The organism is Pseudomonas mendocina (assembly GCF_900636545.1).
Taxonomy (GTDB): Bacteria; Pseudomonadota; Gammaproteobacteria; order Pseudomonadales; family Pseudomonadaceae; genus Aquipseudomonas; species Aquipseudomonas mendocina.
Genome location: NZ_LR134290.1, coordinates 1 through 226569, shown reverse-complemented (window position 1 = coordinate 226569; position 226569 = coordinate 1). Strand labels below are relative to the sequence as shown.

Genomic DNA, 226569 nt, shown 5'->3' with positions numbered 1-226569 from the left:
GACCCTCGCCTCGATGACTTCATCCATCACCAGTGGCGAGGCAGCCGTCGGCGCGACCTCGGCGGCCATCAGAGGCCTCGCCGCTGCCACGGGTTCTGCGACTGCCGATGGCGACTGGCTGAGCACCGCAGCATTGGCGGCGCGCGACGTATCCGCCGGCAGTTGCTGCTCACGAGGCGGTGTTGGCGTCTGGCTAATAACCGCTGCAGGCAACGCGGCAGTCTGCTCGACTGGCTCGGCCTGCTCCTCACGTACTTGCGGGTCCTGCTCTGCCTCCGGCGCTTCACGCGCCTCGATGCGCACGGCCTGTTGCCCCAGCACACTGGCCAGCCACTGCTCGGCATCCGCCTCGCTGACGTGGATGGCCTCGGGCGTGATGCTTGCAGTGTGCAACGCTTGCACATCAGCAGCGGCGAAGCCCTGCACGGCCATCTGCTGATCGAACGACCGGGTCGCATCATCGGCGCTGCCCGCCTGGGCGAAACCCGACGGCAGCGTTTGCTCAGCGGAGCCGCTCGAGCTAAGCCGAGCATTGGCATTGATCAGTTGCAGCACCCTTTATCTCCCGGCTTGGTACAGGTCGACGCGCATGTAAGCGCTACGCCCTTCGGCGTACTCCAGATGCGTCAGCAACAACCGACGCACCCGCTCGCATTCCTCTGCGCAGGCGATGCGTGCCTGCTCGTGCAGCTTTCGCAGCTGCTCCTTGGCCTCAAGCACCTCATCGCTGACGCTCGGCAACCCGGCCAGCAGTTGCAGGCAGGAGCGGATCACCGAATCGATCTCGCCGATCCGCGTCCAGTCGCCTTGCTCCAACGCCTCTGCCAACTGGGCGTGCAGTTGCTGCAGCGCGCGCAGTTCACTTGTGCGTTGCATTCACGCCTTCCCAGCCCTCGCGCAACACACCGAGGAGCCCGACCACTTCGTCCAGGCCTTCCAGCGACAGGCTGACGCTGACGTCGGAGAGGCGATAGATGCAGTAGTCGTAAAGCCGCGCCAGCCCCTGCACCAGCTCGCCGCCGTTCTCGTAATCAAGGGCGCCATTGAGGCCGTTGAGAATGTTCAGACACTTCTCCAGAGACTGGCCCTTCTGCTGGTACCGCTTGGCCTCGATGTGGCCGCGGGCGCGCGCCAGCTCATCGAGCAGGCCGTCGAACAGCACCAGTACCAGCTCGTATGGCGAGGCGGCGGCGGCACGCGCCTCGAGATCCACGGTGCGGTAGCTGTCGTAACTTTCGTTGAGGTTGTAGGCACTCATCAGAACATTCCGTAGGTCTGCTCCATCGCCGCCATGGTCTGCATGAGACCGGTGTACTGGCGGAGATAGCGGGCGTAGTAGGAGTCATACTGCTTCTGGATAGTGTCGAGCTGTTGATCGACACGGCGCAGCTGGGTATTGAGGGTGTCCTTGCGGTTGGTCAGCAGGCCGCCGGCGCTGCTGGTGTAGGCCGCCAGGTTCTTGTCCAGGGTATCGAGCAGGTTGCCCTTGTCGGTGAAGAGCTTTTCGAAGCCTTCCGGGTTAGCTGCCACTGCCTTTTCAAAGCGAGCGTTGTCGATGGTCAGCTTGCCGTTGCGATCAGCGGTGATGCCAAACTCGGTGAGGCTCGCACCGCCAAAGGATGTACGCACCAACTGGTTGAGCATGCCCTCGATGGCTCGCACGCTGGCATCACCGGCCAAGGCACCGCGACCGCCGCTCTCGCCACCGCTGGCAGTGAGCGAGTCGAAACTGGTCATCAACGCGTTGAAGGCGGTGACGAAGGTCTGCGCCTTCTCCTTGGTGGCCTTCTGATCCTGGCCGACTTCCATGGTCAGCGGTGTATCGCCGCTCTTGTGCGCCTTGTTGAAGGTCAGGCTGACACCATCGATGACGTTATCGAAAGTGTTGCTGGTGCTGGTCAGCTCGATGCCGCCCTCGCCGCCAAGGCGGACGATGGCGTCCTTGGCCACGGACAGCTCCTGACGCCCACTCACCGCGCCCTCGAAAGCGGTGTTGCCGCTGGCATTCAGGCTGATGGCCTGGTCGGCGCCGGTCTTCTCGCTGGTGAGCACCAGGTTGACCTGGCCATTGCTGCGCACCAGCGTCGCCTTCACCCCCTCGTTGTCGGCGGCGCTGTTGATGGCCTTGGCCAGTTCGTCGAGCGTCGCAACGGAGCTGAGATCAATGTTGAACGAGCCACTGCCCAGGCCAATGGTCAGGCTACCGCTACCGAGATTACCGTCCTGCAGACCTTGCAGGGCAACCTGGCTTTTACTGGCCAGTTGCTGGACGAAGAAATCGTAACTGCCGGCCACCGCCTTGCTGCTCACCGTAGCGGTGGCATAGCTCTCCTGGCTGAAACTGGCGCTGTTGACCAACATGCTGCTGCCGGCCAGCTTGAGACCGCTGGCAGCACTCTTGAAAGTCTTCAGCGCTGTATCCAGGGCGGTCAAGGCAGATAGCTGCGCCTTGTATGCCGCCTGGTTACGGTTGGCCTTGGCCAGTTGGCCCTGAACTTCATACTGGGCCAGCTGGGTCGCCATGCTTTGAACGTAATCTGAATCGATAGCCATAGTCGGACACCCGTTTTCCTGTGAGATAGCAATAGCGGTGCCAACAGCTGAAACCCTTGATATAGAAGGGTTTAGGCGTTCCGCCAGGTGAAAGATCCTTTCCGCTCGCCGGGTGGCTAACGACAGGCGGAAGGCCGACTTCCGCCCGCGTCGCGCAGAAGGCGGACGTGCTTCTTACACAGACGACACAGCGGCGCCCTGGCTTAAGTGAAATGCGGGGAAATCAGTGCAGTAATGGCCTGAGCAGAGAGATGCCGCGAGGCGCGGGAAGGCATTGAGGAAGGAGCTGCAACCGCGATCTGTAGGAGCGGCTTCAGCCGCGATACGGCGGACAACACTGCAAACCCTGATCGCGGATAAATCCGCTCCTACAGGCAGGGAAGAGCGCATCGAACCGTGGGAGGGGCTTCAGCCCGCGACCTGGGCAAGCGCAGCTAAAACCTTCCAACACCTGCCGCTTACTCGCCGCCGACCGCGAAGTTGGGCAGGCTGTTGACCGGCTGACGGAAGTTGAAGGGGATGGACTCGACCGCCAGCCCCACATTGCGCTGCACGACGAAGTGCAGGTGCGGGCCGGTACTGTTGCCGGTGTTGCCCGAGCGCGCCAGCAGGCTGCCGGTTTCCACGCGCTGGCCCTCGCGCACGCTGACCGATCCCTTCATCAGGTGCAGGTAGACTCCCATGGTGCCGTCGTCGTGAAGGATGCGCACGAAGTTGCCGGCAGGGTTGTTGCCTCGGCCGCTCTGCTGGTTCTCGGTCTTCACTACCACGCCGCTGCGCGCAGCGACGATGGGCGTGCCCTCGGGCATGGCGATATCCACCGCGTAACGGCCCTTGGCTGTGAAGTGGCTATAGGTGCCATTGGCGCCCTGGGTCTGACGGAAAGGGCCGCCGCGCCAGGGCAGCGGGTAACGATGGATGCTCGGCTGCAGGCGTGGATCGCCGAGGGCATAACGCAGCTTCGGTTTGTAGCGCAGCGGTTTCGATGCATCCTGTGCGGTGAGCGTAGCCAGGCGGATGTTGCTGCGTGGCGGCAGTACCCAACGAATCGGCTTGTCCGGCGCGCCGACGGCGTTCTGAACCTGCTCCAGCTTCAGCTCGATTTCCACCGGGGCATAGAGGTCGTTGCGAATCAGCAGGGTTTCACCGGCTTCGTGCTTCTTGGTCTCCAGCTTCACCTGGTTGTCCAGGCGCTCGACCATGCGATCGTTGAACACGAACACCTGCGCGCCAGGCGCGGCCTGGTCGCTATAGGTCACCACGCCGTTCTTGTCGACGTACTTGTAGATGGTCAGCGCAGCGGCCTGGCCGCAAAAGACCAGCAGACTGCAGAAAATGATCAGACGCCCTAGCATAACGACTCGGATCTTATGGCTTTTTGATATCCGGGTTAGGAAGACTAGCAGCGCGGCACGGCACATGCGAGGTACCGGCCGTCAGGCTGTGAACCGGCTCACCGCCGCCGGTCGGCACAGGGCAGGTTTCCACTGATTCGCAGAGCGGATGGCGCCATCAGGCGCCTGGGCTGAAATGCTTTTGCGCAGTGCCGCGGGCGATCAGCCGTGACAGGTAGTCGAGCTTCTGCGGGTCGCGGTCGACGAAACGGAACGTCAGCTGCAGCCATTCGCTATCGGGTTTGGGCTCGAATGCCGCTACAGCGTGCAGGTAGCCGTTGAGGCGTGCAGTTTCCGCTGCCTCGCCCTGCTCCAGGTCGAGCACCGCGCTCTCCAGCACCTGCGGCAACTGCTCGGTACGCTTGACCACCAAAAGCGCCTCCTTGAGGCTCAGTGCCTTGATCACACAAGCCATGCTGCCGTTCGGTAGACGCAACTGGCCCTGACCACGACCGGCCGGCGGCTTGCTGGCGGCAGCGGGTGCCGCCGTGGCAGGCGCGGTGCTGGCAGCAGCAGGAGCGGCGGCTGACGGCGCGGGAGCGCTGGGTTTGACCACTTCGGCCTTGCCACCGGTGAGCGCGGCCAGCGAATCGTTGGCAAAGCCGCCGGTGCTGAGCATCTTAGGCGGGGCGCTGGCGGCCAGGGCCTGCAGCTTGCCGGCGCGGCTCAGCGCCTTCTTCACCTTGGTCACCAGTTGCTCGTTGGAGAAGGGCTTGCCGATGTAGTCGGAGACACCCGCCTGGATCGCCTGCACCACGTTCTCCTTGTCACCGCGGCTGGTGACCATGATGAAGGGCGTGGTTTTCAGGTTGTCCTGCTCGCGGCACCAGGTCAGCAGCTCGAGGCCGGACATCTCCGGCATTTCCCAGTCACAGAGGATCAGGTCGACGACCTGACGGCTCAACATCTGCTGGGCCTTGCGGCCGTTGATCGCTTCCTCGATCTGTACGCCGGGGAAATTATCGCGCAGCCCTTTCTTGACCAGATCACGGATAAAGGTCGCGTCATCCACCACCAGCACACTGACTTTGCTCATCGGCCACTCCTGTACGAATGGCAGTAAGCATAGTCATGGCCAGTGGCCTAAGGCCAACGGAAAAACGCCGGACACACAACAAATCGCGCAAACAAAACGGCCCGGGAAAGCCCGGGCCGTCGGCATCAAGCAGGCATCAGTCCTTGGACTTGCCCTCGACCTCTTCACGCATGCGAGTCAGGCCGATGTGGCGCACATCGGTGCCACGCACCAGGTAGATCACCAGTTCGGCGATGTTGCGCGCATGATCGCCGATGCGCTCCAGCGAGCGAAGCGCCCAGATCACGTTGAGCACGCGGGAGATCGAACGCGGATCTTCCATCATGAAAGTCACCAGTTCACGCAACGCGGTCTTGTACTCGCGGTCGACGGTCTTGTCGTACTGCGCCACCGACAGGGCCAGGTCGGCATCGAAGCGAGCGAAGGCGTCCAGTGCCTCCTGCACCATCTTGCGCACCTGATCACCGATATGACGAACCTCGACGTAACCACGCGGCGACTCGCCCTCTTCGCACAGCTGGATGGCGCGCTTGGCGATTTTTGTCGACTCGTCGCCGATGCGCTCGAGGTCGATCACCGATTTGGAGATGCTGATGATCAGACGCAGGTCGGAGGCAGCCGGCTGGCGACGGGCGAGGATGCGTACGCATTCCTCGTCGATGTTGCGCTCCATCTGGTTGATCTGGTCGTCGATCTCGCGCACCTGCTGGGCCAGGCCGGAATCGGCCTCGATCAGCGCGGTGACGGCATCGTTGACCTGCTTTTCCACCAGGCCGCCCATGGCCAGCAGGTGGCTGCGCACCTCTTCCAGCTCGGCGTTGAATTGCTGGGAGATGTGCTGGGTAAGGTTGTCTTTGTTTATCATGTTTCGCTCCGCGAAAGCTGCCGGCTTGGATGGCCATGGTGCGCGCCGCGCACCCTACTGGTTGTTAAGGGATGGGCTTTGGCAGAGGGTGCTGGGCAAGGAGGCGGAACGCAGACAGTACAGGTAGTACGGCAAGTTCCGCCGACGCAGTCCAGCGACCTCTGACATGGCCATCAGCCATAGCGACCGGTGATGTAGTCTTCTGTCTGCTTCTTGGCCGGGTTGGTGAACAGGGTGTCGGTGTCGCCGAACTCGATCAGCTTGCCCATGTACATGAACGCGGTGTAGTCGGAGACGCGCGCCGCCTGCTGCATGTTGTGGGTCACAATGACGATGGTGTACTTGCTCTTGAGCTCGTAGATCAGCTCTTCGACCTTCAGCGTGGAGATCGGGTCGAGGGCCGAGCAGGGTTCGTCGAGCAGCAGCACTTCCGGCTGCACCGCAACGGTACGGGCAATCACCAGACGCTGCTGCTGACCGCCGGACAGGCCCAGCGCCGAATCGTGCAAACGGTCCTTGACCTCGTCCCACAGCGCCGCGCTCTTCAGCGCCCACTCCACGGCCTCGTCGAGCACGCGCTTGCTGTTGATGCCCTGGATGCGCAGGCCGTACACCACGTTCTCGTAGATGCTCTTGGGGAAGGGGTTGGGCTTCTGGAACACCATACCGACGCGGCGGCGCAGCTCGGCGACGTCCTCACCCTTGCGGTAGATGTTGCGGCCGTCGATGTTGATCTCGCCTTCCACACGGCAACCGTCGACCAGGTCGTTCATGCGGTTGAAGGTACGCAGCAGGGTCGACTTGCCGCAGCCGGACGGGCCGATGAAGGCGGTCACACGCTGCTTGGGGATATCCATCTTGACGTCGAACAGGGCCTGCTTCTGGCCGTAGTACAGGTTCAGGCCCGGTACGGCGATGGCCGTGGTCTCGTTGGCCAGGCTCAAGCTCTGCTTGTCGCGGCCGAGTGCGGCCAGGTCGATACCGTGGGTATGGGTTTCGTGTTGCATAAACTCACTCCGTTCGTAGCTACAAGCTGCAAGCTGCGCACCGGCGGTGCGCGACTCGTAGCTGCGTTAGTGATCCAGCGCCTTGTACTTCTCGCGCAGGTGGTTACGGATATAGACCGCGGTCAGGTTGAGCAGGGCGATGACGATCACCAGCAGCAGCGCCGTGGCGTAAACCAGCGGGCGCGCAGCCTCGACGTTGGGGCTCTGGAAGCCGACGTCGTAGATGTGGAAGCCCAGGTGCATGATCTTCTGATCGAGATGCAGGTACGGGTAGTTGCCATTGAGCGGCAGGGTCGGCGCCAGCTTCACCACACCCACCAGCATCAGCGGCGCCACCTCGCCGGCGGCGCGTGCCACGGCCAGGATCAGGCCGGTCATCATCGCCGGGCTGGCCATCGGGATGACCACCTTCCACAACGTCTCGGCCTTGGTCGCGCCAAGCGCCAGCGAGCCTTCACGTACGGCACGCGGAATCCGCGCCAGGCCTTCCTCGGTGGCAACGATGACCACCGGCAGCGTCAGGATCGCCAGGGTCAGCGAGGCCCACATCAGGCCCGGTGTACCGAAGGTCGGCGCCGGTGCGGACTCGGGGAAGAACAGCTGGTCGATCGAGCCGCCCAGCACGTAGACGAAGAAGCCCAGACCGAACACGCCGTAGACGATCGAAGGCACGCCGGCCAGGTTGTTCACCGCGATGCGGATCACCCGGGTCAGTGCACCCTGATGCGCGTATTCACGCAGGTACACTGCGGCGATCACGCCGAACGGGGTGACGATCACCGCCATCAGCATGACCATCAGTACGGTGCCGAAGATGGCCGGGAAGATGCCGCCTTCGGTGTTGGCCTCACGCGGTTCGTCACTGACGAATTCCCACAGTTTCATGGCGTAGAAGCCGAGCTTGTCGACCGTGCCCATGGCGTTCGGGCGGAAGGCTCGAACGATCTTGCCGAGAGCGATCTCGGTCTGTCGGCCATCGCTGGCACTCAGGGTCACGCTGTCGCGGTTGATCTGCTGAGTCAGCGCCACCATGCGCTCTTCGAGCACCTTGTACTCGGCGTTCAGGGCATCGCGGCGGGCGTCCATGTCCGCTTGCGCGGCAGCGTCGAGCTTGTCCTGCAATTGCAGTTTGCGGCCTTCCAGGCGAATGCGCTCCAGACCGTGGTTGATGCGGCCGATGTCACGCTTCTCCAGGCGCACCAGTTGCGCATGCAGGTCATCGACGCGATCCAGGCGCTCCTGCAAGGCCGACCAGGCGGCTGCACCTTCGGCCACGACCTGCCCGCTTTCCTTGACGTTGACCAGATTGCCGTAGAAGTTGCCCCACTCGCGGCGCTCCAGCACGGTGATGTCGGCCGGCTTGCGCGGGTTGCTCAGCCACTCGCCGACCACCCAGGTGAAATCAGCGCCGAACAGTTCGCGGTTACCCACTTTCATCAGCTCGCGGGTCATGAATTCGCCGCCTTCCGCGGCGACCGGCAGGCCGGCTGCGGCGAGGCGCGCGCGTGGCACTTCCTCGACCTGCACCACCTCACCCAGCATCACTCGCGCTTCCTGACCAGGCACCTGGTAGTCGGCTTCGAGGATATCCGCCGGCCAGAAATGGCCGAGACCACGGGTGGCGATTACCGCCAGCAGCCCGAGGGTCATGATGATGGCGATGGCGACTGCGCCACCGCTCATCCACACGCCCGGAGCGCCGCTCTTGTACCAGGATTTCAGGTTGTTCTGTTTCACGGCATCACACCTTGAATGAAATCGTTCTTTACCTCCCCTCTCCCGCTTGCGGGAGAGGGGCCGGGGAGAGGGCTTGGGCACGCGCCTGCACGACCCTCTCCCGCCCCTTCGGGGCACCCTCTCCCAAGAATGGGAGAGGGTCATCAGTTGGCCTGCTGCGCAGGCATGTTTTATAGGCTCGAATACTTGGTGCGCAGGCGCTGACGGATCAGCTCGGCCAGGGTGTTCATCACGAAGGTGAACATCAGCAACACCAAAGCCGCCAGGAAGAGCACGCGGTAGTGGGTACCGCCAACTTCCGACTCGGGCATTTCCACGGCGACGTTGGCCGCCAGGGTGCGCATGCCTTCGAAGATGTTGACGTCCATGATCGGCGTGTTGCCAGTGGCCATCAGCACGATCATGGTCTCGCCGACGGCGCGGCCCATGCCGATCATCAGCGCCGAGAAGATGCCCGGGCTGGCAGTGAGGATCACCACGCGGGTCAGGGTCTGCCAGGGCGTGGCACCGAGGGCCAGGGAGCCGAAGGTCAGGCTCTTGGGGACGCTGAACACGGCATCTTCGGCAATCGAATAGATGTTAGGGATTACCGCGAAGCCCATCGCCAGGCCCACCACCAGCGCGTTGCGCTGGTCGAAGGGAATGCCCAGGTCGTTGGACAGCCACAGGCGCATGTTGCCGCCGAACAGCCAGTTTTCCAGATGACCACTGACGGCGATGGAGAACCAGCCCACGGCGATCACCACCGGAATCAGCAGCGCTGCTTCCCAGCCCTCGGGAACACGGTGGCGCACGGAGTCAGGTAGCTTGGTCCAGAGGAAACCGAACAGCAGGATACCCACTGGCGTCAGCAACAACAGGCTGAAGATGCCGGGTAGGTGGTTCTCCAGGAACGGCGCGAGGAACAGACCGGCGAAGAAACCGAGGATCACCGTCGGCAGCGCCTCCATCAGTTCGATCACCGGCTTGACCTTGGTACGCATGCGCGGCGCCATGAAGTAGGCGGTGTAGATCGCCGCGGCAACGGCCAGCGGAGCGGCCAGGAGCATGGCGTAGAAAGCAGCCTTGAGGGTACCGAAAGCTAGCGGCGAGAGGCTCAGCTTGGCTTCGAAGTCGGTGTTGGCAGAGGTCGATTGCCAGACGTAGTCAGGCTCCGGGTAGCTTTCGTACCAGACCTTGCCCCACAGCGAGCTCCAGGAAATTTCCGGGTGCGGGTTGTCTACCACGAAACGCTGCAGCTTGCCGTCCGACTCCACCAGCACACGCGTGGCGCGTGGCGACAGAGCAGCGATGGCGCTGCCTTCGGCGACCTGCTGCTTGAGCAGAGTACGGTGCGCGGTGCTGTGGAAGACGCCCAGACGGCCATCGGCATCCAGCGCCATGAAGCCCTTGCGACGCTCCTCGGGCAGAATCTGGGTGATCGCGCTGTCGCCCAGCTGGAAGCTGCGGATCGACTGGAAGGTGGACTTGCCATCCTTGTCGCGGACCATGAACCACTGCTGGATGCCGCCCTTGGCGTCACCGATCATGATCGAGATGCCGCCGAGCAGGCTGGTGGCGCTGGTCACACTGTTGGAAGCATCCTTGAGCAGTTCGTAGCGACCATTGAGGCTACGTTTGCGCAGGTCGAAGACATCGGCGCTGGAATCGCCGTTGAACACGTACAGCCACATCTGCCGCGGGTCGAGAATCAGCTGGCTGATCGGTTCGCCGATCTGCGGCAGGTTGATGCGCTCTTCGCTGACGTTCACTTCACCGGTGAACAGGTTTTCTTCACGGCCGAGGCTGATCAGGTGCAGTTCGTTGCCGGTGGAACCGGCCAGCATCAGCGTGCCGCCGTTGAGATTGACGGCAACATGCTCGAGCGGACGACCCTGCGGGTCGATCTCGATTGGCGCCTCGCCGTAGGGATAGTCGATCTGTGGCGCGATGGTGCGCACGTTGTCCGGGTAGGTGATTTTGTAATTGTGCTGGATCACCAGCGCCTGGCCGTTGGACAGACCGAGCACCACGCGGCGGCTACCGGGCTGATCCTGGCCGACGGAAGCGACGCTGACGCCAGCCGGCAGCGGCAGCTGCGTGCGCTGCAGCGCTTCGCCGCTCTTGAGTTCGAAAAACTGTATGGCTCCGGCATTGTCCAGGCGCATGGCGACCTGGTTCTGCTCTTCGACCGCCAGCAGCAGCGGCGTGTGCGCCTCGGCCAGCCAGGCCGGTTGTTGCACCTTGCGCGCCTGCAGCTCGGCCCCTTGGAACATGGGCAGCACGACGTGGGCAAGGTAGAAGAAGATCAGGGTGATGGCACCGAGCACCGCCAACCCGCCAATGGAGACGTACCAACGCGCCATGCGGTCCTTGAGGGCACGCAGGCGGCGCTTGCGTTGCAGGGCGGGGGTGTTGAAATCGATCCCCAGGGGATTCTGTGAGCGATTCACGGATTCGTTTGCCAAGTCATTCATGCGAGAAGTCTCTGCGCGGGCTCAAGGCAGCGCATAGGGCTGTCCAGGCTTGTCAATCTAGCGAGCTTGTATGACAGAAAGGTTACAGTCGCCTGACATGACGAAGCCCACCACTCTCTGGAGTGGTGGGCGCTCTCGACCGTCAGATGCGAATCAGCCGGCCGACATCGTCAGGCGCTGCAATTACAGGCCCAGTTCCTTCATGGTCTTCTCGACCACTTTCGACGGCAGCGGGATGTAACCGTCCTTGACCACCACTTCCTGACCCTGCTTGGACAGCACCAGCTTGACGAACTCGGCGTCCAGCGGGCTCAGCGGCTGGTTCGGTGCCTTGTTCAGGTAGACGTAGAAGAAGCGAGCCAGCGGGTACTTGCCGGACAGCGCGTTGGTTTCGTTGGCCTCTTCGACCTGACCGGTCTTGTCGACCAGCGGCACAGCGCGAACGCTGGAGGTCTTGTAACCGATGCCCGAGTAACCGATGGCGTTCAGGGTGCTGGAGATCGACTGCACCACGGAAGCCGAACCCGGCTGCTCGTTGACGTTGGATTTGAAGTCACCTTTGCACAGGGCTTCTTCCTTGAAGTAACCGTAAGTGCCGGATACCGAGTTACGACCGAACAGCTGGATCGGCTTGCTCGCCCACTCGCCGGTCAGGCCAACGTCACCCCAGGTTTTCAGGTCCTTGTCTTCACCGCACAGACGGGTGCTGGAGAAGATCGCGTCGACCTGTTGCATGGTCAGCGACTTGATCGGGTTGTCCTTGTGCACGAACACGGCCAGGGCATCGATGGCCACCGGAACGGCGGTCGGCTTGTAGCCGTACTTCTCTTCGAAGGCCTGGATCTCGCTGTCCTTCATCGGACGGCTCATCGGCCCCATGTTGGCGGTACCTTCGGTCAGCGCGGGTGGCGCAGTGGAGGAACCGGCAGCCTGGATCTGGATGTTGACGTTGGGGTAGTTCTTCTTGAACTCTTCTGCCCACAGGGTCATCAGGTTGGCCAGCGAGTCGGAACCGACGCTGGACAGGTTGCCCGATACACCGGAAGTCTTTTCATAGGTCGGCAGAGCCGGGTCGACGGCGGCTACAGCAGATACGGCGCTTACGCCAGCGGCGGCGAAAGTCAGGGCCGCCATCAAACGCTTCAGTTTCATGCCTTGCTCCTAGCAGATAGTGTTGTGTTGGATGGAACGGGCCCAAGTATCTGCAGGCCACGTGAACACTGTATGAAACGAATGTGACAGTTAAATGAACGTCGGCGACGTTTCGCTTTGGCAGAGAAAGGCGCTTTGGTGAAAGGCGGGTTGATACTGGACTGGCAAGTTTGTGTGCGTACCGCTTACTGACTTAGCACTATCCATTACCGCGTGTACTGAGCGTTTGGGTTGCGCCCCTTACGGGCGCCACACCTTTCTTGCTTGCCCAAGAAAGGTGTGCCAAAGAAGGGCACCCCGACATCCGGGTTTCGCTACGCGAAACTTCCCTCGCTCCGGCGCTGCTCCGGGGGCCGGCTTACATGGGCCATCCCTGGCCCATTAAGCCTCTCGCCGCATCCATGCGGCTCGTCCCCCTACGCAACACCTCCGCTCGGCCTCCTGAAGGGGATCGGGTCGCGAGCTTGCGAAATCTCCGGAAGATCAAAGTCGGTAGCGTTTGGCTTTTGCTCTTCAACTGCGATGGTACAGACACCGCCCAAGTCCCCTTCAGGAGGCCGAGTGGAATCGCCGTGGAAGGGGTTGAGCGACATGGATGTCGCGAGAGCCGTGATGGGCCAGGGATGGCCCTTCACGGCGTGCCCCTGGAGCGGTGATAGAGCGAGGGAACCCCGGCGCAGCCGGGGCCGTATGCAGGGGTGTGTTTCTTTGCTTACTTTCTTTGCACAAGCAAAGAAAGTGAGTCGTCCGTGAGGGGCGAAACCAGGACGAAAGATCGACACGCCAATGATCTTTGCCCGGATATAAATAGCGCAAAAGAGCACACAAACTTGCCAGTCCGGTCTGCCCCACAAAAAAGCCCCCGCACGCATCGCGTGCAGGGGCTCATAACAGCGCCGCAGTAATTACTGCATGTTCTGCTTCAGCGCGCGCATGCGTTCGTGGCAGGCACGCACCTTGGGCATCTCCACGGCCAGCAGCACGCGGACGTCCTGATCGGCACTTTCCAGCGCATCCTCGAACGCATGCAGGATGCGGTCTTCCGCTTCCTCCAGTTGTGCCACATAGGTGGCATCTTCATCCTTGGCCAGGGTCGCGCGGGTGTCGGCGTAGAACTGACGCAGCTTGCCCAGCATGGTGCCGCCGGACGCCGGCTCGCTCTGGTTGGCGGCGACCTTGACGCTCAGCGCATCGATCACCTGAGTCTTGGCACGCACCATGTCACGGAACAGCGCCTGCAGGCGGATATCCTTGACCTCATCGTGGGCATGCTCGTAGAAGCGCTTGCCGTCGCGGGTGATTTCGATCAGTTCATTGAGTTGTGCGGTCTTGCTGCTCATGGATTCTCTCCTTGGCGATGGGACTTGCGGGTTATCGGCCGCTCCAGCGGCCGCGATTGCTTGGTTCAACTGTTGATACGCAGGGCATCTGCATCGACGCCACGCACGCCGCGAATGTTGCGGGCGATCTCGACCGCCAGGCGCTTCTCGGCGCTGCTCAGCACACTGCCGCGCAGGCTGACGAGACCATCGTCGGTGTTCACAGAAATGTTCATGGCGTCCAGGTTACGGCTGTAGAGAAAGCTGGCCTTGACCTTGCTGGTGATCCAGCTGTCGCTGATGTTCTCGCGCGCTTCGTCGAGGGTGGTTTGCACTTCGCTGCTACTGCTGTCGGCAGTGCTGATGCTGAGGTGGTTGAAGACCTCGCGCACACCATCGGTATTGGCTGCCAGTTGCCCCGCCAACTCCTTGGCCGCGGGCGTCTGGGCGTGACCACTCAGGGTGATGTTGCCGGTCTCGCTCTTGACCTGAATGTCCAGGCCGCGGGTGTTGCTGTTCCACAGCAGCTTGGACTTGACCGTGGCGGCGAGGCTGGCGTCCTCGAGACGCTGCACCATCCCCGGCGGGTTGCCCTCGACGGCATCGCTGCCGACTTCGATGCGATTGTTCACCGAGTCGATGCCCTCTATGCTCAGCGCCACCTGCTCGGCCAGCTCCTTCTGCACGTCGTTCTCGACCTTGCCACCGAGGGTGGCCACGCCATCCTCCACGTCGATCTTGAGCTTGAACGGGTTGAGATGGCGGTTGAGCGCGAAGGCAGTCCAGATCGAGCCTTCCTGGCGCGCAGCCTCGAGCTGCGAAGCCAGCGCGCCCTCGGCGGCGTGGCTGGCCAATGGAGTCAGGCCGAGCAGCAAAGCAGTGCTGGCGGCCAGCATCAAGGGTTTGAACGGGGGCATGAGTTCACTCCTGTTCGTGAGACGATACGAGGAATATCGCAAGCCCCATGCCAGCCAAGAGCGAACATAAAGTTCATGTAAAACAATAACTTAAACACAATAAAGGCACCCTGCCTGCATGCAGGGTGCAGTATCTGCGCATTCAGGCCGTGCAACTTGCACGGTTTTTACCTGACTAAGCTGCATCGACCAGCAAGACGGAGCACATACATGGCAGTTGCAGAGCAAACCAGCGGGCGCATTCTGCTGGTGGATGACGAAGCGGCAATCCTGCGTACCTTCCGCTACTGCCTTGAAGATGAAGGCTATGACGTCGCCGGGGCCAGCAGCGCGGCGCAAGCCGAAGCGCTGTTGCATCGACAGGTGTTTGACCTGTGCTTCCTCGACCTGCGCCTGGGCGAGGACAACGGTCTCGACCTGCTGGCGCAGATGCGCATCCAGGCGCCGTGGATGCGCGTGGTGATCGTCACCGCCCATTCGGCCGTGGACACGGCGGTCGACGCCATCCAGGCCGGCGCCGCCGATTATCTGGTCAAACCCTGCACCCCCGATCAACTGCGCCTGGCGGCCGCCAAGCAGCTGGAAGTGCGTACCCTGGCCGCACGCCTGGAAGCGCTGGAGGGCGAGGTGCGCAAGGTCAAGGACGGGCTCGATTCACACAGCCCGGCGATGATGTCGATCCTGGAAACCGCGCGCCAGGTCGCGGCCACCGACGCCAATATCCTCATCCTCGGTGAGTCCGGCACCGGCAAGGGCGAGCTGGCCCGCGCCATTCACGGCTGGAGCCGCCGCGCCAAGCGCACCTGCGTGACCATTAACTGCCCGTCGCTGACTGCCGAGCTGATGGAGAGCGAATTGTTCGGCCATGCCCGTGGCTCCTTCACCGGCGCCAGCGAGAGCACCCAGGGCCGCGTCAGCCAGGCCGATGGCGGTACCCTGTTCCTCGACGAGATCGGCGACTTCCCGCTGACGCTGCAACCCAAGCTGCTGCGCTTCATCCAGGACAAGGAATACGAGCGCGTCGGCGACCCGGTCACGCGCCGCGCCGATGTACGCATCGTCGCCGCCACCAACCTGGATCTCGACGAAATGGTCCGTGAGGGGCGTTTCCGCGAAGACCTGCTCTACCGCCTCAACGTCATCACCCTCAAGCTGCCGCCACTGCGCGAACGCCACGAAGACGTGATGTCCCTGGCCGAACGCTTTCTCGCCCGTTTCGTCAGCGACTACGGCCGCCCGGCCTGCGCCTTCAGCCCCGAGGCGGCAGCGGCCCTGCAGGCCTATCGCTGGCCAGGCAATATCCGCGAACTGCGCAACGTCATCGAGCGTGCCAGCATCATTTGCCAGAGCGAGACCGTGGAGATTGCCCACCTCGGCCTCGGTGGCAGCAGCGAAGCGCCAGCCAGCACCGTGCGGGTCGGCGCACCGATGAGCCTCGAGGAGCTGGAGAAGGCCCACATCGCTGCGGTACTGGCCAGCAGCAGCACCCTCGACATGGCGGCCAAGACCCTGGGTATCGATACCTCGACCCTCTACCGCAAACGCAAGCAGTACAACCTCTGACCATGGAATGATCATGAAGCTGCCGATGAAGCTTCGCACACGCCTGTTCCTCAGCATTTCCGCGTTGATCACTGTGGCACTGCTGGGCTTGCTGCTCGGCCTGTTCAGCGTCACCCAGATGGCGCGTAGCCAGAGCGAACTGATCCAGCGTGGCTTCGATGCCGTGCAGGTCGGCCAGAAGCTGCGCCAGCATCTGGGCGACGAGCTGATCGTGCTGATCGATCCGCAGCCTGACGCGCAGCGCCTCGAGACCATTCGCCAGTCGTTCCGCGCCACCTTCGAGGAAGGGATCAACACCAACCTCGGCGCCGACTACATACGAGGACTGGAACGCGCTGCCGAGCTTTACGACGCGATGGAAAAAGCGGCCAGCGGCGGCACCCCGCCTGGCGAAACACCGCACAACCTGGGCGGTTACAAACCCTTCACCGAAGCCTTTCAGCGCTTGCGCAATCACCTGCTGGAACAGCAGGATCAGGTCGTCAACTGGGTCATCGCCGCCGAGCACAAGGCCGGCGAGCGTTCCCAGCTGATCGCCGGGCTTCTGGTACTGACCGGCCTGGCCGTGCTGGCGATCGGCGTACTCACCGCCCACGGCATCGCCCGCCGCTTCGGCGCGCCCATCGATATGCTGGTGCGCGCCGCTGACCAGATCGGCCAGGGCAAATACGATGTGGTACTGCCGGTCTCGCCCGTGGTGGAGTTGGCAGTGCTGAGTCGCCGCTTCGGCCTGATGACCGAGGCGCTGCGCGAATACCATTCGAGCAACCTCAACCAGTTGCTCAGCAGCGAAGGCCGCCTGAAAGCCGTGCTCGACAGCATCGACGATGGCCTGGTCATCCTCGACGAGCAGGGCCGCATCGAGCACGCCAACCCCGTAGCGCTACGCCAGCTGTCCTGGCACGCCGATATCCTCGGTCAACCGATCGGACCGCTGCTGCCGGATCACGCCGTCGACGAGGCACTGCGCCAGGTACTCGCAGGCGAGCTGCTGTACGAACCGCCCGCCGACCTGCAGATCGAGCGCGACGGTGAAACCCGTCTGCTGGCCTGGGCGCTGACGCCGGTCCAAGTGAGCGAAGGTGGCAGCGTAGGGGCCGTGATGGTGCTGCGTGACGTCACCAAGCAACGCGCCTTCGAGCGTGTGCGCAGCGAATTCATCCTGCGCGCCTCGCACGAGCTGCGCACGCCGATCACCGGCATGCACATGGCTTTCAGCTTGCTACGCGAGCGCCTCTCGCTGCCACCGAGTGGCCGTGAGCAGGAGCTGATGCGCACCGTCGATGAGGAAATGCATCGCCTGGTGCAGTTGATCGACGATCTGCTGAATTTCTCGCGCTACCAGAACGGCATGCAGACCCTGCAGCGCCGTCCCTGCGACCTGGCCGAGATGATCCGGCAGGCGCCGCAGCGCTTTGTCGAGAAGACCGCCGAGCGTGAAGTGACACTGGTCTGCGAGGTTCACGAACCGCTGCCGCGCCTGAGCCTCGATGCTGCACAACTGGAGCGACTGATCGACAACCTGATCGACAATGCCCTGCGCTACAGCAACCCGGGTGATGAGGTGCGGCTACAGGTACGCCGCCACGGCGAGCAGGTGATCGTCAGCGTGCAGGATGACGGCGAGGGCATCCCCTTCGAGCAGCAGGCTCGTATCTTCGAGCCCTTCGTTCAGGTTGGCAGACGCAAGGGTGGCGTCGGTCTGGGTCTGGCGCTGGCGCGGGAGATCGTGCAGTTGCATGGCGGCCAGCTCAGCGTTCACTCCCGCCCGGGCGAAGGCTCCACCTTCTACTTCAGTCTGCCGGTCTGAGGTCTGACCTGGACTGATGACTCGGGCAATAAAAAACGCCGCGATCTTCGCGGCGTTTTTTATTGCTTCGGTGCCGCATCACGCTCAGCGCAGGACCGGATCGAACTTGATGCGGCGCCCAGCCATCAGCGCCACCAGGAAACCCAGGCCGAAAACGACGCTGGCGCCCTTGAGCAGCAGGGCGGCACCCTCTTCCAGGCCCGGGCTTAGCCACAATGCGGCCAGGCTCAACAAGGTCATGATCATCAACAGGATGGCACTTCTGGACATGGCAGGACTCCTTGTCGGTCAGAACACCCAGCGCTGGGTGCTGTTGGCAGGGCGCGGCTCACGGTTGGCGGTATCGGTGTCGCCATCGTCGGAAATACGCAGCCACTGGGCGTCGTCACCAATGGCACCGACCGCGCGGGTAGGCTGGCTACGCAGTTCGGCGGAGCCGTCCTGCCGGGCACCGACACGGGACTCCCAGACGGGCGAGTTGGAAATGGTGAACTCAGCCGTCTTGGCGGTGGCGCCAGCCGAACCGGTGAAATCTTTGGCGTAAGCCCCGTTGACCAGCAATGCAGCGACGCAAAACAGGCTCAGTCGGACGATGTTCATGACGCTTCTCCATCAGCAGGTCAGTCGGGGGCTTACACGACTGATTTTGCAGCGCTCATGCCAACATCAAATCACCAATAATATCTTTATAAATCAACAACTTATAAATTTATAAAATTGCCTACCCCATGCACTTTGCAAGATGCATGAATTGCGACACGTGCAATTTGCACGATCAGCTACGACGCGGCAGTACGACACTGAAGCAGGAGCCCTCTCCCAGGCGGCTGCTGAGCTCGATACGGCCACCGTGGGCCTGGACGATCTGCTCGCTGATGAACAGGCCAAGTCCAAGCCCTTGGGCGACGCTGGTACCGGATACCCGCTCGAACTGCTCGAATACGCGCCCCTGATCCTCTTCCGAGATACCCAGGCCCTGATCGCGTACTTCGGCACGAACCTGCTCACCCTCTGCCGCGACCCGTACCGATACCGGGTTGCCGCCACCGTAGCGCAAGGCGTTGGTCAGCAGGTTGGCGAGAACCTGCTCGATGCGGAACTCGTCCATCATCACCGGGGCCGGCCCCTCCACGTGCAGGTCGATTGGCGTGCCGGTATTGGTGAACTGCGCAGCCAGGCTCTCTACCACGTTGCCGGCCAACACACCGAGGTCACCCGGTTCCGGGCGCACGGAAAGCTTGCCGGTACGGATGCGCGAAACATCCAGCATGTCGTCGATCAGGCGGCTCAGGCTGCGGATCTGCCGCTCATCGCGCGTGATCATCTCCTGCAGCTTGTCGGGCGTGAAGGCATCCATGCGCCCCTGCTCCAGGCGCAGCCGGCGCAGTTGCACATCGAGGATCAGGCCGTTGAGCGGCGTGCGCAGCTCGTGCGAGGCGATGGACATGAACACGTCGCGCATCTCCACCGCCTTCTGCAGCTCCGCCTGCGTTTCGCGCAGTTCCTCGAGTAGCGCCTCCTGTTCACGGCGCGCCGCCTCGACCACCTCCAGCTGCATGCTCAGGGCTTTGCGGTGGCGGTACAGCTCGACGAACATGGACACCTTGCTGCGCACCTCGAACGGCGACAACGGCTTGTGCAGGAAATCCACCGCACCGCTCTCGTAACCACGGAAGGCGTAGTCCATGTCGCGCCCGACCGCGCTGACGAAGATGATCGGAATGTGCTTGGTCTTCTCCGTGCCACGCATCAGCTCGGCCAACTCGAAGCCGTTCATGCCCGGCATCTTCACGTCGAGAATGGCCAGGGCGAATTCGTTTTCGAGCAGTAGCGACAACGCCTCATCGGCACTGCTGGCCTGGAACACGGTGCGATCCTCGCTCTGGATCAGCGAACGCAGGGCCAGGAGGTTTTCCGGCAGGTCGTCGACGATCAGCACCTTGGCTTCAATCTTCCTCAGCATGGCAGGGTATCCAGTTCGGCCAGCAGCAGGCGCATGGCATTGATAGGCAGGAGAAAATCCGGTTTGAGCAGCGCCAGCGCGGCATTCGGCATGGTGGGCACCAGCGCGTCGGCCGGGTCCTGTACCAGTGTCAGCCCACCGGCCTGCTGAACAGCTAGCAGGCCGACAGCGCCATCCTCGTTGGCGCCAGTCAGCAGCGCAGCAGCCAGGTGCTCGCCGTAGGCATCGGCAGCAGACTCGAAGAGGATGTCGATCGAGGGCCGGGAGAAATGCCGCGGCTCCTCACGACTGAGGGAAAAGCTGCGCTCGGTTTCGATGGACAGGTGGTAACCCGCGGGCGCCACGTAAACCATGCCGCTGCGCAGGTATTCCTTGTCCTCGGCTTCCTTGGTCGGCAGCTTCAGACGCCGCGCGAGCAGATCGGCAAGCAGGCTGTCGTTGCGATCCGGCTGATGCAGCAGACACACCACCGGTAGCCGGTAGTCCGGCGGCAGGTCTTCGAGCAGGCTGAGCAAGGCTTCCACGCCGCCCGCAGAAGCACCGATCAGCAGCGCCTGCAGCGGCGCACGAACCTGGCCGCGGAGGCTGATCCGCTGGCTGCTCATCGCTTGCGAAAAATCCGCTCGGGCCGCGACACGGCTTCGAACTGTCGGGCGTAGGCGGAGAAATCCAGGCTTTCCTTGCTGCCCAGGCCGAGAAAGCCGCGATGACAGAGGGACTCGTGGAACAGACCGAGGGCACGGTCCTGCAGGTCGCGGTTGAAATAGATCAGCACATTGCGGCACGACACCAGATGGGTTTCGGCGAACACGCTGTCGGTGGCCAGGCTGTGGTCGGCGAAGGTCACGTTGGCGCGCAACGACTTGTCGAACAGCACGCGGTCATAGGCTGCCGAGTAGTAGTCGGAAAACGCCCGCTTGCCGCCGGATAGCTGATAGTTCTGGGTATAGGTGCGCAGGTTGTCGAGGGCGAAGATGCCCTGTTCGGCCTTTTCCAGCGAGTGCGGGTTGATGTCGGTGGCATAGATCATGGTGCGCTCCAACAGGCCTTCCTCGTGCAGCAGGATGGCCAGGGAGTACACCTCCTCACCCGTGCTGCAGCCAGCCACCCAGACCTTCAACGACGGATAGGTGTGCAGCAGCGGCACCACCTGCTCGCGCAGGGCGAGAAAGTAGTCGGGGTCGCGGAACATCTCGCTGACCGGGATGGTGAGGTACTGCAACAGCTGCATGAACGCCTGCGGCTCGTGCAGGATGCGCTCCTGCAGCGCTGAAATGGTCGGGCAATCGAGCTGCGCCTGCGCCTGACGCACACGGCGCTTGAGCGAGGCTTTCGAATAATCGCGAAAGTCGTAGCTGTAACGCAGATAGATCGCCTCGATCAGCAGGCGCAGCTCGATTTCGTCAGGCATCACAGACGCTCCAGCTTGGGCATCCACACGCGGATCAGGGAGAACAGGCGATCCAGGTCGATGGGTTTGGCCAGGTAATCGTTGGCACCGACCTGACGGCATCGCTCCTGGTCATCCTTCATCGCCTTGGCCGTCACCGCAATGATCGGCAGGTTTTTCCAGCGTTCTTCCAGGCGAATCTGCCGGGTGGCCTCGTAGCCATCCATCTCCGGCATCATCACGTCCATCAGTACAAGGTCGATGTCGTCGTGCTCGCGCAGTTTGGCCAATGCCTCATGGCCGTTGCGCGCCACCTCCACCGAGGCGCCCTTCTGCTCCAGCGCGCTGGACAGGGCGAAGATGTTACGCACGTCGTCATCGACCAGCAGCAGGCGGCGGCCCTCGAACAGTTTGTCACGGCTGCGCGCGGTCTTGAGCATCTTCTGGTGCTCGCTGGACAGCTCGGCCTCGACCTTGTGCAGGAACAGGGTGACCTCGTCCAGCAGCCGCTCCGGCGAGCGTGCGCCCTTGATGATGATCGAGCGCGAATACTTGAGCAGCTCGGCTTCCTCGTCGCGGGTCAGGTTGCGCCCGGTGTAGACGATCACTGGCGGGAAGGAGCAGATGTCCTCCTCGGCCATGCGTCGCAGTAGTTCGTTGCCCTGCATGTCGGGCAGCTTGAGGTCGATGATCATGCAGTCGAAGACGGTCGTGCGCAGTTTCTCCAGCGCTTCGCCGGCCAGGGCCACGGCAGTGATCTCGATGTCTTCGTCGCCGATCAGGCGGGCCACGCTGTCGCGCTGCAACGGGTCGTCCTCGACCAGCAGGACGCGTTTCACCTGCTGGTTGAGCTTGGCCTCCAACTTGCCGAACACCTCCTTGAGTTGATCGCGGCTGGTGGGCTTGAGTGCATAACCGACTGCGCCGAGGTGCAGTGCGGCTTCGCTCTGGTCTTCCACCGAAACCACATGCACCGGAATATGGCGAGTCTGCGCATCGTCCTTGAGACGCTGCAGCACGCTGAGGCCTGAACCATCGGGCAGACGCATGTCGAGCAGGATGGCGTCGGGGCGGTACTGCCGCGCCAGCTCCAGGCCTTCGTCGGCGCAGGTGGCGACCAGGCAGGCGTAGCCCAGCTCATGCGCCAGATCGAAGAGGATACGGGCGAAGCGCACTTCATCCTCCACCACCAGCACACGACGGCCGCCGCGCTCGTCGAGCTGCTCGCGATCATCGGCGAAAGGCGCCGGAGTCCGCGGCATTGGCGCAGCAGCAGCGGGACTAGCTGCCGTCGCCGGCACCGGCAGCGGTGCCGAGACCTGCGGCATTGGCTTGCTCTGAACGGCGTCTTCGACCATCCGTTCGGGCAGCAGCAGGGTGAAGGTACTGCCCTCGCCCGGCACGCTGCTGACGGTGATCGAGCCACCGAGCAGCCCCGCCAGATCACGCGAGATGGAAAGCCCCAGACCGGTGCCGCTATAGCGGCGGTTGGTGGTGCCATCGGCCTGGCGGAAGGCCTCGAAGATCGCTTCTTGTTGATCCGCCGCGATGCCGATGCCGGTGTCGCGTACGGCGAAGGCCAGGTAATGATCATCCTGACGCGACACGCTGAGGGTCACGCCGCCGCGATCGGTGAACTTGAAGGCATTGGACAGCAGGTTGCGCAGGATCTGCTCGGCGCGTTGGCGGTCGGTGAACAGCACCTGTGGCAACTCGCGCTGCTCCTCGATCTGGAAGCTCAGGCCGCGCTCGCCAGCCAGGGGCACGAACACATCGCGCAGGCTCTCCAGCATGCTGGCCAATGGCGTGCGTTCAGGGCGCACCTCGAGCTTGCCGGCCTCGACCTTGGCGATGTCGAGGATGTCATTGATCAGGTTGAGCAGGTCATTGCCGGCCGAGTAGATCGATTCGGCGAACTTGACCTGTTCGTCGTCGAGATTGCCTTTGCCGTTCTCCGCCAGCAGCTTGGCCAGGATCAGCGAACTGTTGAGCGGCGTGCGCAGCTCATGGCTCATGTTGGCGAGGAATTCGGACTTGTAGCGGCTGGCACGTTGCAGCTCTTCGGCACGCTCTTCGAGCTGCGCCTGGATGCGGCCGAGCGTGGTATTGCGCTGGTCCAGCTCGTCGCGCTGGTCAGCCAGCGTCTGCGCCTGCTCGGAGAGTTTCTCATTGGTCTGCTCCAGCTCGGCCTGCTGGGTTTCCAAGTGCGCCTGGGATTCCTTGAGCACCCGCGCCTGCTGCTCCAACTCCTCGTTGGCGGCACGCAGTTCTTCCTGCTGGGTCTGCAACTCCTCGTTGAGCTGCTGGGTCTGGCCGAGCACCTCTTGCAGGCGCTGACGATAACGCGCGGCCTCCAGGGCCATACCGACGCTGCCGGCGATGGCTTCGAGGAACTCGCGCTCACGCGGATCGAGCTTGCGCATGAACGCCAGCTCGATCACGCCGTTGACACTGTCTTCGGACTGCAGCGGTACCAGGGCAACGCTGACAGGCTGCCCCTCGCCGAGACTCGAAGCCACCTTGATGTAATCCGCCGGCAAGTCATCCAGGCACACCAGACGACGGCCTCGGGCAGCCTGGCCAACCAGCCCCTCACCTTTGTAGAACTGCTCCTTGAGGCTGGCGTCCTTGCTGAAGCCATAGCCGGCAACCCGTCGCAGATCACCCGTGTGGGCATCACGCAAGTACAGGGCGGCGACCACGCAGTTGAGATACTCGGCGAGAAACTCGAGGGAGCGGTCAGCCAGTTCCTGCACCTGAGGCTGACCGAGCAGGCGCTCCGACAGCAGGGTCTGGCCGCCACCCAGCCAGGCGCGACGTCGTTGCTCCTCGCCGTACTCGGCTTGTCTGGCCATGGCCTGGGAGTAAGTCTGCGAGAGACTCATCAGCTCACGACGACCAAACAGCGCCAACAAGGCGCTGAACAGGATGCTCACCACCAGGTAGATGCCGGCGCCCCAGAGCGTGGTGCTGCTGACATCGGCATTGCGTTGCTGACGCAGCTCTCGCTCGCTGTTGATGAAGGTGTCGAGCTCGCGGCGCATGCCATCGGTGAGGTTCTTGCCGCGCCCTCGTCCCACCTCGGCCATGAAATTGCCGCCATCGCGACGACTGCCGATGACTTCCTGAGCGAACAGGTCCCACTGCTCCTGCAATGCCAGCAGGCGCTCCAGCCGCTGCATCTGTGTCGGGTTGTCACCGACCATGTCGATGAGCTGCTCGGTCAGCGGACGAAATTTGCCGCGCGCCTGTTCATAGGGGGCGAGGTAGTCCTCGTCGCCACTGAGCAGGAACCCCCGCATGCCGGTTTCCAGATCCAGGGTCAGCTTGTACACCTCGCTGGCCCGGTTCAGCACCTGGTCGGTGTGCTCGACCCAGCGAATCACATTGAGCAGGTAACCGATCAACAGCGCAAAGAACAGGGCGCCGACCAGACCCAGGCCGAGCGGTAGCCCGACGTTACGATTGAGAATTCGGCGAAAACCTTTTTCGTCCATTGCGGACTCATTCGACATTGGGACGTCCATTCGATGATTGTCTCGCTTCTTCTTATCTATCGGGGGAAGGCGTGTGGCACACTGACCGCGTGCAGACTCCGAAGTTTGCCAAACATTTGCGTATTCTGCGCGCTGAAACAGAGAGCCTCATGACCGAAACCGATTGCGCCAGTGCCAAGACCATCCTGCTGGTCGAAGACGACGATGTCGTGCGCGAGCTCACCGCGGAGGTGCTCGGCGAGTTCGGTTATCGCGTGCACGCCCTGCGTGATGGTCCCAGCGCGCTCGATCTGTTGCGCAGCGGGCAGCGGGTCGATCTGTTGATGAGCGATATCGGCTTGCCCGGCATGGACGGGCGCGAACTGGTGGAAACCGCACGCCAGCTGCAACCGACCCTGCCGGTGCTGTTCGCCAGCGGCTACGACGAACGCGAACTGCTCGAGGCCGTGCGAGCTCGCGACAGCGCAGCCGCCACCAACAGCATCGTCAAACCCTACGATTTCAGGTTGCTGGCACAACGACTGGGCGAACTGGCGGGCTGACGGAGCGGCATCTAGTCTGATTTTCAGACCACTGGACAGGAGAGTCCGCCGATGCGTTACGACACCCCGCTTCGCCTGGGCCTTCTCGCTGGCTTGCTGCTCTCCGGCTGCGCCAGTCAGACCACCCAACCCACGCAGTTCTCCGGCTACCTCGCCGATTACTCCCAGCTCCAGCCTGCCACCTCGGCCACTGGAGCACCGGTGCTACGCTGGATTTCGCCGCAGTTTCGCAGCGAGCGCTACACCTCGGTCTACGTCGAGCAGCCGAGCTTCTACCCCGAACCCATGCCCAGCGATCAAGTCAGCGCCCAGACGCTGGAACAGGCGCGTGACTACCTGCACCAGGCACTGCTGCGCGAGCTCAAGGACGGGCGCCTGAAGCTGGTCGACACGCCAAGCATGGATAGCCTGGTGCTGCGCAGCGCGATCACCGGGGTCAACGTCTCGACCGAGGGGATCAAGGCCTACGAGGTGATCCCCGTGGCCCTGGTGATCGCCGCAGCGAGCACGGCTGCCGGCACCCGTGACCGCGACACCGAGATTTTTATCGAACTGGAAGCACTCGATGCCCGCACCAGTGAACCGGTGCTGCGGGTGGTGCGCAAAGGTCATGGCCTGACGCTGGCCAACAGCAGCACCCAGTTGACCCTGGACGACCTCAAGCCGGTACTGGATGTCTGGGCACGCGACGCGCGGGACTTCCAACCCGGCCTGCGCTGATCAGCCGGCCGCCTGCAGATTGAGCACCAGCAAGCGCGCTGCGGTTTCCGCGTCCGGCTGACCGTCGTAGTTGGCCGGACGATACTTCATCTGGAAGGCCGCAATGACATTGCGCGTCGCCTCGTCCAGCTCGCCATGCTGCGGCACCGTATAACCCTGCTGCGCCAGCTGCGCCTGGAACCACTGCACGCTGGGCAGGCTGGTGCTGAACAGCGCCTGCTGGCGCGCCACCGCGCCTTCGTTCGGCCAGGGCACCAGCCCCTCGTCGGCCAGTCGCTTCCAGGGGAACAGCGGGCCCGGATCGACCTTGCGCTGCGGCGCCACGTCGCTGTGCGCAATGATCGAGCCCAGCGGTAGTTGATGACGCTTGACGATGTCCTTGAGCAATACGATCAGGGTGTCGATCTGCTGCGGCGCAAAGGGCTGCCAATAGCGCCCGGCAGGCGTCTGGTAATAGCCCTGGTTGACCAACTCGATGCCGATGGTGGTGCTGTTGAGCCAGGTGCGCCCTTTCCACTCGCTGACCCCGACGTGCCAGGCACGGCGGTTCTCGTCCACCAGGCGGTAGACGGTCGGTGGCGCATCACCAATCAGGTAGTGACTGCTGACCTCGGTCTGCGTCAGCAGCTCGAGCGAACGCTGCAGATCAGCGGAGGTGTAGTGCAGTACGACGTACTGCACGCGGCTGTTCTGGCCAGTCGCGGTATGGCTGTCGTCAATTCGCAGGCCACCGGCACAACCAGCGAGCAGAACAAGAACGAGGGCAAGGCAAAGAGACTTCATGCGTGACCGAATACGCTTTGCAGGTTGTCCAGCAGCATGTCGACGCTGAGCATGATCAGCAGCATCCCCATCAGACGCTCCACTGCCATCAACCCGCGGTTACCTAGGAACCGCTGCAGGAACGAAGCCTGCAACAGAATGAATGCCGTCGCCGCCCAGGCCAGGATCAAGGCCAGATAAAGCTCCCAGAGCGGCCCGGTGTGGGTGTTGCGCAGGGTCATCAGCACCGCGAGTGCCGAAGGCCCTGCCACCGCAGGCGTCGCCAGCGGCACCAGCATCGGCTCACCGTCCGGCACGTCACCGAGCAGGCCCTGCGGGCTGGGAAAGATCAGGCGCATGGCGATGACGAACAGGATGATACCGCCGGCGATGGCCGTTGCCTCGCGCGAGAGCCCGAGGCTGGTGAGGAATTTGTCACCAAAGGTGAGGAACAGCAGCAGCAGGCCAAGGGCGAACAGCAGTTCGCGCGCGGCAATCCAGATGCGCCGGCGCGGCTCGACGTTCTTCAGCGCGGCGATGTAGATGGCGATATTGCCGAAAGGGTCGGTGACCAGAAAGATCAGCACGGCGATGCTGAAAATGTCCATGGGTATCTCCGCTGACAGGTGCGCATAGTCTAGGGCCTGCGGGGGGCGTCTCGCGAGTCGGCGCGCGCACCTAATACCTGCTTTTTTAGCAGGGGCGGACTGTTAATGACCGAAAACGCAGCGGCGTTCATGGAAACGACCACCTGTAGAATTGTATACAAAGTAGTAGCCAAGACAGCCACAAAATGTCTACATTGACCGAACAAGAACAACAGCGAGTAGTTTTTCCATGACCTCCACCGCTCCGCGCCCCGAGGACGAAAACCTCGGTATCGGCTCCAACTTGCTCTACGGTCTGCAACACGTACTGACCATGTATGGCGGCATCGTTGCCGTGCCATTGATCGTCGGTCAGGCGGCCGGCCTGACACCTGCCGATATCGGCATGCTGATCGCGGCCTCACTGTTCGTTGGCGGCGCAGCTACCCTGCTGCAGACCATCGGCCTGCCGTTCTTCGGCTGTCAGTTGCCCCTGGTGCAGGGCGTATCGTTCGCCAGCGTCGCCACCATCGTGGCGATAGTCGGGGCCAATGGCGATAAAGGTGGGCTCCCGGTGGTATTTGGCGCGGTGATAGGGGCAGCGCTGATCGGCCTGCTGATCACCCCTATCTTCTCCAAGATCACCAAGTTCTTCCCGCCGCTGGTAACCGGCATCGTCATCACCACCATTGGTCTCACCCTGATGCCGGTGGCTGCGCGCTGGGCCATGGGTGGCAACAGTCAGGCCGCAGACTTCGGCAGCATGGCCAATATAGGCCTCGCCGCCTTCACCCTGGCTACCGTTCTTCTATTGAGCAAGGTAGGCAGCGCCACCATCTCGCGCCTGTCGATCCTGCTGGCGATGGTGATCGGCACGCTGGTCGCCCTGGCATTCGGCATGGCCGACTTTTCCAAGGTCAGTGAAGGGCCGGTGCTGGCCTTCCCGACTCCGTTGCATTTCGGCGTGCCGGTGTTCGAGGTGGCGGCGATCATCTCCATGTTGATCGTGGTGATGGTGATCCTGGTGGAGACCTCGGCCGACATCCTCGCCGTGGGCGATATCATCGACACCAGGATCGACTCCAAACGCCTCGGTAACGGCCTGCGCGCAGACATGATCGCCAGCGTCGTCGCACCGCTGTTCGGCTCCTTCACCCAGAGCGCGTTCGCCCAGAACGTCGGCCTGGTGGCCGTCACTGGCGTCAAGAGCCGCTACGTGGTGGCCACTGGCGGGCTGATCCTGGTAACCCTCGGACTGCTGCCGATCATGGGCCGGGTCATCGCCGCGGTGCCAACCTCGGTACTCGGTGGCGCCGGCATCGTGCTGTTCGGTACGGTCGCGGCCAGCGGCATCCGCACCCTGGCCAAGGTGGATTACCGCAACAACATGAATCTGGTAATCGTCGCCACCTCCATCGGTTTCGGCATGATCCCCATTGCCATGCCCAGCTTCTATCACCATTTCCCGGCCTGGTTCGAAACCATCTTCCACTCCGGTATCAGCTCGGCGGCGATCATGGCGATCCTGCTCAACCTGCTGTTCAACCATTTCACCACCGGCAACTCGGACCAGCAGTCGGTGTTCGTGGCAGGTACCGAGCGTAGCCTGCGCTATCGCGACATCGCCGCCCTGCACGAAGGCGACCATTTCATCGGCGGCAAGCTGTACGACGCGCAGGGCAATGAAGTGCCGCTGCAGGATGACGACGACCACGCGCCACGGGCACGCACCGCCACCTCTGTCGACAAGAAGCGCGAAGAGGTTACCTCCTGACATGGGTGGGACAGCCGCGGCTGGATTTACGCCGACTCAGGCCTGTTCAACGCGGTTGCGCCCAGCACCCTTGGCTCGATATAGCGCCTGATCGGCGCGCTCGAAGGTATCCTCGGTGGCCTCGTCATTGCGAAACTCTGCAATGCCGGCGGAAAGAGTGATGGTCACCGGCTCGCCCTTGAAGTGGAACGGGCAGGCTTCGACCGCTGCACGCAGGGTTTCCAGCAATTGCACGCCTCCATCAAGCGGCGTGCCTGGAATCAGCAGAACGAACTCCTCGCCACCGAAGCGGGCAATGAAATCGGTCTTGCGCAGACGTTTGTGCAGTTCACCGGCAATGATCTTCAGCACTCGATCCCCTGCCAGGTGACCGTAGCCATCGTTGATCCGCTTGAAGTGGTCGATATCCAGCACCGCCATCAGCAACTGGCCGCCATAGCGCTGGCGTCGGGCAATCTCCAGGTCGAGGCGCTCGCTCCAGGCCGCGCGATTGGGCAAGCCGGTCAGAGGGTCGAGCAGCGATTTCTGCCGCTGCTCCTCGATATGTTGGCGAAACTGCTGCGCCTCGAGTTCCATTTCAGCGACACGCTTGACCAGGCCCTGCAGCCGTTCAGCCACGTCATCCTCACCACTGTCGCGCTGACGCTGATGATTGCTGACGCTCTGCAGCAGGCCCTCCAGACGCTGCTCCAGCGCCTGCTTGAGCGCGTCCAGATCGGCCGCCTCCTGCACGCTGTTCTGCAAGTCGCTGACCTGATCGCGCAACTGCTGGTTGAAGTGGCGCGTGCTTTCCACCGAGGCGGTATACCCCTCATGCGCTTCACTGAGGGTGCTGATGAAGGCGGCCAGGCGCTCGTTGAGCTGCTTGAGATAACCGGCGAACTCACGCTGGCCACTGTCGGTGACTGCCAATACCAGCACAGCCAGATCGTCCAGCACGGGTACCAGTTCGTACCAGTTGAGGTTGCCCTCCAGACGCTGGCGCAGCGCATCGCCTTGCGGCTGATGACGTGCCGGCAACTCCAGCTCGTCGAGCAGGCTGCGCAAGCTGCTGGCGATATGCGGGGCCACCGCGCTGTATCCGGGTTCGCTGCTGGGCAGGGAGAACGGGCTGTCGCCTGCATCCTCCGGCGGCACCAGGCCAGGCGGCAGTGGCAGGCTGTCGAGCATGGGCGCGGCGTCGTTGGCCTGATGCTTTCTCTTTGCCAAGGTGGCAACAGCCGCTGGCTCGCTCGCAGGCATGAGGACCACTGCCGTTCGCTCTGCACTCTCGGAGACAGTGGCAGGCTCAACCTCAGGCTCAGATATAGGTGCAGGTGCAGGTGCAGGTGCAGGTGCAGGTGCAGGTGCAGGTGCAGGATCAGTGTTCGCGATCTCTTCGCTACTTTCACCCCGCGAGCCGAAAAGGCGCTGCAGCAAGCCGGGTTGCTCCTGCACCGGGGCTTGCAGAACGGTCAGCGCCTGCCCTTGCAGGTTGCTCAGTTGGCTGAGCAATGCGGGCAACAGATACTGGTGGCTGGTGGCGTCCTGCAGTTGTTTGCCGAGTGACTTGAGTGCCTTGCGTACCTCACGCGGCGGCTGCAGACGTTGCAACTGTTCGATCAGGCCCGCCAATGCCGTGGCGGCCTCGCCAGCACGCTGCTGACGGCGCTGCTCGGAATCCAGCACAGCCTTTTCCAGGCGTGGAATCAGGCCACCCAGCGCAGCGTCGATGTCGTCGCGGCGGAGAATCTCGCGCATCTCCTGCATGCACTGATCGACCGCCTTGTCCGTGCCCTCGGCAGCCAGACTGCTGCGCACCAGGCCACGGCGCAGCAGATCCAGGCGTGACTCCCAACGGCGTTCAAGCTTTTCCTGTTGTTCCAGGCTGCTCAGGTATTTGTCTTTCCAACGTCGCGCGTCATCGCTCATACGGCTTACTCGGGAGATGGCGTCTTCAGCATAGGCATTTGTGCGCCATTCTGTGCTTCCGGCAAGCGGATTTCCACGGCTACGGGAAGGTGGTCGGAAATAGGCTGGCTGAGCACGTCGACACGCCCCAGTTCAAGCTCCGAGCTGAGCAGGATATGGTCGAGACAGCGCTGCGGGCGCCAGCTGGGGAAAGTCGCCTCGACCTGCGGTGCGAGCAGGCCAAGGTCGCGCAATGGGGAGTTTTCCAACAGGTCGACGGCATGGGTATTCATGTCCCCCATCAGCACCAGATGGCGAAACTCACTGACCCGCTCGCGGATGTAAGCCAGCTGCCGAGTACGGGTACGGGCGCCAAGCGCCAGATGCATCATCACCACACCCAGCGCCTGCTCGCCTTCCCCCAGACGCAGAAAGATCGCCCCCCGCCCAGGCGGGCCGGGCAACGGATGATCCTCCAGCAAGGTAGGCCGCAAGCGGCTGAGTACACCGTTGCTGTGCTGGGCGAAGCGCCCGAGATTGCGATTGAGCTGTTGATACCAGTAGGGAAAGGCGCCCTGCTGGGCCAGATATTCGACCTGATTGACGTAGCCCGAGCGCAGGCTGCCGCCATCGACTTCCTGCAGCGCCACCAGATCGAAATCGGCGAGCAGATCAGCAATGCGCTGCAGGTTGTTGGCTCGTCCGGCGTGAGGCAACAGGTGCTGCCAACTGCGCGTCAGATAGTGGTGATAACGCTGGGTGTTGATGCCGACCTGGACATTGAAACTGAGAAGACGCAAAAGGCCGTCGGCTGGCCAGTCGGTCTCGGGCGAGCAGTGCGGATTGATCTGCGGGTCACACAGACCAATCGCACGTGTCTTTCGCCAGCGGCGCATCATCCTTCGCGCCTGCGGGCGCTTAGAGCGCCTCGCGCTCCTTGGCGATCAGGTGGTCAGCCACCTGGAGGGTCTGCTGCGGACCGCCGGCCGACCCCAGGTCGAAGCGATACTTGCCACCGACGATCATCACCGGTACGCCAGTAACCTGGTAGGCCATGGCCAGTTTCTTGGCCTTTTCCATCTGGCCTTTGACGGCGAAGGAGTTGAAAGTCTTGAGGAAGGCGTCGCGATCCACGCCCTGAGTGGCGACGAAGTCAGCGAACTCCTCAGCCGAGGCCAGCTTCTTCTTCTCCTGGTGGATGGCGTTGAACACGGCGTCATGCACCTTGTGTTCGACCTTCATCATTTCCAGGGTGATGAACGCCTGGCCATGCACGTTCCAGATACCACCGAACAAGGCCGGGACACGGACGAAGTTGACGTCCTCCGGCAGCTTCTCGACCCAGGGGTTGAGCGTCGCCTCGAACTGATAGCAGTGCGGGCAGCCGTACCAGAACAACTCAACGACCTCGATCTGGCCAGGCTTGGATACCGGTACCGGGCTTTTCAGCTCGACATACTGCTGGCCGGCGACCGGTTCGGCATGGGCAGTAAGGCCGAACAGGCTGCTGATCGCCAGAGCGGCGCCGAGAATCAGGTTACGCATGGGGGTACTCCTTGGCTGGATAACTTCGCCCTGATGGCGATTCGAGACTATGACTCGCTAGCGTTGGGCCGGTTCCGCCCATTGTAGCCATGGCGCATACGAAAAAGGGCGGCCGAAGCCACCCTTTATCTTGCCAAAAGCAACAAGCCTTTGGTCTTCAGGAAATTTCGCGAGCTAGAGCCCTGCAAGGAAGAAACAGGAGAGGAAGCGGAGTGTACTTTTGTACATGAGCATTCCGATCCTGTTTCTTCCTTGCAGGGCCGACGCGCAGCAAATTATCAGTGCAGCCCCTGGATGAAGCTGGATACGGCTTCGATATCCTTGTTGCTCAGCTTGGCAGCGATAGCGCGCATGATCATCGCGTCACCATCGTTGGTGCGATTGCCTTCGCGGAAATCGGTCAACTGCTTGGCTACGTACTGAGCGTGCTGGCCTCCCAGGTGCGGGAAGCCGGCAGCCGCCAGACCTGCGCCGTCAGGCGAATGGCAGCCGGTGCAGGCCGGCATGCCTTCTTCCAGCTTACCGCCGCGGAACAGCGCTTCACCACGCGCGACCAGCTTGGGATCGGCAGCCCCAACGCTCATCTTCTGGCTGGAGAAGTAAGCGGCGATATCCGCCATGTCCTGATCGCTGAGGTTGTCGAGCATGCCGGTCATTTCAACGACCTGGCGATTGCCGGACTTGATGTCGTGTAGCTGCTTGAGCAAGTAACGCTCGCCCTGACCGGCCAGCTTGGGGAAGTTTGGTGCGGGGCTGTTGCCATCGGCGCCATGGCAGGCACCACAGACAGCGACTTTGCCCTGACCGGCTTCGGCATCGCCAGCAGCCTGAGCCACGCCGGTGAGGCCCAGGGTCAACAGCAGACTCACGAGTACTTTGTTCATCAGCTAATCCAATTACGGCTAAGAGAGAAAGGGTTATCGGTCGGGCTTACTCATTCGGTCATCAGCTTGATGACCGCCTGGTAATCCTCGGCCGTGCAGTCCATGCACAGACCGCGCGGCGGCATGGCATTCAAACCATTGGTGACGCTTTGCACCAGTGTATCCATGCCCTTGGCCAGACGTGGTTCCCATGCGGCCTTGTCGCCCATCTTGGGCGCCGTGGGGATCTGGCCGTTGTGGCATACGCCACAGGCGCGGTCATACACAGCTTGCGGGTCCTGAGCAGCATAGCCGTTGAAAGACAGCGTCATAACGGCAGCGGCAAGCAGCATTTTCTTCATCAGATCAACCTCATCAGGGTGGGAAGCGTCCTGCTTTCTATCGAGCAGAGATGAAATCGCTCCCGGCAATCGGTTTCCTGCGGGTGGGACAAAGCGCACACAAAATCTGCGGCATTATATACTGGCAATGCTGAAACGGAAACGACGCCGCTTGCCACGCCGCCTGGCGTGCAGCAGGTGCGCGGAAATGTCGCAAGCCCTCGAGCCGCTCAACAGAAGTCGAGGCACCACCGGATACCTCCATGCTCCCGAAGAATCCCATCATCGGTCTGTGCCAGCAGGCCAGCTTCCTCATCAGTGCCGCCAAGGTCGACCAGTGCCCCGAGGACAGCGGCCTGGAAGTCGCCTTCGCCGGCCGTTCCAACGCGGGCAAGTCGAGTGCACTGAACACCCTGACCCATGCCAGCCTGGCACGCACCTCGAAGACACCGGGGCGCACCCAGTTGCTCAACTTCTTCCGCCTGGATGACGAACGCCGCCTGGTCGACCTGCCCGGCTACGGCTACGCCAAAGTGCCGATCCCGCTCAAGCAACACTGGCAGAAACATCTCGAAGCGTATCTGGGCAGCCGCGAAAGCCTGTGCGGCCTGGTGCTGATGATGGATATCCGCCACCCGCTGACCGAGTTCGACTGCATGATGCTGGACTGGTCGGTGGCCAGCGGCATGCCGCTGCATATTCTGCTGACCAAGGCCGACAAGCTGGCGTTCGGCGCGGCGAAGAATGCGCTGCTCAAGGTGCGCCAGGACATTCGTAAGCAGTGGGGCGAGGGCATCAGCATTCAGCTGTTTTCGGCGCCCAAGCGCATGGGCGTGGAAGAGGCGCAGATGGTGCTGGCCGGCTGGCTGGATCTGTTGCCGGAAGAGGGTGAAGAAAGCGCTGAACAGGCCTGAAGCAGGGTGCGCAGGGGGCACCGGAGACGACTCGTAATAAGCGCGTAAGCTCTTCTCCCGCCCTTCGGGCACTCTCGGCTTTGGCGTCCTGCTTCGCCCTACCTCCTGCATCCATGCAGTCGTCCCCCACGAATGAGAGAGGGTCATCAGAATGCCGCTGGCGGCACTTTTCTACAGGCAAAAAAAACCCCGAGCTTCGTATGGGGAGGGAGAAGTTCGGGGTTCAAGGTCTGAACCGCTAGGGCGGGGTTCAGATGTCTGCCAACACTTAACACAACAAAGGAGCATTGAAGGGCTTAACGGCCATTCATGAACTCTGACCGGGTGGGTTTGCGGAAAGTTCATCGCCTTCTTAAAAACCATTTGCTATAAGAAAGCGTCTTTTGATTCCTGAAAACCCAAAAGCTGGAGCTGCTGCGGCTTTGCGCCACAGCAGCGAGCCAATCAGTGGGCCTCATCCCAATTGGCACCGACACCCACTTCCACCAGAAGCGGTACGTCCAGGTCGGCGGCGCCACTCATCAGGCTCTTGAGTTTGGCACTGACCTCGTCGATCAGTTCCTCGCGCACCTCCAGCACCAGTTCATCGTGCACCTGCAGGATGATGCGCGCATCGATACCGCTGTTCTGCAGCCAGCCGTCCACGGCAATCATCGCGCGCTTGATGATATCTGCCGCAGTGCCTTGCATCGGCGCGTTGATCGCCGCGCGCTCGGCGCCCTTGCGCATGGCCTGGTTCTGCGCATGGATTTCCGGCAGGTACAGGCGACGGCCGTAGACCGTCTCCACGTAGCCCTGCTCGGCGGCCTGGGCGCGGGTGCTTTCCATGTAGGTCAGTACGCCGGGATAGCGTGCGAAGTAGCGGTCGATGTAGGCCTGCGCCTCCTTGCGTTCGACGTCGATCTGCTTGGCCAGGCCGAAGGCGCTCATGCCGTAGATCAGGCCGAAGTTGATGGCCTTGGCCTTGCGGCGCTGATCACTGGTGACCTGATCCAGCGGCACACCGAACACTTCGGCAGCCGTGGCCTTGTGCACGTCCAGATCATGGCGGAAGGCGTCCAGCAGACCTTCATCCTTGGCCAGATGAGCCATGATGCGCAGCTCAATCTGCGAGTAGTCCGCCGCCATCAGCTTGTAGCCCTTGGGCGCGACGAACGCCTGGCGGATACGCCTGCCCTCGGCGGTGCGGATCGGAATGTTCTGCAGGTTCGGGTCGCTGGAGGACAGGCGGCCGGTGGCGGCCACCGCCTGGTGGTAACTGGTGTGGATGCGCCCGGTGCGCGGGTTGATCTGCTCCGGCAGCTTGTCGGTGTAGGTGCTCTTGAGCTTGCTCAAGCTGCGGTACTGCATCAGCACCTTGGGCAGCTCGTAGTCCTGCTCGGCCAGCTCGGCGAGCACCGCCTCGGCGGTGGAAGGTTGCCCCTTGGCGGTCTTGCTGATGACCGGGTAGCCGAGTTTTTCATAGAGGATCACGCCGAGCTGCTTGGGCGAGGCGAGGTTGAATTCCTCACCGGCGATCTCGAACGCCTTGCGCTCCAGCTCGACCAGTTTCTCGCCCAGCTCGACGCTCTGTTCACCGAGCAGCTTGGCATCGACCAAGGCGCCGTTGCGCTCAATGCGCGCCAGCACCGGCACCAGCGGCATCTCGATGTCGCGTAGCACCTTGGCCAGCGACGGTATGGCCTCGAGGCGGCCCCACAGTTCCTGGTGCAAACGCAGGGTCACGTCAGCGTCTTCGGCAGCGTAGGGGCCGGCCTGCTCCAGGGCGATCTGGTCGAAGGTCAGTTGCTTGGCGCCCTTGCCGGCGATGTCTTCGAAACGGATGGTGCTGTGGTTCAGGTATTTCAGCGCCAGGCTGTCCATGTCGTGACGGGTGGCAGTGGAGTCCAGCACGTAGGATTCGAGCATGGTGTCGAAGGCCACGCCTTGCACGTCAATCGGCGTGCTGGCATTGGCCAGTACATTGATGTCGTACTTGGCGTGCTGGCCCACCTTGGCCTTGGTTGGGTCTTCGAGGAACGGCTTGAGCGCCTTGAGCACCGCATCGCGGTCGAGCTGCTGCGGCACGCCCATGTAGCTGTGCGCCAGCGGCACATAGGCCGCCTCACCAGCTTTGACCGCGAAGGACAGGCCGACCAGTTGCGCCTGTTGCGCATCGATGCTGGTGGTTTCGCTGTCGAAGGCGATCAGCTCGGCCTGCTTCAGCTTCTGCAGCCAGGCGTCGAGCTGCGCCTGCTCCAGCACCAGTTGGTAATCACCGGCGCTGGCTGGCGCCGGCTCGGCAGCCTCTTCGGCGGCTTCGCCAGTCGGTTCGGCGAACAGGTCGCCAGCCGGCGCAGCGGCCTTGGCGGCCAGCGCCTTGTTCTGGCGCAGCAGGTCGTCCAGCCAGTTCTTGAATTCCAGCTGGCCATACAGCTCGACCAGCGCGGCCTGATCCGGCTCGCCGGGATGCAGCGAGTCGATTTCGATATTCAGTGGTACATCGGTTTTGATGGTCGCCAACTGATACGACAGGTAGGCCATCTCGCGGTGCTCTTCGAGCTTGGCCGGCAGGCCCTTGGCGCCGCGGATCGGCAGCTCGGGCACCTTGTCGAGGTTGGCGTAGAGCACGTCGAGGCCGCCGCCGACGCCGACCAGCAGGCCGAGCGCGGTTTTTTCACCCACACCGGGGACGCCGGGGATGTTGTCGACCTTGTCACCCATCAACGCCAGGTAGTCGATGATCAGCTCAGGGCCGACACCGAATTTCTCTTTCACGCCACCTTCGTCATAGACGCTTCCAGTCATGGTGTTGACCAGCGTAACGTGCGGGCAGACCAGCTGCGCCATGTCCTTGTCGCCGGTGGAGATGACCACATCGCGCTTTTCCCCGGCTGCCTGACGGGCCAGGGTACCGATCACGTCATCGGCTTCGACGCCTTCGACGCACAGCAGCGGCAGCCCCAGGGCCCGCACGCTGGCGTGCAGCGGTTCGACCTGGACGCGCAACTCGTCCGGCATGGACGGGCGATTGGCCTTGTACTCAGCGAATAGCTCATCGCGGAAGGTACCGCCCTTGGCGTCGAAAACCACGGCAAAGGGGCTGTCCGGGTACTGTTTGCGCAGGCTCTTGAGCATGTTCAGCACGCCCTTCACCGCTCCGGTGGGCATGCCTTTGGAGGTGGTCAGCGGCGGCAGGGCGTGGAAGGCGCGGTACAGGTACGAGGAACCGTCGACCAGAACGAGGGGAGCTTGGCTCATGCGCGGGATCAACCTTTTCGGCGGGTGCAGCTAACAGGTAGTTGAAAAACGTAGGCGAGGCGGCCAGTGCAAGGCAAAAGCAGGCGAGGAAGCGCAGTTTACGAGCTGTAAATGAGCATTCCGAGCCTGCTTTTAACGCAGCAGTGGCAACGCAGGTAGTTTTTCAGCAGCCTGTTAGAATGGCTGCATCAGTGAATATCAAGGAGCAAGGTTACCATGGGTACAGCCAAACGCCTTTTGCTGGTCGGCCTGCTGGCCTGCCTTCCGCTTGCCGCACATGCCGAAGATCCGGTTTCGGGTGATCCGGACGTGACCATCCGCCAGGACGGCGACCGCACCATTCAGGAATACCGGGTCAATGGCTTCCTCTATGCCATCAAAGTCATCCCGAAGAATGGCAAGCCTTATTTTCTCGTTCGCGCCGATGGCAGCGACGGCAACTTCGTACGTTCGGACGATCCGGACATGCTGATCCCATCGTGGGAAATCTTTAGCTGGTAAGCGATTAAGGTCTGATATGTCGGTATTCACCCCCCTGGAGCGTCATGAGCTCGAAGTCTTCCTGGCGCCCTACGGGCTTGGTCGGTTGCGCGATTTCCAGGGTATTGCTGCAGGCAGCGAAAACAGCAACTTCTTCGTCAGCCTGGAGCAGGGCGAGTACGTTCTGACCCTGGTGGAGCGCGGCCCGGTGGCCGACCTGCCGTTCTTCATCGAACTGCTCGACGTGCTTCACGACGCCGGCTTGCCGGTGCCCTACGCCCTGCGCACGCAGGACGACGAGGCACTGCGCACGCTGGCGGAGAAGCCGGCGCTGTTACAGCCCAGGCTTTCCGGCAAGCATGTGCGCGAAGCCAACGCCCATCACTGCCAGGAAGTGGGTAGCCTGCTGGCGCGCATTCACCTGGCTACGCGTAATGCGCCCATCGAGCGCCGCAGCGACCGCGGACTGGACTGGATGCTCGCCGAAGGTCCGAGCCAGGCCCTGAAACTCGACGAGCAGGCATTGCCACTGCTGCGTGATGCACTGGCCGAGATCGCCGAGCTGAAACCGCGCATCCTCGCTCTGCCACGAGCGAACCTGCATGCCGATCTGTTCCGCGACAACGTGCTGTTCGACGGCAACCATCTGGCCGGGGTGATCGACTTCTACAACGCCTGCTCCGGGCCAATGCTCTACGACCTGGCAATCACCCTCAACGACTGGTGTTCGCACGAGGATGGCACCCTCGATGGCGCTCGCGCCCGTGCGCTGTTAGGCGCTTATGCGGCTCTACGGCCGTTCAGCGCCGCAGAAGCGGAACTTTGGCCAGCCATGCTACGCGTGGCCTGCGTGCGTTTCTGGCTGTCACGACTGATCGCCGCCGAGTCCTTCGCCGGGCAGGAGGTGCTGATCCACGACCCCGCCGAATTCCAGCGGCGCCTGGCGCAGCGTCAGCAGGTCAACCTGCCGCTGCCATTCGCGCTGTAGTGGGATCGACGCGTTTCGTAGGGTGGGTTAGCCGCCTGTCTAGCCTGCTGAAACCCCGTTGTATCTGCTGCGGCGTAACCCACCATCGGCGCAACGCCTTCCATCGCCTGGTGGGTTACGCGGCGCGCCACGCTCAGTTGCGTATACACGACCGGGGCTTTTGCGCCGCTAAGCCACACTACGGTCTGCGTCGGACCGTAGCCCGGATGCGTCCGGGAAATGATGGTAATAGCGGTGCGTAAGCACACCCCAGCGGATCAGCTACCGGAAACCAGACCCGGTAACTGTTCGGCCAGCTTGGCGTTGTTGATCGGCGCACGGATGAAGCCGCGCTGGGTGCCGTCCGGGCCGATGATCACCAGGTTGCCGCTGTGATCGACGGTGTAGTTTTCCTTGCTGGTATCAGCCGGGATGTAGGGGATGCTCACCGAATTGGCGAATTTCTGCAGGGTTTCCTCTTCGCCGGTCAGGCCCTTGAAGCCCGCATTGAAGAAACCCAGGTACTTGCTCAATTGCTCCGGCGTATCGCGGTGCGGGTCGACACTGACCATCACCACCTCGAGCCGCGCGCGGGTTTCTTCCGGCAACTGCCCCTGTAGCTGCCGTAGCTGGGCCAGGGTCGCAGGGCAGATGTCCGGGCAGAAGGTATAGCCGAAGAACAGCAGCTTCCAGTCACCCTTGAGCTGATCAACCGCGACTTCCTTGCCGTCCTGATCGACCAGGCTGAGCGCCGGCAGGCTACGGTTCTGCGGCAGCAGAACGATGCCGGCATCGAGCAGTGCCGCCGGGTCACCCTGACTCTTGCTGCTGAGCACCTTGTTGACGGTAAGCCCCAGCACCAGGGCCACGATTGCGACAAGAACGAAAACCGTTGTGTGGGTACGCGTCATGAAAAGCCTTAGATATTCAGCAGCAGGTAGTGGTCCGCGAGCAGCGCGATGAACAGCAGGAACAGGTACCAGATACTGTACTTGAAGGTGTTGATCGCGGCGTGCGGTTTGCTGTCACGGTACAGCACCCAGGCCCAGTGCAGGAAGCGACCGCCCAGCAGCACAGCGCAGGCCAGGTAAAGCGGCCCGCTCATGTGGATGGCGTAGGGCAGTAGGGTTACCGCGAACATCACCAGGGTGTAGAGCAGGATATGCACCTTGGTGTAGTGCTCCCCGTGGGTCACCGGCAGCATGGGAATGTCGGCCTTGGCGTATTCTTCCTTGCGGTGGATGGCCAGTGCCCAGAAATGCGGCGGCGTCCAGGCGAAGATGATCAGCACCAGCAGCAGCGGCTCAGCACTCAGGTGACCGGTGACGGCGACCCAGCCCAGTAGCGGTGGGGCGGCGCCCGCCAGGCCGCCAATGACGATGTTCTGCGGCGTCGCGCGCTTGAGAAAGCCAGTGTAGATCACTGCATAGCCGAGCAACGAGGCCAGGGTCAGCCAGGCGGCGAGCTCGTTGGTGAACACCATCAGCAGACTCATGCCGGCTATGGCCAGTGCCAGGGCGAAGGTCAGCGCCGCCACCGGCGAGACCCGCCCTGCCGTAACCGGACGCTTGTGCGTACGCGCCATGATCGAGTCGATGCGCCGGTCCACTACGTGATTGACCGCAGCCGCCGCACCGGCGCACAGGCCGATGCCGAGGTTGCCGAACAGCAGCACGGTCCAGGGCACACCGGCACGGGTGGCGAGGAACATGCCGACCAGTGAGGTGATCAGCATCAGCATCACCACCCGCGGCTTGGTCAGCTCCAGATAATCGCGCCAGGTGGCACGTTCGGAGTGAGTGCGCAGCATCGTCGCCATGGCATTTCTCCTTGATTCGTTATTTACCGGCCTTGAACCAGACCGCTGGAAACGAGCGTGGTGCGCCTGCCCATCAGATGAGAGGCTTCTCGCATCGCCGGAGATGCTGCCCTCAGGCGATAGTTGATCAGCACCATGGTCAGCAACAGGGCGGCGCCGCCAGCGTTGTGCGCCACTGCCACCAGCAGCGGCAGATGGAAGATCACATTGCTGATGCCCAGGCTGACCTGCACGGCCAGCGCCAACACCAGCAGACCCGCCAGGCGCGACAGCCTGGCCGCGTGCAACCGCCAGGCCAGCACCAGCAGCGCCAGCGTGACCAGAACCGCGCCGATGCGATGGCTCATGTGAATGGCGGTGCGTGCATCGCTGTCGAGTTGCCCGCCCAGGTAGTTGGGGCCGATATGCTGGGTCAGGTGAAAGCCCTTGCCGAAGTCCATCGCCGGCCACCACTCACCATGGCAGGTGGGCAAATCGACGCAGGCGACCGCGGCGTAGTTGGAGCTGACCCAGCCACCGAGGGCGATCTGCCCGATCACCAGCAGCAGGCAGGCAGCGGCCAGTGCACGCAGGCGTCCCGACAGCTGCAGCGGGGCGAAGCGCCCCGACAGGCGTAGGGTCAGTAAGGTCAGTAAACTGAGGGTAGCGAAGCCGCCGAGCAGGTGAGCTGTGACCACCTGCGGCCACAGCTGCAGGGTGACCGTCCACATGCCGAACGCGCCCTGCAGGATCACCAGCGCGAGCACCGCCAGCGGCAGTTTGACAGGTTGCGCAGGCTCCTCGCGACGGCGCACGGCCTGGACGGCGATGAGCAGGATCACCAGTCCGAGCGAACCCGCGAAGTAGCGGTGGATCATCTCGTACCAGCCCTTGGCGACCTCAACCGGCGCCTCGGGAAAACGTGCTTCGGCTATAGCCTGCTTGTGCTCGCTCATCGGCACGCCGAGAAACCCGTAGCAACCCGGCCAGTCTGGACAACCCAGGCCAGCGTGGGTCAGGCGGGTGTAGGCACCTAGCAGCACCACCACCACGGTCAGGAGAGTAGCGAACAGCGCTAGACGGTAACCGGGCTTGTGCATGTCGACTCCTTGGGCACGGGGCTTGGCGCTCTGTCGATATGGACAGAGCGCAGCATCAACCGATCAGAGAAATTTTCAGCAGGTAGCGCAGATCATCGAGAATTGCCTTGCCGTTGTTGCCAGCCGGATAGCGCAGCACCAGATTGCCATGCGGATCGACCAACCACAGCTGCGCACCTGGCACCGCCTCGGCGGCCTTGTCATAGGCCTGCAGGTCCAGTCGATAGCGTCCCAGTTGTGGGTACTCACGTTTGAGCGTGGCGTCGTAGTCGGCCGCTAGCGGCTCGGCCAGCGCCAGGCCGTGACTAGCACGAGATGTTTCGCGGTTGAGACCGATCTGGATCTGCCGCGCCAGGTAAACCAGCTGCTGACAGTCAGCCTCGCACGCGCCCGGTGCCGTCACCAGGATCTGCCACCGAGGCTCTACTTCCCCCTGCACGCCGAGGTCAGCCAGAGTGCGGCCGTCACCGATCAGCACACCGTGGTAGCTGCGCGTCTCCGGTACCCAGAAGCGCCACTGATACATGGCACTGGCGAGAAACATCGGCCCGATGGTGATGGCCAGGATCAACAGCAACTGCAGGCGACCACGACCCTTGCGCGGAGCCTCAGGCATGGCGATGGCTGGGTTCATGACGACTCTCCCGTGCGTTGTGAATTCCGAGATAAATGAACAGACCGATCAACGCGGCGGCCAGGGCGAACCATTGCACCGCATAGCCCAGATGCTTGCTCGGGCCCATGGCCACGACCGGCCAGTCGACGCGATAGCTGGCCGGCCCAGCCTCCAGACGCGCCTCGAACGGAAGCCCACCGCGGCCGAGCTGCTGCCACAGGCTTGCAGCCTCGACCTGCGTGATCAGCCGCGGCCAGCCATCGGTCGCCGCACCGGAGCGCAGGTTCAGACCGCCAGAGGGTGCGACGTATATCCAGGCGGTGAGTTGCAGCACGCCATCGGGGGTATCGAATTGCGGCGGTGTGCGCCGGTCAGGCCAGGGCAGCCAGCCACGGTTGAGCAGCACCCAGAGGCCGCTGGACTGGTCGTAAAAGGGTTGCAACAACTCGACGCCGGCATGCCCATCGCGGATGCGGCTATCGAGCAAAAGGCTGTGTTCATCGTCGAAGTGCCCGCGCAGTTGGACACGGCGGTAAGCCGGATCACGCATGGGCTCGAGCTGCTCGAGGCTGACCGGCTCGGCCTGACGCCGCGCCTCGAAGCTGGCCAGCAGCTGGCGCTTCTCCTCGCCGCGCTGCAACTGCCAGAAGCCCAGCCAGATCAGCCCCGGCAGCAGCAGGGCGACCAGTAGGCTGGGCAGCCAACCGGGGCGGAAGGCGCTCATTGCGCCCTGCCGTTACGATCAGGGTTGCTGGCTATACTGCATTGCATCACTTCAATCCCCCGGAGTCTCGCATGCTCAAGGCCGCGATCATCCTCATGCTGCTGGCCACTCTCGCCAGTCTGTTCAGCGGCCTGTTCTTCCTGGTCAAGGACGAAGGCCATGGTTCCCGAGTGGTAGGCGCTCTGACTGTCCGTGTCGGCCTTACCGCCATTACCGTTGCCCTGATCGCCTGGGGCTTCTACTCAGGGCAACTGGTCTCTCATGTCACCTGGTAGGCCACAAGCGGTAGGCTGCAGCCACTAAAGCACATAGACGAAGATGAACAGGCCGAGCCAGACCACGTCCACAAAGTGCCAGTACCAGGAGGCCGCTTCGAAACCGAAGTGCTGATCGGGATTGAAGTGGCCGCGCATGATGCGCACCAGCATCACCACCAGAATCAGCGTACCGAGCGTCACGTGCGCACCGTGGAAGCCGGTGAGCATGAAGAAGGTCGCACCGTAGATGCCCGAGCCAAGCGTCAGCCCAAGCTCGGTGTAGGCCTCGATGTACTCCTCGACCTGAAAGAACAGGAACGCCAGAGCCAGCACAATGGTCGCCGCCAGCCACGCCTTGAGCGGGCCCCGGTGGTTTTTCTTCAGGGCATGGTGGGCGAAGGTGATGGTGACGCTGGAGGACACCAGCAGGATGGTGTTGACCAGAGGCAGGTGCCAGGGATCGATCACCCCGCTGGGTGGCGGGAATAGTTTGGAATCAGGGTTCTGCAACATCGGCCAGCTGTATTCGAAGCCTTCCCAGAGCATGTTGGCGACGCCCTTGTCACCCTCACCGCCGAGCCAGGGGCCGGACCACATGCGGATGTAGAACAGCGCGCCGAAGAAGGCGGCGAAGAACATCACCTCGGAGAAGATGAACCAGCTCATGCCCCAACGGAAGGAGCGATCCATCTGCGCACTGTAGAGGCCGGATCGGCTTTCCTTGATGACGTTGCCGAACCAGCCGAACAGCATCCAGGCCAGGATCAGCCCACCGACGAAGAAGATCAGCGGTCCGTTGGAGCCTTCACGCCCCGCCGACAAATCGTTGAACCAGGTGCCAACGCCAAAGAAGCTCACCAGCAAGCCGATGCTGGCGACGATGGGCCATTTGCTTTGTGCCGGTACGTAATAGTTCTCGTGACTTTGGTGACTCGACATTGTTGTTCTCCTTATGGAGTCGCCCGAGCAAGGGTCGCCTGTACCACTGGCGGTTTGCGTTCGGTGATATCGAACAGGGTGTAGCCCAGGGTCAGGTGCTTAACGTCCTGCGGCAGGTCGCGGTCGACGATGAAGCGCACCGGCATCTCGATGCGCTCGCCTGGTTGCAACACCTGCTGGGTGAAGCAGAAGCACTCGGTCTTGTGAAAGAAGGCCGCGGCCTTGGAGGGCGATACGCTGGGAATCGCCTGCGCGCTCATCGGTTTGTCGCTGGGGTTGTAGGCAACGAACAGCATGTCGCGCGCCTCACCCGGATGGACCAGGATCTCGTCGGCCTGCGGCCCGAACTCCCAGACCATGCCGGCAGCGTTGGTGGCGAGAAACTGCACGCGCACCTGGCGCTGCTCGTCCACCAATTGCTCACCCTGATAGGCCCCGGCCGTCTTGCCGTTGATGCCGAACACCCGGCACATGGCGTCGTAGAACGGTGGCAGGATGAAGATGCCGAAGCAGAACATCACTACCACCACGACCAGCAGACGGGTAACCAGGCGACGCGTCGCGATGACCTCGCTCACGGCGGACCTCCTATTTCACTTCCGGCGGCGTGCTGAAGGTGTGATAGGGCGCCGGTGACGGCACCGTCCACTCCAGACCTTCAGCACCGTCCCAGGGCTTGGCCGGTGCCGGCTTCCCGCTGCGGATGCACTTGATGACGATGAACAGGAACAGCAGCTGAGTCGCCCCGAACATGAAGGCGCCAATGCTGGAGACCATGTTGAAGTTGGCGAACATCATGTTGTAGTCGGGGATACGCCGCGGCATGCCGGCCAGGCCGACGAAGTGCATCGGGAAGAACGCCAGATTCATGCCGATGAAACTCATCCAGAAATGCAGCTTGGCCAGGGTTTCGTCGTACATGTGGCCGGTCCACTTCGGCAGCCAGTAGTAGGCCGAGGCGAAGATGCCGAAGATCGCACCCGGCACCAGCACGTAATGGAAGTGCGCCACCACGAAATAGGTGTCGTGGTACTGGAAGTCCGACGGCGCGATGGCCAGCATCAACCCGGAGAAACCACCGATGGTGAAGAGGATGACGAAGGCCACCGAGAACAGCATCGGCGCCTCGAAGGTCATCGAGCCCTGCCACATGGTGCTGGCCCAGTTGAACACCTTCACCCCGGTGGGCACGGCGATCAGCATCGTGGCGTACATGAAGAACAGCTCGCCGGTCAGCGGAATGCCAACGGTGAACATGTGGTGCGCCCAGACGATGAACGACAGGAAGGCGATCGCCGCGGTGGCGTAGACCATCGAGGTGTAGCCGAACAGCGGCTTGCGCGCGAAGGCCGGGATGATCGAGCTGACCGCGCCAAAGGCGGGCAGGATCATGATGTACACCTCGGGATGGCCGAAGAACCAGAACACGTGCTGGAACAGCACAGGGTCCCCGCCGCCGGCGGCGTTGAAGAAGCTGGTACCGAAGTGGATGTCCATCAGCATCATGGTCACGCAACCGGCCAGTACCGGCATCACTGCGATCAGCAGGAAGGCGGTGATCAGCCAGGTCCAGACGAACAGCGGCATCTTCATCAGGGTCATGCCCGGGGCGCGCAGGTTGAGGATGGTCGCGACCACGTTGATTGCCCCCATGATCGAACTGATGCCCATCAGGTGGATGGCGAAGATGAAGAAGGTCGTGCTCTCCGGCCCGTAGGTGGTCGACAGCGGCGCGTAGAAGGTCCAACCGAAGTTCGGCCCGCCGCCTTCCATGAACAACGTCGAGACCAGCAAGCCGAAGGCCGCCGGCAACAGCCAGAAGCTGAAGTTGTTCATCCGCGGCAGCGCCATGTCCGGCGCGCCGATCATCAGCGGGATCATCCAGTTGGCCAGGCCGACGAACGCCGGCATCACCGCGCCGAAGACCATGATCAGGCCGTGCATGGTGGTCATCTGGTTGAAGAATTCCGGCTGCACGATCTGCAAACCCGGCTGGAACAGCTCGGCACGGATGACCATGGCCATCGAGCCACCCAGCAGGAACATGCAGAAGCTGAACCACAGATACATCGTGCCGATGTCCTTGTGGTTGGTGGTCAGCACCCAGCGCATCAGGCCCTTGGCCGGGCCATGGTGGTGGTCAGTATGACCGTGGTCGATCACTGCACTCATGTCCTTACTCCTGCGCCTTGGAGAAATCGAGAATGTCCTTGGGCGTGACCATGTCACCGACATTGTTGCCCCAGGCGTTGCGCTCGTAGGTGATGATGGCGGCCAGATCGACCGGCGACAGCTGCTTGCCGAAGGCAGCCATGGAGGTGCCCGGTTTGCCGTGGTAGACGATGTCGATATGACCCTCGGCTGGCCCCTTGGCGATGGCCGAGCCCTTGAGCGCCGGGAACATTGGCGGCAGGCCTTCACCAGTGGGCTGGTGGCAGGCGGCGCAGGTGGTGTTGTAGGCCTTCTCGCCACGCGCCATCAGCTCTTCCATGGTCCATTCCTTGCTGGTCAGCTCACGCTCTGCTGCGGCAGCCTGCTTGCGCTCGGCGAGCCAGGCGTCGAAGTCCTCCTTGGACTTGGCCTCGACCACCACCGGCATGAAGCCATGATCCTTGCCGCACAGCTCGGTGCACTGGCCGCGGTAGATGCCGGGCTCTTCGATGCGGGTCCAGGACTCGTTGATGAAACCGGGGATGGCGTCCTTCTTCACCGCCAGCGCCGGCACCCACCAGGAGTGGATCACGTCGGCGGCGGTGATCAGGAAACGCACCTTGGTGCCGACCGGCACCACCAGCGGCTCGTCGACTTCCAGAAGGTAGTGTTCGCCCTTGGCTTCGCGGTTGTTGATCTGCGAGCGTGGCGTGGTCAGGTTGCTGAAAAACTCCACATCCTGCCCCAGATACTTGTAGTGCCACTTCCACTGGTAGCCGGTGATCTGGATGTCCAGTTCGGATTCGGAAGAGTCGTAGATCTCGATCAGCGTCTTGGTCGCCGGGATCGCCATCACCACCAGAATGGCCAATGGCACGACGGTCCAGAGAATCTCGACGGTGGTGCTTTCGTGAAAGTGCGCAGGCTCCTGGCCGGTAGAGCGGCGGTGCATGATCATCGACCAGAACATGGCGCCGAATACCAGTATGCCGATCACCACACAGATCCAGAAAATGGTCATGTGCAGGTCGAACACGGAGCGGCTGACGTCGGTTACACCGGGCGCCATGTTGACCGTCCACTGGGCGTGCGCCGAGCCTAATGCCAGCCACAGCAGGAGGCCCATCCAGACTCGTGGATGTCGCATCATTGCGGGTTCCCCTTGATTGTTCTTGTTATCCCGCCGGCTGAGCCTGCGGCTAAGGGATCGACTGCCATAGAGCATGCGCTGCGGACTCTGTTCGCGAACCACGCTCGACTGCTGGCAACTGCTGCCGAAACCTTTCCGTGCCTAAGCCCGTCCGGTTCCATCAGGTACTGCCTTTCGAAATCGAGTATAGACGGCGACTTTCACCTCGCAACGTAAGAGGGAAAATGGCCGAAGCCGCGCAGCCCTTGTCCTAAACGCCGCGACTGACGCGGGCTGTAGCCTTTCTGATACAAGTGGATATAGCAGACTCGCATAAGTATGAAAAAGTTATGACAATCGCGTCTTAGCCGACTGCCGGAGCCGGCTAAGGTTCACGTCCATGTCCTGAAATGTAGGAGCAGTCATGAACACCGCCGCCCTTCGTCAATTGATCACCCAGGCTCGTCAGCAGGAAAGCGGCAGCCAGGCACTCGCACACTTCCTGCAGGCCCAACTGGATCGCCTGCACCCGTCCATCCGCCTGCCCGAAGACGACGCCTCGGGCGCGCTGACGGCCTTCGTCATCGCCTATATCGAAGAGGTGCCGGACGTGCTGGACGCTGCCGCCGAGGTGGCGCGGAAAGCCGGAATCGAAGCCGCAGTGAAACCCGTGCTGAAGATCGCCGAGCATTTCTTCCTGCAGCCACCGGCGCTGATGGAAGGCCATGAAGGATTGGAAGGCCTGCTCGACGAGGCCTATCTGGCCCATCGCCTGGTGGAAGAGGTCAATGATCGCTATATCGCCCATCTCGGCCAGCCGCTGATCCCACTGGATACCACGCGCGCCAACCTGATCGCCCACCAACTGATTGGCGAGCCCTTCGCCAACCAGCTCGACGAAGCCGTGCATCATGCCCTGGCCGGCATGCTCGACGACGCCAGCTTCGACCAACCCTCGGTGCAGGCCTACCGCGAGCGCCTGGCGGCGCCGGATACTGCATCGGCCTGGCGGCGCTGGCCCTGCCTGTCCCAGCAACTGGGCGTGGAGCTGCAGCTCAAGGGCTGATCGCCAGCAGGATCAGCGACAGGGTCAGCAGCGAGCCGAGGGTGGAAAACAGGATTGCCCGCGACACCAGCGCCGCCTGGCGCTGGTAATACTCGGCAAGCATGAACGGCCCGGTACCGGTGGGCAGCGCGCTGAGCAGCAGCGCGGCGTAGGCCCAGAACGCCGGCAGGTCGAGCAGCACGAAGGCGATGAACCAGGTCACCAGCGGCTGCAACACCAGCTTCAACACCACCAGCAGCCAGGCGCCTTCGCTCGGCCCGCTCTGCCGCTGCGCCAGGAACAGGCCCAGCGAGACCAGCGCACAGGGCACGGTGGCGGCGCCAAGCAGACGCAGGAATTCATCCAGCGCCGCCGGCAACTGCACACCACCAAGCCCCCACGCGGCACCGAGCAGAGGCGCGACCACCAGCGGGTTCTTCGACAAGGCCATGATCACCTGAACGATGGCGCCGCCCACACCCTTCTTGCTCTGCAGGCCCACCTCGATGCACACCACCGCCAGGCCGAACAATACGCAGACCACCATCAACGTGGCGATCAGCGCCGGCGCCATACCCTCCTCCCCCAGTACCAGCACGCACAGCGGAATACCGATGTAACCGGTATTGGCGTAGCCGGCACTGAGCCCATCAATGCTGGCGTCGACGAGGCTGCCGGTAGTTTTCCAGCGGTACACCAGCGTGACCAGAAACACCGCGAGCATGCCGCCGGTGAAGGCGAGCAGGAAACCAGGCTGCCAGACCTGAGCCCAGTCGGCCTTGGCGGTGAGGCTGAAGAGCAAGGCCGGCAAGCCGAGCCAGACCACGAAGCGGTTCATCTCCGAAGCGGCTGTCGGCCCCAGGCGATTGGTGCGCCGGCAGACGAATCCGACCAGGATCAGACCGAAGATCGGCAGCAACACATTGAGAACGGTGGACATCGAACTGCGCCAGCGACAGGGAAGGACCGAGCCTAGGGGCGCCCGCAGCTCAGGGCAAGCCATTGCCTGTGATTCAATGGCGTCCGCTGACGTCTAGCACTGACCTGCCGGGAAGCTACCCGGCGCTACCGCGAGCCTAAGAGCCAGCCCAAAGTCTGCTGCGCGTCGGCCATGCTGCGTTAAAAACAGGCTCGGAATGCTCATTTACAGCTTGTAAACTCCGCTTCCTCGCCTGTCTTTGCCTTGCATGGCTCTAGCTCGCGAGACTTTGAACAGGCTCTACGCATGCAAGCGCTGTTGAACGAAATTCTCGATGAAGTCCGCCCGCTGATCGGCCAGGGCAAGGTGGCCGATTACATCCCGGCTCTGGCCAGTGTAGTGCCCGATCAACTGGGCATCGCCGTGTATGGCAACGACGGCCAGCTGCATGTCGCCGGCGATGCGCACATGCCGTTTTCCATCCAGAGCATTTCCAAGGTATTCAGCCTGGTGCAAGCCATCGGCCACAGCGGCGAAAGCATCTGGCAACGCCTGGGCCACGAACCGTCCGGGCAGCCGTTCAACTCACTGGTACAGCTGGAGTTCGAGCGTGGCAAGCCGCGCAATCCGTTCATCAATGCCGGCGCGCTGGTGATCTGCGATATCAACCAGTCGCGCTACGCCGCGCCGGCGCTGTCGATGCGTGACTTCGTCCGGCGCCTGTCGGGCAACCCCGAGGTGACGGTGGACAACCATGTCGCCGAATCCGAGTACCAGCACCGCGCGCGCAACGCCGCAGCGGCGTACCTGATGCAGTCGTTCGGCAACTTCCACAACGAGGTCGAGGCCGTGCTGCGTAGCTATTTCAGCTGTTGCGCGCTGCGCATGAGCTGCGTCGATCTGGCGCGCGCCTTCGGCTTCCTGGCCAACCAGGGCTTCTGCAAACACAGCGGCGAGCAGGTGCTGACGCCCCGCCAGAGCAAGCAGATCAACGCCATCATGGCCACCAGCGGGCTGTACGACGAAGCCGGCAACTTCGCCTATCGCGTCGGCCTGCCGGGCAAGAGCGGCGTCGGCGGCGGTATCGTCGCGGTGGTGCCCGGGCGTTTCAGCGTCTGCGTATGGTCGCCCGAGCTCAACGCCGCCGGCAATTCGCTGGCCGGCATGAAGGCGCTGGAGCTGCTCAGCCAACGCATCGGTTGGTCGGTTTTCTGATTCGATAGGCTATCGTCGCAGCAGGCCGCACCCTCGTGCGGCCACTGACGTGAAGACCAGGAGTGCCCATGTCGATGCCCGAATACCACATGTTCGCCGCCGCGCCCGCGCCGGTCGCGCCGTTCTCCCATGCCTGCGAAGCCGACGGCTGGGTGTTCATCACCGGCCAGTTGCCCATCGATCCGGGCAACGAAGCGGCGCCATTGCCGGAAGGCATCGAGGCGCAAACGCACAAGACCTTCGACAACCTGTTGGTGGTCCTCGAAGGACTTGGCCTAGGCCTGGAGAACGTGGTGTCGGCGCGCGCCTTCCTCACCGATTTCTATGGCGACTACGCACGCTTCAATGCGGTGTACGCCAGCTACTTCCCCGAGGGCAAACGTCCGGCGCGCACCTGTATCGGCACCACGGGCCTGGCGCGCCACGCGCTGGTGGAGATCGATTTCATCGCGCGGCGGCCCTGAGGCCGGCTACAGGAGTTTGCGGTACTGCACGAACCCCGAGCGCTCGCCGATGCGCTCGTACAGCAGCATGGCCTGGCTGTTGCTCTCGTGCGTCAGCCAGTGCACCCGTGAGCAGCCGGCGGCGCGCGCCTGCTCGTAGACATGCTGGATCAACTGACGGCCGACGCCACCGCTGCGCTCGCCCTTGGCGACGAACAGGTCCTGCAGGTAGCAGTAATCGCCGATGGTCCAGGTCGAGCGGTGGATCACCCAATGCACCAGGCCGACGGCCTGATCACCGCGCCAGGCCAGTGCAGCGCCCATGGGCTCGGCGGGGTCGAGAAAGCGCTGCCAGGTGACGGCGCCAGTCTCGGCCGGGATATCGGTCATGTAGAAGCGCTGGTAGCCCTGCCACAAGGGCAACCAGGCTTCATGGTCGGCAGCGACTACAGGGCGAATTTCGACACTCATCGTCCTTCCTCTGTGTGGGCAGGTGGATCAGTCGCTCATCTCACCACAGAGATCGCGCGCCAGCCAGTACTCCACCTCGGCCTGCGTCAATCCGGCACCGAGCAGGGCGAACAACTTGCCCAGCGCAGCCTCGCGGGTCATGCCACCGCAGGACACCAGGCCGACCTCGGCCAGACGACTGCCGGCGGCGTACACGCCAAACTGTACATGCCCCTGCGGGCACTGGCTGATCGCTGCCAGCACCACCCCGCGCGCATGCGCATCACGCAGCACGGCCATCAACTCTGCATCGCCCGCAGGGCCAGTGCCGCTGCCGTAGCACTCCAGCAGCACGCCCTTCACGCCGCTGTCGAGCAATGCACCGAGATGACCTGCCTGCAGCGCCGGGTGCAGGGGCAGCACGGCCAGGTTGACCTGCTGTCGCACCTGACGGTAGTCGATGAGGGCGCTGAGCCCGACATGCTCGGCCTGACGCTGGCGTGGCAGCACCTGGAAGGCATCGAAGGCATCGCTACGTAGCTTCGAACAACGCGCGCCATGCAGCAGCTGGCCGTTGAAGTACAGATGCACACCCGGCGTCACGCCGCGATGCAACTCGCGCATGGCGCCGAACAGATTGGGCCAGGCATCGCCATCGGCCACGCCGGCTGGCTGCATGGCGCCGGTCAGCACCACCGGCACGTCAAGGCCGAGCAGCAGGAAGCTAAGCGCTGCAGCGCTGTACGCCAGGGTATCGGTGCCATGCAGCACCAGCACGGCGTCGTGGCCGTGGGCCTCCACGGCCATGACGATCTCGTCACGTAGCGCCAGCCAGTGGCCGGGGTTCATATTCGCGCTATCGATCAGCGGCAGCAGCTCGCGGAAGCTCCACTGCGGCAGCTCGCTGGCGTTCTCGCTGGTTTGCTGAGTGCGCATGCGTGCCTCGAAACCCGAGGCCGGCGCCAGGCCGTCTGCGCTCATCTGCATGCCGATGGTGCCGCCTGTGTACAGCACCAGGAGTTTTTCTGGGGTCGCCATGGGCTCTCCTAGGGAAATGCGAGCAATAAAAAAGGGGGCAGCGCCCCCTTCTTCGAACAGGGCTATCAGCGCTGGTAAGCGCGCTCACCCAGTTCATCGGCGTGGGCCGGGGCATCTACAGTGGCATGCCAGGCCTTGGGGTCGAGATCCAGGTCGGCGAACTTCTTCGGGTCGAACACTGGCGAATCGATACCAGCCTTGATCTGCGAATCGTAGTCACGCATCAGGCGCAGGCCCACCTTGAACAGCAGCGCCAGGGCGATCAGGTTGCAGATCGCCAGCAGACCCATGGTCACGTCGGCGAAGGCAAACACGGTGCCCAGATCCTGTACCGAGCCCCAGAGTACCAGGCAAACCACCAGCACACGGTAGACCATCACCGGCGAACGCTTCTCGGTGAAGAAGCCCAGCGCGTTTTCGCCGAGGTAGTAGTTGTAGATCAGAGTGGTGAAGACGAACAGCAGCAGGGCGATGCTGACGAATACGCGGCCCCACTCGCCGACTTCGGCGGCCAGAGCGGTCTGGGTCAGGACGACACCGGCCATTTCGCTGCCCGGCTGATAAACGCCGGAGAGCAGGATGATCAGCGCGGTGCTGGTGCACACCAGCAGGGTGTCGATGAATACGCTCAGCGACTGCACGATGCCCTGCGCGGCCGGGTGTTTGACCTCGGCGACGGCGGCGACGTTCGGTGCGCTGCCCAGACCGGCTTCGTTGGAGAACAGGCCGCGCTTGACGCCCATCATGATGGCCGCGCCGATACCGCCAGCGAAGGCCGGCTCCAGACCGAAGGCGCTCTTGACGATCAGGGCGAAGGTCGCAGGCACTTCACCGAAGTTCATGCCGATCACCACCAGCGCCATGCCGATGTAGGAGAACGCCATGATCGGTACCAGAACATCGGCGAACTGGGCGATGCGCTTGATGCCGCCGAAGATGATCAGGCCGATCACCACGGTCAGGATCAGGCCGCTGGCGATGGTCGGCAGGCCGAAGGTGTCATGCAGCGAGCTGGCGACGGTGAACGACTGCACGGCGTTGAAGCCGAAGCCGAAGGTCACCAGCAGCAGCAGAGAGACGACGATACCCAGCCAGCGCTGACCGAGGCCGTGCTGGATGTAGAACGCCGGACCACCACGGTAGGTGCCATCGGGCTCACGACGCTTGTAGAGCTGCGCCAGGGAGCACTCGAAGTAGCTGGTGGCCATGCCGACCAGAGCCACGACCCACATCCAGAAGATGGCGCCTGGGCCACCGAGCATGATCGCCACGGATACACCGGCGATGTTGCCGGCGCCGACGCGGCCGGCCACCGAGAGCATCAGGGCCTGGAACGAGCTGAGCTGTCCCGGCTGGCGCTGGAAGGCCTCGGCGAAGATGCGAAACATGCTGCTGAAGTAACGGAACTGGACGAAACGTGAGGCGATGGTGAAGAACAGGCCGAGACCGATCAGCATCACGATCAGCAGCTTGCTCCAGATGAGGTCATTGAGAAGATCTAGCATGGAGGCTTTCTCTCTTGTTGTTCTGAATGGGGGATACGCCTCTCCGGGCGGATTGCGGAATGGTTCGTGATAGAGGCCTCATCGGGCAATTTCGCAGGTCGCGGCGACATGATGCGAGTTGATGCTAGAATCGCGTCATTCGCATCAGCTGGAGCGGCCGTATGTCCGATTCCCTCGGCACCAACCTGAAACTGCTCTGCAGCCACTACCGCTCGATCGCCGAGGTGTGTCGCAAGCTGTCGATCAACCGCGCGCAGTTCAATCGCTACCTGGCCGGACTGAGCAAACCGACCACGCACAACCTCAAGCGCATCTGCGACTTCTTTGGTGTCGAACCCTTCGAACTGGCCATGCCGGCCGAGCAGTTTTCCCGCCTGATCGGCGCACGCAGCGGCGCCGCACAACTGCAAAGCAGCAGCGACCCGTTGCTGGAACTGTTCGCCCCGCTGCGTCGCCAGGCCAGCCCGATGGAGCGCTATTGCGGTTACTACTTCGAGTACTCCAACTGCATGTCGGTGCCTGGGCACGTGCTGCTGTCGCTGGTGCACCTGCGCGAGGAGCGCGGCAACTACCTGTTCGAGCGGCAGGAGCGCCAAGAGCGTCAGGAATCCACTCGCGGCGGCAGCGAGGACTGGGTGCGCTGCCGCTACCTGGGCACGGCGTTCTTCCTGCAGGACCGCCTGTTTCTGGTGGACTACGAGTCGCTCACCGGCAACGAGATGAGCCAGACCATCCTCATCCCCAGCTTCAAGAGCCGCATCATCCGCCTCAACGGCATCAAGACCGGCGTCTCCAGCGGCGACCGCCGTACCCCGGCCTGCACCCGCGTGGTCTGGCAGTACCTGGGCAACGAGATCAACCGGGTCAACGCCTATCGTCAGTTGATGCTCTACGCCCCGGACGATGCACGGATCGACGACGACATCCGCCAGCGCCTGGGCGGCGCGCAGCTGCGCGGTGGACTGTTCGAAATGGAGTGACGGCCGGGCGCCGCTCAGACGCTACGCGGCAGCCACAGCATCATCGCCACGCAGAACAGCGTGAGGCCAATGCAGAACCACAGGAAGCGCCGCTGCCGGCGCAGCTGTGGCTGGTTTGTGGGCAGGGGCATGCCACAGTTGCCGCATTCCTGTGCGGAGGCAGATTGCGGACGTTGGCAGTAGAGGCAGGTGCGGGTGCTCATGGCGCTACTCGAACTGTTCCAGGCGCTGCCGGTCGAGGATACGGATGACCCGCGCCTGCTGGGTGATGATCTCCTCGTCGACCAGGCGGCGAATGATGCGTGAGAAAGTCTCGGGCTGAATCGACAGGTGGCCGGCAATCAGTTGGCGGGCCATCGGCAGCTCCACTTCGTCGCCCTCGCTGCGCGCCAACTGGGTGAGCAGGTAACGCACCACGCGGTGCGTGGCGTTCTTCAGCGACAGCGTTTCGATCTCGTTGATGCGCTGGTGCAGGCGAATGCACAACTTGCCGAGCAGAGCGAAGGTCAGCCGCGAGTTGCCCTGCAGCAGGCGCATGTAGGTGGCGTTGGAGAAGCGGTAGAGCTGCGTCGGGCCGAGCGCCTGGGCCGAGGCCACGTAGTCAGGGGTATCCATCAGCATCATCGCCTCGGCGAAGGTGTGGCGCTCGCCGATCACCTCGAACACCTTTTCCTGGCCGTCCGGGGTCAGGCGGTAGATCTTCACCGCCCCGGAGATGACGAAGAAGAACGCGTGCGCCGGCTCGCCCTGCATGAACAGGATGTCACCCTTGTCGAGGTTGAGCAGTTGGCTGTCAGCCAGCAGTTCGTCCAGCTGTTCGTCGGCCATTGGCTCGAACAGGTGGTGGCTGCGCAGTATCTGGTGATGAACGCGATGCTGCACCCGGGATGATTCCTGGCTGCCCGACGAGGCGATCATTCGGGTCGCAATGGTGTTATTGAGCATGCTCGGTCTCCGGGGGTTCGGCATAGCGGGCGAGGCCGTCCAGGTCGAGGAGCGCCACGTGCTGGCGCCCCAGTTCCAGCAGTCCGCGCTCCTTCCAGGCGCTAAGCAGACGGCTGACGGTGTGCAGGGTGGTGCCGGTCATTTCCGCGAGGTTCTGACGCGACAGGGGGAAATCGATGCTGACGCCGTTGCCGGTGCTACGCCCGGAGTGCTGGGCCAGACGCAGCAGGGCGTGCGCCAGGCGTTGTTCGACACGCTCGGTGGACAGCTCGCGAATGCGCTGGTGGGCGTCCTGCAGGCGCTGCCCGAGCGCGCGCACCACATGATCGTTCAAGTGCGGGCAAACCCGGCTGAGCGACTCCCACTGCGCCGACGGCCAGCGCAGCACGCTGCTGTTCTCCACGGCGACGGCGGACGCCGGAAAATGGCTCAGCGCCATGGCACGGGCGATGCCGAACAGCTCGCCGGCACATACGTAGCGGACCACCACGCGCTCGCCGGCCGCAGTCAGCTGGGAGATCTGCAGGTGGCCGCCGAGCAGAAAGAAGAAGTGCCGAGCGGGCTCGCCCTGCTGGAACACGAAATCACCCTTGAGGACATCGCATTGCTGGGCATGCGCCACAGCGTCTTCGAGCCCGTTGTCGCTCAAGGGCGAGAACAGCGGCAGACGTGCTATCAGCTCGAGTTCGGGTGGCATAAGGCATCAATTTGGGGCAATGCGATGGATGTGCTGATCCTAGCGCGTAGTCCACCCCATCTGGTGCGGTAAGTTGTCGCTTCCCGCCACTTCTTTGTTCCAGGACAAAGAAGGCGAAGATTCCTTGCCCTGAAATGGTTCCAGCCAACCATAAAAGGGAACACAGCATGAAAGGGTTCAAACCGCTACTGATCGCCAGCGCCATCGCCCTGAGCTTCACCAGCACCTCGCTGCTGGCCGACACCACCGATGGCCTGGAGCGGGTCAAGGTCGATCTGGTCGCGCCGCCACAAGTGCATGCACATGAGCAGGCCACCAGCAGCAAGCCGAAAGTGGTGCAGTTCCGCATGACCATCGAGGAGAAGAAGATGGTCATCGACGGTCAGGGCACCACCCTGCAGGCCATGACTTTCGACGGTTCCATGCCCGGCCCGACCATGGTCGTGCACGAGGGTGACTACGTCGAGCTCACCCTGGTCAACCCGGCCAGCAACAGCATGCCGCACAACATCGACTTCCATGCCGCCACTGGCGCGCTGGGCGGCGCCAAGCTGACCCAGGTGGCCCCGGGCGAAGAAGTGGTGCTGCGCTTCAAGGCCGACCGCAGCGGCACCTTCGTCTACCACTGCGCGCCGGAAGGCATGGTCGCCTGGCATGTGCTCGCCGGCATGAGCGGCACCCTGATGGTGTTGCCGCGCGACGGCCTCAAGGACCCGGAAGGCAAGCCGCTGCACTACGATCGCGCCTACACCATCGGCGAATTCGACCTGTACATTCCCAAGGACAAGGACGGCAAGTACAAGGACTATGCCGACCTCGGCTCCAGCTTCCAGGACTCGCGCGAAGCGATGCGCACCCTGATCCCGACCCACGTGGTGTTCAACGGCAAGGTCGGTGCACTGACCGGCGACGGCGCCCTGACCGCCAAGGTTGGCGAGACCGTGCTGTTCATCCATTCGCAGGCCAACCGCGACACCCGTCCGCACCTGATCGGTGGCCACGGCGACTGGGTCTGGGAAACCGGCAAGTTCGACAACCCGCCGGAGAAGAACCTGGAAACCTGGTTCATCCGCGGCGGCTCTGCGGGTGCTGCGCTGTACACCTTCAAGCAGCCGGGCGTATACGCCTACGTCAACCACAACCTGATCGAGGCGATGGAGCTGGGCGCTGCCGGCCACGTCAAGGTGGAAGGCGAGTGGAACGATGACCTGATGAAGCAGATCAAGGCCCCCGGCCCGATCACTGCGAAGTAAGGGCGTGGCGATGAGAGCACTGCTGGTGGGTGCGATGCTGCTTGGCGGCTGCATGCAGACGAGCGGCATCGACGAAAGCGACTGGGTACGGATAGCCGCCGGCACTGCCCGGTACCAGGCCGCCGATGCCAGCGGTGCGACCTTCGAGCAACACAGCGACGGCTTCGCCGTCATGCGCCGCCAGGTCAGCCAGGCGGAGTACGCGGCCTGCGTCGCGGCCAACGCCTGCCTACCGCTGGATGGCGACTTGCGCGAGGCGAGCGCTGCCGACCTGGCGGCCGTGGGCGTCAGCTGGATGGACGCCAGCGCCTACGCCCAGTGGCTGACGCAACGCACCGGCGTGGTTCACCGTCTGCCGACTTATGCAGAGTGGGTCCTGGCCGCTGGCGAGGCGTTCCAGGACATTCAGGCAGAGGTTTTCGACGACGCCCGCAACCCGGCGCAGCGCTGGCTGGCGGAGTACGACCGCGAGTCCCGGCGCAAGCCGCTGGACCCGCGCCCGCGGGCCTTCGGCAGCCAGGGCAGCAACGCCAACGGCCTGCTCGATGTGGCCGGCAACGTCTGGGAGTGGACCGACAGCTGCTTCGGCAAGGGCGATTTCTGCGGTATCCGCATCGCTGCCGGGCAGCATCCCAGCGGGCTTTCCGACTTCGTCCGCGATCCGATCAGCGGTGCCTGCTCGGTAGGCGTGCCGCCGAGCAACCTGGGGTTTCGACTGGTACGGGAGTGATCGCAGTTCAACCCTCTATTCGCGGACAAGTCCGCTCCCACAAGTGGCGCTGAAAACCTGTGGGGGCGGACTTGTCCGCGAACGGGGTCTGCTTCTACTTCAATTCCCGCCGGGGTTCGTCGCCGTCGACCGGCTCCTCACGCATCGAGCGGCGAAAGCCGCTGAGCGCACCGCCCAGGTCAGAGCCAATGCTGCGCAGGCGGCTGGTGCCGAACAGCATCATCACCAGCAGGGCGATGATCAGGAGTTTCCACACACTCAAGCCCATCATGGCGCTTATCTCCTCTGGTTAATCGCGGCTTAGTGGCCAGCGTGACCATGCATGGCGCCGCCATGCTGCTGGCTGGCCGCCGCCTGCAGCAGCGCCTGGTCGATCTCCTCGAAGCGCAGCACGCGCCCACCGTGCATGGCCGCCAACTGCTGCGCCTGCTCCTCGCTGGCGAAGCTGGCCAACGGCGCGCCCATGGCGTTCTTCAGCGAAATGCCGATCACGTAGAAGGCGCTGGTGGCATCGATCAGGTGTTCGTCGTCCGGGTGCTCCCACACACTGCGGCCCATGTCGTGGACGTACAGCCGGGCGCCGCTGACGCGGTTCTCCGGCTGCAGCCACCAGCCGAGCAGCTCGGCGGTGGAGCAGAATTTCTTCACGCCGTTACCGGCCACCGCCTCACCTTTGGGCCCGGGGAAGTCGGCGATGATCATGCCGCAGACATGGCATTCGTCACTGGCATGGAAGGCCACCGGCTCCAGTGTCTGCGTGGTCTGTTCCTTGTCGCTACAGGCGGCTAGCGCGAAGGCAAGAGCGGTGGCGAGCAGCGCCATTGCGCTGGGGCGGTACAAGTTCATGGGTTGAGGGTCCTCGATTCAGTGAAAAGTTGAACGGTGGCGAGCAAGTGCAGGAATTTCGCGGCCAAGGCCGCTCCCACAAGAGCTTGCAGGCGCGCCGGGGCCACATCAGGTCGGTCGCCGACCAAACACGCCGTAGGCCAGCAGCAGCAGGGCACCAGCCCAGGCCAGCAGACACAGCCAGAGCGCACTGCCGGGCAGCGGCAGGTCGCTGCCCAGCGTCAGCACGCCCATGCCGCTGCCGTCGAAGCCGGCCAGGTTGATCAGGCGGTAGATGTCGGTGGGATTGAGCAACAGCATCCAGGGCAGCAGTTCTGGATTGAACCGGCCTTCGCTGAACACCAGCAGCGCCAGCAACGCCAGGTCGAACACCAGCACGAAGAGAAACCACACCCCCAGCGCCAGGCCGGCCGCGCTGGATTTCTCGCTGACCCTGGCGCTGAGCACGTAGGCCATCGCCAGGAACACCCAGCCGAGCAGCGTCGAGGACAGCATGAAGCGGCCGAACGCCCAGGCCAGCGTGGCCAGCTCGACATCCTCCACCAGCAGGCCGATGGCCAGTGCCGCGCCGCCGAAGCCGATCATGACCGCCAGGGCGAGGATCAGGCCGTGGCCGACGAACTTGCCAAGCAGTATCTGCCCACGCCCCAGAGGGTGGGTCAGCAATAGCATCAGCGTGCCGCCCTCGTCCTCGCCGACGATGGCGTCATAGGCCAGCAGCAAGGCGATCAGCGGCATGAGAAAGGTGGCCAGGCTCGCCAGGCTGGCGATGGTCGCGGGGATCGAGGTAAAACCCAGTTGCCCTGAGGCTGCCGCGCCGAGCCAGGCGATGCCCACTGCCAGAGCGGCGAACAGCAGACTGATGGCCAACAACCAGCGATTGCGTAGGCCGTCGCTGAGCTCCTTGCGCGCGATGTTCCACACCTGGCTCATGCTCTGCCCTCCTGTGCGCCCGCAGCGCCGGCACGCTCCATGTAATGGCGATACAGATCCTCCAGCGAAGGCTGGTGAATCTCGATGTCCTGCGCAGCGCCCTCATCGAGCAACTGGCGCAGCAGCGGCAGCTTGTGGCCATTGAGCGCCTCCACCTCGACACTCTGCTCACCCAGGCTGCGCGCACTGTGGCCGGCTGCGTCCCAGCGCTGCAGCAACTGTTCGCCGGCGCGAATACCTGTGGCACGGATGCGTACCGGAAGGCCGGCGGCACTGCGTAGCTCGCCGAGGCTGCCGACCGCCTGCAGCCGGCCGCCGGCGAGAATCGCCGCACGATTGATGTGCGCCTCCACACCCGGCAGCACATGTGAGCAGAGGATGATGCCGGTGCCGCGTTGGCGCAGGCGGTCGATCAGTTGGTAGAGGTCCTGGGTGGCGATCGGGTCGAGGCCCACCGTAGGCTCGTCGAGCAGCAGCAGGCGCGGCTCGCCGAGTATCGCCTGGGCCAGGCCGAGACGCTGGCGCATGCCCTTGGAATAGGTTTTCACCCGCCGCTCGGCGGCAGGCATCAGGCCGACCTGCTCCAGCAGTTCGTCGACCTGGCTCAGCGCCGCGCCCTTGAGGCGGGCGAAGTGACGCAGGGTTTCACGACCGCTGAGCTGCGGATAGAACATGACGTTCTCCGGCAGGTAGCCGAGCTGGCGACGCACCTGTGGATCATCGGGCGCGCGACCGAGCACGCGCACCTCGCCGGCACTGGGTGACAGCAGACCGAGGATCAGCTTCATGCTGGTGGTCTTGCCGGCCCCGTTATGGCCGAACAGCCCAAGGACCTCACCTTCACCAAGGCTGAGGTCGAGGTCGTGCAGTACGGTCATGCGCCCATAACGCTGGCTGACGCTGTGGATATCGACGGCATTCATGGCGCAGCCTCCAGGCCGGTATTCGACTGTGTTGCGGTGGGCGGGCGCATCAGCGGATGGCTATCCTGCACACCTGGCGACCTGACCACCGGGAATGCGCGCTGTACCCAGCGCAACACCTCGATGCTCGGGCTGTTCATCAACAGGCGCACCTGCGGGTACATCCACAGCAGGCGGTCGACGTTGTCGTTCGGCTCGTAGGCGACGTCGCCCAGGCCGTCGTTGTTGCGGTCCCAGCCCAGGTAGTCGCTCCAGTAGTTGCCGCGGCCGTCCACCGACCACTCCTGGGTGCGGGTGGCGACGTATTTCACCTGCTGCTGGTTGTCGACGAAGGCGTTGCCGGCGATGCGGTTGTCCTCGGAGCCGGCGGTGAGGTGAATACCCAGGGTGCTGCGGGCGAAGTGGTTGTTCTCGATGCTGTTGAACAGCGAGTTGTAGATGAACAGCGCCTTGCCCTCGTCGCCGCTGATCATGCTGTCACCACCGGTATCGCCGGGTTGCACGTCGGTGACGACGTTGTCGCGGATGGTCGAGTAGGTGATGTAGTTCATCAGGATGCCGTAGTTGCGATCCTGCTCGGAGCGGTTGCCGACCACGGTCAGCTTGCGGCTCTGCATCAGCGCGAAGCCGGTACGGGTGCGCCGGGTGACGTTGCCGATCACTCGGTTGTCGTTGGCGAACATGTAGTGCACGCCGTAGCGCAGGTCCTCGAGGACGTTGCCCTCGAGGTGGTTGCCGTGGGAGGTGTCGATGTAGATGCCGTCACGGGTGTTGCGCACGTGGTTGTCGATCACTCGCGCGCCGCGTACGGCGAACAGATGGATGCCGTTGCCACGATCCTGCGAGCGGATACTCGGATCGCCCTCGATGCGATTGCCGATCAGGCTGACATTCTGGCTGCGGTCGACCCAAAGGCCGAAGCCCGGCCCGCTCAGGCGGTTGTCGCGCACCACCACGTTGCTGGCGGCGCGGGCGATATGCACGCCGGCATCCATGGCGGTGAGATCGCGCCCCCAGTTGAGGAGGGTGCAGCCTTCGACGCTGACGTCGCTGGCTTCGATGATCAACGCGCTGCCCTGCCCGTCGGCCCGCAGCACGGCGCCGGCCGCACAACGCAGTTGCATGGGCTGGTCGATGACGAACTGCCCGTGGTACTCGCCCGCCGGCAGCAGCCAGCGGTTCTCGCCCTGCGCCTGCAGCGGCAGGGTCGAGATGGGCTGCACCTGTGCCATGACGGAGCCTGCAGCGAGCAAAAGCACGGCGCAGGTCGCGGGGAGCTTGGTATATCGGATCACTGCACTTACCTTCGTCCACCTGTTCGTACGCTGCATCACGTTTTGTGGAAGCGACGGGGCTCCGCGAACGTTTATCCACAAGCATTCGCGGACAAGGCTAGGCGCCCCCGTCGCTCCCACGCTGAAGCTCAATACGAGGCCGGGGAAGGCAATCCTCCCCGGCCCCGGCATCAGGCCGGCTCGACCATCATGCGGCCGACCATCTCCATGTGCAGCGCGTGGCAGAACCAGCTGCAGTAGTACCAGTGCAGGCCGGGCTTGTCGGCGATGAAGGTGATCGACGAGGTCTGCTGCGGGCTGATCTCCATGCTCACGCCGTGGTTGACCATGACGAAGCCGTGGGACACGTCCTCGATCTGGTCCATGTTGGTGATCACCACGGTGACTTCATTGCCCTGCTTGACCTTGAATTCGGTCAGACCATAGGCGGGCGCCATGGAGGTCATGTACACGCGCACCTTGTTGCCATCGCGGATGACCTTGTTGTCCTCCTCCAGGTTGATGCCGTCCTTCTTGGCCATGGCCACGGTCGGGGCGAAGAAAGGGTCGTTGCGGTCCCAGATCTTGCGCGTCTTGATCTGGTCGCGGCGGGCCATGATGCAGTCATGCGGTTCGGCGAAGGTCGGGCCGTCATGCACCAGCTTCATCACGTCGCCGGAGATGTCGATCAACTGGTCATTCTCCGGGTGCAGCGGGCCGGTGGGCAGGAAGCGGTCCTTGGAGAACTTCGACAGCGCCACCAGCCATTTGCCATCGGCTTCGCTGGTTTCGCACAGCGAGGCGTGCAGGTGACCCGGCTGGTAGTGCACGTCAAGCTTCTGCTTGATGTAGTTGACCTTCTCGCCCTTGTAGGCGCGACGGGCCTCCTCCATGTTCCACTTGACCACCTGGCTGTCGATGAACAGCGTGGTGTAGGCGTTGCCGCGACCATCGAAGGTGGTGTGCAGCGGGCCAAGGCCCAGCTCGGGCTCGCCGACCACCACGTCACGCGGGTCCTTGAGCTTGCCGGCGAACAGGTCGGGCAGCAGGTCGATGGCGATCATCGAGCAGGTCGGCGACAGCTTGCCGTTGGCGATGAAGTACTTGCCGTCGGTGGAAGTGTTCAGGCCGTGCGGGTTCTTCGGCACCGGAATGTAGCGGGTCACCACGCTGTCCTTGCCGTCCTTCTTGCGCCCGTCGACCACCGGCACCTTGGAGTCGCCGAGGGTGATGAAGCGGCCAGCCTTGATCTCCTTCTCCACCGCCGAGATGTCGAACACCACCACCCAGTCGCGCTCGTTGCGCATCATGCCGCCGAGGTCGAAGGCCTTCTCCGAGTTGTAGCAGGTGGCGGCGGTGAAACGGCCGGTGTAGTCGGCATCGGTGTTGTCGAGATTGCCGTCGACGATGACCTGGAAGGCGACTTCCATGGTCTCGGCATCCACGGCGTTGTACATGGTGAAGCTGTTCTCGTCCTCGAGGTCGAAGACCTTGCCGTCATTGGGGTGCGGGATGATGAACTCGGCGTTGCAGAACACGTACTTGGTGTGCGGCACCTTCTGCAAGCGCAGGCCATGGATGGCCTGGACGTTGGGGATGGTGGTGATCTTGTCGCACTTCATGATGTCCAGGCGGATACGCGCGACGCGGCTGTTGGCCTTGTCGTTGATGAACAGGTACTTGCCGTCGTACTTGCCGTCGGTCATGGAGATATGCGGGTGGTGGCAGTCGCCGTTGAGGAACTTGGCGCTGTCGCCGAGGATGTGCCGGCTCTCGTTGGTCAGGCCCCAGCCGGTCGCCGAATCGACGTTGAACACCGGGATGCGCATCAGCTCGCGCATCGACGGCACGCCGAGCACGCGCACCTCGCCCTGGTGACCACCGCTCCAGAAGCCGTAGTACTCGTCCAGCTCGCCGGGGGCGACATGGATCTTCTGCTGCGCCTCCTTGGCAGCCGCTGCCCAGCTGTCGCGGGTCATCACCCCACCGACCAGGCCACTGGCCGCCACGGCGGCACTGGTAAGTGCGCTGGCGCCAAGAAAGCCGCGCCGGCTCAGACCGGTTTTTTCATCCTTATCAGTTTGCTTGTCGCTCATGGGTCGCTCCTGTTGGGAAATAACACGCCTGCCGCGAGCCCGGTTCGGCTCGTGGTCAGGCATCGCTCACCTCGACGGCGGGAATCAGTTGTGGGTCGGCAGCCTTCTTGCCGCGCTTCTTGCGCTTGTTGATCAGCGGCGGGCATTTGTTGTCGTTGTGGTAGGTCATCTGGCAGTCGAGGCAGTAGTGGCACTCGTTGCCGTTGATGCGACCGTCCGGGTGGATGGCCTGGATCTCGCACTCTTTGGCGCACAGCTGGCAGGGGTTGCCGCATTCCTTGCGGCGCTTGAGCCAGTCGAACAGGCGGAACTTGCTGGGGATCGCCAGGGCAGCGCCCAGCGGGCAGATGTAGCGGCAATAGACCTTGCGGGTGAACAGGTTGACCAGCAGCAGGAGCACCACGTACAGCACGAACCACCACTGGCGGTCGAACTTCAGGGTGATGGCGGTCTTGAACGGCTCCACCTCGGCGGCCTTCTCGGCCAGCATCATCGACTCCAGGGAAAGGCCGAACAGCACCAGCAGGACGATGTACTTGATCGCCCAGAGCCGCTCATGTACGGCGAAGGGCAGTTCGTACTGGGGAACCCTGATCTTGCGCGCCAGCTCATTAAGCAGCTCCTGCAATGCGCCGAACGGGCACAGCCAGCCGCAGAAAACGCCACGGCCCCAAAGCAGGATGCTGGCGGCGGTGAACACCCAGAGCACGAAGATGATCGGGTCGGTGAGGAACAGCTCCCAGCGGAAATCCTGGAACACAGCGTGGACGAAGGTCAGCACGTTGACCACCGACAGCTGGCCCAATGCATACCAGCCGATGAAGAACACGGTGAACAGCAGGTAGCCACGGCGCAGCCAGTGCAGGAACTGTGGCTTGCGGGCGAAGCTGTCCTGCAGGAACAGGATCACCGTGAGCAGCCCAAGGGCCACCAGCAGCACGCCGATCTGGAAGCTCTTCTGGTACCAGATGTTGACCCACAGCGGGCGGTTGGCCTCCACGATCGCCGCCAGCTCCGCAGCGGTCGGCTGCGGCCGCTCGATGTAGTCCTCGGGAATCTGGTAGGGCAGCTCGAAGCTGGTGAAGATGCCCTCGACCGGGCCGATCTGGCGTCGCACCAGCAGCTCCAGGCTCCACTTTGATCCGGGGTCGAAGGCGTGCTGCTTACGGGCGATGAAGATCGCCATCTCGAAGAATTCGGGCATGCCGTCTGCGTAGACGTCCGATAGGCGGATGAAGTCGAGGTCGCGGAAACTGATGACATCGCCGAATTGGCGCAGCTGCACCCGATCGAAGATACCGCCGCGCACATAGCCCGAGCCCTTGAACGAATACCCGCCATTGCCCAGTACGGCAAAAGCCTGCTCGCCCGGCTTGAGGCTGCCGATCAGCTCCGCGTACTGGCGCTCGCCCAGCAGGTTGCGGCCGACGGTCGGCGGGTTCAGCGGCGCGACGTAGAGATCGATGAAGGTCTCTTCGCGCTGCTCTGGCGCAGCTACATCGATGCCTTCGGCCTCGGTGCCGTTGAAGGCGTCGTCGACCTGGCCACGGGTCAGGTGCAGGCGGCGGATCGCGCCATTGCCGGTCAACTCGCTCCAGTCCGCCTCGTGGAAGACATCCTCGCGCACCCGCGACGGTCTCGGCCGCACATGGCTGCCGGCCTCGATCAGGCCCAGATCGACCGCCACGGCATGGGCGGCGCGCATGACGATCTCGTTGATCACCATCACCGTCACGGTGGCCCCGGTCACCGCATCCACGGTCACCGCGTCGGGATCGCTGGAACGCCCGACCACCACACGCTGACCGGCCTTGACTCCGGAGTAATGGGCGTTGAAGTCGTGGATCTTCTGCTCGGGAATGCCGATCAGGACGATCGGCTCATGGTGTTCGAGCAGGTAGGCGTCGAGGATCACACCCTGCGGATCGAGCAGCACCTGCATGTTGATGGGCTTGCCCGAGTAGGCGGGCATGTCGGTGACGTGAATGCTCTGGAAGGCGTAGCCAAGGACCTCCTCGCCCTTGCGCAACGTACGCACCTGATACTTGCCCGCAGCTTCGGAGAGGCTGTCAGCGTCGGGGAAGAACTGCTTGATGCGCTGCTGTTCGGCGTCGTACTCCCTGGCCTGCAAGGGCAGCGCGAGCGCGATCAGGGCCAGAAGAACGACGAGACCGGCCCCCCATGCGCGCAACGCGCCAACGGCCAAAAACTGGGGCTTCATCAGGCTACCTACGTCCACTGCTCAATTGCGGCGGATGGTAGGTCGCGCGTCTTGCCGATCTCCTTGATTACGATCAAGAGCGGCCTGTGTCGGTGCCTGGTCATTCGCGGCCAAGGCCGCTCCCACAAAAATCCGGTAGTGACAATGACGCCAACGAAAAAGGGCAGGCGCTCCCCGAACGCCTGCCCTCTGATTGATGATCTGGCCGCGGTCGGCCAGGGCGTCACTTCAGTGTCAGCACCCATTCGGCCAGGGTCTTGGCTTCCTCCTCGGTAACCGGATTTGGTGGCATCGGCATGGCGCCCCAGACGCCGGTGCTGCCGTTCTTGATATGGCCGGCGAGCACGTCCGCCGCACCGTCGACGCCTGCGTTCTTCGCTGCCACGTCCTTCAGAGCCGGGCCGACCAGCTTGGCCTGCACACTGTGACAGGCACCGCAGGGCTTGCTCTTGAACAGCTCCTCGCCGGACGCAGCATGGGCATTGGACAGGGCCGCCAGACTCAGCAGGGCCGCCAGCGGAATCAGCGCTTTCTTCATGGTCACTTCCTCATCGCATGTTTGGCCTGCCGGATGCAGCTGGCGGCTGGCACATTGTTCGGAAGGGATCATAAACAGAGTCATTTGCCGCAGCGCTTGACCGTAATCAAGTCCGTCGCGCGTGGCGCTTGAGAGCGCCCATCCGCCCCCGCTAGCGTGCAGCCGAACCCGTAGCGAAACAGGAACCGTCATGCACGACACCCCCTTCTATCAGGTACAGGGCGACGAACAGCTGCTGTTCGAGCAGGCCTGGCAACAGCGCATGCCGGTTCTGCTCAAGGGCCCGACCGGCTGTGGCAAGACGCGCTTCGTCCAGCACATGGCGCAGCGCCTGCAGTTGCCGCTGTACACCGTGGCCTGCCACGACGACCTGAGCGCCGCGGACCTGGTCGGCCGCCACCTGATCGGCAGCGAAGGCACCTGGTGGCAGGACGGCCCGCTGACCCGCGCGGTGCGCGAGGGCGGCATCTGCTACCTGGACGAGGTAGTCGAGGCGCGCCAGGACACTGTGGTGGTCATCCACCCGCTGGCCGATGACCGCCGTGAACTGTACCTGGAGCGCACCGGCGAAATCCTCCAGGCGCCGCCCGATTTCATGCTGGTGGTGTCCTACAACCCCGGCTACCAGAATCTGCTCAAGGGCATGAAGCCCAGCACCCGTCAGCGTTTCGTGGCGCTGCGCTTCGATTACCCCGGCGTCGAGCAGGAGTGCCAGATCGTCGCCCGCGAGGCGAACGTCAACGAGTCGCTGGCGCGCCGCCTGGTCTCCCTCGGCCAGGACATCCGCCGCCTCGAGCAGCATGACCTGGAGGAGGTGGCCTCGACCCGCCTGCTGATCTACGCCGCGCGCCTGATCCATAACGGCATGGACGCCCGCACGGCGTGTCGCGCCTGTTTGGCCGAACCGCTGTCGGACGATGCACAGACGGTCGCTGCACTGATGGATCTGGTCGATGTCCACTTCGGCTGAGCGCCAGGTCGCCCGCCTGCCGGGCGACCTGGCGATGTGGCTGTTCATCCTCGCCGAGCTGACGGTGTTCGCCCTGCTGATCCTCAGCTTCGCCATCACCCAGGCGCTATCCGGCGCGCAATTCGCCGCCAGCCGGGCGCTGCTCGACGGCTCCATCGGCCTGGCACTGACCCTCAGCCTGCTCACCGCCGGTTTCTTCGCGGCACTGGCCGTGCACCGGGTACGTGCCGGTCACGCTCGCCAGGCCAGCGCCTGGCTGCTCGCCGCGCTGGCCAGCGGCTGCGTCTACGTGGTGCTCAAGGGCCGCGAATTCGGCCATCTGATCGACGCCGGGCTGGATCTGGAGTACGACCGCTTCTTCACCCTGTACTGGATTCTCGGCGGCTTCCATTTCCTCCACGTGTTGCCCGGCCTGCTGCTGTTCGGCTGGCTGGCCTGGCGCTGCCGGCGCGGCGTGTACACGCAGGCCGGCAAGCACGGCGAGCTGGAGTCGTGCGTCCTGTACTGGCACATGGTCGATCTGATCTGGGTGCTGCTGTTCCCCTTGCTCTATCTGCAGAGGTAAGGCAGATGAACACTTTCCTGTGCTGGCTGGGCCTGGTAGTGCTGTCGCTGCTGAGCCTGTGGCTGGTCACCGCGCCGGTCGCCTCCTGGGCCGCCCTGGCATTGTCGGCGGCAGCGCTGGGCAAGGCCTGGCTGATCGTCGATGGCTTCATGGAGTTGCGCCACAGCCCGCGCCTATGGCGTGTGTCGTTGCTGGCGTGGTCGCTGTGCATGGCGAGCGCGCTGTACTTCGGCACGCCCTGAGCGAGCCGGAGACCCTGTTCGCGAACACGTCCGCCGCCACAAAAGAGGGTCGCGCTTCTTGACTGTGGCAGCGGACGGGTCCGCGGCATCTTCACCCCCAACGCCGACATCGTGCCGCTGTGCTGGCGGTTCGCGGACAAGTCCGCTCCCACAAGAGCCCGAGAGCGGTGCCGCCCTCACTCGCGAGCAAGGCTAGGCGCCCGTCGCTCCCACGAAAGAACTGCGAGCGGCGCCTTTCCCGTGGGAGCGGACTTGTCCGCGATCTTTGCACCCGCCCGGAATCCGCCGCCAACCCGAGTTCCCCTATCCCCCCAGTACTGCGATTCCGCCTTCTTGATCGCCATCAAGCGGTTTTCCCGGGGTGCCGTCCGAAAATGACCTCGCCAAGCCTTTGAGGACATGACCATGTCGGAAACCTTCACCAAGGGAATGGCCAGAAATATCTACTTCGGGGGAAGCGTGTTCTTCATCCTGATATTCCTGGCCTTGACCTTCCACAGCGAACAAACCTTCCCCGAACGCACCAACGAACACCTGATGAATGAAGCAGTGGTGCGCGGCAAGCTGATCTGGGAGCAGAACAACTGCATCGGCTGCCACACCCTGCTGGGCGAGGGCGCCTACTTCGCCCCGGAACTGGGCAACGTGTTCATCCGCCGTGGTGGCGAGGAACAGTTCAGCAGCTTCCTGCATGCCTGGATGGCGGCCCAGCCACTGGGCGTTCCCGGCCGCCGCGCGATGCCGCAATTCAACCTGAGCGACAAGGAAGTGGACGATCTCGCCGAGTTCCTCAAGTGGACCTCGAAGATCGATACCAACGACTGGCCGCCAAACAGGGAGGGCTGAGAAATGACCACTGCCAATCCGCATCTGAAATTCGCCTCGCAAGCCGTGGCCAAACCCTACTTCGTGTTCGCCCTGATGCTGTTCGTCGGGCAGATCCTGTTCGGCCTGATCATGGGCCTGCAGTACGTGGTCGGTGACTTCCTGTTCCCGTTGATCCCCTTCAACGTGGCGCGCATGGTGCACACCAACCTGCTGATCGTGTGGCTGCTGTTCGGCTTCATGGGCGCGGCCTACTACCTGATCCCCGAAGAGGCCGACCGCGAACTGCACAGCCCGAAACTGGCGATCATCCTGTTCTGGGTGTTCGCCATCGCCGGCGTGCTGACCATCCTCGGCTACCTCGCGGTGCCCTACGCCACACTGGCCAGGATCACCGGCAACGAACTGCTGCCGACCATGGGTCGCGAGTTCCTCGAACAGCCGACGATCACCAAGGCCGGTATCGTGGTGGTCGCCCTGGGCTTCCTCTACAACATCGGCATGACCCTGCTCAAAGGTCGCAAGACCACCGTTAGCGTGGTGATGATGACCGGCCTGATCGGCCTCGCGGTGATGTTTCTGTTCTCCTTCTTCAACCCGGAAAACCTCGCCCGCGACAAGTACTACTGGTGGTGGGTGGTGCATCTGTGGGTGGAAGGCGTGTGGGAACTGATCATGGGTTCGATGCTGGCCTTCGTGCTGATCAAGATAACCGGCGTCGACCGCGAGGTGATCGAGAAGTGGCTCTACGTGATCATCGCCATGGCCCTGATCACCGGCATCATCGGCACCGGCCACCACTACTTCTGGATCGGCGCACCGGGTGTGTGGCTGTGGCTGGGTTCGATCTTCTCGGCCCTGGAACCGCTGCCGTTCTTCGCCATGGTGTTGTTCGCCTTCAACATGGTGCGCCGTCGTCGTCGCCAGCATCCCAACCGTGCCGCCGGCCTGTGGGCACTGGGCACTACCGTGACCGCATTCTTCGGCGCCGGCGTGTGGGGCTTCCTGCACACCCTGGCACCGGTGAACTACTACACCCACGGCACCCAGCTCACCGCAGCGCATGGCCACCTGGCGTTCTACGGTGCCTACGCGATGATCGTCATGACCATGATCTCCTACGCCATGCCGCGCCTGCGGGGCATCGGTGAAGCACCGCAGGAGCGCGCCCAGCGCGTCGAGATCGCCGGTTTCTGGCTGATGACCATCTCCATGGTGCTGATCACCCTGCTGCTGACCGCCGCCGGCGCCGCGCAGATCTGGCTGCAACGCTGGCCGAGCGACAACGAAGCGATGGCCTTCATGGCCACCATGGACCAGCTGGCGCCGTACTTCTGGGCACGCCTGGTTGCCGGCATCGGCTTCGCCCTCGGCCTGGTCTGCTACCTGCTGAGCTTCGTGCAGCGCAAGAACGTCGTCATTGCCACGGCCTGATGATGTCCTGTGGGAGGGCAGCAGCCGCGAACATCGCCGCTGTTGCGCCTCCCACGTCTTTTTTCTGGAGGCCGCATGGCGTTCAGCATCGAAGTCGAGGAATGGGTCGGTAGCGTCTGGCACCGTTTCATCACCCGCCGCAGCGACCCGGACTTCACTCACGCCCAGGTGCAGCTGAGCGACCAGCAGCGCGCCCTGGCCCTGCTCTTTCACGCCATCGGCGGCGCCAGCGCAGTGCAGATCCAGGCCGTGCAGCCGCGCGAACTGCTGCTGCGACGCAGCCTGCTGCAACAGGTCGCCGGTACCTGTCGGCAGATGCCGGTGGCCTGGCGCGACGCGCAGAACATGCGCCTGCCGCCGACCCTCGCCGTGTTCCCGCAGGCCGAGCTGAACCGTGAGCTGTACCGCTGGCTGGCGATGCTCGGCGCAGTCGCCGACGACATGCGCCACTGGGGGCGTGACAACCAGCGCTGGGTGAACGAGTTGCTGGGACGCTACCCGGCCATGCGCCCTCGCTACCAACGGCTGGTCGATGCGCACCTGCGCCTGCGCCCCGCCCCCGACAGCCTGCCGCCCGCCAGTGCGGCGCTGGAGCGCGACCTGCGCCAGGCGCTGCGCGAACCCGGCAGCGTCACCCATTTCGCCCATGACGAACGCGCCCCCTGGCCATTGCCGCTGTGGTTGTATCCGCCGCAGGGCCAGGGCCCCGGCGCCTCCAGCGAACTGCCCGAGGAGGGTGAGGGCAGCGCCCGCAACCCCAACCCGGCGCAACGTTCACTGCGCAAACGCGCCTCGCGTACCGACGACACCAGCGGCAAGGGCGGCCTGCTGCTGTTCCGCCTGGAAAACCTGTTCAGCTGGTCCGAACATGTGCAACTGGACCGCTGCAACGATGACAGCGAGGACCTCGATGCTGCCCGCGTGGCCGAGGACCTCGACGAGCTGACCCTGTCGCGCCAGCGCACGCGCAAGGGCGGCGGCCTGCATCTGGACCTCGACCTGCCATCACCGGAGCAGGACGACCTGCCGCTGGGCGCGGGCCTGCACCTGCCGGAGTGGGATTACCGCCGCTCGGCCCTGCTCGAACGCCACGTCAGTCTGCAGCTCTTCTACCCGCGCGCGGCCGAGGCGCAGCCATTGCCGACGCACCTGGCACTGCCCGCACGGCGTCTACGCCGCCAGTTCGAGGTACTGCGCAACGACCGCCAGTGGCTGCGCCAGCAACCGCAGGGTAGCGAGCTGGACCTCAGCGCATGGCTCGACTTCCAGGTGCAGCGTCTACAGGGCAGGGCCTGCGAGAAGGGCCTGTTTCTCGAACAACGCAGCACCCGCCGCGAGCTGGCCTGCCTGCTGCTCGCCGACCTGTCGATGTCCACCGAATCGCACCTCAACGACGAGCAACGGGTCATCGACGTCATCCAGGACAGCCTGCTGCTGTTCGCCGAAGCGCTGTCGGCGGCCGGTGATGATTTCGCCCTGTATGGCTTCTCCTCGCTGCGCCGCCAGCAGGTGCGCATGCAGGAGCTCAAGCAATTCGGCCAGCGCTACGACGAGCAGGTCCGCGGGCGCATCCTCGCCGTGCGCCCCGGCTACTACACGCGCATGGGCGCGGCCATCCGCCAGGCCACGCGCTTGCTCGGCGAGCGCCAGCAGAGCCAGCGCCTGCTGTTGCTGGTCACCGATGGCAAGCCCAACGACCTCGACCTCTACGAGGGCCGCTACGGCGTGGAGGACACCCGCGAGGCGGTGCTCGAAGCCCGCCGCGCCGGCGTACTGCCGTTCTGCATCACCATCGACCAGCAGGCCGGCGACTACCTCCCGTACATGTTCGGCGCCAGCGGCTACACGCTGATCGACAAGCCGCAGCATCTGCCGCTGTACCTGCCGCAGTTGTATCGGCAACTGACCAGGCGCTGAACGAACGTGTGATGGGGATGTAGTGGGAGCGACAGGGCGCCTGCAGCCGAATAAAAAAAAGGGATGGCCGAGGCCATCCCTGAAGGGTGAGGCTGGTGAGGCCTCCTATGAAAAACGAATGTGCCAGGCTGTGGACAGCCTGGCGGGCAAGACTCAGGCAACGTTGTCGCTGTTGTAGATCTCGCGGTCCAGCTCCTTCTCGCTGCGTGCGACCAGTGTGGTGGTCATCAGGTCACCGGCGACGTTCACCGTGGTGCGCGCCATGTCGAGGATGCGGTCGATACCAGCGATCAGCGCCACGCCTTCCAGCGGCAGACCCACCGAGCTCAGCACCAGGCCAAGCATGATCAGCCCGGCGCCGGGGATGCCGGCGGTGCCGATGGAGGCCAGGGTGGCGGTGAGGATGATCATCAGGTACTGCCCGGCATTCAGGTCGATGCCGAAGGCCTGAGCGATGAACAGTGCCAGCACGCCCTGGTAGATCGCGGTGCCGTCCATGTTGATGGTGGCGCCCACCGGCAGCACGAAGCCGGCCACGCCCTGCGATACGCCAAGGTTCTTGCGCGCACACTCGATGGACACCGGCAGGGTGCCGGAGCTGCTCGAGGTACTGAAGGCCACCGCCAGTGCCGGGGCGATGCCACGGAAGAAGCGCAGTGGGCTGAGACGCGCCAGGCCGCCGATCAGGCCGCCATAGATCAGCAGCAGATGGGCGAGGCTGGCCAGGTAGATCACCCCGATCACGCCAGCCAGCGGCAGCAGCACCTCGATGCCATGGGAAGCGACCACGCCGGCGATCAGTGCGAACACGCCGATGGGAGCGAAGCGCATCACCAGGTCGGTGAGCTTGTAGAGCACCTCGGCCAGGCTGTCGAATAGGCGAATCGTCGGGGCCGCCTTCTCGCCGACCAGGTTCATGCTCAGGCCCAGGGCGATGGCGAAGACGATGATCTGCAGGATGTTGCCTTCGGCGAAGGCGGTCACCGGGTTGGTCGGCACCAGGCCCACCAGTATCTCTACCAGCGAAGGCGCCTGCTTGGCCTCCATGGTGCCGTTGGCGACCATCTGCATGCCCTCACCGGGGCTGAACAGGGTGCCGAACAGCAGGCCGATGCTCACCGCGAAGGCGGTGGTGATCAGATAGATGGCGATGGTCTTGACGCTGATGCGACCGAGCTTGGCGCTGTCGCTCATCGAGGTGATGCCGGCCACCAGGGAAACGAACACCAGCGGCACGATGAGCATCTTGATCGCATTGAGAAACAGCGCGCCGATCGGTGCCAGCGCCAGGGCGACGCTCTTGAACAGCATGCCGATCACGACACCAAGCACCAGACCGAAGAGGATCTGCTGCCACAGCGGCACGCGGGCTAGGAAGGAGGGGGAAGCGGTGTTGCTCTGACTCATGTGGTTGTACACCCGGATTGTCGTTGTTGTGGGGGCCGTCTCTGCGGTCTTCTGCGGTGCCGCCCCAAGCACAGGTTCGAGGGCGGAAATGAACACGCCGCCCAAAGAGGCGGCGTGCGTCATTCGATGAATCAGCCCTGCAGCGGAACCAGACGCGGGGCGATCATGTTCTCGGGGCGCAGGATGTCGGCCAGGGTGGCCTCGTCCAGCAGCTGCTCCTCACGCACCAGTTCCAGCACACCGCGCCCGCTTTCCAGGGCGACCTTGGCGATACGGGTGGCATTCTCGTAACCGATGTAGGGGTTGAGCGCGGTGATCAGACCGATGGAGTTTTCCATCAGTTCACGGCAGCGGTCTTCGTTGGCGGTGATGCCGTCGATGCACAGCTCGCGCAGCATGTCCATGGCGCGGGTCAGCAGGCGGATCGAGTCGAAGATCTTGTAGGCGATCAACGGCTCCATCACGTTCAGCTGCAGCTGGCCGCCTTCGGCTGCCATGGTCAGCGCCAGGTCGTTGCCGATCACTTCGAAGGCCACCTGGTTGACCGCCTCGGGGATCACCGGGTTGACCTTGCCCGGCATGATCGAACTACCCGGCTGACGCGCCGGCAGGTTGATCTCGTTGATGCCGGTACGCGGGCCGCTGGACAGCAGGCGCAGGTCGTTGCAGATCTTCGACAGCTTGACCGCGGTGCGCTTGAGCATGCCGGAGAACAGCACGAAGGCGCCCATGTCACTGGTGGCTTCGATCAGGTCGGCAGCCGGGGTCAGCGGGTGACCGCTGATGATGGCCAGGCGCTTGACCGCCAGGGCCTGGTATTTCGGGTCGGCGTTGATGCCGGTGCCGATGGCGGTACCGCCCAGGTTGACTTCGGTGAGCAGAGTCGGCGCCAGCAGTTTCAGGTGCTGCAGGTCTTCGCCGAGGGTGGTGGCGAAGGCACGGAATTCCTGGCCGAGGGTCATCGGTACGGCGTCCTGCAGCTGGGTGCGGCCCATCTTCAGCACGTGGCCGAACTCCAGGCCCTTGGCGGCGAACGACTGGATCAGCTTGTCCAGCGCGCTCAGCAGGCTGTCGTGGCCGAGCAGCAGACCGAGGCGGATGGCGGTCGGGTAGGCGTCGTTGGTCGACTGCGCCATGTTCACGTCGTTGTTCGGGTGCAGGTGCTGGTACTGCCCCTTCTCATGACCCATGGCTTCGAGGGCGATGTTGGCGATCACCTCGTTGGCGTTCATGTTGGTCGAGGTGCCGGCGCCGCCCTGGATCATGTCGACCACGAACTGATCGTGGAACTCGCCCTGGATGATGCGTGCGCAGGCCGTGCTGATCGCCGTGTGCTTGGCGGCGGACAGGTGGCCCAGCTCGCGGTTGGCGTCAGCCGAGGCCTGCTTGACCATGGCCAGGCCGATCACCAGCTTCGGGTAGTGCGACAGCGGCACGCCGGACAGGCGGAAGTTCTGTACGGCGCGCAGGGTCTGGATGCCGTAATAGGCATCGGCAGGGACTTCGAGGGTACCGAGCAGGTCTTTTTCGACGCGAACAGATGCAGCAGAGGACATGATAGAGATGACTCTTGGGAAATACGGCGAGTGCCGCGATGCCCATAGAATATGGGCTCTAACCGCGCCGCGACCAATGCCGTTACTTGCTGCCCTATGCACAATCGGCATAATGTTGATGTGACGTCGATCGCTGCTGCGGCGTACATGACCTCCGAGGGAGGGGCTTCAGCCGCGACCGCTCGCCACTGAAACGCCTCCCACGATTCACGCCCCATCTACCGGGTCTTTCCTCGGGAGCCTGCGATGAACCTGGAAACCAAATGGCTGGAAGACTTCGTCGCCCTGGCCGCCACCCGCAGCTTCTCCCAGGCGGCCGAGAAGCGCTTCGTCACCCAGCCCGCGTTCAGCCGGCGTATCCGCAGCCTGGAAGCGATGCTCGGCCTGACCCTGGTCGACCGCTCCTGCACCCCCATCGAGCTGACCGAGGCCGGCCGCCTGTTTCTGGTCACCGCGCGCAGCCTGGTCGAGCAGCTCGGCGAGGTGGTGCGCCACCTACACAATCTGGAAGGTCAGCAGGGCGAGGTGCTGTCGATTGCCGCCGCCCACTCGCTGACCCTGGGCTTCTTCCCCGAATGGATCGCTCGCCTGCGCCGCGAAGGCCTGCCCCTGACAACCCGCCTGGTGGCGACCAACGTCGGCGAGGCGGTGCACTCGCTGCGTGAGGGCGCCTGCGACCTGATCCTCGCCTACTACGATCCCGATGCCGCGCTGCAGATGGACCCGGCGATCTTCCCGTCGCTGCACCTGGGCGCGACCTCGATGCTGCCGGTATGCGCGGTGAACGAGTCCGGCGCACCGCTTTACGACCTCGACAATGGCCAGAGCGTACCGTTGCTGGCCTACAGCGCCGGCGCCTTTCTCGGGCGCTCGGTCAATCTGCTGCTGCGCCAGCGTGCGCTGCGCTCGACTACCGTGTACGAAACGGCCATGGCCGACAGCCTCAAGAGCATGGCCCTGCAGGGCATGGGCGTGGCCTGGGTGCCCAGGCTATCGGTGACGGCAGAACTGGCGCGCGGCGAACTGGCCATCTGCGGCGGCGAGCAGTGGCAGATCCCGCTGGAAATCCGCCTGTACCGCTGCGCCCTGGTGCGCAAGGCGGCGGTGCGCTTGCTGTGGCGCAAGTTGGAGACGGGGGAAGTGGGCGGCTGAGCTTTTAGCCAGGGTGCGCAACCGCGCTGGCTTTAGCAGGACGACGACATTCGCGGCTGAAGCCGCCCCTACAAAAAACTGCAACCTCTGCAGGAACGGCTGGGCGGCCTTGCGCTTCGCCCGCGATGACCTCACTTACCCGACTTGATCGACGTCCACGCCCGCGTACGCACGCGCTCGATCTTCTGCGGCAGTGGCTGCACCACGTACAGCGACTTCTGCAGCTCCGGCGTCGGCGTCAGGTCGTGGTCGTCGGCAATGTCCTTGCCCACCAGTTGCATGCCCGGCACGTTGGGGTTGGGGTAGCCGAGGAAATCGCTGATCGGCGCGATCACCTTGGGTTCGAGCAGGTGGTTGATGAAGGCGTGAGCTTCGTCGACGTTCTGCGCGCTCTTGGGGATGGCCCAGGTGTCGAACCAGATCGGCGCGCCTTCCTTGGGCAGACGCCAGTTGATCGTCACACCGTTGCCGGCTTCCTTGGCGCGGTTGGCGAACTGGTAGAAGCTGCCGGAATAGCCGACGGCCACGCAGATGTCGCCGTTGGCGATGTCGGTCATGTACTTGGCCGAATGAAAGTAGGTCACGTACGGGCGCACCTTGAGCAGCAGCTCGGTAACCTTGTCGTAGTCGGCCGGGTTGGTGCTGTTGGGGTCCAGACCCAGGTAGTGCAGGGCGATGGGGATGATCTCGGTGGGCGAGTCGAGCATGGCCACACCGCAGGATTTCAGCTTTTCCATGTACTCGGGCTTGAACACCAGATCCCAGCTGTTGACCGGCGCATCGTCGCCGAGCGCGGCCTTGACCTTGTCCGGGTTGTAGCCGATCAGCACGGTGCCGTACATGTAGGGCACGCCGTACTGGTTGCCCGGATCGTTCTTCTCCAGAAGACCAAGCAGCACAGGATCGAGGTTCTTCCAGTTGGGGATCTTCGACTTGTCCAGCTTGGCGAACACGCCGGCCTTGATCTGGGTTTCGAGGAACTGGTTGGAGGGGATCACCAGGTCATAGCCGGAGTTGCCGGTGAGCAGCTTGGCCTCCAGCGCCTCGTTGGTCTCGAAGGTGTCCCAGGTGATCTGGATACCGGACTCCTTCTGGAAGTCCTTGGGCACGGACGGCAGGATGTAGTCCGCCCAGTTGTATACACGCAGCTCCTTGGCCTGTACCGCACCGCTGAGCAGTGTGGCGCCGCACAGGGCGGCGCCAAGCATCTGTTTGATGGCTTTCATCGTTCTAGCACCCCTGAAATATTGCTCTTGTTTGGCAGATTTCTGATTGCTGAAGAGGCGCCTCTCAGGCGCCCTCGAACCCTTCCAGTACGTTGACCGCGTTGACCCCGATGGCCTCCACCGCGTAGCCGCCTTCCATGATGAACAGCGTCGGCAGGCCCAGCGCGGCAATACGCCGGCCCATGGCCAGGTAGTCCGGGCTGTCGAGCTTGAACTGCGAAATCGGGTCTTCCATGTAGGTGTCCACGCCCAGCGACACCACCACCACCTCGGCGCCGTACTCGGCGATGCGCTGGCAGGCCTGCTCCAGCGCCGCACTCCAGGTTTCCCAGGAGCTGCCCATCGGCAACGGGTAATTGAAGTTGTAGCCCTCGCCGGCGCCCTCGCCCAGTTCGTCGGCATAACCGAGGAAGAACGGGAACTCCTCGGCCGGGTCGCCGTGGATCGAGGCGAACAGCACGTCGCTGCGCTGGTAGAAGATGTCCTGGGTGCCATTGCCGTGGTGGTAGTCGACATCGAGGATGGCCACCTTCCGGCGACCCTGGTCGAGGAAGGCCTGGGCGGCGATGGCGGCGTTGTTCAGGTAGCAGTAGCCGCCCATCACGTCGCCTGCGGCATGGTGGCCTGGCGGACGGCACAGGGCGAAGGCGCTGTGGGCGCCGTTGGCGATCTCCTGCTGGGCGCTGAGCGCCACCTGCGCGGCGCTGTAGGCGGCCTGCCAGGTACCGGCAGTGATCGGCGCACCGCCGTCGAAGCTGTAGTAGCCAAGCTGGCCGTGCAGGTCATTGGGGATCATCCGCCGCAGGGTGCGCGCAGGCCAGGTGAACGGCAGCAGGTCGCCCTTGCCGCCCTGCTCCTGCCAGCGCGCCCAGGCACCCTTGAAGAACTCCAGGTAAGCCTTGCTGTGAATGCGTTCGATGGGCGCCAGGCCAAAGTCCCTGGGTGCGCGAACCTCGCCGAGCTGGCGGTTCTTCACGCGGGCGAGGATGTGGTCGGCGCGCTGCGGCTTCTCGAAACAGGGCATCAGTTGCCCGTCGATCAGCTCGCATTTGCCATGGTGCAGGTGGTGGTCGTCGCTGTAGTAGGTGAGCATGCAAAGCGCTCCAGGCTCGTTGTTGTGCCTGCATTGTTCGCCTGCTCGGCCAGCGTCGAGAACGCTGGTAACGGCCAAAAGGGGATCGAAATGGCCAAATTGCGCTGCCACCCGGATGCTCGCCGACAAGATGTAACGGGGTGTGAGCCTTAAGCTTTCGTTAAGCCTGTGCGCCGAAGGTGACGGCTCCGAACCCCATCAGGAGCCTCACCATGCGCCGTCTACTGCTCGTTTCCGCCCTGCTCGCCTGCGCCGCGCCGGCCTTCGCCAAGACCGAATGCACCACCGCTGATCGCGCCACCTGGCAAGACCCGGAGCAGTTCCAGGCCAAGCTGGTGGCCGATGGCTACAAGATCAACAAGTTCAAGGTCACCGAAGGCAACTGCTACGAGATCTACGGCTTCGACAAGGAAGGCCGCAAGGTCGAGATCTACCACGACCCGGTCAGCGGCAAGGCCGTGAAGAGCGAGATCGAAGACTGATCGCAGCCCGGCGCCGGCCCTGGCGGCCGGCGCCTCGTGACGAGAGCCTCGCCATGCCTCACCTAGCCCGCATCGCCCTGGGCGGCCTGCTGCTGCTCGGCGCCACGCCGCTGCTGGCCGACACCGACTGTGCCCGCCCTGATCGCAGTGCCTGGATGCCCGAGTCGCAGTTCCGCGAGCAGATGAAGCGCCAGGGCGTGCAGATCACCAAGTTCCGTATCACCCCCGGCCACTGCTACGAGATCTATGGCTTCGACCGTGACGGCCGCAAGCTGGAGGTCTACTACGACCCGGTCGACGCCCGCCCGGTAGAAGAAGTCGCCAGCTCGCACCTGGCCTCGCCAGGACATCCCTGAACCCCCGATCATGACCTCGACCTTCAAGACCTGCGCCCTGCTGCTGGGCGCGGCCACGGTGTTCGCCTGGGCCTGGCTCGGCGCCGCGCCCCATGCGCTGGCACCCTTCGCCAGCCAGTCGACGCCACCCGCAGCCGATGCGACACCGGCCCTGGCCGCACACTTCGCCTCCTCCGACCTGGAGGATTTCGTTCACTCCGCCTCCATCACCGGCCTGCCCGCCGGCGACCTGATGGCGGCCTGGTTCGCCGGCACGCGCGAAGGCGCAGCCGATGTGCAGATCCGCGCCGCGCGCTTCGATGCCGCCAGCGGCCAGTGGAGCGCCGAACGCGTACTGGCCACCCGTGAGGCCACCCAGCGTGCGGTCGGCAAGCACATCCGCAAGCTGGGTAACCCGGTGATCAGCCTGGCGCCAGACAACCGCCTGTGGCTGTTCTACGTCTCGGTGTCGCTGGGTGGCTGGGCCGGTAGCGCGGTCAACGCCATGGTCTCCGACGACCTCGGTGAAACCTGGTCGGCGCCCCGCCAACTGGTCACCAGTCCCTTTCTCAATATCAGTACCCTGGTGCGCGCCGCGCCGGTGTTTCATGTCGACGGCAGCATCGGCCTGCCGGTTTACCACGAGTTTCTCGGCAAGTTTCCCGAGTACCTGCACCTGAGCGCGAAGGGTGAAGTATTGGGCAAGCACCGCATCGGCAAAGGGCGCTATTCGTTGCAGCCCACCGTGGTGCCACTGAACGAAAATCGCGCCGTGGCCCTGCTGCGTTACGCCGGTGAGGAGCATCACCGTGTGCTGGCCAGCTACAGCGAGGACGCTGGGCGTAGCTGGAGCCGGCCGCAGCCGGTGGAGCCGAGCAACCCCAACTCGTCCCTGGCGGCGGTCGGTCGCCCCGACGGCAGCCTGCTGGTGGCGATGAATGACCTGGAGGACGGCCGCTTCCGCCTGACCCTTTACGCCACCGATGCCAAGCTGGGCAACTGGCGCACCCTGGGCGAGCTGGACGAGACGCCCAACCCGTGGGGAGAACCGATCCCGCGCGACGAATTTCCTGCCGTGGTCAGCGAAAAATTCCGCACCAGCGGCGGCAAGCCCGAGCAGCAGGCGCAGTTCCTCGAGCGGGTGAGCGCGCGCATGTGCAGCGCCGAAGGCTGCACCTTCGACTACGAGTACCCCTACTTCACCCGCGACCGCGAGGGTACCTACCACCTGGTCTATTCGTGGAACGACATGTTCATCAAGCACCTGGCCTTCAACGAGGCCTGGCTGTCGGAGCGCCGCCCGCATGACTGACTTCTGGCTGCCGCACCTGGCCTTTGCCCTGCTGCTGTTCCTGATCCTTGCGCGGCTGACGCGCAATAAATCCCAACACGGCATTCTGCTGGCGGGCTGCCTGCTGCTCAGCCTGGTGCCAGTGCAAGGCATTAGCCTGGCGCTGCAGCTGCGCACCTATAGCGGCGACCTGTCGGTGGCCAGCCTGGTGCTGCTCGGCTGGGCGACCCTGAGTCGCTTCGGCGTGCCACTTGCCAGCGCCGGTGATCGCCTGGCCAGCCTGGCGCTGTTCGCCGGCCTGGCCATGCTGCTCTACCCGGCGGCGTTGGGCCTTAGCTATGCCGACCCCTACCAGCTCGGCTTCGAACCGCGGCCGATGCTAATGGTGCTGGGCCTGCTATGCGCGGTGCTGATCGTCCAGCGCAGCTGGCTCGGCGCCTTGGCGCTGATACTGGCGACGCTGGCCTTTGCCCTGCGCCTGGGCGCCTCGGAAAACTACTGGGACTACCTGATCGATCCCTACCTGGCCCTCTACAGCCTTGGCGCCTTACTGAGCGCCGCTGTGCGCTGGCTGCTGGCCCGCCCCACAAGGAACCTCGCATGAGCTGGCTGAGATCCCGCCGCCTGCAGTACCTGGCAGGCCTGACGGCGCTGCTGTTCGTCCTCTTCGCGGCCCTGCGCGGGCTGTTTCTGCTGGGCTTTTCCGCCGTCGACAGCCTCAGCGACCCGGACGTGCTGCGCACCCTCGGCATCGGCCTGCGCTTCGACCTGCGCCTGGCCCTGTTGCTGATGCTGCCGCCAGGCCTCCTGCTGGCGCTGCCGAAGCTGCGCCTGGCGCGCTTTCGCGCCGTGCGCTGGCTGCTGCGGGGCTATCTGCTGCTGGCCGTGGCGGCGCTGGGCCTGCTGTATATCATCGACTTCGGCCACTACGCCTACCTGGGCGTGCGCCTCAACGCCACCGTGCTGCGCTTTACCGGCGATGCGCAGATTTCCGCCGGCATGCTCTGGCAGACCTACCCGGTGCTGTGGATAACCCTGGCCTGGCTGGCCGGTGTGGCGCTGTGGGCCTGGGCGCTGCTGCGTCTGGAACGCGTCACTCTGGATCGACCTGCCAGCGGCAGAGTTGGCGTGTTGCCGGCGCTTGGCGGTGCGGCGGTGGTGAGCGTGCTGGTGTTCTTCGGCCTGCTCGGCCGCGTCAGCGCGCTAAACCTGGAAAACCCGGTGCCGCTGCGCTGGAGCGATGCCTTCTACAGTGGCAACGGCCAGATCGGCGCGCTCGGCCTCAACCCGGCGCTGTTTCTCTTCGACACCCTCAAGCTCGAACCCGCCGCCTTCGACGAGGCCGCCACGCGCGAGCACTACGACGTGGTGGCCAATTACCTGGGCGTCAGCGAGCGCGATGCGCAGGGGCTGAACTTCTTTCGTCATCAGCCGGTGCAGGCACATCGCATCCAGGCCGAGCGCCCGCCCAACGTGATTTTCGTCATGCTCGAATCCCTCGGCACCAGTGCCGTGGGCGCCTACGGCAACCCGCTGAACCCAACGCCGAATCTGGATCGCCTGGCCCAGCAAAGCTGGTTCTTCCGCCACTTCTACGTGCCGGTGACTGGCACCGCCAAGACGGTGTGGGCGAGCATCACCGGTATCCCCGACGTGTCGCGCCAGGAGACCGCCACGCGCAACCCGCTGATCGCCCGCCAGCGCACGCTGATCAACGCGCTCGAGGGGTATGAGAAGTTCTACATGATCGGCGGCAACGCCGGCTGGGCGAACATCAACGCGCTGATCCGCCAGAGCATCGACGGTGTGCAGCTCTACGAGGAACGCCACTGGCAGTCGCCGCAGGTGGACGTGTGGGGCATTTCCGATCTGGATTTCTTCAAGGAAAGTACGCGCATCCTCGGCGCCCTGCCGAAGGACAAGCCGTTCTTCGCCTACTTGCAGACCTCCGGCAACCACCGCCCTTTCACCATCCCCAAGGACAACGACGGCTTCGAGGCGCTCGACCTGCCGCTGGAACAGGTGCAGCAGGCCGGCTCGCGCAGCGTCGAGCAGTACAACGCGGTGCGCCTGCTGGACTTCAATATCGGTCGCCTGATGGAGCTGGCCAAGGAGCAGGGCTTCTACGACGACAGCATTTTCGTCTTCTTCGGCGACCACAACACCCGCATCAGCCAGATCCCGCACATGGCGCCGGCCTTCGAGCAACTGGGGCTGGAGAGCAACAACGTACCGCTGCTGATCCACGCGCCGAAATGGCTGGCGCCGCGTGAGTTCGACGAAGCCGTAGGCCTGGCCGACCTGCTGCCCACCGTGGCCGGATTGGTGGGCGTGCCCTTCGACAACGGCGGTCTCGGTCGCGACCTGCAACTGCCAGCGCCGGAAGGCGAGCGCGTGGTACCGCTGGTGCTGCAGGAAGGCAGCTTCCCGGTGATCGGCGCAGTGACCCGAGACTTTCTCGTGCAGATGCAGCACGACGGCAGCTCGCCGACCCTGCACGACCTGCGCTCGCCGACGCCGCGCGACAACGTGGCCGAACGCCACCCCGAGGAATTCCAGCGTCTGCTGGCGCTGAGCCTCGGCCTGCATGAAGCAGCGCGATTGCAGATGTATCGCAACGTGCAGGCGGAGGAATGAGTCCCCCCTGTGGGAGGCGCTTTAGCGGCGAGCCTTTATCGAGGCTGAAGCCGCTCCCACGGTGATCGCCCGTAGCCCGGATGCAATCCGGGAAAAGGTGCCGGATGCGCTGCAGATGTACCGCAACGTGCAAGCAAAGGAATGCCCCCTATAGGAGCCGCTTCAGCGGCGAGCTTTAATCGCGGCTGAAGCCGCTCCCACAGTGATCACCGGTAGCCCGGATGCAATCCGGGAAAAGGTGCCGGACATTGCCGGATTGCATCCGGGCTACGCGCGAAAGCGACTCGGCGGCACGCCGCTCCAGCGTTGAAAGGCGTGGCGGAAGCTGGCGGTTTCGCTGAAGCCGAGCACCTCGGCGATGCGGTACACCGGCCATTGCTCCTCATTGAGCAACGCCTTGGCACGCTCGAAACGCAACTCATCGAGCAGGCCCTGGTAGCTGGTGCCCAGCTCCTGCAGGTGACGACGCAGGGTACGCGGCGAGCAGTGCATCTGCTGCGCCAGGTTCTCCAGCCCAGGCGGCTCGGCCAACTGTGCGGCGAGCAACTGGCGCACCCGCTCCAGCCAGGCCTGGCGACTGCTGAACTCGGCGTTCAGGCGACGGCAGCGCTCGACCATATCGCTATGGGTAACGCTGTCGGCCAGCGGCAGTCGCCGCTCCAGTAAGGCGGCAGGAAAAGCGAAGGCATTGCGCTGCGCCTCGAAGCGTAGCGGGCAGGGAAAACTCTTTGCATAGCGCTTCACGTAGCGCGGTTGCGCATGGGTGAACTCCGCGCCTTCCAGCGGCAGCGGCTGGCGCAGCAGCTCATCGCCGATCAGTTTCAGCGAGGCCAGGCACATCTCCACGTTGAACACTTCCAGCGCCTGGGCATCGCGGTAGCCGCTGGCGCAGATCCAGGCCAGCTCGCCTTCCACCTGCAGATCGAGACGGAAATAGGTGCCGAGCAACGCCGGGTACTGCAACAGCAGGCGCCAGGCGTCACCAAAGGTGGCAGCCGAGAGTGCGGCGTAACCCAACAGCCCATAGGAGGAAACATGCAGGCTTCGCCCCAATTCGAGGCCCAAGTCGGCACGCAGGGTCAGGGCATTGGCGCACACTTGCTGCTCCTGCACCCGGGTGATGCGCGCGTCGGCATTGTCCAGATCAGCCGCACCAATCCCGCTCCCGGCCAGCAATTGCGGGCGCAACTCGGGCTGGTCGGCAAAGCGTTGCAGGATCAGGGAAACCACGTGCAGGGTGGTCAGCGAGGCGTGCAGCATGATGCATTCCGTGGGTACAGACCGGGAAAAGAACGCAAAAAGCATGCCTTGCACTTTCCACATCCGGATGCATTCAAACCTGCGTCGCGTACTCGCGCACGGTCAGCCAAAGGTTGGCCGTGCTAGAGTCCGCTGCCGTTTTCAAGGATGAACCTTATGCGATCCCTGCTCCGAACCGCCTTCCTGCCCATTTGCCTACTACTCGCCGCCTGCGGGCAGGAGCCTCAGGTCAAACTGCGATTCGACGAATCCATTCGTGAAGGCGCCGGGATAAAAGGCACCTATCTCGATAGCCTGCAACGACTCCTCCAGGAGCTGGGGTATCGCCCGGGCCATCTGCGCTACAGTCTGGTCGATGGTGACGAGCAGGCGCTGATGGTCAGGCTGCAATCCAAGCCATTGGATACTACGCAACGTGAAGCCCTTACCGCGCGTTTCACTCCGATCGTGCAGGCCCGCGAACACTGGCCAGCCACCCTCGAGATCACCGGTATTCAAGGCGAATTACCGACGCCGCTGCGTACCTCGTTCATCGCCCACGGCCGTCCGTTTCTGGTCAAGCGGGGGAACGGCAATCCGTTCAATAGACCGTCTTCACGGGAGGAAGTGTTCTGCCGTATCGAGGTGAAGCTGAATGAAGAACTGCCGCCGCTGAGTTTTCAACGCGCCCGAAACTGGGGCGATGAAGACCTGCCGGGCAGCATGGGCGAGCTCGCGCTGGACTCGGAGAACGTACGCATTCCAGCCAGGCTGCGATTCAGCGATCCGGAGTTGCAAAAGGCCATGGACGAACGTCAGGTAGAGGTGATCATCGACAACGACGACTACCTGACCAGCCCTATCAAGAAACTGGTGTTCGAGGTCGGCAGCATGGGCAAACACGTGCTGATCGGGCAGCGCACGCTACTGGGCGACGGCTATCACGAGCGCTGTGCCGACCTCGCGGTAGACGTTGGCCGCCCCTTCAACCTGTTCATGGGCCATGGGGTCGATCGCCTGACCTCGTTCGAGCTGCTCGACAACGAAGGCTGATGCCCCGCCCGAAGGCGGGGAACGCGGTCAGCGGTTACGCAGGATGGCGTTGATGAAATCGCCCTGGTTGGCTTCATCCGGATGGGTGGTGAACTGCAGCTGGCCGTCCTTCTCGTGCAGTTTCATCCCCTCGCCGAAGCGGCAGTCGACGCCCTTGAGGGTCTTGGCTTCGGCCTTGTAGCGATCATCATTGCCGCACAGGTAAGCCATCTGGTTGACCACTTCGCCACAGAAGCTCGGCACGCTGAGGCCGATCAGTTGCTCGTCGCTGATCGCGCTCCAGTCGACCTTGGTCGTCAGCGGTGTGCCGCAGGCCTTGGAGGCTTCGCTATCCATCTCCTGCAGGCGGGCGCTGTAGTCGGCCAGACGCTGCTTGCGATCGAAGGCCGCCAGACGCGCCTGCACACCGTCCTTTTCCTGTTTCTCATAGAGCGCGAGGAGGTCCTTGGGCTTCAGCGCCTTGGTCTTGTCTTCGCTGTAACTGAGCTCGAAGCCCTGGGTATTGGGCAGGTTGAGCTGGTAGCTCTCGCCGCTCCAGGCACGGCGCTTGTTCAGCAGGTTGTAGTCACGGCCGTCGAGACGGATGCCGTAGTCGCGTTGCTCGTTGCCCAGCTCGCGAACATCGGTGAGAAATACCACCTCGTCGAGCGGGTGGTTGATGCCGCGTACCTGGACCAGCGCCTGCTTGCCGTCGGCCGAAGGCGCGATTGCCAGGCTGACGCCCTGGCCGGCATCGAATACTTGCGGATGCTTGGCCAGCTCGATGGCCGAGACCTGAAGGGACAGCAGGGAAAGGGCGAAAAAGGGAAGGCAACGTTTCATTGGGCACGTCCTTGTACGGATGAAGGGCGCACAGTATAGCCAGCCGGCTGGCGGCAATCTGTGCGCTCTTCCGCGTCCGTTCTGTAGGAAAATTGCCTATCCGTGGCCATTTCCCCGTCTTAGAACTGCAGTACCACCCGCCCCTCGATCTGCCCGCCGCGCATCTGGTCGAAGATACCGTTGATGTTGTCCAGGCTGTCGCTGCGTACCGTGGCCTTGACCAACCCTTCGCCGGCAAAGTCCAGCGCCTCCTGCAGATCGGCGCGGGTGCCGACGATGGAGCCGGTGATGCTGATGGCCTTGAGCACCACGTCGAAGATCGGCGTGGGGAAGTCACCCGGCGGCAAGCCAACCAGCGCCACCGTACCGTGCCGGCGCGCCATGCCGATGGCCATGCCGAAGGCCGTGTTGGACACCGCGGTGACCAGCACGCCGTGGGCACCGCCGATATCGCGTTGCACCACCTCGGCCGGATTTTCCTTGCGTGCGTTGATGGTCAGGCTGGCGCCGAGCTTGCGCGCCAGCTCCAGCTTGGCATCGTCGACATCCACCGCGACCACGTGCAGGCCCATAGCGCGGGCGTACTGCACGGCCACGTGGCCGAGACCGCCAATACCGGAGATCGCTACCCACTGTCCGGGGCGGGCCTTGGTTTCCTTGAGGCCCTTGTACACCGTCACGCCTGCGCAAAGGATCGGCGCAATTTCAAGGAAATCGACGCTTTTCGGCAGGATGCCGACGTAGTTCGGATCAGCCAGCACGTATTCGGCGTAACCGCCGTTGATCGAATAGCCGGTATTCTGCTGACTCTCGCAGAGGGTTTCCCAGCCGGTCAGGCAGTGTTCGCAGCAGCCACAGGCGGTGTAGAGCCAGGGCACGCCGACACGGTCGCCTTCCTTTACCCGCGTCACGCCACTGCCGACCGCCGCCACGTAGCCGACGCCCTCGTGACCGGGAATGAACGGCAGACTCGGCTTCACCGGCCAGTCGCCTTCGGCTGCGTGCAGGTCGGTGTGACATACACCCGACGCTTCGATCTTCACCAGAATCTGCCCAGGGCCGGGTAGCGGGGTTTTCACCTCCTCGATACGCAGCGGCTGCCCGAAGGCGTGGACGACTGCGGCTTTCATGGTCTGGTTCATAGGCTGTTCCTCTTCCATGCGAGTGTCTGGCCAGTGTGCGCGCGCAGCCCACGCCGGCATTGCTCCAGAGCAAGGTTTAGGCGGTTTTTCCGCCTGGTCACGGCTGGCATGACAAACGGTCGTCGCCACTGCCCGACGACGGCGGCTTTGCGTTATACTGCGCGGCCTTCGGCCGGTAGCACCCGGCCAACGAATAATGACAAGCCACGCTGGCCCGCCCGCGTGGCTTGTTGGTTTTTGACGCGCCGCTAGGCGCCCGAGAGAAGAGGCACTTTGATGAGCGCACTGGTTGGCGTGATCATGGGCTCCAAGTCCGATTGGTCCACCCTTAGCCACACCGCCGAGATGCTGGACAAGCTGGGCATCCCCCACGAGGTCAAGGTGGTCTCCGCCCACCGTACCCCGGATCTGCTGTTCCAGTACGCCGAAGAGGCCGAGGCCCGCGGCATCCAAGTGATCATCGCCGGCGCCGGTGGCGCCGCTCACCTGCCGGGCATGTGCGCAGCCAAGACTCACCTGCCGGTGCTCGGCGTACCGGTGCAGTCATCCATGCTCTCGGGCGTCGACTCGCTGCTGTCGATCGTGCAGATGCCGGCCGGTATCCCGGTCGCCACCCTGGCCATCGGCAAGGCCGGCGCAGTCAACGCCGCCCTGCTGGCCGCCAGCATCCTCGGTCACCAGCACCCGCAGTTCCACGCGGCGCTGAAGCAGTTCCGCCAGGAACAGACCGATACCGTGCTGAGCAACCCGGACCCGCGCGAGGCCTGAAGCGCATTCCATCAGGGGCTGCGACACGGCGCATTTGCGCTGTGCGCTGCTCGGAATGCTCATTTACCGGCGTAAACTCCGCTTCCTGCGCTGCGGGCAACGTTCAACTGCTTGGTTCGCCACCTGCTGAAAAGGGGCTTTGTTATGAAAATCGGTGTGATCGGTGGCGGCCAGCTGGGCCGCATGATGGCGCTGGCGGGCACTCCGCTGGGCATGCAGTTCGCTTTCCTCGACCCGGCGCCGGACGCCTGCGCCCAGGCGCTCGGCGAGCATATCCGCGCCGATTACGGCGATCAGGACCACCTGCGCCAGTTGGCCGACGAGGTTGACCTGGTCACCTTCGAATTCGAGAGCGTGCCGGCGGAAACCGTGGCCTTCCTATCGCAGTTCGTGCCGGTCTACCCGAGCGCCGAAGCCCTGCGCATCGCCCGTGACCGCTGGTTCGAGAAGTCGATGTTCAAGGACCTGGGCATTCCCACACCGGAGTTCGCCGACATTCAGTCGCAGGCCGACCTCGATGCCGCCGTGGCCAGCATCGGCCTGCCGGCCGTGATGAAAACCCGCACCCTGGGCTACGACGGCAAGGGCCAGAAAGTCCTGCGCAAGCCGGAAGACGTCACCGGCGCCTTTGCCGAACTGGGCAGCGTGCCGTGCATCCTCGAAGGTTTCGTGCCCTTTACCGGCGAGGTGTCGCTGATCGCCGTGCGTGCCCGCGATGGTGAAACGCGCTTCTACCCCCTGGTGCACAACACCCACGACAGCGGCATTCTCGCCCTGTCCATCGCCAGCACCGAGCACCCGCTGCAGGCGCTGGCCGAGGACTATGTTGGTCGTGTGCTGGACCGACTCGATTACGTCGGCGTGCTGGCCTTCGAGTTCTTCGAAGTCGAAGGCGGCCTCAAGGCCAACGAGATTGCCCCGCGCGTGCACAACTCCGGACACTGGACCATCGAAGGCGCCGAGTGCAGCCAGTTCGAAAATCACCTGCGCGCCGTCGCCGGCCTGCCGCTGGGCTCCACCGCCAAGCTGGGCGAAAGCGCGATGCTCAACTTCATCGGTGAAGTACCGCCGGTGGACAAGGTGATCAGCGTCGCCGATTGCCATCTGCACCACTACGGCAAGGCCTTCAAGGCCGGGCGCAAGGTTGGCCACGCCACCCTGCGCAGCGCCGACCGCGCCAGCCTCGACGCCGGTATCGCCGCCGTCGAAGCCTTGATCGGCAAGGCGTAAGCCCCGCCACTGGCGAACCGATGGCACCTCCGTCGGTCAGATATCAGGTCGCCGCAATCGCGGCGACCTGGATCAAGGAGATACGCCAATGGGCATTATCGGCACCATTTTCATCGGACTGATCGTCGGTCTGGTCGCACGCTTCCTCAAACCCGGCGATGACAACATGGGCTGGATCATGACCATCCTGCTCGGCATCGGCGGCTCCATTGCGGCTACCTACGGCGGCCAGGCGCTGGGCATCTACGAAGCAGGACAGGCCGCCGGTTTCATCGGCGCGGTGATCGGCGCCATCGTTCTGCTGGTAATCTACGGCGCAATCAAGAAGGACTGACCTTCCTCGAAACCGGCATGCACGACATGCCGGTTATCGATCGCCAACGCCGAGAGACACCCATCACCATGCGCCACCTGCTGCTCGCCCTGCTGCTTTCCACCGGCCTGGCCCACGCCGAACTGCCGGAAACCGATTGGCTGGACCTGATGCCGCCCGAGGACCGCAAAGCCCTCGAGGAGATGCCCGATATCAGCCACGACAGCCCCGAAGGCGACAGCACCTTCTACAGCGAAGGCGGCCTGCGCCAACAGGACAAGGATCTGCCTGCGGTGATGTACTCCGCCAAGACCGTCGCCGCACTCGACGGCAAGGCGATTCGCCTGGGCGGTTATCCGGTGCCGCTGGAAAGCGACGAGAAAGGCAACAGCACCCTGTTCTTCCTGGTGCCCTATCCGGGCGCCTGCATCCACGTGCCGCCACCACCGCCCAATCAGCTTGTGCTGGTGCGCTATCCGAAGGGCATTGCGCTCGACGACATCTACGCCCCGCTGTGGGTCAGTGGCGAGCTGAAGGTCGAGAAAATCAGCAATGAACTGGCCGACGCCGCCTACGCGATGGACGCAGGCGAAGTGCGCCTGGTGACCGACGAAGACCTCTAACCCCCGCTGTCCCTGCTAGGAGTTCCAGCATGAAAGCTGCTGCCCTGCTGTTGCTGTGCCTGCTATCCACCGTTGCACTGGCAATGGAGCCCGGCGAACGCCTGGCCACCTGGACGCTGCTCGATCAGTTCGACGCGCCCTACACCCTGAACGACGAGACACAGATCCTGCTGGTCGCGCGCGACATGGACGGCGCCAAGCTGGTCAACGCCGCCTTGGAAGGCACGCCCAAGGGCTACCTGGACAAGCGCCAGGCGGTCTTCCTCGCCGACATCAGCCGCATGCCGCGCGTCATCGCCACGCTCTTCGCCCTGCCGAAGATGCGCGACTACAACTACCGCATCCTCCTCGACCGCGATGCCCGCATCGCCCCGCGTTATCCGGCTGGCGAGGGTGAGGTGCTGTGGTTGCAGCTAAAGGATGGGCAGCTGGTTCAGCAACAGACCTTTACCAGCGCCGAGCCACTTCGCCAGGCGCTGGAGCAGCAGGGCGGCGCTAACTAGCGAGCGGCTCACTGGACAGGCGCAACTCAAGCCGGTGACGCTCGTCGGCCTTCAGCTGCACGATGTCTTCCAGCACGTTGGCCGTCTCGATGCAAAGCATGCTCTGCCAGGCGTCGTCGGGGAACTGCGACAGGCGCCTGGCCTTGTCGGTCCAGGGATTCCACAGCACGGCCGAGCGTGAACCGCGAGCATCCAGATGGATGCGCCGGCCCCATCCGGGATCGATGATGCTCAGCCGCGCGGCGGTGTCGAAATAGATGCGATCGGTCTCGGCATCGAACACCAGGGCATCCTGCTGGCGCAGCTCCCGCCAATCCTGCAGGGTGTCGATATAGCGACAGCCCTGCAGCCCCTCAACGCTGACCTGGCGCACGTCACTGACGGCGAAGTAGCTGTGCAGTGCCTGGCTCAGGGTCAGCGGCTCCGTACCGCGATTGTGGGTCTCCAGGCTCATGCCGAGGTCCTGCGCCACACGCACGACAAAGGTCAGGCCGACATCCCGAGGCCAACCCTCCAGCGGCTGGTTGCGGGTGTCGTAGGCGAAGCGCAGGGTAACGGCGCCATCCTCTTCGTCGATGCCCAGCAGCTCCCAGTCCAGCGCGCGCACCAGGCCATGGGCTGGTGCCTGCTCAAGGTGATAGTGCGCCTGCACGGCCGGCGGATTGCGCCGCAGGTCGCCGAACCAGGGCCAGCACACCGGCACACCACCGCGCACGCTTTGTCCGGTCCGATAGGCAGCGTCCGGGCTCAGCCAGATCAGCGGCGGCTGTTCGCCCTGCTGGTAACTGAGAATCTGCGCGCCCTGCTGAGCGACCAGCAGCACGCTGCCCGCGACGCGGATTCGCCAGCAGGTCAGTTGATCCAGTTCCACGCGTTCGACTTGGGCGGTGCTCATGACGACCTCTCGTTGGGATAGATGACCAATAGTGTGACAACGCCAGAAGCAAAACGCCCGTCACAGGGACGGGCGTCTGCTGACTGCAAGCTATGACCTACTTGCCGTAGACCTGTTCCGGCAACCAGGTGATCAGGCCCGGGAAGATGTAGGCGATCACCAGCAGCAGAATCTGGATCAGGATGAACGGCACCACACCTTTGTAGATGGTGCTGGTAGCTACCGACTTCGGCGTGACCCCGCGCAGATAGAACAGGGCAAAGCCGAACGGCGGCGTGAGGAAGGACGTCTGCAGGTTCAGCGCGATCATCACGCCCAGCCAGATCGGGTCGAGACCCATGGCCAGCAGCACCGGCCCGACGATCGGCACCACCACGAAGGTGATCTCGATGAAGTCGAGGATGAAGCCGAGCAGGAAGATCACCACCATCACCAGGAAGAACGCGCCGAGCACGCCGCCAGGCAGTTGCGCGAACACATCCTCAATCAGTACTTCGCCGCCGAAGCCGCGGAACACCAGGGAGAACAGCGACGCGCCGATCAGGATCATGAAGACCATGGCACTGATTTCGGTGGTGCCGTAGGCCACTTCCTTGAGCTGGCCGAAGTTCAGCTTGCCCTTGCTGAAGGCCAGCAGCATCGCGCCTACGGCGCCCAGCGCAGCGGCTTCGGTGGGGGTGGCGTAACCGGCGAGGATCGAACCCAGCACCGCGCCGATCAAGATCAGCGGCGGAATCAGCGCCTTGCCCAGCTTGCCCCACTCGATCGGGCCGAGTTCTTCCTGCGGCAGCGCCGGCAGTTTCTTCGGCTGCAGGATGGCCACGGCAATGATGTAGACGATGTACAGGCCGACCAGCAGCAGGCCGGGCAGCAGCGCGCCGACGAACAGGTCGCCGACCGAGACGGTCTTCGGCGAGAAGATGCCCATCTTCAACTGCGCCTGCTGATAGGCGCTGGACATCACGTCACCCAGCAGTACCAGCACGATGGACGGCGGAATGATCTGCCCCAGGGTACCGGTTGCGGCCAGGGTGCCGGTGGAGATGGCCGGGTCGTAGCCGCGGCGCAGCATGGTCGGCAGCGCCAGCAGGCCCATGGTCACCACGGTGGCACCGACGATGCCGGTGGACGCCGCCAGCAGCGCGCCGACCACGCACACGGAGATCGCCAGACCGCCGCGCAGGGTGCCGAACAGACGCGACATGGACTCGAGCAGGTCTTCGGCTACCCGTGAACGCTCCAGCATCACCCCCATGAACACGAACAGAGGCACGGCGAGCATGGTCTGGTTGTTCATGATGCCGAACAGGCGGTTCGGCAGGGCACTGAGGTAACCGGGGTCGAAGGTACCGGTGAGCACGCCGATACCGGCGAACAACAGGGAAACGCCGGCCAGGGTGAACGCTACCGGGAAGCCGGCCATCAAGGCCAGGCAGATACTGACGAACAGCAGAATCGCCATCAACTCAGCCATGGTTCACCTCCGGAGCCGGCAGGCGACCGCTGAGGATGTAGAGCGCCTTGATCAGGTTGGAAATACCCTGCAGTACCAGGCTGACGACCAGTAGCAGGATGATGCTTTTCTGCAGATAGACGAATTTCAGCCCGCCAGACTCGCTCGACGCTTCCAGCGTCGACCAGGAGTTGCTGACGTAATCCCAACTGGCCCAGCCGAGAAACAGCGCAACCGGTAGCAGGAACAGCAGGTTGCCGAGAATCTCCACCAGCGCCTGACGGCGGCCGCTGAACTTCTGGTAGAAGATGTCGACCCGCACGTGGCCATTGCGCAGCAGCACCCAGGCCGCGGCGCCCATGAAGACCAGTGCGTGAGCGTATAGAACTGCCTCCTGCAGAGCGGTAGCGCCGATACCGAAGCCGTAACGCAAGACGACGACGATGGCGGTTCCCAGTACCAGAAACAGAGTCAGCCAGGCGCAGGCCTTGCCGAACCAGGTGTTGAGCGCATCGATCAGATTTGCAAGAGCGAGGGGAAATGAAGGCTTGTCGGACATAGTGAGTCCTTTATCGTTATGAATAGGAGACAGACAGCAAACCGGTTGGCTGCACATCACGCCACCAGCAGCCTTGTGGGCCGCAGGCCGGCGATTCTAGGCAGGCTACCGGTAATGCAGCAATGCCCGTACAACTTTAGTCGTAGTAGCTAGGCTTGTGAGTCACGACCCCCTATGTTATTCACGCCCGGTCTACCTCCGGCGATCCCGTGGTAAGACCAATACAACAATAAAGGAGCATTGCATGAAACGTCGCGACATACTCGCCGCAGCGGGCGTAGGCCTTGCAGCCACCGCACTGGCTGGCTGTAAAGAAGAGGCCAAGAGCGCCGCAGCACCTCAAGAGGGTTCGAGTTCCCAAACCTTCAACTGGAAGATGGTCACCTCCTGGCCGAAGAACTTCCCGGGCGTCGGCGTCGGGGCCGAGCGCTTCGCCAAGCTGGTCGACGAAATGAGTAACGGCCGCCTGAAGGTCAAGGTGTACGCAGCCGGTGAACTGGTACCGGCCCTGGAAGTGTTCGATGCAGTCTCCCGCGGCACCGCCGAAATGGGTCATGGCGCGCCGTACTACTGGAAAGGCAAGGTCCCGGCGGCCCAGTTCTTCTGCGCCCTGCCATTTGGCCCGAACGCCCAGGAAATGAACGCCTGGCTGCATCGCGGCGGCGGCCAGCAGCTGTGGGAAGAGGTCTACAAACCGTTCGGCGTGCTGCCGATGGCCTGCGGCAACACCGGCGTACAGACCGCCGGCTGGTTCAACAAGGAAATGAATTCGGTCGACGACTTCAAGGGCCTGAAGATGCGTACCCCGGGCCTGGGCGGCGAAGTGCTGACCAAGATGGGCGGTACCGTGGTCAACATGCCGGCCGGTGAGATCTTCACCGCCATGCAGACCGGCGCCATCGACGCCACCGAATGGATCGGTCCATACAACGACCTGGCTCTGGGCCTGCACAAGGCAGCCAAGTACTACTACACCCCGGGCTGGCAGGAGCCGAGCGTCCTGTTCGAGCTGGACGTCAACCTCAAGGCCTGGGAAACCCTGCCGGCCGATCTGAAGGCCATCGTTCGTGCCGCTGCTCGCGACGTCAACGGCGACATGCTCGACGACTACAACGCCAAGAACATGGAAGCCATGGAACAACTCAAGGCCGATGGCGTGGAAGTACGCCGCCTGCCGGACGAAGTCCTGGCCCGCCTCAAGGAAGTCGCGGCCGAAGTGGTCGAGGCCAGCGCCGCCGCCGACCCGGCTGCCGCCAAGGTATGGGAGCACCAGAAGGCCTATCTGCAGCGCCTGTACGACTACGCGGAAAGCAACGAGAAGGACATCTACAACATCCGCGGCTGATTGCCAGGACAAAATGAAAACGCCGGCTTATGCCGGCGTTTTCATGAGTGCAATTCGCTTCTACGGCGCGAGCCCGGTCAGCCGCGACGCGGCGGGACCGGCCGGGTGCGGCCACTGCCGTCGATGGCGACGAACACGAAAACCGCCTCGGTGACCTTGCGCCATTCGTTGGACAGCGGATCGTCGCTCCACACCTCGACCATCATCTGGATCGAACTGCGGCCGATCTCCAGCGCCTGGGTGTAGAAGGACAGCTGCGCCCCCACCGCCACCGGCACCAGAAAGGCCATGCGATCGATGGCGACAGTGGCCACGCGGCCCCCTGCGACCTTGCTCGCCATGGCAGTACCGGCGAGGTCCATCTGGGACACCAGCCAACCGCCGTAGATATCACCGAAACCATTGGTCTCGCGCGGCAACGCAGTGATCTGCAGGGCGAGGTCACCCTGGGGAATCGGGTCTTCCTGTTCGTAGTCGTTCATCGGCTCGAGACTCGCGGCGCGGTTGTTGTTCTGGGCGCGGAACCCGCATGGTACGCGGGCGCAGCGAGTATACCGACTGTGCAGTCGACGGGCGACCACTCTGGCCTCGCGCAAGGCCCCGCAACCTGCGCCTCGTCGGGCAAAACGCACGACCGAGAAAACCGCATTCGGGCAGGATGCCCGCCACAATGTGCCATCAGGCAAATATAACTAGATGATTCAAAAGGATTTTATTTAAAGGCCAAGTCTGGCACGGGCGCTGCAATGTCCTGAGTGGGTGACCGGTCAGGCACCGGTCACGATGCAACAAAAGGACGAGACGGATATGCCACACCCCTGCGCCATCCGCCTCAAACGCAACAGGAGAACAGCCATGTGGATAGTCGCTCTGGTACTTGCCAGCTTGCTGCTTCTGCTCAGCCTGACGCTAGCCACCGTCGTGCTGATTGGCCAGACCCTGTGCGCTAGCCGCGACACCTCCGAGCTGGAGCTGCCCTCGGGCGCTGTGCCTCAGCCTCTGGTCCCGAGCAACGCGCAAGACCCCTGGCCTGCCTGGGCCATTACCCACTGATCCATCGAGGAGAAACGCCATGCTTAGTTGGGCAGTCACATTCCTGATCATCGCCATCATCGCCGCTGTACTGGGCTTCGGTGGTATCGCCGGCACCGCTGCAGGTATCGCCAAGATTCTTTTCGTGGTGTTCCTGGTGCTGTTCATCGTCTCGTTCGTCATGGGCCGCCGCCCACGGATGTAGGGAGACCTAGATGCAATCGATCCACGCCATCGCTGCCGCCCTGCTAATGGGCGGCGCCCTGGCGGCTCAGGCCGCCGACCGTGACGCCAGCTTCCACCCAGGCGAGTTGCTCAGCAGCAATGCCGAGTACCGCGAAGCCTGGCAGGATCTGGTCAAGGATGAAGAACGCCTGCCGGACTGGCTGATCAATCTCAGCGGCCTGTCCACTCCCATGCAGGCCGTGGAAGCCGACAGTGATCGCTACCTGGTCGGCCAGGTGTGCGAAGCGCACAAGTGCTTCAGCCAACGCGCCTATGTGGCCTTCGAATGGGAGGACGACGACGCCTATGCGCTTTACGTGCAGGTGCCGGACGGCCTGCCGGAAGACCGCGCACCCAGCGAACACGCTACCTTGCGCTGGCTGGGCGATCCGGACGAGGAAGTCCAGCAGATGCTGATGGAACAGCTACGCAGCGACCCCAACTGGTATTGAGTGACGGCAGTTTGCCGGCTGTCCCATAGTCACCGCCGGCGCGTTATCATCCCCCGCCATACCGAAGGGGGATCGCAATGCTCAATGGCCTGTGGCTGAGCTTTTTTCTGCTGGGCGCCGTCGCCGCTCTGGCGCGCTGGCTGCTGGGTGGCGACGCCACCGTGTTCGGCGCCATGGTCGAGAGCCTGTTCGCCATGGCCAAGCTCTCGGTGGAGCTGATGGTGGTGCTGTTCGGCACCCTGACGCTGTGGCTGGGCCTGCTGCGTATTGCCGAGAAGGCCGGCCTCGTAGACTTGCTGGCGCGCCTGCTGGGCCCACTGTTCGCCCGCCTGATGCCGGAAGTCCCGCGCGGCCATCCCGCACTGGGGCTGATTAGCATGAACTTCGCGGCCAACGGTCTCGGCCTGGACAATGCCGCCACCCCTATCGGCCTCAAGGCCATGCGCGCCCTTCAGGAGCTCAATCCGAGCACGACCACGGCGAGCAATGCGCAGATCCTGTTCCTTGTGCTCAACACCTCCTCGCTGACTCTGCTGCCGGTATCGATCTTCATGTACCGCGTCCAGCAAGGGGCCGAGGACCCGACCCTGGTGTTCCTGCCGATCCTGCTGGCTACCAGCGCCTCGACCCTGGCCGGTTTGTTTGCGGTGGCGGTGATGCAGCGCCTGCGCCTGTGGGACCCGGTGGTGCTGGCCTACCTGATTCCTACTGCGCTGCTGCTCGGCGGCTTCATGGCGCTGCTCGCCGGCATGAGCGCCACGGCCCTGGCTGCGCTGTCCTCACTGCTCGGAAATCTCACCCTGTTCGGCCTGATCCTGCTGTTTCTGATAGTAGGAGCCTTGCGCAAGGTCGCGGTGTACGAGAGTTTCATCGACGGTGCCAAGGAAGGTTTCGATGTAGCCAAGAGTCTGTTGCCATACCTGGTAGCCATGCTTTGCGCCATTGGCGTATTGCGCGCGTCCGGCGCACTGGATTTTGGCCTCGACGGCATCCGCTGGCTGATCGAGACGCTGGGCTGGGATACACGCTTCGTCGACGCCCTGCCCACCGCGCTGATCAAACCTTTCTCCGGTGGCGCTGCGCGCGCCATGCTGATCGAAACCATGGAAAACTTCGGTGTCGACAGCTTCCCGGCGCTGGTAGCGGCCACGGTGCAGGGCAGTACCGAAACCACCTTCTACGTACTGGCGGTGTATTTCGGCGCGGTCGGCCTGCAGCGCGCCCGCCATGCCGTGGGCTGTGCGCTGGTCGCCGACGCCGCCGGGATCATCGCCGCGATTGCCGTGTGCTACTGGTTCTTCGGCTAAGCGCCCATCACTCACCGAAACCGAGCGTCCTGCCCGCCCAGGTCAGGACGGGGTCATCGTGCTGGTATTCGCGCAACGCGCGCAGTTTGGGCGCGATGAACGCCTCGAAGTCCTCGGGCTGCTCGAAATACACGCCGGTGAAGATGGTGAACATCGACTTGTTGCCGACGGTGGCATAGAACAGGTTGCCTACCGGCTCGCCATCCTGGGTCAGCAGCTTGAGGCTGGCGCGGCTGGCCAGCGTGGTCTCCAGCGGCAGATCCTGTTGCACCAGGCCGCTGTCGCGCAGACCGAACGACGCACCGAAGGTCTCGGCGTAGCTGGTCATCAGCGCATCGCCAGCGCGTGGATACAGCGAGACGCCACTGTAGAGGTAGAACCAGTCGCTGCCCTCGCTCTCGAAACTGAGGTCGATGGTGCGCGCAGCATAGGTCACCTGCTTCTCGTACTGACCATCCTGCGGCGCCTCGTAGGCGGCGAAGTCTTCACCACTGAGCAGCAGACGGCGCTCCTCGGCGAGTGGCGGTTCGTTATCGATGCACCCTGCCAGCGACAGCAGGCTCAACAACAGCAAGAGTCTGAACATGGCATTTCCTCCCTGAAATTCAGCTGCGGCAGCTTGCCCGATCCGACCCAGCCTCGCCAGCGACCTGAGCCGCCGCTGTGCGCAGCGCCACACCATTGGTCAGCCTGGCGCCTAACGCCATACCCGCTGGCGTTAGGCGCCACTGCCGCAACGGCTATTGGCAACTAGCCTGACAGCTCTAAAACAACAATCTCTTCCGCCATGTGACGGGAGGCGAACGGGCAGCTTTGCCCGCCAGGAGACAGCCATGCGCGTTCTGATCACCGGCGCTGCCGGTTTCATCGGCCATCAGTTGCTCGAGGAGCTGGCCATCCAGCATCCCGAATGGACCCTGATCGCCGCAGACATACGCCCCCTCGACAGCCGTGGGCTGAAAGCCAATATCGAGCCCGTACTGCTGGACATGGGCCGGCCGGCACAAGTGCGCGCCTGCATCGGTGGCTGGAAGCCGGATGCCATCGTGCATCTGGCGACGGTGATCCGTCCGCCACGCGGCATGAGCGCGGCGCACCTGCACGCCATCGAGGTTGGCGGCACCCAGTGCCTGGTGGACAGCGCCATCGCCAACGGCGTGCGCCAGCTGATCGTCACCAGCTCCGGCGCGGCCTATGGCTACACCCCGGAAAATGCCGAGTGGATCGACGAGCGTCATCCACTGCGCGGCCATCCGCACTTCGCCTATGCGCGGCACAAACTGGAGATCGAACACCTGCTCGAAAGCGCCCGTGCCCAGCACCCGCAACTGCGTCAACTGGTGCTGCGCCCCGGCACCATACTCGGCAAGCGTCTGAACAACCCGATCACCGACCTGTTCAAGAAACGCGCCGTGCTCGGCGTGCGTGGCCACAGCAGCCGCTTCGTGTTCATCTGGGAGCAGGATGTGGTCGGCATCATCCGCCAGGGCCTGGAAGAAGCCCGCGAAGGCATCTACAACCTGGCCGGCGACGGTGCGCTGAGCCTGGCGGAAATCGCCGGGATACTGGGCAAGCCCTATCGCCCGTTGCCGGCCATGATACTGGCCGGCGCGCTACGCCTGCTCAAGCCGCTGGGGCTGAGCCAGTATGGCCCGGAGCAACTGGATTTCCTGCGCTACCGCCCGGTGCTGAGCAACCAGCGCTTGAAAGACGAATTCGGCTACCTGCCACGCTATTCCAGCCGTGAAGCCTTCTTCGCCTTTCTGAACGCCCAGGGGATCAGCTACCGCTCAGACGAAAGCCGACCTTGAGCGTGACCTGGTAGTGACCGACCTTGCCATTCTCGATATGACCGCGCGTGTCGATGACCTCGAACCAATCCATGTTGCGCACGCTCTTGGCGCACTCGGACAGGGCGTTCTCGATGGCATCCTCGATGCTGGTACGAGACGAGCCGACGATCTCGATCTTCTTGTAGGTGTGGTGGTCGGTCATGACATAACTCCTGTGGCTTGAAGGTTCTCCTTAAGACTAGCCCGCCACGCATAAGTGTCATTTACCGCCAGGCGCCGGCAAACCACGACGGGCTTGCCAGCGCGCACCCATGACTCAGAACTCCACCTGGTAGCCCAGGGTGAAGGTACGGCCGCGGCCCTTGAAGTTGTAGTCGTCGGCGATGCGCGCCGATTGCGAGTAGTAGGTGAAGTAATCCTCGTCGAGCAGGTTGTCGATGCCCAGCGACAGGCTGCCCACCGGCAGGCGGCGGCTGACGCTGGCTGACAGCAGGGCGTAGCCGTCGAACTTCAGACGCGGGTCATCGAAGCTGCGACTGACGTAGTAGTTGTATTGCAGGTAGCTCGACCAGTCCTCGTTCCAGTTGGCCTGCCAGCCCAGGCTGTACTGGTCCGGCGAGATGTTCAGGCCGGTCAGGCGTGTATCCACCTTGCCGTCGTCATTGGTGTCGGACTTGCCCTGGCTGTGGGCGTAGCTGCCACGCAGGCTGTGGCGGTCATCGATGTGCCAGTTGCCGGTCAGTTCATAACCCTGGATCTCGACGCGTTCGCGGTTGGCGATGTAGTTGCCGTCGTTGTTGACCGACAGGCGCTCGCCCAGGTTGGAGAAAGACTCGTAGTAACTCAGCTCCATGTCCACCCGCTCGAAATTCAGGCGCAGGCCCACTTCGCGCGAACGGGTGATGATCGGTTCCAGCTCCAGCAGGTTCTCCACGTCCAGCCCCGGTTCGTCGAGCCCGCGCAGCACGCGGCCAATGTCGGGCATGCCGAAACCTTCGGAATAGCCGCCATAGAGCTGCGCCCAGTCGGTGGCCTGATAGGTGAAGCCGTAGTTGCTCAGTGTCTTGCCGAACGACACCTTGCCACCCGTGACGCTCACGCCACCCGCGTTGTTGGTGCCCCATACGGTGCGGAAATCATCCACGTCCAGTTCCGAGTGCTCGCGGCGCACACCGGCCATCAGGGTCAGCTTGTCGGTCAGGTGCAGATCGCCCTGGAGGAAGCCGGCCTGGTTATCGTAGGTGGATGGCGGTACGTAGCTGCGGTGGGTCTGCACCAGGACCTGTTCACCCTTGTCGCGCATCAGGTCGACGCCGCCGCTCAGGTCGAGCAGGCCATCGAACATGCCGCGACGACGCAGAGTCAGCTTGCCACCCCATTTTTCCGAGTCGCTGCGGCTCTGCTCCCACAGCGTGCCGATCGGCGCGATGTTCGGGTCCTGGAAAGCTCCGGAAAGCAGCGCGCCGAACTGACCACGATAACGCTGGTGATAGAGCTGCACGTCGAGCACGTTGCCGTACAGATCCTGGTTGCTGTAGCTGAAGGTGTACTGACGGTTCTCGTTGAAGGCCGGATCGCCCTGCGGGTCGCCCTTGCGCGCGGTGCTGGGAATACCGGCGGCGCGGTCGCCAAGCACCGGCACATAGTCGTTGTTGCCCTTGAGCTCGTAATGATTGGCACTGAACTGCAGGTGCTGCACGTCATCGAGCCAGTAACCCAGCTTCAACATCAGGTCATGATCGCGGGTATCCTGAATCTCGCCGGGGTAGGCGATGCCGACCAGGTCGTCGTTGGCGTCGTAGAAGGCGCCGCGCTCCTGCCAGGTGGCGCCGAACAGGGTCTCCCAGTCACCCTGTAGCGCACTGACCCGGTAGTTCATCTTGTAGCCCAGGCCGTCCTTGCTGAAACGATCAGCGCTTTCCAGGCTGACCCCGGCGTGCTGGCTAACGCCATTCCCTTCGGGACGCCGGCTGATGAAGTTGACGATGCCACCGGTGGCACCGCCGCCATGCTCGGCCGAGGCACCATGGATCACCTCGATGCGCTCGATCTGCGCCAGATCGATGGTGTAGCTGCTGCGGCCGTCGTTACGGATCGAGCTGGCCTGCGGCACACCGTCGACGAGAAACTGCGGTGTACGGCCACGCAGCGTTTCACCGGCATTGGACATTTTCTGCCGGCTTGGCGAATAGGATGGGATCAGGCTGCTCAGCACCTGGCCCGGGTCGCTGCTCAGCGCCAGTTGCTGCTCGATCTGCTGGCGGTCGATAACGGTCACGCGCTGGCTGGTCTGACCCACCGCGGTGTCGCTGCGCAGGGTGCTGACCGTGACGGAATCCAGCTCCAGCACATCGCCCTTGAGCGGACGCTGCTGCGGCTGACGCTCCAGCCCGTAGACCCCCTCGCCCTGGCGCACTGCGCGCAGGCCGCTGCCCTGCAACAGACGTGCGAAACCGTCCTCCACCGCGTAGGTGCCCTGCAAACCCTGGCTGCTCTGGCCCTGCAGCGCTGACGCATCGAACGACAGGGCGACTCCGGCAGCGCTGGCGTAGCGGTTGAGCACCTCAGCCAAAGGGCCGCCGGCGATTTCGAATGATTGCACCTGCGCGGCAGGCTCTGCTGGTGCTGCAGCGGCCATCGGTGCAGCCAGCGCCAGGCCGGAACAGAACAGCGCGGCCTGGACGGCGGCAGTCAGCGTATGCAGTTTGCAGCGAGGTTGACGCATGAGTTTCCCCTGAGAATGAAAGGCCTGTAGCCGATATTTCAGGAGGGGCCGAGCCAGTCGAGAAAAAAGTGCAAACGACAATGACTATTTTTACACCTTCGGCACCAGCGTCACCCAGTAGTCGCTGCGCCGCACCACGCGCAGCGGAAAACTGTGCTCCAGCGCCGCCAGGGCGCGGTCGGTATCGGTCAGGGGGAAACTGCCGGAAACCTTCAACCCGGCCAGGGTCGGGTCGAGACGCAACACACCGTGGCGATAGCGCGCCAGCTCGGCAACCACCTCGCCCAGTGGCCGCTCCAGGGCGATCAGGCTGCCCTGAGTCCAGGCCGTGGTCGCCGCGTCACTGGCACTCGATGGCCCCAGTTGCTCGGCATCGAAACGTAGCTGGTGCCCGGCGGCGAGTGCCTGCATCGCTTGCAGATGACGCAGCGGGGCTACCTCCACGTCCTGCTTCAGTACCGCGACATGACTGCCGTGCTCATCGCTGCGCACGCAGAAACGTGCACGCTGGCAGCGCACCAGGCCATGCCGGGTTTCCACCAGCAGCGGCTGCACCGCTTCCGGGCTGGTGATCATCGCCTCACCACTGACCAGGCGCAGCAGGCGCCGCTGCCCATCGACCTGCCACTGTGCGGCGCTGGCCGTGCCCAGCATCAGTTGGCTGCCATCGCTCAATTGCCACTGGCGGCGTTCGCCCACCCCACTGCGGTAGTCAGCCAGCCAGTAACGGCGGGTATCGTTCTGCCAGGCGAACCAGCCCAACGGCAGCGCCAGGCCAGCCAACGCCAGGCTGCCGAGCAGACGGCGACGACTGCGGTCGACACCACGCAGGGTCGACGAAGCCACAGGCCCGGGCAGCATGCCCAACTGCTCACGTAATTTCTCGATCTGTTGCCAGGCCTGACGATGCAGTTCGTCCGCATCATGCCAGCGCTGCCAGGCCTGCTGTTCACTGGCATCGCTATGGCCGGAGCACAGCCGCGCATACCAACCACTGGCCGCCTTGAGTGCGGCGCGCTGCGCCTCGTTCACGATTGCCAGCCGGTCTGCAGTAGGCAGCAGTGCTCGACCGCGCGAGCCATGTAGCTGTTCACGCTACGCAGGGAAATGCCCAGGCGGGCGGCGATCTGCGCGTAGGTGAGGCCGTCGAGCTGGGAGAGGATGAACACCTCGCGCACGTTCCGGCCGAGCCCTGCAAGCATACGGTCGACCTCCATCAGCGCTTCCAGCAACAACGCCTGCTGCTCGGCGCTGGGTTGTTCGGCCTGCGGCTGCAAGGCCATTGCCTCGAGGTAGGCCTGCTCCAGCGAGCGCCGGCGCAGGAAGTCGACCATCAAGCCGCGCGCAACGGTGGCCAGATAGTCACGCGGCTCGCGGATGCTCGCGGCATTGCCGGCTCGCAACAGGCGCACGAAGGTGTCCTGGGCCAGGTCTGCGGCATCGCAGCCGTTGCCCAGGCGCCGCCGCAGCCAGCCTTGCAGCCAGCTATGGTGATCGCGATAGAGGGTGTGCAGCACCTGGACGTCGGCGGACATGGAGCGAATTTCATATCAAATGACAATGAATTGCATTGTCATCTTTGCCGGGGCGACTTGGCAACATCATCGACACCCCGCCAACTCTGGCCTCGCCCTTTAACCTGGCAATGCCTGGGGCCTGGAATCGGCGCTGAGACGGGCATTGATCCAGGTAACGCCATCCTCGACCCCGCCAAAGGGGTAGAGGTGCCAGCCGATGCGGCCCAGTTGCCTGCCACCCAGCCCGGCCTGCAGTTGGTCCCAGTAGCGCTCGGCGCCCACGCGCTGCATCAGATTGGCCATCGACAGCCCGTAGCGCCGCAGAATCGCAGCAGAAGTCGCCACGCCGAACTGACGGGCGAAGCGCAGCAGCTTGCCGACATCGGCAGGCCCGGGCACGCCGATGCGCACAGGCGTGTCGATGCCCTGCTGGCGCAGTTGCTCGATCCAGCGCACCACCGCCTCGGCATCGAAGCCGAACTGCGTGGTGATCTCCACGGCGCAGCCGGCTTCACGGAGAAAGTCCAGTTTCCATTTCAGCGCGCGCATGAGCTCACCGCTGTCGATCTTCGGGTGCCCCTCCGGATAGCCGGTAATCACCACCTGATCGATGCCATGGCGCTCCAGCACGCCACTGGCCAGCAGTGCCAGGGAATCCTGGTAGGGCCCGGCCGGCGTGGCCGGATCACCGCCGACGAACATGAAGCGTTTCGGCGCCGCCTGACTGACCAGCGCACCGATCAGCTCATCACGATCCTCTTCGCTGCGCAGCCGACGCGAGGAAATGATCGGCAGCGGCTCGGCGCCGCAGGCACGGATGACCTTGGCGGCATGGATGCGCTGGGCATGGTCTTCGTTGCCCAGAAAGGCAATGTTGATCGGCGTGCCGGCAGGTATCACCGCCCGCGCCTGCTCGACCTCGTGGATACCCTTGCCGGTCACTTCCAGCGTATAGGGGATGAAACTACTGCAAGGGTTGGACATCGATGCCTCGTCTGTAACGGCCAGGCCGCTGAGCGAAAGGAAAGTGAGGCGATGCTAGCAACCGCCTCCGCGCCCAACCTCGCTGGTAGCGTCGCGCTTTTCGACAGAGACGACGTTGCCACAGTCGTTGTACTCAGGTCGCCAGCTCTTTGCGTAACCACTGCGCCAGGCGCTCGCTGCGCGGGTCGGCGCGGCGCGTCCACAGCGCCAGGTAGCCACTGGTTTCGACGAAGCCCCAGGGCGCGACCAGACGCCCGGCGCGCAGATCATCGGCGACCAGCGTCTGCGGCGCGATGGCCACACCGAGCCCCGCCGCAGCAGCTTCCAGCAGATAGTAGAGATGCTCGAAACCCTGGCCTTGCTGCAGGCGCTCGGGCGCCAGCCCCTGGGCCTGCGCCCACTGCGGCCAGGCCTGCGGGCGCGAGGTGGTATGCAGCAGCGGCTCGGCGTAGAGCGCTTCGGGCCGCGCAGCAGCCAACTGCGCATGATTGCCGTAGCGCGGGCTGAGCACCGGGCCGATGCGCTCCGGCGCCAGCTCGAACACCTGCATGTCGCTCGGCCAGGGTGGATCGGCGAACAGCAAGGTGGCGTCCACCTCGGCGCTACGCGGGTCCAGCTCGCCCTGGCTGGCCGAGAGTTGCAGGCGCAGTTCGGGCAGCTCGCGCTGCAGGCGATCCAGACGCGGGATGAACCAGCGCGCCAGCAGGCTGCCGGGGCAGCCGAGGACGAAGGGACGTTCCTCGGTTTCACGGCGCAGCGTGGCGCAGGTATCACGCAGGCGCTCGAAGGCTTCCGAAGTGGCATCGCGCAGGCGCAGGCCCGCGGCGGTTAGCTTGACGCCACGGCCGTCCTTGTCGAACAGGCCAAGGCCAAGCTGCTCTTCGAGCACACGTATCTGCCGGCTGACTGCACCGTGCGTGACGTGCAACTCCTCGGCAGCGCGGCTGACGCTTTGCAAGCGGGCGGCCGCCTCGAAGGCGCGCAGGGCATTGAGTGGGGGCAGGTCGCGGCTCATGGGAGAGGTGATTTTTCCTGACAAGTCAGGGGCATCTAATCACGTTCACCGCCGGGCGCCAACCTGCCGCACCGATCAGTCCTGCTTGATACGGTGCTCGACGCCGGTGGTCTCGATCTGCGGCTCGTCACCGCTCCAGGTCAGTTGCTGGTTGAGACCGTTTACTTCGATCTGCGTCGGGCCATCGAGGTCGAGTTCGAGCACGTTGCTATCACCGTAAATGGCGATCTGCGCCGGTTGCTGGTCATTGCCGTGCACCTCGGTTTCAACCTGGTGCTCACTGCCACTGACCTCGAGGCTGGTGACGCGCTCGCCCTCGATGCGGTTCTTCGAGCCTGTCACCACCAGGCCGGCGGCGTTGCCGAAACTCACCTGCTGATCGGAACCATTGACCTCGATCTGGCCGCAGTCACCGGTGAGGCGAAACTGGTTGCCATTGCCGGTAACGATCACGTCCTGCCCCTTGCAGGGCACATCACGCGATACGCCGATGCCATGCAGATCCAGCGCTTGCGCCTGAGCCGTGCCCAACGACGCTGCGAGCATCGCGCCCGCTATCCATACCTTGTGCATTCGCTTTCTCCCTGGAAGAACGGCCCCCTGGCCGCAGCTGCTGGGACTGATCAGGCGCGGCCGAGTTCTGTACCGCCCGGCGGCGAGTTGGGAAATGTGGCATGACGCACAGACATAACCCGTGAGATTTTCTGACGAGTCATCACAATCAAATCGCTTTTCGCCGCGCCTCATGGGGATAGAATGGCCCCATCACTCACTCGCCCTGCCAGCCCAACGCTGTCGACAAGGAGCACGCCATGACCTCATTTCGCACCGGCCCCGACGCTCGCGGCCTGTTCGGCCGCTTCGGCGGTCAGTTCGTCGCCGAAACCCTGATGCCGCTGATCAACTCGCTGGCCGCCGAATATGAGAAGGCCAAGAACGATCCGGCCTTCCTCGAAGAACTGGCCTACTTCCAGCGCGACTACATTGGCCGCGCCAGCCCGCTGTATTTCGCCGAGCGCCTGAGCCAGCACTTCGGCGGGGCGAAGATCTACCTCAAGCGCGAAGACCTGAACCACACCGGCGCGCACAAGATCAACAACTGCATCGGCCAGATCCTCCTGGCCAAGCGCATGGGCAAGCAGCGCATCATCGCCGAGACCGGCGCCGGCATGCACGGCGTGGCCACCGCCACCGTGGCCGCGCGCTTCGGCATGCAGTGCGTGGTGTACATGGGCACCACCGACATCGACCGCCAGCAGGCCAACGTTTTTCGCATGAAGCTGCTCGGCGCCGAGGTGATCCCGGTCACCGCCGGCACCGGCACCCTCAAGGACGCCATGAACGAGGCCCTGCGCGACTGGGTGACCAACGTCCACAACACCTTCTACCTGATCGGCACTGCCGCCGGCCCGCACCCGTACCCGGCCATGGTGCGCGACTTCCAGTCGGTGATCGGCAACGAAGTACGCGAGCAGATCATGGCGAAGGAAGGGCGCCTGCCCGACTCGCTGGTGGCCTGCATCGGCGGCGGCTCCAACGCCATCGGCCTGTTCCACCCCTTCCTCGATGACCAGGGCGTGCAGATCGTCGGCGTCGAGGCAGCCGGTCATGGCATCGACACCGGCAAGCATGCGGCGAGCATGGCCGGTGGCGCGCCGGGCGTGCTGCACGGCAACCGCACCTTCCTGCTGCAGGACGAGGACGGCCAGATCACCGATGCTCACTCGATCTCCGCTGGCCTCGACTATCCCGGCGTCGGCCCGGAACACGCCTGGTTGCACGAGATCAAGCGCGTCGAATACGTGCCGATCAGCGATGACGAGGCCCTCGAAGCCTTCCACCATTGCTGCCGCCTGGAAGGCATCATCCCAGCCCTGGAAAGCGCCCACGCGCTGGCCGAGGCCTTCAAACGCGCACCCAAGCTGCCCAAGGATCACCTGATGGTGATCAACCTGTCCGGTCGTGGCGACAAGGACATGCAAACCGTGATGCACCACATGGGTGAACAGGAGAAACACGCATGAGCCGCCTGCAGAACCGTTTCGCCGAACTGAAAACGGAAAACCGCGCCGCGCTGGTGACCTTCATCACCGCTGGTGACCCCGACTACGCCACCTCGCTGAGCATCCTCAAGGGCCTGCCGGACGCCGGTGCCGACGTGATCGAGCTGGGCATGCCGTTCACCGATCCGATGGCCGACGGCCCGGCCATCCAGCTCGCCAACATCCGCGCGCTGGACGGCAAGCAGAACATGCAGAAAACCCTGCAGATGGTTCGCGAATTCCGTACGGGTAACCAGAGCACGCCGCTGGTACTGATGGGCTACTACAACCCGATCTTCTGCTACGGCGTCGAACGCTTCATCAGTGACGCCAAAGAAGCCGGGGTCGACGGCCTGATCGTGGTCGACCTGCCGCCGGAGCACAACGACGAGCTGTGCGAACCGGCGCAGAGCGCAGGCATCGACTTCATCCGCCTGACCACGCCGACTACCGACGACGACCGCCTGCCCACCGTGCTGGCCGGCAGCTCCGGCTTCGTCTACTACGTGTCGGTGGCCGGCGTCACCGGCGCCGGCGCGGCGACCATGGATCACGTCGAAGAAGCCGTGGCGCGCCTGCGTCGTCACACCGACCTGCCCGTGTGCATCGGTTTCGGCATCCGCACCCCGCAGCACGCCGCCGAGGTGGCCAAGCGCGCCGAGGGTGCGGTGGTCGGCTCGGCGCTGATCGACAAGATCGCCGAGGCGCAGAGCCCGCAGCAAGCCATCGACGGCGTACTCGGCCTGTGCCGCGAACTGGCCGAAGGGGTACGCGGCGCACGCCGCTGAGCCAACCGCTCGGCTACATAAGAACCGCTGATGGCGTGAGCTGTCAGCGGTTTTTTGTGGGCAGGATTCTGCGCTCGTAGCCTAGCTGTAGCCTAAGCCGGCGGCTTGGAGCCTCAGTAAAACCTCACCGAGGTCAATTGATCAGTGGACACGCCCATGTGGTAAGTGAACGGGCGCCCCAGTGCGGTGGTCATGTCCGAGCACTTAACTTTCAGGCTATTCATGGACATGTAATCGAGTTTGCCGGCTTCGTGCTGTATCTCCCCCAGTGAGCCGGTCGTGATCGAGAAGGGGGTTTTCTGTTTGAGCGCTTGAAAAGTATTTATGGGTGGTACCAGACTGATTTTGCCCTGCTCCAGCAGGAACTGCAGTTCCGGGTCGTCGAACTGCACATCAACCGGTAGCTCTTGGGGAAATCCGGGGTGCGAGTATCCGCCCTGCAGCATGTAGGAAAGGCTACCGTCGTCGTTCACTCTGGTAACGAGCTGGTTGAACGGCAGGGTCGCTTCGCTCTCTGCCGTAACGGCACAAAATCCCTCGGTGTTCATGGTTGTCTGTTGCTGCAAAGCGGCATCCAGCACGTCGGAGATGCCAAAGCGAACCGCAACCTCAGCCTCTCCCAGCGTGATCTTCAGGTGGTACTGCTCTGGCAATTCCGCTGCCTTGCGCTTATCCGAATCACTGACGTTCTGGATGTCTTGCGTATGCAAGGTCAGGGTCAAGCCAACAGGCTTGCCGCGAGCGTCGATGATGGATTGCAGAGCCTTCTGCAAGACCTGCTTCTGAGCGGGCTCCAATCCTCCGAAAAACGGCTCGCTGAGCACGATAATCGTGCCTTGGGGGTTCTTCGTGCGCATTCCGATGATGGCCGGATCGATACCATTGGCACCGAACAGATCGGCCAACGCCTCTCGGTGGCGTGGAGCAATCTCACCGCTCATATCACGGCGGGCGCTCAGTGAGTTTTCGAAAGTCAGACTGGCGAAGTCTTTATCACAGCCACTGAGTAGCAGGCTGGCGAGAATAGAGGCAGTAAAGAGAGTTGTCTTACACATCCTGGTGTCCTGAAAGCATCCTTGTGATCAATTGCGCACGCTACTTTACCTGATCGGCCCAGTCCACCGGGCGGTGGTGTTGCCTGGCTGTTCTGAGAAAGACCTCTTGTTTATTGCAGGGAAATCTCAGTTTTTATCAGCCCCCTGACACGACGGTTCCCTGGCCGCGCAGGGTCATTCGCCCGCTCGCTTGAGCAACTGCTTGCAACGCTCGGACAAATGCACCACGCGCAGATGCTTGCCCGCGCGCTCGTAACGCTCGCGCAGGGTCTTCAGTGCGGCGATGGCCGAGTAGTCGACGAAGCTCAGGTGGCGACAGTCCAGGGTCACCTGCTGCGGGTCATCGGCCGGCTCGAACTGCGCCAGGAAGGTGGTGCAGGAGGCGAAGAACAGCGTACCGTGGGCGCGGTACAACTTGCTGCCATCGGCCTGCATATCGCTGTCGGCATACAGCTCGCGAGCGTGCTGCCAGGCGAAATTGAGCGCAGCGATGACGATGCCGCAGAGCACAGCCGTGGCCAGGTCGGTGGCCACGGTGATGGCGGTCACCGCGACGATGACCAGCACATCGTTGGCCGGCACCTTGCCGGCCACGCGCAGCGAGCCCCAGGCGAAGGTCTGCTGCGCCACCACGAACATCACACCCACCAGCGCCGCCAACGGAATACGCTCGATCAGCGGCGAGAGGAACAGCACGAAGAGCAGGATCATCACCCCGGCCACCACGCCGGAGATCCGACCACGCCCGCCAGAGCTGAGATTGATCACGGTCTGGCCGATCATCGCGCAGCCGCCCATGCCGCCGAACGCGCCGGAGACCATGTTGGCCGCACCGAGCGCCACGCACTCACGGTTGGTCATACCGCGGCTCTGGGTAATCTCGTCGGTGAGGTTGAGGGTCAGTAGGGTTTCCAGCAGGCCGACCAACGCCATCAACACCGCGTAAGGCGCGATGATTTGCAGCGTTTCCAGATTCCAGGGAATGTCCGGCAGGGCGAACTGCGGCAAGCCGCCGGCGATGTGCGCCATGTCGCCAAGGGTGCGCGTGGGCAGATCGAGCAGGTACACCAGCAAGCCGACGCCGAGAATCGCCACCAACGCAGGCGGTACCGCGCGGGTCAGCTTCGGTAACAGGTAGACCACCGCCATGGTCAGCGCCACCAGCCCGAGCATCCAGGACAGCGCGGCGCCCTGCAGCCAGCCACTGTCGGTATGGAAGTGCTCCAGTTGCGACATCGCGATGACGATCGCCAGGCCGTTGACGAAGCCCAGCATCACCGGGTGCGGCACCATGCGGATCAACTTGCCCAGGCGCAACAGACCGAACAGGATCATCAGCACGCCACCGAGCAGCACCGTGGCGAGCAGGTACTGCACACCGTGTTGCACCACCAGGGCGACGATCACCACCGCCATCGAACCGGCCGCGCCGGAAATCATCCCTGGCCGGCCACCGAACAGCGCCGTGAGGGTGCAGATGATGAAGGCGCCGTACAGGCCCATAAGCGGGTTGACCTGCGCCACCAGGGCGAAGGCGATGCACTCGGGCACCAGGGCGAAGGACGAGGTCAGGCCGGCCAGCAGGTCGGCGCGCAGAGAGGCGGGTTTCATGAGTGGCTATGGACAAGCTAATGGGCGCGCATGGTAACGCCCGAGGTGGCAGGCGTCATGCGCCGATAGGGAACAGCCGCTGACGGTGTGCACCGTCAACGGCTTCTCAGGGTGCCGCTGTCAGTGCCCGTGAGCCGGTGTGTGGCCCTCGGTTTCCTGAGGAGCGAACCTGGAGAGAATGTGATTCTTCATCCCGCGCGCCAGCTCTTCCTCGTCGAAGAACACCGTGCCGATGGCATCGCGGCGGAAGATTTCCACTGCATCAGGGCTATGCGTACGGATCACCACGTCGATACCTGGGTTGAGCATGCGCGCAGTTTCGACCATGCGCTGCACGTGCAGTGGATCGGGCGTGGCGATCACCAGCATCGCCGCCTTGGCGATATGTGCCTGGATCAGTGTGCCCGGCTCGGCCGAGTCACCGCTGACCGCGGCGATGCCCTGGCCACGGATCTGCTCGACGCGCTCGCGATTCTGCTCGACCACGACGAAGGGGATGCCACGCTCGAGCAGCGCCTTGGCGATACGCCGGCCAACACGGCCATAACCGACCACCACCACCTGCCCCTCGAGGTACTTGCGCTCGGTAGTCGCTGGCAGCACTGCCAGCGGGTCCTCGCGGAACTCGAGACGACGCGCCAGGGCCGAACGCCGCAGCGCCAGGTCCTTGAGCGGTTTGACGCAGGCAAATACCAGTGGATTGAGGGCGATGGAAATCAGCGCACCCGCCAGTACCAGGCTCATTCCTTCGGCCGAGAGTAGGCCGAGGTCCTTGCCCAAGCCCGCGAGGATGAAGGAGAACTCCCCGATCTGTGCCAGGCTCGCCGCCACGGTCAGCGCCGTGCTCAGCGGGTAGCGGAAGGCCAGAACCAGCAATGCTGCGGCTAGCCCCTTGCCGAGGATGATGATGGCCACCACGGCAAGAACGTGCAGCGGCTCCTCGATCAGTACGGCCGGCTCGAACAGCATGCCTACCGAGACGAAGAACAGGACCGAGAACGCATCACGCAGCGGCAGCGACTCCTCGGCCGCACGGTGCGAGAGGTCCGACTCGCGCATCACCGTGCCAGCGAAGAACGCGCCAAGGGCGAAAGACACATGGAACAGCACCGCTGCACCGTAGGCGATACCGATGGCAGCGGCAACGACGGAGAGCGTGAACAGCTCACGCGAACCGGTCTTGGCGATCTGCAGCAGCAACCAGGGCAACACGCGACGCCCAACCACCAGCATCAGCACGATGAAGCCGGCCACCTGCAGCATTGTCATGCCCAGGACCTGCCACAGCGGCGTGCCGGCATCGGCGCCGATCACCTTGCCACCGAGCATGCCGGCCAGCGGCGGCAGCAAGACCAGCACCAGCACGGTGGCGAGGTCTTCCACCACCAGCCAACCCACGGCGATACGACCATTCATCGAATCGGTGATGCCGCGCGTATCCAGCGCCTTGAGCAGCACCACGGTGCTGGCACAGGACAGCGACAACCCGAGCAGGAGGCTTTCACCGAAGGTCCAACCCCACCAGCTGGCCACGCCAAGGCCAAGCACGGTGGCCATGCTCATCTGCACCACCGCACCGGGCAGGGCGATCTTCTTCACGGCCAGCAGGTCTTTCAGAGAGAAGTGCAGGCCAACACCGAACATCAGCAACATCACGCCGATTTCCAGCAGCTGAGGCGCCAGTGCCATGTCCGCAACCATGCCAGGCGTCGCCGGCCCCAGAGCGATACCTGCCAAGAGATAACCCACCAACGCCGGCAGCTTCAGCTTTTCCGCCAAGAATCCGAAGATCAGGGCCAGACCGAAGCCACCGGCCAACATGGTGATGAGGGATATGTTGTGCTCCATCGCACCTCCTTCTTGCATGAGTTCAGCGCAGCACCTGCGCCAGGAGTTATATTTCTATAAAGAATAAGAGAGTGATCTTATATCACTATTTATCCATATCCCACTTTTTTGCTCAGCTATTGCCGGAGGCCGAACAGTGCAGCCCGCCCGCGCTGCCCGTCCTAGAGGCGCCAACATAGGCATGCCATTCGTCGGGCCACGTCGGCAGTAGCGAGCCACGCGCAAATTCGGCAACCTGAGGACCGAAACGACAAGGAGCCCAGCCATGAGCAAGAACCTGCTGATAACCGGTGCCAGCCGCGGCATCGGTCGAGCTACCGCCTTGCTGGCCGCCGCTGGCGGCTGGACGGTCGGCGTCAATTACCGCAGCGACCGCGCCGCCGCCGATGAGGTGGTGGCGCAGATCGAAGCCATGGGCGGCAAGGCCATAGCCCTGCCCGGTGATGTCGCGCACGAAGAGGATGTACAGCGCCTGTTCGAGGCAATGGACGAACTCGGCCCGCTGCACGGGTTGGTGGTCAACGCCGGGATCGTCGCGCCGCCCATGCCGTTACTGGAGATGAGCGGCGAGCGCCTGCGCCGTATGTTCGACGTCAATGTGCTGGGCAGCTACCTGACCGCTCGCGAAGGTGCGCGGCGCATGGCTCGTAGCCGCGGTGGCGACGGTGGTTCGATGGTGCTGGTGTCATCGGTAGCCGCCAGCCTCGGTTCGCCCTTCGAGTACGTCGACTATGCCGGGGCGAAAGGCGCCATGGACGTGCTGACCCGCGGCCTGGCCAAGGAGCTGGGCGGTGAGGGTGTGCGGGTCAATGCCGTGCGTCCGGGGCTGATCGATACCGAGATCCACGCCAGCGGCGGCCAGCCGGATCGCGCCGAGCGTCTGGGCAAGGCGACACCGTTGGGGCGCGCCGGGCGGGCCGAGGAAGTCGCCGAGGCGATCGTCTGGCTGCTCGGTGATAAAGCCAGCTACACCACCGGGGCGCTGATCGATATAGCTGGCGGCAGATAGAAACCAGAGTCGCGGCTAAAGCCCCTCCCACACATTCATGGTCAGGTGCGCCATGCGCCCCCACACGCACGGCTCAATCCCAGCGCGGCGCAAAGCCCGGGTTGGCAACGCGTTCGCCACGATCCAGCGCCTCGATGGCAGCCATGTCTTCGGTGCTCAGGCGCAGCTCGGCAGCGGCCAGGTTGGCGGCCAGGTTCTCGCGCTTGGTCGAGGAGGGGATCACCGTATAGCCCTGCTGCAGCGACCAGGCCAGGGCGACCTGTGCCGGGCTGGCGCCATGGGCGGCGGCGATGCGCTGGATCACCGGCTCGGCCAGCACCTTGCCGTAGGCCAGCGGCATGTAGGCGGTCAGATGGATACCCTGCTGCCGGGCGAATGCCACCAGCTTGCGGTTCTGCAGCAGCGGATGGATTTCCACCTGGTTGGTGGCGATCTCGTCCACGCCCACGGCTTCGATGGCCTGACGCAAATGGGCGATGGTGAAGTTGGACACACCAATGGCCGCGGTCAGCCCCTGGCGTTTGGCCTCGAGCAACTCGCCCAGATACTGCGCCACGGGAATCTCGTCGTTCGGCGACGGCCAGTGGATCAGGGTCAGATCGACCCGTTCCAGGCCCAGCCGCTGCAGGCTCTCACGCAGGCTGGGGATAACCCGGCCACTGCCGAGGTTATCGGTCCAGACCTTGGTGGTGACGAACAACTCGTCACGGGCCACGCCGCTGTCGGCGAGTGCCTGGCCGACAGCGGCCTCGTTGCCGTAAATCTGCGCCGTGTCGACATGTCGGTAACCCAGCTCGAGGCCGGTGCGTACCGAGTCGATGGCGACCTGATCCTTGAGGCGAAAAGTGCCAAGACCGAAGGGGGGAATGAACTTCATGAAGATCTCCTCATAGCTTGCGAAGCGCTGGCCGAGCATGGGCCGGAACGGGTACGGAAAGATTCGGCCTCGTGGTCCGCGAAAAAGTTGCAGCCCTCTGTCTGACGGCGAGCGGGGGGTTGAGAGGGAGCAGTATCCGCGCCAGACTCATGCGGAAAAAGCGAACCTCCCAACAAACACCTTTGACTGAAGCTCAACAATGAAGACCAGCCTGGAAGAAATGCTCGCCTTCGTCAGCGTGGTCGACAGTGGTTCGATCAGCGCCGCGGCCGAACAGCTCGAACAAACCGCCTCCGGTGTCAGCCGCGCACTGAGCCGTCTGGAGGAAAAGCTCGGTGTCACCCTGCTACGCCGCACCACCCGGCGCCTGGAGCTGACCGAAGAGGGCGAGGTGTTCCTGGCTCAGGCGCGGCGCATCCTCAGCAGCGTCGAGGAGGCCGAGGAACAGATGACCCTGCGCAGCCAGGCACCGGCAGGACGCTTGCGAATCAACACCGCCTCGCCCTTCATGCTGCATGCGATCGTGCCGCTGATCGGCGAATTCCGCGCGCTTTACCCGCAAATCGAACTTGAGCTGAACAGCGACGACCGCATCATCGATCTGCTGGAACGGCGCACCGACCTGGCCATCCGCATCGGCCACCTGCCGGACTCCAGCCTGCACGCCCGGCCGCTGTGTCACAGCTATCGTCGCGTTCTGGCCAGCCCGGAGTACCTAAGCAGGCATGGCACACCGCTACACACCGAAGACCTGCCCGGACACAGCCTGATCGGTTTCACCGAACCCGACAGCCTCAATGAGTGGCCGCTGCGTCATGCCCTTGGCGAGCGCTGGCGCATTACTCCGAGCCTGCGTGCCTCCAGCGGCGACACCATTCTCGAACTGGCGCTGGCCGGCGAGGGGCTGGTGTGCCTGTCGGACTTCATGACCGATACCGCTCGCGCCAGCGGCGCGCTGGTGGAGGTGCTGGCCGAACAGCGCGTGGAGGTACGTCAGCCAATCAACGCGGTGTACTACCGCAACACCGCGCTGGCGTCGCGCATCACCTGTTTTCTCGATTTCCTCAGCGAGCGGCTGGGCTGCCCGCGCTGAACACCACGACTGAGGAAGATTGACCTTAGCCCGGATTGCATCCGGGCTGCACGACAGCACAACGAAAAAGGGCGACTCGATGAGTCGCCCTTTTTGCATCATCAACTTGAGGTCACTGCGCGGCCTGCAGGCTCCACTCGGCCAGCTTCTGCTGCTTGTAGCTGAGCGCAGCAGCCGGCACCGGGGTGACCTTGCCGGTCTCCATCCAGCGCTTGAGGCGGTTGGCGTCGGCCATATGGGTGTACTTGCCAAAGGCACCGAGCACCACGAAGGCCACCGGACGGTTGGCGATGGTGGTGGCCATCACCAGGCAACGACCAGCGGCATTGGTGAAGCCGGTCTTGCTCAGGTTGATGTTCCAGTCCGCCTTGCGCACCAGTGCATTGGTATTGCGAAAGCCCAGGGTGTAGTTGGGCTTGCGGAAGGCCACGGTGGCTTCGGAATCGGTACTGAACTGGTGGATCAGCGGGTACTGGTTGGCCGCCTTAACCATCAGCGCCAGATCACGGGCGGTGGCAACGTTCTGTTCGGACAGGCCGGTAGGTTCGACGAAGTGGCTGTTGTGCATCCCCAGCGCCCTGGCCTTGGCGTTCATCGCAGCGACGAAGGCCGCGTGGCCGCCCGGATAATGGTGCGCGAGGCTGGCGGCGGCACGGTTCTCCGAGGACATCAGCGCCAGGTGCAGCATGTCGCGGCGGGTGATCTCGCTGCCAATGCGCACGCGGGAGAACACGCCCTGCATTTCCTGGGTATCGCGGATGGTGATCGGCAGCACCTCGTCCAGCGGCAGCTTGGCGTCGAGCACCACCATAGCGGTCATCAGCTTGGTGACCGAGGCAACCGGCAGGCGCAGGTCCGGGTTGCTGGAATACAGCTCCTGGCCGGTTTTCAGATCGATCAGCAATGCACTACCGGCAGCCAGCTCCTGCTTGGGCTGGGCCGGCGCGGCCTGGAGGTTCGAAACAACAAGGCTACCGCACAGCAGCAGGCCCAAAATCGAATGACGGAGTTTCACGGTTCAGATCACCGGTTGGAGTGGAGGGGCCACAAGCACATTTCGCGGGGTGGCGGTGTGCGGCGGCGCTCAGTATAAGGATCACGCCTGGCTATTGCAGTATGGCTCGGTCAAACGGTCGCTGCCGGCGAATCCAGCTCCTCCTGCAGCCAGCCGACGAAACGCGCGGTCAGGCGCTGGCGGCGTTTGCGCTCGGGCAGCACAAGGTAATAGCCGAGCGCCGAGTGCGCTTCAGCGTCACCCAGACGACAGAGCAGCCCCTGCGCGAGAAGTTCATCCACCAGATGGCGCCAACCGATGGCCACGCCTTGCCCGGCAATGGCGGCCTGGATCAGCAGGGTGTAGTTGTCGAAACGCAGCGCGCCGGGCGTTGGCAGGCTGGCGATGCCGAGGGCGCGGAACAGGCCCTCCCAATCGAACCAGCGCGAACGGTGTTCCGGGCGCAGGTGCAGCAGTGGCAGTTCGGTCAGCACATCGGTCGGCAACGGAGGCTGACGCGCGCCGAGCAGACGCGGACTGCACACCGGAAACACCTCCTCGCGGAACAGCAGGTGCGCTTCGCCATGCTTGAAGCGGCCGTCACCGAAGCGAATTGCCACGTCGATATCGCTGGGCACCGTGGCCGGGTCGCGCTCGCTGGTGATCAGGCTGACGTCCACGTCGGGGTAAAGACGATTGAAACGCTGCAGCCGCGGCATCAGCCAATAGGCGGCAAAGGCGAAATCGGTGGCTACCTGCAACACTTCATGCTGCTGGCGTGCGGTGACGGCGACGAGCCCGGCATCGAGGCTGGCCAGCCCCTCCTGCACGTGGGCCAGCAGCAGCTCGCCGGCCTCGGTCAGCACGATGCCCCGGTAGACGCGGTCGAACAGGCGCGTGGCCAGTTGCTGCTCCAGACGCTTGATCTGCTGACTGATGGCCGGCTGACTGCTGCCCAGTTCGCTGGCGGCGGCGGTGAAACTGAGCTGCCGCGCCGCCGACTCGAACACCCGCAGCGCGTCGAGCGACAGCCCATCGATGGCTTTAAACATAAGCTCTACTTATCCGAGGCATGTGCCGCAGCCGGGTTTACCCTGCTGCCGTTCTACCGGAATCATGGAGCCAGCACTGTCGCATAAACATACAGTATGGAATAGCCGCCACCATGAAGCGCCCGAACATCCTCTTCATCATGGCCGACCAGATGGCCGCACCGATCCTGCCGCTGCACGATGCCGCCTCGCCGGTGCAGATGCCCAACCTGATGAAGCTGGCCGAACAGGCCGTCGTGTTCGACTCGGCCTACTGCAACAGCCCGCTTTGCGCACCGTCGCGCTTCACCCTGGTCAGCGGCCGCCTGCCCTCGAAGATCGGCGCCTATGACAACGCTGCGGATTTTCCCGCCGACGTGCCCACCTACGCCCACTACCTGCGCCGCCTCGGCTACCGCACGGCGCTGTCGGGCAAGATGCACTTCTGCGGCCCGGATCAGTTGCATGGCTATGAGGAGCGCCTGACCAGCGATATCTATCCGGCCGACTATGGCTGGGCGGTGAACTGGGACGAGCCGGACGTGCGCGCCAGCTGGTACCACAACATGTCCTCGGTGCTGCAGGCCGGCCCCTGCGTGCGCAGCAACCAACTGGATTTCGACGAGGAGGTGGTGTTCAAGGCGCGCCAGTATCTCTACGACCACGTGCGTCTGACGCCCGAACAGCCGTTCTGCCTGACCGTATCGATGACCCACCCGCACGACCCCTACACCATCCCCCGCGAATACTGGGATCGCTACGAAGGCGTGGACATTCCCATGCCGCGCCAACACATCGAGCAGGCCGAGCAGGATCCGCACTCGCAGCGCCTGCTCAAGGTCATCGATCTGTGGGACAAGCCGCTGCCGGCGGACAAGATCCGCGACGCCCGCCGCGCCTACTTCGGCGCCTGCAGCTATATCGACGACAATATCGGCAAGCTGCTCAAAACCCTGGAGGAATGCGGTTTAGCCGAGGACACTCTGATCGTCTTCTCCGGCGACCACGGCGACATGCTTGGCGAGCGCGGCCTCTGGTACAAGATGCACTGGTTCGAGATGGCCGCCCGCGTACCGCTGCTGGTGCATGCGCCGAAGCGCTTCGCCGCGCATCGGGTCAGCCAGTCGGTCTCCACCCTCGATCTGCTGCCGACCCTGGTGGAACTGGCCGGCGGCCAGGTCGATGCCGACCTGGAGCTGGAAGGCCACTCACTGCTGCCGCACCTCAAGGGCGAAGGCGGCCATGACGAAGTGCTCGGCGAATACATGGCCGAAGGCACGCTCAGCCCGCTGATGATGATTCGTCGTGGCCCCTGGAAATTCGTCTATTCCGAGCAGGACCCGCTGCTGCTGTTCAACCTCGACAGCGACCCGCAGGAGCTTCATAACCTGGCCGACTGCAACGAGCACAAGGGCATCCTCGCCGGTTTCCTGGCCGAAGCCCGCGAACGCTGGGACATCCCGGCGATCCACGCCGCCACCCTGGCCAGCCAACGCCGCCGCCGATTGGTGGCCGAGGCGCTGAGCCAGGGCAAGCTGACCAGTTGGGATCACCAGCCCTGGGTCGACGCCAGCCAGCAATACATGCGCAACCACATCGACCTCGACGACCTGGAGCGCCGCGCCCGTTTCCCGCAGGTATGAACCTTTACCGACTGCCGCCCCCAAAACAGAAGAAAAAAGGAGAGACGCCATGAACCGATTCAATGTGCTGTTACTCGCCACCGCGCTCAGCAGCGCCGGCAATGTCTGGGCCGAGGATGCAGCCTGCAGCACGGTCAAGCTGGGTGATCCGGGCTGGAGCGATATCGCCGTGACAAACGGCATCGCCAGCTTCCTGCTCGATGGCCTGGGCTACGAAGCGCAGAGCCAGACCCTGGCCGTGCCGATCATCTTCGCCGGGCTGCAGAAGGGCCAGGTCGACGTCTTCCTCGGCAACTGGATGCCGGCGCAGCAGAGCAACTACGACAAGTTCGTCACCAGCGGCGAAGTGGACAAGGTCACGCAGAACCTCGAAGGCACCGAGTACACCCTGGCCGTACCGACCTATGCCTATGAAGCCGGGGTGAAGACCTTCGCCGACCTCGACAAGCACGCCGACCAGTTCGGCAAGAAACTCTACGGCATCGCCTCCGGCTCGCCGGCCAACGAGTCGATCAAGCAGATGATCGCCGCCGACGAGTTCGGCCTGGGTGACTGGAAACTGGTGGAGTCCAGCGAGCAGGCGATGCTGGTGCAGGTCGGCCGTGCGGTGAAGCGCGATCAGTTCGTGGTGTTCCTCGGCTGGACGCCGCACCCGATGAACGTGCAGTACGACATGAAGTACCTCAAGGGCGGCGAGAAGTATTTCGGCGCCAGCGGCCTGGTCAACACCCTGGCGCGCAAGGGATATACCGCGCAGTGCCCGAACGTCGGCAAGCTGCTGAGCAACCTGCGGTTCACCCAGGACATGGAGAACAGCATCATGGATCAGGTGCTGAGCAAGCAGGCCAGCAACGACGCGGCGATCAAGGCCTGGCTCAAGGCCAACCCGCAGGTGCTCGATGGCTGGTTGCAGGGCGTCACCACCCGTGACGGCGGCGACGGCCTAGCCGCCGTGAAGGCGCGACTTTGAATTAACCGCCGCAAGTGAGTAGGGTGGAGTCGCCTGCGGCCCACCCTTGAACCGAACCATGCGCCTACCCGACCGACAGACCCTGCTGCCGTTTCTCCGCTGGTTGCCCGGCACCAGCCGCAAGACCCTCGGCAACGACCTGCTGGTGGGCCTGACCGGCGCCATCCTGGCCCTGCCGCAGTCGCTGGCCTACGCGCTGATCGCCGGACTACCGGCCGAATACGGCCTGTACGCCGCCATCGTACCGGTGATCATCGCCTGCCTGTGGGGCTCGTCCTGGCACCTGATCTGCGGGCCGACCGCGGCCATCTCCATCGTCCTGTTCACCAGCGTCACGCCCATGGCGCGCATGGGCAGTGACGAATTCATCGCCTTGATCCTGCTGCTGACCTTTCTCGCTGGGCTTTTCCAGTGGCTGCTCGGCCTGTTGCGCTTCGGTGCACTGGTGAACTTCGTCTCGCAGTCGGTGGTGCTCGGCTTCACCCTCGGCGCGGCCCTGGTGATCGCCATCGGCCAGATGCCCAATCTGCTCGGCGTGGAGGTCGCCAGCCAACCCACGGCGCTGACCAGCCTGCTGCAGATCGGCCAGCACCTGCCCGAGGCGCACTGGCCGAGTGTGGCCCTGGCGGCCTTTACCCTGCTGCTCAGCGTGGCCGTGCGCAAACTCTGGCCAAAGGCCCCCGCACTGCTGATCGGCCTGGTCTGCGGCAGTCTGCTGGCGTGGCTGCTACCGGCACGTTTCACCGCTGACATCGCCCTGGTGGCACCGTTCAAAGGAGGCCTGCCGCCTTTGACCATGCTGAGTTTCGACCTCGACGACGTGCTGCGCCTGCTACCGGCAGCGGTGGCCTGCGGCATGCTCGGGCTGGTCACCAGCCTGTCCATCGCCCGCGCGCTGGCAGTGAAGTCACACCAGTTCCTCGATGCCAACCAGGAAGTGCGCGCCCAGGGCCTGTCGAACATGATCGGGCCGTGGTTCTCCGGCTCGCTGTCGGCCGGCTCCTTCACCCGCTCGGCGCTGAACCTGCTGGCCGGTGCACGCACACCGCTGGCCGGGGTGTTCTCGGCCCTGCTGGTGGCGCTGTTCGCGGTATTCGGTACGGCGCTGCTGACGCATATCCCGCTGCCGGTGATGGCCGCCGGCATCCTGCTGATCTGCTGGGGCCTGGTGGATCTGCCGGCGATTCGGGCGCTGCGCAAGGTCAGTCGCGCCGAGTTCGTGGTGATGCTGCTGACCTTCGTCGCCACCCTGGTGCTGGAGCTGCAGACGGCGATCTACGCCGGCGTGCTGGCCTCACTGTTCTTCTACCTCAAGCGCACCTCGCAGCCGCGCGTACGCCTGTGGCACGACGGCGACGACGAGGTGCTGCGCATCGACGGCTCGATCTTCTTCGGCGCCTGCCAGTACATCCAGCAACTGCTGCAACGCAGCCGCGGCCAACGCCTGATAATCGACGCGCGGCACATCAACTTCATCGACTATGCCGGCGTGGAGATGCTGCATCAGGAGGCACGCCGCCTGCAGGCACTGAAGCGCAGCCTGGTGCTACGCCAGGCACGGCCGCAAGTGGTGGAAGAGATTCTCAAACTGGAGGGGGCCGAGCACTGCCCGGTACAGTTCGAGGATTGAGCCAGGCAGCTCGCCGCAGCCATCACTCGTCCGCGAGCACACTCAGATCCAGCGGGCGCACCTGACCAAGCCACAACGGCCAGTCACGGTGATCGCGCAGCTCATTATCGGTGATCGGGTGCACCAGCACGTTGAGACCGTCGCGGTGCTGCATCAGCCAGGGCACCAGCTCACCGAACAGATCGGGACGAAAGGCCAACTGGCAACTCCAGTCAGGGTGCGGACCGACCGGGCGCTCGTGCATCCGCCCCATCTTCAATGGGAAGCGCCGCGCGGCTTCTTCGCACAGCGCACGGGCCTGATCGAGGGTGCTCGCGTCGAAGTAGACATGGGCGTGATAGCCCCTGATCCTCGGCAGCGCGTGTTCGTCCATGCGCGCTAGCCCGCCAGTTGGCGGCGCAGCTCGGCCAGCACCGGCGCGGTGTCAGGACGCATGCCACGCCACAGCTCGAATGCCTCGGCCGCCTGCTCGACCAACATGCCCAGGCCATCCAGGCAGCGCGCCGCGCCACACTCGGCGGCCCATCGATTGAAGGCGGTCGCCTCGCGGCTGTACATCATGTCGTAGCAGACCGTATGCCCGGGCTGGATCAGGCTCGGTGCAATGGGCGGCAACTCGCCGCCGAGGCTGGCCGAGGTGCCGTTCACGATCAGGTCGACTGGCGCATCGATCCAGTCGAATCCGGCGGCAACCAGTGGGCCGAGATCGGCGAATTCGCGCACCAGTTGCTCGGCCTTGGCCACGGTGCGGTTGGCGATCACCAGCACCGCCGGCTTCTGCGCCAGGAAGGGTTCGAGCACGCCGCGCACGGCACCACCGGCGCCGAGGATCAGGACACGTTTGCCGGCCAGGCTGAAACCAGCGTTGTCCTGCAGGTCGCGGGTCAAGCCGGCGCCATCGGTGTTGTCGCCGAGCAGGCGGCCGCCTGCCAACTTCTTCAGGGTGTTCACCGCACCGGCGCGTCGGGCGCGCTCGGTGAGTTCGTCGGCCAGGCGAAAGGCCTCTTCCTTGAACGGCACGGTGACATTGCCGCCCAGGCCCTCAGCGAAGAAGGCGCGGGCGTCGCCAACGAAGTCATCCAGCGGCGCCAGGCGTGCGTCGTAGGTCAATGCCTGGCCGGTCTGCTCGGCGAACAGGCGATGGATCAGCGGTGATTTGCTGTGGCCGATGGGGTTGCCGAAGACGCAATAGCGGTCCATTAGAAATCCTGTTTGTGTAGGCGCCAGCTTGCTGGCGATTCGCTCTGAGGCCATATCACCCGCAAGCGGGCTCCTGTGGGGAAATGGCGTCAGGTCGTAGCCCGGATGAAATCCGGGAGCGGTCGATAAGTGCCCCGGATTGCATCCGGGCTACGCGAAAACTTATGCCAGCCAGTCACGATCCGTGAGGAAGTACTCGGTCAAGCGCGCTTCCTCGCTGCCCGGCTCCGGCTTCCAGTCGTAGCCCCAACGAACATGTGGCGGCAACGACATGAGGATCGACTCGGTACGCCCGCCGGACTGCAGGCCGAACAGGGTGCCGCGGTCGAACACCAGGTTGAACTCCACGTAGCGGCCGCGACGGAAGGCCTGGAACTCACGCTCACGCTCGCCGAAGGGCATGGACTTGCGGCGCTGAACGATGGGCAGGTAAGCCTGGATGTAGGCATCACCAATGGCGCGCATGAAGGCGAAGCTGGTGTCGAAGTCCCACTCGTTGAGGTCGTCGAAGAACAACCCGCCAATACCACGCGGCTCACCGCGGTGCTTGAGATGGAAATAGCGGTCGCACCAGGCCTTGAACTTCGGATAGACCTCGGCGCCGAAGGGGGCGCAGGCGTCACGAGCGACCTGGTGCCAGTGCACGCAGTCCTCTTCATTGGCGTAGTAGGGCGTGAGGTCGAAACCGCCGCCGAACCACCACACCGGCTCCTCGCCTTCCTTCTCGGCGCTGAAGAAGCGCACATTGGCGTGCGAGGTCGGCACGTAGGGGTTTTCCGGGTGGATCACCAGCGACACGCCAAGGGCCTGGAAGCCACGGCCGGCCAACTCGGGGCGATGGGCGCTGGCCGATGGCGGCAGGCTGTCGCCGAATACGTGGGAGAAATTCACGCCGCCCTTTTCGATCAGCGCGCCGTTCTCGATCACCCGCGTACGACCGCCACCACCAGCCGGGCGCTGCCAGGCATCCTCGGCGAAAACGGCCTGGCCGTCTTCGGCTTGCAGGGCGGAACAGATGCGATCTTGCAGGTCGAGCAGGTAGGCCTTAACGGCCTCGGTACGGTCAGTCACGGCGGCACCTTGAACAGAGAGCAGGGCGGAATCGGCGGGCAGCATAGCATTCACCCAGGCACATCCGCAGTTGACGTCGGTCAATCAGGACGATTGGATAGAGCCTTTCGCCGCATGCAGCGGCTCCAAACCAATAAGGAATCCGAGATGGCCAAGCGTATTCAGTTCAGCCAGCACGGCGGCAGCGAAGTGCTGGAATACCGTGACTACCAGCCGGCAGCGCCGGGCTCACGCGAGGTAAGGGTCGCCAACAAGGCCATCGGCCTGAACTTCATCGACACCTATTACCGCAATGGTCTCTACGTGCCGCCGGCGCTGCCGTCGAGCCTGGGCACCGAAGCCGCCGGCGTGGTCGAGGCGGTAGGCAGCGAAGTCACTCGCTTCGCCGTCGGTGACCGTGTGGCCTACGCCACCGGCCCGCTGGGCTCCTATGGCGAGCTGCATGTGTTGCCGGCAGACAATCTGGTGCACCTGCCGGACAGCATCAGTTTCGAGGAAGCTGCCGCTGTCATCCTCAAGGGCCTGACCGTGCAGTACCTGCTGCGCCAGACCTATGAACTCAAGGGTGGCGAAACCGTTCTTTTCCACGCTGCAGCCGGTGGTGTCGGCTCGTTCGCCTGCCAGTGGGCCAAGGCATTGGGTGTCAAACTGATCGGTACTGTCAGTTCGGCGAAAAAGGCCGCCCTCGCCAAGGAACTGGGAGCCTGGGAGACCATCGACTACAGCCATGAGAATGTCGTCCAGCGCGTGCTGGAGCTGACTGACGGCGCCAAGTGCCCGGTGGTCTATGACGGCGTCGGCAAGGACACCTGGGAAACTTCGCTGGACTGCGTGGCACCGCGCGGCCTGCTGGTCAGCTTCGGCAATGCATCCGGCGCGGTCACCGGGGTCAACCTGGGTATCCTGGCGCAGAAGGGCTCGCTGTACGTCACCCGGCCGACCCTGGCGAGCTACGCCAATACGCCGCAGAACCTGCAAGCCATGGCCGACGAGCTGTTCGCGATGATCAGTAGCGGCAAACTGCAGGTGGAAATCAGCAATCGCTACGCGCTCAAGGACGCTGCTGCCGCGCAGGATGCCCTGAGCTCGCGGCAGACCACTGGCTCCACCATCCTGCTGCCGTAAAAAACAGTCGCGGCTAAAGCCCCTCCCACAGCTGCACAATCGTGGGAAGGGCTTTAGCCGCGAGCATTGGCCAGTCAGGACGGGCGAATCACATCGCCCGTACGCAGGTCACGGATCAGACTGGGGTTCTTGCGTCCGCCCAAGGCACCGCCAAGCACCTTGTCCAGCTCACCCGGAAAGTACTGCTCGACGCGCAGGCGCGAACGCGCCGAAGGGCGACCCGCCGGGTTGGCGGAAGTGGAAATCAGCGGCCCGGTATAGCGGCATAGAGCACGCACCAGCGGATGATCGCTGACACGCAGGGCCACGGTGTCGTGCTCGCCGGTAACCCACTCGGGCAGGCGGTTCTGATGCGGTACCAGCCAGGTGTTCGGGCCAGGCCAACTGCCAGCCAGGCGCTCCTGCCAAACGTCGGGCAGGTCATCGAGGAGGAAATCGAACTGCTCGATGTCGTCGGCGACCACGATCAGGCCCTTGTGCATCGGACGCTCCTTGAGGGCCAGTAGGCGATCCACCGCCTCTTCGTTCCAAGGGTCGCAGCCCAGGCCCCACACCGCCTCGGTCGGATAGGCGATCACACCTCCCTCACGTACCACTCGCGCCGTTTGCTGTATCTGCCAGTTGCTGGCCATCTACCGTCTCCCAGTGAACCAATGGCCGGCAGTCTATCCAAGACCGTCATACGACTGTAGATGGGGCGGCGTGATTTCCGAGGCTAGGGATTGCGCGCCAGCCAACGCCCGGCTTCGTTGCAAACCAGACCGTCGAGCTCCAGCTCGGTCAAAGCCGCCAGCACCTGCGCCAATGGCCAGCCGCTGGCCTGGACCAACGCCTCGGTGCTATGGGGGGCAGCATGCAGCAAGTGGAGTAACGGGTGCTCGACGCGTTTCAGCGATGCATCGGACAAAGGAGCGGAGGCCGGCGTCTGCCAACCACGAAGTGCTTCGAGAATATGCTCGATGCTCTCCACCAGCGTGGCGCCATCGCGAATCAGTTGGTGGCAGCCGCGCGCGCCAGGATGGTGAATGGAACCGGGAATGGCATAGACCTCACGTCCCTGCTCTGCGGCCAGCCGCGCAGTGATCAGCGAACCACTGGAAGGGCTGGCCTCGACCACCAGCACACCCAGCGAAAGGCCGCTGATTATCCTGTTGCGCCGCGGGAAGTTGCTGGCCTGCGGTGGACAGTCCAGCGGCAACTCCGAGACCAGTGCACCACCCTGCTCGATGATCCGCGCAGCCAGCCCCACATGCCGTCGCGGATACAGGCACTGCAGGCCAGTACCCAGCACGGCTACCGTTTTGCCGTCGCCTTCCAGCGCCCCCTGATGTGCAGCACCATCGATGCCCAACGCCAACCCGCTGGTGATGACGAAGCCACCACCGGCCAAGCTGCGGGCAAAGGCGCGCGCGTTATCCAGGCCGGGCTGCGAGGCGCGCCGGCTACCGACCATGGCCAGTTGCGGCGATTCCAGCACACTTGGTTCGCCCGCCACGAACAGCAGCGGCGGTGCGTCGGCCAACTCGGCCAACAGCGCCGGGTAACGCGGATCGTCCCACATCAGCAGATGTTGACCGGGCTGTTCCAGCCACTGCAGCGCAGACCGCGCCCGCTCTCGGACGTCCTCACTGCGCCGAGGCTCGGCGCAGGCGGCAGGCAAGCCCAGCGCCCGCCAGGCACTGGCAGGCGCACTCAGCGCAGCCGAGGCACTGTCGAAGGCACTCAACAGTTTGCGAAACCGTCGCGGCCCCAATTCCGGCAACGAGTGCAGGCGCAGGCGAGCTTCAAGCTCGGCAGGGGAAAGAGTGGGGCAAAGCGAGAAGGATGTAGGCATGACGTTCTTCCCTGATCAGTGACGCCGCCATCCTGGCGACCAGAAAGCACGAGCCCCGCATTCGCGGGGCTCGTTGGATATTACGGGTTGCGGACCTTGTCCATCACCGAGAGCTGGCGGCTGGCCTGCAGAATCAGGCCGTAGCTGAGCTTGTCGTAGGTGCGGAAGACCATCAGCAGGCCGGAGCGCTCATCCGGAATCTTCACTCGCTCACCAGTGACACGATCGCGTACGGTTTCGCCGGTCTTGTACACCGCCAGCACGTTGCCGATCTCCAGACCATCGCGCGCGCCCTTGTTCAGGGTGACCACATCGAACTGGCCAATCTGGTTGACGCCACGTGGCACATCGAGAATCAGGCCATTGATCTCGCCGCTCGGCTCGCTGGGCATGAAAGTGGAGTTGATCGCACGCTCTTCGGTGGGGAACAGACGGTCACCCAGGCGCACTTCCTGCGTCGAGCGGCTCAGCACCAGCGTACCGACATCACCTTCCTCGGCGACGATCTCACCGGTACCGATGTCGTCGGCATTGATACCCAGAAACTCTTTCGACTCCGGGTCCACGTAGGTCTTGCCCTGGCGGAAGATACCGTAGACCGGATGCTCTTCATCGAACTGGCCGCGAACATAAATGCGATCACCCGCACCGCTGATCACACGCTCGGCATTGCCGGCGACGACGTAGGGCTTGCCGTTGAACTCTTCCGGAGTGTTGACGATGCGGTTGCTCAGCAGGAAGCTGTTGATCGCCTCCAGCGGGATGGTCGGGATCGCCTCGGCCATCGGTGTGCTGCGCACTTGCGGCGACAGTTTGATGGTGCCGCGCGATTCACCGCGGTTGAGCATCAGGCGCGGCTGCCCGTCGACATAGACCAGATTGAGGGTGTCGCCGGGATAGATCAGGTGCGGGTTGGCAACTTGTGGGTTGGCGTGCCAGATCTCCGGCCACTTCCACGGTTGACTGAGGAATTTACCGGAGATATCCCAGAGCGTATCGCCCTTGACCACGGTATAACGGTCCGGATGACCGTCCTTGAGTTGCACTGCGGCCTGAGCCAAGCAGGTCAGGGCCAATCCGCCAGCTGCCAGGAGCAGGGCGAGTAGTGATTTCCTCATACGGTGAATCCCTTTATTATGTGTCTTCACGTGAAGCGCCCTAGCGCCGCGTCCAAACCCGCTGAATACGCGGCGTGAAGCCGTTTTTCAATGCTGTTCATCATCTTAGCAGCGGATTTTGACTTTATTCCACAAGTGCATCACAAACGCATATGGCGATCCTGAATATCCTCGAATTTCCTGATCCACGCCTGCGTACCATCGCCAAACCGGTGGACGTCGTGGACGACTCCATCCGTCAGTTGGTCGACGACATGTTCGAGACCATGTATGACGCTCCGGGTATCGGCCTGGCCGCGACGCAGGTCAACGTGCACAAGCGCGTCGTGGTCATGGACCTGTCCGAGGACAAGTCCGAACCTCGGGTGTTCATCAACCCCGAGTTCGAGTCGCTGACCGACGAGATGGATCAGTACCAGGAAGGCTGCCTGTCGGTACCCGGCTTCTACGAAAACGTCGACCGCCCGCAGAAGGTCAAGATCAAGGCGCTGGATCGCGATGGCCAGCCCTATGAACTGATCGCAGAAGGCTTGCTCGCCGTGTGCATCCAGCACGAGTGCGACCACCTCAACGGCAAGCTGTTCGTCGATTACCTGTCCAACCTCAAGCGCGACCGCATCAAGAAGAAGCTGGAAAAACAGCATCGCCAGCGCGCCTGACCTCCGATTACCCGAAAGGCTTGCCACGGCAAGCCTTTTTCTTTGGTGACTGCCCCATGCGTATCGTCTTTGCCGGCACCCCGGAATTCGCCGCCGAACACCTCAAGGCCCTGCTGGCCAGCCCGCACCAGATCATTGCCGTCTACACTCAGCCGGATCGCCCGGCAGGTCGCGGCCAGAAGTTGATGCCGAGTCCGGTCAAGCAACTCGCCGTCGAGCACGGCATCCCGGTCTACCAACCGGCCAGCCTGCGCAATGCAGAGGCGCAGGCCGAGCTGGCCGCATTGCAACCGGATCTGATGGTGGTGGTCGCCTATGGCCTGATCCTGCCGCAGGTGGTGCTCGACACCCCGCGGCTGGGCTGCATCAACAGCCACGCCTCCTTACTTCCACGCTGGCGCGGTGCCGCACCGATCCAGCGCGCGGTACAGGCCGGCGATGCCGAGAGCGGCGTCACCGTGATGCAGATGGAGGCTGGCCTCGATACCGGACCGATGCTACTCAAGGTCAGCACCCCGATCAGCGCCAGCGACACCGGCGGCAGCCTGCACGACCGTCTCGCTCAACTCGGCCCGCAGGCGGTACTGCAGGCCATCGACGGCCTGGCCGCCGGCACGCTGAAGGGCGAAATACAGGACGATACCCTGGCCAACTACGCGCACAAGCTGAACAAGGACGAGGCACGCCTCGATTTCAGCCGCCCGGCCGTGGAGCTGGAGCGCCTGGTGCGCGCCTTCCACCCCTGGCCGATCTGCCACACCACGCTCGGCGGCGATGCGTTGAAAGTGCATGCCGCCGAAATCGGGGAGGGCAAAGGCACCCCAGGCAGCATTCTCGCTGCCGATAAATACGGCCTGACCGTGGCTTGTGGCGAGGGCACGCTGCGCCTGACTCGTCTGCAATTGCCCGGCGGCAAGCCGCTGGCCTTCAGTGACCTGTATAACAGCCGCCGCGAGCAGTTCGCGCCCGGCCAGGTGCTTGGCCAATGAACCCACGCCTGGCCGCCGCCCGCGCCCTGACTGCCGTGCTTTCGGGCAAGGCCTCGCTGGGCAGCAGCCTGCCGCCGCAACTGGACAAGGTCGAGCACCACGACCGCGCCCTGGCACAGGACCTGGCCTTCGGTGCCGCCCGCTGGCAGCCACGCCTGCAACTGCTAGCCGAGAAGCTGCTGGAAAAGCCGTTCAAGGCCGCCGACAAGGACGTGGAAGCGTTGCTGCTGATCGGCCTCTATCAGTTGCTGCACAGCCGCATCCCCGAACACGCCGCCATCGGCGAGACGGTCGGCTGTGCTGGGGCGTTGAAAAAACCCTGGGCCAAGGGCCTGCTCAACGCCGTACTGCGCCGTGCCCAACGCGAGCACGAGGCGTTGTACGCTGAACTGGATCGCGACCCGGTGCTGCACACCGCACACCCGCGCTGGCTGCAGAAGACGCTCAAGGCGCACTGGCCCGAGCAGTGGCAGGCAATCTGCGCCGCCAACAACGCCCACCCGCCACTGATCCTGCGGGTCAACCGTCGCCATAGCAGCCGCGATGACTACCTCACCGAGCTGCGCAGCGCCGGCATCGATGCCGAGCCATGCGCCTTCAGCCGCGACGGCGTGCGCCTGCTGCAACCCTGCGACGTGACCACCCTGCCGGGCTTCAAGGACGGCCGTGTCAGCGTGCAGGACGAGGCCGCGCAACTGGCCGCCGACCTGCTCGAACTGACACCAGGCCAACGCGTGCTGGATGCCTGCGCGGCACCGGGCGGCAAGACCTGTCATTTGCTGGAAGTCGAGCCAGGCTTGAGTCAAGTGGTCGCCGTCGATCTGGAAGCCAAGCGTCTGGCACGCGTGCGCGAGAACCTCGAGCGCCTGCAGCTGGAGGCCACGCTGATCGCCGCCGATGGCCGCGACACCGCGGCCTGGTGGGACGGCCAGCCGTTCCAGCGCATTCTGCTCGATGCGCCCTGTTCGGCCACCGGCGTGATTCGCCGCCACCCGGACATCAAGCTGACCCGCAAGCCCGAGGACATTCCCGCCCTGGCGCAGTTGCAGGGCGAACTGCTCGATGCGCTGTGGCCGACCCTGGCGCAGGGCGGCATCCTGCTCTACGCCACCTGCTCGGTGCTGCCGACGGAAAACAGCGAGACCATCGCCGCGTTTCTGGCCCGCACCGTCGATGCCCGAGAAATTGCCATCGAGGGCGATTTCGGCCTGCAGCCAGCCCATGGTCGCCAGTTGCTGCCGCAGCTGGACGGTCATGACGGCTTCTACTATGCCAAGCTGATAAAGACTGCTGTGACCAGCCACAGCTAACGGAGCGATCAGTGAAAATCATCATTCTCGGCGCCGGCCAGGTGGGCGGCACTCTGGCGGAACACCTCGCCAGCGAAGCCAACGACATCACCGTGGTCGACACCGATGGTGATCGCCTGCGCGACCTTGGCGACCGCCTGGACATCCGCACCGTGCAGGGCAAGGGCTCCTTCCCCACCGTGCTGCGCCAAGCCGGCGCCGATGATGCCGACATGCTGGTGGCGGTGACCAACAGCGACGAAGTCAACATGATCGCCTGCCAGGTGGCCTACACCCTGTTCCACACGCCGACCAAGATCGCCCGCGTGCGCGAGGCGGCCTACCTGACCCGTGAGGCGCTGTTCGACAACGAGGCGATTCCGGTCGACGTGCTGATCAGCCCCGAGCAGGTGGTGACCAATTACATCAAGCGCCTGATCGAGTACCCGGGCGCCCTGCAGGTGATCGACTTCGCCGAAGGCAAGGCCCAGCTGGTGGCGGTCAAGGCCTACTACGGCGGCCCGCTGGTGGGCCAGCAACTGCGCCAGTTGCGCCAGCACATGCCCAACGTCGACACCCGCGTCGCCGCGATCTTCCGCCGCAACCGGCCGATCATGCCCAAGGGCGATACCGTGATCGAGGCGGATGACGAGGTGTTCTTCATCGCCGCCAAGGCGCACATTCGTGCGGTGATGAGCGAGATGCGCCGCCTCGAAGACAGCTACAAGCGCGTGGTGATCGCCGGCGGTGGCAACATCGGCGAACGCCTGGCCGAGGCCATCGAAAGCCGTTACCAGGTGAAGATCATCGAGATGAACCCGGCGCGCTGCCGCTACCTGTCGGAGAACCTAGACAGCACCATCGTGCTGCAGGGCAGCGCCTCGGATCGCGACCTGCTGGTAGAAGAGAACATCAACGATGCCGACATCTTCCTCGCCCTGACCAACGACGACGAGGCCAACATCATGTCGTCGCTGCTGGCCAAACGCCTGGGCGCGCGCAAGGTAATGACCATCATCAACAACCCCGCCTATGTTGACCTGGTCCAGGGTGGCGAGATCGACATCGCCATCAGCCCGCAACTGGCTACCATCGGCACCCTGCTGACCCACGTGCGCCGCGGCGATATCGAAAGCGTGCACAGCCTGCGCCGTGGTGCGGCGGAAGCGCTGGAAGTGATCGCCCATGGCGATGCCAAATCGAGCAAGGTCATCGGTCGCGCCATCGAGGACATCGCCCTGCCGCCGAGCACCACCATCGGCGCCATCATCCGTGACGAAGAAGTGCTGATCGCCCACGATGACAGGGTGATCGAGTCCGGCGACCACGTGATCCTGTTCCTTGTCGACAAGAAATACATCCGTGACGTCGAGCGTCTGTTCCAGGCAGGCCTGACGTTCTTTTGAGTCCCGGATTACATCGGGCTACCAGCCCGTAGCCCGGATGAAATCCGGGGATGCCCACATGAAGATGCAGGAACCGAGATGAGTACCGAAGCACTGGAAAAGATGTTGGCCAAGGGCATGGACAATGCCCTGCTGCGCTTCGGCCTGGGCAAGGCCCATCTGGATGGCGGCGACGCGGCACAGGCCGCCGAGCACCTGCAACGCTGCGTGGAATTCGACCCCACCTATTCAGCGGCGTGGAAACTGCTGGGCAAGGCGCTGCAGGCCAAGGGCAATGCCGATGGTGCACGCCAGGCCTGGCAGCAGGGCATTGCCGCGGCCCAGGCCAAGGGCGACAAGCAGGCCGAGAAGGAAATGACCGTGTTTATGCGCAAGCTGGACAAGCTCGGAAGCAATCGCGGCTAAAGCCCCTCCAACAAGCTCAGTGCTACTCCGCCGATCGAAAAGCCTCCACGAACTGTAGGAGGCGCTTCAGCGGCGAGCTTCTGGGCATCTGGAGGTCGCCGATCCTGGATCAGGGCTCAAGCCATCGCAGCTGAAGGCCCTCCCACAGGATGGCAACCTATCGCTCTACCGAGCTCAGAGCACCTCGCTGGCCACCGCATCCACCGCTGCCTTGGCGATACCCACCACCTCGTCCGCTTCGGCCTTGGTCAGCACCAGCGGCGGGGCGAAACCGAGGATGTCGCCGTGCGGCATGGCGCGGGCGATCATGCCGCGTTCCAGGCAGACGGCGGAGACACGCGGGCCGACCTTGAGCGCGGCATCGAATGGTGTGCGCGCTTCCTTGTCAGCCATGAACTCCAGCGCCGCGAGCATGCCGACACCGCGCACTTCACCCACCAGCGGATGACCTTCGAAGGTCTGGCGCAGTTGCTGGTTGAGGTAGGCGCCGACATCGGCGGCGTTGGCGGCGATGTTTTCCTGCTCCAGGATGTTCAGGTTGGCCAGCGCAGCAGCAGCGCAGATCGGGTGACCGGAGTAGGTCCAGCCGTGGCCCATGGCGCCGTCGCGGCTCGATGCTTCTTCGATCACGTTCCATACCTTCTCACCGACGATCACTGCCGACAGCGGCGCGTAGGCGCTGGTCAGGCCCTTGGCCGTGGTAATCAGATCGGGCTGCATGCCGAACATCTGACTGCCCATCGGCGTGCCCAGACGGCCGAAGGCGCAGACCACTTCGTCGGCGATCAGCAGGACGTCGTACTTGGCCAGCACCGCCTGGATCGCCTCCCAGTAGCCCTTGGGCGGCACGATGATGCCGCCGGTGCCCATCACCGGCTCGCCGATGAAGGCCGCCACGGTATCCGGGCCTTCAGCCAGGATCAGGCGCTCCAGATCCTCGGCGCAGTGGCGCACGAAAGCCGCTTCGTCCATGCCGGCCTGTGCCTTGTAGAAGTGCGGGCAAGTGGCATGCTTGATGTCCGGCTGCGGCAGGTCGAAGTGCTGGTGGAAGCTGGCCAGGCCGGTGAGGCTGCCGGTCATGATGCCCGAGCCGTGGTAGCCGCGCTGGCGGGAGATGATCTTCTTCTTCGCCGGGCGACCGAGCACGTTGTTGTAGTAGCGCACCAGCTTGATCTGGGTCTCGTTGGCGTCCGAGCCGGACAGGCCGTAATAGACCTTCTTCATGCCCTTTGGCGCCCAGTCGATGATGCGTGCCGACAGCTCGATGATGGCCTCGGTCGAGTGGCCGACATAGGTGTGGTAGTAGGCCAGCTCTTTTGCCTGCTTGTAGATGGCCTCGGCCACCTCGGTACGGCCATAGCCGATGTTCACGCAGTACAGGCCGGCAAAGGCGTCGAGCAGCTCGCGGCCTTCATGATCGCGGATGCGGATGCCCGAAGCGCCAGTGATGATGCGCCCCTTGAGCGCGCCGCTGGCATGGTCATGGGCGTGGGTGGACGGGTGCATGAAGTGGGCACGGTCCTGCTCGAACAGGTTCTGGTAGTCAGTCATGGCGATCTCCATCTGATTCGCTGAGGTAGCGTTAAAGGTCATTCACACGCTCGTGGGAGGGGCTTTAGGCTCAGGCATCCTGCTTCGCTCTACCTCCTGCATCCATGCAGTCGTAGCCGCGATGCTTGCAGCGTCTGTTAGGTCAGTCGCGGCTAAAGCCCCTCCCACCCGCACTCTGGATCATCAGGAGTAGCGCTGACCCTGATGATGGATGCAGAAGTACTTGGTCTCGACGAAGGGCTCGAAGCCTTCCGCGCCGCCCTCGCGGCCGAGGCCGGAGGCTTTCATGCCACCGAAGGGGATCGGGTGGCCGGTGAACTTGGTGCCGTTGACCGCGACCATGGCGTGGTCGAGGCGACGGATCAGCGGGTGGACGACATCCACGCGGTTGGAACAAATGTAGGCGGCCAGACCGTATTCGGTGTCGTTGGCCATGGCCACGGCTTCGTCCAGGGTGTCGAAAGCGCGCACCCCGGCGATGGGGGCGAAGTTCTCCTCGCGATAGATGCGCATGGCGTCGGTGACGTCGGCCAGCAGCGTCGGCTGCCAGAACCAGCCGCCCAGCGCGTGGGGCTCGCCACCAACCAGCAGACGCGCACCTTGCTCGATGGCATCGGCGGCCCGGGCGGCGGTGGCATCCAGCGCAGCCTGGTGCATCAGCGGGCCAATCTGGTTGCGCTCGTCATGGCCGGGACCGACGCGCAGGCCGCGCACCGCCTTGGCGAAACGCTGCAGGAATTCTTCATAAACGGGGCGCTCGACCAGAATTCGGTTGGCCGCGCAGCAGTCCTGCCCAGAGGTCTGGAACTTGGCATCCAGCGCCACCTGCACGGCGTGATCGAGGTCGGCATCGGCGCACACGATCAGCGGCGCATTGCCGCCCAACTCCAGCGCCACCTTCTTCACATCCTCAGCGGCGGCCTGCAGCACCAGCTTGCCGACACGAGTCGAGCCGGTGAAGCTCACCGAGCGCACGCGGGTGTCCTTGACCAGGGTTTCCATGGTCATCTGCGGCTCGCCCAGCACCACATTGAATACGCCTGCGGGTAGTCCGGCTTCCTCGGCCAGTTGCGCCAGGGCAAAAGCGGAATAGGGCGTCTCGTGCGCCGGTTTGACCACCACGGTGCAACCGGCGGCTAGTGCCGCGGCGGCCTTGCGGGTGATCATCGCGCTGGGGAAATTCCACGGCGTGAGCAGGGCGCAGACGCCCACCGGTTCCTTCACGGTGCCGAGCTGGGCGCCGGGGATATGGCTGGGGATGGTCTGGCCATAGAGGCGGCGCGCCTCTTCGGCGAACCAGGGGATGAAGCTGGCAGCGTAACGAATCTCGCCACGGGCTTCGGCCAATGGCTTGCCCTGCTCCTGACTGAGGATGCGCGCCAGATCCTCCTGATGCTGCAAGATCAGCTCGGCCCAACGCCGCAGCAACGCCGCGCGGGCGTCCAGACTCTGCTCGCGCCAGCCGGCGAAGGCGCGCTGGGCGGCGTCCACGGCAGCGATGATCTGCTGCTCAGCGAGCATCGGCACATGACCGATCACGCTCTGGTCGGCAGGGTTGTGCACGGCGATGCTGGCACCGTCGTCGCTGTGCAGCCAGTGGCCGTCGACATAGCACAGCGATTTGAAAAGTAGCGGATGGTCGAGGGGCATGGCGATGTCTCCGGGCCGATGGGCATGGGAGACATGCTAGGGAAGGGCGGCTTGACGTTTTTTCCAAGCCGCCGCGGCGCGACAGCAGTTTTTTCTGAAGGATCAGACAGGACAGGGGTTTTCTGCGGTGTCTCGGCGGCGGCCTTCAGGCAATCGCGGCTAAAGCCGCTCCCACATACTTGCTCAGGCCACCGTGGCAGGGCGCTGCGGCAACGCCCGCACGATGGCGCTGAGCAACATGCCGTACAGCGGCACGAAGAGGATCAGGCTGATGGCCAGCTTGATCACGTAGTCCACCGTGGCGATCTCCACCCAGTTGGCCGCCATGAACGGATCGTCGCTGCGCCAGAAGGCCACCGAGAAGAACAGAAAGGTATCGAGCAGATTGCCGAAGATGGTCGAGGCCGTCGGCGCAACCCACCACTGGCGCATCTTGCGCAGGCGGTCGAACACCTGAATATCGAGCAACTGGCCGAAGGCGTAGGCCAGGAAGCTGGCCACGGCGATGCGAAAGACGAACAGGTTGAATTCGCCCAGCGTCGCCAGACCGCCGAAAACCCCTTCATGGAACAGCACCGACACCACGTAGGAGGCCACCAGCGCCGGCAGCATGACCCGGGCGATCACCACGCGCGCGGCATGCTTGCCGATCAGACGCACGGTGAGGTCAGTGGCCAGGAAGATGAACGGGAAGCTGAACGCGCCCCAGGTGGTGTGCCAGCCGAACAGGGTGATCGGCAACTGCACCAGGTAGTTGCTGGCGATGATGATGAGAATATGGAAGGCGATCAGGCCGGCCAGCACGGGCCGACTGACCGACGCGGGAATCAGGGTCATGTCTGTGTCCTTTTTCGTAGAGTGGGGTGAGGGAACCCACTGCCGCAGCCGACATGGCCGCGAGCGGCGCGCATTCTAGCCTGTTGTTGACTTCCGGGATAGGTTTTCCGACGAAGCTGCCGGTTTCGTGATCGAGCGTCTTTGCAGCCTGGCGATGGCTTTGAGCACCATTTCGCGGTTTTTTGCCGACTTTACCCAGCTCGGCAACCGCGCGAAGTAGGACCACTTGCTGGTGCTGTTCTCACGCAGCCGGGCAGCGATGAACTGCTCCTGCTCGTACAGATGCTCGGCGTTATAGGCCCAGATCGTGCCATGGCGGGTCTCTTCCTTGAGCGCCAGCTCCAGGCCGAAGAAGGGATCGATGGCATGGTCCACCGGCTCGGCACGGCTGAAGGTCAGTGTGACCTCGTTCTCGGCAGCGCAGTGTTGGCAGTTGGTTCGGCCGACGCTCGGCGCCTGGCTGGCCTCGTCGAAAATGCTGCAGAAGGTCACCCATTGCTGCCCACAGGCACCGCACGGCCTGCGCCCGCTCCCCAATACGGGGCCACGCCAGGAATCATCAGCGGTCGTCATCGCGTGCGTACAACTTGGGCAATGAAACGCCGCGCTCCAGTTCCGCCAATGCGGATTGCCGATGATCAGTCCAGGCTGGCTGCATTGTGGACACAACGCCTCGATTTGCTCCGCCCAATGCAGAAGGTGATAACCCTGATCGGTGTATCTGTCAGTCATGCGCGGCTCGCGGACAGGAAAATAAGGGCGTGCATTGTCATACGGATGATGGTCACAGCAACCGGGCCTATCACTGATTGCGCAGACGCCAGGCCCGCCGCAATACCTGCACCGCCTCGACGATCTGCGCTTCGGGCACAGCTGCGAAACCCAGCACCAGGCCGGCGCGGGCATCACCAGGTTCGGCGCTGTCTTCCAGCCAGTAATCACTGAGCGCATTCATCTCCACCCCGGCAGCCCGCGCGGCACTGACCAGTTCACGCTCGCGGGCCAGGCTGTCGACCCGTACGCACAGGTGCAGCCCGGCTTCCACGCACGGCAGCGGCGCACAGCCTGGTATCACCTGTGGCCAAGCGCCTAACAGGGCGTCGCGACGCTGCCGCGCCGCCTGGCGCATGCGGCGCACATGACGCTGGAAATACCCGCCAGCGATGAACTCGGCCATCACCGCCTGGTTGCCGATCTCCGAGTGGCGCATCTCCACCGCCTGGCGCTGGGCGAAGGCCTCCGCCAGGGCCGGCGGCAGCACCAGGTAGCCCAGGCGCAGCGCCGGGAAGGCGATCTTGCAGAAGGTGCCGACGTACAGCACACGGCCCTGTCGATCCAGCGCGGCCAAAGGCGCCAACGGCGTGCCGCTGTAGCGATACTCGCCATCGTAGTCGTCCTCGACGATCCAGCCGTCCTGGCGCTCGGCCCATTCCAGCAGCTCCAGGCGTCGCGCCAGCGACAGGGTCACGCCGGTCGGGTACTGGTGCGACGGCGTCACGTAGGCCAGGCGACAGCCCTCGATGGCAGACAGCGCTCGGGTATCCAGGCCCTCGCCATCGAGCGGTACGCCACGCAGATCGGCCCCTGCGGCGGCAAAGGCGTGAGCAGCGGCGCGATAGCCGGGGTTTTCCACCGCCACCCGGTCACCGGGTCGCACCAGCAACTGCGCGCAGAGGCTGATGGCTTGCTGGGCGCCGCAGGTGATGACGATCTGCCGCGGGTCACAGGCCAGCCCACGACCGTTGCGCAGGTAGGCGGCGACCAGCTCGCGCAATGTGCGATCGCCGGCCGGGTCACCATAGCCCAGCCGAGCGGGCGACGGTCGGCGCCAGAAGCGCGCCTGCAAGCGTGCCCAGGTCTCGAAGGGAAACAGGTCGAAAGCCGGCACGCCGATGCGAAAGGCTCGCGGCGCACCCGCTACCGGCATGGGCAAAGCCTGCCGCTGCAGCGCTGCGCCCAGAGCCGGAGCGCAATGAGGTGCTGGCGTTGCCGGCCGCGTCAGAGCCAGGTCGGCCACGTAGGTGCCATTACCCACCCGACCTTCGATATAGCCCTCGGCGTAGAGCTGGTCGAAGGCGCGGGTCACGGTATTGCGCGAGATCGCCAGCAGACTCGCCAGGTCACGGCTGGCCGGCAGACGCGTATTGCCTGGCAGGCGACCATCGAGAATACGCTCGCGCAGTGCCTGGTAGAGCTGGCGTGACAGGCCGGCGGCAGGGTCGAGGCGAATGCCGGAAAGGTCGACTGGCAAAGGGGGCGTAACGGGCATGATTGGCTCCATGAAACTGCCTGCAAATGGATCTTACAGGGAACCAATATCCTGCCTAGCATGAGCTCATCACGCCAGGAGACGCACCATGTACCGCCCCGCAGCCTTCCGCCAGGACGACCTGGCCACCCTGCATGCACAGATCGATGCCAGCGGCTTGGCCGTGCTGACCAGCGCTGGCGAGTTGGGGCTGCAAGCCAGCCACCTGCCACTGTTGCTGGAGCCGGGCGAAGGTGAGTTCGGCACGCTGTACGGCCACTTCGCCCGTGCCAACCCGCACTGGCGCGACCTCGCCAGCGGCGCCGAGGCGCTGGTGGTGTTCAGCGGCCCGGACGCCTACATCCACCCGGGCTGGTACCCGGCCAAGGCCGAGCACGGCAAGGTGGTGCCGACCTGGAACTACATCGCCGTGCACGCCTGGGGCCAGGCCGAGGTGTTCGACGAGCCCGAGCGTCTGCTGCAACTGGTCAGCCGTCTGAGCGATCGCCATGAACGCCAGCAGGCGCAGCCCTGGGCGACAAGCGATGCACCCCGCGAGTATCTCGACGCCATGCTGCGCGCCATCGTCGGCTTCGCACTGCCGATTCGCCGACTGGAGGGCAAATGGAAGCTCGGCCAGAACCGTTCGGCCGCCGATCAGGCTGGCGTACGCGCAGCGCTGAGCGCCTCGCCCGATGCACCCAGCCACGAACTCGCCGCCCGTATGTCCACCCTCGACTGACAGGAACACCGCCATGCTCGAAATCCGCCCTATCAACGCCGACGACCACGCCGCGTGGCTGCCGCTATGGCACGGCTACCAACACTTCTACCAGGCCAATATTCCCAGCGCGACCAGCGCACTGACCTGGCAGCGTTTCCTCGACCCGATCGAACCCATGAATGCCGCACTCGCCTGGATCGATGGCGAAGCCGTCGGCCTGGTGCACTTCATCTACCACCGTAGTTGCTGGACCAAGGGCGACTACTGCTACCTGCAGGACCTGTACGTGGCCGAGAACATTCGTGGCACCGGCATCGGCCGTGCGTTGATCGAGCATGTCTATGCACAGGCGCGGGCAGCCGGCGCCAGCCGCGTACACTGGCTCACTCAGGAAACCAACTACCGCGGTCGCCAGCTCTACGACCGTATCGCCGATCGCACCGGCTTCATCCAGTACAGGAAGCTGTTTTGATGACCCAGGACCTCAGCCACTGGCAACCTCGCCCGCCGCCGGATCAGCGCACGCTGCTGGGCCGTTTCGTACGCCTGGAGGCCCTCGACGCCACACGCCACGGCGATGACCTGTGGGTCGCTCTGCAGGGGCCGGACCCGGCGCTGTGGGACTATCTGCCCTACGGCCCGTTCAACGAACGCAGCGCATTCGATGCCTGGCTCACCGCTAATGCCGGCAGTCGCGACCCGCTGTTCTACACGGTGCTGGAGCAGGGCTCGGGGCGCGCCCTGGGGCTGTTCAGTTACCTGCGCATCACCCCGCAGGACGGTAGCATCGAGATCGGCCACGTGGTCTTCGGGGCGTCGATGCAGCGCACGCCAGGCGCTACCGAGGCGGTTTACTTGCTGGCCCGCCACGCCTTCGATGATCTCGGCTATCGCCGCCTGGAGTGGAAGTGCGACAACGCCAACGCGCGTTCCAGGCGAGCCGCCGAGCGCTTCGGCTTCGTCCACGAAGGGATCTTTCGCCAGCACATGGTGCGCAAGGGCAGAAACCGCGACACCGCCTGGTTCGCCATCATCGACGGCGAATGGGCCATGCGCCGAGAGGCCTTCGAGCGCTGGCTGGCAGCCGACAACTTCGCCGCTGACGGCCAGCAGAAACAGCGCCTGGAAACCTTCAGGGCCTGATCAGGCCGTTGGCACCACGCGCTTGGCCGACTGGAAATGTCGTTGCCAGTAGGCGTTGTTGAGGCGGTCGATACGCACCTTGGTGCCACGGCGTGGCGCATGGACGAAGCGGCCCTCACCGATGTAGATGGCGACGTGATCCACCGAGCGGCTGCGGATACGGAAGAACAGCAGATCGCCCGGCTGCAGGTCGCTGCGTTTCACCGTGGGTGCATCCAGGCGCGACAGGTCTCGGGAAGTACGCGGCAGTTCGAGGTCATCCTGGGTCTTGAAGGCGTACTGCACCAGACCGCTGCAGTCGAAGCCATGGCGCGGGCTGGTGCCACCCCAACGGTAAGGCGTACCCAGTGCACCGAGGGCGCGGTCGATCACTTCCCGAGCGGGTTTGGGCTCGGCCGCTTGCGCAGTGGCGGGTACGGTGTAGACGCGAAAGGTGGCGGAGGCTTGGGTACAAATTCCCAGTAAAAGAGCGCCCCCCAGGCAAAATGACATGAAAAACTTATTCAAACCCAGTGACCCTGGTAACTGGCCTTTGCGCGGAAGCCCTTCCGAATCAAGGCATTGCATCGGAAACGAGCCTCCTGCCCGTCCCGGTGACGGACCGCCTGGAAAAGCCTTTGGTTCATTTTCATGCCAGAAGAGTCGACGAACGGTTTGCCGCAAATCGCTCCGCTTTCCTGCTCAATCGCCGCCAAATGCGCCTCAGCTGTTGAGCCACAAGCCACCGGCCGCTAAGGTCAGGAAGCGACTCATCACCGGAAGGGATTCACTCATGACGCTCAAGACCATCCTCCTCGGCGCCTCGCTGCTGGCCTTCACCTGTGGCGCCCAGGCGCAAGCCGAAAGCGCCAGCTGCAGCATGGTGACCCTCGCCGATCCGGGCTGGAGCGACATCGCGGTCACCAACGGCATCGCCAGCCTGCTGCTCGATGGCCTGGGCTACAAAGCGCAGACGCGCACCCTGGCCGTGCCGATCATCTTCGCCGGGTTGCAGAAAGGGCAGGTCGACGTGTTCCTCGGCAACTGGATGCCGGCCGGCCAGCACGACTACGACCGCTACGTGGCCAGCGGGCAGATCGACAAGGTGGTGGAAAACCTCGGCGGCACCGAATACACCCTGGCCGTGCCGACCTACGCCTATGAAGCCGGCGTGAAGGACTTCAACGACCTCGCCAAATTCGCCGACAAGTTCGGCAAGAAGATCTACGGCATTGGCTCCGGCTCGCCGGCCAACGACTACATCCGCCAGATGATCGCCGGCAACGAGTTCGGCCTGGGCGACTGGCAACTGGTGGAATCCAGCGAGCAGGCGATGCTGGTGCAGGTCGGCCGCGCGGTGAAGCGCGACGAATTCGTGGTGTTCCTCGGCTGGACGCCGCACCCGATGAACGTGCAGTTCGACATGCAGTACCTCAAGGGCGGCGAGAAATTCTTCGGCAGCACCGGCTCGGTCAACACCCTGGCGCGCAAGGGCTATGTGGCCGAATGCCCGAACGTGGGCAAGCTGCTGACCAACCTGAAGTTCACCCAGCAGATGGAAAACACCATCATGGACGACGTGCTTAATCGCAAAGTGGCCAACGCCACGGCGATCAGGAACTGGATCAAGGCCAACCCCGAGGTGCTCGATGGCTGGCTGGAGGGTGTGAAAACCCGTGATGGCGGTGACGGGCTGGCGGCGGTGAAGGCGAAGCTCTAATACCGCACCACAGGGAGAATGTCGGCCGAGCCGCCTCTCGTAGGGTGGGTTAGCGACGCTGAACGCAAATCGATGATGCCCACTATCGTGGCGCGTCGTGTAACCCACCAAGCGATGGCACGTGTTGCTCCGATGGTGGGTTACGCCGCAACCAACAAGGCGAAACGGCCGGTCACTCCGGTAGGCGGCTAACCCACCCCACAGATGTCCGACGCCTCAGGGTTGGCGAACGTCAGTCGTCCAACTCAGCGGGCGCACCCGAGGCGTCCGCCTTGATGGTCTTGGTGACGATGTAGGTGAAATAGCGCTCGATGCCCAGGTCTTCCAGCAGCAACTGGTCGATGAAGCGCTGGTAGTGATCGATATCGCGGGCACGGATCATGGCGATGTAGTCGACACCGCCGCCGGTGGCGTAGCAGAAGCCCACCTCCGGCTCCTCGGCCAGGCGTTGTTCGAAGCGGCGCATATCCTGTGCGGTGTGGCGGGCCAGGGTGATTTCCACCAGCACCTGCTGGCTCCTGAACAGCGCGGCCCAGTCGATCTGCGCGCGGTAGCCCTTGATCAGCCCGGCGCTTTCCAGCTTGCGTACCCGCTCCCAGGCCGGTGTCACCGAGAGGTTGATCGCCTCGGCCAGGGCCGACTTGGTGATCCGCCCATCCTCGGCAAGGATGCGCAGAATCTTCAGGTCATAGCGGTCGAGCTTGTGCATCGGCTTCTCGGTTGACTAAGGGTTTAAAGATGTAGAGGCCAGATCGCGGCTAAAGCCCCTCCCACGAGACACTCAGACTGTGGAAGGGGCTTTAGCCGCGACCGTTTCTAGCCCACCACCTCGGCAATCACGGCGAGGGTATCACCACTTTTTACTAACCCCGGAAAATGCCGCGCAGCGAGCAGGCCACTGCGTTTGGCGCGATATTCGGCAGCCGGCGCGCCGGTACGACGGGCGCTGTGCACGCGGGCGATCACTTCGCCCTTCTCGACCAGCTCGCCGAGATCGCGGCACATCTCCAGCAGGCCATCGTCTTCGCTGGCGACGAAGCAGTCGCCGTCGGGCATATCCAGCATCACCGACTCGCCTGCCTCGATCTCACCCTGCAGCAGGCCGAAGTGGATCAACAGGTTGCGCACGCCGCGCTCGGCGATGGCCAGGCTTTTCGCCGTGCTGCTGCCGCCGCCACCCAGCTCGGTGGTGACGAAGACCTTGCCCTGTTCCTCGGCGGCGGTGTCGTACATGCCCACCGCATCGAGCTCCAGCATGCGCATGCAGTAGGGCGCGGCGAAGGCGCGCATGCCGGCGGCGCAGGCGGCGTCCTGGGCCTTGTCCGGCAGCACGTGACAGGCGGCGAAGGGCAGAAATTCCAGGGTCTTGCCGCCGGAATGGATATCCAGCACCACGTCGGCCATGGGCAGCAGGCTGCGCTGGAAGTAATCGGCGATCTTCTGCGTCACCGTGCCGTCCGGCTTGCCGGGGAAGCTGCGGTTGAGATTGCCCTGGTCGATCGGCGAGGTGCGGGTGCCGGCCTGCACGGCCGGGGTGTTCATGAACGGCACGATGATCACCCGGCCAGTGACGTCCTCGGCGCGCAGGCGCTGGGCCAGCTTGCTCAGCGCCAGCGGGCCTTCGTACTCGTCGCCATGGTTGCCACCGGTAAGCAGCGCGGTGGGGCCGCTGCCGTTCTTCACCACGGTGAGCGGGATCATCACCGCACCCCAGGCCGAATCGTCACGGGAATAGGGCAGCTTGAGGAAGCCGTGCTGTACGCCGTCACGGTCGAAATCGACCGTGGGGCTGATGGGGTTGTCGCGCAGTTGGGTCATGGTCGGGCCTTCAAGATGGAGCTCATTGTGGGAGGGGCTTTAGCCGCGACTGGAAAACTTCGCGGCTAAAGCGGATCACCGCCCGGCCGCTCCTACAGGTGGAGCGGCAGCCACAGGATCAGTCCTTCACGAACAGTTTGCGCGGCACGTCGCAGAAGGTTTCCACGCCGCTGTCGGTGATCAGGATCGACTCGGTGATCTCCAGGCCCCAGTCGTCCAGCCACAGGCCGGGCATGAAGTGGAAGGTCATCCCCGGCTGCAGCACGCTCTCGTCGCTCGGGCGCAGGCTCATGGTGCGCTCGCCCCAGTCCGGTGGATAACTGATACCGATGGGGTAGCCGCAGCGGCTGTCTTTGTGGATGCCGAACTTCTCCAGCACCTTGAAGAAGGCGCGGGCGATATCGCCGGTGGTATTGCCCGGCTTGGCTGCTTCCAGGCCGGCGGCGATGCCTTCGACCACAGCCTTCTCGCCGTCGAGGAAATGCTGCGGCGGCTTGCCCAGGTAGATGGTGCGCGACAGCGGGCAGTGATAGCGCTTGTAGCAACCGGCGATCTCGAAGAAGGTACCGGCGCCGCTGATCATCGGCGAGTCGTCCCAGGTCAGGTGCGGCGCGCTGGCATCGGCGCCGGTGGGCAGCAGCGGGACGATGGCCGGATAGTCGCCGCCATGGCCGTCTGCACCGAGGATGCCGGTGCGGTAGATCTCGGCCACCAGCTCGTTCTTGCGCAGGCCCGGCTCGATCTTGTCGAAGATCGCCGCGTGCATCTGCTCGACGATCTTCGCCGCGACGCGCATGTAGCTGATCTCGGTGGGCGACTTGATCGCCCGCTGCCAGTTGACCAGCGCAGTCGAATCGACGAAACGCGCGTTCGGCAGGTTGCGCTGCAGCGAGCCATAGGCGGCGGCGCTGAAGTAGTAGTTATCCAGTTCGACGCCGATGCAGAGCCTGTCCCAGCCACGGGCGTCGATGACCTCCTTGGACAGGTAGTCCATCGGGTGGCGCTCGGTGGACTGCACGTAGTGGTCGGGGTAGCCGACGATATTGCTCGGCTGCATGAACACCGTGCGCTTGGCGCCGTTGGCGTCCTGGCCGCGACCGTACCAGACCGGCTCGCCATCGAGCGCCAGCAGCACGCACTGGTGCACGTAGAACGACCAGCCGTCATAACCGGTGAGCCAGGCCATGTTGGACGGATCGGTGACGATCAGCAGCTCGATGCCCCTGGCCTGCATGGCGTTGCGCGTCTTGGCCAGGCGCTGGGCATATTCCTCCCGGCTGAAGGGGAGGTTGACGACGATTTCGGACATTGCGTTGCCCTCGTGATGGAACGGTTATTCAGGCGCGGCGTGCCGCGCCCGCAGGTTTCAGGAATCGAAACTGAGGCCTTTGCCGGCCGCGACGGCGCGCTGGTAGGCAAGACTGGCGATGGCGGTGTCCTGAGCGCCGGTGCCGGTCAGGTCGCACAGGGTGATCTGCTCGGGCGCGGTGCGACCGGGACGCTGGCCGGCGATGACCTGGCCGAGCTCGGCGAAGTCATCCTCGGCATGCACCAGGCCGGCGGCGATGGCGTGATTGAGCTCACCAAGCACGCGGGTCTGGCTCAGGCGATCCGCCACGTAGGCATCGACCCGCGCCAGTACGGCCGGAGCGATTTCGTTCTTGTGCTCGGCATCCGAACCCATGGCAGTGATATGCAGGCCGGAGCGCAGGTGCTGCGGCTGGATCAGCGGCTCGCGACTGGGCGTGGTGGTGATGGCGATATCGGCACCATCGAGCGCCGCGTCGACGCTGTCCACGGCGCGTGCATCATTCAGTTCGGCAGCCATGGCCTGGGCCTTGGCGGGATCACGCGCCCAGATACGCACCTCGCGCACCTCGCGCACCAGACGCAGGGCCTGCAGCTGCAGGCGCGCCTGCTCGCCAGCACCGAGGATGGCGACCACCTTGGCATCTTCGCGGGCCAGCCATTTGGCGGCGATAGCGCCGGCGGCGGCAGTGCGCACGGCAGTGAGGTAGCCGTTGTCCAGCAGCAGCGCATCGGCCAGGCCGGTCTGTGCCGAGAACAGCATCATCAGGCCATTGAGGCTGGGCAGGCCAAGCTTGGGGTTGTCGAAGAAACCGGGGCTGACCTTGATCGCGAAGTGCGCCACTCCGGGCAGGTAAGCGGTCTTCACGTCCACCTCGCCGTTATGCTCGGGCACGTCCAGACGCAGGATCGGCGGCATCGCCACGGCGGCAGTGGCCAGCAGGCGGAAGGCGTTTTCCACCACTGCCAGGCTGTCGGTGTCGAGGCCGACGCAGTCGCGCAGGTCGGCCTGGTTGAGAATCAGGGTCTTGGCCATGGGGACTCCTCAGGCGTCGGCGCCGTTGAGCACGCGCAGGTGCTGATCGATATCGATATTGCGGCCGCTGATCACCACCACCACCGGGCCACGCGGTTCGATCAGGCCATCGAGCAGAGCGGCGATGCCGACCGCTGCGGCGCCCTCGACCACCAGCCTTTCTTCGCGGTAGGCGTGGCGGATGCCACGGGCGATGGACGCCTCGTCGAGCAAATGAACCTCGTCGCACAGCTCGCGGGTGATGGAATAGGTAAAGCGGTTATCCAGACCGATACCGCCGCCGAGGGAATCGGCCAGGGTTGGCAGTTCCTCTACCTCGACCGGTTCGCCGGCCTCGAGGCTGGCATGCATGGCGGCGCCCAGCTGCATGCTGATGCCATGGGTGCGAATCGCCGGACTGGCCGCGTTGATCGCCAGCGCCACGCCCGCGAACAGGCCGCCACCCGACAACGGCACCAGCACTTCGCAAACGTCGGGGCACTGCTCGAGAATCTCCAGGCCCAGGCTGCCCTGGCCGGCGATCACATGCGGATGGTCGAACGGCGGGATAAATGCGGCGCCCTGTTCGCGGGCGATACGCAGCGCTTCCAGCTGGGCGTCGTCCTGGCTGCGACCGCTGATCACCACCTCGGCGCCCAGTTCACGAATGGCGCGCACCTTGTTCTGCGGCACCAGCTCGGAGAGGCAGACGATGGCCTTCACGCCCTGCTGCGCGGCGGCGAAGGCCAGCGCCCGGCCATGGTTACCGGTGGAGGCCGTGACCACGCCGAGGCGTTTGCGCTCGGCATCCAGTTGCGCCACAGCATTGCTCGCACCACGCAGCTTGAAGCTGCCAGTGGCCTGCTGCGATTCCAGCTTCAACCACACCGGCACGCCGGCCAGGCGACTCAGGCTCGGCGAGTGCTCCAGCGGCGTCTGGCGCACCAGGCCGGCGATACGCTGGCGGGCCTTGAGTAGATCGTCGGCGGTGATGGAAGACATGGCGCACGTTCCGTGAAGGTGTGCGGCCGAGTGTATGAGCGGGAAATTGAGCGGCTGAATGTACTAGGACGATTTTTTATCTGGCTTGTGAGTGAGCAGGTAGGTGTTCCTTTTTGCCCGGTGTATTTTTCCAATACCTGCTGTCGATCTGCTCGTCAGGAAATGCACTGCATGGATAAATACCAAACCACCCTCAGTCACGCGAAAGCCTACCTCCAAGATATGCGCAGGTCGCAGTTTGACCCTGTTGAGTTCGGCCGCCATTTCAGTGCTTGCCTCTCCAGTTCAAGGGCAGCTGTGCAGTACGCATTCAGTGACGCGAAGCAATTAAAAACTGATAAAGCGCTGCAGCAACTGTGCAATGAGTACACCTACATCGTCGCGTTCAAAGGCATTCGTGGCCACTCTGAGCATGTGGGGCCAGTACCAACTGAAAGCCGTTTGATAGAGCGTGAGTACGATATTGTAGTGGCCAAAGAAGGATCAGAAGTCGACCACTCGCGCTGGCAAGAGACTGATTTTGATCCTTGGCCTAAGGTTGAGGTGCTAGCTTCAGGCACCATGAGGAACATGGACTACCAGCTAATTGCCGCGGACCTGGCCAAGTATGGTTTGAGCAATGAATACAATTTGATTGGTCACTGCGGCGCTCACATCGATTCAATCGAAAGGATGTTGGTTAAAGCTCGTGAGCAAGGCCTAATCCCCTAAATCGCTACATGTTCGGCCAGCCGAAAAGACTCAACTACACGCGCAAGAGCTCAGGTTTTTCTACTGCTCTCAATCCTCGAAATGGCCAACCGCCCACTCAAAAATCATGCACCTTCGGGTACTGCTCGAAGACGTCACGCACGATCTGCACGCCCTGGCGCATCTTCGCTTCGCTGCATTCGGCGCCGACGCACAGGCGCACCGCTCGCGGACGCGGCATGCCGGGCGGAACGAACGGGTCGGGCAGAGTCAGCGCGACATTGCGCCGGCGTAGTTCGCGCAGGAGGCCATCGGTCTCCCAGCCTTCGGGCACACGCAGCCAGCTGTTGAGCGAATAGGGGTGGTTGCCGATCAGGTGTTCGCCCAGCTCCTGCTCCACCAACGCCTGCCGGTTGGCCAGCAATTGCCGCTGCAACTGCACCAGATCTTCGGCCTCGCCGGAGTCGATCCAGCGCGTGGCGATCTCCCCGAGCAGCGAAGGCGCCATCCAGCTGTTGACCCGCAGGATGCTCTCGGTGCGCAGGGCCAGGCGTTTGGGCATCACTAGGTAACCGATGCGCAGACCGGTGAGCACCGACTTGGTCATGCTGGTGCAATAGAACGACAGCTCCGGCGCGTAGTGACTCAGTGGCCGCGTGGCCTGCTGGCCGGCAAGCAGCGGGCCGTAGACGTCGTCCTCGATGATGTACACGCCATAGCGGCGGGCGATCTCGGCGATCTCGCGGCGGCGCTCGTCGGGCATCAGCGCGCTGGTCGGGTTGTTCAGGTTGGGCGTACAAACCAAAGCGGTGATTCGTTCGTTACCGCACATGTCCTCGAAATGCTCGGGGTTCAGGCCGTAGCGATCCATCTCCAGGCCCTTGAGGGTGAAGCCGAGCACCTGCGAGCTGCCGATGGCGCCGTGGTCGGTCAGGCCTTCGCAGAGCACCACGTCATCCGGACCGGCCAGGGTAGCCAGGGCGAGGAAAATACCGTGGGCGGCGCCGCTGGTCAGCAGCACGTCCTCGATGCCCACGTTCATGCCCAGACGCGCCAGCCAGCGCACCGCGGCCTCGCGCTGGTGCTGCATGCCGGCAATCGGGCGGAAGGCGTGAATCCACGGCTGATCCGGCTCCTGCGCCAGCTCCAGACAGGTCTGCCGCCACAGACGATCGTGGGCGTCGGTGTGCAGGATGCGTGCATTGGAAAAGTCCATCAGCGCCTGCTCGCTGCTATCGAGCATGCTGGTGGCCACGCGCTCGCTGGTGCGCCGCGAGACGAAGCTGCCACGGCCCACCTCACAACGCACGCGGCCCTGGCGCTCCAACTCCTTGTAGGCATTGGTCACGGTCTGCACGCTGATGCCCAGCGCATCTGAAACCTGACGTTGCGGTGGCAACCGTTGACCGTCGATCAGGGTACCCTGTTCGATGTCGGCGGCGACCGCCTGAACCAGCAGCTTGTATTTCGATTCGCCCGGGCGAGCGTTGGCCAAGGCCTTCTTCCAGTTGTGCATCGATGGCTCTCTCCGGCGACGAGGCCCCAGCATCCCGCGAGCAGCCTTGCGATTCAATTGTCCTAGTGCAATGCCGCAGCGAAAAAAGCCTTTGTATGCTCGGACCATGGGTGGAAACAGACCTTTAACAACACCACCCGACGCACAGCGCGTCACCAACGCTCTTGATTTACCTGCCTCCTAGCACAGCACGCCGCCATTGGCGGACTACAAGAAACAGGAGAACACCACGATGAGCAGCGTTATTCCCTCCCGACTCGGCCACCTCGCACTGGCCTCCGTACTGATCGCCGGTTTTGCTACCGGCACCCAGGCGTCCACGCTGGACAAGGTCAAGGACAGCAGCAGCGTACGCATCGGTTACGCCAACGAAACGCCGTTCGCCTATACCGCCCTCGACGGCAGCGTCACCGGCGAGTCGCCAGAAATCGTCAAGAAGATCTTCGAGCGCATGGGCGTGGAGAAGATCAACCCGGTGCTCACCGAATGGGGCTCCTTGATCCCCGGCCTGCGCGCCAGCCGCTTCGACCTGATCGCCGCCGGCATGTACATCACTCCCGAACGCTGCAAGCAGGTGCTGTTCACCGACCCGCACTACCAGTTGCCCGATACGCTGCTGACCAAGGCCGGTAACCCGAAGAACCTGCACAGCTACGAAGACATCGCCAAGAGCGGCGCCAAGTTGGCGATCATGTCCGGCACGGTGAACCTGGGCTATGCCCGTAACGCCGGCATCAGCGACGACCAGATCCTCCAGGTGCCGGACACTACCGCGCAGTTGCAGGCCGTGCGCGCCGGTCGCGCCGATGCCGCGGTCGGCACTCAGCTGACCATGAAGGGCCTGGCCGACAAGGGCGGCGACAGCGTCGAAGCCATCAGCGAGTTCAAGGACGATCCGGCCCACACCGGCTACGGCGCCCTGGCCTTCCGCCCGGAAGACAAGGAGCTGCGTGATGCGGTCAATGCCCAATTGAAGGAATGGATCGGCAGCGAGGATCACCTGGCCACGGTCAAGCCCTTCGGTTTCGACCAGTCCAACATCACCGACAAGACCGCCGCCGAACTCTGCGGCCAGTAATGAACGGATCAAGCCGCGCACTTCGGTGCGTGGCGCGCTTGCGTCCATCGAGCGGTAGACATTCATGACCGATCTTCTTCCCCTGCTGCTGCAAGGCGCCTGGGTCACCGTGCAAGTCACCTTCTGGGGCTCGCTGCTGGCCATCGTCTCGGCAGTGATCGCCGCCCTGGGCCGGCTGTCGCCCATCGCCCCACTGCGCTGGCTGGCGATCACCTATATCGAAATCTTTCGCGGCACTTCGCTGCTGGTGCAGCTGTTCTGGCTGTACTTCGTGCTGCCGATGCCGCCGTTCAACGTCGAGATGAGCGCCTTCACCGTGGCCGTCGTCGGCCTCGGCCTGCACATCGGCGCCTATGGCGCGGAAGTGATGCGCGGCGCCATCCGCTCGGTGGCCAAGGGTCAGTACGAGGCCTGCACGGCGCTGAACATGCGACCGTCGAAACGCTTCATGCGCATCATCCTGCCGCAGGCACTGCTGGCAGCGATCCCGCCCGGCACCAACCTGCTGATCGAACTGCTGAAGAACACCTCGCTGGTCTCGCTGATCACCCTGTCCGACCTGGCCTTCCGCGCCCGCCAGCTGGACCAGGCGACCTTCATGACCCTGGAGATCTTCGCCCTGACCCTGCTGCTGTATTTCGTCATGGCCCAGGTGATCAACCTCGGCATGCGCCTGCTGGAAAAACGCCTGAGCCGTGGCCGGATGCGCGGAGGCTTGCAATGAATTTCTTCGACTGGGATTTCGCCCTGAGCATCCTCCCGGACCTGCTCAAGGCCTCGCTCAATACCCTGCTGATCACCTTCGCCGGCTTCGCCATCGCCATCGTCGCCGGCCTGCTGCTGGCCATCGCCAGACGCAGCAAGCACCTGTGGCTGTCCTGGCCGGTGGCCGGGCTGATCGAGTTCATCCGCAGCACACCGCTGCTGATCCAGGTGTACTTCCTGTTCTACGTATTCCCCAACTACGGGCTGAACCTCACTGCGCTGCAGGCGGGCATCCTTGGTATCGCCCTGCACTACGCCTGCTACACCGCCGAGGTGTACCGCGCCGGCCTCGACGCGGTGCCACGCGGCCAGTGGGAGGCGGTGACGGCATTGAACATGTCGCCGCTGTCGGCCTACCGGCAGATCATCCTGCCGCAGGCGCTGAGGCCGATCCTGCCAGCGCTGGGCAACTACCTGGTGGCCATGCTCAAGGACACCCCGGTGCTGTCGGCGATCACCGTGGTGGAAATCATGCAACAAGCCAAGAACATCGGCTCGGAGAGCTTCCGCTACCTCGAGCCCATCACCATGGTCGGCATCTTCTTCCTGCTGCTCAGCCTGGCCCTGGCCTGGTGCGTGCGGCGCATGGAGGATCGCCTGGAGGTCTCTGCCCGATGACTGCATTTCTCAACTCGACCGCTGCTGCAGGGAGTTCCTCCATGGCCCAGCCTATCGTCCGCTTCACCGACGTGACCAAGCGTTACGGCAACCTGACCGTACTCAACAAGCTCAATCTGGATGTCGCTCCCGGCGAGAAGGTGGCGATCATCGGCCCCAGCGGCTCAGGCAAGTCGACCCTGCTGCGTGCGTTGATGACCCTGGAGAGCATTGATGAAGGCGTGATCAGCGTCGATGACCAGCCGCTGACCCACATGCCCGGTCGCGACGGTCATCTGGTTCCGGCCAGCGCCAGCCACCAGCGCAAGGTGCGCGGCAAGATCGGCATGGTGTTCCAGAGCTTCAACCTGTTCCCGCATATGTGCGCCTTGCAGAACGTCATCGAGGCGCCGGTTCAGGTACTCGGCATGAGTAAGAAGGAAGCCACCGAACGCGCCGAGCAGCTGCTGGCGATGGTCGGCCTTGGTGAGAAACTGCGCCACTTCCCCTCGCAGCTATCCGGCGGGCAGCAGCAGCGCGTGGCCATCGCCCGCGCCCTGGCGATGCGGCCGAAGGTGATGCTGTTCGACGAGGTGACCTCAGCGCTCGACCCCGAGCTATGCGGCGAAGTGCTCAACGTGATCCGCCGTCTCGGCAGCGAGCACAACCTGACCATGCTGATGGTTACCCACCAGATGGGCTTCGCCCGCGAGTTCGCCGACCGCGTGTGCTTCTTCCACCAGGGCTGCATTCATGAGCAAGGTACACCGGAGAAACTGTTCGGCAACCCGCAGCAGGAGCGCACGCAGGCCTTTCTCAGTGCAGTGAACGAGGCGCACTGAGGCGACCGAATGTAGATCTGTGGGAGGCACTTCAGCGGCGACGGGGTAGCAAGGCTGTCGCAGCTATCAGAGCGCTCTGCCGTTTCCGTAGGAGCGGCTTTAGCCGCGATCTTTCGCGGATGAATCCGCTCCTACAAGGACGTGCTCTTAAGGCTGCTGCCGCGCCTTGATCGCCGCCAGCATCTTCTGCGCCAGCGCGGCGTAATCACCATCGAAGTGGTGCCCACCCTTGATCATCAGGTGCTCGCCCGGGGCACCGGCTTCGGTGCAGCCGCTCTCGACCGCCTCCTCGCTGCCATAGATGCAATACACCTTGGCTGCCGGCACCTTGCGCAGTTCCGGCCCGGTCGGTGCTTCCGCGCCATCCTTGCCAAGCCAGCCGCTGACGGCGATCTCGAAGCTGCCGCTGCGGGCGAAGGCCAGCAGCAATATCGCGTCGACCTGCTGCTGATCACTGGCCGACAGGCGGTTGTAGATCGCCGGCAGCACATCGGCACCGAACGAGTAGCCGGCCAGCACGAAGCGTTTCACCTGCCATTTGTCGCGGTACTGCTGCATCAGCCGCGACAGGTCGGCGGCGCTCTGTTCGGGGCTCTTGTGCTGCCAGTAGTAGCGCAGGGTGTCGATGCCCACCACCGGATAACCGGCGGCGGCCATGTGTTCAGCCGATGCTCGGTCCAGATCGCGCCAGCCACCATCACCGGAATAGAACAGGGTCAGGGTATCGGCCGGTTGCGCCGAGGGATGCTCGATCACTGGCATCGCCGCGCCCTGGCCGGCGAGCAAATGCTGCAACTGATCGGCCAGCAGCGTTGGCAGCGGCGTGCCCAACGTACCGATGCGCGGCTCGCCGTTTTGCTGCTCACGCAGGAAGCGGGCGTTGTCATCACCCGGATTGTCGTTCCACAGGGCGATCCAGTGACCGTGCCCCGCCCTTTGGGGCAGCGGCTCGGCGCAATCGAGTTTGGCCAGGTCGAAGCCGACCGACAGCGCCTGAGCCTGGTCGTCGCTTTGCGCCGCCAGCCAGCGCCAGGCCGAGGCTGCTGCCGGGCCGATACCGGCGACCAGGGTCGGCGCGCCGCCCAGCGCCTCGCTGGCCTGACTGATCAGCTGCTGTTGCGCCTTGCAGTCGCCTGCCACGAAGGGCAATTGCAGCAGGCGCAGATCGCCGCCCTCGGCAAAACGGCGTAGCGTGGTTTCATCCAGCGCCTGCTCGGCCGGCGCGAGTAGCAGTACACGCTGACGCGCTTCGCCCTGGCTCAACAGTTGCGCCGATGTGCCCTGTATCTGCACCGTCTGCAGATGCGGTAGCGCACGCATCGACCACCACCAACCCACAGCGCCTGCAGCCAGAGCCGTAACCAGCAACAACCCACCCAGCGTCCTTGTCGTCCTGCTCATCTCATCGCCTCACCAGTCCACCCAGGCCGCCCGCGATCAACGCTGCGGTGTCGGCCAATGCCACCCAGGGGTCGAGCCCGGCCGGCACGGCCAAATAACGCGGCTCCCACTGCGGCAGGAACTTGTCCTTGAAGCGGCGCAGGCCTTGGAAGTTGTAGAAGTTCTCGCCACGGTCGAACACCATCGCGCCGAGACGCAGCGGCAGCGGCGCACCCTTGCGCGTCTGCAGGCCGGCCAGCGGCACCATGCCGAGACTGAAACGCGCATAGCCCTCGCTCTGAAACTGCTGGATCAGGCCAAGCATGAGAAACTCCATGGTCGACTTCGGCGCATCCGGCAGCACGCGCATCAGATCGAGGCTGGCCACAGCGCGCGTCTCGCATTCCAGCAGGTTGGCGAAGGCCACCGCGCGGCCCTCGAAGCGCACCACCACGACACGAAAATGCGCCAGGTATTCGGGGCTGAAGCGGCCCAGGGAAAACCCCTTCTCGCGCACGTTCTTGCCCTCCAGCCAGGCATCGGAAATCGCCTGCAGCTCCTCCATCGGCACCTGACCGGGCGCGTGGAACTCCAGGCTCAGGCCATCGCGTTGGCCGCGATTCCAGGTGTAGCGCAGGGCTTTCATCTCCTTGCCATTGCTGGCCAGGTCGAAGGTCTTCAGATCCACCAGCGCCTCTTCACCGAGCTTCAGCGCAGTCAGGCCGATATCGATGTAACCGGGCAGGTTCTCCGCGCGCACCTGGTAGAACACCGGCCGCGCATGGTGGCGGTCGCAGAGGTCGCGGAACTGCCAGATCAGCTCGGCACGCGCCGCAGGCGGGCCGATGGGGTCGAACAGTGCCACCAGGCTGCGCCCGCGACGGGCGTACATGAGGAAAGCTTCGCTATCGGGATGGAACAGCAACGCCTTGTCACCACTCAGTGCCAGGCTACCCTCAGGCTGGCGCGAGGCCTGGACGATGGCACGGGCACGCAGCAACGCATCCTCGTCCGGCAGGCTGATACTTGGCGGCGTGGCGCGCAGCAGCCAGGTCAGGCTGACCGCCAGCAGCACCAGGGCACTGCCCAGCGCCGCCCGCAGGCCACGCGGAGCGTTGGCATCCAGCTCGAACTGCCACCACAACTGGTGGCTGTAGGCGACATCCTGATAGGCGAACAGCAGCAGCCACACCGAGGCAGCGATCACCCCGACCGTGGCGGCCAGCGCCAGGCCGGATGCCGGTACATCCATCAGCCGGCTACGCCGGTAGAACTCGCGGCGAAACAGCGCCAGCAAGCCGGCGATGGCCGCCAGGGCCAGAGCCTCCGGCCAGTCGAAGCCCTTGAGCAGCGACAACACCACGCCCAGGCAGAGCAGCACCAGAGTCAGTGCCCAGGCTGCCGACAGGCGCCGGCGCAGCCCTTGCGCCAGCAGCAGACAAAGCGTGCCGACCAGGCTGGCCGCCAGGTGCGAGGCGGCGATCAATTGCGGCGGCATGAGAAAACCCAGGGCCTCCAGATGCTCGTCCACAGTGGGCGTTACCCCGGAGAACAGCAGCACCGCGCCAGCGCAGAACACCAGCAGCGCCAGCAGTGGTACCGCCATACCACTGGCCATGCGCGCCACTTGCCGCGGGAACCACAGGCGACGCGCCTCGGCAGCCAGCAGCAGGAGCCCGGCCGCCACCAGTGGCAGCACCACATAGAGCAGGCGATAGAGGAGCATGGCCGCAACTAACCCGGCCGGGTCGATGCGCGAGGAAAAGGCCGCCAGCAGCACCGCCTCGAACACCCCGACACCGCCCGGCACATGGCTCAGCACACCGGCTGCCAGCGCCAGCATGTAGATCAGCACGAAGGAGGAAAAAGGTGGTGCCTCGGGCAGCAACAGGTACAGCACGCTGGCGGCAATCAGTACATCCAGGCTGCTGATCAACAGCTGCGTCAAACTCATGCGCAAGCCCGGCAGACGCAGGCTGAAACGTCCCAGATCGACCTGCCAGCAGCCAGGGGCGGGGCGCTCGGCCAGGCGTTTACGGCTGACCAGCAGCACCACGGCCGCGGCGGCGACCAGCACGGCGACGGCCACGACTGCCAGCACCGGCTCGGAAAGACGCAGCGCGGCCGAGGCATCCTCAAGGTCGAACAGGGCCGCCAGCGCCGCGAGGATCGGCAGGCTGACACCCAGCGACAGGCTGGCGAACAAGCTCATGCGTGCCACATCGCCCGCGCTCAGCCCATTGCGCCCGTATAGGCGATAGCGCACCGAACCGCCGGACAGCGCCGACAGGCCCACGGCGTTACCGATGGCGAAAGCGCAGAAGCCGCCCAGCGCCAGGGTCGGCGGCGGCAGGTCGACGTCGGCATAGCGGCTGGCCGACCACTCGTAGGCGAGCATCACCGCAAAGCCCAGCACAGTGGCCAGCAGGGCGCCGAACAGCGCCTGCGGCGACACCGCCGCCAGGGATTCGCGGACCTGATCCGGGTTGATCTCGCGCACCAGGTGCCAGCAGGCAACCAGCGCCAGGCCGAACAACAGCAGCGAGAGACCAAGGCCGATCAGGTGGCGGTTGCCTTGCAGCCAGCCAGGTTGAGAAGAAGAAAGCAGATCAGGCGCATCAGCGCCCTGGGCGGGAAGTTCGGGTACCGCTCGACTCATGTCGAAAACGCCTCTGATGGACGCCACCTCGGAGTGAGGCCTTGATCAGAGCACAGATGTAACAAAATGTTCCATTTATCCGAAACATTCGTTGCGAACGTCCGGCCCGGCTATGCCGTTCAGGCTTCGCCGAGAAACCGCAGGCCGGCTCCTTCGGCGTCCACGCGCATCACTTCCATCTTCAATACCGGCGCAGGAAAGGGCAGATCCTGCACCTGGCCGGTGACCTCGGTGCCGACTGTCAGGCTGGTCATGTCCGGGTGCTTCACATAGACACCGCTATCGGACAGGTCACGGGTCTGCGCCAGCAGCTCACCAAAGCTGGGGTGGCTGATCTTGATCCGGCACTTCATCGGGGTACGCACCTGCTGACGCTGGTTCGGCATGACAGCTCCATGTGATTGGACGAGCGATGTCGCCTTTAATAGCGCATTCGCGTCCAGGCGCCCAGCATGTGGCAGAAAAAAGGCGCCATCGAGGCGCCTTCGTTCATCATCGTGCTCACTGGCAGTACGTCAGTACCACTTGGCCTCGCCGTCCGGGCGTTTCTTGAAGCGCTTCATGCTCCACATGTATTGGCTCGGGTAGTTGCGCACGTAGCGCGATACCACTTCGCTCATGGCCGCCACGCCTTCTTCGACGTTCTCGCTGTACATGCCTTCGGGCGCCGCCTCGAGGATCACCTTGTAGCCGCTGCCATCGGGCAGACGCAGCGCATGCAGGAACACACCGACCGCCTTGCCACCGGTAAGCATGCCGGGGACGAACTTGCTGGTCAGCGCCGTGGTGCCGAGGAAGGGAACGAAAACACCCGACGAACGGCTCGGTTCCGGGTCAGCCGGAATACCCACGGCGCCGCCCTTGCGCACTTCCTTGATGACACTGAGGATGCCTTCCTTGGTCGACGGCGCGACGCGATTACCCATCTGCACGCGCTGCTGCTGCAACAGCTCGTCGACCGCCTTGAGCTTCGGCGGGCGGTAGAAAATGATCGGTTTGCACTGGTTGCAGTAGAAGTGGTTGAGCACTTCCCAGTTGCCCAGGTGGCTGGTGATGCCGACCACGCCCTTGCCCGAGGCCAGGGCCTTCTCCAGCACCTCCAAGCCTTCCACTTCGCGAATCAGCTTGAGCGATTTCTGCGCCGGCCAGATCCAGGCGCAGGCGCTTTCGGTCAGGGTCTTGCCGATGTCCTTGAGGCTCTGCCCGACCAGTTTGTCCAGCTCGGCCTGGTTAAGCTCGGGGAAGCACTTGCTCAGGTTGATGCGCACCACGTCGCGCGAGCCATTCGGCAGCTTCCACATCAGCCAGCCGATGGCGTTGCCCACGGCCTGCACGGCGCGCCAGGGCAGCAGTGCGAACAGGCGCAGGAAACCCACCACCAGGGCGCCCTTGAGTTTTTCCACAACAGACTCCAACCGCTCAGAAAAGCGCCAATTGTAGCGGCGCATGGCGGACCAGTCAGTACAGGCTCGTCCGAAGGCGTTGCTGCAGGTCTCGCTCGTAAGCCTCGACATCGAACTCGTCATAGATGCAGCGGAAGATATCACCAGCACTGGGCAGACTGGCGCGCTCGACCTGGCGCGAGACATCCCACAGTCCGGAACGCACCGCCGCCTTGGAGCACTGGAAGTAACAGCTGTCGATGCGGATACGCAGCACGCTACGTGGCAGTTTGCCCTGAGCCCGACCCAGTTCCAGCAACTCGGGATCGAGGGAGATTTCGGCGCGGCCGTTGACTCGCAAGCTCTCGCCGACGCCCGGAATCAGGAATAACAGCGCCACCTGTGGGTTCAGGACGATATTGCGCAGGCTGTCGATGCGGTTGTTACCCGGGCGATCCGGCAATAGCAGGGTCTGGTCGTCGAGGATGTGCACGAAGCCCGGTGCATCACCCCGCGGCGAACAGTCCAGGCCATCCGGGCCAGCGCTGGCCAGCACCACGAAGGGCGAGGCCTGGATCAGCGCGCGGTAGGGTTCGATCAGCCGCGGCAGCTCCTTGCGCCGCGAGCGCTCGTGGCTGTCGCCGTAAACGGCCTGCAGTTCGTCCAGGGTGGTGATGGTGGTCATGAGCCCTTCAGTTGCGCGTAGCGGTCGCAGTCAGTGGAGTGGTCCATCACCATACCCGTGGCCTGCATGAAGGCATAGCAGATGGTCGGCCCGACGAAGTTGAAACCGGCCTTGCGCAACGCCTTGCTCATCGCCTCGGCCTCGGGCGTCACCGCCACCATCTGGCTGCGGTCGCTGAAGTGGTTGATCTTCGGCGCGCCGCCGACGAACGACCAGAGCCAGGTTACCGGGTCTTCCAGCTTCAGCCAGGCCTGGGCGTTCTGCCGCACGGCCTTGAGCTTGAGGCGGTTGCGGATGATGCCGGGGTCCTGCATCAGAACCTCGATTTCCTCGTCACTGAGGCGCGCCAGACGCTCCGGATCGAAGCCGTGCAGCACCTGCCGATAACGCTCGCGCTTCTTCAGCACGGTGATCCACGACAGCCCGGCCTGCGCGCCTTCGAGCAGCAGCATCTCGAACAGTTGCCGGGCATCGCGCTGCGGCACGCCCCACTCCTCGTCGTGGTAGGCCTGGTACAGCGGATCGTCGGTACACCAGAAGCAACGGGGCATGGCGAAAAGCCTCGGTCAGGATGAAGCGGCGACTATAACCACAAAATAGCTGGATATAAATACAGTCACTAGCAACAAGGGATGATGCCGATGTGCCGTACCCTGCGGCTTGCGCCGAGTTTCGATATACTCCCCGGCTTTCCCTCGCAAGCCTCCACAGGTGATTTTTTCGTGAGCCAGAACAAGCCTGCCGTGCGCACCTTCCAGGACCTGATCCTGGCCCTGCAGAACTACTGGGCCGAGCAGGGCTGCGTGGTGCTGCAACCCTACGACATGGAAGTGGGCGCCGGCACCTTCCACACCGCCACCTTCCTGCGCGCCGTCGGCCCGGAGACCTGGAACGCCGCCTATGTGCAGCCTTCGCGTCGCCCGACCGATGGCCGCTACGGCGAGAACCCCAACCGCCTGCAGCACTACTACCAGTTCCAGGTGGTCTTGAAGCCCAATCCGGAGAACTTCCAGGAGCTGTACCTGGGTTCGCTGAAGGCCATCGGCCTCGACCCGGAAGTGCATGACATCCGCTTCGTCGAAGACAACTGGGAATCGCCCACACTCGGCGCCTGGGGCCTGGGCTGGGAAATCTGGCTCAACGGCATGGAAGTCACCCAGTTCACCTACTTCCAGCAGGTTGGTGGCATCGAGTGCTACCCGGTGACCGGCGAGATCACCTACGGCCTGGAGCGCCTGGCCATGTACCTGCAGGGCGTCGACTCGGTCTACGACCTGATCTGGACCGACGGCCCGTTCGGCACCGTGACCTACGGCGACGTGTTCCACCAGAACGAGGTGGAGCAGTCCACCTACAACTTCGAGCACGCCAACGTCGAGAAGCTATTCGAGCTGTTCGACTTCTACGAGAGCGAAGCCAACCGTCTGATCGAGCTGCAACTGCCGCTGCCGACCTACGAGATGGTGCTCAAGGCCTCGCACACCTTCAACCTGCTCGACGCACGCCGCGCCATCTCGGTGACCGCGCGCCAGCAGTACATCCTGCGCGTGCGTACCCTGGCGCGCGCCGTGGCGCAGAGCTACCTGCAGGCCCGCGCCCGACTCGGCTTCCCCATGGCCACCCCCGATCTGCGTGACGAAGTACTGGCCAAGCTGGAGGCGCAAGCATGAGTGCGAAAGATTTCCTGGTCGAACTGGGCACCGAAGAGCTGCCACCGAAGGCCCTGAAGAGCCTCGGCGATGCCTTCCTCGCCGGTATCGAGAAAGGCCTCAAGGCCGCCGGCCTGGGCTATGCAGCGAGCCGCGTGTACGCCGCGCCGCGTCGCCTGGCGGTGCTGATCGAGCAGCTCGAGGAGCAGCAGGCCGACCGCAGCATGAACCTCGACGGCCCGCCCATCCAGGCCGCCTTCGACGCCGACGGCAACCCGACCCAGGCCGCTCTGGGCTTCGCCCGCAAGTGCGGCGTGGACATCGCCGAGATCGACCGCAGCGGGGCGAAACTGCGCTTCGCCCAGCACATCCCCGGCCAGCCGGCGGTGAGCCTGCTGCCGACCATCGTGCAGGACTCGCTGGACGACCTGCCGATTCCCAAGCGTATGCGCTGGGCCGCCCGCCGCGACGAATTCGTGCGCCCGACCCAGTGGCTGGTGATGCTGTTCGGTGACGCCGTGGTCGACTGCGAGATCCTTGCGCAAAAAGCCGGTCGCGTCTCCCGCGGCCACCGCTTCCACGCCAACCGCGATGTGCGCATCAGCAGCCCGGCCAGCTACGCCGAAGACCTGCGCAGCGCCTACGTGCTGGCCGATTTCGCCGAGCGCCGCGAGATCATCAGCCGCCGCGTCGACGAACTGGCCGCCGCCGAGCAGGGCACGGCCATCGTGCCGCCGGCACTGCTGGATGAAGTCACCGCGCTGGTCGAATGGCCGGTGCCGCTGGTCTGCTCGTTCGAGGAGCGCTTCCTCGAGGTGCCGCAGGAAGCACTGATCAGCACCATGCAGGACAACCAGAAGTACTTCTGCCTGCTCGATGCGAACGGCAAGCTGCTGCCGCGCTTCATCACCGTGGCCAACGTCGAGTCCAAGGACCCGGCGCAGATCGTCTCCGGCAACGAGAAAGTCGTGCGTCCGCGCCTGACCGACGCCGAGTTCTTCTTCAAGCAGGACAAGAAGCAGAAGCTCGAAGGCTTCAACCAGCGCCTGGCCAACGTGGTATTCCAGGCCCAACTCGGTTCGGTATTCGACAAGGCGCAACGGGTATCGGCGCTCGCCGGTTTTATCGCCCGCGAAGTCGGTGGCGACGCCCAACGCGCCGCCCGTGCCGGCCTGCTGTCCAAGTGCGACCTAGCCACTGAGATGGTTGGCGAATTCCCCGAGATGCAGGGCATCGCCGGTTACTACTACGCGCTCAACGACGGTGAGCCGCAGGACGTCGCCCTGGCCCTGAACGAGCAGTACATGCCGCGCGGCGCCGGTGCCGAACTGCCAAGCACCCTGACCGGTGCGGCCGTGGCGGTGGCCGACAAGCTCGACACCCTGGTCGGCATCTTCGGTATCGGCATGCTGCCGACCGGCTCGAAGGATCCCTACGCCCTGCGCCGTGCCGCCCTCGGCGTGCTGCGCATCCTGATCGAGAAGGGCCTGGATCTGGATCTGGCCGCTGCAGTCGACTTCGCTGTCGCCCAGTACGCCGGCAAGGTCAAGACCGACGGCCTGGCCGCCCAGGTGCTGGAATTCATCTTCGACCGCCTGCGTGCGCGCTACGAAGACGAAGGCATCGAAGTCGCCGTGTACCAGGCCGTACGTGCGGTGAACCCGACCTCGCCGCTGGACTTCGACCAGCGTGTGCAGGCCGTTCAGGCCTTCCGCAAGCTGCCGCAGGCCGCTGCCCTGGCCGCCGCCAACAAGCGCGTGTCGAACCTGCTGAGCAAGGCCGAAGGCGGCGTCGCCGCCCAGGTCGAGGCGCACTACTTCGATAACCCCAGCGAATTCGCCCTGCACGCCGCCATCCAGCAGGCCGACCATGCGGTACAACCGCTGGCCGCTGCGCGTCAGTACAGTGAGGCCCTGGCCAAGCTGGCCAGCCTGCGCGAGCCGGTGGACGCCTTCTTCGAAGCGGTGCTGGTCAACGCCGAAGACCCGCGCGTGCGCGCCAACCGCTACGCCCTGCTGGCCCGTCTGCGCGGGCTGTTCCTCGGCGTGGCGGATATTTCGGTGCTGGGCTGACGCCCACTGGCTACAGGCTTCAGGCCACAGGCTGCAGGCAATGCAGCCGGGCCTGCGGCCTGTGGCTTGCAGCCTAAGGCCTGTTCATGAAGTTACTCATCCTCGACCGCGACGGTGTCATCAACCAAGACTCCGACGCCTATATCAAGACGCTCGACGAATGGATTCCGATCCCCTCGTCGATCGCCGCTATCGCACGCCTGTCCAAGGCGGGCTGGACGGTGGCCGTGGCCACCAACCAGTCCGGCATCGCCCGTGGCTATTACGACCTGGCGACCCTGGAGTCGATGCACGCGCGCCTGCGCCAGCTGGTGGCCGAGCAGGGCGGCGAAGTCGGCCTGATCGTCCACTGCCCGCACGGCCCGGATGATGGCTGCGAGTGCCGCAAGCCAAAACCGGGCATGCTCAAACAGATCGCTGCGCACTACGCCACGGATCTGGCAGGAATCTGGTTCGTCGGCGATACCAGCGGTGACCTGCAGGCCGCGCTGGCCGTCGATTGTCAGCCTGTGCTGGTGAAAACCGGCAAGGGCGAACGTACCCTGGCCAAGCCGTTGCCGCCAGGAACCCTGGTATTCGACGATCTGGCGGCTGTCGCCGATCGACTGCTCTCATAAGGTGCGAAGCTTCATGGCGATCCTGCAGGCTTTCAGAGTCACGCTTTTCTACCTGCTGCTGTCGTCCAGCTCGTTCTTCTGGTGCCTGATCAGCCTGGTGGTCGCCCCCTTGCTGCCATTCCGCCAACGCTACCGCTTCGTCGTCCAGGCCTGGTGCAGCTGCGCGGTGTGGCTGGCCAAGGTGATCGTCGGCATCCGCTATGACGTGCGTGGCGTGGAAAACATCCCCGAGCGCCCCTGCGTGATCCTCGCCAACCACCAGAGCACCTGGGAAACCTTCTTCCTCTCCGCCTATTTCGAGCCGCTGTCACAGGTGGTCAAGCGCGAGCTGCTGCGCGTGCCGTTTTTCGGCTGGGGCATGGCGCTGCTCAAGCCCATCGCCATCGACCGCAGCAACCCCAAAGCCGCACTCAAGCAGTTGGCCAAGCAGGGCGACGAGCGTCTCAAGCAGGGCGCCTGGGTACTGGTATTCCCCGAAGGTACACGCATTCCCCCAGGGCAGATCGGCAAGTTTTCCCGTGGCGGCACGGCCCTGGCGGTGAATGCCGGCCTGCCGGTACTGCCCATCGCGCACAATGCCGGCGAGTTCTGGCCCAAGGCGGGCTGGGGCAAACGCTCGGGCACCATCCAGGTGATCATCGGCAAGCCGATGTACGCCGAAGGCGAGGGCCCGCGCGCCATCGCCGAACTCAATGAACGTGCCTTCCAGTGGGCCTGCCAGCAGCAGGCCGAACTGCGGGGCGAAGAACCGCAGCTGAGCCGCCTGGGCGAAACGGCCTGATCTGTGGATAAGCTGTGCAGCAAATGCAATCAAAGCGCCATCATCGCTTCTATCTAGCTGATTTACCGGGCGAATCGACCGCGCTAGGAAAATCTCGTAACAGGGTATAAGTTGTGGCGAGGCGCTTCGCCACAACGACCCTCGGGGCTGCTCACTGCGAGTGTGTAAAAGCCAGAGCGCATCAACCCCTGACACGCATTGATACAAGCCTCGACGAGCGCACAGTCTCGCCCGCTACGATGGCCGATGATTGGATCAGTAAAGGGAATTCACTGCCATGCCGTCGATCTACCAGCTCAAACCGGCCTTCCAGAATCTGCTGCGCCCCGGCGTTGAACGCCTTTACGCGCGCGGCGTCACCGCCAACCAGGTGACCCTGGCCGCGGCCGTGGTCTCCGTGCTGCTCGGCGCCCTGCTCGCAATCTTCAGCCACATCATCTGGCTATTCGCCCTGATCCCCCTGTGGATGCTGCTGCGCATGGCGCTCAATGCCGTCGACGGCATGCTCGCACGTGAGTTCGGCCAGCAATCGAAGCTCGGCGCCTACCTCAACGAACTCTGCGACGTGATCGCCGACAGTGCCCTGTATCTGCCCTTCGCCCTGTTGCCTGGCGTCTCGCCGCTGCTGGTGATCCTGGTGGTAGTGATGGCGGTGATCAGCGAATACGCCGGCGTGCTCGGCCCCATGGTCGGCGCCTCGCGACGCTATGACGGGCCGATGGGCAAGAGTGATCGCGCCTTCTGCTTCGGTGTGATCGGTGCAGGCGTCGCCACGGGCCTGCTGCCTGCCTTGTGGATCAACCTGGCGCTGGCGCTGATTCTCGCTCTACTGCTCTATACCCTCTACAACCGCGTTCGCCACGGGCTGGCCGAAACGGCCTGAACCTTTTCAAGGAATAAGGAGATTCCATGCGCCCCGTCCAACTGCATACCTTTGCCACCCACGACGGTGTAGAGCTGAGCTATCGCCACTGGCCGGCGACTGTGTCCGCGGACGGCCCGCGCCAGGCAGTGGTGCTTTTCCATCGCGGCCATGAGCACGGCGGGCGCATGGCCCACCTGGTGGACGAGCTGGACCTGCCGCACTACGACTTCTTCGCCTGGGATGCCCGTGGCCATGGCCTCTCGCCCGGCGCGCGCGGCGACAGCCCGAGCTTCGCCACCAGCGTGCGTGACGTGCAGACCTTTATCGAGCATATCGGCGCCCAACACGGCATCGCCGAAGAGGACCTGGCGGTGGTGGCGCAAAGCGTCGGCGCGGTAATCGTCTCCACCTGGGCCCATGACTACGCGCCCAAGGTGCGCTGCCTGGTGCTCGCCTCGCCGGCCTTCAAGGTCAAGCTCTACGTGCCTTTCGCCCGGTCCGGGCTGAAACTGCTGCATGCCTGGCGCGGCAACTTCTTCGTCAACAGCTACGTCAAGGCCAAGTTTCTCAGCCACGATCCCGAGCGTATCGCCTCCTTCGAAAACGACTCGCTGATCGCCCGGCCGATTTCGGTGACCATGCTGCTCGGCCTGTACGAAGCGGCCGACCGCGTCGTCGCCGACGCCCAGGCGATCCAGGTGCCGACCCAACTGCTGATCTCCGGCGCCGACTTCGTCGTCCATCGCAAACCTCAGGAAGACTTCTTCGAGCGCCTCGGCAGCCTGCGCAAGGAGAAACACCTGCTGCCTGGCTTCTTCCACGACACCCTGGGTGAACGTGACCGCGCCCACGCCCTGAGCCGCGCGCGGCGCTTTATCCTGCGCAACTTCGAGGAGCCTCTGACTCGTCCTTCGCTGCTTGACGCCGACCGCCTGGGTGCCACCTGCGCCGAAGCCGAGGAGCTGGCCGCGCCGCTGCCGAGAAACTCGCTGCGCGACCTCTACTGGCGCGCCACTCGCGCCGGCATGCGCCTGGGCAGCACGCTGTCGGCCGGGGTCAAGCTTGGCTTCGACACCGGCTTCGATTCCGGCAGCACCCTCGATTACGTCTACCGCAACCAACCGACCGGCAAGGGCGCACTGGGCCGGCTGATCGACCAGAACTACCTGGACTCCATCGGCTGGCGTGGCATCCGCCAGCGCAAGCTGCACGCCGAAGAGCTGCTGCGCCTGGCCATGGCCCGACTGCGCGAGGCGAACAAGGCGGTGCGTATCGTCGATATTGCCGCCGGCCATGGCCGCTACATCCTCGAATCGTTGGAAGGTCAGCAGCAGCGCCCCGATTCGATCCTGCTGCGCGACTACAGCGACATCAACGTGCGCGACGGCAATGCGCTGATCGAGCAGAAGGGCCTGGGCGACATCGCCCGCTTCGTCAAAGGCGATGCCTTCGACCGTGACGATCTCGCCGCACTCGAACCGAAGCCAACCCTGGCAGTGGTCTCCGGCCTGTATGAACTGTTCGGCAGCAACCAGATGGTCGGCGACTCGCTGGCCGGGCTGGCAGCGGCAGTCGAGGAGGGCGGTTATCTGGTCTACACCGGCCAGCCCTGGCACCCGCAGCTGGAGCTGATTGCCCGCGCCCTGACCAGCCATCGCGGTGGCCAGGCCTGGGTCATGCGCCGGCGCAGCCAGGCTGAGATGGATCAACTGGTGGAAGCGGCGGGCTTTCGCAAGGTGGCGCAGCGCATCGACCAGTGGGGCATCTTCAGTGTGTCCCTGGCACAACGGGTGAAGTGATGGAGCACGCCCGCGGACAAGGATTGTGGAAGCGCGGCGTACTCTGGCTGATGTTGCTCGGCCCGCTGTTCTTCGCCAGCTACGGTTTCGCCAACTGGATCAGCGGGCAGCGCGATGACGTCGGTAGCCTGGTCTTCGCCTGGGAACCACAGATCCCGTTGTGGCCCTGGACCATCGTGCCGTACTGGTCGATCGACCTGCTCTACGGCCTGTCCTTCCTGCTGCCGGCCTGCCGCCGCGAGATGGATCGCCATGCCCTGCGCCTGCTCGCCGCGCAGGTCATCTGCGTCGCCTGCTTCCTGCTCTGGCCGCTGCGCTTTACCTTCGAGCGGCCACCGCTGGACGGCACCTTCGGCCTGATGTTCGACGTACTGATGGGCTTCGACAAACCCTTCAACCAGGCGCCGTCGCTGCATATCACCCTGTTGGTGATCATCTGGGCGATGTTCGCCAATCACACGCGCAACCTGTGGCTACGCGGTTTGCTGCACCTGTGGATGGCGCTGATCGGCATTTCCGTACTGACCACCTGGCAGCATCACTTTATCGACGTACCCACCGGGGCGCTGGCCGGCTTCTTCTGCTTATGGTTATTGCCGCTGCAGGGCGATACGCCGCTGAAGCAGATACGCCTGGCCAGCGATCCTCGCCGTTGGCGACTGGCGCTGCGCTACAGCCTCGGAGCGCTGCTGTGCACGGCGCTGGCGGTCAATCTGGGTGGCGCCTGGCTCTGGCTGTTCTGGCCCGCCGTTGCCCTGGCGATGGTCGCGCTCAACTACCTGCTGTTCGGCGCTGGCGGCTTCCAGAAGCAGGCCGACGGGCGCCTCAGCCCGGCCGCCACGATCTTGCTTGCTCCCTATCTGCTCGGCGCCTGGGTCAATTCGCGGTTGTGGACGTTGCGCCAGCCGGCGCCTTGCCAGGTGGTAGAGGGCATTTACCTTGGCCGCCTGCCGGGCACGGGCGATCTCGATGACTATGCCGCCGTGGTCGACCTGTGCGCCGAACTGCCGCTGCTGCGCACACCGCGTGCCTACTGCAGTCTGCCGTCACTGGATCTGGTGGCGCCGGATGCACTGACCTGCCAGCGCGCTGCCGAGGCCATCGAACGGCTGCGTCATAACGGCCCGCTGCTGGTGTGCTGCGCCCTGGGTTATTCGCGCAGCGCCACAGCCGTGGCCGCCTGGCTGCTGTATAGCGGCCGCTGCCAGAGCGTCGAGTCCGCCGTAGAGCTGATCCGCCAGGCCCGACCACAGGTCGTACTCGGCCCGCAGCATCTGGCAGCGCTGCAGGCCATGCTCGACGTGGGCACCGAACTGGAGGTCGCTCATGCAGGCTGATCTGCTGCTGGTCGCCGCGCTGCTACGACGCGGGCGCAGCCTCGATCATTTTTCCAGCGCGCTGAGTCTAGTCGCTGTGGCCTTCGGCCTGGCGCCATGGCTGGGTGCACCGCCAAGCCTGATGCTGGCGCTGCTCTGCGCAGCGCTGCTGGTCGCCGGCCTGGCCGAAAAATACTGGGCGCTGCGTGTGGCGCTGGATGCCGAGCTGTTCCAGCGCCTGGCCGAATCCGGCGACCAGCTCGACAGCCAGACCCATGCCCTGGATCAGGCGCTACAGAATCTGGGGCTGCAAAATGCGCAACAGGCTGACCGCAGCTGGAGCCTGCGCGCTCAGGGCGCACTCGGCCTGCTACGCAAACAGGCGCTGTGTCTGCTGCTACAGGTCACAGTCGTTGTGCTCGGAATCTTCATCGTTTTCGCTTAAGGAGTCGCCATGCTCGCCGCATTGACCGCTTTCGCCATCACCTCGGCGGCTCGCCTGCTGACCGGTGCCCGAGCCTTGTGGCTCGGCAGTACCGCGCAGGCGACGCAGCGCCTGTACTACGCCAACCACAGCAGCCATGGCGACTTCGTCCTGCTCTGGGCGTCGCTGCCGCCGGAGCTGCGCAAGCGTACCCGACCGGTGGCTGGCGCCGACTACTGGCAGAAGCCGGGCGTACGCAGCTTCCTGATCAATAACGTATTCAATGGCGTGCTGGTCGACCGCGAGCGCAAGGAAGGCACCAACCCGTTGCAGGCGATGCTCGATGCGCTGGATGGAGGTGACTCGCTGATCATCTTCCCCGAGGGCACGCGCAACCTCGGCGACGAGCCGCTGCTGCCGTTCAAGAGTGGCCTCTATCACCTAGCCCAGGCGCGCCCCGACGTGGAGCTGGTGCCGGTGTGGATCGCCAACCTGAATCGGGTGATGCCCAAGGGCCGCGCGCTGCCGCTGCCTCTGCTGTGCACCCTGAGTTTCGGCGCCGCGCTGGAGCCCATCGAGGGGGAGGGCAAGGACGCCTTCCTGGAACGCGCACGCAACGCCCTGCTGGCACTGGCACCCGAGGAGGCCTGAGATGGATCGCAATACCCTGCTGCTATTCGCCGGTATCGGTGCCCTGCTCCTGCTGGCCAGCCTGGTCGGCTTCGTCCTCAAGCGGCGCAGTGGCGATCAGCCGAACCCGGTGATCGACAATCTCAATGCGCGGATCAACGCCTGGTGGGTAATGGTGCTGGTGATCGGCATCGCCTTCCTGTTCGGCAACATCGGCGTCGTGGTGCTGTTCTACTTCGTGTCCTTCTACGCCCTGCGCGAGTTCATGACGCTGACACCGACAAGGCGTAGCGATTATCCAGCACTGGTGGCGGCCTTCTACTTTGCCCTGCCCATGCAGTATCTGCTGATCGCCCTGGATTGGTACGGCCTTTTCGCCATCTTCATCCCGGTGTACCTGTTCCTGCTGCTGCCGATCCTCGCCTCGCTGGGCGGTGATACCACGCGCTACCTCGAGCGCGCGGCCAAGGTGCAGTGGGGCTTGATGATCGCCGTGTACTGCATCTCCTCGGTACCCGCGCTGCTGACCCTGGACATCCCCGGCTACGAGGGGCGCAACCTGCTGCTGATCGCCTGGCTGATCATCGTCGTGCAGCTTTCCGACGTGCTGCAGTACGTATGCGGCAAGCTGTTCGGCAAACACAAGATCGCGCCCAACCTGTCACCGTCAAAAACCGTGGAAGGCTTTATCGGCGGCGTGGCCCTGGCAACGTTGATCGGCGCGACCCTGTGCTGGATCACCCCCTTCGCCTTCTGGCAGGCCGCACTGTTCGCCCTGTTGGTCTGCCTGCTCGGCTTCGCCGGCGGCCTGGTGATGTCGGCGATCAAGCGCGACCGTGGCGTGAAGGACTGGGGCCACATGATCGAGGGCCATGGCGGTATGCTCGACCGTCTCGATTCCGTATGCTTCGCCGCGCCCGTGTTCTTTCATATGGTGCGTTACTGGTGGGCCTGAGCCTAGGCCAGCACGGGGATTGTGGATTGCACTAGAGTCAATTCAGACCAGAAAACAAGAAGGCTGACATGATCGCCCACACCCAGACACTGTTCGGAGCCGTCGCACTGGTCGCAGTGATCATGGGCAGCTGTCTGATCCTGGTCGGCCAGCTGCGTCATCGCGACGGCATGCTCACCACCGGGTTGGGCATGCTATCCCATGCACTGGCCTATATCGGCTTTACCCTGTTCGGGCTGGCTTCGATGTGGCTGACCTATGTACTGGCCAACACGCTGCTGTCCACGGCTCTGGCGTTCTACACCGTCAGCCTGCCGCTGATCCACGGCCGGCACCCGCCCTGGCGGCTGGCCTTTGCCTTCCCGCTGCTGCTAGGCGTGCTGCTCAGCCTGCTGATCGATACTCAGGAACCCCGCCAGTTAGTGGCCTGCCTGCTGCTGTTCAGCCAATGCCTGGTGATTCTGCATCTGAGCCGTCGCCATGCGGTGCCCGGTGGGCGCGCCCATCGCATCCTGATGATCGGCGCAGGTATCAGCCTGTTCGGCCTGGGTATTCGCGTGGTGGTCATCCTCAGCGGCGCGCCGGTGGAGATGCACTACGACGTCAGCAATCTGAAGCAGACCGTATCGGTCGCCCTCGGCGCCGCCACCATCATCATGTTCTCCTTCGGCCTGGTGCTGCTGTCGCGCGAGCGCATCGAATCGGAGCTACGCCAGACCGCCCTGCGCGACACGCTTACCGGATTGCCCAATCGCCTGGCGATACTCGAACAACTCACCGACGAGCTGGAGCGCGCCCGCCGCCAGCACACGCCGCTGTCCATCGCCATGCTCGATCTGGATCACTTCAAGCTGATCAACGACAGCCACGGCCATCTGGTCGGCGATGCCGTACTCAGGCACTGCGCGAACCATCTGCAGCAACGGCTGCGGCGTAACGACAGCATCGGTCGTTATGGTGGTGAGGAATTCCTGCTAGTCCTGCCTGGTACCTACGCTGACGGCGCGCTTGAGCTGGTCGATCAGCTACGCCAATCCCTGACCCAGCACCCGGCGCAGAATGACAGCAAGACCATTGCCCTGAGCTTTAGCGCCGGTGTTTACGGCAGCAGCAACTCCATCGCCGAGGACATCACCGGCATGCTGCTGAAGGCCGACACCGCGCTCTATCGCGCCAAGCACGCCGGGCGTAATACACAGGTCCTGGCTACGGCGGACTGAGGAAACGGGCTCAGATTTACTGGTGATTTCTGGAAGGCCAAAAACTTTCTTCTGACAGACCTGAGTCAGGCCTGGCTACCAGCGTTCAGCGTCGCCTGACTTTCCTGCAAGCAACAAAAACCCGCCGAAGCGGGTTTTTTAAGACCTTCCGACATCCTGTCGTTTGCCGTCCTGGCGCGGTCTGTCTTCCATGACTCGGGACATCCAGTTCCCGGTAGGTGTGAGTAGATTAACCAGCCCACGGCCGCGGCGGGAGAGGTCCGTTGCGCTTCGACGTGTAAGCCTTTCGCCATAGTGGCAATCGCAAAAGATCCTGATTTGAGCCTGACGCTAATCAGATGGCAGCTTTACTCGTCCACAAACACGCCACACAGATCAATCACGAAGCGCGCAGGTTGCGCTTCTCCTGCAGCGACAACGATGAACACCGAGTGGTTGTCGTCTCGACCAGTAACGCGTTGCACGTACAGAGCAAGATTTGCTTGCTTGTACGCGGGCGTATCGCCCGGAAAATCCATATGTTTTCTTGCGCCAGGAATCAGACCTACCAGCGCATCGGCCTGCCGTTCACCCAGCTCCCATAAATACTGGACCTGCCGATTGTCGAAGAGCACTGGTCCGAAATCTGACACATCCAATATTGAGCTGAACATGTAGAAATCGCTTTCAGCGCCATCGAATAGTCGTTTTTTAACAGGATTACTCATGATTGCTTAATAAAAATGGGGTAAATTTCTTTTCGGGCCCGCACCACCAGTGGCCGAAAAGAAATCTGCTCTTTTTCAGGCGCTTAAGAAAGTATCATTTTCTCTATAGAAATTTATTGCGCCTCTGATTTTTTCTAAAGGTGCGTTTTTACCACCACTCAGATTGAGCAATATACCTTCTAACGTGCTTGTCAGTAGCCACGGATATAGATCTTGATCTTCCAATCCTTTAGGTAAGAAAGCACCATTTTCAGATTCATACACTTCATCATCAGCAAGCTCGTCTATCTCTTCTTCTGTGATTATATAAAACTCATTACTCTGTGAAGAGTTATTCCACTTCTCCATATTGGTATATATCCACTCTTCCTGGCTCTCTGCCTGGAAGGTTTTTACTAATTCTTCAAGAGATCTAAATTTTTTCATATTTTACCTACAAATTGAGCCGCCGCCCCACTTATTTCTGCCGCCGCGGCTAGAAGGGTGGTAATCCTTATGCCTAGAATTATGGTCCTTTGAATCTACTAACTGAAGTAGCCCGCCGACATTTTCGTGGTGATGCCATGTCAAGCTAGCAGGTGCGGTACCTTTAAAAGCACCGCGTTTCCCTGGTGAAACGTGCGCAAAAGTTCCCGGATACTTTGACTCTATTTGAGCCATAAGACTCGGATTATTTTTCATCTGATAGTAAAGCTGGCGATTCGATTCCTGAAAATGCTTATAGTCGCTGAGACGATACATATCCTTGGGAAGCCTTGCCTCACCAAACACATCGTATACGCCCGGGTTGTTGCTGACCCACCCCCACGGATCCACCCACCCATACGGTTCCGGCGCATACTGGAACAGGTTGATCCCACCCGCCAACCCAATCGGATCCGGGCTGATAAACCGTCCGATATCCGGATCGTAGAACCTGAAAGGTGTTGTAGTGCAGCCCGGTTTCGCGGTCCAGGTACTGGCCCTGGAAGCGCAGGTTCTGCTCTTCGACGAAGAAGCTTTCCTGCGTTTCGGCCAGGGTGTTGCCCCAGACCTGTAGCGGGCCTGCCAGATGCAGCGGCCGTCGTCTTCGGTGAGTTGCTGCGGTAACCCGTTCGGATCGGTGTGGTAGTAGCGCAGGCGCGCATGTTCGCCCTGGCCATCGACGCGCGCCAGCGGGTCGTAGCTGCCTTCGTCGTAGAGGTAAAGGCTATGCCGGCCGTTGAAATCAATGGGGTCGAATCAATGACTCTGACCCCATTGATCCCTTTCTGAATGCAGCCCGCCTCACCTCGGAGAAAAGTTGACCTGAATCGTGATCTGTCCCTCCTGAATGTTCTAATAAACATCCACTCCATGATGTGCATCAAGCAAAGAAAGTCCGGAAATTTTTGAGCGCGTCAATGCCTCACCGAGTTCAGATGATACAAAGATTTCACCGAGGGATTCTTGGGCACGAACAATAGACGCCCCTTCTAAACACTTCTCGGGAAGTGAGTGCACATGATAAAAGCGCAAGCCGTATTCTGGCATTCCGTCAATAGTTGGTCGGTAGTCAGATCTAGCCAGATCAAAGCAAGGCTTTTTAGTTAAAATATTTAAAACAAAGTATCCATCGAGCATTTGCCCATCAATCATCACACTAGCGGGACTGAGCTCAACTTGATCTGTATGCGCTTTAATTACCTCCGCCATACGCTGAGAGATCAATGGAGGTCCATCGCTTTGTATATAATCAAGTCTCTTGAGTTTCTCTATATCTATTTTTTTTCTATTTGAGAATTTTGCCGTTACGGTCTCTGATACCGGATGGCACTTTCTAAACTCCGTAAGGTCTGTGCTGGCGTCATGATCGTATATGAGTGAGAGCTTCTCTGGATAGTCCTCGCTCACCCTAAGTAAATACATATTCATCCTCCGCACCGCATGGTTCTAACAGAATTTTTATTTAGTCGCGTTTTCCCACTTCTCAAGCCCGCTCGCTCATTCTTAATCACACCATTTACGGCGCTTTTATACTGATCTGGCGTCCATTTGTTTGACTTTCCGACTGCCAAAATATCATCAAGCTGTCGTTGAATCGAGGCGTTGTAACCTGGATGAGACCCCTTATGAATTGTTCTGGTTGGGTGAACACTTTCATTCGTCGGCAAATAAATAATATTGCGGCTACTTAGAAAGATATTTTCCTTCATAATTAACTCCTACCCATTAACAGCGCCCAGCTTTGGATTTAGTAAAAAAGGTGACTAAAAAAGGGGACAGATTTATTTATTGGCTAAAAACACTGGTAGCCGAAAATAAATCTGTCCCCTTTTGAATCCTTCCGCCTGCCTAACTCTCCTTAAAAACACCTATATATTTTAGACCGTTATAACTATCCTTGATCGGCTTCTTAAGCACAAGATCAGCATCTTGATACCAAAAAATCGCATTAGCTTTTTTTATACCCAAAGCATCACAGCGAGCTTTGGCTACCGGTAGCTCATCATCATCTATAGCAGCTTCCGCCAAAATATCATCTAAAGAGACTTCCTGTTCTCGACGAGGAATGATGCCTATAAAGTCTTCGTCATACCAAACGATACCGATATCCTTGCAAAAACCACAGAGTTTATAACTCGGATCATCAAAGTCCCCTTCAACAGAGTAGTCAAGCTCAAAGTAGCTCATATACTCTTCTTCTTTTGAGAAATTGCTTCCTACCCAGATATGAATAGCTTTAGCTTCATCAGACATTTAAGAGCACCTGCTTAATTTCATATGTTTCCTATGATGTCTTGCAATGATCATCTTAGCTTCTCTTTTGCTAGTCGCCTGCTTTAGATCTGCAATTAACTTGTTATGGAAGTATCGACCTGCACTACTACCATGATGTGACCCGTTTGGTATCGGCCTGCCCTTGGAGTCAGTAACATTAATAAATGTAATTCTCTTGGTTTCCACAACGTACCTCTTCAACTCTTGGGCGGTAAAACCAAGCTCTTTTGCTTTAGCCGCAAGTGAAACTGGGAACATTTCATGCATTTTACCTGCGCCACGCAGGGCTCCTGTCACTGCCGTTTTATTACTGTTGATATCATCCACAGATGCAGCATTGAACCAGTCATCAAATTTCCCGTGAGCCCAGGGAGCCCACCCCCACGGATCCACCCACCCATACGGCTCCGGCGCGTACTGAAACAGGTTTATCCCACCCGCCAACCCAATCGGGTCCGGGCTGATAAACCGGCCGATATCCGGATCGTAGAACCTGAAAGTGTTGTAGTGCAGTCCAGTCTCGCGGTCCAGGTACTGGCCCTGGAAGCGCAGGTTCTGCTCTTCGACAAAGAAGCTTTCCTGCTGTTCGGCCAGGGTGTTGCCCCAAACCTGATAACGGGCCTGCCAGATGCAGCGGCCGTCCTCTTCGGTGAGTTGCTGCGGTAAGCCGTTCGGATCGGTGTGGTAGTAGCGCAGGCGGGCGTGTTCGCCCTGGCCGTCGACGCGCGCCAGCGGGTCGTAGCTGCCTTCGTCGTAGAGGTAGAGGCTGTGCCGGCCGTTGCGGGTTTCGCTGAGCAGGCGCAGGCCGTCCCAGGTGAAGTCGGTCTGGCCGAGCAGCACGCCGTGGGCATCGTAGTGGCTTTTGCCAATACGCCGGCCAAGCGGATCGTAGTGCATGACCACCCGGCTGCCGTCGTTGTTGGTGACTTCCCGCACGCGATGCTCAGCGTCGTAGCTCAGCCGCTGCACCTGGTGACGGCCACTGCGTTTCTCCACCAGGCGGCCGAAGGCGTCGTAACGGTAGCGCTTGTCCTGGTAGGTGAGCAGTTTGTTGTGGCGCACCCAGCCGCTGCTGGCGGCGTCGCCGCCCACCGGGTGCAGCAGGTTGGCAGCGGCGTCGTAGCTGTAGGTTTCCAGATTGCCGCGAATCAGGTCCTGGCTGGCGATGATGCGCCCGCTGGCGTCGTAGTGCAGTTGCTGCTTCTGTTCGCGCTGGCAGGCCGGGTCACGGTCGAGGCGGCCGATCAGGTTGTCGCTGGGATCAAAGGCGTAGCGCCGCTCGGCTTCGGCCGGCAGTTGCACGGGCGTTTCCAGACGCCGACGCAGGCGCGCAGTGAGGCGTCCGGTGCGGTCATATTGGCTACGGGTAACGAGCTGCCCCTGGGTGCGCAGCACCTCGCGGTGCAGGCGGTCGCGCTCGAAGCGGCTGACCAGTTGATCGTCCAGGTTGAGCAGTTGCAGGTGACCGCTGCCGTAGTAAAGGCGGCGGATACGGCGCTGGTCAGGTAGTTGCGTTTCCAGCAGGTTGCCGAGTTCGTCGTAGGCATGCTGCAGGGCACCGGCGGCGCTCTGTTCGCTGAGCAATTGGCCAAGGGCGTCGTAGGCGAAGGCCAGTGACTGCACCTGGCCGTCAGCCGCGGTGAAGTCGATGCCGGTAAGACGGTCGAGTGGGTCGTAGGCGTATTCGGTACGACCGTCATCGGTGTGCTTGGCGATCAGCCGGCCAACGGCATCGCGCTCGAAGCGGTGGATGATCGGCGCCGGCGGCGCCTCAGGGACGCAGCCCAGGCCGGTGCCGTGCGGCGCCGGGGTGTAGGCCAGGCCGATGAGGTTGCCCTGCGGGTCATAGCGGTAATGGCGAGCGCTGTCATCGAGGTCGTGCTGGGCGGTGAGGCGGTCGAGCACGTCCCAGCTGAAGCGGTAGCGCTCGTCGTTCTCGTTGCTCAGGGCGAGCAGGCGGCCATAGGCGTCGTATTCGAAGCCGACGCTGCGGCCCAGGGCATCGATGCGCTGACGGACCTGACCACGGCGGTCGTAACGATAGCGTACGGGCTTGCCGGCAGGGTCGAGGTAGGCGCTGAGCTGGCCGATGGCGTCGCGTTGAAATTCCTCGCAGCGGCCGTCGGCGAGTTGCGTCTGCAACAGGCGGCCCTGGCTGTCGTAGTGGTAGCGGGTGATTTCGCCGAGGGCATCGGTGATCTGCACCAGGTTGCCGCGCTCGTCGTAGGCGAAGCGCGTCGGGTAGCCGGAACAGTCGACCTGCTCGGTGAGCTGGCCGAGGGCGTTCCAGCGCAGGGTCTTGCGCTTGCCGCTGGCGTCGATGATCTCCACCGGCAGGCCGCTGGTGTCGTAGCGGTAGCGGGTGACATGGCCCAGCGGGTCGATCTCGGCAATGCAGTTGCCGCGCTTGTCGTAGCGGTACTGCCAGGCATTGCCGGCGGCGTCGGTCTCGGCTTGCGGCAGCGACCAGTGACCGAGCCATTGGGTGAAGTCGCGACGCCCCAACGGGTCGAGGGTTTCGCAGAGGTTACCGGATTCGTCATAGGCAAATTGCCAACGCGCGCCGTCCGGTGCGACGGCGGCCAGCAGTTGGCGTTCGTCATTCCATTCGAACAGCCAGAGCTGGCCGAGGGCGTCGCGATAGCGGGTGATCTGGTACTGGCTGTTCCAGTGACGTTCGCTGATACGGCCAAGGCCGTCGGTGACCCGGGTGATTCCCGCATCCAGATCGTAATGCAGATGGTATTCATCGCCTTCGTCGGTCCAGTGCCGTGTCACCCGCCATTCGCGGCCATCGGCACCCTGAAACTCGCCCCATTCGTAGAAGCAGCGCAGGCCTGTGGGGCGCTGGTGTTCGATCAGGCGGCGGCCGCTGTCGTAGACGAAGCGACGCAGCAGTTGGCCCTTGTCGTCGCGGACTTCACTGAGATCGCCCTGTGCGTCATAGGCATAAGCGACCAGCACCTCGCGCCGCTCATCGGCGAACAGGCGCTCGACCCGGCCCAGGCGCTGCGGGTGGCGGGCGTCGGCAATCAGTTCGATGCACAGCTGGTTATGGCCATCGCGCACAGCGCGTAGCCGGCCAGCAGTGTCGTATTCGAGCAGCAGGCGGTTGTCGTTGCGATCACCCAGCTTGCTCAGGCGCAGCCGCTGCGGCGCTTCGGGCAGAGGCTCGAACAGGCGGTAGAGACCATCGACGCTTTCCACCAGCAGTGCACCGCTTTCATCGCGGCGGAAGTTCAAACCTTCGCCCGGGCTGTAGCAGGCATCGCCCGGTGGCAGGCTGCCGATCTCGATGGGGCGGCCCTGCTCGTCGATATAGGTCAGCGTTTCGCCGCCCTTCGGGTGGGCGCGTACCTGCACGGCGATCTCGAACGGCAGGCTCCAGCCGGCACCCAGCAGGCCGTCACGACGCTCGTCGCAGCTGCTGTAGAAACGCTGCCACTCGATGGGCATCAGCCCCGGCAGGACGAAGTCGAGGTCGTCGTCTTCACCGAGCACCTTGGCCCCGGTGCTGGCGTGCACCGGGTTGGGTGCACCGCTGCTGGCCGAGCCGAGGGCGTTGGAGATGGCGTTGGTGGCATAGGCGGTGGCGCCACCCATGGCCATGTTGCCAACGAAACCAGCGGCCAGGCAGGGCAGCTTGCTGCACAGCTTGCGCGGGTTACCGCGCAACGCCATGAGCACGGCCAGGGCAAGGCCGATGCCGGGCGTCTTGCCGCTGCGAATCGGCTGCACCACCACGGCGTCGCCACCGATGCGCACGTTCGGCGAAATGTTGCCGCTTTCCACCACCGTGGCCTCGCAGGTGCTGCGATCACCGCTGCGCACTGCCGGCTGGCCTTCGATGCTGACCTTGATCGAGCCTTCGGCCAGCAGCTGCACCGGCATCGGCGGATGCTTCTTGCACTCGATGGCATCCAGCGGGCAGGGGATGACGCCGGGTGCCGGCTGGGCAACGGTGGGGCGCCACATCTCACTGAAGAAGCTCTTGGCCATGTCCAGGAAGCTCGGCTCCGGCTCCTCGGCGGGCGGCGCCTGCTCCAGCTCGGTGCCGGACGGCGCAGCAGCGCTACCCAGCTTGCCAGCGGCGCGCGCGGAAGGCAGGCCATTGGTTTTGGTCTTGTTGGCGCCGGTAACGATCTTGGCCTGAACATTGGGCGGGGAGATGGCATTGCCCAGGCCTTCGCAGAGGGTCGTGAGACCCTTGTCCCAGCCGGTTTTGTTCATGCCGACCCCCACGGCGATCCCAACTACTGCGGCGAGAACAAAGCCACCGAGACCGCCGGTAAGGACGGTCAGGCCGGTGGCGGCGACTACCGCGGCACAGGCCACGGCGGTGATGGCGGCATAAGCCGCCACCTCCAGCACGCCGCCGACGATGTCGGCGAGCAGTGTGGTGTGCAGCAGATCGTCGCCGAGCCGGGCGGCCCAGAGCGCATCAGACATCGCAGGTCATCCGTTGAGGCTGTGCCTATGGGCACCCTGGACATTGGGATCACCACGCACGACTTTGCCGTTGCCGAGGACATTGTGATCGAGGATCTTGATGCTGCTGTCCGGTAGGTCCTTGCCGGACAGTTGCGCGCTCCGTTCTGGAGTGGGGTGGCTCATGAGGCGTGTCCTTCCTTTGGGTGCCGTGAACTCAACCTGGGATGACGCTCTGTAGGAACAGCGGGAGCTCAATATCGTTAATTAGCCAGCCAGGCGCTGGTTGGGTCTGTGAAGCGGTTAAGGTTTTGCATGGAAATATCCCTATTCGGAGGCAAATAGAGATTTCAGCTGGTCGATTTCTAACCGATCCGACACCAACTGCCTCGCTGCACCCGTTCGGGCAGGATGAGCCTCCAGATGGCTTCACATTGTTGGCATTGATAGAGCACTTCGCCGCCCAGGATGTGCGCCGGAGCCGTGTACCAAGCGGGCGCCGGCACGGGTGTAAAGACACCCGACGCGCTACGCAGGCGGTCGTCGCACTGCTCGAAGTCTTGGTAATCACGAAACTCACCAGCCTGGTAGACCTGCGTACAGTTTTGGCAGGCCGCTAGGCATTCGAGAAACGCCGGCTGCGGGTCACCGCGGCGCAACTTCAGATAGGTGGTCCGTTTGAGCTGGCTGCTGGCTGCATCGGCGTGAGCATCGACCCAGGCGGTCACCTCGTCCTGAGTGATTCGTTCGGCGCGGCGAGCCTGCAAGAGCAGGCTGAGTTGATCAGGGTCCACTTGGCGGCGCTCCATTCATGGGGATGACCCAGGACTCGTCCCAGGTTGAGGTCTGTGCAAGGAACTGGCTGTTGCCACCTGAACCGGCGGCCGGATAGGCCTCGGTCACAGGCTCCCAGCCGATCGGGTGAGAATCTCCCAACGGCCTCGGGACCCGAGCATTGATAACTTCTGAAGCAGGGATTTTCAGCAGCACCTCGTGCTGCCCCCAATGATCGAATACCTGGCTCTTGTCCATGCTGATCTTCGGATCCAGCCCCGGATTATCGAAGGTCATGTAAGCGTCACGGTTGATGCGCCCCGCATCGCGGTAGTACTTCAGGGTCCTGTAGTTCGTCGCACGGTAAACATAGTCAGAGTGTTGCAGGCGTGATTGCAACTGCGCATGCAAAGCACCGCCCTGTTGGCGCGTCTGCGACACCATTCTCTTGTATTGCTGGCGGGTCAGGCTGCGTTCGCCAGGGCCGGGCTTGTGGCCACGTTGATGCAGGTTCGACTTCTGGCACATCAGCCCCAGCGGATCCGTCCATCCGACAGGATTGGGCGCGTACTGGTACTGGTTGGTGCCACCGGCCAGGCCTATTGGATCGGGGCTGAGGAAGCGGCCAATATCCGGATCGTAAAAACGAAACGTGCTGTAGTGCAGACCCGTTTCCCGATCAAGGTACTGGCCTTCAAAACGCAGATTCTGCTCCATGAGATGAGCGCCCTGGCGCTGCTCACTCACGGTATTGCCCCAGACTTGATAGCTGGCTTGCCAGGTGCAGCGGCCATGTTCGTCGGTCAGTTGCTGGGGCAGGCCGTTGGGGTCGTTGTGGTAGTAGTGCAGCTGCGCGTGCGGGCCTTTACCGTCGACCCTGGCCAGTGGCTCGTGGCCGCTGCCCGCATACAGGTACAGGCTGTGCCGGCCATTGCTTTGCTCGCCCAGCAGGCGCAGACCATCCCAGATGAAGCGGCTTTCACTGAGCAGGTGACCCTGAGCATGAAAGTGTTTCTTCTGCGTGCGCCTACCGAGAGGGTCGTACTGCATGCGTACCTGGCTGCCATCGGCATTGCGCACTTCTACAAGACGATGCTCATCGTCGTAGAACAGACGTTGCAGCTGTCGAGCTGCACTACGCTTTTCTATCACCCGTCCAAAGGCGTCATAGCGGTACTGCTTGTCCTGATAGACGAGAAGCTGGTCATGGCTAACTGCGAGTGCGTCCTGTCGTCCGCCAGGCAGCAGGTTGCCTGCACTATCGTAGGCGAAGGTTTCAAGATGCCCGCTGAGCAGATCCTGCCTGGAAACGATGCGGCTGCGGGCATCGTAGTGCAGGCCGTGCCGCTGATGACGTCCTGCCTGGGGGTCATAGTCCAGACGGCCGATCAGATTGTCGCAGGGATCATAGTCATAGCGTTGTTCCGCCTGGGCCGGTAGCTGTACCGGCTGACCGGTTCCATGGCGGCGGCGTCCGCTCAGGCGTCCGGCACGGTCATAACTGCTGCGGGTGGTGAGCTGGCCTTGACTGCGAAGCACCTCGCGGTGGAGCCGGTCGCGTTCGAAATGGCTGACTTCATGGTCATCGAGATGAAGCATCTGCAGATGGCCGCTGCCGTAGTACAGGCGCCTGATGCGCCGCCCATCCGGCAGGATGGTTTGCGTCAGGTTGTCCAGCGCATCGTAGCGGTGTTGCAGCGTACCGCTTGCACCGCTTTCCTGTGCCAGCCTGCCGAGCTGATCGTAGGCGAAGTTGAGGACCTGAACGTCATCGGCACTGTCGGTGAAGCTGACCTCCAGCGGGTTGTCGAGCACGTCGTACTGGTAGCGCGTTTTTCCGTCGCGAGTGGTTTTGCATGTCAGCCTGCCGACGGCATCACGCTGCAAGTCGTGGACGATGGGCTCTATGTCCTCGCCGGCAATCGGAGCCGGTGTGTAGGCCACGCCGCTCAGGTAACCGTCAGGGTTGTAACGATAGTGCCGGGCCGCACCATCGAGCCCATGGCGAATGCTCAGTCGGTCATTGTCGTCCCACGTAAAGCGGTAGGGTTCTCCGTTCTCATTGGTGAGGCTCTGCAGCCTGCCGTAGCTGTCGTAGGTATAGGTGATCTGGCTACCCAGGGGGCCGAGAACCGCTGTCATCCGGCCCCTACGGTCATAGCGATAATGCAGCCCATTTCCAGTCGGGTCGTGATAAGCCTGAACCTGGCCGCCCGCATCACGGATAAACTGCTCACTGCGACCGTCCGGCAGTTGCCTCTGTAGCAGTCGGCCCTGTGGGTCGTATTGATACTGGGTGATGTCGCCGAGGGCATCGGCGATCTGCACCAGATTGCCGTACTCGTCATAGGCGAAGCGGGTGGGATAGCCGGAACAGTCGACCTGCTCGATGAGCTGGCCGAACGCGTTCCAGCGCAGTGTCTGGCGGTTACCGGAAGCGTCGATGATTTCCACCGGCAGACCACTGTCGTCATAACGGTAGCAAGTGCTATGGCCCAGCGGATCGATCTCTTCCTGGCAATTGCCCCGTACGTCGTAGCGATACTGCCAGGTGTTGCCGGCGGCATCGGTTTCGCAGACTGGCAGGGCCCAGTGGCCCAGAAATTCGATGCAGTCACGACGACCCAGCGGATCGGTGGAGCCGCAAAGGTTGCCGGACTCGTCATAGTCGTATTGCCAGCGTGCACCCTGCGGGGATGTGGCTGCGATCAGTTGACGCTCGTCGTTCCAGTCGAAGGTCCAACTCTGCCCCAGTGGATCGGTGAAACGGGTGACCTGGTATTGTCTGTTCCAGCAGTGCTCGCGAGTACGCCCGAGCCCGTCTTGGACACGCGTGATACCAGCTTCGATGTCATAGTCGAACAGGTATTCTTCGCCTTCGCTGGTCCAGTGACGCACGACTCGAGACTGAACCGTACCCGCCTCGTTGAACTCGCCCCAGTGATAGAAGCAGCCATATCCCGTGGGAGTCTGGTGTGCGGTCAGACGAGCCTTGTCATCATAGGCAAAGCGGCGCTTGACCTGGCCATTGGCGTCCACCACCTCACGTAACCACCCCTGCTCGGTATAACCGTAGGCCGCAAGCAACTGACGCCGTCCATCGGCGTGGCAGCGCTCCAGCCGCGCCAGACGCGTGGGGTGCGCAGCCTCGTAGCACAGTTCCACGCGCAGCAAGGCGTCCTGGTCACTGATGGCCGCCAAACGACCCTGAGCGTCGTAGTGCAGCACCTGGCGGTTGTCATTACGGTCCCCAAGCTTGCTCAGACGCAGCATCCGTGGGTTGTCCGGGACGACCTCGAAGAGCCGGTAAAGGCCCGCGTCGTTCTCGATAAGCAACGCACCACTGCGGGCATCACGGCGCAGATTGAGACCCTCGCCCGGGCCATAGGCAGCGTCACCGGGCTCCAGCCAGCCAAGGTCGATACGCCGCCCCTGTTCATCGGTGTAGATGAAACTGCGCGCACCAGCGGCGTCGCTGGAGAGGGTGACCGACACTTCGTAGGCCACGCTCCAGCCCGGCCCGAACAGACCGTCCTGGCGTTCATCGCGGTTGCAATAGAATCGCTGCCACTCAACTGGCAGCAGAGCTGGTAGCACACAGTCGAGGTCATCGAGGCCGTTGAGTACCTTGGCACCGGTAGCGGCATGCACCGGATTGGGGGCTCCGGTGATGGACCGGGTCACCGCACCGGCCACCTGGTCGACGACAAAGCCATTAACCATGCCCATGGCCAGGCATGGCAGGTTACTCAGCAACTTGCGCGGGTTGCCACGCAGCGCCATCAGCACGCTCAGAGCCAGACCAACACCGGGCGTCTTGCCGCTGCGAATCGGCCGTACCACCACGGATTTGCCGCCGATGCGCACGTTGGAGGAAATGTTGCCGGCGGCCACCACCTTGGCCTCGCAGGTGGCGCGGTCGCCACTGCGCACTGCCGGTTGCCCTTCGATGCTGACCTTACTGGAGCCTTCGGCCAGCAATTGCAGCGGCATGGGCGGGTGCTTCTCGCAGAGGATGGTGTCCAGCGGGCAGGGGATGGCACCTGGCGCCGGATTCTCTACGGTAGGGTTCCACAACTCACTGAAGAAGCTACTGGCCATGTCCAGATAGCTGGGCTCTGGCGGCTTCTCCAGCTCAGTGCCGGACGGCGGCGCTACCGCGCCCAGCTTGCCGGCCGCGCGGGCCGACGGCAGGCCGTTGGTTTGGGTCTTGCTGGCACCGCTGCTGATCTTGGCTTGCGGGCTAGGCGGGAAGATGGCGTTGGCCAGGCCATCGCAGACGGTCGTAACGGCCTTGTCCAGGCCGGTGAGGCTCATGCCAACTCCGACAGCGACGCTGGCGGCAAAACCCAGCACGCAACCGGCAATACCGCCGGTGGCCACAGTCAGACCGGTAGCGGCTACCAACGCAGCGCCGGCAGCGGCATAGGCGGCCACCTCAAGCACCCCGCTGAGGACATCAGCGAAGACCGAGCTGTGTTCGAGATCATCGCCGAGCCGCGCGGCCCAGAACAGATCGGACATCGACGCTTATCCCGCTCCGTTGAGTACCAGCGAGCGCTTGATGCTTTCCCAGTGGCTGGCCTCGGCCTCACCCATCGGCTGCGGCTTCACGTAACTCAGCGACATGATGCGACCCTCGGCCGGTTTGATGCCGAGTTGGAACTGGTACACCTGTTCGGTGCCCTTGATGAACTGGTTGCGCAGCTCCACCGCTTCGATGTTGTCGGCCGGACCGACGCGGGTGTCGCTGATCGGGCTGGTCTTCATTTCCTTGAGCTGCTTGGCCAGCTTGCCGAGCTGCTCTTCGAAGTGGCTGCGCAGGGTTTCGTCAGCCCCCAGATTGCCGCGGGTGATCACCAGCGACGTGCCCAGGGCGGGGAAACGCAGGATATTGATGGTGCCGTCCTGCACCTCTGCGGTGGGCAGTTGCAGGCTCAGCTCTTGGGTGGTGTAGCTCATCAGGCGTTTCCTTTCTCTTGCCCGAACAGGGATTTGACGGCCGCATCGATGCTGCCCTGATCACCCTGGCCATCGGGGGTGGCGCCAGGGCCGCCGCCGATGTTCAGGTTGAGCACGCCGCCTGTGTTGAATTCCGCGTCGCCGCTGGCGTGGAAGTTGATCGCCACGCCGCTGAGGTTGATCTGACCGCTGGCGTTGAGTTCGAGAATGCTCTTGCCGCAGACCAGGCGCAGGTTCTGGCCGACCTCGATGAGGTAGCTCTGGCTGATGCTGTCGGTCTTGGTCGAGCCCACCAACAGCACGTCATCGAGCTTCACCGCGCGCAGGCGGTTGTTGCCGATGGTCACCGTCTCGTTCATGCCGATGCTCTTGGTGCGGTTGTTGCCCACCGAGTGGGTTTCATCCACCTCGACGACGATGTCCTGGTTGCGTTCGGCATGGATGTACAGCTGCTCGGCGCCCTTCTTGTCCTCCATGCGGATTTCGTTGAAGTTGGCCGGCGTGCCGCCCTTGCTGGAGCGGCTCTTGATACCGCTCTGGGTGGCGTTGGCGGGCAGGTCGTAGGGCACCGTCTGCTCGGCGTTATAGACGCGCCCGGTGATGATCGGCTGGTCGGGATCACCTTCCAGGAAGCTGACGATGACCTCCTGGCCGATGCGTGGAATCTGGATCGCACCCCAGTTCTTGCCGGCCCAGTTCTGCGAGACGCGAATCCAGCAGGAGCTGTTCTCGTTGGACTGGTCGTGGCGATCCCAGTGGAAGTGCACCTTGACCCGGCCGTACTGATCGGTCCAGATCTCCTCGCCGGCGGGGCCGACCACCACGGCGGTCTGCGGCCCCTGCACCATCGGCTTGGGCGTGCCGCACAGCGGGCGGAAGGTCTGCTGAGCGTCGGTGCAGGTGAGTTGGCACTCGAACTGGCCACCGCCGCCACTGCCACTCTCCAGGGACTCCTGCAGGACGTGATAGCGCGCGCAGACCACCAGGTACTCGCGGTTCTGGTCGGCGCGACCGAAGCCGGTGAGGCTGAACAGGTTGCCCGAGGCGATGCCGCGCACGCTGCCGCCGAGCTCGACGCGCTCGTGCAGACTCTGCAGCGCCTCGATGCGATTGCGCGCGTACTGCTCGCCGTCACTGCTCTGCACGTAGGCACCCGGGTAGTCGTACAGCGGATAGTCGCCGGCATTGTGCGGACGCGGCATGACCGAGCGCACGTCGATGCGCGCGCTGGGGCGCTGGAAGTCGTAGTCGTTGAGTTCCATCGAGCCCGGCTGCACGTGCTGGGCCAGTTGCCAGTCGTTGATGTGGTCACGCTCGCGGTGCTGCCCGTCCGGCGGGAAGTAGGGCACGCTGGCGTAACCGGGTGCCGGCACATGCGCGCCGTAGGCATCGGCCAGTACCAGCACGTGGCGATCGGCCTCGTGGCGGAAGTAGTAGTAGATGCCCTCCTTCTCCATCAGCCGGCTGACGAAGTCGAAGCTGGTTTCGCGGTACTGCACGCAGTACTCCCACTCGCGGTACGGGCGGCTCAGCGCGTCTTCGAAATCGGAGAACCCCAGGTCGCGGAACACCTGCTTGATGATCTGCGGCACGCTCATGTGCTGGAAGATGCGGCAGTCGGAGGTGCGGCTGAGCAGCCAAAGCCAGGGCCGCAGGGTGACCCGATAAGCCGCGAACTGGCCGCGGTCGACGCTCTGCCCGCAGGCGGCGACGATGCCGTGGAAATGCCGGTCGCCACCGCCATGCTGCTGCACGGAGAGCGTCAGCGGCTTGCCGAGCAACTGGTTGAGATCGAGGTTGGCATCGTGGGACACCAGTTGCAGCTCGTACTCGAACAGGCGGCCCAGCTCGTCGCTGCCGTGCATCGAGCGCAGCAGCAGAACGTCCGGCCCGAGCGGGCTGGTGATGCGGGCAAAGCGTGAAGATTGGGCGAAGAACATAGGTCGGGGTTCCGGCCTGCCATGGCGCGGGCCGGCACTAGCCGACCCGCGCTCGGGCTCAGGCGTTGTCGGCGAAGCTGTAGTTCAGGTCGTTGTCGGCCACGCTGATGCGCACACCGGCCAGCGGCTTGCCTTCCATCATGCGGGTGAGGAACTCGCGGCTCATGTCCGGCAGCATGCCGTTGGTGAGAATGGCGTCGATCTGCCGGCCACCACTCTCGCTCTCGGTGCAGCGCGAAACCACCAGGTCGACCACCGCCTCGTCGTAGTCGAAGGGCACCTTGTGGGTGCTTTCGATGCGCTTCTTGATGCGCCCCAACTGCAGGCGGGTGATGGCCTTGAGCATGGCGTCGCTGAGCGGGTAATAGGGGATGGTCACGAGACGGCCGAGCAGCGCCGGCGGGAAGATCTCCAGCAGCGGCTGCCGCAGGTCGCGGGCGATGCTTTCCGGGTCGGGCAGGTTGTCCGCGTCCTGGCACAGGCGCGCCACCTGTTCGGTGCCGGCGTTGGTGGTAAGCAGGATCAGGGTGTTCTTGAAGTCGATCAGACGCCCTTCGCCGTCTTCCATCACGCCCTTGTCGAACACCTGGAAGAAGATCTCGTGCACGTCCGGGTGGGCCTTTTCCACCTCGTCGAGCAGCACCACGCTGTACGGCCGGCGGCGCACCGCCTCGGTCAGCACGCCGCCTTCGCCGTAGCCAACGTAGCCAGGCGGCGCACCCTTGAGGGTGGAGACGGTGTGCGCCTCCTGGAATTCGCTCATGTTGATGGTGATCAGGTTCTGCTCACCGCCATACAGCGCCTCGGCCAGCGCCAGCGCGGTCTCGGTCTTGCCGACGCCGGAGGTGCCGGCGAGCATGAACACGCCGATCGGCTTGTTGGGATTGTCGAGGCCGGCGCGGGAGGTCTGGATGCGCTTGGCGATCATCTTCAGCGCATGGTCCTGGCCGATGATGCGTTTGGCCAACAGGCTGTCGAGGTTGAGCACGGTCTCGACCTCGTTGCGCGCCATGCGTCCCACCGGGATGCCGGTCCAGTCCGCCACCACCGAGGCCACGGCCTGGTAATCGACGGTTGGCAGGATCAGCGGGGCTTCGCCCTGCAACTGGCTCAGGCGCTCCTGCAATTCGACCAGCCGCGCGCGCAGGGCCTGGTGATCGGCGCCGCTGTCCTGATCGACCACCCCAGCGCTTTCGCGCAGGCTGGCGCGGGTGGCCAGCAGTTCGTCGACCAGCTGCTTCTCTTCGGCCCAGCGGTTTTCCAGCTCGGCCAGGCGCTCGCGTTCGGCGGCCAGCAGACTCTCGCTGTTGGCCTGACGCAGGCTGACGTCGATGCCGATGGCGTGCTCGCGGGCAATGATCTGCAGTTCGGTTTCCAGCGCTTCGATGCGCCGGCGGCTGTCGTCGACCTCGGCCGGCACGGCGTGCAGGCTGATGGCCACGCGGGCGCAGGCGGTGTCGAGCAGGCTGACCGACTTGTCCGGTAGCTGACGCGCCGGGATGTAGCGATGCGACAGCTTGACCGCGGCGTCCAGGGCCTCGTCGAGAATCTGCACCTGATGGTGCTTCTCCATGGTCGAGGCCACGCCACGCATCATCAACAGCGCCTTGTCCTCGGACGGCTCGGGCACCTGCACCACTTGGAAGCGGCGGGTCAGCGCCGGGTCCTTCTCGATGTGCTTCTTGTACTCGGCCCAGGTAGTGGCGGCGACGGTGCGTAGGCTGCCGCGCGCCAGCGCCGGCTTGAGCAGGTTGGCCGCGTCGCCAGTACCGGCCGCACCACCAGCGCCGACCAGGGTGTGGGCTTCGTCGATGAACAGGATGATCGGCTTGGGCGAGGCCTGCACGTCTTCGATGACCTGACGCAGGCGCTGCTCGAACTCGCCTTTCATGCTGGCGCCGGCCTGCAGCAGGCCGACGTCGAGGCTGCGCAGCTCGACATCCTTGAGCGAAGGCGGCACGTCACCGGCGGCGATGCGCAGAGCGAAGCCTTCGACCACGGCGGTCTTGCCGACGCCTGCCTCGCCAGTGAGGATCGGGTTGTTCTGCCGGCGGCGCATGAGGATATCGACCAGTTGGCGGATCTCCTCGTCGCGGCCGACGATGGGGTCCAGCTCACCCTTGCGCGCCTGCTCGGTGAGGTCGATGGTGAAGCGCTTGAGCGCCTCCTGCTTGCCCATCGCCGCTGGCGCCATGGCGCCACTGGCCTCGCCCGGTGCGGCAGCGGCGAAACCGTCGCTGGCGGCCAGGTTGTTCTCCGGGGAATCGCCGACGTACTCGTCGAAACGCTCGCTCAGGGTCTCCACCTTGATCTTGGCGAACTCGCCCGACAGGCCCAGCAGCACCTGGCGCAGGCTCGGCGTCTTGAGGATGCCGATGATCAGGTAGCCGGTGCGCACCTGGTGCTCGCCGAACATCAGGCTGCCGTAGACCCAGCCACGCTCGACCGCTTCCTCGACGTGCGAGGACAGGTCGGTGATCGAGGTCGAGCCGCGCGGCAGGCGGTCGAGTGCGTCGGTCAGGTCACGCGCCAGGCGCGCCGGCTCCAGGCTGAACTGGCGGATGATGCGGTGCAGGTCGGAGTCCTGCAGTTGCAGGAGCTGGTGCAACCAGTGCGCCAACTCGACGTAGGGATTGCCGCGCAGCTTGCAGAACACGGTGGCGGCCTCGATGGCCTTGTAGCCGACGCTGTTGAGCTTGCCGAACAGCGCGGTACGACTGATTTCACCCATGTGGAGTTCTCCTTGATTGATCCGCCGGCGAAGTTGCTGCGGCGTGATGGCGGGCCAGCACCAGATCCCTGGCGTCGTGCTGTGGCTGACCAAGCCAGGTGGTGTAGCCCAGGCGAGCCTGGCCGTTGAGACGCAGCGCGGGGACTTCCTCGCGCTGCAATACGAGATTCAGTTGCCAGTCCAGCTCGTCGCCCTGGTATTCGGCGACCCAGGCCACCAGCGCGGCGAACGACTCGCCATCGGGCAGCATGGCGTTGTACTGATCGAGCGTCAGCGGACCGAAGCAGATGCGGAAGCTGTGCTGGCGGTCCCAGACCTGGCTGCCCAAGCAGAAGTCCACGCCCAGCTGGCTGGACTCCACGCCCAGGCGCGTGCGCTCGGGCAGGCTGAGCCAGCTGCCGGCGTATTCCTCGATCTGCACCGGCACACCGAAGTAGTCGGCGAGGATCGCCTTGAGGCCATCGGGGTAACGCGTCTGCGCGGCCAGGTGACCGCTGTAGTGCAGCTTCGCCGCATCATCCAGCAGGCCCGGCTGGCGCAGGCTGGGCATGCCGCGACCGCTGAAGGCGGCCAGGCGCGCCGACCAGTAGTCGTCATCCGGGCGGTCGTGGCTGACGGTCGGCCGGGCCTCTGCCCAGGCACGATAGAACAGGCTCAGCAGGCGATGATGAAACAGGTCGAGGAAGTACTTGCTGGTGCTGTCGGCGTGGTTGCGCTGACGCTCGCGCACGTACTCGGTCAGGTGCAGCGGCAGCGGTCCGTTGGGCCCGCCGAGGCCGAAGAAATACTGCTCCAGGCGTGCCGGACGCTGGTCGCCGCCGGGCGTTACAGCGGCCAGCGTGGCTGGAGCGAACGTGCCTTCCTGGCGCTGGCCGAGGCGCAGCGGATCGTCTGCCAGGCGCCGGGAACGGCCCAGGCGCGGCAGGTGCGGGTGCTCGTTCTCGATGCGTCGCAGGGCCTGGAAGAAGTCGTACTCCCAGGGCTGCGCCTGCATCTGCGCAAGCGTGTCTAGAGGTTCGGACGACGGCCGGGCCGGGCTTTCCATCGCATGATCTCGCCGCGCTCGGTGCTGCGCAGCACCGTCTCGGTAAAGCTGTTGAGGGATACGTAACGCGCCAGGAAACGCTCGAACACCGCGCCGAGGAGAAACACCCCGGTACCGCGGAAGGCGTTCTCGTCGAATTCCAGGGTGATTTCCAGACCACGCCCAAAGACGATTGGCCCGGGCATTGGCAAACGCCGCGTACAGGGTTTGGCGCTGACGTCGCGCAGGCCTTCGATCTGCAGTTGCAACGCCGGATTTTGCACATCGCCATACAGCCGCAGCATCTCGCGCAGGGCAGCGGCGCCCTGGCCCTGCTCGGCCAGCGACAGGTAGTTCAGCGACAGCTGGCTGATCAAGCGCCAGGCCTGGTTGTCATGGGCCGGGCTGGCACGCGGCCGGCTCGGCCCGGCCACGCAGCGCACGCTCTGCACCGGCGCGCTGTCGGCCAGGGTAAAGTCGCTCTTGCCGCTGCCGACGGTCATGAACAGCGGCAGGTCGCGGTTGGTACACAGGGCGCTGAGGCCGAGCTGGCGCAGGTCATGGCGATACGGCGCCTGGTGGCTGTCGACCAGGCTGATGAAGGTTTCGCTGCCCACGTAGCTGGAGCGCGTACCGTTACGGCGCTGCCCGGCCGACAGCACACGCGGCTCGCGGCGCACGATGTAGTAGGCCTGATCGCGCCCATAGCGAGCGGGATCACGTACGGCATAGAAGGGCAGGAAGGTCTGCTCCGGGCCACTGCCATGGCCGGTGACGCCGCGCAACGAATGGATCTCGAAATCCATCGGCCGTGTGCGGTCGGCAATGGCGTGGTGCTCGTGCACCTTGTCGCTCAGGTGGATGCGATCCAGGCGCCGCGGAAACAGGTTGATCGCCGGAGTGCAGAACGGCAGGAACTGGCTGGCATCTACCTGATTCTGCAGGTTGCTGTCGAGGCGATCGAACAGCACGATCAACTCCAGCTCGTTGCCGCTGCACTGGCGCACGGCACGGCGCAGATTGCAGAAGTCGACGAACAGAAAACGCTGCGGCAGGGCGAAATACTCCTGCAGCAGGCGATAGCCCTGGAAGGCCTGCGGCACTACCGGCAGCGCCGCCTCGGCATCATCGAAGCCGCACGGGCGCAAGGCGTCGGCCGGCAGCCGTTCGACCCAGTCGCGCCCCGGCTGGCGGGCGAACACCGCGACGCGGTTACCCAGCAGTTGCTCGTACAGACGAAATGGCAGCTCGTCGAGGCCGCTGAGGTACAGCGGCAGGTTGTCCAGATCCAGGCTGGCGAAGGGTATTTCAGCGCCACTGCGCAGGGTGATGCGCAGCGCAGCTTTGGCACGCGGCTCGCTGGCGGCCAGGCGACCCAGCGCGGCGGAAGGGTTGCTTATGTACTCGGCCTCCGCCACCTGTAGCGGCCACAAGGTTACCGGGTGAGCCGTGCGGTATTCGCAGGGGGTCTGGCTGTCCTTGCCGAGGGTGGCGCGCAACACGCTGTCGCGAGGCAGGTTGAAGCTGCCGTTGAGCGCTCCATCGTTGGCATCGGTATGCAGCTGTACCACGGTCATCGACGGCGTCGGCGCCAGGTAGTGCGGGTAGGCAATTTCCAGCAGGTTGTGGGTGAATACCGGGTACTCGGCGTCGAGCTTGAGCTGCACTCGCGCCGTCAGCCAGGCGAAGCCCTCCAGCAGACGCTCGACGTAGGGGTCGGTGCACTCCAGGCCGGACAGGCTGAGGCGACTGGCGATCTTCGGGTACTCACGGGCGAACTCGGCCGCGCCGTCGCGGATGTGTTGCAGCTCCTGGTTGTACAACTCCAGCAAACGGGGGTTCATGAGCGTCTCCGCTGCTCGGCGGGCAGCACCTGCACATGGCCGGACTCCAGGTCCAGCTCGGTGCGCAGCAGCAAGGGTAGGGGGGCCGGCTGAGCCCACAGGTCACCCTGAATCTCGAAGCTCAGGGCGTTGTGGTTCATCTGCTCATGACCCACATGCGCCCGCACCCGCAGGCTATGGGCGAGGATGCGTGGCTCGAAGGTGAGGATGGCGCGCTGGATCAGACTCTCCAGGGCGGCAACGTCGATACCGGACACACTGCTGCCGGCCAGTGCCGGCAGCCCATAGTTGATCACCGAGGTGCCGGCTGGCGTGTGCCGAGTGGTGTCGGCATCGAGCAGGGCAATGGTGTTGAACAGCCAGGTCAGATCACGCAGCACCGAGGCCTTGAGCTGATTCAGCGAGAGCACGCGGCGGTCCGCACTTTCCTGCGGATTGCCGGGGTCATCGTCGGTCAGGCGGTCGAGCAGCGAAGGCTGCAGGCGCTCACGCGGGGTCATTGGGCTGGTCATGCGCAGGTTTACCAGTCGAACATCGCGGTGTAGTTCTTCTGATCACCGACACCGCGCAGGCAACTGGCACTCCGGCCCAGCACCGATGACTCCAACTGGCCCTCGACCAGTCGAATGGCCTTGTATTGCGAACGACACTCCAGCTCGCTGTCCGCCACGGGGGCTACATGCAGCACCATGACGATCGGCACGTTCTGGAAGGTTTCGACGTGCGCCTGGCCATCCTTGCCGACGCTGAAATGACACGGCGAGGCAATGCCCAGTGGCAGTACGCTCTGGTCTGGCTTGCGCAATACGCAGGTCTGCCCGGCGTTGTCCAATCTATAAGTCTGCCCTGCCAGGTCCACTTGCTCCGGGTAGCTAGAGCCTGCAGCAGGCGGCGGAGTCGATTCGGCACATGCACAGAGACTGGTCAGCATGCCGAGCAGCAGTAAGGGTGTACGCAGGCGCTTGCTCATGCCAGCTCCCAGAACCAGACCTGCCGGGCCATGTGCCTCGGGTCATCGTAACGGCCTGCAGTAAAGCCGCGTTTCCATAGATCGATGTGGTCGCCTGTGCGCTCATCGACGGTTTGCCCGGCTTGCTGGAAGCAGTCCTTGAAGAAGATCAGTCCGCTCTTGTCGGCCAGCTTGAGGCGCTCCTGTGCACTGCCGCCGATGATCAGCGGGCGGCCCAGATGGTGCTTCCACAACCAGTTGGCCAATGACTCAGCGCCCCTGGCGTGTGCGTGAGCACATTTGGGTTCGGTGTAAGTGGCCTTGTTGACCTTGATGGTCTTGTCGGCATTGAGCACGTAGCTCATGCGAATGGCGCATTGGTTCGGCCATGGACCATCACATACCTTGCCGTCGGGATACTCGCTCCAGATCTTGAGATATTCGTTCCACAGATTGATAAACGAAGGCTTGGCCATGAAACAGTCTCATCACTGCGTGAGTCGGAGCCATCCCAACGCCGACCGCCCCCGGCGCTTGCGTCGAGGGCGGGAGGGCATCAGATCTTGACGTTGGAGCGGATGTTCCAGCCGTACTTGATCGGGCCGCCTTCCTTGGTGCCGTCGGCTTTCTGCGGCTGGTAGTCGACCGTGACTTTGGCGAAGTTCAGGGTCACGTTCTCGATCAGGCGGTCGTCGTTGCCCGAACCGCCAGTGCTCAGCGAGGAGATCAGCACTTCTTCGAGGTTGATGATCAGGTACTCGACCTGGGAATCACCGCCTGCCTTGCGCACGGTCAGAGTGACCTTTGGCACGTGCTTGCCGCTGGAGCAATGCATCATCAGGTTGGGGGTAGCCTTGTCGACGTACTTGGTCAGCGACAGGTCCTGGATGCTCACCTTGCCCGCGCCGCCACCGGTGCCGGTGTGCATATTGCCGGACTGGGACATGCCCCAGCTCCAGTTGAGCACTTCGATTTCGTCCTTGTGGGTCTTGTCCTGGGACTCGCCCTTGATGTCACCGATCTTGATGAAGATATCAACAGCCATGTTTTCTCCTGAGGTGGCATGGGCCACTCGTATAGGTGGGGATAACCCCGGTAATCTCACTCGCTTTGCGCATCCGTTGGCTTGCTCGTAGGAGCGGCTTCATACATTCGCGGCTGAAGCGCTCCCACACTCGCAAGGCGTTATGCGCCCTTGGCCGACGGCAGTTTGGAAACCAGCCGCAGCGACACCGTCAGCCCTTCGAGCTGATAGTGCGGACGCAGGTAGAACTTCGAGTTGTAGTAACCCGGGTTGCCCTCCACCTCTTCCACCACGACTTCTGCAGCAGCGAGTGGGTGCTGCGCCTTGGTGGTCTCGGTGGAGTGAGCGGGGTCACCGTCGACGTACTTGAGGATCCAGTCCTGCAGCCACAGCTGCATCTCGTCGCGCTCCTTGAACGAGCCGATCTTGTCGCGAACGATGCACTTGAGGTAATGCGCGAAGCGGCAGGTGGCGAACAGGTACGGCAGGCGCGCCGCCAGATTGGCGTTGGCGGTGGCGTCCGGATCGTCGTACTCGGCCGGTTTCTGCAGCGACTGCGCACCGATGAAGGCGGCGAAGTCGGTGTTCTTCTTGTGCAGCAGCGGCATGAAGCCGTTCTTCGCCAGCTCCGCCTCGCGACGGTCGGAAATGGCGATCTCGGTCGGGCACTTCATGTCCACACCACCGTCGTCGGTGGGGAAGGTGTGTGCCGGCAGGTTCGGCACCTCGCCACCGGACTCGACGCCACGAATGCGCGAGCACCAGCCGTAGTGCTTGAACGAACGGTTGATGTTCACCGCCATGGCATAGGCGGCGTTGGCCCAGGTGTACTTGCTGCTGTCGGCACCGTCGGTGTTTTCCTCGAAGGCGAAGGCTTCTACCGGATCGGTCTTGGCGCCATATGGCAGGCGGGCCAGGAAACGCGGCATGGTCAGGCCGATGTAACGCGAATCCTCGGACTCGCGCAGCGAGCGCCAGCCGGCGTATTCCGGGGTGGTGAAGATCTTGGTCAGGTCGCGCGGGTTGGACAGTTCCTGCCAGGAGCCCATGCCCATCACTGTCGGCGAGGCCGCGGAAATGAACGGCGCGTGCATTGCCGCGCAGACCTTGGAAAGCTCACCGAGCAACTCGACATCGGGCGGCGACTGGTCGAAGTAGTAATCGCCGACCAGGCAGCCGTAGGGCTCACCACCGAACTGGCCGTATTCCTCTTCGTAGAGCTTCTTGAACACCGGGCTCTGGTCCCAGGCGGTGCCCTTGAATTTCTTCAGGGTCTTGTGCAGCTCCGGCTTGGAGATGTTGAGCACGCGAATCTTCAGCTGCTCGTCGCTCTCGGTGTTGTTCACCAGGTAGTGCAGACCACGCCAGGCGCTTTCCACCTGCTGGAAGTCGCTGTGGTGGATGATCTGGTTGACCTGCGCGGTGAGCTTGGCGTCGATGGCGGCGATGATCGACTCGATCGACTTGATCGCATCGTTGGAGATCAGATCGGTCTGCGCCAGCGCCTGCTCGGCCAGGGTACGCACGGCAGTCTCTACCGCTTCCTTGGCACGTTCGGTCTTGGGTTTGAATTCCTGCATCAGCAGCGAGGCAAATTCGCTGGTCTGCTCGGTGCTGGCCAGTGCGGCCTGGTCTTGTTGCAACTGTTCGCTCATGGTGGTCTTCCGAATCAGGCCTGGGGCTCGTTGTCCTGGGGTTTCGGCGCGCTGGCCAGGGCCTGCAGCAGTGCCGGGTCCTTGATCGCCTTCATGATCACGTCCTCGGCGCCGGTCTTGCCGTCCATGTAGGTCAGCAGGTTAGCCAGCTGAGTGCGGGCCTCCAGCAGTTGGTTGAGGGCGTCTACCTGGCGCGCCACGGCGGCCGGGCTGAAGTCATCCATGCTCTGGAAGGTCATGTCGATGCTCAGATTGCCTTCGCCGGTCAGCTCGTTGGGCACGTTGAACGCCACACGCGGCTTCATCGCCTTGAGGCGCGAGTCGAAGTTGTCGACATCGATTTCCAGGAACTTGCGATCGGCCACCGCCGGCAGCGGCTCGGCCGGCTTGCCGGTGAGGTCGGACATGACGCCCATGACGAAGGGCAGCTGGACCTTTTTCTCGGCGCCGTAGAGTTCGACGTCGTATTCGATCTGCACACGGGGCGCGCGGTTGCGCGCGATGAATTTCTGAGAACTGCTGTTCGCCATGCTTTCTCTCCTGGTCGCCTGACGCGACGCGGCGTGTCGGCCACCGGCCGTCTACGGTAAAGCGTGATCCCGCATACCTGGGCCGGTCGGCCTAGTACTCCTCGGGGCCGCGCAGGTTTTCGAACTGGCTCATGCCATCGGGTATGAGGTTGCGCACGATGGTCGCGAAGTCGGCGTTGACCAGGCTGCGAGCCCGGTTGAGCAGCACCGGCAACGGGCTGGAAGGCTCGTGGCAGGCGTAGTAGGTGAGGATCCGCTCCAGGCTCTTGAGCACGTCGTCGCGATTGGCGATTTCGCCGCTGACACGCATCGCGGCATGTGTTGACGCCGGCTGCATCGAAGCCTCGGCAGGCGCTGACGTGTCTGCTGGATGATTGTCGGCGTTGGCCCCGGCAGGGCTGTCACCGAGAACCTGCAAGGCCAGCTTGAGCGGTTGCTGCAAAGCCGACAGTTCCACGCCCTGAGCGGAGCCGACCTGTTCGCTGACCAGTCGCTCGATCGCATCCAGGCTCTGCAACGCGCGGCCGAGGGCGTCGCGAGTGAGCTGCAGGGATTCGCTGTCGGCATCCTGCAACGCGCCGCCGAGCTCTTCGACGCTGAGGCTTTCGCTGCTGGCCGGGTGCAAACCGGCGGCGTTCAGCGCTGCGCGCAGGGTGATATTGCCGAACACCCGCGAACGCACCAGCACGGCATTGCGCAGCAGGCCGAGATTGGTCTCGCAGGTGAGGCCGGAGAGGGTGTTGATGCGTACGGTGGGATCGTTGCCGTCGTCGGCGTCGAGCTGCGGGTGAATCTCGGGCCAGTAGCGCGAGAGCAGTTCGAGGATCAATTCGAGGCTGTCGGCCAGCCCTTCGACACCGCGCAACGCCAGGCGGCTCTGCAGCAGGTAATGGGTGATGCGCAAATCCTTGCTGCGCTGCAGAAGGGCGTGACAGGCCTGTTCCAACTGGCGCCATTCGGGCGGCTCGGCAGGCTGAATGGCATCGCCCATACTGCGCTCGGGGCGCCCCAGGGCATCGCGCTCGAGCTGGAGAAAGTCGCTGTCGTATTCCAGATCTTCACCACAGGGTGAAGTATCCGAAACGGCGGCGAGCAACAACGAAGTCTCCACGGATTCGATCTCCTTATCGATTTGAACTGCGTCACAAAAGTGCCGTAACTTCGTCCTGGCTGGCACTTTGCCAACTAACGATTAGTGTTAATTGGCCACTACGCAATGTCGATGGCGTCGCGCATTTTTTAACTTAAAAATATATAAAGTCAAGGTAGTATGGCGACCGCCCAGAGCCTTTGTGAACTTGGGCAAAGTTTCGCTAAGTTGTGAGCTTGCGCACATACTTGAACCCCGGAACAATAGGTAAGATCGCGTGCTTCCGCGTTCCAGAGCCCCTTCGACGGACGTTTAACAAGGGCTCAAAATCGTCTGAAAGCCTTGAAAATAAAGGCTTTCACGGTTTTCAAAGTGTCACAAGAGCCGGACAGGGAGGCCACATGGCGCTGCGCTTGACCATCACCAGCTATCACAAGATCACACCAGGCCAATGTCCCGAGAAAACCTTGGAACATGGCGTGATGGCAATTGGCCGCAGCCCGGATAATGACTGGGTATTACCTGATCCGGCACGTCTGGTCTCTTCCAAACATTGCCTCGTGCAAAACAAGGATGGCCGCTACTACATCACCGACAACAGCACCAATGGCGTCGAACTGGTCAAGGCCGGTATACGCATGCAACGCGGAAACAGTGAACTTCTGCAGCACGGCGAAGTTATCCGGATTGGCGAGTACGAAATTGCAGTAGCGCTGGAAAGTTCCATCGCGGAAGGCACCGGGCCGTTTTCCAGTGTCTCGTCCGCAAGCAGTTTCGAAGCGCTGATGGCCAACCAGCAGGCCGCTCCAAGCAGCCCTTTCGAAGCGCCGGCCAACCCCTTCGATGCCTCGGCCAGCGCCCACCTGCAAAGCGTCGCCCCGCACGAAACGTTGCCCGATCTGTTCGATTTTCTCGGCCCGAACACGGCAGCGCCGGCGCCCGTTGCCGACCACGTACCGGCGCAGCAGCATGACTTCCGGCCACCGGAGTTCAAGGCGCCTACCCCAGCAGTCGAACCCAAACCAACCAGCGCGCCGGGCCTGATTCCCGATGACTGGAACCTGTTCGACGACATCGCGCCGACCGCCGCTCCAGCAGCGCCAATGCCGGAACCTTCCCCTCGACCGGAGCCCATCGAGCCGGCACATATGCCAGCCCCGGTTGCCGTACCAGCCGCACCGATTACGACGCCCCCCATGCAGGCGCAGGCAGTTCAACAAGGGGATGCGCTGCTGCAGGCCTTCCTGCGCGGCGCCGGGCTCGATCGCCTGCGCCTGGATGACCAGCAGGCAGCCGCGCAGATGGAAAGCATCGGGCGCAGTTACCGCCTGATGGTCGAGGGCCTGATCGATGTACTGCGGGCGCGCAGCAGCCTCAAGGGCGAGTTCCGCCTGCAGCAGACCATGGTTCAGCCGGTGGAAAACAACCCGCTGAAGTTCGCGCCCAACGCCGAAGAAGCCCTGCTCCTGTTGCTGCGTGGCGGCAACTCGGCGTTCATGCCGGCGGATCAGGCCGTGCAGGACGGTTTCGAGGACCTGCGCGCCCATCAACTGGCCGTCATGGCGGGTGTGCAGGCCGCCATCCGTCACCTGCTGGCGCGTTTCGAACCGCAGGCACTGGAAGCACGCATGGGCAAGGGGGGCGGGCTCGCCAGCCTGCTGCCGGGCTCGCGTCAGGCGCAGTGCTGGCAGCAGTTCGTGGAGCTGTACGCGACCTTGTCGCGCGAAGCCGAAGACGATTTTCAGGACCTGTTCGGCCGCGAGTTCGGCCGGGCCTATGAGCAACATATCGCCCGTCAACGACGCCCCTGACGGGCGTGGGGCAAGGATGACAACGTGCGACAACGACTACTTCGGCCCGCTCTGCTGGGCCTGGTGCTGGCAGGCCTGGGCAGCGGCTGCAGCAAGGACGCGATGGACGACAGTGCTGCAGCTCAGGGGCCAACCAGCGTCGTGCTGCAGCTGCAGGCCGGCGATGAACTGAACCCCACCGTCGAAGGCCATAGCGCCCCGGTGCGTGTGCGCCTGCTGGAGCTGCGCAGCGCCGCCGCATTCAGCCGGACCGACTACTTCAGCCTCGCCGAGCGCGCGGCTGCGACCCTGGGCGGCGAGCTGGTGGCCGAGGACGAATGGCTGGTCCATCCCGGCCAGACCCGGGAACTGAAACGCACGCTCGCCCGGGAAACTCGTCATCTCGGCCTGCTGGTCGGCTACCGCGAAATTGACCGGGCGCAGTGGCGCGTGGTGCTGGAGCCGAAGCAGGGCACCCTCAGCCATTACCGCATCGACCTCGGGACCCACGCCGCCAGCGCCGCTGAGCTCAACGCGCCGTCCCGCCTCGACTCTCGCTAACAGGAGCCTGTATGTCCTGGAACAACCGTGTGATCTGGTCCGAAGGCATGTTCATCGGCACCCAGCATTTCCAGCAGCATGACCGCTACCTGGAGGCACTAATCGATGCCCGCAGTCGCCCACTGTCAGCCGCCGGCTGGGGTTTCGCCGAGCTGCAGCTGGATATCGGCCTGCTGGCACAGGGCAAGTTGGCCATCGTCAGCGCTCGCGGCCTGTTGCCCGACGGCACACCCTTCAACATCCCCCAGGATGACGTGGCGCCGGAGCCACTGGATATCCCCGACGACCTGCGCGACGGCGTGATCTATCTGGCCCTACCGCTGCGCCGGGCGGGTGTGCGAGACACCGTGGAAGCGGGTGAAGCGCTGGGCGGCGCGCGCTATCGCGGCCAGGTCCGCGAAGTGCGCGACGACAACGCCGCGTTTGAAAGCCGTGTGCCGGTGATGGTTGGCGAACGCGCCCTGCGCCTGTTGACCGCCGCCGATGGCCTGCAGGAATACGCCGTGCTGGGCGTGGCGCGCGTGCGGGAAAAACGCGCCGACCGCGCCCTGGTGCTGGACGAACAGTACATCCCGCCGCTGCTCGACGTAGCAGCCAGCGCGCCACTGGCTGCCTTTCGCGGCGAGCTGCTGGGCTTGCTGCATCAGCGCGGCGAAGCCCTGGCCGGGCGCGTGGTGGCCTCCAGCGCTGGCGGCGCCTCGGAAATCGCCGACTTCATGCTGCTGCAACTGGTCAACCGCGCGCAGCCGCTGTTCGCCCACCTGGCGCAGATGCAGCCCCTGCACCCGGAGCGCCTGTACAGCGAATTGCTGGCTCTGGCCGGCGAGTTCGCCACCTTCTCCAACGCCGCGCGCCGGCCGCTGGAGTTCCCGCCCTACATCCACGATGACCTGCAGGCCAGCTTCACTCCGGTGATGCAGGCACTGCGTGAAGCCTTGTCGATGCTGATCGACAGCAAGGCCGTAGCCATTCCCATCGTCGAGAAGGCCTACGGCGTGCACGTGGCCATGCTGGCTGACCGCAGCCTGCTGGACAGCGCCAGCTTCATCCTCGTGGTCCGCGCCGACATGCCTGCCGAGACCCTGCGCGGGCGCTTCGGCCAGCAGAGCAAGATCGGCTCGGTCGAGCACATCCGCGATCTGGTCAACCTGCAGCTACCGGGCATCAACCTGCTGCCGCTGCCGGTGGCCCCGCGCCAGATTCCGTTCCACGCCGGCTCGACCTACTACGAGTTGGACCGTGGCAGCGAACACTGGAAGCAACTGGCGCAATCCGGCGGCTTCGCTTTCCACGTGGCGGGCGAATACCCCGGCCTGAACCTGGCCTTCTGGGCGATACGGGGCTAATCCATGACCGATCAAGACGACTGGCTGAACAAGCCGCCAGCAGCGCAACCGGCGAACAACGATCGCACCCAGTTCATGCCGCGCCCCGGTGGTCGTGCTCCGCAGGCGCCAGCCGAGGCCCCGGCAGCGCCGCTGCAGATGCCGGCTGCGCCGCTACCGGCGGGCCAGGCCCGTGGCATGAACCCGCTGGAGCAGGCCGCCGGGCCGCTGCTGAGCATGCTCACCCGATTGCGCAGCACCTTGGCCCATCCCGCTCCAGCCAGCCTGCGCGCGCAGCTGCTGGGCTACCTGCGCCAGTTCGAACAGCGCGCCGAGGCCGCCGGTGTGCCGCGCAACGACGTGTTGCTGGCGCGCTATGCGCTGTGCACCGCCCTCGACGAGGCGGTGCTGAGCACGCCCTGGGGCAGCACCAGCGAGTGGGGCAAGCAAAGCCTGCTGATCACCGTGCACAACGAGGCCTGGGGCGGCGAGAAGGTGTTCCAGCTGCTCGAACACTGCCTGCAAAGCCCACGTGAACGGCTCGATCTGCTTGAACTGCTGTACCTGTGCACCAGCCTCGGCTTCGAGGGTCGCTATCGGGTCATGCATGACGGTCGCAGCCAGCTGGAAGCGCTGCGCGAGCGCACCGCCGCGACCCTGCGCAGCGTGCGTGGCGAGCGCGAACACGAGCTGTCACCGCACTGGCGCGGGGTCAACGTGGCCCCGGATCGCTTGTCACGACTGCTGCCGCCCTGGGTCGGCCTGGCCGTAGCTCTGGCGCTGTTGCTGCTGGTGCTGCTGGTGTTGCGGATGAAACTGGCAGCCGATGCCGAACCGGTGTTCCGGCAGATTCACGCACTGGGCGAAGTACCGGTGCAGAGCATCGAACCGGCCGTGGTGAAGCCGCGTGTAGTGGAGCGCCCGCGCCTGGCCACCTTCCTCGCCGACGACATCCGCGCCAACCGCGTAGCGGTCGAGGATGGCGTCGACCGCTCGGTGGTGACCATCCGCGGCGACGAGCTGTTCAGCTCCGGCAGCGCCAGCATCCGTGACGACTTCCAGCCGTTGCTGCTGCGCATCGCCGAGGCTGTCGCCAAGGTCAAGGGCCAGGTGCGCATCACCGGCCACAGCGACAACCAGCCGATCGCCACGCTGCGCTTCCCCTCCAACTGGGCACTGTCGCGTGCCCGCGCCGAAGAGGTGCTGCAGATTCTCGCAGCGCGTACCGGCCAGGCCGAGCGCTTCAGCGCCGAGGGCCTGAGCGACACCGAACCGCTGGCATCCAATGCCACGGCCGAAGGACGGGCGAAGAATCGCCGGGTAGAGATCACCGTGCTGGCGGAGGGTGTGGAGTGAAGGCGTTGTTCGGATTCATCACCCGCTGGGTCATCCCGCTGCTCGGGCTGATCGCCCTGAGCCTGATCATCTGGTTCATCGGTCCGCTGCTCAATGCACTGCAGCCGGCCTGGACGCGCTGGACGCTGATCATACTGCTGTTCGCCCTGTGGCTCGGCTGGCGCCTGTTCTGTCTGCTGCGCGAACGCCAGCAGGAACGCAAGGTGCTCGACGGCCTGGCAGCACAGGCCGCGCCGGACGCCGCCAGCGTGGCCACCGCCGAGGAGCTGGCGACGCTGCGCCAGCGCATGGACGAAGCCCTGACGCTGCTGAAGAAGGCGCGCCTGGGCGGCGATGAGCGGCGCAACCTGTATCAACTGCCGTGGTACGTGATCATCGGGCCACCCGGCTCCGGCAAGACCACCGCACTGGTCAACTCCGGCCTGAACTTCCCGCTGGCAGCGCAGTTGGGCGCCGGGGCCGTTCGCGGCGTCGGCGGTACGCGCAACTGCGACTGGTGGTTCACCGACGAAGCGGTGCTGCTCGACACCGCCGGGCGCTATACCACTCAGGACAGCCACGCCCAGGTGGACAAAGCGGCCTGGCTCGGTTTTCTCGACCTGCTCAAGACCCAGCGTGCGCGTCGCCCGATCGATGGCGCCTTCATCGCCATCAGCCTCTCCGACCTACTGCAGAGCAGCGAAAGCGAGCGCGCCGCACACGTGGCGGCGATCCGCTCGCGGGTGCAGGAGCTGTATACCCAGCTCGGCGTGCGTTTCCCGGTCTACGTGATGCTGACCAAGTGCGACCTGGTGCCGGGCTTCATGGAGTTCTTCGACGACCTCAGCCGTGAGGAACGCGCCCAGGTCTGGGGCTTTACCTTCGCCCTGGATGACGGCAAGAGCATCGGCGGCCCGCTGGAACATTTCGACAGCGAGTTCGTCGCCCTCGAACAGCGCCTCAACCAGCGCCTGGTCGAACGCCTGCAGCGTGAACGCGATCCGGCACGACGCGACCTGATCTACGGTTTCCCGCAGCAGTTCGCGGCGATCAAGAGCCTGCTCGGCGAGTTCCTCAACGGCGTGTTCAAACCCAATGCCTACGAGGAGCGCAGCCTGCTGCGCGGTGTGTACTTCACCAGCGGCACCCAGGAAGGCAGCCCGATCGACCGCCTGATCGGCGCCATGGCGCAGAGCATGAACCTCGACCGCCAGCACCTGGCCAGGCAGAGCGGCAGCGGCCGCAGCTATTTCCTCCAGCACCTGTTCAGCCGCGTCGCCTTCGCCGAGCGCGGCCTGGTCGGCGTCGACCAGAAGGTCGAGCGCCGCCGCAGATGGCTGGCCATCGGCTCGCTGGCCGCCAGCGTGGCACTGGTACTGGTGGTGAGTACGCTGTGGCTGCTCAGCTTCAACGCCAACCGTGAGCATATCGCCCAGGTCGGCGCGCGTACCGTGCCGCTGGAGCAGCAGGTGCGCAGCCTCAGCCCGGCGCAGCGCGACGTGCTGGCGGTATTGCCCCTGCTCGATGCCGTGCGCAACCTGGCCGGCGATCCGCCGGACTGGGCCAAGGGCCTGGGTCTATATCAGGGCGACATGCTCGAGGAGCAGGCCGCCAGCGTCTATCGCCGTCTGCTGGTAGCCACCTTCGCCCCGCGCCTGCTCAGCCGCGTTGAGGAACAACTGCGTTCCGGCGGTGGCACCGATTACCTCTACGAAGGACTCAAGGCCTACCTGATGCTCGGTGGCGGCGAACATTACGACGCCGAGTTCATCAAGGCCTGGATCGCTCTGGACTGGGATCAGAGCCTGCCGCGTGACTTGCCGGGCGAGCAGCGCCAGGCGCTCGACGGGCATCTGCAGGCGCTGTTCGAACGTCGTCCACCGGACGCGCGTCTGGATCAGCGCCTGATCGACGAGCTGCGCATGCAACTGCAACGTCTGCCGCTGGCGCAGCGCGTATACGACCGGGTCAAGCGGCAGAAGCTGCCGGCCGGGGTCAGTGACTTCCGCATCAGCGAAGCCGCCGGGCGCGACGCCGCGCTGATCTTCACGCGCAAGAGTGGCAAAGCGCTGAGCGATCCGCTGAGTGGTTTCTACACCCGCCGCGGTTACCGTGAAGCCTTCCTCCGCGCCAGCGTCGGCCAGGCCAGCGTGGTAGCCGAGGAACAATGGGTGCTGGGCCGTCAGCTCGACAGCACTCAGGACGCGGTGAACCTGGCCGCCGATGTACGCCAGCTGTACCTGCGCGATTACGTGCAACAGTGGGATGCGCTGCTGGCCGATCTCGACTTCGTGTCGATCACCAGCGTGGCCCAGGCCGCCGACGTGCTGCGGATACTCTCGGGACCATCCTCGCCGCTCAAGCAGTTGCTGATCGCAGTGGCGCGGGAAACCGATCTGCAGCAGGCGCCCGAAGCCGAAGGTGTGGCCAAGACCAGCGACGAGGGTGTCGACCAGCTCAAGCAGAAGCTCGGCTCGCTGCTTGGCCAGACTCCCGCCGGCAATGCCGTGGCGGCGGTGAGCGAGATCGATCCGGTCAGCGCGCATTTCGCCGAGCTCAACAGCCTGGTCAGCCAGGACCCGTCGGCGCCGATGGCCATCGATGGCCTGCTGGCGGATCTCAACGAACTTTACGTGCAACTCAGCAGCATGGTCGGCGCCAGCGGCGAGGCGCTGCTCGGCGAGGCGAAGAACCAGGCCAGTGCCGCCGCGGCAAGGGTCAACCTGACAGCGGCACGTCAGCCGAAGCTGGTTCAGGGCCTGGTAGGCTCGGTCGTCGCAGCCAGCACCAACAGCATGATGGGCGGGGTGCGCAACCAGCTCAATGCGGCCTGGCAAAGCGACGTGGTCAATGTCTGGCGGCAGTCGCTGGCCGGCCGTTACCCCATGGTGCCGGGTAGCCAGCGCGACGCCACGCTGGATGATTTCGGCCAGTTCTTCGGCGTCGGCGGGGTCATGGACAGCTACTTCCGCAAGTACCTGCAACCCTACGTCGATACCTCCGCACGCACCTGGCGCTGGCAGCCGGGCGCGGCACAGAAGCTGGGCATCTCCGCCGGTGTGCTGCAGACCTTCCAGCGCGCGGCGCTGATCCGCGACGAGTTCTTCCGCAGCGGCGGCCTGCAGCCCAGCGTGCGCTTCGACCTCAAGCCGGTGAGCATGGATGCCACCATCAGCCAGTCGCAGCTCGATCTCGACGGCCAACTGATCGGTTTCGACCATGGCCCGAGCCGTCCGGTGGCGGTGCAATGGCCGAACCCCAGCAGCATCGGCGTGGTACGCCTGTCGGTGTCGCCACCGGTGGAAGGCGGGCGCTCGGCCCTGACCCTGGAAGGGCCGTGGGCCTGGTTCCGCCTGCTCGATCAGTCCGAGCTGATTGGCGGTGCCTCGCCGGATCGCTTCAACCTGCGCGTACGCCTGGATCGTTCCAGCGTTGCCTACGAACTGCGTGCCAGCAGTGCCTTCAATCCTTTCAAGAGTCGCGCAGTGGCCGGCTTCACCCTGCCGGAGCGGCTATGACGATGATGGGTTTCTACGGCAAGGTCGCCAGCCGCGGCGACTTCATCGAGCGCAACCTGCCGAAGGACTTCCAGCGCAGCTGGGACGCCTGGCTGTCGGCTGGCCTGCAGACAAGCCGGCAACAACTCGGTGAACACTGGCTGGACGCCTACCTGACCAGCCCGTTGTGGCGCTTCGCCCTGGCACCTGGCGTGTGCGGTAGCGAGGCCATGACCGGGGTGCTGATGCCAAGCATCGACCGCGTGGGCCGCTACTTCCCGCTGACCATCGCCTGCAGTATCCCCTGCGGGCAAACGCTGCAGGCCTTGCAGGCGGGCGAAACATGGTTCGAGCGGATCGAGAACCTGCTGCTGAGCACCCTGGAAGAGGGCGCCCGCTTCGAAGACTTCGAGAGCGAGGTGCAGCGCCTGGACCCCTTGCCGGACACAGTGACACCCACGCACGACGAGGCGCATGGCCTGCAACACTGGCCGGCAGTCGATGCAGCGGGGCGCCTGGCAGCGCTGGCCGCCCAGGCCTGCAGCGGCGCCAGCCTGTGGTGGGGGCGTGGCTCACAACGCATCGCGGCCGGCCTGCGCCGTTGCCAGGGGCTGCCGCCGACCGAGTCTTTCGCGGTTTACCTGCTGGGACCGGAGGTGGTCGCGCAATGACTGCACTGCACTACCAGTCGGCGGCCTACAGTCATGTCGGCCTGGTTCGTCAGATCAACGAAGACGCCTATCTGGAGCGGCCCGAAGCCGGCCTCTGGGTCGTGGCCGATGGCATGGGCGGACACGCCGCGGGCGATTACGTCAGCAGCCTGATCGTCGACAGCCTGCGCAACCTCAACGCAAGCGACAGCCTGAATGACTACGAGCAGGTACTGCGACACAGCCTCAGCCAGGTCAATGCGGCGGTGCGCGAGCAGACCCAACTGCGCGGCGTAAGCATGATGGGCAGCACCGTGGTGCTGATGGCGACGCGTGGCGACCGTGGCCTGTGCCTGTGGGCCGGCGACAGCCGACTGTACCGGCTGCGAGCGGGTGAGCTGCAGGCGGTCTCGCGTGACCACAGCTACGTGCAGGACCTGCAGGACAGCGGCCTGCTCAGCGAGGCCGAGGCGCGCCTGCATCCTCGCGCCAACGTCGTCACCCGCGCCGTCGGCGTGCAGGACCAGCTGGAACTCGCCGGTAGCCAGTTCGAGGTCCTCCCCGGCGATACCTGGCTGCTGTGCAGCGACGGCCTCACTCGTACGGCCGAAGACCACGAGATCCGCGATGTACTGGCCCATGCCGACCCCTATCAGGTGGTGCGCAGTCTGGTTCATCTGGGCCTGACCCGCGGCGCTCCCGACAACATCACCGCCATCGTCATCAAGACCAGCGAGCCCGCCTCATGGACCTGAACATTCCCGGTTTCGACATCGAAGGCGTGATCGGCGAAGGCGCCATGGCCACCGTCTACCTGGCGCTGCAGCGCTCCCTCGAGCGCAAGGTGGCGTTGAAGATCATGGCCCCGGCGCTGGCGGCCGATGCCTCGTTCTGCGAGCGTTTCCTGCGCGAGGGCAAGACCCTGGCGCGTCTGGCCCACCCGCATGTGGTCACCGTGCACGACATCGGCAACGCCGGCGAGCACTACTACATGGCCATGGAGTACCTGCCCAACGGTACACTGCGCGAGCGTATCGCCGCCGGCCTGAGCCCCGAGCAGGGCCTGCAGTACATCCGCCAGATCGCCTCGGCGCTGGGCTACGCCCACAGCCAGGGCTTGATCCACCGCGACGTGAAACCGGCCAACATCCTCTTTCGCGCCGACGGCACCGCGGTGCTGTCGGACTTCGGTATCGCCAAGTCGCTCGACGACAGTACCCAGTTCACCCAGGTGGGCTTTGCCGTCGGCACGCCCAACTACATGAGCCCCGAGCAGGCGCGCGGTCTGGATATCGACGGCCGCGCCGACCTCTATGCGTTGGGCGTGGTGCTCTATGAAATTCTGGTCGGCGAGTTGCCGTACATGGGCACCGATGCCCTGTCCACGGCGCTGGCGCACCTGACCCAACCATTGCCGGAGCTGCCATTGCAGCACAGCCGCTATCAGACGCTGCTGCAACGCCTGCTGGCAAAGAATCCGGATGAACGCTTCAGCAATGCCGGAGAATTGCTGGCCGCGCTGGATACCCAACCGACACCCGACTCGGATGCGACCGTGATCCGTCCAGCGCTCACCCCGCAGACCACGCTGAGCGCGCCCTCGACTAGCGAGCTCGGCGATCTGCAACCGGTCTCCATCGAGATTCCACGCAGCGCACCGACCCCGGCGCCGACCGTGGCGCCCGCACCGACTGCCATGGCAGGCAGAGTAGCGGGGCAGCCGTCCACTGCTGCTAGCAAGAGCCCTCGCATGGCACTGCTGGCAGTGGCCATAGCCGCCGCGCTGGGTCTGGGTGGCGGCGCCTATTGGTGGCTCGCGCAACCGTCTCCGGTGGTGGCCTCGGACACCCCACCGCAGCGCGACGAGCAGCCAGTCGCAGATACACAGCCAGTGGCCGACACGGGCGAAGCGGGCGACCATCCGCTGCTCATGCCGGGCAAGAAGACCCTTTACCAGCGCATCCTGGCCAAGCCCGGCGCGCAACTGCTTAACGCTCCCAGCGCCGCCAGCGGCGAGGCGCTGCCAGCCTTCTCGGTGCTTTACGTGTATGCGAAACGCAGCCAGGACGGCCAGACCTGGCTGCAGGTCGGTGCGGCCAGCGATGGCCGGGTGCAGGGCTGGATCGCCGCGGAACAGGCAACCGACTGGAAACAGAGCCTGGTGCTGAAGTTCACCGAACGCTCCGGTCGGGCACCGGTGCTGTTCATGCAACAGGCCGCCGACGTGGAGCGCCTGATCGATCGCACCAGCCAGGCTCGCGAGCTGCTGCTCAAGGCGCAGAACGACCCCGAGCAGGTACCGCAGGTGGTTGCACTGGAGCCCACCGCCAGCGCCGTGCCGCAGGATCAGTTCTACCTGATGCCGATCTTCGACTTCCGCGAAGCCTTCGACGCCGAGGGGCAGCCGGTGCAGTTGCTCAACATCGCCTCGATCGATCCCGGCAACGTCGCCCAGTCTCAGACACCTGCCGGCAAGCCGGCGACTGCCACCGATTCGGGCTTCCGCACCGGCATCGTGCTGGTGGTCGACACCTCGGTGTCGATGCAACCCTACATCGACCGCGTACGCCAGGTGGTCAGCGAGCTGCAGAGCCAGCTGCAGGCACGTGGCGAGCTGGATAACGTCAGCTTCGGTCTGGTCGGCTATCGCAACAGCACCGAGCGCACCCCAGGGCTGCAATACCTGAGCAAGACCCTGGTCAGCCTGCAGGACGGCAGCGACCCGCAGCGTTTCCTGCGCGCCGCCGAACAGGTGCAGGCGACCAGCGTGTCCAGCCATTCCTTCAACGAGGATGCGTTCGCCGGCGTCATGCAGGCCGTCGAAGGCATGGACTGGTCGAGTTATGGCGGGCGCCTGATCCTGCTGGTTAGCGACGCCGGTGCACTGCGCAAGAACGACCCGCACAGCAGCACCCGAATGAACGAGGCCGAGGTACGCCAGGCCGCTCTGAGCAAGCAGATCAAGATCTTCGCCCTGCATCTGCGCACACCGGCCGGCAAGACCAACCACGCCTCGGCCGAGCAGCAGTACCGGGTGCTGACGGCCGACAGCAACCCGCAGATCGGCGACCTCTACGTCTCGGTGCCGGGTGGTGATGTCGAAGCCTTCGGCGAGCGCGTGCGCGAGATCGGCTCGACCTTTGCCGAACTGGCGCAGCAGATCCGTGCCCAGCAGGCGCCAGTCACCCCGCAACTGGCCGGCGGCGCCAACCTGGCGGCCAAGTCGCAGGCCATCGGCTACGCCATGCACATGGATTTTCTCGGCCGCCGCAGCGCCAGTCAGGCGCCGCAACTGGTCAGCGCCTGGACCGCCGACCGCGACCTGAGCAACCCCAACCTGCCAACCCTGCAGGTCTGCGTGATGCTGACCAAACTGCAGCTCAACGACCTGCAGCAGTCGCTCAAACTGATCGTCGACGCCGCGCGCAAGACCAAGACCTCGCCGGCCGACTTCTTCAGCGAAATCGCCAGCGCCAGCGCCTACATGAGTCGCGATCCATCGGCGCTGCGCCGGGGCGCCAATCTGGCCCAGAGCGGCGTACTCGGCGAATACCTCGACGGCCTGCCGTATCGCAGCAAGGCGCTGAGCATGACCCAGGACCTCTGGCTGTCATTGTCGGTGGCCGAGCAGGAAGACTTCATCGACGAGCTGGAGTCGAAGATTCGCCTCTACGAAACCTTCCACAACGACATGGCCAACTGGGTGCGCTTCGGCAATGCCGAGCCGGGTGACGCCCTGTACCGTGTACCGCTGTCGACGCTGCCATGATGATTCGTCTGCAGCAGGTCCTCAAGCAACGTGGCCAGGGCGCGCAGCGCTACAGCCTGGCCATCGAGCAGTTGCAGCTGCAGGCGGGCGCACGAGTGGCGCTGGTTGGTCCCAGCGGCTGCGGCAAGAGCACACTGCTCGACCTGCTGGCCCTGGTGCTGGCTCCCGATTCCGCCGAGACCTTCGCTCTGGAGCTGGCCGGCACTACCTGCGATATCGCCGAACTGTGGCGACAGGGACGGCAGAGCCAATTGGCGCAACTGCGCAGCCGGCATCTGGGTTATGTGCTACAGGCCGGCGGGCTGCTCGGCTTTCTCGACGCGCGCAACAACATTGCGCTGCCTCGGCAACTGCTCGGCATGCCGGACGATGGTCAGGTGCAGCGTCTGGCACAGGCACTGGATGTTCAGGAGCAACTGGGCAAGTACCCAGCGCAGCTATCGATCGGCCAGCGCCAACGAGTCAGTTGCGCGCGTGCACTGGCGCACCGGCCGACGTTGTTGCTGGCCGACGAACCCACCGCGGCGCTGGACCCGCTCAATGCCGAACGGGTCATGCAACTGCTGCTCGCTCAGGCGGCTGAAACCGGTGCGACCTGCGTGGTGGCGACGCACGACGAGGCGCTGGCACAACGCGCCGGCCTGCACATTCTGCGCATGCACTGCCGGCGTGACGCCGACGGCGGTGTCAGCGCCCATCTGGAGCAGGCTGCCTGATGCGCCCGCTGCTGATCGCCGGCCTGGCCTGGCAGGACTACCGCCGCGAAGCGCGCCTGTCGGCCTGTGCCGTGCTGGCCCTGGTGGCGGTGATCGCACCGCTGCTGGTGCTGTTCGGCCTGAAGTACGGCCTGGTCGGCAGCCTGACCGAACGCCTGCAACGCGATCCTGCCGTGCGCGAGATCATTCCGCTGGGCGGCACGCGCCTGCAGGCGGAATTCATCGAGGCGCTGAGCCAGCGTGAGGACGTTGCCTTCGCCATCCCGCGTACCCGGCAGATTGCCGCCACCAGTGAATTGCAGGTGGCGCCAGGGCAGGCGAGGGTCAGCGTGGAGATGCTGCCGACTGCCGCCGGTGATCCGCTGCTGCAAGGCCTGCCAGTGCCACGTGAGCTACATCAGGTGGTACTCAGCCATACCGCTGCCGAGAAGCTCGGTGTCACAGCCGGAAGCCAGGTGCAGGCCCGCTTCGGGCGCCAGCGCGGCAGCGACCTGCAATGGCAGCAGACCCCCCTGCAGGTACTGGCTGTACTGCCGCTGGCCGCCTTCGAGCGCGATGCGCTGTTTGCGCCGAAAGTCCTGCTGGAAGCTGTCGAGGATTACCGCGACGGTTTTGCGGTTGCTGCACTGGATTGGCCGGGCGCAGCAGCGGGGCGGGCGCCACGCATCTACCCAGGGTTTCGTCTGTATGCACGCACGCTCGAAGACGTCGAGCCACTGCGCCAGTACCTGACCACGCAGCAGGTACAGGTGGTTACTCAGGCAGCGCAGATCGCCCAGGTTCAGGCTCTGAGCCGCAACCTTGATCTGCTGTTCTGGTTGATCACCGCCCTGGCCCTGGGTGGCGCCGTGGCGGCAACCAGTGCCGGCGCCCTGGCTGCCGTGGAGCGCAAGCAGCGTGAGCTGGCAGTTCTGCGCCTGCTGGGTTTCGGCAGCGGTGCGCTGTTGCTGTTCGTGATCCTCCAGGCGCTGTACAGCGGTCTGTTCGCCAGTCTCCTGTCGGCCCTTCTGTACCGCTTGGCGGAGGGCGGCCTCAACCATCTTTTCGTACAGGTGCCGGGTGACTACGCCAGTCGCCTGCTGCCCGAGCATTACCTGATGGCCCTCGCTGCCGTCCTGCTGGCCAGCGCCCTTGCCGCTGCGCTGGGAGGGCGACGTGCGGCCCGGATCGACGCCTCTCAAGGAATTCGCGATGTCTGACAGTCGTTTCGCTGCTTCCGCCCTGATGTTAGCCACGCTTGCCCTGGCGGCCTGCTCGCCGGGCGATGAGCCACCCGCGGCGAACAAAGCTGCCACACCTGCGCAGTCAGCCGACGAGCCTGCCCGCGAACTGGATGCAGAGCAACTGGCCAAGCTGGATAACCCCAAACCATTGCCGGGCGATGTCAGCCTGCCGCTGCCCTGTGGTGGCGAGATGGTCTTCCGCCACGTTTACATCCTGTCCCAGGGCAGCCTGGACGATCGCGAGGTGAGTCTGGGCTATCCGTTCAGCGAGGGCGAAGCCGGCTACAAGCAGTCTTTCATTTCCGGCTATCGCCGCGACTTCATCAACGGACAGTTCAGTCTGCAGGACCTGGCGCCGCAGTGGCAGAAGCAGATCGCCGAGCGCCTGCCCAAGATCGACGCCGGCAGCCCGCTGAAGCCGATGATGTATTTCATCGGCAAATACGAGGTCACTGCCCGCCAGTACGCCCAGGTCATGGCCCAGGCTCAGGCGCTGGCCGGCGGCGAACCTGCACCGGAATGTGCCCCCGTCACCAGCGCAGCGGCGCGGCTGCCGCAGGTCAAGTTGTCGCGTTTCGAGGCCGAGCGCTTCGCAGCGGTCTACAGCGCCTGGCTGCTGGCCAATCATCGCGACCTGCTGCCGGTCAGCGGGCGGGGTAGCAAGGCCGAGGAGGGCGGTGCTGCCTTCGTCCGTCTGCCCACCGAAGTGGAATGGGAGTTTGCTGCCCGAGGCGGCTCGGAGGTCAGCCGTCAGGAACTGGAAGGACGGCTGTTCCCGCGGCCGGTCGAAGGCAGCGACGAGGATGGCCCGCTGGCCAAATGGGCCGTGTTCAACCAGGTGGCAGGTGGTACCGGGCAGGCCCCCCGATTGATGCCGATCGGCACCAAGGAGGCTAACCCGCTGGGGCTGTTTGACGTGATCGGCAACGCTGCCGAGATGGTGCAGGAATCCTTCCAGCTGGTCAGTGCCGGGCGCCGGCAGGGCACCTATGGCGGCTTCGTGGTCAAGGGCGGCAACTACCTGGAAGGCGAGGGCACACTGTTCACCGGTATGCGCCGCGAATACCCGTTGTTCGGTGCCGATGGCAGCGAGCAACGCAACGAAACCACCGGCTTTCGTGTGGCCATCGGCGCGCTGTCCGCTCCGCGCTCGCGCTACGACGAGCTGTTCAGCCAATGGCAGAAACAGGGACGCCTGGCTGGCCTGACCGACGATATCGGCGATGCCGAGGACCCGACCCAGCGCCTGGACAGCATCATCGCCAACGCTACCGACCCACGCCTGCAGGCCGAACTCGGTCTGGTCAACGAAGAGCTCAAGCGCAACGTTTCACTGATCGCCCGCCAGCGCGAAGAAGCCGTCGGCAACCTGATCCAGTCTGCCGCGCTGGTGGCGGAGACCATCAACAACTACAACATCCGCCTGACCAACCTGCGCCAGAGTCAGCGCCAGGCGCAGCAGAACAATGACGCAGCCTCGGCGCAGATATTTGCGGGTGCCATCGAGAACGGCACCAAGGCGCTCAACGGCGCTGTGGCGATCTACATCGACAACATGGCCAGCGGTACCCGTTACACCAACGCGGTTATCCAGGCGCAGTTCCAGCGGGTCAAGGAAGAGCTCGCGCGCAAGCCGGTGATCGGCAACAGCCTGGTCAACCGCGCCACCCTGTTCGTCAACCACGTGGCTCTGTATCGCGCCCAACAGCGGGCCGAACCAGCCGAAATCCTCAAGCAATTGCTGGCAACGCAAGCGGTGCAACAACCGTGAACGTGACCAGCCGTTCCACAAGCGTCACTCAACCACCAGCAGAGAACCTAGCTATGCGTCCATTCGAACCGCACCACACCTCGCAACCCCGTAGCCGCATCCTGACCCTCGCTGCTATCGGCTTCACCTCGATGACCGTGCTGATCAGCGGCTGCTCTACGTCGGCGGTCAACCGCGTCGGCAAGTCCACTGAGGTCAACTATTACCCGAGCTGCTATCAGCCCGTTCAGCATCTGCGCGATACCGACTCCAACATCACCCGTTCGATCGCTACCGGCGCCGTGCTTGGTGCAGTAGGCGGGGCATTGACCGGCGCCCTGACCGCCGACAAGGAAGACCGCAAGCGCAATGCAGCCATCGGCGCCGCCGGCGGTGCCCTGGTCGGCGGCGCGGCGGCCTACTACACCTCCAAGCAGCAGCAGATCAGCGATGACCGTCAGCGCATCGGGTCCTACTCCACCGACATCAGTGCCAGTGCCAGCACCTTCGACCGCAGCATCGCCTATGCCGAAGCGTCGCAAAGCTGCTACCAGAAGGAATTCACCAGCCTGCTGGAGAAGCGCAAATCCGGTGCGATCGACGACACAGAAGGGCGCAAGCGTCTGGCGGAAATCATCGCCGGCCTGAGCGAGTCCAACAGCCTGATCACCGCCGTCAACGGCAAGGCTGGCGAGAATCTGAGCAACTACACCCAGGCTTACGAGGCTGACCTGAAGAACGTCGGCGTCGAGCGTGCTGAAGTGACCACGGCAGCCAAGACTCCCACCAAGACACCAGCCAAGGTTCCCACCGAAGCGGTCAAGACCGAACAGGTTCTGCAACAGGCCGAAGTCAAGCAGGCCAAGAGCCAACAAGTGGCCGTGGCAGGTACCAACCAGGTCAACAGCATGTGCAACAACCCCGATATGGGCGACTGGGCACCGATTCCCTGCCCCAACGTCTGAGTCGAGCCAGGTGACTGGCTGAGACAGCGCGCCGCTGGTTTCCCTTTCGAGGCGGAACCGGCGGCTATCGGAATATCAACCAAGGAGGGCCAATGTCCGACTACCTGATCGGGTTGCGCAATACCCCATCGCAGATGATGGCAAGACAGCGCATCGAAGCCATGATCGACCTGCGCAAGCTTTACGCCGCCATCGACGCAGACCCTGCCATCTCCGGGGCAGGCGTGGTCTACATCGACGCCAAGTTCAATTCGGTGACGCTGCGCGAGTTCACGCCAATCTGCAGCATCAAGCCCAAGCGCATCATCATTCGTGAAGCCCAGCGCAACGTCTCGCCACAGCAGTTCGCCGAGCAGGTGCGCTCCAACCCGCGCGAATCGCGACTGCTCGCCGAGAGCGTCAACACCAGCCTGGCCTGCGCCGGAGCGGTGCTGGGCTGGATCGCGATCATCGGCGGCACCGCCATCGTCCCATTCACCGGTGGCGCGAGCCTGGTGATCACGACGCTGGGCGTTGCAGCAGCAACAGCGAGCTCCGTGCAATGCGTTGCTGGTGCTGCACGGGTCTATACCGAGGTGAACAATCCCGAAGCCCTCGACAGGCTGGACAACGAACAGTGGTACCAGGACGCCTCCAAGGCTCTGGATATCATCTCTCTAGCCGGCGTCGCCGGAGCCGGTGCGACGATCTTGCGTGTGATGAACATGCGTAAGGCCATGACTGGACGCAGCTGGTATCAGAGCCTCAAGGGCCTGAGCCGGCAGGAACGGCGGCGCCTGACCAATGAGATTCTGGAGAACCGCAACCCGGCACTCACTCCCGCCCTGCGCAAAGCTCTGCAGAGTAGCGGTGAGCTTCCGAAGCGCTTCACCACCAGCGAGATATCCTCGACCTTGGCGATCAATATCAGGGATGCGCTGGGTGCCGGAATTGGCCTGCTCGGCAGCAATACGGTACAGACTTACGCCATCGGCCTTTACGAGGAGCTGGAGTGAAGCAAGGACTCGATTTTCTCTCGATACTGCGCCGACATTTCCCGGTCTTCATCGCCGCGTTCTTTCTCGCACTGTTTTCCATGGCGATCAGCCAGATCGTACTGCTGGAAGTCTATCCGCCGAGCCTGGACGACTATGGTATCTACATGATGCTGGGAAGTTGCGGGATATCCCTGTACCTGTGCGCGACCAATCTTCTGGTAATTCGCGGCCGCCCCTGGGCGGTGTGGCTGATCGTGGCGGCCATGGTCGCCTGCATGCTGGTGATCATCGCGCATTGGGGCAGGCGCGCACCTGACCTGCTGTACTCCATCGGCTTGCTGCTGTCGTTGAGCACCCTGCTGACCCTCAACAGCAAACGCTACCGCGCCATGCTTGCGGCCATGGTGGAAGTGCGAGGGCAGCGCGCGGCGTGGCGTGAGCGCTTCAAGTAAAAACCTCAGCACAGCTCACGAAAAGTCCCGCCCAAATGAAAAGCCCCTGACGATTCACATCGGCAGGGGCTTTTCATTTCACGCCAACTGGCGGTTTTACATCAGAAGTCCAGATTTGACACCGCGAGGGCGTTGGATTCGATGAAGTCGCGGCGCGGCTCCACGGCATCGCCCATCAGGGTGTTGAAGATCTGGTCGGCAGCGATGGCGTCCTCGATGGTCACCTTGAGCATGCGACGCACTTCCGGGTCCATGGTGGTTTCCCACAGCTGATCCGGGTTCATCTCACCGAGACCCTTGTATCGCTGGATGCTGTGACGCTTGGTGCTTTCATTCATCAGCCAGTCCAGCGCTTCCTTGAAGGTGCTGACCGGCTTCTTGCGCTCACCACGCTGCACGTAGGCGCCTTCTTCCAGCAGGTTATTCAACTGCTCGCCCAGAACGGTAACGGTCTTGTAATCGTTACTGGCAAAGAAATCACGGTTGAAGGTGATGTAGTTGGACAGGCCATGCGACTTGATCTCGACCTCCGGCAGCCACAAGTGGCGCTCGTGGTCTTCGCGCAGACTGACGTTGTAGGTCTGACCCGACTTCTCGACAGCCTTGAGGCGCGTCGTGAAGCCATCCAGCCAGCCCTGCATTGCCGACTGGTCGGCCAGTTGCTCGACGCTGACACGCGGCAGGTAAACGAAATGCTCGGTGAGATCCTTCGGATAGACGCGCGACAGTCGATCAAGAGTCTTCATTACCCCGCGGTAATCAGCGACCAGCTTCTCCAGAGCCCCACCGGACAGGCCCGGGGCGTTCTCGTTGACGTGCAGGCTGGCATCTTCCAGGGCCGACTGGGTCATGTATTCATCCATGGCCTCGTCGTCCTTGATGTACTGCTCCTGCTTGCCTTTCTTCACCTTGTACAGCGGCGGCTGGGCGATGTAGACGTAGCCACGCTCGATCAGCTCCGGCAATTGACGGAAGAAGAAGGTCAGCAGCAGGGTACGGATGTGCGAACCGTCGACGTCAGCATCGGTCATGATGATGATGTTGTGGTAACGCAGTTTGTCGATGTTGTACTCCTCACGCCCGATGCCGCAGCCCAGTGCGGTGATCAGCGTGCCCACTTCCTGGGAGGAGAGCATCTTGTCGAAGCGTGCCTTCTCGACGTTGAGGATCTTGCCCTTGAGCGGCAGGATCGCCTGGGTCTTGCGGTTACGACCCTGCTTGGCAGAACCGCCCGCGGAGTCACCCTCCACTATGTAGAGTTCGGACAGCGCCGGATCTTTTTCCTGGCAGTCAGCCAGTTTGCCGGGCAGCCCGGCGATGTCCAGGGCGCCCTTGCGGCGGGTCATTTCGCGCGCCTTGCGTGCAGCTTCACGGGCACGGGCAGCGTCGATCATCTTGCCGACCACGGCCTTGGCTTCGTTCGGATTCTCCAGCAGGAAGTCGGCGAAGTACTTGCCCATTTCCTGTTCGACAGCGGTTTTCACCTCGCTGGAGACCAGCTTGTCCTTGGTCTGCGAGCTGAACTTCGGATCCGGAACCTTCACCGAGATGATTGCGGTGAGGCCTTCACGGGCATCATCACCGGTAGTGGAGATCTTGAATTTCTTCGCCAGACCTTCCTGCTCGATGTAGTTATTCAGGTGGCGGGTGAGGGCAGAGCGGAAGCCCGCCAGGTGAGTACCACCGTCACGCTGTGGAATGTTGTTGGTGAAGCAGAGGATGTTCTCGTTGAAGCTGTCGTTCCATTGCAGGGCCACTTCGACACCAACGCCATCTTCTTCGCGCTGGATATTGAAGTGGAAGACCTGGTTGACCACGGTCTTGTTGGTGTTGAGGAACTCGACGAAAGCCTTCAAACCACCTTCGTACTTGAACAGCTCTTCCTTGCCGGTACGCTCGTCGCGCAGCAAGATGCCCACGCCAGAGTTGAGGAAGGACAGTTCGCGCAGACGCTTGGCCAGGATGTCCCAGCTGAAGTGGATGTTGGCGAACGTCTCTTCGGACGGCTTGAAGTGGATCTGCGTACCGGTACCGTCCGTATCGCCGACAGCGGTCAGAGGCGCTTGCGGTACGCCATGGACGTAAGTCTGCTCCCAGATCTTGCCGCTACGGCGAATGGTCAGCACCAACTCCTTGGAGAGGGCGTTCACGACCGAGACACCCACGCCATGCAGACCGCCAGATACCTTGTAACTGTTGTCGTCGAACTTACCGCCGGCGTGCAGCACGGTCATGATGACCTCGGCCGCCGAGACGCCTTCTTCCTTGTGCACGTCGACCGGGATACCGCGGCCGTTGTCACGCACGCTGATCGATTCATCCGGATGGATGGTGATGGTGATTTCGCTGCAGTAGCCTGCGAGCGCTTCGTCGATCGAGTTATCGACCACCTCGAACACCATGTGGTGCAGACCACTACCATCGTCAGTGTCACCGATGTACATCCCGGGACGTTTGCGTACGGCGTCCAGTCCTTTCAGCACCTTAATGCTGGAGGAGTCGTACGTTTGGTTTTCGCTCATGCCTTCACTCCCGATGGTCTTGGGTCTGGGTGATACGACCATGTTCCACGTGGAACATGGCAACCGGCGTATCCATCTGCCAGCCTTCCCTCAACAATTCATGATCTACACAGGTGATGAACACCTGGCAGCGCAAATCTTCCAGCAACCGGCACAGTGCCCGACGATGCTGCTCATCCAGTTCCGACGGTAGGTCGTCCACCAGATAGATACATTGACCACGCTTGGCTTCATTGACCAAGTGGCCCTGGGCTATGCGCAATGCGCACACCACCAGTTTCTGTTGTCCTCGCGACAAAATTTCCGCCGCGTTATGCCCCGCAAGACGCAAGCGCAAGTCGGCTCGCTGCGGCCCAGCCTGGGTATGCCCGAGTTGCTGATCACGGAGAAGGGAGGTGGCGAGCACTTCGCTCAGCTCACGATCCTTGTCCCAACCGCGGTAATAACTCAGGGAAAGCCCTTCCAGTCGTAGCAACTCGGCCAGGGTGCGCTCGAACACTGGTTTCAGCGCCTGGATATAGGCCCTGCGGTAAGTGTCGATTTCCTCGCTCGCGCCGCACAATTCGCGGCCCCATGCAGCCTGCGAAGCACCGTCAAGTGTACCATGGCGCAGCCACGAGTTCCGCTGCCGCAGGGCCTTCTGCAGCCGTTGCCAAGCACCGAGAAAACGATGTTCCACGTGGAACACACCCCAATCCAGGAACTGCCTGCGAATCTTCGGCGCACCTTCCAGCAAACGAAAACTGTCCGGGTTGATCAATTGCAGCGGTAAAAGATCCGCGAGCTGTGCAGCGCTACGCGCATTCTGCCCATCGATACGAATCTGTAGTTGACCCTGTCGATCCCGAGAAATACCGAGATTGCTGTAACCGCCCTCGGCCAACTGGACCTGGCCAAAAATGGTACAAGCCGGTTGTTCGTAATGGATGACAGGTTGCAGGCGAGTGCTGCGAAACGATCGGGCAAGGCCAAGCAGATGAATTGCCTCGAGCACGCTGGTTTTGCCGCTGCCGTTGGCGCCATAAAGAATGTTGATGCGTGGCGAAGGCTGCAGTGACGAAGAATGCAAATTGCGTACGGCAGTTACGGTGATGCGAGTCAGGGACATGAGCGGAGCCGGAGCGAAGAGGGCAAATGGTCTGCCTGAAACGAAATCAGCCTTGTCATGCTACGGAGAGAAATCCGCAACATGACAAAGCTGATTATTTTGACGCCGATTACCCGTTGAAACAGTTTTACAGACGCATCGGCATGACGACGTAAGCCGAATCGTCGTTGTCGGCTTCCTGCAATAGGGCACTGCTGTTGGAGTCGGAGAGAATCAGACGAACCTGCTCAGTACCCATCACGCCCAGCACATCCAGCAGATAGCTGACGTTGAAGCCGATTTCCAGACCGCCACCGCTATAGTCGACTACGATTTCTTCCTCGGCCTCCTCCTGCTCCGGGTTATTGGCCTGGATTTTCAGCAGACCGGCAGCCAGGGTCAGACGAATGCCGCGATATTTCTCGTTGGAAAGAATTGCAGTACGGCTGAACGCTTCGCGCAGACCCTGACGATCCGCCAGCACCAGCTTGTCACCGCCGCGCGGCAGCACGCGCTCGTAATCCGGGAACTTACCGTCCACCAGCTTGGAGGTGAAGGTGAACTCACCTGTATTGGCGCGAATGTGGTGCTGGCCCAACACGATACTCACTTCAGCATCCTGCTCGGTCAGCAGGCGAGCAAGTTCGAGGATACCTTTACGCGGCACGATGACCTGGTGCTTGCCGTCCTGCTGGATGGCAGCTTCCATGGAGCACATGGCCAGACGATGACCATCAGTGGCTACGGCGCGCAGCAAACCGCTTTGAACTTCCAGCAGCATACCGTTGAGGTAGTAGCGTACGTCCTGCTGGGCCATGGCGAAGCTGGTGCGCTCGATCAAACGACGCAGCTTGGCTTGCGGCAGGTTGAAGGTCAGCGAGCCTGGGCCCTCTTCCACGGTGGGGAAGTCATTCGCTGGCAGTGTCGACAGGGTGAAACGGCTGCGACCGGCCTTTACCAACAGCTTCTGGTCATCGACGCGGATGTCGATCAGTGCATCGGACGGCAGGCTCTTGCAGATATCCATCAGCTTGCGCGCCGGCACGGTGATCTCGCCTGGCTCGGCAGCATCTTCCAGCGTAACGCGGCCAACCAGTTCGACCTCGAGGTCGGTACCGGTCAGCGACAGCTGCTGGCCTTCGACCACCAGCAGGACGTTGGACAGAACCGGCAGCGTCTGGCGTCGTTCCACGACACCGGCGACCAGTTGCAGAGGTTTCAACAGGGCTTCGCGTTGAATGGTGAAATGCATGGTCTAGTCCCTTGCCTCGTGGAGCTGCGATCAGGTTGTAAGCGTACGCAGCAGGTTCTTGTAGTCCTCGCGGATGTCCGCGTCGGATCCCCTAAGTTCAGCAATCTTACGGCAAGCGTGCAACACCGTGGTGTGATCACGACCGCCGAAGGCCACACCGATTTCCGGCAGGCTGTGATTGGTCAATTCCTTGGACAATGCCATGGCCACCTGACGCGGCCGGGCAATCGAGCGTGAACGACGCTTGGAAAGCAGATCAGTGATCTTGATCTTGTAGTACTCGGCCGTGGTGCGCTGAATGTTGTCGATGCTGACCAGCTTGTCCTGCAGGGCCAGCAGATCCTTGAGCGACTCGCGGATCAGCTCGATGGTGATGTCGCGACCCATGAAGTGCGAGTGCGCGATCACCCGTTTCAGCGCGCCTTCCAGCTCACGTACGTTGGAACGAATGCGCTGAGCGATGAAGAATGCGGCATCATGCGGCAGATCCACCTTGGCCTGGTCGGCCTTCTTCATCAGGATCGCCACGCGGGTTTCCAGTTCCGGCGGCTCCACCGCGACGGTCAGGCCCCAGCCAAAGCGCGACTTCAGACGCTCCTCGAGACCTTCGATCTCCTTCGGGTAACGGTCGCTGGTGAGAATCACCTGTTGGCCACCTTCGAGCAATGCGTTGAAGGTGTGGAAGAACTCTTCCTGGGAGCGCTCCTTCTTGGCGAAGAACTGGATGTCATCGATCAGCAGTGCGTCCACAGAACGATAGAAGCGCTTGAACTCGTTGATGGCGTTGAGTTGCAACGCCTTGACCATGTCGGCGACGAAGCGTTCGGAATGCAGGTACACCACCTTGGCATTGGGATTCTTCGCCAGGAGGTGGTTGCCAACGGCATGCATCAGGTGAGTTTTGCCCAGGCCCACACCGCCATACAGGAACAACGGGTTGTAACCGTGCTTGGGATTGTCTGCCACCTGCCAAGCAGCAGCACGAGCCAACTGGTTCGACTTACCCTCGACGAAGTTATCGAAGGTAAAGGTGCGGTTGAGGTAGCTGGTGTGCTTGAGCCCACCTTCAACCTGCACGGTACGCTCGGTGCGAGGTGCCACGGCAGGGGTTGGCGGTTGCGGCGCCGAACCGGCCATCGAATCGAAGCTGGCTCGCGAAGGTTCCTCCTGCACGGGCGGAGGAAGCGGCTTGCTCACTGCAGCGGCAGCCTGAACCTGAGCAGCGCGCGCAGCCGCGGGCAGGGGGGCAGTGGGTGCAACCCGAGCAGTGGCGGCACGCTTGCTGCCTATTAATAGGGAAAGCGCGGGAACCAGACCGCCTGCACGTTCACCGAGCAACTCGAGCAAACGGCTCAGATACTTCTCGTTGACCCAGTCGAGCACGAAACGGTTGGGCGCATACACACGCAGTTCGTCGCCTTCGGCTTCGACCTGCAGAGGACGGATCCAGGTGTTGAATTGCTGGGCCGGCAACTCATCGCGCAGAAGCTCGACGCATTGCTGCCATAGTTCCACTGACAC

Annotated in this window: 211 protein-coding genes and 2 pseudogenes (1 of these 213 only partly in view); 86 read left to right on the top strand and 127 right to left on the bottom strand. The window is 63.6% G+C overall.

Going from position 1 to position 226569, the window contains the following annotated elements:
- The 13 genes from EL191_RS01055 to EL191_RS00995 all read right to left on the bottom strand — a co-directional run.
- On the bottom strand, positions 1 to 555 hold the 5' portion of the coding sequence (locus EL191_RS01055) for a flagellar hook-length control protein FliK (protein ID WP_041975907.1). It extends 534 nt beyond the left edge of the window; only the first 555 of its 1089 coding nucleotides appear in the window; the start codon lies at positions 553 to 555; its stop codon lies off the left edge, out of view.
- A gap of 3 nt (positions 556 to 558) precedes the next feature.
- Entirely contained in the window at positions 559 to 876 is a 318-nt protein-coding gene (locus EL191_RS01050; RefSeq protein WP_017361133.1) for a hypothetical protein, read from the bottom strand.
- A complete protein-coding gene (gene fliS, locus EL191_RS01045) occupies positions 860 to 1258 on the bottom strand; it encodes a flagellar export chaperone FliS (RefSeq protein WP_013713357.1) in 399 nt (132 codons plus the stop codon). Before fliS ends, EL191_RS01050 begins: the two co-directional genes overlap by 17 nt.
- A complete protein-coding gene (gene fliD / locus EL191_RS01040; RefSeq protein WP_041975905.1) occupies positions 1258 to 2553 on the bottom strand; it encodes a flagellar filament capping protein FliD in 1296 nt (431 codons plus the stop codon). Before fliD ends, fliS begins: the two co-directional genes overlap by 1 nt.
- A gap of 458 nt (positions 2554 to 3011) precedes the next feature.
- The gene (locus EL191_RS01035) at positions 3012 to 3908 is read right to left on the bottom strand and encodes a peptidoglycan DD-metalloendopeptidase family protein (RefSeq protein WP_013713355.1); all 897 of its coding nucleotides are present in this window, start codon (positions 3906 to 3908) and stop codon (positions 3012 to 3014) included.
- Between the two features lie 157 nt (positions 3909 to 4065).
- Positions 4066 to 4983 (bottom strand): response regulator, encoded by a 918-nt coding sequence (locus tag EL191_RS01030; protein ID WP_041975903.1) that lies wholly within the window; start codon positions 4981 to 4983, stop codon positions 4066 to 4068.
- A 136-nt stretch (positions 4984 to 5119) separates the two neighbouring features.
- Positions 5120 to 5848: a phosphate signaling complex protein PhoU gene (gene phoU / locus EL191_RS01025; RefSeq protein WP_013713353.1), complete on the bottom strand. Its 729-nt coding sequence runs from the start codon at positions 5846 to 5848 to the stop codon at positions 5120 to 5122.
- A 173-nt stretch (positions 5849 to 6021) separates the two neighbouring features.
- A complete protein-coding gene (pstB, locus tag EL191_RS01020; RefSeq protein ID WP_013713351.1) occupies positions 6022 to 6855 on the bottom strand; it encodes a phosphate ABC transporter ATP-binding protein PstB in 834 nt (277 codons plus the stop codon).
- Between the two features lie 66 nt (positions 6856 to 6921).
- A complete protein-coding gene (pstA, locus tag EL191_RS01015; RefSeq protein ID WP_041975901.1) occupies positions 6922 to 8592 on the bottom strand; it encodes a phosphate ABC transporter permease PstA in 1671 nt (556 codons plus the stop codon).
- 170 nt (positions 8593 to 8762) lie between these two features.
- Positions 8763 to 11048: an ABC transporter permease subunit gene (locus EL191_RS01010; RefSeq protein ID WP_041769313.1), complete on the bottom strand. Its 2286-nt coding sequence runs from the start codon at positions 11046 to 11048 to the stop codon at positions 8763 to 8765.
- A gap of 183 nt (positions 11049 to 11231) precedes the next feature.
- Positions 11232 to 12200 carry a PstS family phosphate ABC transporter substrate-binding protein gene (locus tag EL191_RS01005; RefSeq protein ID WP_041975899.1) on the bottom strand — a complete coding sequence of 323 codons (969 nt, stop codon included), beginning with the start codon at positions 12198 to 12200 and terminating at the stop codon, positions 11232 to 11234.
- A gap of 905 nt (positions 12201 to 13105) precedes the next feature.
- On the bottom strand, positions 13106 to 13540 hold the full coding sequence (locus EL191_RS01000; protein ID WP_013713347.1) for a ferritin-like domain-containing protein: 435 nt from the start codon (positions 13538 to 13540) through the stop codon (positions 13106 to 13108).
- 65 nt (positions 13541 to 13605) lie between these two features.
- On the bottom strand, positions 13606 to 14436 hold the full coding sequence (locus EL191_RS00995; protein ID WP_013713346.1) for a BON domain-containing protein: 831 nt from the start codon (positions 14434 to 14436) through the stop codon (positions 13606 to 13608).
- A 210-nt stretch (positions 14437 to 14646) separates the two neighbouring features.
- Here EL191_RS00995 and algB point away from each other — a divergent pair, with 210 nt between their 5' ends.
- Together algB and EL191_RS00985 are read left to right on the top strand one after the other, a co-directional pair.
- On the top strand, positions 14647 to 15999 hold the full coding sequence (gene algB / locus EL191_RS00990; protein WP_013713345.1) for a sigma-54-dependent response regulator transcription factor AlgB: 1353 nt from the start codon (positions 14647 to 14649) through the stop codon (positions 15997 to 15999).
- Positions 16000 to 16012: 13 nt separating this feature from the next.
- The gene (locus tag EL191_RS00985) at positions 16013 to 17809 is read left to right on the top strand and encodes an ATP-binding protein (protein WP_017361127.1); all 1797 of its coding nucleotides are present in this window, start codon (positions 16013 to 16015) and stop codon (positions 17807 to 17809) included.
- An 84-nt stretch (positions 17810 to 17893) separates the two neighbouring features.
- Here the strand turns inward: EL191_RS00985 and EL191_RS00980 are convergent, their stop codons facing one another.
- From EL191_RS00980 to EL191_RS00955, 6 genes are all read right to left on the bottom strand, one after another.
- On the bottom strand, positions 17894 to 18079 hold the full coding sequence (locus tag EL191_RS00980) for a PA3371 family protein (protein WP_017361126.1): 186 nt from the start codon (positions 18077 to 18079) through the stop codon (positions 17894 to 17896).
- Between the two features lie 18 nt (positions 18080 to 18097).
- Entirely contained in the window at positions 18098 to 18409 is a 312-nt protein-coding gene (locus EL191_RS00975; protein WP_013713342.1) for a hypothetical protein, read from the bottom strand.
- 175 nt (positions 18410 to 18584) lie between these two features.
- The gene (locus tag EL191_RS00970) at positions 18585 to 19772 is read right to left on the bottom strand and encodes a hybrid sensor histidine kinase/response regulator (protein WP_013713341.1); all 1188 of its coding nucleotides are present in this window, start codon (positions 19770 to 19772) and stop codon (positions 18585 to 18587) included.
- The gene (locus tag EL191_RS00965; RefSeq protein WP_013713340.1) at positions 19766 to 20377 is read right to left on the bottom strand and encodes a chemotaxis protein CheB; all 612 of its coding nucleotides are present in this window, start codon (positions 20375 to 20377) and stop codon (positions 19766 to 19768) included. Before EL191_RS00965 ends, EL191_RS00970 begins: the two co-directional genes overlap by 7 nt.
- Entirely contained in the window at positions 20374 to 21183 is an 810-nt protein-coding gene (locus EL191_RS00960; protein ID WP_013713339.1) for a CheR family methyltransferase, read from the bottom strand. Before EL191_RS00960 ends, EL191_RS00965 begins: the two co-directional genes overlap by 4 nt.
- Entirely contained in the window at positions 21183 to 24677 is a 3495-nt protein-coding gene (locus tag EL191_RS00955; protein ID WP_041975822.1) for a response regulator, read from the bottom strand. The genes EL191_RS00960 and EL191_RS00955 overlap by 1 nt, the downstream gene beginning before the upstream one ends.
- Positions 24678 to 24808: 131 nt before the next feature.
- Here EL191_RS00955 and EL191_RS00950 point away from each other — a divergent pair, with 131 nt between their 5' ends.
- Entirely contained in the window at positions 24809 to 25201 is a 393-nt protein-coding gene (locus EL191_RS00950; RefSeq protein WP_041975820.1) for a response regulator, read from the top strand.
- A gap of 51 nt (positions 25202 to 25252) precedes the next feature.
- On the top strand, positions 25253 to 25921 hold the full coding sequence (locus EL191_RS00945) for a DUF3313 domain-containing protein (RefSeq protein WP_041975818.1): 669 nt from the start codon (positions 25253 to 25255) through the stop codon (positions 25919 to 25921).
- On the opposite strand, the gene EL191_RS00940 is transcribed toward EL191_RS00945, so the two are convergent.
- Both EL191_RS00940 and EL191_RS00935 read right to left on the bottom strand, forming a co-directional pair.
- The gene (locus tag EL191_RS00940; RefSeq protein WP_013713335.1) at positions 25922 to 26704 is read right to left on the bottom strand and encodes an N-acetylmuramoyl-L-alanine amidase; all 783 of its coding nucleotides are present in this window, start codon (positions 26702 to 26704) and stop codon (positions 25922 to 25924) included.
- Positions 26701 to 27291, bottom strand: coding sequence for a MarC family protein (locus EL191_RS00935; RefSeq protein WP_013713334.1), 591 nt, complete (start codon positions 27289 to 27291; stop codon positions 26701 to 26703). Before EL191_RS00935 ends, EL191_RS00940 begins: the two co-directional genes overlap by 4 nt.
- A gap of 229 nt (positions 27292 to 27520) precedes the next feature.
- On the opposite strand from EL191_RS00935, the gene EL191_RS00930 reads away from it, so the two are divergent.
- On the top strand, positions 27521 to 29044 hold the full coding sequence (locus tag EL191_RS00930) for a nucleobase:cation symporter-2 family protein (protein WP_041975815.1): 1524 nt from the start codon (positions 27521 to 27523) through the stop codon (positions 29042 to 29044).
- A 36-nt stretch (positions 29045 to 29080) separates the two neighbouring features.
- Here EL191_RS00930 and EL191_RS00925 read toward each other — a convergent pair whose 3' ends face one another.
- The 5 genes from EL191_RS00925 to EL191_RS00905 form a co-directional block, all read right to left on the bottom strand.
- The gene (locus EL191_RS00925; RefSeq protein ID WP_041975813.1) at positions 29081 to 30955 is read right to left on the bottom strand and encodes a GGDEF domain-containing protein; all 1875 of its coding nucleotides are present in this window, start codon (positions 30953 to 30955) and stop codon (positions 29081 to 29083) included.
- A 5-nt stretch (positions 30956 to 30960) separates the two neighbouring features.
- Positions 30961 to 31833 carry an endonuclease/exonuclease/phosphatase family protein gene (locus tag EL191_RS00920; RefSeq protein ID WP_017361118.1) on the bottom strand — a complete coding sequence of 291 codons (873 nt, stop codon included), beginning with the start codon at positions 31831 to 31833 and terminating at the stop codon, positions 30961 to 30963.
- Between the two features lie 19 nt (positions 31834 to 31852).
- Positions 31853 to 32479: a thiol:disulfide interchange protein DsbA/DsbL gene (locus EL191_RS00915; RefSeq protein WP_013713330.1), complete on the bottom strand. Its 627-nt coding sequence runs from the start codon at positions 32477 to 32479 to the stop codon at positions 31853 to 31855.
- A 278-nt stretch (positions 32480 to 32757) separates the two neighbouring features.
- Positions 32758 to 33363 (bottom strand): c-type cytochrome, encoded by a 606-nt coding sequence (locus EL191_RS00910; RefSeq protein ID WP_041769311.1) that lies wholly within the window; start codon positions 33361 to 33363, stop codon positions 32758 to 32760.
- Positions 33364 to 33413: 50 nt separating this feature from the next.
- Positions 33414 to 33704: a c-type cytochrome gene (locus tag EL191_RS00905; protein WP_013713328.1), complete on the bottom strand. Its 291-nt coding sequence runs from the start codon at positions 33702 to 33704 to the stop codon at positions 33414 to 33416.
- 242 nt (positions 33705 to 33946) lie between these two features.
- Here EL191_RS00905 and yihA point away from each other — a divergent pair, with 242 nt between their 5' ends.
- Positions 33947 to 34597: a ribosome biogenesis GTP-binding protein YihA/YsxC gene (gene yihA, locus EL191_RS00900; RefSeq protein ID WP_013713327.1), complete on the top strand. Its 651-nt coding sequence runs from the start codon at positions 33947 to 33949 to the stop codon at positions 34595 to 34597.
- A 444-nt stretch (positions 34598 to 35041) separates the two neighbouring features.
- Here the strand turns inward: yihA and polA are convergent, their stop codons facing one another.
- Positions 35042 to 37837, bottom strand: a complete 2796-nt coding sequence (gene polA, locus EL191_RS00895; protein WP_041975811.1) for a DNA polymerase I — start codon at positions 37835 to 37837, stop codon at positions 35042 to 35044.
- Between the two features lie 216 nt (positions 37838 to 38053).
- Between polA and EL191_RS00890 the strand changes: the two genes are divergently transcribed.
- A complete protein-coding gene (locus EL191_RS00890; RefSeq protein ID WP_013713325.1) occupies positions 38054 to 38338 on the top strand; it encodes a DUF2782 domain-containing protein in 285 nt (94 codons plus the stop codon).
- A gap of 16 nt (positions 38339 to 38354) precedes the next feature.
- A complete protein-coding gene (locus EL191_RS00885) occupies positions 38355 to 39305 on the top strand; it encodes a homoserine kinase (protein ID WP_041975809.1) in 951 nt (316 codons plus the stop codon).
- A gap of 257 nt (positions 39306 to 39562) precedes the next feature.
- Here EL191_RS00885 and EL191_RS00880 read toward each other — a convergent pair whose 3' ends face one another.
- From EL191_RS00880 to EL191_RS00860, 5 genes are read right to left on the bottom strand one after another with little or no spacing between them, the layout of a single operon-like run.
- Complete coding sequence (locus EL191_RS00880; protein ID WP_017361113.1) at positions 39563 to 40195, bottom strand: SCO family protein; 633 nt, start codon at positions 40193 to 40195, stop codon at positions 39563 to 39565.
- Positions 40196 to 40203: 8 nt separating this feature from the next.
- Positions 40204 to 41103: a heme o synthase gene (cyoE, locus tag EL191_RS00875; protein WP_013713322.1), complete on the bottom strand. Its 900-nt coding sequence runs from the start codon at positions 41101 to 41103 to the stop codon at positions 40204 to 40206.
- Between the two features lie 23 nt (positions 41104 to 41126).
- A complete protein-coding gene (locus tag EL191_RS00870) occupies positions 41127 to 42182 on the bottom strand; it encodes a COX15/CtaA family protein (protein WP_013713321.1) in 1056 nt (351 codons plus the stop codon).
- A 55-nt stretch (positions 42183 to 42237) separates the two neighbouring features.
- Positions 42238 to 42816, bottom strand: a complete 579-nt coding sequence (locus EL191_RS00865; protein WP_041975807.1) for a hypothetical protein — start codon at positions 42814 to 42816, stop codon at positions 42238 to 42240.
- On the bottom strand, positions 42791 to 43522 hold the full coding sequence (locus tag EL191_RS00860) for an SURF1 family protein (RefSeq protein WP_017361111.1): 732 nt from the start codon (positions 43520 to 43522) through the stop codon (positions 42791 to 42793). Before EL191_RS00860 ends, EL191_RS00865 begins: the two co-directional genes overlap by 26 nt.
- 71 nt (positions 43523 to 43593) lie before the next feature.
- Here EL191_RS00860 and EL191_RS00855 point away from each other — a divergent pair, with 71 nt between their 5' ends.
- A complete protein-coding gene (locus EL191_RS00855; protein WP_013713318.1) occupies positions 43594 to 43797 on the top strand; it encodes a twin transmembrane helix small protein in 204 nt (67 codons plus the stop codon).
- Positions 43798 to 43821: 24 nt separating this feature from the next.
- Here the strand turns inward: EL191_RS00855 and EL191_RS00850 are convergent, their stop codons facing one another.
- From EL191_RS00850 to coxB, 4 genes are read right to left on the bottom strand one after another with little or no spacing between them, the layout of a single operon-like run.
- Entirely contained in the window at positions 43822 to 44718 is an 897-nt protein-coding gene (locus EL191_RS00850; protein WP_013713317.1) for a cytochrome c oxidase subunit 3, read from the bottom strand.
- An 11-nt stretch (positions 44719 to 44729) separates the two neighbouring features.
- Entirely contained in the window at positions 44730 to 45296 is a 567-nt protein-coding gene (locus EL191_RS00845) for a cytochrome c oxidase assembly protein (protein ID WP_041975805.1), read from the bottom strand.
- A gap of 10 nt (positions 45297 to 45306) precedes the next feature.
- Positions 45307 to 46890 (bottom strand): cytochrome c oxidase subunit I, encoded by a 1584-nt coding sequence (gene ctaD / locus EL191_RS00840; RefSeq protein WP_013713315.1) that lies wholly within the window; start codon positions 46888 to 46890, stop codon positions 45307 to 45309.
- A 4-nt stretch (positions 46891 to 46894) separates the two neighbouring features.
- The gene (gene coxB / locus EL191_RS00835; RefSeq protein WP_026041917.1) at positions 46895 to 48019 is read right to left on the bottom strand and encodes a cytochrome c oxidase subunit II; all 1125 of its coding nucleotides are present in this window, start codon (positions 48017 to 48019) and stop codon (positions 46895 to 46897) included.
- 403 nt (positions 48020 to 48422) lie between these two features.
- On the opposite strand from coxB, the gene EL191_RS00830 reads away from it, so the two are divergent.
- Entirely contained in the window at positions 48423 to 49064 is a 642-nt protein-coding gene (locus EL191_RS00830) for a hypothetical protein (protein ID WP_041975803.1), read from the top strand.
- On the opposite strand, the gene EL191_RS00825 is transcribed toward EL191_RS00830, so the two are convergent.
- Complete coding sequence (locus tag EL191_RS00825) at positions 49054 to 49983, bottom strand: AEC family transporter (protein WP_041975801.1); 930 nt, start codon at positions 49981 to 49983, stop codon at positions 49054 to 49056. The genes EL191_RS00830 and EL191_RS00825 overlap by 11 nt on opposite strands.
- A gap of 285 nt (positions 49984 to 50268) precedes the next feature.
- Between EL191_RS00825 and glsB the strand changes: the two genes are divergently transcribed.
- Together glsB and EL191_RS00815 are read left to right on the top strand one after the other, a co-directional pair.
- Positions 50269 to 51177 (top strand): glutaminase B, encoded by a 909-nt coding sequence (gene glsB, locus EL191_RS00820; protein WP_017361108.1) that lies wholly within the window; start codon positions 50269 to 50271, stop codon positions 51175 to 51177.
- Between the two features lie 68 nt (positions 51178 to 51245).
- The gene (locus EL191_RS00815; protein WP_013713310.1) at positions 51246 to 51641 is read left to right on the top strand and encodes a RidA family protein; all 396 of its coding nucleotides are present in this window, start codon (positions 51246 to 51248) and stop codon (positions 51639 to 51641) included.
- Positions 51642 to 51647: 6 nt separating this feature from the next.
- Here EL191_RS00815 and EL191_RS00810 read toward each other — a convergent pair whose 3' ends face one another.
- From EL191_RS00810 to EL191_RS00800, 3 genes are all read right to left on the bottom strand, one after another.
- Positions 51648 to 52091, bottom strand: coding sequence for a GNAT family N-acetyltransferase (locus tag EL191_RS00810; RefSeq protein WP_013713309.1), 444 nt, complete (start codon positions 52089 to 52091; stop codon positions 51648 to 51650).
- 27 nt (positions 52092 to 52118) lie between these two features.
- The gene (locus EL191_RS00805) at positions 52119 to 53108 is read right to left on the bottom strand and encodes an asparaginase (protein WP_041975799.1); all 990 of its coding nucleotides are present in this window, start codon (positions 53106 to 53108) and stop codon (positions 52119 to 52121) included.
- A gap of 65 nt (positions 53109 to 53173) precedes the next feature.
- Positions 53174 to 54613 (bottom strand): alanine/glycine:cation symporter family protein, encoded by a 1440-nt coding sequence (locus tag EL191_RS00800; RefSeq protein WP_041975797.1) that lies wholly within the window; start codon positions 54611 to 54613, stop codon positions 53174 to 53176.
- 161 nt (positions 54614 to 54774) lie between these two features.
- Between EL191_RS00800 and EL191_RS00795 the strand changes: the two genes are divergently transcribed.
- Positions 54775 to 55593 carry a helix-turn-helix domain-containing protein gene (locus tag EL191_RS00795; protein ID WP_013713306.1) on the top strand — a complete coding sequence of 273 codons (819 nt, stop codon included), beginning with the start codon at positions 54775 to 54777 and terminating at the stop codon, positions 55591 to 55593.
- Positions 55594 to 55607: 14 nt separating this feature from the next.
- Here EL191_RS00795 and EL191_RS00790 read toward each other — a convergent pair whose 3' ends face one another.
- From EL191_RS00790 to EL191_RS00780, 3 genes are read right to left on the bottom strand one after another with little or no spacing between them, the layout of a single operon-like run.
- On the bottom strand, positions 55608 to 55796 hold the full coding sequence (locus tag EL191_RS00790) for a hypothetical protein (RefSeq protein WP_041975795.1): 189 nt from the start codon (positions 55794 to 55796) through the stop codon (positions 55608 to 55610).
- 4 nt (positions 55797 to 55800) lie between these two features.
- Positions 55801 to 56511: a Crp/Fnr family transcriptional regulator gene (locus tag EL191_RS00785; protein WP_041975862.1), complete on the bottom strand. Its 711-nt coding sequence runs from the start codon at positions 56509 to 56511 to the stop codon at positions 55801 to 55803.
- Positions 56512 to 56527: 16 nt separating this feature from the next.
- Positions 56528 to 57235: a Crp/Fnr family transcriptional regulator gene (locus EL191_RS00780; protein WP_041975792.1), complete on the bottom strand. Its 708-nt coding sequence runs from the start codon at positions 57233 to 57235 to the stop codon at positions 56528 to 56530.
- Between the two features lie 167 nt (positions 57236 to 57402).
- On the opposite strand from EL191_RS00780, the gene nirK reads away from it, so the two are divergent.
- Both nirK and EL191_RS00770 read left to right on the top strand, forming a co-directional pair.
- Positions 57403 to 58488 carry a copper-containing nitrite reductase gene (nirK, locus tag EL191_RS00775; protein ID WP_013713302.1) on the top strand — a complete coding sequence of 362 codons (1086 nt, stop codon included), beginning with the start codon at positions 57403 to 57405 and terminating at the stop codon, positions 58486 to 58488.
- 10 nt (positions 58489 to 58498) lie between these two features.
- Positions 58499 to 59218 (top strand): SUMF1/EgtB/PvdO family nonheme iron enzyme, encoded by a 720-nt coding sequence (locus EL191_RS00770; RefSeq protein ID WP_041975790.1) that lies wholly within the window; start codon positions 58499 to 58501, stop codon positions 59216 to 59218.
- A 94-nt stretch (positions 59219 to 59312) separates the two neighbouring features.
- On the opposite strand, the gene tatA is transcribed toward EL191_RS00770, so the two are convergent.
- From tatA to EL191_RS00730, 8 genes are all read right to left on the bottom strand, one after another.
- Complete coding sequence (gene tatA / locus EL191_RS00765; RefSeq protein WP_013713300.1) at positions 59313 to 59489, bottom strand: twin-arginine translocase TatA/TatE family subunit; 177 nt, start codon at positions 59487 to 59489, stop codon at positions 59313 to 59315.
- Between the two features lie 29 nt (positions 59490 to 59518).
- A complete protein-coding gene (locus EL191_RS00760; protein WP_013713299.1) occupies positions 59519 to 60064 on the bottom strand; it encodes a nitrous oxide reductase accessory protein NosL in 546 nt (181 codons plus the stop codon).
- Positions 60065 to 60172: 108 nt separating this feature from the next.
- Positions 60173 to 60997: an ABC transporter permease gene (locus EL191_RS00755; RefSeq protein ID WP_041975788.1), complete on the bottom strand. Its 825-nt coding sequence runs from the start codon at positions 60995 to 60997 to the stop codon at positions 60173 to 60175.
- Positions 60994 to 61920, bottom strand: coding sequence for an ABC transporter ATP-binding protein (locus EL191_RS00750; RefSeq protein WP_041975786.1), 927 nt, complete (start codon positions 61918 to 61920; stop codon positions 60994 to 60996). The genes EL191_RS00755 and EL191_RS00750 overlap by 4 nt, the downstream gene beginning before the upstream one ends.
- Positions 61917 to 63152: a nitrous oxide reductase family maturation protein NosD gene (locus EL191_RS00745; protein ID WP_232005503.1), complete on the bottom strand. Its 1236-nt coding sequence runs from the start codon at positions 63150 to 63152 to the stop codon at positions 61917 to 61919. Before EL191_RS00745 ends, EL191_RS00750 begins: the two co-directional genes overlap by 4 nt.
- A gap of 233 nt (positions 63153 to 63385) precedes the next feature.
- A complete protein-coding gene (nosZ, locus tag EL191_RS00740; RefSeq protein WP_041975782.1) occupies positions 63386 to 65290 on the bottom strand; it encodes a TAT-dependent nitrous-oxide reductase in 1905 nt (634 codons plus the stop codon).
- A 55-nt stretch (positions 65291 to 65345) separates the two neighbouring features.
- Entirely contained in the window at positions 65346 to 67511 is a 2166-nt protein-coding gene (gene nosR / locus EL191_RS00735; protein WP_041975780.1) for a transcriptional regulator NosR, read from the bottom strand.
- A gap of 223 nt (positions 67512 to 67734) precedes the next feature.
- Positions 67735 to 68049, bottom strand: a complete 315-nt coding sequence (locus EL191_RS00730) for a c-type cytochrome (RefSeq protein ID WP_026041915.1) — start codon at positions 68047 to 68049, stop codon at positions 67735 to 67737.
- Positions 68050 to 68239: 190 nt separating this feature from the next.
- On the opposite strand from EL191_RS00730, the gene EL191_RS00725 reads away from it, so the two are divergent.
- The 6 genes from EL191_RS00725 to EL191_RS00700 all read left to right on the top strand — a co-directional run bounded on the left by EL191_RS00725 (position 68240) and on the right by EL191_RS00700 (position 74002).
- Entirely contained in the window at positions 68240 to 69019 is a 780-nt protein-coding gene (locus tag EL191_RS00725) for a CbbQ/NirQ/NorQ/GpvN family protein (RefSeq protein WP_041975778.1), read from the top strand.
- A complete protein-coding gene (locus tag EL191_RS00720) occupies positions 69003 to 69584 on the top strand; it encodes a cytochrome c oxidase subunit 3 (protein WP_017361093.1) in 582 nt (193 codons plus the stop codon). Before EL191_RS00725 ends, EL191_RS00720 begins: the two co-directional genes overlap by 17 nt.
- A 5-nt stretch (positions 69585 to 69589) precedes the next feature.
- Entirely contained in the window at positions 69590 to 69826 is a 237-nt protein-coding gene (locus EL191_RS00715) for a cytochrome C oxidase subunit IV family protein (protein ID WP_041975776.1), read from the top strand.
- A 405-nt stretch (positions 69827 to 70231) separates the two neighbouring features.
- Positions 70232 to 70672: a c-type cytochrome gene (locus EL191_RS00710; RefSeq protein ID WP_013713289.1), complete on the top strand. Its 441-nt coding sequence runs from the start codon at positions 70232 to 70234 to the stop codon at positions 70670 to 70672.
- A gap of 3 nt (positions 70673 to 70675) precedes the next feature.
- On the top strand, positions 70676 to 72085 hold the full coding sequence (locus tag EL191_RS00705; RefSeq protein WP_013713288.1) for a cbb3-type cytochrome c oxidase subunit I: 1410 nt from the start codon (positions 70676 to 70678) through the stop codon (positions 72083 to 72085).
- Between the two features lie 75 nt (positions 72086 to 72160).
- On the top strand, positions 72161 to 74002 hold the full coding sequence (locus EL191_RS00700; RefSeq protein WP_041975773.1) for a VWA domain-containing protein: 1842 nt from the start codon (positions 72161 to 72163) through the stop codon (positions 74000 to 74002).
- Positions 74003 to 74155: 153 nt separating this feature from the next.
- On the opposite strand, the gene EL191_RS00695 is transcribed toward EL191_RS00700, so the two are convergent.
- Positions 74156 to 75409 carry a dicarboxylate/amino acid:cation symporter gene (locus EL191_RS00695; RefSeq protein WP_026041914.1) on the bottom strand — a complete coding sequence of 418 codons (1254 nt, stop codon included), beginning with the start codon at positions 75407 to 75409 and terminating at the stop codon, positions 74156 to 74158.
- A 131-nt stretch (positions 75410 to 75540) separates the two neighbouring features.
- Positions 75541 to 76965, bottom strand: a complete 1425-nt coding sequence (gene aspA / locus EL191_RS00690) for an aspartate ammonia-lyase (RefSeq protein ID WP_013713285.1) — start codon at positions 76963 to 76965, stop codon at positions 75541 to 75543.
- 246 nt (positions 76966 to 77211) lie between these two features.
- On the opposite strand from aspA, the gene EL191_RS00685 reads away from it, so the two are divergent.
- The gene (locus EL191_RS00685; protein WP_041975771.1) at positions 77212 to 78117 is read left to right on the top strand and encodes a LysR substrate-binding domain-containing protein; all 906 of its coding nucleotides are present in this window, start codon (positions 77212 to 77214) and stop codon (positions 78115 to 78117) included.
- 131 nt (positions 78118 to 78248) lie between these two features.
- Here EL191_RS00685 and EL191_RS00680 read toward each other — a convergent pair whose 3' ends face one another.
- On the bottom strand, positions 78249 to 79343 hold the full coding sequence (locus EL191_RS00680) for a polyamine ABC transporter substrate-binding protein (protein WP_041975769.1): 1095 nt from the start codon (positions 79341 to 79343) through the stop codon (positions 78249 to 78251).
- Positions 79344 to 79407: 64 nt separating this feature from the next.
- On the bottom strand, positions 79408 to 80436 hold the full coding sequence (locus tag EL191_RS00675) for a histone deacetylase family protein (RefSeq protein ID WP_041975767.1): 1029 nt from the start codon (positions 80434 to 80436) through the stop codon (positions 79408 to 79410).
- Between the two features lie 212 nt (positions 80437 to 80648).
- On the opposite strand from EL191_RS00675, the gene EL191_RS00670 reads away from it, so the two are divergent.
- Genes EL191_RS00670 through EL191_RS00650 form a run of 5 tightly spaced genes read left to right on the top strand, consistent with a single transcriptional unit; the run spans position 80649 to position 85181 of the window.
- Positions 80649 to 80918: a PepSY domain-containing protein gene (locus EL191_RS00670; RefSeq protein ID WP_041975765.1), complete on the top strand. Its 270-nt coding sequence runs from the start codon at positions 80649 to 80651 to the stop codon at positions 80916 to 80918.
- A 53-nt stretch (positions 80919 to 80971) separates the two neighbouring features.
- Positions 80972 to 81274, top strand: a complete 303-nt coding sequence (locus tag EL191_RS00665; RefSeq protein ID WP_041975763.1) for a PepSY domain-containing protein — start codon at positions 80972 to 80974, stop codon at positions 81272 to 81274.
- A 10-nt stretch (positions 81275 to 81284) separates the two neighbouring features.
- Positions 81285 to 82565: a sialidase family protein gene (locus EL191_RS00660; protein WP_041975762.1), complete on the top strand. Its 1281-nt coding sequence runs from the start codon at positions 81285 to 81287 to the stop codon at positions 82563 to 82565.
- Complete coding sequence (locus EL191_RS00655) at positions 82558 to 83148, top strand: hypothetical protein (RefSeq protein ID WP_041975760.1); 591 nt, start codon at positions 82558 to 82560, stop codon at positions 83146 to 83148. The genes EL191_RS00660 and EL191_RS00655 overlap by 8 nt, the downstream gene beginning before the upstream one ends.
- Positions 83145 to 85181, top strand: coding sequence for an LTA synthase family protein (locus EL191_RS00650; RefSeq protein WP_041975758.1), 2037 nt, complete (start codon positions 83145 to 83147; stop codon positions 85179 to 85181). Before EL191_RS00655 ends, EL191_RS00650 begins: the two co-directional genes overlap by 4 nt.
- 267 nt (positions 85182 to 85448) lie before the next feature.
- Here EL191_RS00650 and EL191_RS00645 read toward each other — a convergent pair whose 3' ends face one another.
- A complete protein-coding gene (locus EL191_RS00645; RefSeq protein WP_041975756.1) occupies positions 85449 to 86441 on the bottom strand; it encodes an AraC family transcriptional regulator in 993 nt (330 codons plus the stop codon).
- Positions 86442 to 86597: 156 nt separating this feature from the next.
- On the opposite strand from EL191_RS00645, the gene EL191_RS00640 reads away from it, so the two are divergent.
- Positions 86598 to 87473, top strand: a complete 876-nt coding sequence (locus EL191_RS00640) for a hypothetical protein (protein WP_041975754.1) — start codon at positions 86598 to 86600, stop codon at positions 87471 to 87473.
- Between the two features lie 27 nt (positions 87474 to 87500).
- Here EL191_RS00640 and EL191_RS00635 read toward each other — a convergent pair whose 3' ends face one another.
- Positions 87501 to 88295 (bottom strand): hypothetical protein, encoded by a 795-nt coding sequence (locus EL191_RS00635; protein WP_041975752.1) that lies wholly within the window; start codon positions 88293 to 88295, stop codon positions 87501 to 87503.
- Positions 88296 to 88414: 119 nt separating this feature from the next.
- Positions 88415 to 89437: an alcohol dehydrogenase AdhP gene (gene adhP, locus EL191_RS00630; RefSeq protein WP_041975750.1), complete on the bottom strand. Its 1023-nt coding sequence runs from the start codon at positions 89435 to 89437 to the stop codon at positions 88415 to 88417.
- 276 nt (positions 89438 to 89713) lie between these two features.
- Here adhP and purE point away from each other — a divergent pair, with 276 nt between their 5' ends.
- From purE to EL191_RS00605, 5 genes are all read left to right on the top strand, one after another.
- Positions 89714 to 90205, top strand: coding sequence for a 5-(carboxyamino)imidazole ribonucleotide mutase (purE, locus tag EL191_RS00625; protein ID WP_003242109.1), 492 nt, complete (start codon positions 89714 to 89716; stop codon positions 90203 to 90205).
- Between the two features lie 144 nt (positions 90206 to 90349).
- Positions 90350 to 91435, top strand: coding sequence for a 5-(carboxyamino)imidazole ribonucleotide synthase (locus EL191_RS00620; protein WP_013713272.1), 1086 nt, complete (start codon positions 90350 to 90352; stop codon positions 91433 to 91435).
- An 88-nt stretch (positions 91436 to 91523) separates the two neighbouring features.
- On the top strand, positions 91524 to 91769 hold the full coding sequence (locus tag EL191_RS00615; RefSeq protein WP_041975748.1) for a GlsB/YeaQ/YmgE family stress response membrane protein: 246 nt from the start codon (positions 91524 to 91526) through the stop codon (positions 91767 to 91769).
- A 68-nt stretch (positions 91770 to 91837) separates the two neighbouring features.
- Positions 91838 to 92371: a DUF3299 domain-containing protein gene (locus EL191_RS00610; protein ID WP_026041913.1), complete on the top strand. Its 534-nt coding sequence runs from the start codon at positions 91838 to 91840 to the stop codon at positions 92369 to 92371.
- A gap of 29 nt (positions 92372 to 92400) precedes the next feature.
- The gene (locus EL191_RS00605; RefSeq protein ID WP_017361077.1) at positions 92401 to 92874 is read left to right on the top strand and encodes a hypothetical protein; all 474 of its coding nucleotides are present in this window, start codon (positions 92401 to 92403) and stop codon (positions 92872 to 92874) included.
- On the opposite strand, the gene EL191_RS00600 is transcribed toward EL191_RS00605, so the two are convergent.
- The 3 genes from EL191_RS00600 to EL191_RS00590 form a co-directional block, all read right to left on the bottom strand.
- Positions 92867 to 93769, bottom strand: coding sequence for a D-hexose-6-phosphate mutarotase (locus tag EL191_RS00600; RefSeq protein WP_041975746.1), 903 nt, complete (start codon positions 93767 to 93769; stop codon positions 92867 to 92869). The genes EL191_RS00605 and EL191_RS00600 overlap by 8 nt on opposite strands.
- 97 nt (positions 93770 to 93866) lie before the next feature.
- Positions 93867 to 95243 (bottom strand): TRAP transporter large permease, encoded by a 1377-nt coding sequence (locus EL191_RS00595; protein ID WP_013713267.1) that lies wholly within the window; start codon positions 95241 to 95243, stop codon positions 93867 to 93869.
- Positions 95236 to 95781 carry a TRAP transporter small permease subunit gene (locus EL191_RS00590; RefSeq protein WP_017361075.1) on the bottom strand — a complete coding sequence of 182 codons (546 nt, stop codon included), beginning with the start codon at positions 95779 to 95781 and terminating at the stop codon, positions 95236 to 95238. The genes EL191_RS00595 and EL191_RS00590 overlap by 8 nt, the downstream gene beginning before the upstream one ends.
- Positions 95782 to 96025: 244 nt before the next feature.
- On the opposite strand from EL191_RS00590, the gene EL191_RS00585 reads away from it, so the two are divergent.
- Positions 96026 to 97126, top strand: coding sequence for a TRAP transporter substrate-binding protein (locus tag EL191_RS00585; RefSeq protein WP_013713265.1), 1101 nt, complete (start codon positions 96026 to 96028; stop codon positions 97124 to 97126).
- Between the two features lie 77 nt (positions 97127 to 97203).
- On the opposite strand, the gene EL191_RS00580 is transcribed toward EL191_RS00585, so the two are convergent.
- On the bottom strand, positions 97204 to 97608 hold the full coding sequence (locus tag EL191_RS00580) for an acyl-CoA thioesterase (RefSeq protein ID WP_013713264.1): 405 nt from the start codon (positions 97606 to 97608) through the stop codon (positions 97204 to 97206).
- 373 nt (positions 97609 to 97981) lie between these two features.
- On the opposite strand from EL191_RS00580, the gene EL191_RS00575 reads away from it, so the two are divergent.
- The 4 genes from EL191_RS00575 (at position 97982) to EL191_RS00560 (ending at position 100142) form a co-directional block, all read left to right on the top strand.
- Positions 97982 to 98179: a hypothetical protein gene (locus tag EL191_RS00575; RefSeq protein WP_017361074.1), complete on the top strand. Its 198-nt coding sequence runs from the start codon at positions 97982 to 97984 to the stop codon at positions 98177 to 98179.
- Positions 98180 to 98198: 19 nt separating this feature from the next.
- Positions 98199 to 98363: a DUF1328 domain-containing protein gene (locus EL191_RS00570; RefSeq protein WP_013713262.1), complete on the top strand. Its 165-nt coding sequence runs from the start codon at positions 98199 to 98201 to the stop codon at positions 98361 to 98363.
- A gap of 10 nt (positions 98364 to 98373) precedes the next feature.
- Positions 98374 to 98835 carry an inhibitor of vertebrate lysozyme family protein gene (locus EL191_RS00565; RefSeq protein WP_013713261.1) on the top strand — a complete coding sequence of 154 codons (462 nt, stop codon included), beginning with the start codon at positions 98374 to 98376 and terminating at the stop codon, positions 98833 to 98835.
- Between the two features lie 77 nt (positions 98836 to 98912).
- On the top strand, positions 98913 to 100142 hold the full coding sequence (locus tag EL191_RS00560; RefSeq protein WP_013713260.1) for a nucleoside recognition domain-containing protein: 1230 nt from the start codon (positions 98913 to 98915) through the stop codon (positions 100140 to 100142).
- Positions 100143 to 100149: 7 nt separating this feature from the next.
- Here the strand turns inward: EL191_RS00560 and EL191_RS00555 are convergent, their stop codons facing one another.
- On the bottom strand, positions 100150 to 100728 hold the full coding sequence (locus EL191_RS00555) for a hypothetical protein (RefSeq protein ID WP_013713259.1): 579 nt from the start codon (positions 100726 to 100728) through the stop codon (positions 100150 to 100152).
- 247 nt (positions 100729 to 100975) lie between these two features.
- Between EL191_RS00555 and EL191_RS00550 the strand changes: the two genes are divergently transcribed.
- Positions 100976 to 101953: an NAD-dependent epimerase/dehydratase family protein gene (locus EL191_RS00550; RefSeq protein WP_041975743.1), complete on the top strand. Its 978-nt coding sequence runs from the start codon at positions 100976 to 100978 to the stop codon at positions 101951 to 101953.
- Here the strand turns inward: EL191_RS00550 and EL191_RS00545 are convergent.
- The 7 genes from EL191_RS00545 to EL191_RS00515 form a co-directional block, all read right to left on the bottom strand.
- A complete protein-coding gene (locus EL191_RS00545) occupies positions 101922 to 102137 on the bottom strand; it encodes a dodecin (RefSeq protein WP_013713257.1) in 216 nt (71 codons plus the stop codon). The genes EL191_RS00550 and EL191_RS00545 overlap by 32 nt on opposite strands.
- A gap of 114 nt (positions 102138 to 102251) precedes the next feature.
- The gene (locus tag EL191_RS00540; protein ID WP_041975742.1) at positions 102252 to 104660 is read right to left on the bottom strand and encodes a TonB-dependent receptor domain-containing protein; all 2409 of its coding nucleotides are present in this window, start codon (positions 104658 to 104660) and stop codon (positions 102252 to 102254) included.
- Positions 104661 to 104750: 90 nt separating this feature from the next.
- Positions 104751 to 105692 carry a FecR domain-containing protein gene (locus EL191_RS00535; RefSeq protein WP_013713255.1) on the bottom strand — a complete coding sequence of 314 codons (942 nt, stop codon included), beginning with the start codon at positions 105690 to 105692 and terminating at the stop codon, positions 104751 to 104753.
- Positions 105689 to 106195 carry a sigma-70 family RNA polymerase sigma factor gene (locus tag EL191_RS00530; RefSeq protein WP_041975741.1) on the bottom strand — a complete coding sequence of 169 codons (507 nt, stop codon included), beginning with the start codon at positions 106193 to 106195 and terminating at the stop codon, positions 105689 to 105691. Before EL191_RS00530 ends, EL191_RS00535 begins: the two co-directional genes overlap by 4 nt.
- A 99-nt stretch (positions 106196 to 106294) precedes the next feature.
- A complete protein-coding gene (locus tag EL191_RS00525; RefSeq protein WP_041975740.1) occupies positions 106295 to 107161 on the bottom strand; it encodes a methylenetetrahydrofolate reductase in 867 nt (288 codons plus the stop codon).
- Positions 107162 to 107294: 133 nt separating this feature from the next.
- Positions 107295 to 108176: a LysR family transcriptional regulator gene (locus tag EL191_RS00520; RefSeq protein ID WP_013713252.1), complete on the bottom strand. Its 882-nt coding sequence runs from the start codon at positions 108174 to 108176 to the stop codon at positions 107295 to 107297.
- 75 nt (positions 108177 to 108251) lie between these two features.
- Positions 108252 to 108749: a DUF3060 domain-containing protein gene (locus tag EL191_RS00515; RefSeq protein WP_041975739.1), complete on the bottom strand. Its 498-nt coding sequence runs from the start codon at positions 108747 to 108749 to the stop codon at positions 108252 to 108254.
- A gap of 239 nt (positions 108750 to 108988) precedes the next feature.
- On the opposite strand from EL191_RS00515, the gene trpB reads away from it, so the two are divergent.
- Both trpB and trpA read left to right on the top strand, forming a co-directional pair.
- Positions 108989 to 110200, top strand: coding sequence for a tryptophan synthase subunit beta (trpB, locus tag EL191_RS00510; RefSeq protein WP_041975738.1), 1212 nt, complete (start codon positions 108989 to 108991; stop codon positions 110198 to 110200).
- A complete protein-coding gene (trpA, locus tag EL191_RS00505) occupies positions 110197 to 111006 on the top strand; it encodes a tryptophan synthase subunit alpha (RefSeq protein ID WP_041975737.1) in 810 nt (269 codons plus the stop codon). The genes trpB and trpA overlap by 4 nt, the downstream gene beginning before the upstream one ends.
- A 113-nt stretch (positions 111007 to 111119) precedes the next feature.
- On the opposite strand, the gene EL191_RS00500 is transcribed toward trpA, so the two are convergent.
- The 3 genes from EL191_RS00500 to EL191_RS00490 all read right to left on the bottom strand — a co-directional run bounded on the left by EL191_RS00500 (position 111120) and on the right by EL191_RS00490 (position 115520).
- The gene (locus EL191_RS00500; RefSeq protein ID WP_041975736.1) at positions 111120 to 112061 is read right to left on the bottom strand and encodes a hypothetical protein; all 942 of its coding nucleotides are present in this window, start codon (positions 112059 to 112061) and stop codon (positions 111120 to 111122) included.
- A gap of 174 nt (positions 112062 to 112235) precedes the next feature.
- Positions 112236 to 113672 carry a SulP family inorganic anion transporter gene (locus tag EL191_RS00495; RefSeq protein WP_041975735.1) on the bottom strand — a complete coding sequence of 479 codons (1437 nt, stop codon included), beginning with the start codon at positions 113670 to 113672 and terminating at the stop codon, positions 112236 to 112238.
- A gap of 120 nt (positions 113673 to 113792) precedes the next feature.
- Positions 113793 to 115520 (bottom strand): cation:proton antiporter domain-containing protein, encoded by a 1728-nt coding sequence (locus EL191_RS00490; protein WP_041975734.1) that lies wholly within the window; start codon positions 115518 to 115520, stop codon positions 113793 to 113795.
- 265 nt (positions 115521 to 115785) lie between these two features.
- Here EL191_RS00490 and EL191_RS00485 point away from each other — a divergent pair, with 265 nt between their 5' ends.
- A complete protein-coding gene (locus EL191_RS00485; RefSeq protein WP_041975733.1) occupies positions 115786 to 116529 on the top strand; it encodes an SDR family oxidoreductase in 744 nt (247 codons plus the stop codon).
- Between the two features lie 73 nt (positions 116530 to 116602).
- Here EL191_RS00485 and dkgB read toward each other — a convergent pair whose 3' ends face one another.
- On the bottom strand, positions 116603 to 117406 hold the full coding sequence (dkgB, locus tag EL191_RS00480) for a 2,5-didehydrogluconate reductase DkgB (RefSeq protein WP_041975860.1): 804 nt from the start codon (positions 117404 to 117406) through the stop codon (positions 116603 to 116605).
- 199 nt (positions 117407 to 117605) lie between these two features.
- Here dkgB and EL191_RS00475 point away from each other — a divergent pair, with 199 nt between their 5' ends.
- Complete coding sequence (locus tag EL191_RS00475; RefSeq protein WP_041975732.1) at positions 117606 to 118499, top strand: LysR substrate-binding domain-containing protein; 894 nt, start codon at positions 117606 to 117608, stop codon at positions 118497 to 118499.
- Between the two features lie 112 nt (positions 118500 to 118611).
- Here EL191_RS00475 and pbpG read toward each other — a convergent pair whose 3' ends face one another.
- Positions 118612 to 119514, bottom strand: a complete 903-nt coding sequence (gene pbpG, locus EL191_RS00470; RefSeq protein WP_041769307.1) for a D-alanyl-D-alanine endopeptidase — start codon at positions 119512 to 119514, stop codon at positions 118612 to 118614.
- 110 nt (positions 119515 to 119624) lie between these two features.
- On the bottom strand, positions 119625 to 120545 hold the full coding sequence (locus EL191_RS00465; RefSeq protein ID WP_041975731.1) for a choline sulfate utilization transcriptional regulator: 921 nt from the start codon (positions 120543 to 120545) through the stop codon (positions 119625 to 119627).
- Between the two features lie 113 nt (positions 120546 to 120658).
- Between EL191_RS00465 and betC the strand changes: the two genes are divergently transcribed.
- The 3 genes from betC to EL191_RS00450 are packed head-to-tail and all read left to right on the top strand — an operon-like array spanning position 120659 to position 124767.
- Positions 120659 to 122167: a choline-sulfatase gene (gene betC / locus EL191_RS00460; protein WP_041975730.1), complete on the top strand. Its 1509-nt coding sequence runs from the start codon at positions 120659 to 120661 to the stop codon at positions 122165 to 122167.
- A gap of 49 nt (positions 122168 to 122216) precedes the next feature.
- Positions 122217 to 123137 carry a choline ABC transporter substrate-binding protein gene (gene choX / locus EL191_RS00455; RefSeq protein WP_041975729.1) on the top strand — a complete coding sequence of 307 codons (921 nt, stop codon included), beginning with the start codon at positions 122217 to 122219 and terminating at the stop codon, positions 123135 to 123137.
- A 58-nt stretch (positions 123138 to 123195) separates the two neighbouring features.
- On the top strand, positions 123196 to 124767 hold the full coding sequence (locus tag EL191_RS00450) for a SulP family inorganic anion transporter (RefSeq protein ID WP_041975727.1): 1572 nt from the start codon (positions 123196 to 123198) through the stop codon (positions 124765 to 124767).
- Between the two features lie 22 nt (positions 124768 to 124789).
- On the opposite strand, the gene EL191_RS00445 is transcribed toward EL191_RS00450, so the two are convergent.
- The 3 genes from EL191_RS00445 to hemF all read right to left on the bottom strand — a co-directional run bounded on the left by EL191_RS00445 (position 124790) and on the right by hemF (position 127038).
- Complete coding sequence (locus EL191_RS00445; protein ID WP_041975725.1) at positions 124790 to 125140, bottom strand: DOPA 4,5-dioxygenase family protein; 351 nt, start codon at positions 125138 to 125140, stop codon at positions 124790 to 124792.
- Between the two features lie 5 nt (positions 125141 to 125145).
- Positions 125146 to 125967 (bottom strand): shikimate dehydrogenase, encoded by an 822-nt coding sequence (aroE, locus tag EL191_RS00440; protein WP_041975723.1) that lies wholly within the window; start codon positions 125965 to 125967, stop codon positions 125146 to 125148.
- Positions 125968 to 126129: 162 nt separating this feature from the next.
- Complete coding sequence (hemF, locus tag EL191_RS00435) at positions 126130 to 127038, bottom strand: oxygen-dependent coproporphyrinogen oxidase (RefSeq protein ID WP_026041908.1); 909 nt, start codon at positions 127036 to 127038, stop codon at positions 126130 to 126132.
- 147 nt (positions 127039 to 127185) lie between these two features.
- Between hemF and EL191_RS00430 the strand changes: the two genes are divergently transcribed.
- Positions 127186 to 128163, top strand: a complete 978-nt coding sequence (locus EL191_RS00430; RefSeq protein WP_041975721.1) for an NADPH:quinone reductase — start codon at positions 127186 to 127188, stop codon at positions 128161 to 128163.
- A 74-nt stretch (positions 128164 to 128237) separates the two neighbouring features.
- Here the strand turns inward: EL191_RS00430 and EL191_RS00425 are convergent, their stop codons facing one another.
- The 3 genes from EL191_RS00425 to EL191_RS00415 all read right to left on the bottom strand — a co-directional run bounded on the left by EL191_RS00425 (position 128238) and on the right by EL191_RS00415 (position 131115).
- Entirely contained in the window at positions 128238 to 128795 is a 558-nt protein-coding gene (locus tag EL191_RS00425) for an L-threonylcarbamoyladenylate synthase (RefSeq protein ID WP_017361052.1), read from the bottom strand.
- Positions 128796 to 128878: 83 nt separating this feature from the next.
- Positions 128879 to 129997: a DNA-processing protein DprA gene (dprA, locus tag EL191_RS00420; protein WP_041975719.1), complete on the bottom strand. Its 1119-nt coding sequence runs from the start codon at positions 129995 to 129997 to the stop codon at positions 128879 to 128881.
- Between the two features lie 80 nt (positions 129998 to 130077).
- Positions 130078 to 131115 carry a LysM peptidoglycan-binding domain-containing protein gene (locus tag EL191_RS00415; protein ID WP_017361050.1) on the bottom strand — a complete coding sequence of 346 codons (1038 nt, stop codon included), beginning with the start codon at positions 131113 to 131115 and terminating at the stop codon, positions 130078 to 130080.
- A 152-nt stretch (positions 131116 to 131267) separates the two neighbouring features.
- On the opposite strand from EL191_RS00415, the gene def reads away from it, so the two are divergent.
- The 5 genes from def to EL191_RS00390 all read left to right on the top strand — a co-directional run bounded on the left by def (position 131268) and on the right by EL191_RS00390 (position 135863).
- A complete protein-coding gene (gene def / locus EL191_RS00410) occupies positions 131268 to 131774 on the top strand; it encodes a peptide deformylase (protein WP_013713230.1) in 507 nt (168 codons plus the stop codon).
- Between the two features lie 56 nt (positions 131775 to 131830).
- Positions 131831 to 132763: a methionyl-tRNA formyltransferase gene (gene fmt / locus EL191_RS00405; RefSeq protein WP_041975716.1), complete on the top strand. Its 933-nt coding sequence runs from the start codon at positions 131831 to 131833 to the stop codon at positions 132761 to 132763.
- A complete protein-coding gene (gene rsmB / locus EL191_RS00400; protein ID WP_041975713.1) occupies positions 132760 to 134073 on the top strand; it encodes a 16S rRNA (cytosine(967)-C(5))-methyltransferase RsmB in 1314 nt (437 codons plus the stop codon). The genes fmt and rsmB overlap by 4 nt, the downstream gene beginning before the upstream one ends.
- An 11-nt stretch (positions 134074 to 134084) precedes the next feature.
- Positions 134085 to 135458, top strand: a complete 1374-nt coding sequence (gene trkA / locus EL191_RS00395) for a Trk system potassium transporter TrkA (RefSeq protein ID WP_013713227.1) — start codon at positions 134085 to 134087, stop codon at positions 135456 to 135458.
- 78 nt (positions 135459 to 135536) lie between these two features.
- Positions 135537 to 135863 (top strand): tetratricopeptide repeat protein, encoded by a 327-nt coding sequence (locus EL191_RS00390; RefSeq protein WP_013713226.1) that lies wholly within the window; start codon positions 135537 to 135539, stop codon positions 135861 to 135863.
- 174 nt (positions 135864 to 136037) lie between these two features.
- Here EL191_RS00390 and EL191_RS00385 read toward each other — a convergent pair whose 3' ends face one another.
- From EL191_RS00385 to pdxR, 5 genes are all read right to left on the bottom strand, one after another.
- The gene (locus EL191_RS00385) at positions 136038 to 137414 is read right to left on the bottom strand and encodes an aspartate aminotransferase family protein (protein WP_126403449.1); all 1377 of its coding nucleotides are present in this window, start codon (positions 137412 to 137414) and stop codon (positions 136038 to 136040) included.
- A 183-nt stretch (positions 137415 to 137597) separates the two neighbouring features.
- On the bottom strand, positions 137598 to 139064 hold the full coding sequence (locus tag EL191_RS00380) for an NAD-dependent succinate-semialdehyde dehydrogenase (protein ID WP_041975711.1): 1467 nt from the start codon (positions 139062 to 139064) through the stop codon (positions 137598 to 137600).
- A 183-nt stretch (positions 139065 to 139247) separates the two neighbouring features.
- Positions 139248 to 139901 carry a 7-cyano-7-deazaguanine/7-aminomethyl-7-deazaguanine transporter gene (locus tag EL191_RS00375; protein WP_041975709.1) on the bottom strand — a complete coding sequence of 218 codons (654 nt, stop codon included), beginning with the start codon at positions 139899 to 139901 and terminating at the stop codon, positions 139248 to 139250.
- A gap of 75 nt (positions 139902 to 139976) precedes the next feature.
- A complete protein-coding gene (locus EL191_RS00370) occupies positions 139977 to 140633 on the bottom strand; it encodes a hypothetical protein (protein WP_232005502.1) in 657 nt (218 codons plus the stop codon).
- 70 nt (positions 140634 to 140703) lie between these two features.
- Positions 140704 to 142170, bottom strand: a complete 1467-nt coding sequence (gene pdxR / locus EL191_RS00365) for a MocR-like pyridoxine biosynthesis transcription factor PdxR (protein ID WP_041975706.1) — start codon at positions 142168 to 142170, stop codon at positions 140704 to 140706.
- Positions 142171 to 142258: 88 nt separating this feature from the next.
- On the opposite strand from pdxR, the gene EL191_RS00360 reads away from it, so the two are divergent.
- Genes EL191_RS00360 through EL191_RS00350 form a run of 3 tightly spaced genes read left to right on the top strand, consistent with a single transcriptional unit; the run spans position 142259 to position 144016 of the window.
- Complete coding sequence (locus EL191_RS00360; RefSeq protein ID WP_041975704.1) at positions 142259 to 142891, top strand: FMN-binding negative transcriptional regulator; 633 nt, start codon at positions 142259 to 142261, stop codon at positions 142889 to 142891.
- Positions 142892 to 142904: 13 nt separating this feature from the next.
- Positions 142905 to 143345, top strand: coding sequence for a GNAT family N-acetyltransferase (locus EL191_RS00355; RefSeq protein ID WP_041975702.1), 441 nt, complete (start codon positions 142905 to 142907; stop codon positions 143343 to 143345).
- Positions 143345 to 144016, top strand: a complete 672-nt coding sequence (locus EL191_RS00350; protein ID WP_013713218.1) for a GNAT family N-acetyltransferase — start codon at positions 143345 to 143347, stop codon at positions 144014 to 144016. Before EL191_RS00355 ends, EL191_RS00350 begins: the two co-directional genes overlap by 1 nt.
- Here the strand turns inward: EL191_RS00350 and EL191_RS00345 are convergent, their stop codons facing one another.
- A complete protein-coding gene (locus tag EL191_RS00345; protein WP_013713217.1) occupies positions 144017 to 144583 on the bottom strand; it encodes a C40 family peptidase in 567 nt (188 codons plus the stop codon). It abuts the gene before it with no gap.
- 205 nt (positions 144584 to 144788) lie between these two features.
- On the opposite strand from EL191_RS00345, the gene choX (EL191_RS00340) reads away from it, so the two are divergent.
- Positions 144789 to 145715: a choline ABC transporter substrate-binding protein gene (gene choX / locus EL191_RS00340; RefSeq protein ID WP_041975700.1), complete on the top strand. Its 927-nt coding sequence runs from the start codon at positions 144789 to 144791 to the stop codon at positions 145713 to 145715.
- 232 nt (positions 145716 to 145947) lie between these two features.
- Here choX (EL191_RS00340) and EL191_RS00335 read toward each other — a convergent pair whose 3' ends face one another.
- From EL191_RS00335 to eutB, 5 genes are all read right to left on the bottom strand, one after another.
- Positions 145948 to 146424 carry an Lrp/AsnC family transcriptional regulator gene (locus tag EL191_RS00335; RefSeq protein WP_041975698.1) on the bottom strand — a complete coding sequence of 159 codons (477 nt, stop codon included), beginning with the start codon at positions 146422 to 146424 and terminating at the stop codon, positions 145948 to 145950.
- A gap of 107 nt (positions 146425 to 146531) precedes the next feature.
- A complete protein-coding gene (gene doeB, locus EL191_RS00330) occupies positions 146532 to 147533 on the bottom strand; it encodes a N(2)-acetyl-L-2,4-diaminobutanoate deacetylase DoeB (RefSeq protein ID WP_041975697.1) in 1002 nt (333 codons plus the stop codon).
- A 118-nt stretch (positions 147534 to 147651) separates the two neighbouring features.
- On the bottom strand, positions 147652 to 148842 hold the full coding sequence (gene doeA / locus EL191_RS00325; protein WP_041975695.1) for an ectoine hydrolase DoeA: 1191 nt from the start codon (positions 148840 to 148842) through the stop codon (positions 147652 to 147654).
- Between the two features lie 57 nt (positions 148843 to 148899).
- Complete coding sequence (gene eutC, locus EL191_RS00320) at positions 148900 to 149877, bottom strand: ectoine utilization protein EutC (protein WP_041975693.1); 978 nt, start codon at positions 149875 to 149877, stop codon at positions 148900 to 148902.
- A gap of 9 nt (positions 149878 to 149886) precedes the next feature.
- Complete coding sequence (gene eutB, locus EL191_RS00315) at positions 149887 to 150858, bottom strand: hydroxyectoine utilization dehydratase EutB (protein WP_041975691.1); 972 nt, start codon at positions 150856 to 150858, stop codon at positions 149887 to 149889.
- 171 nt (positions 150859 to 151029) lie between these two features.
- On the opposite strand from eutB, the gene EL191_RS00310 reads away from it, so the two are divergent.
- Positions 151030 to 151569 carry a hypothetical protein gene (locus EL191_RS00310; protein WP_041975688.1) on the top strand — a complete coding sequence of 180 codons (540 nt, stop codon included), beginning with the start codon at positions 151030 to 151032 and terminating at the stop codon, positions 151567 to 151569.
- A 97-nt stretch (positions 151570 to 151666) separates the two neighbouring features.
- On the opposite strand, the gene ehuR is transcribed toward EL191_RS00310, so the two are convergent.
- Positions 151667 to 153064, bottom strand: a complete 1398-nt coding sequence (gene ehuR, locus EL191_RS00305; RefSeq protein WP_041975686.1) for a MocR-like ectoine utilization transcription factor EhuR — start codon at positions 153062 to 153064, stop codon at positions 151667 to 151669.
- Positions 153065 to 153296: 232 nt separating this feature from the next.
- Here ehuR and ehuB point away from each other — a divergent pair, with 232 nt between their 5' ends.
- The 4 genes from ehuB (at position 153297) to ehuA (ending at position 156346) form a co-directional block, all read left to right on the top strand.
- Positions 153297 to 154142: an ectoine/hydroxyectoine ABC transporter substrate-binding protein EhuB gene (gene ehuB, locus EL191_RS00300; RefSeq protein WP_013713209.1), complete on the top strand. Its 846-nt coding sequence runs from the start codon at positions 153297 to 153299 to the stop codon at positions 154140 to 154142.
- A gap of 64 nt (positions 154143 to 154206) precedes the next feature.
- On the top strand, positions 154207 to 154866 hold the full coding sequence (gene ehuC / locus EL191_RS00295) for an ectoine/hydroxyectoine ABC transporter permease subunit EhuC (protein ID WP_041975684.1): 660 nt from the start codon (positions 154207 to 154209) through the stop codon (positions 154864 to 154866).
- On the top strand, positions 154863 to 155525 hold the full coding sequence (ehuD, locus tag EL191_RS00290; RefSeq protein WP_041975682.1) for an ectoine/hydroxyectoine ABC transporter permease subunit EhuD: 663 nt from the start codon (positions 154863 to 154865) through the stop codon (positions 155523 to 155525). The genes ehuC and ehuD overlap by 4 nt, the downstream gene beginning before the upstream one ends.
- Positions 155522 to 156346, top strand: coding sequence for an ectoine/hydroxyectoine ABC transporter ATP-binding protein EhuA (ehuA, locus tag EL191_RS00285; protein WP_269471908.1), 825 nt, complete (start codon positions 155522 to 155524; stop codon positions 156344 to 156346). The genes ehuD and ehuA overlap by 4 nt, the downstream gene beginning before the upstream one ends.
- A 147-nt stretch (positions 156347 to 156493) precedes the next feature.
- Here ehuA and EL191_RS00280 read toward each other — a convergent pair whose 3' ends face one another.
- The 6 genes from EL191_RS00280 to EL191_RS00255 all read right to left on the bottom strand — a co-directional run bounded on the left by EL191_RS00280 (position 156494) and on the right by EL191_RS00255 (position 163003).
- On the bottom strand, positions 156494 to 157747 hold the full coding sequence (locus tag EL191_RS00280) for a virulence factor family protein (protein ID WP_394298136.1): 1254 nt from the start codon (positions 157745 to 157747) through the stop codon (positions 156494 to 156496).
- A gap of 1 nt (position 157748) precedes the next feature.
- The gene (mprF, locus tag EL191_RS00275) at positions 157749 to 160385 is read right to left on the bottom strand and encodes a bifunctional lysylphosphatidylglycerol flippase/synthetase MprF (protein ID WP_041975678.1); all 2637 of its coding nucleotides are present in this window, start codon (positions 160383 to 160385) and stop codon (positions 157749 to 157751) included.
- Positions 160386 to 160504: 119 nt separating this feature from the next.
- Positions 160505 to 160771, bottom strand: coding sequence for a PilZ domain-containing protein (locus EL191_RS00270; protein ID WP_013713203.1), 267 nt, complete (start codon positions 160769 to 160771; stop codon positions 160505 to 160507).
- A 129-nt stretch (positions 160772 to 160900) separates the two neighbouring features.
- Positions 160901 to 161788 carry a lysophospholipid acyltransferase gene (locus EL191_RS00265; RefSeq protein WP_041975676.1) on the bottom strand — a complete coding sequence of 296 codons (888 nt, stop codon included), beginning with the start codon at positions 161786 to 161788 and terminating at the stop codon, positions 160901 to 160903.
- Positions 161789 to 161843: 55 nt separating this feature from the next.
- Positions 161844 to 162452 carry a pyridoxamine 5'-phosphate oxidase family protein gene (locus EL191_RS00260; RefSeq protein ID WP_013713201.1) on the bottom strand — a complete coding sequence of 203 codons (609 nt, stop codon included), beginning with the start codon at positions 162450 to 162452 and terminating at the stop codon, positions 161844 to 161846.
- Positions 162449 to 163003, bottom strand: a complete 555-nt coding sequence (locus tag EL191_RS00255) for a DNA-3-methyladenine glycosylase I (protein WP_013713200.1) — start codon at positions 163001 to 163003, stop codon at positions 162449 to 162451. The genes EL191_RS00260 and EL191_RS00255 overlap by 4 nt, the downstream gene beginning before the upstream one ends.
- A 171-nt stretch (positions 163004 to 163174) precedes the next feature.
- On the opposite strand from EL191_RS00255, the gene glyQ reads away from it, so the two are divergent.
- From glyQ to EL191_RS00200, 11 genes are all read left to right on the top strand, one after another.
- A complete protein-coding gene (gene glyQ / locus EL191_RS00250) occupies positions 163175 to 164122 on the top strand; it encodes a glycine--tRNA ligase subunit alpha (protein ID WP_041975674.1) in 948 nt (315 codons plus the stop codon).
- Positions 164119 to 166173, top strand: a complete 2055-nt coding sequence (gene glyS, locus EL191_RS00245; RefSeq protein WP_041975672.1) for a glycine--tRNA ligase subunit beta — start codon at positions 164119 to 164121, stop codon at positions 166171 to 166173. The genes glyQ and glyS overlap by 4 nt, the downstream gene beginning before the upstream one ends.
- An 80-nt stretch (positions 166174 to 166253) precedes the next feature.
- Positions 166254 to 166790 carry a D-glycero-beta-D-manno-heptose 1,7-bisphosphate 7-phosphatase gene (gmhB, locus tag EL191_RS00240; RefSeq protein WP_172825370.1) on the top strand — a complete coding sequence of 179 codons (537 nt, stop codon included), beginning with the start codon at positions 166254 to 166256 and terminating at the stop codon, positions 166788 to 166790.
- A gap of 13 nt (positions 166791 to 166803) precedes the next feature.
- Positions 166804 to 167571 carry a lysophospholipid acyltransferase family protein gene (locus EL191_RS00235; protein ID WP_013713196.1) on the top strand — a complete coding sequence of 256 codons (768 nt, stop codon included), beginning with the start codon at positions 166804 to 166806 and terminating at the stop codon, positions 167569 to 167571.
- A 277-nt stretch (positions 167572 to 167848) separates the two neighbouring features.
- Positions 167849 to 168454, top strand: a complete 606-nt coding sequence (locus tag EL191_RS00230) for a CDP-alcohol phosphatidyltransferase family protein (RefSeq protein ID WP_013713195.1) — start codon at positions 167849 to 167851, stop codon at positions 168452 to 168454.
- 26 nt (positions 168455 to 168480) lie between these two features.
- Positions 168481 to 170235, top strand: coding sequence for a bifunctional alpha/beta hydrolase/class I SAM-dependent methyltransferase (locus tag EL191_RS00225; protein ID WP_041975670.1), 1755 nt, complete (start codon positions 168481 to 168483; stop codon positions 170233 to 170235).
- Entirely contained in the window at positions 170235 to 171572 is a 1338-nt protein-coding gene (locus tag EL191_RS00220) for a phosphatase PAP2/dual specificity phosphatase family protein (RefSeq protein WP_174447335.1), read from the top strand. The genes EL191_RS00225 and EL191_RS00220 overlap by 1 nt, the downstream gene beginning before the upstream one ends.
- Positions 171562 to 171996: a hypothetical protein gene (locus tag EL191_RS00215; protein ID WP_041975666.1), complete on the top strand. Its 435-nt coding sequence runs from the start codon at positions 171562 to 171564 to the stop codon at positions 171994 to 171996. The genes EL191_RS00220 and EL191_RS00215 overlap by 11 nt, the downstream gene beginning before the upstream one ends.
- 9 nt (positions 171997 to 172005) lie before the next feature.
- Complete coding sequence (locus tag EL191_RS00210; protein WP_013713191.1) at positions 172006 to 172626, top strand: lysophospholipid acyltransferase family protein; 621 nt, start codon at positions 172006 to 172008, stop codon at positions 172624 to 172626.
- Position 172627: 1 nt separating this feature from the next.
- Positions 172628 to 173560, top strand: a complete 933-nt coding sequence (locus tag EL191_RS00205) for a phosphatidate cytidylyltransferase (RefSeq protein WP_041975664.1) — start codon at positions 172628 to 172630, stop codon at positions 173558 to 173560.
- A gap of 68 nt (positions 173561 to 173628) precedes the next feature.
- Positions 173629 to 174780 (top strand): GGDEF domain-containing protein, encoded by a 1152-nt coding sequence (locus tag EL191_RS00200; protein WP_041975662.1) that lies wholly within the window; start codon positions 173629 to 173631, stop codon positions 174778 to 174780.
- A gap of 347 nt (positions 174781 to 175127) precedes the next feature.
- On the opposite strand, the gene EL191_RS00195 is transcribed toward EL191_RS00200, so the two are convergent.
- The 23 genes and pseudogenes from EL191_RS00195 to tssA form a co-directional block, all read right to left on the bottom strand.
- Positions 175128 to 175487 (bottom strand): hypothetical protein, encoded by a 360-nt coding sequence (locus EL191_RS00195; RefSeq protein ID WP_126403448.1) that lies wholly within the window; start codon positions 175485 to 175487, stop codon positions 175128 to 175130.
- Between the two features lie 75 nt (positions 175488 to 175562).
- Positions 175563 to 175913, bottom strand: coding sequence for a hypothetical protein (locus tag EL191_RS00190; RefSeq protein ID WP_126403447.1), 351 nt, complete (start codon positions 175911 to 175913; stop codon positions 175563 to 175565).
- Positions 175914 to 175916: 3 nt separating this feature from the next.
- Positions 175917 to 176201, bottom strand: a pseudogene (locus tag EL191_RS24720) (HNH endonuclease); the annotation flags it as partial.
- Between the two features lie 84 nt (positions 176202 to 176285).
- Positions 176286 to 176678: pseudogene (locus EL191_RS24450) on the bottom strand (RHS repeat-associated core domain-containing protein); the annotation flags it as partial.
- Between the two features lie 126 nt (positions 176679 to 176804).
- Positions 176805 to 177380, bottom strand: a complete 576-nt coding sequence (locus tag EL191_RS00180; RefSeq protein ID WP_126403446.1) for an imm11 family protein — start codon at positions 177378 to 177380, stop codon at positions 176805 to 176807.
- On the bottom strand, positions 177377 to 177661 hold the full coding sequence (locus EL191_RS00175; RefSeq protein WP_080764236.1) for an AHH domain-containing protein: 285 nt from the start codon (positions 177659 to 177661) through the stop codon (positions 177377 to 177379). Before EL191_RS00175 ends, EL191_RS00180 begins: the two co-directional genes overlap by 4 nt.
- 139 nt (positions 177662 to 177800) lie before the next feature.
- Entirely contained in the window at positions 177801 to 178205 is a 405-nt protein-coding gene (locus EL191_RS00170) for an immunity 22 family protein (protein WP_041975658.1), read from the bottom strand.
- Positions 178206 to 182675 (bottom strand): RHS repeat-associated core domain-containing protein, encoded by a 4470-nt coding sequence (locus EL191_RS00165; protein ID WP_232005501.1) that lies wholly within the window; start codon positions 182673 to 182675, stop codon positions 178206 to 178208. It abuts the gene before it with no gap.
- 6 nt (positions 182676 to 182681) lie between these two features.
- On the bottom strand, positions 182682 to 182840 hold the full coding sequence (locus EL191_RS24350; protein WP_155294764.1) for a hypothetical protein: 159 nt from the start codon (positions 182838 to 182840) through the stop codon (positions 182682 to 182684).
- 179 nt (positions 182841 to 183019) lie between these two features.
- Complete coding sequence (locus EL191_RS00160; RefSeq protein WP_041975655.1) at positions 183020 to 183448, bottom strand: hypothetical protein; 429 nt, start codon at positions 183446 to 183448, stop codon at positions 183020 to 183022.
- Positions 183438 to 187952 carry an RHS repeat-associated core domain-containing protein gene (locus tag EL191_RS00155; RefSeq protein WP_041975653.1) on the bottom strand — a complete coding sequence of 1505 codons (4515 nt, stop codon included), beginning with the start codon at positions 187950 to 187952 and terminating at the stop codon, positions 183438 to 183440. The genes EL191_RS00160 and EL191_RS00155 overlap by 11 nt, the downstream gene beginning before the upstream one ends.
- 6 nt (positions 187953 to 187958) lie before the next feature.
- The gene (locus EL191_RS00150) at positions 187959 to 188390 is read right to left on the bottom strand and encodes a DcrB-related protein (protein WP_041975651.1); all 432 of its coding nucleotides are present in this window, start codon (positions 188388 to 188390) and stop codon (positions 187959 to 187961) included.
- On the bottom strand, positions 188390 to 190330 hold the full coding sequence (locus EL191_RS00145) for a type VI secretion system Vgr family protein (RefSeq protein WP_041975649.1): 1941 nt from the start codon (positions 190328 to 190330) through the stop codon (positions 188390 to 188392). The genes EL191_RS00150 and EL191_RS00145 overlap by 1 nt, the downstream gene beginning before the upstream one ends.
- 58 nt (positions 190331 to 190388) lie before the next feature.
- The gene (gene tssH / locus EL191_RS00140; protein WP_041975647.1) at positions 190389 to 193061 is read right to left on the bottom strand and encodes a type VI secretion system ATPase TssH; all 2673 of its coding nucleotides are present in this window, start codon (positions 193059 to 193061) and stop codon (positions 190389 to 190391) included.
- Positions 193054 to 194106: a type VI secretion system baseplate subunit TssG gene (gene tssG, locus EL191_RS00135; protein ID WP_041975645.1), complete on the bottom strand. Its 1053-nt coding sequence runs from the start codon at positions 194104 to 194106 to the stop codon at positions 193054 to 193056. The genes tssH and tssG overlap by 8 nt, the downstream gene beginning before the upstream one ends.
- Positions 194070 to 195929: a type VI secretion system baseplate subunit TssF gene (tssF, locus tag EL191_RS00130; RefSeq protein ID WP_041975643.1), complete on the bottom strand. Its 1860-nt coding sequence runs from the start codon at positions 195927 to 195929 to the stop codon at positions 194070 to 194072. The genes tssG and tssF overlap by 37 nt, the downstream gene beginning before the upstream one ends.
- Positions 195926 to 196441, bottom strand: a complete 516-nt coding sequence (gene tssE / locus EL191_RS00125; RefSeq protein WP_013713182.1) for a type VI secretion system baseplate subunit TssE — start codon at positions 196439 to 196441, stop codon at positions 195926 to 195928. Before tssE ends, tssF begins: the two co-directional genes overlap by 4 nt.
- Before the next feature lie 8 nt (positions 196442 to 196449).
- Positions 196450 to 196899, bottom strand: a complete 450-nt coding sequence (locus EL191_RS00120; RefSeq protein ID WP_041975641.1) for a hypothetical protein — start codon at positions 196897 to 196899, stop codon at positions 196450 to 196452.
- Positions 196896 to 197354, bottom strand: coding sequence for a T6SS effector amidase Tae4 family protein (locus EL191_RS00115; RefSeq protein ID WP_041975640.1), 459 nt, complete (start codon positions 197352 to 197354; stop codon positions 196896 to 196898). The genes EL191_RS00120 and EL191_RS00115 overlap by 4 nt, the downstream gene beginning before the upstream one ends.
- A gap of 80 nt (positions 197355 to 197434) precedes the next feature.
- Positions 197435 to 197923, bottom strand: coding sequence for an Hcp family type VI secretion system effector (locus EL191_RS00110; RefSeq protein ID WP_013713179.1), 489 nt, complete (start codon positions 197921 to 197923; stop codon positions 197435 to 197437).
- Between the two features lie 140 nt (positions 197924 to 198063).
- Positions 198064 to 199557 carry a type VI secretion system contractile sheath large subunit gene (tssC, locus tag EL191_RS00105; protein ID WP_013713178.1) on the bottom strand — a complete coding sequence of 498 codons (1494 nt, stop codon included), beginning with the start codon at positions 199555 to 199557 and terminating at the stop codon, positions 198064 to 198066.
- Positions 199558 to 199571: 14 nt separating this feature from the next.
- Positions 199572 to 200087, bottom strand: coding sequence for a type VI secretion system contractile sheath small subunit (gene tssB / locus EL191_RS00100; RefSeq protein ID WP_013713177.1), 516 nt, complete (start codon positions 200085 to 200087; stop codon positions 199572 to 199574).
- A gap of 91 nt (positions 200088 to 200178) precedes the next feature.
- Positions 200179 to 201198, bottom strand: a complete 1020-nt coding sequence (tssA, locus tag EL191_RS00095; RefSeq protein WP_041975638.1) for a type VI secretion system protein TssA — start codon at positions 201196 to 201198, stop codon at positions 200179 to 200181.
- Between the two features lie 380 nt (positions 201199 to 201578).
- Between tssA and tagH the strand changes: the two genes are divergently transcribed.
- The 14 genes from tagH (at position 201579) to EL191_RS00025 (ending at position 220187) form a co-directional block, all read left to right on the top strand.
- The gene (gene tagH, locus EL191_RS00090; RefSeq protein WP_041975636.1) at positions 201579 to 202988 is read left to right on the top strand and encodes a type VI secretion system-associated FHA domain protein TagH; all 1410 of its coding nucleotides are present in this window, start codon (positions 201579 to 201581) and stop codon (positions 202986 to 202988) included.
- A 24-nt stretch (positions 202989 to 203012) separates the two neighbouring features.
- Positions 203013 to 203528, top strand: a complete 516-nt coding sequence (gene tssJ / locus EL191_RS00085; protein WP_041975634.1) for a type VI secretion system lipoprotein TssJ — start codon at positions 203013 to 203015, stop codon at positions 203526 to 203528.
- Positions 203529 to 203539: 11 nt separating this feature from the next.
- Complete coding sequence (gene tssK / locus EL191_RS00080) at positions 203540 to 204874, top strand: type VI secretion system baseplate subunit TssK (RefSeq protein WP_041975632.1); 1335 nt, start codon at positions 203540 to 203542, stop codon at positions 204872 to 204874.
- Between the two features lie 3 nt (positions 204875 to 204877).
- Complete coding sequence (locus tag EL191_RS00075) at positions 204878 to 206209, top strand: DotU family type VI secretion system protein (protein WP_013713172.1); 1332 nt, start codon at positions 204878 to 204880, stop codon at positions 206207 to 206209.
- Positions 206206 to 209706: a type VI secretion system membrane subunit TssM gene (tssM, locus tag EL191_RS00070; protein WP_041975630.1), complete on the top strand. Its 3501-nt coding sequence runs from the start codon at positions 206206 to 206208 to the stop codon at positions 209704 to 209706. Before EL191_RS00075 ends, tssM begins: the two co-directional genes overlap by 4 nt.
- Complete coding sequence (gene tagF, locus EL191_RS00065; protein ID WP_041975628.1) at positions 209703 to 210356, top strand: type VI secretion system-associated protein TagF; 654 nt, start codon at positions 209703 to 209705, stop codon at positions 210354 to 210356. Before tssM ends, tagF begins: the two co-directional genes overlap by 4 nt.
- Positions 210353 to 211090, top strand: a complete 738-nt coding sequence (locus tag EL191_RS00060; protein WP_041975626.1) for a PP2C family protein-serine/threonine phosphatase — start codon at positions 210353 to 210355, stop codon at positions 211088 to 211090. The genes tagF and EL191_RS00060 overlap by 4 nt, the downstream gene beginning before the upstream one ends.
- Positions 211081 to 214104 (top strand): serine/threonine-protein kinase, encoded by a 3024-nt coding sequence (locus EL191_RS00055; RefSeq protein ID WP_041975624.1) that lies wholly within the window; start codon positions 211081 to 211083, stop codon positions 214102 to 214104. Before EL191_RS00060 ends, EL191_RS00055 begins: the two co-directional genes overlap by 10 nt.
- A complete protein-coding gene (locus EL191_RS00050) occupies positions 214104 to 214820 on the top strand; it encodes an ABC transporter ATP-binding protein (RefSeq protein WP_041975852.1) in 717 nt (238 codons plus the stop codon). The genes EL191_RS00055 and EL191_RS00050 overlap by 1 nt, the downstream gene beginning before the upstream one ends.
- The gene (locus EL191_RS00045; RefSeq protein ID WP_017363549.1) at positions 214820 to 216019 is read left to right on the top strand and encodes an FtsX-like permease family protein; all 1200 of its coding nucleotides are present in this window, start codon (positions 214820 to 214822) and stop codon (positions 216017 to 216019) included. The genes EL191_RS00050 and EL191_RS00045 overlap by 1 nt, the downstream gene beginning before the upstream one ends.
- The gene (locus EL191_RS00040; protein WP_080764235.1) at positions 216012 to 217814 is read left to right on the top strand and encodes a formylglycine-generating enzyme family protein; all 1803 of its coding nucleotides are present in this window, start codon (positions 216012 to 216014) and stop codon (positions 217812 to 217814) included. The genes EL191_RS00045 and EL191_RS00040 overlap by 8 nt, the downstream gene beginning before the upstream one ends.
- 53 nt (positions 217815 to 217867) lie before the next feature.
- The gene (gene tagQ, locus EL191_RS00035) at positions 217868 to 218758 is read left to right on the top strand and encodes a type VI secretion system-associated lipoprotein TagQ (protein WP_017363547.1); all 891 of its coding nucleotides are present in this window, start codon (positions 217868 to 217870) and stop codon (positions 218756 to 218758) included.
- Between the two features lie 92 nt (positions 218759 to 218850).
- A complete protein-coding gene (locus EL191_RS00030) occupies positions 218851 to 219753 on the top strand; it encodes a hypothetical protein (RefSeq protein WP_013713163.1) in 903 nt (300 codons plus the stop codon).
- A complete protein-coding gene (locus EL191_RS00025; RefSeq protein WP_041975621.1) occupies positions 219750 to 220187 on the top strand; it encodes a hypothetical protein in 438 nt (145 codons plus the stop codon). Before EL191_RS00030 ends, EL191_RS00025 begins: the two co-directional genes overlap by 4 nt.
- A 101-nt stretch (positions 220188 to 220288) precedes the next feature.
- On the opposite strand, the gene gyrB is transcribed toward EL191_RS00025, so the two are convergent.
- The 4 genes from gyrB to dnaA form a co-directional block, all read right to left on the bottom strand.
- Positions 220289 to 222709, bottom strand: coding sequence for a DNA topoisomerase (ATP-hydrolyzing) subunit B (gene gyrB, locus EL191_RS00020; RefSeq protein ID WP_017363545.1), 2421 nt, complete (start codon positions 222707 to 222709; stop codon positions 220289 to 220291).
- 4 nt (positions 222710 to 222713) lie between these two features.
- Positions 222714 to 223817 carry a DNA replication/repair protein RecF gene (gene recF / locus EL191_RS00015; protein ID WP_041975618.1) on the bottom strand — a complete coding sequence of 368 codons (1104 nt, stop codon included), beginning with the start codon at positions 223815 to 223817 and terminating at the stop codon, positions 222714 to 222716.
- Positions 223818 to 223944: 127 nt separating this feature from the next.
- Positions 223945 to 225048, bottom strand: coding sequence for a DNA polymerase III subunit beta (gene dnaN / locus EL191_RS00010; protein ID WP_041975616.1), 1104 nt, complete (start codon positions 225046 to 225048; stop codon positions 223945 to 223947).
- A gap of 30 nt (positions 225049 to 225078) precedes the next feature.
- Positions 225079 to 226569 (bottom strand): chromosomal replication initiator protein DnaA, encoded by a 1491-nt coding sequence (gene dnaA / locus EL191_RS00005; RefSeq protein WP_026042211.1) that lies wholly within the window; start codon positions 226567 to 226569, stop codon positions 225079 to 225081.

What these genes read in the sequence shown, in the direction of transcription:
- EL191_RS00145 (WP_041975649.1), bottom strand. Translation starts at nt 190,330, where the DNA reads ATGTTCTTCGCCCAATCTTCACGCTTTGCCCGCATCACCAGCCCGCTC.
- EL191_RS00995 (WP_013713346.1), bottom strand. Translation starts at nt 14,436, where the DNA reads ATGCCCCCGTTCAAACCCTTGATGCTGGCCGCCAGCACTGCTTTGCTG.
- EL191_RS00610 (WP_026041913.1), top strand. Translation starts at nt 91,838, where the DNA reads ATGCGCCACCTGCTGCTCGCCCTGCTGCTTTCCACCGGCCTGGCCCAC.
- tagF (WP_041975628.1), top strand. Translation starts at nt 209,703, where the DNA reads ATGACGATGATGGGTTTCTACGGCAAGGTCGCCAGCCGCGGCGACTTC.
- EL191_RS00675 (WP_041975767.1), bottom strand. Translation starts at nt 80,436, where the DNA reads ATGCTCACCTACTACAGCGACGACCACCACCTGCACCATGGCAAATGC.
- EL191_RS00235 (WP_013713196.1), top strand. Translation starts at nt 166,804, where the DNA reads ATGGCGATCCTGCAGGCTTTCAGAGTCACGCTTTTCTACCTGCTGCTG.
- EL191_RS00205 (WP_041975664.1), top strand. Translation starts at nt 172,628, where the DNA reads ATGGATCGCAATACCCTGCTGCTATTCGCCGGTATCGGTGCCCTGCTC.
- EL191_RS00215 (WP_041975666.1), top strand. Translation starts at nt 171,562, where the DNA reads ATGCAGGCTGATCTGCTGCTGGTCGCCGCGCTGCTACGACGCGGGCGC.
- EL191_RS00380 (WP_041975711.1), bottom strand. Translation starts at nt 139,064, where the DNA reads ATGCCCCTCGACCATCCGCTACTTTTCAAATCGCTGTGCTATGTCGAC.
- EL191_RS00050 (WP_041975852.1), top strand. Translation starts at nt 214,104, where the DNA reads ATGATTCGTCTGCAGCAGGTCCTCAAGCAACGTGGCCAGGGCGCGCAG.
- EL191_RS00060 (WP_041975626.1), top strand. Translation starts at nt 210,353, where the DNA reads ATGACTGCACTGCACTACCAGTCGGCGGCCTACAGTCATGTCGGCCTG.
- EL191_RS00795 (WP_013713306.1), top strand. Translation starts at nt 54,775, where the DNA reads ATGTCCGATTCCCTCGGCACCAACCTGAAACTGCTCTGCAGCCACTAC.
- gyrB (WP_017363545.1), bottom strand. Translation starts at nt 222,709, where the DNA reads ATGAGCGAAAACCAAACGTACGACTCCTCCAGCATTAAGGTGCTGAAA.
- EL191_RS00545 (WP_013713257.1), bottom strand. Translation starts at nt 102,137, where the DNA reads ATGACCGACCACCACACCTACAAGAAGATCGAGATCGTCGGCTCGTCT.
- EL191_RS00670 (WP_041975765.1), top strand. Translation starts at nt 80,649, where the DNA reads ATGCGCCGTCTACTGCTCGTTTCCGCCCTGCTCGCCTGCGCCGCGCCG.
- purE (WP_003242109.1), top strand. Translation starts at nt 89,714, where the DNA reads ATGAGCGCACTGGTTGGCGTGATCATGGGCTCCAAGTCCGATTGGTCC.
- EL191_RS00475 (WP_041975732.1), top strand. Translation starts at nt 117,606, where the DNA reads ATGAAGACCAGCCTGGAAGAAATGCTCGCCTTCGTCAGCGTGGTCGAC.
- tssB (WP_013713177.1), bottom strand. Translation starts at nt 200,087, where the DNA reads ATGGCGAACAGCAGTTCTCAGAAATTCATCGCGCGCAACCGCGCGCCC.
- EL191_RS00665 (WP_041975763.1), top strand. Translation starts at nt 80,972, where the DNA reads ATGCCTCACCTAGCCCGCATCGCCCTGGGCGGCCTGCTGCTGCTCGGC.
- EL191_RS00770 (WP_041975790.1), top strand. Translation starts at nt 58,499, where the DNA reads ATGAGAGCACTGCTGGTGGGTGCGATGCTGCTTGGCGGCTGCATGCAG.
- recF (WP_041975618.1), bottom strand. Translation starts at nt 223,817, where the DNA reads ATGTCCCTGACTCGCATCACCGTAACTGCCGTACGCAATTTGCATTCT.
- coxB (WP_026041917.1), bottom strand. Translation starts at nt 48,019, where the DNA reads ATGATGCGACATCCACGAGTCTGGATGGGCCTCCTGCTGTGGCTGGCA.
- EL191_RS01035 (WP_013713355.1), bottom strand. Translation starts at nt 3,908, where the DNA reads ATGCTAGGGCGTCTGATCATTTTCTGCAGTCTGCTGGTCTTTTGCGGC.
- aspA (WP_013713285.1), bottom strand. Translation starts at nt 76,965, where the DNA reads ATGTCCTCTGCTGCATCTGTTCGCGTCGAAAAAGACCTGCTCGGTACC.
- glyS (WP_041975672.1), top strand. Translation starts at nt 164,119, where the DNA reads ATGAGTGCGAAAGATTTCCTGGTCGAACTGGGCACCGAAGAGCTGCCA.
- ehuD (WP_041975682.1), top strand. Translation starts at nt 154,863, where the DNA reads ATGAATTTCTTCGACTGGGATTTCGCCCTGAGCATCCTCCCGGACCTG.
- polA (WP_041975811.1), bottom strand. Translation starts at nt 37,837, where the DNA reads ATGAGCCAAGCTCCCCTCGTTCTGGTCGACGGTTCCTCGTACCTGTAC.
- doeA (WP_041975695.1), bottom strand. Translation starts at nt 148,842, where the DNA reads ATGTCCGAAATCGTCGTCAACCTCCCCTTCAGCCGGGAGGAATATGCC.
- EL191_RS00865 (WP_041975807.1), bottom strand. Translation starts at nt 42,816, where the DNA reads ATGAACCCAGCCATCGCCATGCCTGAGGCTCCGCGCAAGGGTCGTGGT.
- EL191_RS00790 (WP_041975795.1), bottom strand. Translation starts at nt 55,796, where the DNA reads ATGAGCACCCGCACCTGCCTCTACTGCCAACGTCCGCAATCTGCCTCC.
- dprA (WP_041975719.1), bottom strand. Translation starts at nt 129,997, where the DNA reads ATGCCTACATCCTTCTCGCTTTGCCCCACTCTTTCCCCTGCCGAGCTT.
- doeB (WP_041975697.1), bottom strand. Translation starts at nt 147,533, where the DNA reads ATGACCCAACTGCGCGACAACCCCATCAGCCCCACGGTCGATTTCGAC.
- EL191_RS00500 (WP_041975736.1), bottom strand. Translation starts at nt 112,061, where the DNA reads ATGTGTAAGACAACTCTCTTTACTGCCTCTATTCTCGCCAGCCTGCTA.
- EL191_RS00045 (WP_017363549.1), top strand. Translation starts at nt 214,820, where the DNA reads ATGCGCCCGCTGCTGATCGCCGGCCTGGCCTGGCAGGACTACCGCCGC.
- EL191_RS00270 (WP_013713203.1), bottom strand. Translation starts at nt 160,771, where the DNA reads ATGCCGAACCAGCGTCAGCAGGTGCGTACCCCGATGAAGTGCCGGATC.
- EL191_RS00860 (WP_017361111.1), bottom strand. Translation starts at nt 43,522, where the DNA reads ATGAGCGCCTTCCGCCCCGGTTGGCTGCCCAGCCTACTGGTCGCCCTG.
- ehuR (WP_041975686.1), bottom strand. Translation starts at nt 153,064, where the DNA reads ATGCACAACTGGAAGAAGGCCTTGGCCAACGCTCGCCCGGGCGAATCG.
- trpB (WP_041975738.1), top strand. Translation starts at nt 108,989, where the DNA reads ATGACCTCATTTCGCACCGGCCCCGACGCTCGCGGCCTGTTCGGCCGC.
- EL191_RS00595 (WP_013713267.1), bottom strand. Translation starts at nt 95,243, where the DNA reads ATGGCTGAGTTGATGGCGATTCTGCTGTTCGTCAGTATCTGCCTGGCC.
- choX (WP_041975729.1), top strand. Translation starts at nt 122,217, where the DNA reads ATGAACCGATTCAATGTGCTGTTACTCGCCACCGCGCTCAGCAGCGCC.
- EL191_RS00040 (WP_080764235.1), top strand. Translation starts at nt 216,012, where the DNA reads ATGTCTGACAGTCGTTTCGCTGCTTCCGCCCTGATGTTAGCCACGCTT.
- EL191_RS00230 (WP_013713195.1), top strand. Translation starts at nt 167,849, where the DNA reads ATGCCGTCGATCTACCAGCTCAAACCGGCCTTCCAGAATCTGCTGCGC.
- EL191_RS00355 (WP_041975702.1), top strand. Translation starts at nt 142,905, where the DNA reads ATGCTCGAAATCCGCCCTATCAACGCCGACGACCACGCCGCGTGGCTG.
- betC (WP_041975730.1), top strand. Translation starts at nt 120,659, where the DNA reads ATGAAGCGCCCGAACATCCTCTTCATCATGGCCGACCAGATGGCCGCA.
- EL191_RS00615 (WP_041975748.1), top strand. Translation starts at nt 91,524, where the DNA reads ATGGGCATTATCGGCACCATTTTCATCGGACTGATCGTCGGTCTGGTC.
- EL191_RS00030 (WP_013713163.1), top strand. Translation starts at nt 218,851, where the DNA reads ATGTCCGACTACCTGATCGGGTTGCGCAATACCCCATCGCAGATGATG.
- EL191_RS00905 (WP_013713328.1), bottom strand. Translation starts at nt 33,704, where the DNA reads ATGAAGAAAATGCTGCTTGCCGCTGCCGTTATGACGCTGTCTTTCAAC.
- EL191_RS01050 (WP_017361133.1), bottom strand. Translation starts at nt 876, where the DNA reads ATGCAACGCACAAGTGAACTGCGCGCGCTGCAGCAACTGCACGCCCAG.
- EL191_RS00515 (WP_041975739.1), bottom strand. Translation starts at nt 108,749, where the DNA reads ATGCACAAGGTATGGATAGCGGGCGCGATGCTCGCAGCGTCGTTGGGC.
- ehuC (WP_041975684.1), top strand. Translation starts at nt 154,207, where the DNA reads ATGACCGATCTTCTTCCCCTGCTGCTGCAAGGCGCCTGGGTCACCGTG.
- glsB (WP_017361108.1), top strand. Translation starts at nt 50,269, where the DNA reads ATGCAAGCGCTGTTGAACGAAATTCTCGATGAAGTCCGCCCGCTGATC.
- EL191_RS00695 (WP_026041914.1), bottom strand. Translation starts at nt 75,409, where the DNA reads ATGAGTCAGAGCAACACCGCTTCCCCCTCCTTCCTAGCCCGCGTGCCG.
- EL191_RS00925 (WP_041975813.1), bottom strand. Translation starts at nt 30,955, where the DNA reads ATGAGCGATGACGCGCGACGTTGGAAAGACAAATACCTGAGCAGCCTG.
- EL191_RS00780 (WP_041975792.1), bottom strand. Translation starts at nt 57,235, where the DNA reads ATGCCACCCGAACTCGAGCTGATAGCACGTCTGCCGCTGTTCTCGCCC.
- EL191_RS00800 (WP_041975797.1), bottom strand. Translation starts at nt 54,613, where the DNA reads ATGCTAGATCTTCTCAATGACCTCATCTGGAGCAAGCTGCTGATCGTG.
- EL191_RS00945 (WP_041975818.1), top strand. Translation starts at nt 25,253, where the DNA reads ATGCGTTACGACACCCCGCTTCGCCTGGGCCTTCTCGCTGGCTTGCTG.
- EL191_RS00600 (WP_041975746.1), bottom strand. Translation starts at nt 93,769, where the DNA reads ATGAGCACCGCCCAAGTCGAACGCGTGGAACTGGATCAACTGACCTGC.
- EL191_RS00585 (WP_013713265.1), top strand. Translation starts at nt 96,026, where the DNA reads ATGAAACGTCGCGACATACTCGCCGCAGCGGGCGTAGGCCTTGCAGCC.
- EL191_RS00715 (WP_041975776.1), top strand. Translation starts at nt 69,590, where the DNA reads ATGAACACTTTCCTGTGCTGGCTGGGCCTGGTAGTGCTGTCGCTGCTG.
- EL191_RS01000 (WP_013713347.1), bottom strand. Translation starts at nt 13,540, where the DNA reads ATGAGCAGCAAGACCGCACAACTCAATGAACTGATCGAAATCACCCGC.
- EL191_RS00830 (WP_041975803.1), top strand. Translation starts at nt 48,423, where the DNA reads ATGAACACCGCCGCCCTTCGTCAATTGATCACCCAGGCTCGTCAGCAG.
- EL191_RS00370 (WP_232005502.1), bottom strand. Translation starts at nt 140,633, where the DNA reads ATGACTGACAGATACACCGATCAGGGTTATCACCTTCTGCATTGGGCG.
- EL191_RS00210 (WP_013713191.1), top strand. Translation starts at nt 172,006, where the DNA reads ATGCTCGCCGCATTGACCGCTTTCGCCATCACCTCGGCGGCTCGCCTG.
- EL191_RS00200 (WP_041975662.1), top strand. Translation starts at nt 173,629, where the DNA reads ATGATCGCCCACACCCAGACACTGTTCGGAGCCGTCGCACTGGTCGCA.
- dnaN (WP_041975616.1), bottom strand. Translation starts at nt 225,048, where the DNA reads ATGCATTTCACCATTCAACGCGAAGCCCTGTTGAAACCTCTGCAACTG.
- EL191_RS00180 (WP_126403446.1), bottom strand. Translation starts at nt 177,380, where the DNA reads ATGAATATGTATTTACTTAGGGTGAGCGAGGACTATCCAGAGAAGCTC.
- EL191_RS00390 (WP_013713226.1), top strand. Translation starts at nt 135,537, where the DNA reads ATGAGTACCGAAGCACTGGAAAAGATGTTGGCCAAGGGCATGGACAAT.
- EL191_RS00280 (WP_394298136.1), bottom strand. Translation starts at nt 157,747, where the DNA reads ATGAGCAGGACGACAAGGACGCTGGGTGGGTTGTTGCTGGTTACGGCT.
- EL191_RS00350 (WP_013713218.1), top strand. Translation starts at nt 143,345, where the DNA reads ATGACCCAGGACCTCAGCCACTGGCAACCTCGCCCGCCGCCGGATCAG.
- EL191_RS00555 (WP_013713259.1), bottom strand. Translation starts at nt 100,728, where the DNA reads ATGTTCAGACTCTTGCTGTTGTTGAGCCTGCTGTCGCTGGCAGGGTGC.
- pstB (WP_013713351.1), bottom strand. Translation starts at nt 6,855, where the DNA reads ATGCAACACGAAACCCATACCCACGGTATCGACCTGGCCGCACTCGGC.
- tssE (WP_013713182.1), bottom strand. Translation starts at nt 196,441, where the DNA reads ATGACCAGCCCAATGACCCCGCGTGAGCGCCTGCAGCCTTCGCTGCTC.
- EL191_RS00850 (WP_013713317.1), bottom strand. Translation starts at nt 44,718, where the DNA reads ATGTCGAGTCACCAAAGTCACGAGAACTATTACGTACCGGCACAAAGC.
- EL191_RS00685 (WP_041975771.1), top strand. Translation starts at nt 77,212, where the DNA reads ATGAACCTGGAAACCAAATGGCTGGAAGACTTCGTCGCCCTGGCCGCC.
- rsmB (WP_041975713.1), top strand. Translation starts at nt 132,760, where the DNA reads ATGAACCCACGCCTGGCCGCCGCCCGCGCCCTGACTGCCGTGCTTTCG.
- EL191_RS00075 (WP_013713172.1), top strand. Translation starts at nt 204,878, where the DNA reads ATGACCGATCAAGACGACTGGCTGAACAAGCCGCCAGCAGCGCAACCG.
- EL191_RS00155 (WP_041975653.1), bottom strand. Translation starts at nt 187,952, where the DNA reads ATGTCCGATCTGTTCTGGGCCGCGCGGCTCGGCGATGATCTCGAACAC.
- cyoE (WP_013713322.1), bottom strand. Translation starts at nt 41,103, where the DNA reads ATGGCGACGATGCTGCGCACTCACTCCGAACGTGCCACCTGGCGCGAT.
- EL191_RS00805 (WP_041975799.1), bottom strand. Translation starts at nt 53,108, where the DNA reads ATGGCGACCCCAGAAAAACTCCTGGTGCTGTACACAGGCGGCACCATC.
- EL191_RS00825 (WP_041975801.1), bottom strand. Translation starts at nt 49,983, where the DNA reads ATGTCCACCGTTCTCAATGTGTTGCTGCCGATCTTCGGTCTGATCCTG.
- tssG (WP_041975645.1), bottom strand. Translation starts at nt 194,106, where the DNA reads ATGGAAAGCCCGGCCCGGCCGTCGTCCGAACCTCTAGACACGCTTGCG.
- EL191_RS00550 (WP_041975743.1), top strand. Translation starts at nt 100,976, where the DNA reads ATGCGCGTTCTGATCACCGGCGCTGCCGGTTTCATCGGCCATCAGTTG.
- EL191_RS00360 (WP_041975704.1), top strand. Translation starts at nt 142,259, where the DNA reads ATGTACCGCCCCGCAGCCTTCCGCCAGGACGACCTGGCCACCCTGCAT.
- EL191_RS00955 (WP_041975822.1), bottom strand. Translation starts at nt 24,677, where the DNA reads ATGTCGAATGAGTCCGCAATGGACGAAAAAGGTTTTCGCCGAATTCTC.
- EL191_RS00815 (WP_013713310.1), top strand. Translation starts at nt 51,246, where the DNA reads ATGTCGATGCCCGAATACCACATGTTCGCCGCCGCGCCCGCGCCGGTC.
- ctaD (WP_013713315.1), bottom strand. Translation starts at nt 46,890, where the DNA reads ATGAGTGCAGTGATCGACCACGGTCATACTGACCACCACCATGGCCCG.
- phoU (WP_013713353.1), bottom strand. Translation starts at nt 5,848, where the DNA reads ATGATAAACAAAGACAACCTTACCCAGCACATCTCCCAGCAATTCAAC.
- EL191_RS00605 (WP_017361077.1), top strand. Translation starts at nt 92,401, where the DNA reads ATGAAAGCTGCTGCCCTGCTGTTGCTGTGCCTGCTATCCACCGTTGCA.
- EL191_RS00150 (WP_041975651.1), bottom strand. Translation starts at nt 188,390, where the DNA reads ATGAGCTACACCACCCAAGAGCTGAGCCTGCAACTGCCCACCGCAGAG.
- EL191_RS00450 (WP_041975727.1), top strand. Translation starts at nt 123,196, where the DNA reads ATGCGCCTACCCGACCGACAGACCCTGCTGCCGTTTCTCCGCTGGTTG.
- EL191_RS00920 (WP_017361118.1), bottom strand. Translation starts at nt 31,833, where the DNA reads ATGATGCGCCGCTGGCGAAAGACACGTGCGATTGGTCTGTGTGACCCG.
- EL191_RS00705 (WP_013713288.1), top strand. Translation starts at nt 70,676, where the DNA reads ATGACCACTGCCAATCCGCATCTGAAATTCGCCTCGCAAGCCGTGGCC.
- EL191_RS00930 (WP_041975815.1), top strand. Translation starts at nt 27,521, where the DNA reads ATGACCTCCACCGCTCCGCGCCCCGAGGACGAAAACCTCGGTATCGGC.
- EL191_RS01005 (WP_041975899.1), bottom strand. Translation starts at nt 12,200, where the DNA reads ATGAAACTGAAGCGTTTGATGGCGGCCCTGACTTTCGCCGCCGCTGGC.
- EL191_RS00910 (WP_041769311.1), bottom strand. Translation starts at nt 33,363, where the DNA reads ATGAACAAAGTACTCGTGAGTCTGCTGTTGACCCTGGGCCTCACCGGC.
- adhP (WP_041975750.1), bottom strand. Translation starts at nt 89,437, where the DNA reads ATGAACCAGACCATGAAAGCCGCAGTCGTCCACGCCTTCGGGCAGCCG.
- EL191_RS00660 (WP_041975762.1), top strand. Translation starts at nt 81,285, where the DNA reads ATGACCTCGACCTTCAAGACCTGCGCCCTGCTGCTGGGCGCGGCCACG.
- EL191_RS00855 (WP_013713318.1), top strand. Translation starts at nt 43,594, where the DNA reads ATGCTCAAGGCCGCGATCATCCTCATGCTGCTGGCCACTCTCGCCAGT.
- EL191_RS00540 (WP_041975742.1), bottom strand. Translation starts at nt 104,660, where the DNA reads ATGCGTCAACCTCGCTGCAAACTGCATACGCTGACTGCCGCCGTCCAG.
- EL191_RS00565 (WP_013713261.1), top strand. Translation starts at nt 98,374, where the DNA reads ATGCAATCGATCCACGCCATCGCTGCCGCCCTGCTAATGGGCGGCGCC.
- EL191_RS00785 (WP_041975862.1), bottom strand. Translation starts at nt 56,511, where the DNA reads ATGATCGCCTCGTCGGGCAGCCAGGAATCATCCCGGGTGCAGCATCGC.
- EL191_RS00810 (WP_013713309.1), bottom strand. Translation starts at nt 52,091, where the DNA reads ATGAGTGTCGAAATTCGCCCTGTAGTCGCTGCCGACCATGAAGCCTGG.
- EL191_RS00520 (WP_013713252.1), bottom strand. Translation starts at nt 108,176, where the DNA reads ATGAGCCGCGACCTGCCCCCACTCAATGCCCTGCGCGCCTTCGAGGCG.
- yihA (WP_013713327.1), top strand. Translation starts at nt 33,947, where the DNA reads ATGCTCCCGAAGAATCCCATCATCGGTCTGTGCCAGCAGGCCAGCTTC.
- mprF (WP_041975678.1), bottom strand. Translation starts at nt 160,385, where the DNA reads ATGAGTCGAGCGGTACCCGAACTTCCCGCCCAGGGCGCTGATGCGCCT.
- EL191_RS00495 (WP_041975735.1), bottom strand. Translation starts at nt 113,672, where the DNA reads ATGAAACCCGCCTCTCTGCGCGCCGACCTGCTGGCCGGCCTGACCTCG.
- EL191_RS00110 (WP_013713179.1), bottom strand. Translation starts at nt 197,923, where the DNA reads ATGGCTGTTGATATCTTCATCAAGATCGGTGACATCAAGGGCGAGTCC.
- EL191_RS00950 (WP_041975820.1), top strand. Translation starts at nt 24,809, where the DNA reads ATGACCGAAACCGATTGCGCCAGTGCCAAGACCATCCTGCTGGTCGAA.
- pdxR (WP_041975706.1), bottom strand. Translation starts at nt 142,170, where the DNA reads ATGCCCGTTACGCCCCCTTTGCCAGTCGACCTTTCCGGCATTCGCCTC.
- EL191_RS00260 (WP_013713201.1), bottom strand. Translation starts at nt 162,452, where the DNA reads ATGACCACCATCACCACCCTGGACGAACTGCAGGCCGTTTACGGCGAC.
- EL191_RS00055 (WP_041975624.1), top strand. Translation starts at nt 211,081, where the DNA reads ATGGACCTGAACATTCCCGGTTTCGACATCGAAGGCGTGATCGGCGAA.
- tagQ (WP_017363547.1), top strand. Translation starts at nt 217,868, where the DNA reads ATGCGTCCATTCGAACCGCACCACACCTCGCAACCCCGTAGCCGCATC.
- tagH (WP_041975636.1), top strand. Translation starts at nt 201,579, where the DNA reads ATGGCGCTGCGCTTGACCATCACCAGCTATCACAAGATCACACCAGGC.
- ehuA (WP_269471908.1), top strand. Translation starts at nt 155,522, where the DNA reads ATGACTGCATTTCTCAACTCGACCGCTGCTGCAGGGAGTTCCTCCATG.
- dkgB (WP_041975860.1), bottom strand. Translation starts at nt 117,406, where the DNA reads ATGAAGTTCATTCCCCCCTTCGGTCTTGGCACTTTTCGCCTCAAGGAT.
- EL191_RS00880 (WP_017361113.1), bottom strand. Translation starts at nt 40,195, where the DNA reads ATGACGCGTACCCACACAACGGTTTTCGTTCTTGTCGCAATCGTGGCC.
- EL191_RS00415 (WP_017361050.1), bottom strand. Translation starts at nt 131,115, where the DNA reads ATGAGGAAATCACTACTCGCCCTGCTCCTGGCAGCTGGCGGATTGGCC.
- EL191_RS00680 (WP_041975769.1), bottom strand. Translation starts at nt 79,343, where the DNA reads ATGAAAGCCATCAAACAGATGCTTGGCGCCGCCCTGTGCGGCGCCACA.
- EL191_RS00720 (WP_017361093.1), top strand. Translation starts at nt 69,003, where the DNA reads ATGTCCACTTCGGCTGAGCGCCAGGTCGCCCGCCTGCCGGGCGACCTG.
- EL191_RS00430 (WP_041975721.1), top strand. Translation starts at nt 127,186, where the DNA reads ATGGCCAAGCGTATTCAGTTCAGCCAGCACGGCGGCAGCGAAGTGCTG.
- tatA (WP_013713300.1), bottom strand. Translation starts at nt 59,489, where the DNA reads ATGATGGGCTTGAGTGTGTGGAAACTCCTGATCATCGCCCTGCTGGTG.
- EL191_RS00425 (WP_017361052.1), bottom strand. Translation starts at nt 128,795, where the DNA reads ATGGCCAGCAACTGGCAGATACAGCAAACGGCGCGAGTGGTACGTGAG.
- ehuB (WP_013713209.1), top strand. Translation starts at nt 153,297, where the DNA reads ATGAGCAGCGTTATTCCCTCCCGACTCGGCCACCTCGCACTGGCCTCC.
- EL191_RS00375 (WP_041975709.1), bottom strand. Translation starts at nt 139,901, where the DNA reads ATGACCCTGATTCCCGCGTCGGTCAGTCGGCCCGTGCTGGCCGGCCTG.
- EL191_RS00465 (WP_041975731.1), bottom strand. Translation starts at nt 120,545, where the DNA reads ATGTTTAAAGCCATCGATGGGCTGTCGCTCGACGCGCTGCGGGTGTTC.
- EL191_RS00220 (WP_174447335.1), top strand. Translation starts at nt 170,235, where the DNA reads ATGGAGCACGCCCGCGGACAAGGATTGTGGAAGCGCGGCGTACTCTGG.
- EL191_RS00525 (WP_041975740.1), bottom strand. Translation starts at nt 107,161, where the DNA reads ATGTCCAACCCTTGCAGTAGTTTCATCCCCTATACGCTGGAAGTGACC.
- tssH (WP_041975647.1), bottom strand. Translation starts at nt 193,061, where the DNA reads ATGGGTGAAATCAGTCGTACCGCGCTGTTCGGCAAGCTCAACAGCGTC.
- EL191_RS00620 (WP_013713272.1), top strand. Translation starts at nt 90,350, where the DNA reads ATGAAAATCGGTGTGATCGGTGGCGGCCAGCTGGGCCGCATGATGGCG.
- EL191_RS24350 (WP_155294764.1), bottom strand. Translation starts at nt 182,840, where the DNA reads ATGAGCCACCCCACTCCAGAACGGAGCGCGCAACTGTCCGGCAAGGAC.
- EL191_RS00965 (WP_013713340.1), bottom strand. Translation starts at nt 20,377, where the DNA reads ATGAGCAGCCAGCGGATCAGCCTCCGCGGCCAGGTTCGTGCGCCGCTG.
- EL191_RS00700 (WP_041975773.1), top strand. Translation starts at nt 72,161, where the DNA reads ATGGCGTTCAGCATCGAAGTCGAGGAATGGGTCGGTAGCGTCTGGCAC.
- EL191_RS00170 (WP_041975658.1), bottom strand. Translation starts at nt 178,205, where the DNA reads ATGTCTGATGAAGCTAAAGCTATTCATATCTGGGTAGGAAGCAATTTC.
- EL191_RS00970 (WP_013713341.1), bottom strand. Translation starts at nt 19,772, where the DNA reads ATGCTGAGGAAGATTGAAGCCAAGGTGCTGATCGTCGACGACCTGCCG.
- EL191_RS00960 (WP_013713339.1), bottom strand. Translation starts at nt 21,183, where the DNA reads ATGCCTGACGAAATCGAGCTGCGCCTGCTGATCGAGGCGATCTATCTG.
- def (WP_013713230.1), top strand. Translation starts at nt 131,268, where the DNA reads ATGGCGATCCTGAATATCCTCGAATTTCCTGATCCACGCCTGCGTACC.
- EL191_RS00980 (WP_017361126.1), bottom strand. Translation starts at nt 18,079, where the DNA reads ATGTCCAGAAGTGCCATCCTGTTGATGATCATGACCTTGTTGAGCCTG.
- choX (WP_041975700.1), top strand. Translation starts at nt 144,789, where the DNA reads ATGACGCTCAAGACCATCCTCCTCGGCGCCTCGCTGCTGGCCTTCACC.
- fmt (WP_041975716.1), top strand. Translation starts at nt 131,831, where the DNA reads ATGCGTATCGTCTTTGCCGGCACCCCGGAATTCGCCGCCGAACACCTC.
- EL191_RS01010 (WP_041769313.1), bottom strand. Translation starts at nt 11,048, where the DNA reads ATGAATGACTTGGCAAACGAATCCGTGAATCGCTCACAGAATCCCCTG.
- nosZ (WP_041975782.1), bottom strand. Translation starts at nt 65,290, where the DNA reads ATGAGCGACAAGCAAACTGATAAGGATGAAAAAACCGGTCTGAGCCGG.
- aroE (WP_041975723.1), bottom strand. Translation starts at nt 125,967, where the DNA reads ATGGACCGCTATTGCGTCTTCGGCAACCCCATCGGCCACAGCAAATCA.
- EL191_RS00195 (WP_126403448.1), bottom strand. Translation starts at nt 175,487, where the DNA reads ATGAGTAATCCTGTTAAAAAACGACTATTCGATGGCGCTGAAAGCGAT.
- EL191_RS00640 (WP_041975754.1), top strand. Translation starts at nt 86,598, where the DNA reads ATGCGATCCCTGCTCCGAACCGCCTTCCTGCCCATTTGCCTACTACTC.
- EL191_RS00985 (WP_017361127.1), top strand. Translation starts at nt 16,013, where the DNA reads ATGAAGCTGCCGATGAAGCTTCGCACACGCCTGTTCCTCAGCATTTCC.
- EL191_RS00310 (WP_041975688.1), top strand. Translation starts at nt 151,030, where the DNA reads ATGGATAAATACCAAACCACCCTCAGTCACGCGAAAGCCTACCTCCAA.
- EL191_RS00645 (WP_041975756.1), bottom strand. Translation starts at nt 86,441, where the DNA reads ATGCTGCACGCCTCGCTGACCACCCTGCACGTGGTTTCCCTGATCCTG.
- EL191_RS00750 (WP_041975786.1), bottom strand. Translation starts at nt 61,920, where the DNA reads ATGAATGCCGTCGATATCCACAGCGTCAGCCAGCGTTATGGGCGCATG.
- EL191_RS00335 (WP_041975698.1), bottom strand. Translation starts at nt 146,424, where the DNA reads ATGCACAAGCTCGACCGCTATGACCTGAAGATTCTGCGCATCCTTGCC.
- EL191_RS00935 (WP_013713334.1), bottom strand. Translation starts at nt 27,291, where the DNA reads ATGGACATTTTCAGCATCGCCGTGCTGATCTTTCTGGTCACCGACCCT.
- trpA (WP_041975737.1), top strand. Translation starts at nt 110,197, where the DNA reads ATGAGCCGCCTGCAGAACCGTTTCGCCGAACTGAAAACGGAAAACCGC.
- tssK (WP_041975632.1), top strand. Translation starts at nt 203,540, where the DNA reads ATGTCCTGGAACAACCGTGTGATCTGGTCCGAAGGCATGTTCATCGGC.
- EL191_RS00915 (WP_013713330.1), bottom strand. Translation starts at nt 32,479, where the DNA reads ATGCGTAACCTGATTCTCGGCGCCGCTCTGGCGATCAGCAGCCTGTTC.
- EL191_RS00385 (WP_126403449.1), bottom strand. Translation starts at nt 137,414, where the DNA reads ATGACTGACTACCAGAACCTGTTCGAGCAGGACCGTGCCCACTTCATG.
- EL191_RS00490 (WP_041975734.1), bottom strand. Translation starts at nt 115,520, where the DNA reads ATGGAGCACAACATATCCCTCATCACCATGTTGGCCGGTGGCTTCGGT.
- EL191_RS00940 (WP_013713335.1), bottom strand. Translation starts at nt 26,704, where the DNA reads ATGAAGTCTCTTTGCCTTGCCCTCGTTCTTGTTCTGCTCGCTGGTTGT.
- EL191_RS00870 (WP_013713321.1), bottom strand. Translation starts at nt 42,182, where the DNA reads ATGCACAAGCCCGGTTACCGTCTAGCGCTGTTCGCTACTCTCCTGACC.
- EL191_RS00710 (WP_013713289.1), top strand. Translation starts at nt 70,232, where the DNA reads ATGTCGGAAACCTTCACCAAGGGAATGGCCAGAAATATCTACTTCGGG.
- tssC (WP_013713178.1), bottom strand. Translation starts at nt 199,557, where the DNA reads ATGAGCGAACAGTTGCAACAAGACCAGGCCGCACTGGCCAGCACCGAG.
- EL191_RS00655 (WP_041975760.1), top strand. Translation starts at nt 82,558, where the DNA reads ATGACTGACTTCTGGCTGCCGCACCTGGCCTTTGCCCTGCTGCTGTTC.
- nosR (WP_041975780.1), bottom strand. Translation starts at nt 67,511, where the DNA reads ATGAAGCCCCAGTTTTTGGCCGTTGGCGCGTTGCGCGCATGGGGGGCC.
- EL191_RS00650 (WP_041975758.1), top strand. Translation starts at nt 83,145, where the DNA reads ATGAGCTGGCTGAGATCCCGCCGCCTGCAGTACCTGGCAGGCCTGACG.
- EL191_RS00530 (WP_041975741.1), bottom strand. Translation starts at nt 106,195, where the DNA reads ATGTCCGCCGACGTCCAGGTGCTGCACACCCTCTATCGCGATCACCAT.
- EL191_RS00190 (WP_126403447.1), bottom strand. Translation starts at nt 175,913, where the DNA reads ATGAAAAAATTTAGATCTCTTGAAGAATTAGTAAAAACCTTCCAGGCA.
- nirK (WP_013713302.1), top strand. Translation starts at nt 57,403, where the DNA reads ATGAAAGGGTTCAAACCGCTACTGATCGCCAGCGCCATCGCCCTGAGC.
- EL191_RS00635 (WP_041975752.1), bottom strand. Translation starts at nt 88,295, where the DNA reads ATGAAACGTTGCCTTCCCTTTTTCGCCCTTTCCCTGCTGTCCCTTCAG.
- EL191_RS00115 (WP_041975640.1), bottom strand. Translation starts at nt 197,354, where the DNA reads ATGGCCAAGCCTTCGTTTATCAATCTGTGGAACGAATATCTCAAGATC.
- eutC (WP_041975693.1), bottom strand. Translation starts at nt 149,877, where the DNA reads ATGGCCAAGACCCTGATTCTCAACCAGGCCGACCTGCGCGACTGCGTC.
- fliS (WP_013713357.1), bottom strand. Translation starts at nt 1,258, where the DNA reads ATGAGTGCCTACAACCTCAACGAAAGTTACGACAGCTACCGCACCGTG.
- EL191_RS01030 (WP_041975903.1), bottom strand. Translation starts at nt 4,983, where the DNA reads ATGAGCAAAGTCAGTGTGCTGGTGGTGGATGACGCGACCTTTATCCGT.
- EL191_RS00575 (WP_017361074.1), top strand. Translation starts at nt 97,982, where the DNA reads ATGTGGATAGTCGCTCTGGTACTTGCCAGCTTGCTGCTTCTGCTCAGC.
- EL191_RS00175 (WP_080764236.1), bottom strand. Translation starts at nt 177,661, where the DNA reads ATGAAGGAAAATATCTTTCTAAGTAGCCGCAATATTATTTATTTGCCG.
- EL191_RS00590 (WP_017361075.1), bottom strand. Translation starts at nt 95,781, where the DNA reads ATGTCCGACAAGCCTTCATTTCCCCTCGCTCTTGCAAATCTGATCGAT.
- EL191_RS00485 (WP_041975733.1), top strand. Translation starts at nt 115,786, where the DNA reads ATGAGCAAGAACCTGCTGATAACCGGTGCCAGCCGCGGCATCGGTCGA.
- EL191_RS00760 (WP_013713299.1), bottom strand. Translation starts at nt 60,064, where the DNA reads ATGAACTTGTACCGCCCCAGCGCAATGGCGCTGCTCGCCACCGCTCTT.
- EL191_RS00725 (WP_041975778.1), top strand. Translation starts at nt 68,240, where the DNA reads ATGCACGACACCCCCTTCTATCAGGTACAGGGCGACGAACAGCTGCTG.
- EL191_RS00345 (WP_013713217.1), bottom strand. Translation starts at nt 144,583, where the DNA reads ATGCAATGCCTTGATTCGGAAGGGCTTCCGCGCAAAGGCCAGTTACCA.
- EL191_RS00165 (WP_232005501.1), bottom strand. Translation starts at nt 182,675, where the DNA reads ATGTCTGATGCGCTCTGGGCCGCCCGGCTCGGCGACGATCTGCTGCAC.
- EL191_RS00730 (WP_026041915.1), bottom strand. Translation starts at nt 68,049, where the DNA reads ATGAAGAAAGCGCTGATTCCGCTGGCGGCCCTGCTGAGTCTGGCGGCC.
- EL191_RS00255 (WP_013713200.1), bottom strand. Translation starts at nt 163,003, where the DNA reads ATGCCCCGTTGCTTCTGGTGTACCGACGATCCGCTGTACCAGGCCTAC.
- EL191_RS00745 (WP_232005503.1), bottom strand. Translation starts at nt 63,152, where the DNA reads ATGGCACAGGTGCAGCCCATCTCGACCCTGCCGCTGCAGGCGCAGGGC.
- EL191_RS00975 (WP_013713342.1), bottom strand. Translation starts at nt 18,409, where the DNA reads ATGAACATCGTCCGACTGAGCCTGTTTTGCGTCGCTGCATTGCTGGTC.
- EL191_RS00890 (WP_013713325.1), top strand. Translation starts at nt 38,054, where the DNA reads ATGGGTACAGCCAAACGCCTTTTGCTGGTCGGCCTGCTGGCCTGCCTT.
- EL191_RS00225 (WP_041975670.1), top strand. Translation starts at nt 168,481, where the DNA reads ATGCGCCCCGTCCAACTGCATACCTTTGCCACCCACGACGGTGTAGAG.
- EL191_RS00445 (WP_041975725.1), bottom strand. Translation starts at nt 125,140, where the DNA reads ATGGACGAACACGCGCTGCCGAGGATCAGGGGCTATCACGCCCATGTC.
- EL191_RS00570 (WP_013713262.1), top strand. Translation starts at nt 98,199, where the DNA reads ATGCTTAGTTGGGCAGTCACATTCCTGATCATCGCCATCATCGCCGCT.
- EL191_RS00120 (WP_041975641.1), bottom strand. Translation starts at nt 196,899, where the DNA reads ATGAGCAAGCGCCTGCGTACACCCTTACTGCTGCTCGGCATGCTGACC.
- EL191_RS00560 (WP_013713260.1), top strand. Translation starts at nt 98,913, where the DNA reads ATGCTCAATGGCCTGTGGCTGAGCTTTTTTCTGCTGGGCGCCGTCGCC.
- eutB (WP_041975691.1), bottom strand. Translation starts at nt 150,858, where the DNA reads ATGTCTTCCATCACCGCCGACGATCTACTCAAGGCCCGCCAGCGTATC.
- fliD (WP_041975905.1), bottom strand. Translation starts at nt 2,553, where the DNA reads ATGGCTATCGATTCAGATTACGTTCAAAGCATGGCGACCCAGCTGGCC.
- tssF (WP_041975643.1), bottom strand. Translation starts at nt 195,929, where the DNA reads ATGAACCCCCGTTTGCTGGAGTTGTACAACCAGGAGCTGCAACACATC.
- algB (WP_013713345.1), top strand. Translation starts at nt 14,647, where the DNA reads ATGGCAGTTGCAGAGCAAACCAGCGGGCGCATTCTGCTGGTGGATGAC.
- EL191_RS00885 (WP_041975809.1), top strand. Translation starts at nt 38,355, where the DNA reads ATGTCGGTATTCACCCCCCTGGAGCGTCATGAGCTCGAAGTCTTCCTG.
- EL191_RS00755 (WP_041975788.1), bottom strand. Translation starts at nt 60,997, where the DNA reads ATGAGCCAGGTGTGGAACATCGCGCGCAAGGAGCTCAGCGACGGCCTA.
- EL191_RS00580 (WP_013713264.1), bottom strand. Translation starts at nt 97,608, where the DNA reads ATGAACGACTACGAACAGGAAGACCCGATTCCCCAGGGTGACCTCGCC.